General features: G+C 38.1%; 196 protein-coding genes, 22 pseudogenes, 1 riboswitch and 1 other annotated feature (2 of these 220 cut by a window edge). Of the genes and pseudogenes, 164 read left to right on the forward strand and 54 right to left on the reverse strand.

The window, feature by feature from the left end:
• The 4 genes and pseudogenes from RBL01_RS00590 to RBL01_RS00605 all read left to right on the forward strand — a co-directional run.
• A pseudogene (locus RBL01_RS00590) lies at window positions 1–298 on the forward strand (lectin-like domain-containing protein) (it extends 1729 nt beyond the left edge of the window).
• 107 nt (window positions 299–405) lie between these two features.
• Complete coding sequence (locus tag RBL01_RS00595; protein ID WP_307781031.1) at window positions 406–1503, forward strand: DUF916 and DUF3324 domain-containing protein; 1098 nt, start codon at window positions 406–408, stop codon at window positions 1501–1503.
• Window positions 1504–2105: 602 nt separating this feature from the next.
• Window positions 2106–2240: pseudogene (locus RBL01_RS00600) on the forward strand (helix-turn-helix domain-containing protein); the annotation flags it as partial.
• A gap of 81 nt (window positions 2241–2321) precedes the next feature.
• Window positions 2322–3278, forward strand: coding sequence for a hypothetical protein (locus RBL01_RS00605; protein WP_025477863.1), 957 nt, complete (start codon window positions 2322–2324; stop codon window positions 3276–3278).
• Window positions 3279–3370: 92 nt separating this feature from the next.
• Here the strand turns inward: RBL01_RS00605 and RBL01_RS00610 are convergent, their stop codons facing one another.
• The gene (locus RBL01_RS00610; RefSeq protein ID WP_002290500.1) at window positions 3371–4105 is read right to left on the reverse strand and encodes an MIP/aquaporin family protein; all 735 of its coding nucleotides are present in this window, start codon (window positions 4103–4105) and stop codon (window positions 3371–3373) included.
• A 326-nt stretch (window positions 4106–4431) separates the two neighbouring features.
• Between RBL01_RS00610 and RBL01_RS00615 the strand changes: the two genes are divergently transcribed.
• The 6 genes from RBL01_RS00615 (at window position 4432) to RBL01_RS00640 (ending at window position 9006) form a co-directional block, all read left to right on the forward strand.
• On the forward strand, window positions 4432–4842 hold the full coding sequence (locus RBL01_RS00615) for a CidA/LrgA family protein (protein ID WP_002294274.1): 411 nt from the start codon (window positions 4432–4434) through the stop codon (window positions 4840–4842).
• On the forward strand, window positions 4835–5536 hold the full coding sequence (locus RBL01_RS00620; protein ID WP_002294273.1) for an LrgB family protein: 702 nt from the start codon (window positions 4835–4837) through the stop codon (window positions 5534–5536). The genes RBL01_RS00615 and RBL01_RS00620 overlap by 8 nt, the downstream gene beginning before the upstream one ends.
• Window positions 5536–7119: a helix-turn-helix domain-containing protein gene (locus RBL01_RS00625; protein ID WP_307781033.1), complete on the forward strand. Its 1584-nt coding sequence runs from the start codon at window positions 5536–5538 to the stop codon at window positions 7117–7119. The genes RBL01_RS00620 and RBL01_RS00625 overlap by 1 nt, the downstream gene beginning before the upstream one ends.
• Before the next feature lie 18 nt (window positions 7120–7137).
• A complete protein-coding gene (locus tag RBL01_RS00630; RefSeq protein WP_002290506.1) occupies window positions 7138–7359 on the forward strand; it encodes a DUF2829 domain-containing protein in 222 nt (73 codons plus the stop codon).
• On the forward strand, window positions 7356–8117 hold the full coding sequence (locus tag RBL01_RS00635) for a 3-oxoacyl-ACP reductase (protein WP_002319450.1): 762 nt from the start codon (window positions 7356–7358) through the stop codon (window positions 8115–8117). The genes RBL01_RS00630 and RBL01_RS00635 overlap by 4 nt, the downstream gene beginning before the upstream one ends.
• A gap of 379 nt (window positions 8118–8496) precedes the next feature.
• A complete protein-coding gene (locus RBL01_RS00640) occupies window positions 8497–9006 on the forward strand; it encodes a QueT transporter family protein (protein WP_002319451.1) in 510 nt (169 codons plus the stop codon).
• Window positions 9007–9106: 100 nt separating this feature from the next.
• Here the strand turns inward: RBL01_RS00640 and RBL01_RS00645 are convergent, their stop codons facing one another.
• The 3 genes from RBL01_RS00645 to rpsD form a co-directional block, all read right to left on the reverse strand.
• Window positions 9107–10399: an ISL3-like element IS1251 family transposase gene (locus tag RBL01_RS00645; protein ID WP_000122610.1), complete on the reverse strand. Its 1293-nt coding sequence runs from the start codon at window positions 10397–10399 to the stop codon at window positions 9107–9109.
• 188 nt (window positions 10400–10587) lie between these two features.
• The gene (locus RBL01_RS00650; protein ID WP_002297145.1) at window positions 10588–11127 is read right to left on the reverse strand and encodes a biotin transporter BioY; all 540 of its coding nucleotides are present in this window, start codon (window positions 11125–11127) and stop codon (window positions 10588–10590) included.
• Between the two features lie 139 nt (window positions 11128–11266).
• The gene (gene rpsD, locus RBL01_RS00655) at window positions 11267–11878 is read right to left on the reverse strand and encodes a 30S ribosomal protein S4 (RefSeq protein ID WP_002294265.1); all 612 of its coding nucleotides are present in this window, start codon (window positions 11876–11878) and stop codon (window positions 11267–11269) included.
• Between the two features lie 261 nt (window positions 11879–12139).
• Here rpsD and RBL01_RS00660 point away from each other — a divergent pair, with 261 nt between their 5' ends.
• The 8 genes and pseudogenes from RBL01_RS00660 (at window position 12140) to RBL01_RS00695 (ending at window position 21380) form a co-directional block, all read left to right on the forward strand.
• Window positions 12140–12991, forward strand: a complete 852-nt coding sequence (locus RBL01_RS00660; protein ID WP_072538708.1) for a formate/nitrite transporter family protein — start codon at window positions 12140–12142, stop codon at window positions 12989–12991.
• Window positions 12992–13018: 27 nt separating this feature from the next.
• Entirely contained in the window at window positions 13019–13654 is a 636-nt protein-coding gene (locus tag RBL01_RS00665) for a DNA alkylation repair protein (protein ID WP_002297142.1), read from the forward strand.
• Window positions 13655–13673: 19 nt separating this feature from the next.
• Window positions 13674–14447, forward strand: coding sequence for a Cof-type HAD-IIB family hydrolase (locus RBL01_RS00670; protein ID WP_002319453.1), 774 nt, complete (start codon window positions 13674–13676; stop codon window positions 14445–14447).
• Between the two features lie 407 nt (window positions 14448–14854).
• A complete protein-coding gene (locus tag RBL01_RS00675; RefSeq protein ID WP_002297139.1) occupies window positions 14855–15652 on the forward strand; it encodes a TIGR00282 family metallophosphoesterase in 798 nt (265 codons plus the stop codon).
• A pseudogene (locus RBL01_RS00680) lies at window positions 15630–16043 on the forward strand (YlbF family regulator). Before RBL01_RS00675 ends, RBL01_RS00680 begins: the two are co-directional and overlap by 23 nt.
• Entirely contained in the window at window positions 16027–18672 is a 2646-nt protein-coding gene (gene mutS, locus RBL01_RS00685; protein WP_002319454.1) for a DNA mismatch repair protein MutS, read from the forward strand. Before RBL01_RS00680 ends, mutS begins: the two are co-directional and overlap by 17 nt.
• Before the next feature lie 17 nt (window positions 18673–18689).
• Window positions 18690–20798 carry a DNA mismatch repair endonuclease MutL gene (gene mutL / locus RBL01_RS00690; RefSeq protein WP_002319455.1) on the forward strand — a complete coding sequence of 703 codons (2109 nt, stop codon included), beginning with the start codon at window positions 18690–18692 and terminating at the stop codon, window positions 20796–20798.
• A gap of 21 nt (window positions 20799–20819) precedes the next feature.
• Window positions 20820–21380: a Maf family protein gene (locus tag RBL01_RS00695; RefSeq protein WP_002307359.1), complete on the forward strand. Its 561-nt coding sequence runs from the start codon at window positions 20820–20822 to the stop codon at window positions 21378–21380.
• 84 nt (window positions 21381–21464) lie between these two features.
• Here RBL01_RS00695 and treP read toward each other — a convergent pair whose 3' ends face one another.
• The gene (treP, locus tag RBL01_RS00700) at window positions 21465–23453 is read right to left on the reverse strand and encodes a PTS system trehalose-specific EIIBC component (protein ID WP_002319456.1); all 1989 of its coding nucleotides are present in this window, start codon (window positions 23451–23453) and stop codon (window positions 21465–21467) included.
• 222 nt (window positions 23454–23675) lie between these two features.
• On the opposite strand from treP, the gene treR reads away from it, so the two are divergent.
• From treR to RBL01_RS00735, 7 genes are all read left to right on the forward strand, one after another.
• Entirely contained in the window at window positions 23676–24389 is a 714-nt protein-coding gene (gene treR, locus RBL01_RS00705; RefSeq protein ID WP_002294254.1) for a trehalose operon repressor, read from the forward strand.
• A gap of 76 nt (window positions 24390–24465) precedes the next feature.
• On the forward strand, window positions 24466–24912 hold the full coding sequence (msrB, locus tag RBL01_RS00710) for a peptide-methionine (R)-S-oxide reductase MsrB (RefSeq protein ID WP_002294252.1): 447 nt from the start codon (window positions 24466–24468) through the stop codon (window positions 24910–24912).
• Window positions 24913–25081: 169 nt separating this feature from the next.
• On the forward strand, window positions 25082–25684 hold the full coding sequence (gene ruvA / locus RBL01_RS00715) for a Holliday junction branch migration protein RuvA (protein ID WP_002290528.1): 603 nt from the start codon (window positions 25082–25084) through the stop codon (window positions 25682–25684).
• A gap of 12 nt (window positions 25685–25696) precedes the next feature.
• Window positions 25697–26698 carry a Holliday junction branch migration DNA helicase RuvB gene (ruvB, locus tag RBL01_RS00720; protein WP_002289812.1) on the forward strand — a complete coding sequence of 334 codons (1002 nt, stop codon included), beginning with the start codon at window positions 25697–25699 and terminating at the stop codon, window positions 26696–26698.
• A 28-nt stretch (window positions 26699–26726) separates the two neighbouring features.
• A complete protein-coding gene (locus tag RBL01_RS00725; RefSeq protein WP_002289813.1) occupies window positions 26727–27305 on the forward strand; it encodes a TetR/AcrR family transcriptional regulator in 579 nt (192 codons plus the stop codon).
• Between the two features lie 51 nt (window positions 27306–27356).
• Complete coding sequence (locus RBL01_RS00730; RefSeq protein WP_002319457.1) at window positions 27357–27839, forward strand: low molecular weight protein-tyrosine-phosphatase; 483 nt, start codon at window positions 27357–27359, stop codon at window positions 27837–27839.
• A gap of 116 nt (window positions 27840–27955) precedes the next feature.
• Window positions 27956–28330 (forward strand): hypothetical protein, encoded by a 375-nt coding sequence (locus tag RBL01_RS00735; protein WP_002317064.1) that lies wholly within the window; start codon window positions 27956–27958, stop codon window positions 28328–28330.
• Window positions 28331–28704: 374 nt separating this feature from the next.
• Here the strand turns inward: RBL01_RS00735 and RBL01_RS00740 are convergent, their stop codons facing one another.
• Together RBL01_RS00740 and brnQ are read right to left on the reverse strand one after the other, a co-directional pair.
• The gene (locus RBL01_RS00740; RefSeq protein WP_000997695.1) at window positions 28705–29883 is read right to left on the reverse strand and encodes an IS256-like element ISEf1 family transposase; all 1179 of its coding nucleotides are present in this window, start codon (window positions 29881–29883) and stop codon (window positions 28705–28707) included.
• A 771-nt stretch (window positions 29884–30654) separates the two neighbouring features.
• Window positions 30655–32007, reverse strand: coding sequence for a branched-chain amino acid transport system II carrier protein (gene brnQ / locus RBL01_RS00745; protein WP_002307366.1), 1353 nt, complete (start codon window positions 32005–32007; stop codon window positions 30655–30657).
• A 146-nt stretch (window positions 32008–32153) separates the two neighbouring features.
• Here brnQ and RBL01_RS00750 point away from each other — a divergent pair, with 146 nt between their 5' ends.
• Window positions 32154–32744, forward strand: a complete 591-nt coding sequence (locus RBL01_RS00750) for a TMEM175 family protein (protein ID WP_002307369.1) — start codon at window positions 32154–32156, stop codon at window positions 32742–32744.
• A 127-nt stretch (window positions 32745–32871) separates the two neighbouring features.
• Here RBL01_RS00750 and RBL01_RS00755 read toward each other — a convergent pair whose 3' ends face one another.
• From RBL01_RS00755 to RBL01_RS00770, 4 genes are all read right to left on the reverse strand, one after another.
• Entirely contained in the window at window positions 32872–34221 is a 1350-nt protein-coding gene (locus tag RBL01_RS00755; RefSeq protein ID WP_002317065.1) for an amino acid permease, read from the reverse strand.
• 167 nt (window positions 34222–34388) lie between these two features.
• Window positions 34389–35129 (reverse strand): amino acid ABC transporter ATP-binding protein, encoded by a 741-nt coding sequence (locus tag RBL01_RS00760; protein ID WP_002317066.1) that lies wholly within the window; start codon window positions 35127–35129, stop codon window positions 34389–34391.
• Window positions 35130–35141: 12 nt separating this feature from the next.
• Complete coding sequence (locus tag RBL01_RS00765) at window positions 35142–36734, reverse strand: ABC transporter permease subunit (RefSeq protein WP_002297081.1); 1593 nt, start codon at window positions 36732–36734, stop codon at window positions 35142–35144.
• A 137-nt stretch (window positions 36735–36871) separates the two neighbouring features.
• A riboswitch (Lysine riboswitch) is annotated at window positions 36872–37046 on the reverse strand.
• A gap of 255 nt (window positions 37047–37301) precedes the next feature.
• The gene (locus RBL01_RS00770; protein WP_002293448.1) at window positions 37302–37598 is read right to left on the reverse strand and encodes a hypothetical protein; all 297 of its coding nucleotides are present in this window, start codon (window positions 37596–37598) and stop codon (window positions 37302–37304) included.
• A gap of 175 nt (window positions 37599–37773) precedes the next feature.
• Here RBL01_RS00770 and RBL01_RS00775 point away from each other — a divergent pair, with 175 nt between their 5' ends.
• From RBL01_RS00775 to RBL01_RS00785, 3 genes are read left to right on the forward strand one after another with little or no spacing between them, the layout of a single operon-like run.
• Window positions 37774–38499: an NAD-dependent protein deacylase gene (locus RBL01_RS00775; RefSeq protein ID WP_002297083.1), complete on the forward strand. Its 726-nt coding sequence runs from the start codon at window positions 37774–37776 to the stop codon at window positions 38497–38499.
• Window positions 38492–39334 carry a chorismate mutase gene (locus RBL01_RS00780; protein WP_002294234.1) on the forward strand — a complete coding sequence of 281 codons (843 nt, stop codon included), beginning with the start codon at window positions 38492–38494 and terminating at the stop codon, window positions 39332–39334. Before RBL01_RS00775 ends, RBL01_RS00780 begins: the two co-directional genes overlap by 8 nt.
• Before the next feature lie 2 nt (window positions 39335–39336).
• A complete protein-coding gene (locus tag RBL01_RS00785) occupies window positions 39337–39858 on the forward strand; it encodes a transcription repressor NadR (RefSeq protein WP_307780902.1) in 522 nt (173 codons plus the stop codon).
• A gap of 252 nt (window positions 39859–40110) precedes the next feature.
• On the opposite strand, the gene def is transcribed toward RBL01_RS00785, so the two are convergent.
• Complete coding sequence (gene def, locus RBL01_RS00790) at window positions 40111–40674, reverse strand: peptide deformylase (protein ID WP_307780901.1); 564 nt, start codon at window positions 40672–40674, stop codon at window positions 40111–40113.
• Window positions 40675–40924: 250 nt separating this feature from the next.
• On the opposite strand from def, the gene rpsO reads away from it, so the two are divergent.
• From rpsO to RBL01_RS00815, 5 genes are all read left to right on the forward strand, one after another.
• The gene (gene rpsO, locus RBL01_RS00795) at window positions 40925–41194 is read left to right on the forward strand and encodes a 30S ribosomal protein S15 (RefSeq protein ID WP_002289282.1); all 270 of its coding nucleotides are present in this window, start codon (window positions 40925–40927) and stop codon (window positions 41192–41194) included.
• Between the two features lie 187 nt (window positions 41195–41381).
• Complete coding sequence (pnp, locus tag RBL01_RS00800; RefSeq protein WP_002327534.1) at window positions 41382–43508, forward strand: polyribonucleotide nucleotidyltransferase; 2127 nt, start codon at window positions 41382–41384, stop codon at window positions 43506–43508.
• Between the two features lie 509 nt (window positions 43509–44017).
• On the forward strand, window positions 44018–44284 hold the full coding sequence (locus tag RBL01_RS00805) for a GlsB/YeaQ/YmgE family stress response membrane protein (protein ID WP_002289280.1): 267 nt from the start codon (window positions 44018–44020) through the stop codon (window positions 44282–44284).
• A gap of 143 nt (window positions 44285–44427) precedes the next feature.
• On the forward strand, window positions 44428–46419 hold the full coding sequence (locus RBL01_RS00810; RefSeq protein WP_072538506.1) for a KUP/HAK/KT family potassium transporter: 1992 nt from the start codon (window positions 44428–44430) through the stop codon (window positions 46417–46419).
• Window positions 46420–46648: 229 nt separating this feature from the next.
• Window positions 46649–47956, forward strand: a complete 1308-nt coding sequence (locus RBL01_RS00815) for a hemolysin family protein (RefSeq protein ID WP_002327533.1) — start codon at window positions 46649–46651, stop codon at window positions 47954–47956.
• A 129-nt stretch (window positions 47957–48085) separates the two neighbouring features.
• Here RBL01_RS00815 and RBL01_RS00820 read toward each other — a convergent pair whose 3' ends face one another.
• The 3 genes from RBL01_RS00820 to RBL01_RS00830 all read right to left on the reverse strand — a co-directional run bounded on the left by RBL01_RS00820 (window position 48086) and on the right by RBL01_RS00830 (window position 50896).
• Entirely contained in the window at window positions 48086–49456 is a 1371-nt protein-coding gene (locus RBL01_RS00820) for an MATE family efflux transporter (protein ID WP_002289277.1), read from the reverse strand.
• 181 nt (window positions 49457–49637) lie between these two features.
• Complete coding sequence (locus RBL01_RS00825) at window positions 49638–49961, reverse strand: DUF960 domain-containing protein (protein ID WP_002289744.1); 324 nt, start codon at window positions 49959–49961, stop codon at window positions 49638–49640.
• 326 nt (window positions 49962–50287) lie between these two features.
• Window positions 50288–50896, reverse strand: coding sequence for a 50S ribosomal protein L25/general stress protein Ctc (locus tag RBL01_RS00830; RefSeq protein WP_002299254.1), 609 nt, complete (start codon window positions 50894–50896; stop codon window positions 50288–50290).
• 329 nt (window positions 50897–51225) lie between these two features.
• Here RBL01_RS00830 and RBL01_RS00835 point away from each other — a divergent pair, with 329 nt between their 5' ends.
• The 7 genes from RBL01_RS00835 to RBL01_RS00865 all read left to right on the forward strand — a co-directional run bounded on the left by RBL01_RS00835 (window position 51226) and on the right by RBL01_RS00865 (window position 57125).
• Window positions 51226–51942 carry a 16S rRNA pseudouridine(516) synthase gene (locus RBL01_RS00835; protein ID WP_002289747.1) on the forward strand — a complete coding sequence of 239 codons (717 nt, stop codon included), beginning with the start codon at window positions 51226–51228 and terminating at the stop codon, window positions 51940–51942.
• Window positions 51943–51954: 12 nt separating this feature from the next.
• Window positions 51955–52650, forward strand: coding sequence for a YjjG family noncanonical pyrimidine nucleotidase (locus RBL01_RS00840; protein ID WP_002317068.1), 696 nt, complete (start codon window positions 51955–51957; stop codon window positions 52648–52650).
• Window positions 52651–52733: 83 nt separating this feature from the next.
• Entirely contained in the window at window positions 52734–53363 is a 630-nt protein-coding gene (gene udk / locus RBL01_RS00845; protein WP_002289751.1) for a uridine kinase, read from the forward strand.
• Window positions 53364–53865: 502 nt separating this feature from the next.
• On the forward strand, window positions 53866–54468 hold the full coding sequence (locus RBL01_RS00850; RefSeq protein ID WP_002319461.1) for a TVP38/TMEM64 family protein: 603 nt from the start codon (window positions 53866–53868) through the stop codon (window positions 54466–54468).
• A 21-nt stretch (window positions 54469–54489) separates the two neighbouring features.
• The gene (locus RBL01_RS00855; RefSeq protein ID WP_002319462.1) at window positions 54490–54978 is read left to right on the forward strand and encodes a GNAT family N-acetyltransferase; all 489 of its coding nucleotides are present in this window, start codon (window positions 54490–54492) and stop codon (window positions 54976–54978) included.
• Window positions 54979–55300: 322 nt separating this feature from the next.
• Window positions 55301–56674 carry a hypothetical protein gene (locus RBL01_RS00860; RefSeq protein WP_307780900.1) on the forward strand — a complete coding sequence of 458 codons (1374 nt, stop codon included), beginning with the start codon at window positions 55301–55303 and terminating at the stop codon, window positions 56672–56674.
• Window positions 56658–57125: a YaiI/YqxD family protein gene (locus tag RBL01_RS00865; protein WP_002319464.1), complete on the forward strand. Its 468-nt coding sequence runs from the start codon at window positions 56658–56660 to the stop codon at window positions 57123–57125. The genes RBL01_RS00860 and RBL01_RS00865 overlap by 17 nt, the downstream gene beginning before the upstream one ends.
• Before the next feature lie 248 nt (window positions 57126–57373).
• On the opposite strand, the gene RBL01_RS00870 is transcribed toward RBL01_RS00865, so the two are convergent.
• Window positions 57374–59119 (reverse strand): ABC1 kinase family protein, encoded by a 1746-nt coding sequence (locus RBL01_RS00870; protein ID WP_038811416.1) that lies wholly within the window; start codon window positions 59117–59119, stop codon window positions 57374–57376.
• A gap of 195 nt (window positions 59120–59314) precedes the next feature.
• On the opposite strand from RBL01_RS00870, the gene RBL01_RS00875 reads away from it, so the two are divergent.
• The 6 genes from RBL01_RS00875 (at window position 59315) to RBL01_RS00900 (ending at window position 65721) form a co-directional block, all read left to right on the forward strand.
• Window positions 59315–60391 (forward strand): D-alanine--D-alanine ligase, encoded by a 1077-nt coding sequence (locus RBL01_RS00875; RefSeq protein ID WP_002307390.1) that lies wholly within the window; start codon window positions 59315–59317, stop codon window positions 60389–60391.
• Between the two features lie 154 nt (window positions 60392–60545).
• The gene (locus RBL01_RS00880) at window positions 60546–61898 is read left to right on the forward strand and encodes a UDP-N-acetylmuramoyl-tripeptide--D-alanyl-D-alanine ligase (protein WP_002317074.1); all 1353 of its coding nucleotides are present in this window, start codon (window positions 60546–60548) and stop codon (window positions 61896–61898) included.
• A gap of 321 nt (window positions 61899–62219) precedes the next feature.
• Window positions 62220–63731, forward strand: a complete 1512-nt coding sequence (cshA, locus tag RBL01_RS00885) for a degradosome RNA helicase CshA (RefSeq protein WP_002294211.1) — start codon at window positions 62220–62222, stop codon at window positions 63729–63731.
• 129 nt (window positions 63732–63860) lie between these two features.
• Window positions 63861–64211 carry a holo-ACP synthase gene (gene acpS / locus RBL01_RS00890; protein WP_002296554.1) on the forward strand — a complete coding sequence of 117 codons (351 nt, stop codon included), beginning with the start codon at window positions 63861–63863 and terminating at the stop codon, window positions 64209–64211.
• Window positions 64212–64226: 15 nt separating this feature from the next.
• Window positions 64227–65348 carry an alanine racemase gene (gene alr, locus RBL01_RS00895; protein ID WP_002294207.1) on the forward strand — a complete coding sequence of 374 codons (1122 nt, stop codon included), beginning with the start codon at window positions 64227–64229 and terminating at the stop codon, window positions 65346–65348.
• A 10-nt stretch (window positions 65349–65358) separates the two neighbouring features.
• Window positions 65359–65721 (forward strand): type II toxin-antitoxin system PemK/MazF family toxin, encoded by a 363-nt coding sequence (locus tag RBL01_RS00900; RefSeq protein WP_002289874.1) that lies wholly within the window; start codon window positions 65359–65361, stop codon window positions 65719–65721.
• Between the two features lie 175 nt (window positions 65722–65896).
• On the opposite strand, the gene rpsN is transcribed toward RBL01_RS00900, so the two are convergent.
• Window positions 65897–66166 carry a 30S ribosomal protein S14 gene (gene rpsN / locus RBL01_RS00905; RefSeq protein WP_002293413.1) on the reverse strand — a complete coding sequence of 90 codons (270 nt, stop codon included), beginning with the start codon at window positions 66164–66166 and terminating at the stop codon, window positions 65897–65899.
• Window positions 66167–66355: 189 nt separating this feature from the next.
• Here rpsN and RBL01_RS00910 point away from each other — a divergent pair, with 189 nt between their 5' ends.
• The 3 genes from RBL01_RS00910 (at window position 66356) to RBL01_RS00920 (ending at window position 72575) form a co-directional block, all read left to right on the forward strand.
• Window positions 66356–67303, forward strand: coding sequence for an NADP-dependent oxidoreductase (locus RBL01_RS00910; RefSeq protein ID WP_002319466.1), 948 nt, complete (start codon window positions 66356–66358; stop codon window positions 67301–67303).
• Between the two features lie 305 nt (window positions 67304–67608).
• Window positions 67609–70278, forward strand: a complete 2670-nt coding sequence (locus RBL01_RS00915) for a YhgE/Pip domain-containing protein (protein WP_002319467.1) — start codon at window positions 67609–67611, stop codon at window positions 70276–70278.
• 473 nt (window positions 70279–70751) lie between these two features.
• Window positions 70752–72575: an APC family permease gene (locus RBL01_RS00920; protein ID WP_002294202.1), complete on the forward strand. Its 1824-nt coding sequence runs from the start codon at window positions 70752–70754 to the stop codon at window positions 72573–72575.
• Window positions 72576–72716: 141 nt separating this feature from the next.
• Here RBL01_RS00920 and RBL01_RS00925 read toward each other — a convergent pair.
• Window positions 72717–72857 (reverse strand): annotated as a pseudogene (locus tag RBL01_RS00925) (transcriptional regulator); the annotation flags it as partial.
• A 519-nt stretch (window positions 72858–73376) separates the two neighbouring features.
• Between RBL01_RS00925 and RBL01_RS00930 the strand changes: the two are divergent.
• The 3 genes from RBL01_RS00930 (at window position 73377) to RBL01_RS00940 (ending at window position 74595) form a co-directional block, all read left to right on the forward strand.
• Complete coding sequence (locus RBL01_RS00930; protein WP_002294199.1) at window positions 73377–73640, forward strand: type II toxin-antitoxin system Phd/YefM family antitoxin; 264 nt, start codon at window positions 73377–73379, stop codon at window positions 73638–73640.
• A complete protein-coding gene (locus RBL01_RS00935) occupies window positions 73640–73906 on the forward strand; it encodes a Txe/YoeB family addiction module toxin (protein ID WP_002319468.1) in 267 nt (88 codons plus the stop codon). Before RBL01_RS00930 ends, RBL01_RS00935 begins: the two co-directional genes overlap by 1 nt.
• A 200-nt stretch (window positions 73907–74106) precedes the next feature.
• A complete protein-coding gene (locus RBL01_RS00940) occupies window positions 74107–74595 on the forward strand; it encodes a mannosyl-glycoprotein endo-beta-N-acetylglucosamidase (RefSeq protein WP_002296561.1) in 489 nt (162 codons plus the stop codon).
• Between the two features lie 541 nt (window positions 74596–75136).
• Here RBL01_RS00940 and RBL01_RS00945 read toward each other — a convergent pair.
• Genes RBL01_RS00945 through RBL01_RS00960 form a run of 4 tightly spaced genes read right to left on the reverse strand, consistent with a single transcriptional unit; the run spans window position 75137 to window position 78539 of the window.
• On the reverse strand, window positions 75137–75808 hold the full coding sequence (locus RBL01_RS00945; protein WP_002319469.1) for an ABC transporter permease: 672 nt from the start codon (window positions 75806–75808) through the stop codon (window positions 75137–75139).
• Window positions 75805–76722 (reverse strand): osmoprotectant ABC transporter substrate-binding protein, encoded by a 918-nt coding sequence (locus RBL01_RS00950; protein ID WP_002319470.1) that lies wholly within the window; start codon window positions 76720–76722, stop codon window positions 75805–75807. Before RBL01_RS00950 ends, RBL01_RS00945 begins: the two co-directional genes overlap by 4 nt.
• A complete protein-coding gene (locus tag RBL01_RS00955) occupies window positions 76719–77360 on the reverse strand; it encodes an ABC transporter permease (protein WP_002319471.1) in 642 nt (213 codons plus the stop codon). The genes RBL01_RS00950 and RBL01_RS00955 overlap by 4 nt, the downstream gene beginning before the upstream one ends.
• 3 nt (window positions 77361–77363) lie before the next feature.
• On the reverse strand, window positions 77364–78539 hold the full coding sequence (locus tag RBL01_RS00960) for a betaine/proline/choline family ABC transporter ATP-binding protein (RefSeq protein WP_002294192.1): 1176 nt from the start codon (window positions 78537–78539) through the stop codon (window positions 77364–77366).
• Between the two features lie 192 nt (window positions 78540–78731).
• Here RBL01_RS00960 and queA point away from each other — a divergent pair, with 192 nt between their 5' ends.
• The gene (gene queA, locus RBL01_RS00965) at window positions 78732–79763 is read left to right on the forward strand and encodes a tRNA preQ1(34) S-adenosylmethionine ribosyltransferase-isomerase QueA (RefSeq protein ID WP_002296565.1); all 1032 of its coding nucleotides are present in this window, start codon (window positions 78732–78734) and stop codon (window positions 79761–79763) included.
• Between the two features lie 618 nt (window positions 79764–80381).
• A complete protein-coding gene (locus tag RBL01_RS00970; RefSeq protein WP_307780899.1) occupies window positions 80382–83021 on the forward strand; it encodes a cation-translocating P-type ATPase in 2640 nt (879 codons plus the stop codon).
• A 167-nt stretch (window positions 83022–83188) separates the two neighbouring features.
• On the opposite strand, the gene RBL01_RS00975 is transcribed toward RBL01_RS00970, so the two are convergent.
• Window positions 83189–83887 carry a DUF975 family protein gene (locus RBL01_RS00975; RefSeq protein WP_002294185.1) on the reverse strand — a complete coding sequence of 233 codons (699 nt, stop codon included), beginning with the start codon at window positions 83885–83887 and terminating at the stop codon, window positions 83189–83191.
• A 216-nt stretch (window positions 83888–84103) separates the two neighbouring features.
• Here RBL01_RS00975 and tgt point away from each other — a divergent pair, with 216 nt between their 5' ends.
• From tgt to RBL01_RS01020, 9 genes and pseudogenes are all read left to right on the forward strand, one after another.
• Window positions 84104–85249, forward strand: a complete 1146-nt coding sequence (gene tgt, locus RBL01_RS00980) for a tRNA guanosine(34) transglycosylase Tgt (RefSeq protein WP_002294183.1) — start codon at window positions 84104–84106, stop codon at window positions 85247–85249.
• 96 nt (window positions 85250–85345) lie between these two features.
• Window positions 85346–85726, forward strand: a complete 381-nt coding sequence (yajC, locus tag RBL01_RS00985; protein WP_002300794.1) for a preprotein translocase subunit YajC — start codon at window positions 85346–85348, stop codon at window positions 85724–85726.
• Window positions 85727–86030: 304 nt separating this feature from the next.
• The gene (gene adhE, locus RBL01_RS00990) at window positions 86031–88628 is read left to right on the forward strand and encodes a bifunctional acetaldehyde-CoA/alcohol dehydrogenase (protein ID WP_307780898.1); all 2598 of its coding nucleotides are present in this window, start codon (window positions 86031–86033) and stop codon (window positions 88626–88628) included.
• A gap of 228 nt (window positions 88629–88856) precedes the next feature.
• Window positions 88857–89963, forward strand: a complete 1107-nt coding sequence (locus RBL01_RS00995) for a glycoside hydrolase family 105 protein (protein ID WP_002319473.1) — start codon at window positions 88857–88859, stop codon at window positions 89961–89963.
• A gap of 16 nt (window positions 89964–89979) precedes the next feature.
• Window positions 89980–91008 carry a TRAP transporter substrate-binding protein gene (locus RBL01_RS01000; protein WP_002294179.1) on the forward strand — a complete coding sequence of 343 codons (1029 nt, stop codon included), beginning with the start codon at window positions 89980–89982 and terminating at the stop codon, window positions 91006–91008.
• A 5-nt stretch (window positions 91009–91013) separates the two neighbouring features.
• The gene (locus RBL01_RS01005; protein ID WP_002288258.1) at window positions 91014–91493 is read left to right on the forward strand and encodes a TRAP transporter small permease; all 480 of its coding nucleotides are present in this window, start codon (window positions 91014–91016) and stop codon (window positions 91491–91493) included.
• Window positions 91494–91508: 15 nt separating this feature from the next.
• Window positions 91509–92279: pseudogene (locus RBL01_RS01010) on the forward strand (TRAP transporter large permease subunit); the annotation flags it as partial.
• Window positions 92255–92575 (forward strand): annotated as a pseudogene (locus RBL01_RS01015) (5-deoxy-glucuronate isomerase); the annotation flags it as partial. The pseudogenes RBL01_RS01010 and RBL01_RS01015, both read left to right, overlap by 25 nt.
• 19 nt (window positions 92576–92594) lie before the next feature.
• The gene (locus RBL01_RS01020) at window positions 92595–93398 is read left to right on the forward strand and encodes a gluconate 5-dehydrogenase (protein ID WP_002294167.1); all 804 of its coding nucleotides are present in this window, start codon (window positions 92595–92597) and stop codon (window positions 93396–93398) included.
• Window positions 93399–93646: 248 nt separating this feature from the next.
• On the opposite strand, the gene fni is transcribed toward RBL01_RS01020, so the two are convergent.
• Genes fni through mvk form a run of 4 tightly spaced genes read right to left on the reverse strand, consistent with a single transcriptional unit; the run spans window position 93647 to window position 97720 of the window.
• Complete coding sequence (gene fni, locus RBL01_RS01025; RefSeq protein ID WP_002300048.1) at window positions 93647–94711, reverse strand: type 2 isopentenyl-diphosphate Delta-isomerase; 1065 nt, start codon at window positions 94709–94711, stop codon at window positions 93647–93649.
• Window positions 94708–95793, reverse strand: a complete 1086-nt coding sequence (locus RBL01_RS01030; protein ID WP_002288233.1) for a phosphomevalonate kinase — start codon at window positions 95791–95793, stop codon at window positions 94708–94710. Before RBL01_RS01030 ends, fni begins: the two co-directional genes overlap by 4 nt.
• A gap of 12 nt (window positions 95794–95805) precedes the next feature.
• Window positions 95806–96783, reverse strand: a complete 978-nt coding sequence (mvaD, locus tag RBL01_RS01035; protein ID WP_307780897.1) for a diphosphomevalonate decarboxylase — start codon at window positions 96781–96783, stop codon at window positions 95806–95808.
• The gene (gene mvk, locus RBL01_RS01040; RefSeq protein WP_002288231.1) at window positions 96776–97720 is read right to left on the reverse strand and encodes a mevalonate kinase; all 945 of its coding nucleotides are present in this window, start codon (window positions 97718–97720) and stop codon (window positions 96776–96778) included. The genes mvaD and mvk overlap by 8 nt, the downstream gene beginning before the upstream one ends.
• Before the next feature lie 315 nt (window positions 97721–98035).
• On the opposite strand from mvk, the gene RBL01_RS01045 reads away from it, so the two are divergent.
• A complete protein-coding gene (locus RBL01_RS01045; protein WP_002294164.1) occupies window positions 98036–98695 on the forward strand; it encodes a deoxynucleoside kinase in 660 nt (219 codons plus the stop codon).
• Between the two features lie 84 nt (window positions 98696–98779).
• A complete protein-coding gene (locus RBL01_RS01050; RefSeq protein ID WP_002319478.1) occupies window positions 98780–99685 on the forward strand; it encodes a magnesium transporter CorA family protein in 906 nt (301 codons plus the stop codon).
• A gap of 1 nt (window position 99686) precedes the next feature.
• Here RBL01_RS01050 and RBL01_RS01055 read toward each other — a convergent pair whose 3' ends face one another.
• Window positions 99687–100319 carry a pentapeptide repeat-containing protein gene (locus RBL01_RS01055; RefSeq protein ID WP_002294161.1) on the reverse strand — a complete coding sequence of 211 codons (633 nt, stop codon included), beginning with the start codon at window positions 100317–100319 and terminating at the stop codon, window positions 99687–99689.
• A gap of 150 nt (window positions 100320–100469) precedes the next feature.
• Window positions 100470–100595 (forward strand) — a sequence feature (ribosomal protein L20 leader region).
• A gap of 43 nt (window positions 100596–100638) precedes the next feature.
• Between RBL01_RS01055 and infC the strand changes: the two genes are divergently transcribed.
• The 7 genes and pseudogenes from infC (at window position 100639) to RBL01_RS01090 (ending at window position 108376) form a co-directional block, all read left to right on the forward strand.
• On the forward strand, window positions 100639–101163 hold the full coding sequence (gene infC, locus RBL01_RS01060; protein WP_002319479.1) for a translation initiation factor IF-3: 525 nt from the start codon (window positions 100639–100641) through the stop codon (window positions 101161–101163).
• Window positions 101164–101234: 71 nt separating this feature from the next.
• A complete protein-coding gene (rpmI, locus tag RBL01_RS01065; protein ID WP_002289309.1) occupies window positions 101235–101435 on the forward strand; it encodes a 50S ribosomal protein L35 in 201 nt (66 codons plus the stop codon).
• Between the two features lie 52 nt (window positions 101436–101487).
• Entirely contained in the window at window positions 101488–101847 is a 360-nt protein-coding gene (gene rplT, locus RBL01_RS01070) for a 50S ribosomal protein L20 (RefSeq protein WP_002293355.1), read from the forward strand.
• A 238-nt stretch (window positions 101848–102085) separates the two neighbouring features.
• A complete protein-coding gene (locus RBL01_RS01075) occupies window positions 102086–103906 on the forward strand; it encodes a DUF6056 family protein (RefSeq protein WP_002319480.1) in 1821 nt (606 codons plus the stop codon).
• Window positions 103907–104197: 291 nt separating this feature from the next.
• A complete protein-coding gene (locus tag RBL01_RS01080) occupies window positions 104198–105535 on the forward strand; it encodes a citrate transporter (RefSeq protein ID WP_307780896.1) in 1338 nt (445 codons plus the stop codon).
• Window positions 105536–105582: 47 nt separating this feature from the next.
• Window positions 105583–107712, forward strand: a pseudogene (locus RBL01_RS01085) (hydantoinase/oxoprolinase family protein).
• Window positions 107687–108376 carry a hypothetical protein gene (locus RBL01_RS01090; protein WP_002289315.1) on the forward strand — a complete coding sequence of 230 codons (690 nt, stop codon included), beginning with the start codon at window positions 107687–107689 and terminating at the stop codon, window positions 108374–108376. Before RBL01_RS01085 ends, RBL01_RS01090 begins: the two are co-directional and overlap by 26 nt.
• A 407-nt stretch (window positions 108377–108783) precedes the next feature.
• On the opposite strand, the gene RBL01_RS01095 is transcribed toward RBL01_RS01090, so the two are convergent.
• From RBL01_RS01095 to RBL01_RS01110, 4 genes are all read right to left on the reverse strand, one after another.
• Window positions 108784–109470 carry a GntR family transcriptional regulator gene (locus tag RBL01_RS01095; RefSeq protein WP_002289316.1) on the reverse strand — a complete coding sequence of 229 codons (687 nt, stop codon included), beginning with the start codon at window positions 109468–109470 and terminating at the stop codon, window positions 108784–108786.
• A gap of 135 nt (window positions 109471–109605) precedes the next feature.
• Window positions 109606–109800 carry a hypothetical protein gene (locus RBL01_RS01100; protein WP_002315615.1) on the reverse strand — a complete coding sequence of 65 codons (195 nt, stop codon included), beginning with the start codon at window positions 109798–109800 and terminating at the stop codon, window positions 109606–109608.
• Window positions 109801–109849: 49 nt separating this feature from the next.
• On the reverse strand, window positions 109850–110290 hold the full coding sequence (locus RBL01_RS01105; RefSeq protein ID WP_002289317.1) for an acyl-CoA thioesterase: 441 nt from the start codon (window positions 110288–110290) through the stop codon (window positions 109850–109852).
• A gap of 3 nt (window positions 110291–110293) precedes the next feature.
• On the reverse strand, window positions 110294–111139 hold the full coding sequence (locus tag RBL01_RS01110; RefSeq protein ID WP_002319484.1) for an NAD(P)H-hydrate dehydratase: 846 nt from the start codon (window positions 111137–111139) through the stop codon (window positions 110294–110296).
• Window positions 111140–111287: 148 nt separating this feature from the next.
• Between RBL01_RS01110 and pepV the strand changes: the two genes are divergently transcribed.
• Window positions 111288–112706, forward strand: coding sequence for a dipeptidase PepV (gene pepV / locus RBL01_RS01115; protein ID WP_002294157.1), 1419 nt, complete (start codon window positions 111288–111290; stop codon window positions 112704–112706).
• 56 nt (window positions 112707–112762) lie between these two features.
• Here pepV and RBL01_RS01120 read toward each other — a convergent pair whose 3' ends face one another.
• Window positions 112763–113710: a glycosyltransferase family 2 protein gene (locus RBL01_RS01120; protein ID WP_002289860.1), complete on the reverse strand. Its 948-nt coding sequence runs from the start codon at window positions 113708–113710 to the stop codon at window positions 112763–112765.
• 222 nt (window positions 113711–113932) lie between these two features.
• Entirely contained in the window at window positions 113933–114283 is a 351-nt protein-coding gene (locus RBL01_RS01125) for a PepSY domain-containing protein (protein WP_002289862.1), read from the reverse strand.
• A gap of 199 nt (window positions 114284–114482) precedes the next feature.
• Between RBL01_RS01125 and pepA the strand changes: the two genes are divergently transcribed.
• From pepA to ytpR, 4 genes are all read left to right on the forward strand, one after another.
• Window positions 114483–115562 carry a glutamyl aminopeptidase gene (gene pepA / locus RBL01_RS01130; RefSeq protein ID WP_002294156.1) on the forward strand — a complete coding sequence of 360 codons (1080 nt, stop codon included), beginning with the start codon at window positions 114483–114485 and terminating at the stop codon, window positions 115560–115562.
• A gap of 142 nt (window positions 115563–115704) precedes the next feature.
• Window positions 115705–116025, forward strand: coding sequence for a thioredoxin family protein (locus tag RBL01_RS01135; protein WP_002287837.1), 321 nt, complete (start codon window positions 115705–115707; stop codon window positions 116023–116025).
• 21 nt (window positions 116026–116046) lie between these two features.
• Window positions 116047–116511 (forward strand): universal stress protein, encoded by a 465-nt coding sequence (locus RBL01_RS01140; protein WP_038809452.1) that lies wholly within the window; start codon window positions 116047–116049, stop codon window positions 116509–116511.
• A gap of 206 nt (window positions 116512–116717) precedes the next feature.
• Window positions 116718–117323: a YtpR family tRNA-binding protein gene (ytpR, locus tag RBL01_RS01145; protein WP_002294153.1), complete on the forward strand. Its 606-nt coding sequence runs from the start codon at window positions 116718–116720 to the stop codon at window positions 117321–117323.
• Between the two features lie 38 nt (window positions 117324–117361).
• Here ytpR and RBL01_RS01150 read toward each other — a convergent pair whose 3' ends face one another.
• The gene (locus RBL01_RS01150; protein WP_307780895.1) at window positions 117362–118651 is read right to left on the reverse strand and encodes a S1C family serine protease; all 1290 of its coding nucleotides are present in this window, start codon (window positions 118649–118651) and stop codon (window positions 117362–117364) included.
• A gap of 428 nt (window positions 118652–119079) precedes the next feature.
• Here RBL01_RS01150 and rlmH point away from each other — a divergent pair, with 428 nt between their 5' ends.
• The gene (gene rlmH / locus RBL01_RS01155; protein WP_002287841.1) at window positions 119080–119559 is read left to right on the forward strand and encodes a 23S rRNA (pseudouridine(1915)-N(3))-methyltransferase RlmH; all 480 of its coding nucleotides are present in this window, start codon (window positions 119080–119082) and stop codon (window positions 119557–119559) included.
• Window positions 119560–119747: 188 nt separating this feature from the next.
• On the opposite strand, the gene RBL01_RS01160 is transcribed toward rlmH, so the two are convergent.
• From RBL01_RS01160 to RBL01_RS01170, 3 genes are read right to left on the reverse strand one after another with little or no spacing between them, the layout of a single operon-like run.
• The gene (locus tag RBL01_RS01160; protein ID WP_130624765.1) at window positions 119748–121544 is read right to left on the reverse strand and encodes a nuclease domain-containing protein; all 1797 of its coding nucleotides are present in this window, start codon (window positions 121542–121544) and stop codon (window positions 119748–119750) included.
• Window positions 121528–123522 (reverse strand): McrB family protein, encoded by a 1995-nt coding sequence (locus RBL01_RS01165; protein ID WP_024636244.1) that lies wholly within the window; start codon window positions 123520–123522, stop codon window positions 121528–121530. The genes RBL01_RS01160 and RBL01_RS01165 overlap by 17 nt, the downstream gene beginning before the upstream one ends.
• Window positions 123503–124645, reverse strand: coding sequence for a hypothetical protein (locus RBL01_RS01170; RefSeq protein WP_024636245.1), 1143 nt, complete (start codon window positions 124643–124645; stop codon window positions 123503–123505). The genes RBL01_RS01165 and RBL01_RS01170 overlap by 20 nt, the downstream gene beginning before the upstream one ends.
• A 329-nt stretch (window positions 124646–124974) precedes the next feature.
• On the opposite strand from RBL01_RS01170, the gene RBL01_RS01175 reads away from it, so the two are divergent.
• From RBL01_RS01175 to RBL01_RS01190, 4 genes and pseudogenes are all read left to right on the forward strand, one after another.
• Window positions 124975–125283 carry a DUF960 domain-containing protein gene (locus RBL01_RS01175; protein WP_307780894.1) on the forward strand — a complete coding sequence of 103 codons (309 nt, stop codon included), beginning with the start codon at window positions 124975–124977 and terminating at the stop codon, window positions 125281–125283.
• Between the two features lie 26 nt (window positions 125284–125309).
• Window positions 125310–125609: a hypothetical protein gene (locus RBL01_RS01180; RefSeq protein ID WP_025478468.1), complete on the forward strand. Its 300-nt coding sequence runs from the start codon at window positions 125310–125312 to the stop codon at window positions 125607–125609.
• Between the two features lie 173 nt (window positions 125610–125782).
• A complete protein-coding gene (locus RBL01_RS01185; RefSeq protein ID WP_002344691.1) occupies window positions 125783–126334 on the forward strand; it encodes a DUF1643 domain-containing protein in 552 nt (183 codons plus the stop codon).
• Window positions 126335–126631: 297 nt separating this feature from the next.
• A pseudogene (locus RBL01_RS01190) lies at window positions 126632–127757 on the forward strand (IS3 family transposase).
• On the opposite strand, the gene RBL01_RS01195 reads toward RBL01_RS01190, so the two are convergent.
• The gene (locus tag RBL01_RS01195; RefSeq protein ID WP_410779635.1) at window positions 127754–129061 is read right to left on the reverse strand and encodes a CfrBI family restriction endonuclease; all 1308 of its coding nucleotides are present in this window, start codon (window positions 129059–129061) and stop codon (window positions 127754–127756) included. The pseudogene RBL01_RS01190 and the gene RBL01_RS01195 sit on opposite strands and share 4 nt — an antisense overlap.
• Before the next feature lie 69 nt (window positions 129062–129130).
• On the opposite strand from RBL01_RS01195, the gene RBL01_RS01200 reads away from it, so the two are divergent.
• From RBL01_RS01200 to RBL01_RS01240, 9 genes are all read left to right on the forward strand, one after another.
• A complete protein-coding gene (locus tag RBL01_RS01200) occupies window positions 129131–130309 on the forward strand; it encodes an IS256-like element ISEf1 family transposase (RefSeq protein WP_410779636.1) in 1179 nt (392 codons plus the stop codon).
• 378 nt (window positions 130310–130687) lie between these two features.
• Window positions 130688–132730 (forward strand): BglG family transcription antiterminator, encoded by a 2043-nt coding sequence (locus tag RBL01_RS01205; protein ID WP_002331201.1) that lies wholly within the window; start codon window positions 130688–130690, stop codon window positions 132728–132730.
• 10 nt (window positions 132731–132740) lie between these two features.
• Window positions 132741–133361 carry a bifunctional 4-hydroxy-2-oxoglutarate aldolase/2-dehydro-3-deoxy-phosphogluconate aldolase gene (locus RBL01_RS01210; protein ID WP_002331202.1) on the forward strand — a complete coding sequence of 207 codons (621 nt, stop codon included), beginning with the start codon at window positions 132741–132743 and terminating at the stop codon, window positions 133359–133361.
• 11 nt (window positions 133362–133372) lie between these two features.
• Window positions 133373–133831, forward strand: a complete 459-nt coding sequence (locus RBL01_RS01215) for a PTS sugar transporter subunit IIA (RefSeq protein ID WP_002326530.1) — start codon at window positions 133373–133375, stop codon at window positions 133829–133831.
• Between the two features lie 18 nt (window positions 133832–133849).
• Window positions 133850–134128 (forward strand): PTS sugar transporter subunit IIB, encoded by a 279-nt coding sequence (locus RBL01_RS01220; protein ID WP_002331203.1) that lies wholly within the window; start codon window positions 133850–133852, stop codon window positions 134126–134128.
• 24 nt (window positions 134129–134152) lie between these two features.
• Window positions 134153–135520 carry a PTS galactitol transporter subunit IIC gene (locus tag RBL01_RS01225; protein ID WP_002386123.1) on the forward strand — a complete coding sequence of 456 codons (1368 nt, stop codon included), beginning with the start codon at window positions 134153–134155 and terminating at the stop codon, window positions 135518–135520.
• A gap of 14 nt (window positions 135521–135534) precedes the next feature.
• Window positions 135535–136680 carry a galactonate dehydratase gene (gene dgoD, locus RBL01_RS01230; protein ID WP_002331205.1) on the forward strand — a complete coding sequence of 382 codons (1146 nt, stop codon included), beginning with the start codon at window positions 135535–135537 and terminating at the stop codon, window positions 136678–136680.
• A 26-nt stretch (window positions 136681–136706) separates the two neighbouring features.
• Entirely contained in the window at window positions 136707–137198 is a 492-nt protein-coding gene (locus tag RBL01_RS01235) for a hypothetical protein (protein WP_002331206.1), read from the forward strand.
• 441 nt (window positions 137199–137639) lie between these two features.
• On the forward strand, window positions 137640–138839 hold the full coding sequence (locus RBL01_RS01240) for an MFS transporter (RefSeq protein WP_002331207.1): 1200 nt from the start codon (window positions 137640–137642) through the stop codon (window positions 138837–138839).
• A 494-nt stretch (window positions 138840–139333) separates the two neighbouring features.
• Here the strand turns inward: RBL01_RS01240 and RBL01_RS01245 are convergent, their stop codons facing one another.
• The gene (locus RBL01_RS01245) at window positions 139334–140092 is read right to left on the reverse strand and encodes a MurR/RpiR family transcriptional regulator (protein WP_002331208.1); all 759 of its coding nucleotides are present in this window, start codon (window positions 140090–140092) and stop codon (window positions 139334–139336) included.
• Between the two features lie 167 nt (window positions 140093–140259).
• Here RBL01_RS01245 and pfkB point away from each other — a divergent pair, with 167 nt between their 5' ends.
• From pfkB to lacD, 4 genes are read left to right on the forward strand one after another with little or no spacing between them, the layout of a single operon-like run.
• Window positions 140260–141195: a 1-phosphofructokinase gene (gene pfkB, locus RBL01_RS01250; protein WP_002331209.1), complete on the forward strand. Its 936-nt coding sequence runs from the start codon at window positions 140260–140262 to the stop codon at window positions 141193–141195.
• A complete protein-coding gene (locus tag RBL01_RS01255; RefSeq protein ID WP_307781010.1) occupies window positions 141192–142637 on the forward strand; it encodes a PTS fructose transporter subunit IIBC in 1446 nt (481 codons plus the stop codon). Before pfkB ends, RBL01_RS01255 begins: the two co-directional genes overlap by 4 nt.
• A gap of 27 nt (window positions 142638–142664) precedes the next feature.
• Window positions 142665–143120, forward strand: a complete 456-nt coding sequence (locus tag RBL01_RS01260; protein ID WP_002336650.1) for a fructose PTS transporter subunit IIA — start codon at window positions 142665–142667, stop codon at window positions 143118–143120.
• 18 nt (window positions 143121–143138) lie between these two features.
• Window positions 143139–144113 (forward strand): tagatose-bisphosphate aldolase, encoded by a 975-nt coding sequence (gene lacD, locus RBL01_RS01265; protein WP_307781009.1) that lies wholly within the window; start codon window positions 143139–143141, stop codon window positions 144111–144113.
• A 110-nt stretch (window positions 144114–144223) separates the two neighbouring features.
• On the opposite strand, the pseudogene RBL01_RS01270 reads toward lacD, so the two are convergent.
• A pseudogene (locus RBL01_RS01270) lies at window positions 144224–144785 on the reverse strand (TetR/AcrR family transcriptional regulator).
• Between the two features lie 143 nt (window positions 144786–144928).
• Between RBL01_RS01270 and RBL01_RS01275 the strand changes: the two are divergent.
• Together RBL01_RS01275 and RBL01_RS01280 are read left to right on the forward strand one after the other, a co-directional pair.
• Window positions 144929–145543, forward strand: a complete 615-nt coding sequence (locus RBL01_RS01275; RefSeq protein ID WP_016853131.1) for a GNAT family N-acetyltransferase — start codon at window positions 144929–144931, stop codon at window positions 145541–145543.
• 240 nt (window positions 145544–145783) lie between these two features.
• A complete protein-coding gene (locus tag RBL01_RS01280; RefSeq protein ID WP_061343379.1) occupies window positions 145784–146167 on the forward strand; it encodes a GntR family transcriptional regulator in 384 nt (127 codons plus the stop codon).
• A gap of 625 nt (window positions 146168–146792) precedes the next feature.
• Here RBL01_RS01280 and RBL01_RS01285 read toward each other — a convergent pair.
• Window positions 146793–147971 carry an IS256-like element ISEf1 family transposase gene (locus RBL01_RS01285; RefSeq protein ID WP_000997695.1) on the reverse strand — a complete coding sequence of 393 codons (1179 nt, stop codon included), beginning with the start codon at window positions 147969–147971 and terminating at the stop codon, window positions 146793–146795.
• A 468-nt stretch (window positions 147972–148439) separates the two neighbouring features.
• Between RBL01_RS01285 and gadC the strand changes: the two genes are divergently transcribed.
• Window positions 148440–149951 carry a glutamate:gamma-aminobutyrate antiporter gene (gene gadC, locus RBL01_RS01290; protein WP_002323137.1) on the forward strand — a complete coding sequence of 504 codons (1512 nt, stop codon included), beginning with the start codon at window positions 148440–148442 and terminating at the stop codon, window positions 149949–149951.
• A gap of 12 nt (window positions 149952–149963) precedes the next feature.
• Entirely contained in the window at window positions 149964–151364 is a 1401-nt protein-coding gene (locus RBL01_RS01295; protein ID WP_002287852.1) for a glutamate decarboxylase, read from the forward strand.
• A gap of 164 nt (window positions 151365–151528) precedes the next feature.
• Here RBL01_RS01295 and RBL01_RS01300 read toward each other — a convergent pair whose 3' ends face one another.
• The gene (locus RBL01_RS01300; RefSeq protein ID WP_080489827.1) at window positions 151529–152965 is read right to left on the reverse strand and encodes a DNA-binding protein; all 1437 of its coding nucleotides are present in this window, start codon (window positions 152963–152965) and stop codon (window positions 151529–151531) included.
• Window positions 152966–153195: 230 nt separating this feature from the next.
• Here RBL01_RS01300 and RBL01_RS01305 point away from each other — a divergent pair.
• The 4 genes and pseudogenes from RBL01_RS01305 to RBL01_RS01320 form a co-directional block, all read left to right on the forward strand.
• Window positions 153196–153375, forward strand: a pseudogene (locus RBL01_RS01305) (helix-turn-helix domain-containing protein); the annotation flags it as partial.
• 76 nt (window positions 153376–153451) lie between these two features.
• Window positions 153452–154613, forward strand: a pseudogene (locus RBL01_RS01310) (IS3 family transposase).
• A 130-nt stretch (window positions 154614–154743) separates the two neighbouring features.
• Window positions 154744–155931, forward strand: a pseudogene (locus RBL01_RS01315) (glucose PTS transporter subunit IIA); the annotation flags it as partial.
• Complete coding sequence (locus RBL01_RS01320) at window positions 155921–157516, forward strand: alpha-glucosidase (RefSeq protein ID WP_307780870.1); 1596 nt, start codon at window positions 155921–155923, stop codon at window positions 157514–157516. The pseudogene RBL01_RS01315 and the gene RBL01_RS01320, both read left to right, overlap by 11 nt.
• A gap of 195 nt (window positions 157517–157711) precedes the next feature.
• On the opposite strand, the gene RBL01_RS01325 is transcribed toward RBL01_RS01320, so the two are convergent.
• On the reverse strand, window positions 157712–158032 hold the full coding sequence (locus RBL01_RS01325; RefSeq protein WP_002330723.1) for a PRD domain-containing protein: 321 nt from the start codon (window positions 158030–158032) through the stop codon (window positions 157712–157714).
• Window positions 158033–158332: 300 nt separating this feature from the next.
• Between RBL01_RS01325 and RBL01_RS01330 the strand changes: the two genes are divergently transcribed.
• From RBL01_RS01330 to RBL01_RS01405, 16 genes and pseudogenes are all read left to right on the forward strand, one after another.
• Window positions 158333–160213: a heavy metal translocating P-type ATPase gene (locus RBL01_RS01330; protein WP_002300907.1), complete on the forward strand. Its 1881-nt coding sequence runs from the start codon at window positions 158333–158335 to the stop codon at window positions 160211–160213.
• Between the two features lie 78 nt (window positions 160214–160291).
• A complete protein-coding gene (locus RBL01_RS01335) occupies window positions 160292–160519 on the forward strand; it encodes a heavy-metal-associated domain-containing protein (protein WP_002300905.1) in 228 nt (75 codons plus the stop codon).
• A gap of 4 nt (window positions 160520–160523) precedes the next feature.
• Window positions 160524–161066 (forward strand): ferritin-like domain-containing protein, encoded by a 543-nt coding sequence (locus RBL01_RS01340; RefSeq protein ID WP_002312676.1) that lies wholly within the window; start codon window positions 160524–160526, stop codon window positions 161064–161066.
• A gap of 251 nt (window positions 161067–161317) precedes the next feature.
• Window positions 161318–161995 (forward strand): DUF4767 domain-containing protein, encoded by a 678-nt coding sequence (locus RBL01_RS01345; RefSeq protein WP_025477866.1) that lies wholly within the window; start codon window positions 161318–161320, stop codon window positions 161993–161995.
• A 335-nt stretch (window positions 161996–162330) separates the two neighbouring features.
• Window positions 162331–163551, forward strand: coding sequence for a serine/threonine transporter SstT (sstT, locus tag RBL01_RS01350; RefSeq protein ID WP_002304113.1), 1221 nt, complete (start codon window positions 162331–162333; stop codon window positions 163549–163551).
• Between the two features lie 146 nt (window positions 163552–163697).
• Window positions 163698–164333 (forward strand): DUF998 domain-containing protein, encoded by a 636-nt coding sequence (locus tag RBL01_RS01355; RefSeq protein ID WP_307780869.1) that lies wholly within the window; start codon window positions 163698–163700, stop codon window positions 164331–164333.
• A 190-nt stretch (window positions 164334–164523) separates the two neighbouring features.
• Window positions 164524–165267 (forward strand): tRNA pseudouridine(38-40) synthase TruA, encoded by a 744-nt coding sequence (truA, locus tag RBL01_RS01360; protein WP_002300898.1) that lies wholly within the window; start codon window positions 164524–164526, stop codon window positions 165265–165267.
• A 233-nt stretch (window positions 165268–165500) separates the two neighbouring features.
• Window positions 165501–166334 (forward strand): peptide-methionine (S)-S-oxide reductase MsrA, encoded by an 834-nt coding sequence (msrA, locus tag RBL01_RS01365; protein ID WP_307780868.1) that lies wholly within the window; start codon window positions 165501–165503, stop codon window positions 166332–166334.
• 113 nt (window positions 166335–166447) lie between these two features.
• Window positions 166448–167403, forward strand: a pseudogene (locus tag RBL01_RS01370) (aldo/keto reductase).
• 288 nt (window positions 167404–167691) lie between these two features.
• On the forward strand, window positions 167692–168390 hold the full coding sequence (locus RBL01_RS01375; protein ID WP_002300890.1) for a FadR/GntR family transcriptional regulator: 699 nt from the start codon (window positions 167692–167694) through the stop codon (window positions 168388–168390).
• 149 nt (window positions 168391–168539) lie between these two features.
• Window positions 168540–169856 (forward strand): PTS sugar transporter subunit IIC, encoded by a 1317-nt coding sequence (locus RBL01_RS01380; RefSeq protein ID WP_025477867.1) that lies wholly within the window; start codon window positions 168540–168542, stop codon window positions 169854–169856.
• A gap of 15 nt (window positions 169857–169871) precedes the next feature.
• Complete coding sequence (locus RBL01_RS01385) at window positions 169872–171287, forward strand: glycoside hydrolase family 1 protein (RefSeq protein WP_307780867.1); 1416 nt, start codon at window positions 169872–169874, stop codon at window positions 171285–171287.
• Window positions 171288–171751: 464 nt separating this feature from the next.
• Window positions 171752–172072: a PTS sugar transporter subunit IIB gene (locus tag RBL01_RS01390; RefSeq protein ID WP_002287582.1), complete on the forward strand. Its 321-nt coding sequence runs from the start codon at window positions 171752–171754 to the stop codon at window positions 172070–172072.
• Window positions 172073–172097: 25 nt separating this feature from the next.
• Window positions 172098–172415 carry a PTS lactose/cellobiose transporter subunit IIA gene (locus RBL01_RS01395; protein ID WP_002287579.1) on the forward strand — a complete coding sequence of 106 codons (318 nt, stop codon included), beginning with the start codon at window positions 172098–172100 and terminating at the stop codon, window positions 172413–172415.
• A 28-nt stretch (window positions 172416–172443) separates the two neighbouring features.
• Window positions 172444–173697, forward strand: coding sequence for a PTS sugar transporter subunit IIC (locus tag RBL01_RS01400; protein ID WP_002287577.1), 1254 nt, complete (start codon window positions 172444–172446; stop codon window positions 173695–173697).
• A 129-nt stretch (window positions 173698–173826) separates the two neighbouring features.
• A pseudogene (locus RBL01_RS01405) lies at window positions 173827–174290 on the forward strand (GNAT family N-acetyltransferase).
• Window positions 174291–174346: 56 nt separating this feature from the next.
• On the opposite strand, the gene RBL01_RS01410 reads toward RBL01_RS01405, so the two are convergent.
• The 5 genes from RBL01_RS01410 to RBL01_RS01430 all read right to left on the reverse strand — a co-directional run bounded on the left by RBL01_RS01410 (window position 174347) and on the right by RBL01_RS01430 (window position 178331).
• Window positions 174347–174637, reverse strand: coding sequence for a YrhK family protein (locus RBL01_RS01410; protein ID WP_002319496.1), 291 nt, complete (start codon window positions 174635–174637; stop codon window positions 174347–174349).
• Between the two features lie 30 nt (window positions 174638–174667).
• Window positions 174668–175801: an alcohol dehydrogenase catalytic domain-containing protein gene (locus RBL01_RS01415; RefSeq protein ID WP_002319497.1), complete on the reverse strand. Its 1134-nt coding sequence runs from the start codon at window positions 175799–175801 to the stop codon at window positions 174668–174670.
• 377 nt (window positions 175802–176178) lie between these two features.
• Window positions 176179–176352 (reverse strand): hypothetical protein, encoded by a 174-nt coding sequence (locus tag RBL01_RS01420; RefSeq protein WP_002319498.1) that lies wholly within the window; start codon window positions 176350–176352, stop codon window positions 176179–176181.
• 99 nt (window positions 176353–176451) lie between these two features.
• On the reverse strand, window positions 176452–178146 hold the full coding sequence (locus RBL01_RS01425; RefSeq protein WP_002319499.1) for an oleate hydratase: 1695 nt from the start codon (window positions 178144–178146) through the stop codon (window positions 176452–176454).
• A gap of 56 nt (window positions 178147–178202) precedes the next feature.
• Complete coding sequence (locus RBL01_RS01430; protein WP_002287569.1) at window positions 178203–178331, reverse strand: hypothetical protein; 129 nt, start codon at window positions 178329–178331, stop codon at window positions 178203–178205.
• Here RBL01_RS01430 and RBL01_RS01435 point away from each other — a divergent pair.
• From RBL01_RS01435 to RBL01_RS01445, 3 genes are all read left to right on the forward strand, one after another.
• Entirely contained in the window at window positions 178330–178578 is a 249-nt protein-coding gene (locus RBL01_RS01435) for a hypothetical protein (protein WP_025477869.1), read from the forward strand. The genes RBL01_RS01430 and RBL01_RS01435 overlap by 2 nt on opposite strands.
• A gap of 191 nt (window positions 178579–178769) precedes the next feature.
• Entirely contained in the window at window positions 178770–179135 is a 366-nt protein-coding gene (locus RBL01_RS01440) for a DUF1622 domain-containing protein (RefSeq protein ID WP_002287567.1), read from the forward strand.
• On the forward strand, window positions 179132–179497 hold the full coding sequence (locus RBL01_RS01445) for a DUF1622 domain-containing protein (protein WP_002307868.1): 366 nt from the start codon (window positions 179132–179134) through the stop codon (window positions 179495–179497). Before RBL01_RS01440 ends, RBL01_RS01445 begins: the two co-directional genes overlap by 4 nt.
• Before the next feature lie 91 nt (window positions 179498–179588).
• On the opposite strand, the gene RBL01_RS01450 is transcribed toward RBL01_RS01445, so the two are convergent.
• On the reverse strand, window positions 179589–181016 hold the full coding sequence (locus RBL01_RS01450; protein WP_038809123.1) for a helix-turn-helix domain-containing protein: 1428 nt from the start codon (window positions 181014–181016) through the stop codon (window positions 179589–179591).
• Between the two features lie 469 nt (window positions 181017–181485).
• Between RBL01_RS01450 and tdc the strand changes: the two genes are divergently transcribed.
• From tdc to RBL01_RS01470, 4 genes and pseudogenes are all read left to right on the forward strand, one after another.
• Window positions 181486–183321, forward strand: a complete 1836-nt coding sequence (gene tdc, locus RBL01_RS01455) for a tyrosine decarboxylase (RefSeq protein ID WP_307780866.1) — start codon at window positions 181486–181488, stop codon at window positions 183319–183321.
• A 304-nt stretch (window positions 183322–183625) separates the two neighbouring features.
• On the forward strand, window positions 183626–185104 hold the full coding sequence (locus RBL01_RS01460) for an amino acid permease (protein ID WP_002319503.1): 1479 nt from the start codon (window positions 183626–183628) through the stop codon (window positions 185102–185104).
• Window positions 185070–186401 (forward strand): annotated as a pseudogene (locus RBL01_RS01465) (amino acid permease). The gene RBL01_RS01460 and the pseudogene RBL01_RS01465 overlap by 35 nt, the downstream one beginning before the upstream one ends.
• A gap of 113 nt (window positions 186402–186514) precedes the next feature.
• A pseudogene (locus RBL01_RS01470) lies at window positions 186515–189067 on the forward strand (HAD-IC family P-type ATPase).
• Between the two features lie 6 nt (window positions 189068–189073).
• On the opposite strand, the gene RBL01_RS01475 reads toward RBL01_RS01470, so the two are convergent.
• Window positions 189074–190513 (reverse strand): helix-turn-helix domain-containing protein, encoded by a 1440-nt coding sequence (locus RBL01_RS01475; RefSeq protein WP_002319507.1) that lies wholly within the window; start codon window positions 190511–190513, stop codon window positions 189074–189076.
• Here RBL01_RS01475 and RBL01_RS01480 point away from each other — a divergent pair.
• The gene (locus RBL01_RS01480) at window positions 190488–190670 is read left to right on the forward strand and encodes a hypothetical protein (protein WP_002294711.1); all 183 of its coding nucleotides are present in this window, start codon (window positions 190488–190490) and stop codon (window positions 190668–190670) included. The genes RBL01_RS01475 and RBL01_RS01480 overlap by 26 nt on opposite strands.
• Window positions 190671–190858: 188 nt before the next feature.
• Window positions 190859–191221 carry an MmcQ/YjbR family DNA-binding protein gene (locus tag RBL01_RS01485; protein WP_002319508.1) on the forward strand — a complete coding sequence of 121 codons (363 nt, stop codon included), beginning with the start codon at window positions 190859–190861 and terminating at the stop codon, window positions 191219–191221.
• Between the two features lie 186 nt (window positions 191222–191407).
• Here the strand turns inward: RBL01_RS01485 and RBL01_RS01490 are convergent.
• Window positions 191408–192264 (reverse strand): annotated as a pseudogene (locus RBL01_RS01490) (LysR family transcriptional regulator).
• 119 nt (window positions 192265–192383) lie between these two features.
• Here RBL01_RS01490 and RBL01_RS01495 point away from each other — a divergent pair.
• From RBL01_RS01495 to RBL01_RS01650, 32 genes and pseudogenes are all read left to right on the forward strand, one after another.
• A complete protein-coding gene (locus tag RBL01_RS01495; RefSeq protein WP_002319511.1) occupies window positions 192384–193295 on the forward strand; it encodes an ACP S-malonyltransferase in 912 nt (303 codons plus the stop codon).
• A 6-nt stretch (window positions 193296–193301) separates the two neighbouring features.
• Entirely contained in the window at window positions 193302–194948 is a 1647-nt protein-coding gene (gene mdcA / locus RBL01_RS01500; RefSeq protein WP_002319512.1) for a malonate decarboxylase subunit alpha, read from the forward strand.
• Between the two features lie 101 nt (window positions 194949–195049).
• Entirely contained in the window at window positions 195050–195349 is a 300-nt protein-coding gene (locus RBL01_RS01505; RefSeq protein WP_002287548.1) for a malonate decarboxylase subunit delta, read from the forward strand.
• Window positions 195339–197015, forward strand: coding sequence for a biotin-independent malonate decarboxylase subunit beta (gene mdcD / locus RBL01_RS01510; RefSeq protein WP_307780865.1), 1677 nt, complete (start codon window positions 195339–195341; stop codon window positions 197013–197015). Before RBL01_RS01505 ends, mdcD begins: the two co-directional genes overlap by 11 nt.
• A 3-nt stretch (window positions 197016–197018) precedes the next feature.
• Window positions 197019–197612, forward strand: a complete 594-nt coding sequence (locus tag RBL01_RS01515) for a malonate decarboxylase holo-ACP synthase (protein WP_002319515.1) — start codon at window positions 197019–197021, stop codon at window positions 197610–197612.
• A gap of 23 nt (window positions 197613–197635) precedes the next feature.
• Window positions 197636–198720: pseudogene (locus RBL01_RS01520) on the forward strand (acyltransferase family protein).
• A 24-nt stretch (window positions 198721–198744) separates the two neighbouring features.
• Complete coding sequence (gene mdcB, locus RBL01_RS01525) at window positions 198745–199614, forward strand: triphosphoribosyl-dephospho-CoA synthase MdcB (RefSeq protein ID WP_002319518.1); 870 nt, start codon at window positions 198745–198747, stop codon at window positions 199612–199614.
• A 110-nt stretch (window positions 199615–199724) separates the two neighbouring features.
• Window positions 199725–200489 (forward strand): annotated as a pseudogene (locus RBL01_RS01530) (TIM44-like domain-containing protein).
• Window positions 200490–200977: 488 nt separating this feature from the next.
• Window positions 200978–203062: a BglG family transcription antiterminator gene (locus RBL01_RS01535; protein WP_307780864.1), complete on the forward strand. Its 2085-nt coding sequence runs from the start codon at window positions 200978–200980 to the stop codon at window positions 203060–203062.
• Between the two features lie 24 nt (window positions 203063–203086).
• A complete protein-coding gene (locus tag RBL01_RS01540; protein ID WP_002287534.1) occupies window positions 203087–203389 on the forward strand; it encodes a PTS sugar transporter subunit IIB in 303 nt (100 codons plus the stop codon).
• Window positions 203390–203415: 26 nt separating this feature from the next.
• The gene (locus RBL01_RS01545) at window positions 203416–204705 is read left to right on the forward strand and encodes a PTS sugar transporter subunit IIC (RefSeq protein ID WP_002319522.1); all 1290 of its coding nucleotides are present in this window, start codon (window positions 203416–203418) and stop codon (window positions 204703–204705) included.
• Between the two features lie 18 nt (window positions 204706–204723).
• Window positions 204724–205131, forward strand: a complete 408-nt coding sequence (locus RBL01_RS01550; RefSeq protein WP_002327509.1) for a hypothetical protein — start codon at window positions 204724–204726, stop codon at window positions 205129–205131.
• A 22-nt stretch (window positions 205132–205153) separates the two neighbouring features.
• Window positions 205154–206023 (forward strand): ketose-bisphosphate aldolase, encoded by an 870-nt coding sequence (locus RBL01_RS01555; RefSeq protein ID WP_002319524.1) that lies wholly within the window; start codon window positions 205154–205156, stop codon window positions 206021–206023.
• A gap of 1 nt (window position 206024) precedes the next feature.
• A pseudogene (locus RBL01_RS01560) lies at window positions 206025–206644 on the forward strand (AAA family ATPase).
• 570 nt (window positions 206645–207214) lie between these two features.
• Complete coding sequence (locus RBL01_RS01565) at window positions 207215–207820, forward strand: NUDIX hydrolase (protein WP_002294695.1); 606 nt, start codon at window positions 207215–207217, stop codon at window positions 207818–207820.
• Between the two features lie 134 nt (window positions 207821–207954).
• A complete protein-coding gene (locus RBL01_RS01570; RefSeq protein ID WP_002294693.1) occupies window positions 207955–208407 on the forward strand; it encodes a MarR family winged helix-turn-helix transcriptional regulator in 453 nt (150 codons plus the stop codon).
• A gap of 36 nt (window positions 208408–208443) precedes the next feature.
• Window positions 208444–208941: a GNAT family N-acetyltransferase gene (locus tag RBL01_RS01575; protein WP_029743967.1), complete on the forward strand. Its 498-nt coding sequence runs from the start codon at window positions 208444–208446 to the stop codon at window positions 208939–208941.
• Window positions 208942–208958: 17 nt separating this feature from the next.
• The gene (locus RBL01_RS01580) at window positions 208959–209669 is read left to right on the forward strand and encodes a B3/4 domain-containing protein (protein ID WP_002296773.1); all 711 of its coding nucleotides are present in this window, start codon (window positions 208959–208961) and stop codon (window positions 209667–209669) included.
• A gap of 140 nt (window positions 209670–209809) precedes the next feature.
• Entirely contained in the window at window positions 209810–210232 is a 423-nt protein-coding gene (locus tag RBL01_RS01585; RefSeq protein ID WP_002376108.1) for a VOC family protein, read from the forward strand.
• A gap of 19 nt (window positions 210233–210251) precedes the next feature.
• On the forward strand, window positions 210252–210476 hold the full coding sequence (locus tag RBL01_RS01590; RefSeq protein WP_002294687.1) for a hypothetical protein: 225 nt from the start codon (window positions 210252–210254) through the stop codon (window positions 210474–210476).
• A 243-nt stretch (window positions 210477–210719) separates the two neighbouring features.
• Window positions 210720–212033 carry an NCS2 family permease gene (locus RBL01_RS01595; protein ID WP_038809337.1) on the forward strand — a complete coding sequence of 438 codons (1314 nt, stop codon included), beginning with the start codon at window positions 210720–210722 and terminating at the stop codon, window positions 212031–212033.
• Between the two features lie 327 nt (window positions 212034–212360).
• On the forward strand, window positions 212361–213998 hold the full coding sequence (locus RBL01_RS01600; protein ID WP_307780863.1) for an alpha-glucosidase: 1638 nt from the start codon (window positions 212361–212363) through the stop codon (window positions 213996–213998).
• Between the two features lie 147 nt (window positions 213999–214145).
• Window positions 214146–214580 carry a MarR family winged helix-turn-helix transcriptional regulator gene (locus RBL01_RS01605; protein WP_002315975.1) on the forward strand — a complete coding sequence of 145 codons (435 nt, stop codon included), beginning with the start codon at window positions 214146–214148 and terminating at the stop codon, window positions 214578–214580.
• A gap of 101 nt (window positions 214581–214681) precedes the next feature.
• Window positions 214682–215773: an NADH-dependent flavin oxidoreductase gene (locus tag RBL01_RS01610; RefSeq protein ID WP_307780862.1), complete on the forward strand. Its 1092-nt coding sequence runs from the start codon at window positions 214682–214684 to the stop codon at window positions 215771–215773.
• Between the two features lie 29 nt (window positions 215774–215802).
• Entirely contained in the window at window positions 215803–216480 is a 678-nt protein-coding gene (locus RBL01_RS01615) for a type 1 glutamine amidotransferase domain-containing protein (RefSeq protein ID WP_002319529.1), read from the forward strand.
• Window positions 216481–216822: 342 nt separating this feature from the next.
• Complete coding sequence (locus RBL01_RS01620; RefSeq protein WP_002319530.1) at window positions 216823–218118, forward strand: FAD-dependent oxidoreductase; 1296 nt, start codon at window positions 216823–216825, stop codon at window positions 218116–218118.
• Window positions 218108–219568 carry a helix-turn-helix domain-containing protein gene (locus tag RBL01_RS01625; protein ID WP_307780861.1) on the forward strand — a complete coding sequence of 487 codons (1461 nt, stop codon included), beginning with the start codon at window positions 218108–218110 and terminating at the stop codon, window positions 219566–219568. The genes RBL01_RS01620 and RBL01_RS01625 overlap by 11 nt, the downstream gene beginning before the upstream one ends.
• Window positions 219569–219703: 135 nt before the next feature.
• Window positions 219704–221200 carry a glycerol kinase GlpK gene (gene glpK / locus RBL01_RS01630; RefSeq protein WP_002294668.1) on the forward strand — a complete coding sequence of 499 codons (1497 nt, stop codon included), beginning with the start codon at window positions 219704–219706 and terminating at the stop codon, window positions 221198–221200.
• Window positions 221201–221213: 13 nt separating this feature from the next.
• Window positions 221214–223037, forward strand: coding sequence for a type 1 glycerol-3-phosphate oxidase (gene glpO, locus RBL01_RS01635; RefSeq protein WP_307780860.1), 1824 nt, complete (start codon window positions 221214–221216; stop codon window positions 223035–223037).
• Entirely contained in the window at window positions 223038–223754 is a 717-nt protein-coding gene (locus tag RBL01_RS01640; protein WP_002292560.1) for an MIP/aquaporin family protein, read from the forward strand. It begins immediately after the preceding gene.
• Window positions 223755–224059: 305 nt separating this feature from the next.
• Window positions 224060–225989 (forward strand): annotated as a pseudogene (locus tag RBL01_RS01645) (endonuclease MutS2).
• A gap of 125 nt (window positions 225990–226114) precedes the next feature.
• Entirely contained in the window at window positions 226115–226669 is a 555-nt protein-coding gene (locus RBL01_RS01650) for a CDP-alcohol phosphatidyltransferase family protein (RefSeq protein ID WP_002294657.1), read from the forward strand.
• A gap of 485 nt (window positions 226670–227154) precedes the next feature.
• On the opposite strand, the gene RBL01_RS01655 is transcribed toward RBL01_RS01650, so the two are convergent.
• Together RBL01_RS01655 and RBL01_RS01660 are read right to left on the reverse strand one after the other, a co-directional pair.
• On the reverse strand, window positions 227155–227469 hold the full coding sequence (locus tag RBL01_RS01655) for a DsrE family protein (RefSeq protein WP_002319534.1): 315 nt from the start codon (window positions 227467–227469) through the stop codon (window positions 227155–227157).
• Window positions 227470–227482: 13 nt separating this feature from the next.
• Complete coding sequence (locus RBL01_RS01660; protein ID WP_002294653.1) at window positions 227483–227743, reverse strand: metal-sensitive transcriptional regulator; 261 nt, start codon at window positions 227741–227743, stop codon at window positions 227483–227485.
• A gap of 170 nt (window positions 227744–227913) precedes the next feature.
• Between RBL01_RS01660 and RBL01_RS01665 the strand changes: the two genes are divergently transcribed.
• From RBL01_RS01665 to RBL01_RS01675, 3 genes and pseudogenes are all read left to right on the forward strand, one after another.
• Window positions 227914–228228 (forward strand): rhodanese-like domain-containing protein, encoded by a 315-nt coding sequence (locus RBL01_RS01665; protein WP_002294651.1) that lies wholly within the window; start codon window positions 227914–227916, stop codon window positions 228226–228228.
• Window position 228229: 1 nt separating this feature from the next.
• Entirely contained in the window at window positions 228230–229885 is a 1656-nt protein-coding gene (locus RBL01_RS01670) for an FAD-dependent oxidoreductase (RefSeq protein ID WP_002319535.1), read from the forward strand.
• A gap of 82 nt (window positions 229886–229967) precedes the next feature.
• Window positions 229968–230686 (forward strand): annotated as a pseudogene (locus RBL01_RS01675) (HelD family protein) (it continues 1416 nt past the right edge of the window).

Raw genomic sequence — 230686 nt, forward strand, 5'->3', positions numbered from 1 at the left:
AGATGAACGGGCTTTTGGAAGTTGGAAATTACAATTGAAACAAGAGAAAGTTCTTACAAATGGAGATTTTGAGCTTCCAGAAGCTCTTTCCTTTGTTACCTCTGAAAATACAACGGTTATAGGGACATCCGCTGTTACGATTTTCGAAAGTGATCAAAAGGGTGAAAGCGATTTGTCCTCTCTTTTAGATTCTACAGCTCATCGTGGAATCAGAATAGATATTCCTGTAGAAAACCAAAGAATCGGAACCTTTGAGGGGAAACTATCTTGGATACTTGCAGATGTCCCAGGAAATTAACAGGAAGAGAAGAATATAACAAAATTATTGAGTTTCAAGAAGGGCACAGGTACCATAGGCTCTTGTGTCCCACAGAGACAAGATTTTGTTATAGTCTTCTCTTACATATGATTAAAGGAGCGATTTTCTTGAGACCAAAACAACAATTATTTATAACACTCCTAGTTATTTTAGGGGCACTTTTTAACAATATATCAGTGTCAGCTAGTGCATTTAATTTTTCAGTGACGCCGATAACTTCAGAGAATCAAATCGACAAGAGAAAAACTTACTTCGATCTTCAACTTGATCCGGATCAGGAAGTAGAAGTAAAAGCGGAATTGAGAAATGATACAGAAAAAGAAGTGAAAATCGATATTTCTGTGAATAGCGCAACCACCAATTCAAATGTGATGGTTGAATACGGAAAAAACGAGATTGAAAAAGACATGAGCCTGATCTTTGATCTGGTAGATTATGTGAGCTATCCACAGATAGTGACGCTAAAACCTAAAAGTGTCCAAACCGTTGCTTTTCATGTCAGGATGCCGAATGAGCGATTTGATGGTGTATTGGCTGGTGGGATCACATTCCAAGAAATCCAGACGGAAAAGGACCAAACAGAAACTAAGGATCAAAGCTTATCGATTGAGAATGAATACACCTATATTATTGCTTTGTTGATGCAACAGACACTGAACGAAGTTGCTCCGAACCTTACTCTTCATGAAGTTAAACCAGATCAAATCAATGCAAGAAATGTCATCTTAGCAAACGTTCAAAATGATCAAAAAACCTATATCAATCAAGTAGTTATTGAAACAAAAATTACAAAAAAAGGGCATTCTGAAGTTTTATATCAAGAGGAAAAAGAAGGATTGCAGATTGCGCCGAATACAAACTTTTCTTTTCCAACAGCTTTGAATGGTCAACCGCTAACCCCAGGTGAATATCACCGTACAATGACTGTTTTAGGAAATGAAAACGAAAATGGAAAATTTTCGAGAAAAAAAGGAAATACTACGATCAACTATACCAATCAATGGGTATTTGAAAAAGATTTTACAATAGACGGAAAAGTAGCCAAGGAATTGAACACGACGGATGTTACGATTAAAAAAGACAATAATTGGATTTATATCTTAGTAGCTTCACTTTTCTTATTGTTTATTTTATTATGCATACTTTTGTTTGTTTTGAGAAAAAAAGAAGAGAAAGAAAAGTAAGGTTAAGATAACAAATAGTAAATTTTTATTATTGTAGGATGGTTGGGCTCTTTTTATAATAATAAAAAATATACCATTTTATTAATAAAAATGCATACTAGTAAATGATATAATTCTTATAACAGGTTTGATCGCGAGAAAGGCCAAATAAAACGCTCTCCAAAAAGTTAAAAAAAAGACAGGACGATGTATATTATACAAACAAGAATCGCTGACAACAGTGACTCGGATCCAGGAAATCAGTTTTATCCCCAGCTAGTTGGTGAATGCATGGAAAGTAATATACGTAGAAAGAGCTGATGACTAATGAATTATGAGTTTTTTTAAGCAAAGAAGATCACAGAAGTTATTCATTACTTAAATATTTAGAAGCAAGCTCAAATTTATCAGAGTCAATATCGAATGTTCAAGAAGAGTTGTCGCTATCGACATTTCTCTTGAAAAAAACGATCGATAAGCTGAAACATGATTTACAAAAGTTCGATCTAGAGAAAAATTTGCGAGTAACCGTCAGTGAATTGGATATATGTCTGGAAATTAATGGAAAATGTTCTAGCAAAGCTCTGTTATCTCGTTATATAACGGATTCTTTATCTATGAAAATGGTATTGGCTTTCTTTCAGGAAAAATATATCTCAGTAGAAAATTTTGCTAAACAGCATCACGTGAGTTATTCTGTGGCTTATAAAGTATTACAAAGACTAAAAAGAAATCTTAAAAAATATCAAATTTTTTTTGAAAAGAGAAAGTTGACAGGGAATCCTAAAAACATTCGGCTTTTTTTATATAATCTTTTTAACTCAACAGAGATAAGTTTTGTGGAATTGTATACGCTACCTATAATTATAAAAACAGAAAAAATGTTAAAAGATTTAAAACAGTATTATCCTCTGTCTGCTTATGAAAAAAAGAAATTATTCCACTTTTTAGCAATCAACCTGTTGGCTGAACAAGCTGATTCTTTAGATATTGCTAGCAATCAGTCGCTATTTTTTTCGGATATAGGATTTTACCACTTAAAAGGAGTATTAGGAGAAAAATCCGTTATTTTTATCAATAAGACACTCTCTTGGCTTTATCTTCATGATAAATTGGATCAAAAATACTTGAGAAAAAATGAAGATGAAACAATCGAATGGTTGAATGAACGATTCATTGAAAGTTTTGAAAATCAGTTTAATCTGTTGCGAGGAGAGACGAGCCAATTGATCCGAAGAGAGTTAACCAAAATACATTTTAAACTTTTGCATTACACTATTAATAAAGCTGATGAATTTCCACTTGATGTTTCTTTTTTTAGAGAAAACTATCCAGCATTTTATTGCTATTTGATAGAGTATATAAATGATCTAACGTCAAAACGCAAAGAGTTGCTTCAAGATAAATTTTTTCTTTTTTTCAGTTATTTATTATTATTGATCAATCACATACCCATTCAACTGATTTCTGAACCAGTAAAGATCATCATCGATTTTTCTTATGGTGCTGCCTATAATCAATTTATCAAGAAAAATTTAAGCTTGTACATTAATCTGAACACGGAAGTGATAGAGGCAGGAAAGCCTGAGTTCCCGGATGTTATAATCACGAATAGGAATAATCTATATGAAGAAAGTGCATCTCAAGTAGTGGTTTGGCTCGATCCGCCAAGAGCAGTAGACTGGGGGAATCTTACAAAGATTTTGTTGACTATCCAAGAAGAGAAATACAAAGACAGCAAAATTGACAAGCAAATAGACGATTTTCCTGAAGAAATCATCGACAGGATCGAATAGTGAACTTCTTTTAGAAAGTCCGACTGCTTTTTCTAAAAATAAAAAAACTTGGCACGCAATCGCTGTACCAAGTTTTTTTATTTAGCTTTTGATTAAGCCATAAATAATAATTTATATAAGAATACTGCTACGACACCAGCACAGATAGGTGCTACAACTGGTACCCATGCATATCCCCATTGAGAAGAACCTTTATGTTTCAATGGAAGAAGTGCGTGTACAAGACGTGGAGCAAAGTCGCGGGCTGGGTTTAGTCCAGGACCTGTAGGACCACCAAGTGAAGCAACTAATGTCCATACAAGGAAACCGAGTGCTAAGTGAGCTGTACCAAGATTATCTTGGAAGAATGGTGCTTTTGTAATACCTAGGGCACCAAAGAATAAAACGAATGAACCAAAGAATTCATTGACGAAACCATTGAATTTAGAACCAACGCTGTTGATTGTTGAGAATGTACCTAACACATGGTTCACGTCTTCTGTTTGGTCGTAGTAAGGTTTGTAACAAGCTACTACGATCAATTGTCCAATCGCTGCACCAATCAATTGTGCAATGATATAAGGAACAACTTCAGCCCAAGGGAATAGACCATTAGATGCTAAAGCAATTGTAAATGCTGGGTTGATGTGGTTACCGCTGATTCCACCAAAAATCATTGCTGGCATCATAACCCCGAATCCATACCCGACAGCAATCAGCATCCAGTCACTGCCATATCCTTTTGTACCTTTTAAATCTACGTTTGCTACAGCACCGTTACCTAGAACGATTAGTAATGCTGTACCAATCATTTCCGCCGCAAGACGGGTCATTAGTGAGTAATCCATAAATACCTCCAAAAGTTATAAAAATGCAAAAAAAAAGAAACATCAACACGAAAAGCATCGGTGCAGTGTTTCGTGTCGGAAGGATTTCTGCAGTCTTAACAAATGTGAATAAAAAAATGAATTCCATTACTTATAAGAAACCAGACCAACAGTAAAACTCCAACTCTTTTTAAAAGTTCTCCACAAATCACCAAGCTTAACTATAAATATACCAAAAAAAAAACGTTTTTTTTTATCAAAAATTGTATCTTAGAAACAGCATGTTTTGAAACTTTCAGAAAAGGTTTGTTAGTAAAATGAAAGCTATACGTAAGGAGTGTTGTTTGATGAAATTTTTTCAAGAGTTTTTCATTATTATTTTCTTTTCTGTATTAGGAGAAGGCATACGGATTTTTGCTCATTTACCTATTCCTGGAAGTATCTTAGGTATTCTTTTTTTATTTTTAGCATTTGAAATGCATCTTGTTGATCCTGAAAAAATCGGAGCAACTGGTGATTTTTTATTGAATAATCTAGCTATTTTATTTGTTCCTGCTGGTGTAGGTTTATTGGAATATTTTGATGATATTGCTTCGATATGGCCTGTTTTACTGGGAGCAGTCGTCGTGTGTTCCATCGTCACGATGGTTGCAGCGGGAAAAACGGCAGAAGGTGTAGAAGCTTTGCTGGGCTATGTCCGTAAGAAAAAAGCAGGAAGGGTATCTGTAAACGAAATGGAGGAAAATCAAATTGACTGAGTTTTTTGTGAATCCACTATTTGGCTTAAGTTTGACTTTAGGAGTGTATGTATTATCTGATAAATTTTTGCGGAAATATAAACTGCCTGTTTTGAATCCTCTCGTATTATCGATTGTTGTTATTATCTTATTTTTGCATTTTTCTGGGATCAGCTATAAAGACTATAATATCGGGGGCAATTTTTTGACTATGCTGATTACTCCTGCGACAGTGGCACTTGCCATCCCTCTTTATAAAAACTTCCGTTTACTGAAAGAGAATTTTTATCCTGTAATGGCTGCGATTTTAGCAGGAATAGTCGCAAATTGCTTGGTTAGTGTAGGGTTCGGTTACTTCTTCTCTCTTCATAAAGAGATGGTGATCTCATTATTACCTAAATCTGTAACGACGGCTATTTCTGTCGATTTATCTCATACGATGGGCGGGGTGAATGCCGTGACACTTGCTATTGTTGTCTCTACAGGTATTTTTGGTTCGCTGATCGCCACTCATATTTTTCGCCTATTCAAGATCGAAAGTCCAGTTGCTCGCGGTGTGGCGTTAGGAAGTACTTCTCATGCTATTGGTACAGCAAAAGCAATCGAGATTGGCGAAATAGAAGGAATCATTTCCGGACTTGCGATATGCGTCAACGGAATATTGACCGTTTTATTGCTACCGTTATTCTTTCAGCCTTTTGCTGGCTTGTTTTGATGCGAAAACCACTATTTTATGCTACAATAACCAAAACGTTCGAGCATAAAAAAGGAGGGAAAGACGTGTATTTGTCTTCCGAGTATCTTAAACAATTTGATAAAGATCTATATTATAAGATTCTCCTCCTAGAAAGTTTTGAGGATCAAGCTTGGCATACCGCTGCACAATTAGCGCAAGTTGTTCAGCTGGATGCCCGCAGCGTGTCGAAATACCTGAACGAGCTGTCTAAAAACTATCAGCAGTTTAGCGGTAAGACACACCCTTTGTTTACAAAAAATCACCGTTCTGGTTATAACTTTTATGATACGCTCGATTCAATTGAACATGAGCGTTTTTTGATCTATCTCGTGCAAAGTACGCTGAAATTCCAGTTGCTGCACGACATTTTTTTTGAAGAATTCCATACAATGTACCAATTTGCGCAAAAGCATTACATTAGTGAATCTACTGCTCATCGAAAAATCAATGAATGGAAACAGCAACTGCAAACTTACGGAATTCGGCTGCAACGAGGTACATATATCGCTCAAGGCGAAGAAGAAATCATTCGACTTTACTTGCATATGACATTCTGGCAGTTGTTTCGAGGGAAAATCTGGCCATTTGAAACAATTTCTCAAATGGACGTAAAGAATATGGCAGAACATATCATGGCTTTTTTTAATGTTCGTCTGAACGAGATCAAAAAAAGACGATTGGAATATATGCTAGGTGCCTTTTTTTTAAGAAAATCACAGAAGCATTATGTTGTATTGAATGAGAAAAAAAGACGGCTGATTTCTGACAATCTGTTGTTCCAGCGATTTTGCCAAGTCATGGAGCCGGTATTTCCTAATTATTTTCAAGTAGAAGACGAGTTAGGCGCATTATTTCTTGTACTGATGACTCGTGAAGAATATTATAGTGATCCTAAGATACGGAAGAAAATTTTTGATTTTCATCAACAAGCAAAAACACCGCCCTTTACAGCCCTTTCAGAAGCAAAAGCCGCTCTTTCTCTTTATCAGGAAGAGCAGGGGCTGCCAGCAGAAAATCTAACCTTCGAGGCAGAAAACTATTTATTCAGCAGTCATTTTTTCGCCTATCTTTTTCCTAATGCGAAAAAAACGATTGATGGCAATAGTAGTGATTTTATTAATCATTTAGTTATTGAAAACAAGGAATTGAAACAATGGCTCGTACATTTTTTTGAAAGTAGACACAAACATCCCAATCATCTGGCATTTAAAAATCATGCTTTTTTGATGGGAAGGTATCTGACTGTGTTTAAAACATTAGGAGCATTTACTCCGCAACTTCCAAAGATCACGATCCTTTTAATGACAGATTTCCCATTATTTGAAGAGCAACTGTTAGAGGAGGGATTACGGACATTTTTCCGTAATGAGTATCAGCTGATTTTTCTGCCAACAGATTATCGGGGGAGAGAAGTTGATCTTCTGATTTCGACAAGTAAAGTCCACCGCAAACCATGGGCGGATCTTGACTATTTTATTGTGACCGAAGAACTAAAATTAATTGATTACATCCAACTATCTCAAAAATTTGAAATGATTAAAAAAAAACTATTAAAACAATAACAAAGAAGGAGAAAAAAGATGACATTTGAAGAAATTTTACCAGAATTGAAAAAAGGTGCAAAAATTATTCGTAAAGGATGGAGTGGATTTGAACTTTATGTTGTTCTCGTATCCGATGATGAATTTGATGGCTGTCCAGTGACACCGTATTTATTGATCAAAACAAGTGACGAAGGTTTTTCCAGCTTCGCTCCTACAGTTTGTGATATTTTAGCAGATGATTGGGCGATCGTAGAATGAAAAACCAGTATCCAGATCTAGCTAAACAGGTTGTATTTATAACAGGAGCTGCTTCTGGAATTGGTGCTGCGCAAGCCCGAGCGTTTCTTGAACAAGATGCTTTTGTATTTGGATTAGATCAAAAGTTCGGTAAAATGGAAGAACTCTCTTTGCGATTTCCTGAAACTTTTGCCTACGCACTAGGTGATGTTCGACAAATGAAAGAACTCCAACAAGCGATATCGAAATGCCAGGATCGTTTTGGTGAAGTTACGATTTTACTGAATACAGCGGGGATACTGGATGCTTACAAACCATTGATGGAAACTGACGAATCGCTGTGGGATCTTATTTATGAGACGAATGTGAAAAGCATGTATCAGCTGACAAAAATCATCCTTCCTGATATGATCCGCCAAAAAAGCGGAACAATCATCAACATGGCTTCGATTGCGGGTTTGGTTGCTGGCGGAGGTGGAATCGCTTATACAAGTGCGAAACATGCAATCGTCGGTTTTACCAAACAACTCGCTCTGGATTACGCAGGACAGGGTATCCGAGTAAAAGGAATTGCTCCAGGAGCCATCCAAACACCAATGAATGCGGCTGATTTTGAAGGGAAAGGTGAGATGGCAGAGTGGGTGGCAAATGAAACACCAGTCAAGCGATGGGCACAGCCGGAAGAAGTAGCTGAGCTGACGTTATTTCTTGCCTCTCCTCAAGCAAGCTACATACAAGGAACGATCATCCCAATCGACGGCGGATGGTTGTTAAAATAACCTTGTGTTTTTTTCAAGCTTCTGTATGATAAAACTAAAGAGAGAAACAACGGTTGATGATAAAAAAAGTCGATGACTGTTCCCGACATTCGATGCCGAACAGCCAGTTCAAAAAATTCTTTTTAATAATCGTTAATATTCGAAACTAAGCGGCTTTTCACGACCTCTTGATATAAACGTTATTCAAAAGCTTGCAACTGCGGTAACAAGTCCAGCCAAATGAAAAATATAAGGAGCTATTTTTATTTGACCATTCTTATTACTTGTTGCAGGGCAGCTTTTTCACTACCTTCTGCGACACTTCAGTTGGAATTTTCTTCCCATCCTTTGGTCGCGGTCATTACCAAGATAAAATTATCTTGCAAAGGAGAAATAGAACATGGAAAAAAATAATACCCGTTCAGCCAAACGCTGGACAACGACAGATGTGACTCGGATGGCGCTAGTCACTGGTTTATATGTGGCAGTGACGCTGGTTTTGTCTGTCTTTAGCTTTGGAGTGATTCAGATTCGTCTCTCGGAGATGTTCAACTATCTGTCCTTGTATAACAAAAGATACATCGTCGCGGTAACAGCGGGAGTAGCTTTGGCTAATATTGCTTCTCCTCTTGGACTGATAGATGTTGTAGTAGGAAGCGTCAGCACGCTGCTTGTATTGCTTATCAACTATAAAATCACTAGTCGCATCAAAAACATGAAAATCAAAATGGCCGTGACAGCATGCGTATTTGCTTTTTCCATGTTTACAGTAGCTGGTCAGCTAACGATTTTATATCAACTACCTTTTTTCTTGAATTGGTGGGTGATTGCTTTAGGAGAATTGGCATCAATGATTGTCGGTGGGATAATTATTTATTGGATCGGTAAAAAAGTGGATTTGTCAAAATAAAGATCTGTTTAATTTAAAATGGCTCTTTGTCAAATGATGTTGGTAAAGAGAAATCTTAGAATAATTGGAGATCAAGTGGATCAGTTCCTCTTGATCTTTTTTAGTTGAAAATCAATGCGTTGCCATGACGAATCATGATGCGCAATTTGAAATTATAAAAGCTACGAAAGCCATATGCATTTCGTTTTAACACTTTGATATGGTTGTTCAGACATTCAAGTGGGCCATTTGAATAACTTTGTTGTAAAGCATTTTTGATTTGTGGCAGAAATTTCTGGAACGTTCTCAAGGTCGTCTGATAGCCTTCGGGAAGCATGATATTATTGGTAAGTAGTTCTTCAAACGATACGTAGTCTCGTTCCTTTACAGCGTAAAGAAAGTCTTGATATAACTGATAGCCTACACGCAAAGCAGGGCTCCCTTTCAGTAAGCGATCCACAATATCGGTCTCTGTTAAATGAGCTTTGAAGCCAGGTCGCCAAAGGCGTCGAGTATAATCAAGCTTGCGTTCATCTTTTTGAAGAAGTTTCCAGTATCTTTTTAATTGCTTACCTAATTGATAGTGTTTTTGTTCTTTGCTTTTTAATAGTTGGTTCGTTTCTTTGATTCGATGATTGCGAAAGGTACGACCAATATGTTGGACGATGTGAAACCGGTCAATAATCAGCTGTGCTTTTGGAAACAGCTTTTTAACGAGCGATACATAAGGAGCGTACATATCAATCACGATCCATTCGACCGCTTCACGAATTTCTCGTGAAAAATGACTAAAATAACGTTTTAAAAAAGGCAGTTGTCGGTTCTCGACAATGTCCAATAAGCGCTGTGTTTGTCCATCCATCATGATGAAACTCATAGCACCTGAAACACCCCGAACTGATTTGAATTCATCAAAACAAAGTACCTTAGGTAACGGTGTCCGAAAAGGATTCAACGGACGATAAAATCGCTTCATAATACGGTAAACAGAAGAGACCGATAGATTTTTCTGAGCGGCGATCTCTGTCATTGAGGTATTTTTTTTCAGACGAGTCACGACAGACCAGCGGACTTTCTCACTGATGAAACAATGTTTTTTCGCAACAGAAGTATCTGCGACAAAGGTCCGCTGACAAGCTTTGCATTTGAAGCGTTGCTTTTTCAATTCGAGGTAGGTACGGTATTCAGAAACATCGTTCATTAACAACCGGACGGTTGTTGTACCCCAACGCACAATATCTGAAGCAATCTGGTGTTTACAGTGGATGCATTCTTGGGCTGTATAAATCAAGTTTCCACGATAAATATGACAGATTTGCCCTTTGTATTTTTCTTTTGTGAGACAATTTTCGTTAAAAGTAACTGATAAGTCTAGAATATCTAATGTTTCTTTGATAAGGTGAGTGTAAGACATCTTGATTCCTCCTTTTGGGTTGGTTCGCCAAATTAATTCTAAAGGATTTCAAGGTGTCTTTTCTATATGTTTTGGAAAATAAAAAAGATGCTGGTGTCATCCACCAACATCAAAAAGTATAGAGCCTTTAAAATAGGGCAGCATGGAAGAGACTGAATGTTGAGTCTTCTTCCATGCTGCTTTTTTGATTAATTTGTATGAAGAAATCGATTTAGCCGTTTTTTCATCAAGATACCGATATAAGCTGCTCCAGTTGCCTTGATTGCTTCCGGCAGTAAAAACGGCAGTAGTCCACTGGCAAATGCAGTTGTAAAAGTAAGATCACCACTTATTTTCAGCCAGATCGTTCCGCAGATCAATGCAGCAAGAGAGCCCATTAGATTGGCAAAGATTGCATATAAGTAATGAGCATCCGTTCTTTCGATCATCCAACCAGTTATCCACGTTTGTAAGAGAAATCCAATCAAATATCCGCCAGTTGGCCCAAATAAAACAGCTATACCTCCAGTCATCCCTGAAAATACAGGAAGACCAATCAAGCCAAGTAAAAGATAAACTCCAACAGATATCAATCCTAGTTTTCTTCCGAGAAAAGTTGCTGTTAATCCAATAGCAAATGTTTGCCCTGTCAAAGGAACCAAACCAAAAGGAATGGTCATCTGAGAAAGGACAGAAATAATCGCGGCAAATTCCGCAGCAAGTATCAATTCTTTCAATGTTCGGTTCATAACGCCCTCTTTTCGTTAACTTAATATTTTTATTTGGTTAACGAAATTGTAAAACAAAGTGATTACTTTGTAAATAGAAAATATAAAAAAAGACCAGCAATCCAATAGATAGCGGTCTTTTTCAAGAAAGCTTTTGAAATTATAAGCTTTGGTTGTAGTATTCAACGACAAGAGCTTCGTCGATTTCTGGATATAGTTCGTCACGTTCTGGTAAACGAGTCAATGAACCTTCCAATTTTTCAGCGTCAAAGCTTACGAATGCTGGGCGTCCAACAGTTGCTTCTACAGCTTCTTTTACTGTTACGATGTTTTGTGATTTTTCACGAACTGAGATCACTTGACCCACTTCTACGTGGTATGAAGGGATATCAACGCGTTTGCCATCAACTAAAATGTGACCATGGTTAACTAATTGACGTGCTTGACGACGAGTCGTTGCAAGTCCTAAACGGTAAACAACATTGTCTAAACGTTGTTCTAGTAAGATCATGAAGTTAACACCATGTTTACCTTCTTTGATTTTGCTAGCTTTTACGAACAAGTTACGGAATTGACGTTCGTTCATTCCGTACATGTGACGAAGTTTTTGTTTTTCAGTTAATTGCATGCCGTATTCTGATTGTTTGCCACGGCTGTTAGGTCCATGTTGACCTGGTGCGTAAGGGCGACGTGCTAATTCTTTTCCTGTGCCTGACAATGAGATGCCTAAGCGACGAGAAATTTTCCATGATGGTCCTGTATAACGAGACATTAAAATTTCCTCCAATGAATATAAGTTTTTGGAGTAAAATAATCCGTTGAAAAATTCATAATCATATAGTTTGTTCTTCAATCTTCACCTTTGCAGCCGCGGTTACACAATCGAACCCGAGACGGGGCAACAAACTAGGGATGAGTTATTATTTTTCTGCTGCATTATTTTACACAAACTACAGTATATGATAGATCATCCATGAATGTCAAGATAATTAGTACATAAAAACGCTTTACAAACCTAGGCTGTCTTTATAAAATGAGAGGGTATGTGCAAATGGAAAAAAGCGAAGGAAGTTTAAGGAGAAAATCAATGAATCCGGTATCACCATTATTTGAGAAAATCGATGCTTCAATTGAAAAGAAGGCGAATCTTTTTGAAAACAGCTTTTCACGTTACGCTGTTCGAGCGGTTCTCGCCTGTTTGTTTTTGACTTTAGGAACGGCTGTGGCATTTGCGATCGCGATGAAGGGGGAAGATATCGCGCATGGTCTAGGAAAGATTTTATACGCATTTATGTTCAGCTGGGGTCTGGTCATGATTCTATACATGAACGCCGAATTAGGAACATCGAATATGCTTTATATGACCGTGGGTGTTTTTCGGCAGAGACTTGCTTTAAGTAAGGCAGCCAAGATTCTATTTGCCTGTATTTTTTTCAATATGATTGGCGGTATATTATGTGGATTTCTAATTTCTATGACTACGCCATTTCAAGATTTAACGTTGGACAACTTTATGTTAGAATCAATAGCAGTAAAACTAGCAAAACCTGCAGCAACGATTTTGGTGGAAGGGATGTTTGCGAATATCGTTGTCAATACCGCTGTACTGATCAGCATGCGGATGAAAGAGGATGCCGGGAAAGTGATCACAGTCGTATTCATCATTTTCATTTTTGCTTTTTTAGGATATGAACACGTGATAGCGAATTTTCCTGCCTTTACGCTTGCTTACTTTGCTTCTCAAGGACAGATGGATGGAATGACAGTCAGCAATGTGTTACATAATTTGTTTTTTGCTTTGGCAGGAAATTATATTGGTGGCGGTTTAGTAATGGGACTGGGATATGCTTGGCTGAATCAGTCAAAATCATCCTATGTGGACTAAAAAGTCGTTCATTAAAGGGGAAGTGCCATGGAAGTTTTAGTTTTTCCAAAAAATGAGGAAAAAGCGTTACAAATGGAAAAGTACATGAAAAATCTTTTTTCCTTTGCTGGAGTACCTAAGCCGGAACGCGCTCTTTTACAACAACCGTTACTGGATGAGAGCAAAAATTTATCTATTTCTGAAGTTTTAGCTTTTGTTCATTATTATTATGAACAAATCGAAAGAGAGTATCAGTATGTAGCGATCGATTTAGTCCAGAAAAACATCAAACGGCTTACATTTGAAGACTTAGTCGTATTGTTGCCACTAGTTCAGAAAAAAGAATGGTGGGACAGCATCGACTCTTGGAGAAAAGTATACAGCACATGGTGTAAAGCCTACCCAGAGCAGCGTGAAGAAGTCTTTCAATTGTTTGAAAAAAAGGAAGATTTTTGGCTACGTCGAATAGCAATCACGTTGCAATTAGGTTATAAACAGCAAACAGACACAGGACTATTGATCCGAGCAATAGACGAAGATCGTCAAACAAAGGAATTCTTTATCCAAAAAGCAATTGGTTGGGCATTACGCGATTACAGTAAGACCGATGCCGATTGGGTAAAAAGACAGCTGACAACAGATTTGAGTAAGTTAGCTGTTCGAGAGGCAAGTAAGTATTTATAAGAAAGCGAGACGACAAGAGATGAGACGCAAATTATTTGCTTTTGATATTGATGGAACGTTGTTAGATTCAAACAAACAAGCTTTAGATAGCACGAGAGAAGCATTGGAAAAATTACGCAAAGCCGGTCATCTGGTCACGATTGCTACAGGGCGGAGCCGATTTCATGCGCAAGAGGTCATTCGCGATCTTGATTTTACGAACTACATTTTATGTAATGGAGCGGCCGGTTTTTTAGACCATGAACAAGTATATAAGAATTTACTAGATCGCGACCAGTTGGATGCGTTCGTTCAAGAAGCGCATCATGAGCAGATCGATACAGCTTTTGTCAGCTTAGACAATATCAAGCGTTCTTCTTCCAATGATGTAACGGTGATGGAAGAAGCGATGCATTCTTTCGGTGCTGTCTTGCCTGAATTAGATCAGTTTTTTGCAGAGGAACAAGAAATATACCAAGCGTTAGCATTTTTCGATCAAACATATGATGGGAAGTTCTCTTCATATGATAAAATTCGATTTGTCCGCTGGCATGAGAACAGTGTAGATGTCGTACCTAAAAATGGTTCTAAAGCAGCGACAATTCTGCACTTAGCAGAACAAGTAGGCATCCCTCATGAAGACATCATCAGCTTTGGCGATGGACAAAACGACCGTGAAATGTTGCGCATGTCAGGAATTGGGATAGCTATGGGGAATGCTGTGCCAGAAGTACAAGCAGAAGCTAAGATGGTCACTGATACAAACGATCAGGATGGAATTTGGAAGGCATTGAAAGAGTTAAGCGTGATTTAAAAGAGGTTGTGAAAAAGCTGTTCTGCATCAAGTAATAAGCCCAGCCAAACAAAAATAGCTCCTCCTATTTTTCGTTTTTCTGGGCTTATTACCGCAGATGCAAGCTTTTGAACACCGTTTAAGGAAGAGGTCGTGACAGAAGTGGTCAGTTTCAAGAAATAAGAAGGGATTTACGAAAATTGCTTCTCAAATTTTTGTAAAATTACGGCTTATTTCTGAAGAAGTAGATGAAACAACGTTTATTCGGGAAATGGGACTGTGACAAGATGTTTGTCATAGTCCCATTTTTTTATTTTATTTTTCAAAACTAAGAAATACCAGGAAAGAGTTCCTTTTGTTTGACCTTTTCTTTCTTATTGAAAACAACTATAATATAGAGTGATGTTAAAAGAGAAGAGGAATTTAGTGTGCGGGTATTGTTTATTGGTGATGTAGTAGGTTCAATGGGACGAGAGATGATTACTGAATATCTTCCTAGATTGAAGAAGAAGTACCGTCCGCAAGTAACGATTGTAAATGGTGAGAATGCCGCTTCTGGACGTGGAATCACAGAAAAAATCTATAAAAAATTTTTGCAAGACGGCGTAGATGTCGTGACGATGGGGAATCATACGTGGGACAACCGCGGAATCTTTGAGTTTGTAAATGAAGCTAAAAAGATGGTTCGTCCGGCAAATTTTCCGGAAGGGACGCCTGGACAAGGGATGGTCTTTGTCAAAGTGAACCAAGTCGAACTGGCAGTGATCAACATGCAGGCTCGTTCTTTTATGGTGGACTTGGATGATCCTTTTCGTAAAATGAATGAGCTGGTAGAAGAAGCCAGAAAACGTACGCCGATCATTTTTGTAGATTTTCATGGAGAAACAACAAGTGAAAAACAAGCAATGGGCTGGTTTTTAGATGGGAAAGTTTCAGCAGTGGTCGGTACACATACACACGTTCAGACAAATGATGCGCGAATTTTGCCAAGAGGAACAGCGTATCTGACAGACGTTGGGATGACAGGTCCCTATGATGGTATTTTGGGTATGCGCAGAGAACCTGTAATCGAAAAGTTTCTGACCGCATTACCAAAACGTTTTGAAGTTGTGGAACAAGGCCGATCGATTTTAAGCGGCTGTATCTTGGAATTGGATGATACGACAGGTCATGCAAAAGAAATCCAGCTGATTCAGATCAACGATGATCGACCGTTCATGGAGTAGAAAGAGAGGCAGTTTTTTGCAGCAGGAGCCGGAAATTCAAAAAGAAGTAAGGAAACTGACAAAACTTTTAAGAGAGAATGAAACGATCATTCGCTACAAAGAACTTTAAGAAAAGATCCAGCAAAACCAGTATTTAGCTGAGTTGAGAGAAAAAATCAAACAAGCGCAAAAAGATGCTGTTCATTTTGCCCACTATGACAAACCAGCAGCAGAACAAGAAGCAATCAAACAAGCGGATCAATTCATGCAAGAATTTGATCAGCATCCGCTTGTTGTAGCTTATAGAAAACAGCTGTTGGAAGCAGATGATCTGCTTCATCATTTAACAACTATGATACAAGAAGAAATCAATGGACAAATAGAGGAGGAAAAACATGCCTCAAAAAACTAAAAATACTCCTATGATGGAACAATATCTAAGCATCAAGGCCCAATACCAAGATGCTTTTTTGTTCTATCGTTTAGGAGACTTTTATGAACTATTTCACGAAGATGCGATCAAAGCGTCACAGCTTTTGGAATTAACGTTGACGAGCAGAAATCGAAATGCAGAAGAACCTATTCCTATGTGCGGTGTACCTCACCATGCAGCACAAGGATATATCGATGCCTTGATTGAAAAAGGCTATAAAGTAGCGATTTGCGAGCAGGTAGAAGATCCAAAGACGACTAAAGGGATGGTCAAGCGCGAAGTGATCCAGCTAGTCACTCCTGGTACAGTCATGGACAGCAAAGGATTGTCGGCAAAAGACAACAATTTTTTAACAGCTGTAGTTAGTCAAGGAAATGAATTTGGCTTTGCTTATGCCGATTTAAGTACGGGAGAATTGAAGACGGCTCGGTTGCATGATGAAGAAGCTGTTTTAAATGAATCCTCTGCATTGCAGACAAAAGAACTCGTATTAGGCAGTGAGATCACTGATACCCTTCGTGAACAGCTAAGCGGGCGTTTAGGGCTAGTCTTTTCTCAACAAAATGAGATGGAAGAAAACGCGGAATTTAGCTTTTTGACAAGCGAACTAGTCGATCCGCTGGAAAAAGAAGCAACCGGCAAACTATTGACTTATTTATCGGTGACACAAAAGCGGAGTTTAGCTCATATCCAAAAAGCAGTAGAATACCAACCAGATCATTTTTTGAAAATGGATTATTATTCAAAATTCAACCTAGAATTAAGCCAATCTATTCGGACTGGGAAAAAGCACGGCACTCTCCTATGGTTGTTAGATGAAACAAAAACAGCAATGGGTGGCCGTTTACTAAAACAATGGCTAGACCGTCCGCTTATCCAGGCAAAACAAATTAAAGCAAGACAAGAAATGGTCGCTTCTTTGCTAGACAGCTATTTTGAACGTATCGATTTGCAGTCAGCATTAACGAAAGTCTATGATCTGGAACGCCTAGCAGGTCGAGTAGCTTTCGGTAATGTCAATGGGCGAGACTTGATCCAGCTGAAAACTTCTTTAGAACAAGTGCCAATGATCAGAGGGTTGATTGAAGGAATCGATCAAGGTCAATGGCAAAGTCTGCTTTCAGAAATGCAGCCGATGGACCATCTCGTCCAATTGATCGACCAAGCTATCCAAGATGATCCGCCGTTACAAATAACGGAAGGAAACATCATCAAAGATGGATTCAATGAGCAGCTCGATATGTACCGTTCTGCTATGAGAAACGGAAAGAAATGGTTGGCAGAACTTGAAGCAAAAGAGCGTCAAGAAACAGGAATCAAGAACTTAAAAATCGGATTTAACCGCGTTTTCGGTTATTATATAGAAATTACAAAAGCAAATCTTGGAAATGCAGAACTGGAGAAGTATGAACGAAAACAAACTTTAGCAAATGCAGAGCGTTTCATCACACCAGAACTAAAAGAATTGGAGACACAAATCCTCGAAGCAGAAGAAAAATCTGTTGATTTAGAATATCAGTTGTTTTTAGCTGTGAGAGAAGAAGTCAAAAAGGCTATCCAGCCGCTACAAGTACTTGCAAAAGCAATCAGTGCAGTAGATGTGCTACAAAGTTTTGCAACGATCAGCGAACGCTATCAGTATGTTCGGCCAGAACTTGTCAGTGACAAGCATCAGCTTCTGATCAAAGACGGACGACATCCTGTAGTAGAAAAAGTATTAGGACATCAGGAATATATCCCTAACAGCGTAGAAATGGCAGAAGACGAAATGATCTTGCTGATTACAGGACCGAATATGTCTGGTAAAAGTACGTATATGCGACAGTTGGCATTAACTGTTCTGATGGCGCAAATGGGCTGTTTCGTTCCGGCAAAACAAGCAGTTTTACCTATTTTTGATCGGATTTTTACCCGAATCGGTGCAAGTGACGACTTAATTGCTGGACAAAGTACTTTTATGGTAGAGATGATGGAAGCCAATCAAGCCCTGCGTTATGCTACGCCAAACAGTTTGATTTTGTTTGACGAACTAGGGCGAGGAACAGCAACCTATGACGGAATGGCGTTGGCCCAAGCAATCATCGAGTATATCCATCGTCATGTACAAGCAAAAACACTCTTTTCTACTCATTATCATGAACTGACGGTACTTGAGAAAGAACTTCCGCAGCTTAAAAATGTCCATGTTGGAGCCGTTGAAAAAGACGGAGAAGTTGTCTTCTTGCATAAAATGATGGATGGACCTGCGGATAAAAGCTATGGCATACATGTGGCAAAGATCGCAGGATTGCCTTCCAATCTACTAGAACGAGCAGCAGATATCCTGCATACGCTAGAAAATGGTGATAACGGACACCATACTGTTCCAGCTGAAGTAGAAGAGAAAACTAAAACAGCCAAACAGGAGCAAATAAAACCACCTGCAGAAAAAGTAAATCAAGACCATATACAAGACCGTGTAAAAGAAGAAAACCAACAGCTTTCTTTATTCAGTGAATTATCCGAAAATGAAACAGAAGTCATTGAATCACTGAAGCAAATAAATTTACTAGAAATGACGCCAATGGATGCACTAAATACATTATATGAATTACAAAAACAACTGTAGGAAGAAGGCGGATATCGATGGCCAAAATCCAAGAATTATCTGAACGTTTAGCTAATCAGATCGCTGCGGGAGAAGTAGTGGAGCGACCAGCTTCCGTTGTGAAAGAATTAGTGGAAAATGCAATTGACGCCGGCAGTACTCAGATTGATATCTTAGTTGAAGAAGCGGGACTGCGGACGATCCAAGTGATTGATAACGGAGAAGGCATTTTGGCAGACGACGTAGAGAATGCCTTCAAGAGGCATGCGACAAGTAAGATCCATAATCGCGACGATCTTTTCCGCATACGAACGCTTGGATTTCGCGGTGAAGCTTTGCCAAGTATTGCCTCGGTTTCTGAAATGACTCTGGAAACGGCAAATCAGGAAGAAAAACAAGGCACCTATCTGTCGCTGAAAGGCGGAGAAGTTATTGAGCATCGACCAGCACCACTGCGTCAAGGAACGAAGATTACCGTCAGCAATCTGTTTTTCAATACGCCAGCCCGCTTGAAATACGTGAAAACACTGCACACAGAATTAGCGAACATCGGGGACATCGTCAATCGACTGGCATTGAGTCATCCATCGATTGCTTTTCGTTTAGTACATGATGGAAACAAAATGCTGGCAACTGCTGGAAATGGCGATCTGAAACAAACAATTGCGGGAATCTACGGATTATCTACCGCAAAAAAAATGCTGAAAATCGAAGGAAAAGATCTAGATTTTGAGTTATTTGGCTATGTTTCATTGCCTGAGGTGACTCGTGCCAGTAGGAATTACTTATCGACGATCATCAATGGACGTTTTATCAAGAACTTTTCCTTGAATAAAGCAATCGTTGCAGGTTATGGGTCAAAATTAATGGTCGGTCGTTTCCCTATTGCTGTATTGGAAATCAAAATGGACCCGCTTTTAGTAGATGTAAATGTTCATCCGACGAAGCAGGAAGTCCGGCTGTCGAAGGAAAAAGAACTAACAGAGCTAATTAGTAACGCCATTCAAAAAGCATTGTCTCAAGAAAATCTGATTCCAAGTGCAGCGGATAATCTACGGTTTAAGAAAAAAGTACCCGATCAGCCTAAAACAGAACAAATCGAAATCGATTTGTCCTACGCTTTTGAAGAAGAAAAACCTAAAAAGCCAAGTAGTTTGAATTTTGATCGAGAGACAGGAACCTTTTTCGTAGAAGAACCAAAGAACACATTTGTTGACAGAATTGTTGATAAGTCTGTGGAAAATGTTGAAAACTATTCTGGTTTTTCTGAAGAAAACACCACTTATCCAGAAAAAACAGCGAAAACGGTGGATAAGTTTGGTGAAAATGTTGATAACTTTGTAGAAAAAACAGTGGAAAAATCTGAAAAGAAAGAATTTCCCATTGTGGATAACATGGAGAAAACAAATGAAGAACAAGCAGATAAATCCGTAGAAGAGGAAGAACAGATTTACGAGGAAGAATTGACACTCCACCCTGAATTTGATTTCACTCAAGGAAACGACAAAACATTAGAACAAGCCATCAAGAAATTAGAAACGGAAAAACCAGTACAACGTTTTCCTCAGTTGGAATATTTTGGACAGATGCACGGAACGTATCTTTTTGCCCAAAGTAGCGATGGGTTGTACATCATTGATCAGCATGCTGCCCAAGAGCGCATTAAGTATGAATATTTCCGGGAAAAAATTGGGGAAGTATCTGATGATCTGCAAGAATTGCTTGTTCCATTTGTGTTAGACTATCCAAACAGTGATGCTTTGAAATTAAAAGAGCAAAAACACTTGCTAGAAGATGCAGGGATTTATTTAGAAGAATTTGGTCAAAACAGCTTTATTGTACGGGCCCATCCTACTTGGTATCCCAATGGAGAAGAAGAATCGATTATTCGGGAGATGATCGATATGCTGCTGACAACTGGAAATGTGAGTGTAAAAAAATTCCGTGAAGCAACAGCAATCATGATGAGTTGCAAACGATCGATTAAAGCCAACCATTATTTGAATGAAGCACAAGCACGTGTGCTGCTGAAGGATCTGGCACGATGCGAAAATCCTTTCAATTGTCCCCATGGCCGTCCAGTATTGATTCACTTTACCAATTCGGATATGGAAAGGATGTTCAAACGAATCCAAGACCCGCATTAAGTCAAAGAGAAGAGGGAAAACATGAAGATTGTATTAGCATCCCAATCACCAAGAAGAAAAGAGTTATTGGCTCATATCGTTTCAGAATTCGAGATTGAACCTGCTGATATCGATGAAACGCCATTTCCAGACGAACAGCCCGTCGATTATGTTCGTAGAATGGCTGAAGAAAAAGCACGAACTGTCTGGGAACAAGTTGAAAAAGAAGACCATTTAGTGATTGCCAGTGACACGACTGTTGTTCTCAATCAAGAGATCATGGGTAAACCAGAAGATCTGGCTGAGGCTGAATTCATGCTGAAAAAACTAAGCGGGGAAACACATACTGTATATACAGCTGTTGTTTTAAAAACAAAGGAACGAGAAGAACGGATACTAGCAGAAGCACATGTCACTTTTTATCCTTTGACAGACGAAGAGATCAAACGCTACTTGGAGACGGGGGATTATGCGGATAAGGCAGGGGCATACGGCATCCAAAATGCTGCGAGTGTATTCGTCAAAGAAATTTCTGGAGATTATTACAGTATCGTAGGATTTCCGATTGGTGCTGTCAATCAGGCACTGAAAACATTCATTTAAACAAAAAAGCGGACTATCTGATTTTCGATTGAAAATCCATGATAGCCCGTTTTTTTTATTGAAAAGATTACTTATCTACTCTGACTAAGATTTTACTTCAGCTTTACCGACTGCTTCGCCCGGGCGAACAAGTCCTGATTGGTCAAGAGAAAGTCCTGCAACTTTTTCATTATTGGTCAAAGCAACAATAATGTCAGTTTTCTTGCCAGCTTGTTCTATTTCTGGCAAATCCATTTCAGCAATCAGGGTCTCTGGTGTGACAAGGTCTCCTTCTTTCACGAATACATTGAAAGGAACACCCTTTAGTTCAACAGTATCTAATCCCATGTGAACAAGTACTTCCAGCCCCTCATTAGAAAGAATACCAATGGCATGTTTTGTTTCAAAGACACTCGTCACTTTACCGTTTACTGGTGCATAGACTTTGCCGTTTGACGGTTCGACAGCATAACCGTCACCCATCATTTTTTGTGAGAAAACTGGGTCATTTACTTCAGTTATTTCCTTGATGGTCCCTGCAGCGACTGCGAATAATGTTTCTTTTGTTGCAACTGCCGTACCAGTTGCTGAAACAGGTTCGAAAGACTGTGGCGTTGCTGTTGCGCCATTTGCTGTTTGAAGTTGTACATCAGCAGCATTTTCAGGAACAGCAGGATCAATCTTATTCAAAATTCCCTGACGTCTAAAGATGATCGTCAAGCCAAATGGAATGATGACAGCAATGATCATTGCGATGATGAAAGGTACCCATGTTTCTGCTTGGATAGCTAGTATTCCTGGCAAACCACCTACTCCGATCGCGTTGGCTCGAACACCCATCAAGTTAGCAAACATGCCAGCTAATCCAGAGCCGACCATTGCAGCGACGAAAGGATAGACGTATTTCAAATTGATTCCGAACATAGCAGGTTCAGTTACGCCTAAGTAACAAGAAATCATTGCTGGAATCGAGATTTGTTCTTCTTTTTTATTCCCACGATGTAAGAAGATGATGGCTAAGACTGCAGAGCCTTGGGCGATATTTGATAAAGCAATCATCGGCCATAAATTCGTTGATCCGAAATCTGCAATCAGCTGCATATCGATGGCATTGGTCATATGGTGGAGACCAGTAATCACTAAAGGAGCATACAGGAATCCGAATACGGCACTAAACAACCAGCTGATAGAAGACGTCAATCCAGTATTTACGATATTTGAGATCCAGCTTCCGACTGTCCAGCCGATAGGACCTAAAATAACGTGTGCAGCTAAAACAGTTGGTAACAATGAAAACAATGGAACAAAAATCATCGAGATCGACTGAGGGATATATTTGCGGAAGAAGATTTCTAGATACGCTAACATAAACCCTGCCAGCATGGCTGGAATAACTTGCGCTTGATAACCAATCATCTGGACTTGAGCAAAACCAAAATCCCAAAATGGAATATCTGCTGCGGCTGTGGAAGCTACACTATAAGCATTTAATAATTGCGGAGAAACTAACGTAATTCCTAAAACGATTCCTAATATTTGTGTAGTACCCATCTTTTTTGCAATACTCCAAGTGATACCTACTGGAAGAAAATGGAAAATTGCTTCACCCGGTAACCACAAAAAGGCATTGACACCATTCCAAAACTTCGAGTGTTCAACGATTGTTCCACCAAGACTTTCAAACTGGATACCTTCAAGTACATTTCTGAATCCAAGGATCAATCCACCGACAATGATTGCAGGAATCAGTGGTGTAAAGATTTCTGCTAAAACGGCAATAGCACGTTGAACGGGATGAAGGTTTTGTTTTGCAGCTGCTTTTCCTTGTTCTTTGGAAACCCCTTCAACTCCAGATACTTCAACGAAGTCGTTATAAAAAGTAGAAACATCGTTTCCTATGATGACTTGGAACTGTCCTGCATTCGTGAACATCCCTTTTACGCTAGGTATATCTTCGATCGCTTTTTCGTCCGCTTTTCCTGGATCATTCAGGACAAAACGCATACGAGTCGCACAATGACTAACTGCAGCAATATTTTCTTTTCCGCCGATATCATGTAACAGCTTCTCGGCATCTGCTTGATATTTTGCCATATCAATAAACCCCTTTCTCTTAACTTGTCTATGCAAGTTGTTTCTTCATTTACTATACTTTTTTTCGGAGAGAATTGCAAGCGTTTTATTAAAAAGTACGAGAGAAAATGATATCGTTTTAAAAAGCTTAAAATAAGCTTTTCTTAAAAATAGGAACATTGAAATACAAAAAGAGCTGTAGTATAGTGAAGAAATGATGGAAGAACGAGTGAGGGAAAAAACATGAATAAGTTCAATGAAATTTTTTTAGATTTGGAACAGAAAATTTTAGCGAAAGAATATCCTCCGCATTCGCTTTTACCCAGTGAGAACCAATTGATCAAAATTTATGGTGTTTCACGAGAAACAATTAGAAAAGCGCTGAATCTTTTGACTACGGAAGGTTATATTCAAAAAAAACAAGGAAAAGGTTCGATCGTACTGGATCGGAATCGCTTCGACTTTCCTATTTCTGGATTGACTAGCTATAAAGAGCTACAGGAGACCCAACGTATTCCAAGTGAAACGATCATCCATACGTTAGAAGAAACAGAAGTGACAAAAGCATTGAACGAGATCACTGGCTGGGAGATCGGTGCGCCTGTTTGGCATTTGATACGCGAAAGAAAAATCAATGGCGAAGTAGTTATATTAGACACCGATTATCTATTAAAGGAAATCGTTCCTATTTTAACTCCAGCACAAGCACAAGGATCGATCTATGAATATTTTGAAAATGAGCTTTCTTTGACGATTGCTTACGCGCAAAAGGAGATCACAGTAGAAGAAGTAACGGAAATCATGAAAACAGCGATGGATCTTCACGATGACACTTATGCAGTAGTAGTCAGAAGCCTCGTTCATCTGGAAGATACCCGCTGTTTCGAGTATTCTGAGTCGGTTCACCGATTAGATAAATTCCGTTTCGTTGAGTTTGCCCGACGCCGAAAAGTGTAAATAGTTCAAAAGAAAGCAAATTGTTGGCATCTGTCCACTTTGGCGCTATGATAGGATCACAAAGGGGGCATTTTTAATGGATAAACCAATAAGACCAGAAAAAGAAGAACTGAAAGAAAAGTTATCACCCATGGCTTATGCAGTCACACAAGAAAATGCAACAGAACGACCATTTAGCGGGAAATATGATGATTTTTACGAAAAGGGGATCTATGTAGATATCGTCAGCGGTGAACCGTTATTCAGCTCTGCAGAAAAATATGATGCAGGTTGTGGCTGGCCATCATTCAGCAAACCAATAACGAAAAGACAAGTGCGCGAAAAAGCCGATTTTTCTCATGGCATGCATCGAATAGAAGTTCGAAGCAAAGAAGCAGATTCTCATCTCGGACATGTGTTTACCGATGGACCAGTAGATCAAGGTGGTCTACGTTACTGCATCAATTCTGCCTCACTGAAATTCATTCCATATGAAAAGATGGATGAATTAGGTTATGGGGAATTCAAATCACTTGTAGAATAATGGAAATACACAAAGAGCGGTACAATACGGGGATTTACTCGATCGTCCGCTCTTTTTTTATTCAAGCGATTGCTATTTGAAAGAAACGCTCCCCAGACTCCTTTTTTCACAAGGTGAAATGTGCTACAATAAAGGGAACGTATGTGTGCAAAAGAAAGAGGACTAGAATATGTATGAATATCTGACAGGTGTGGTTACCTTTATCAACCCCTATTACATAGTAGTAGAAACCAATGGTATCGGCTACCAGATCGCACTAGGAAATCCTTACCGCTACAGTAGCAAACTAAATCAAAAAATAAAAATTTATGTCCATCAGGTAATACGTGAAGATGCGCATCTTCTGTATGGATTTGATTCGCTAGAAGAAAAGCAACTGTTTTTGCGATTAGTAAGTGTTTCAGGAATCGGTCCGAAAAGTGCCCTTGCAATCATGGCAAGCGAAGACCACTCCGGTTTGATTCAAGCAGTAGAATCCAGTGATGTCACTTATTTGACGAAATTTCCAGGAGTAGGGAAAAAGACAGCACAACAAATGATCTTGGATCTAAAAGGAAAATTCGGTGAGCTGAGTATCGATACACCTTTTAGTCTATTTGATGAAGCAAACACAAAAGACGCTACAGCTCTATCTGAAGCAATGGAAGCTCTCTCGGCTCTTGGTTACAGTGATCGAGAAATCAAACGTGTAGAAAAACAATTAAAAGAAGTCGATAATCAGACAACGGATGAGTATCTACGCCAAGCACTCAAGCTAATGATGAAAAAATAAGGAGGAGACCAAATGACAGATGAATACTTGTTATCACCAGAATCTGGCGAAAATGAACTGAGTTTGGAAAAATCTCTTCGACCACAGCTGCTTTCTCAATATATCGGACAGAGAAAAGTCAAACAAGAACTTCAGATTTACATTGAAGCTGCCAGAAATCGGGAAGAACCTTTAGATCATGTTCTGTTGTACGGGCCTCCTGGATTAGGAAAAACGACGATGGCCATGGTCATTGCTAATGAGATGACCGTAAATATTCGTACGACGAGTGGCCCTGCTATCGAACGTCCGGGTGACTTAGTAGCAATCTTGAATGAACTGGAAGCAGGGGATGTCCTGTTTATCGATGAGATCCATCGATTACCTAGAGTGGTAGAAGAGATGCTTTATTCAGCTATGGAAGATTTCTATGTAGATATCATGGTAGGACAAGGGCCAACCGCACATCCGGTTCATTTCCCTCTTCCTCCCTTTACTTTGATTGGTGCGACGACACGGGCAGGTATGCTTTCTGCACCTTTACGAGATCGATTTGGCATCATTTCTCATATGGAATATTATGACGAACAGGATCTGCAGGAGATCGTTTTACGTTCTTCGGATATTTTTCAAACAGAGATCATTGAAGAAGGGGCATTGGAAATTGCTCGCCGATCACGAGGAACGCCTAGAATTGCTAATCGCTTGCTCAAACGGGTTCGTGATTTTGCGCAAGTCCAAGGAGACGGGAAAATCGATCGTCCTATAGCGGATCAGGCACTTACTTTGCTACAGGTCGATCAGGCTGGATTGGATTATGTTGACCAGAAATTGTTGCGAACAATGATCGAGTTATATGGCGGCGGACCAGTAGGGTTAAGTACGCTTTCAGTAAACATAGGAGAAGAGCGTGAGACGGTAGAAGATATGTATGAACCGTATCTGATCCAAAAAGGATTTTTAAAGCGTACACCTAGAGGGCGAATTGCTACTGCTTATGCCTATGAACATTTTGGTTACGACTATCATATATGATTTTTGCTTTTAGATTGGAGGAAAATGAATGAGTGATACAACACGTACGAAACAATTGATCAAAAACGTATTGATTGATTTGTGCCAAACGCAATCTTTTCGAAAAATCAGCGTCCAAAAAATCGCAAATGAAGCAAAAATCAATCGACAAACATTTTATTATCATTTTACAGATAAATACGATTTGCTTCGTTGGGTCTATTGTGAGGATGCATTGCATTATTTAGATCCACAATGTCTTTCACTTGATAATTGGGAAGAGCAAGCATTGAAAATGCTGAAAGCAATTGCTGAGAAGAAAGAATTTTATGCAAATACTGTGCTTTCTGACCCAGAAATTTTACAAAAAGAGTTTTCTCAACTGATCCAAAAATCATTTATCAAGATTTTTGAACAAATGGATGAAGAAAGACAACTTTCTGCAAGAGACAAACTATTTTATGCTCGTTTTTTTTCTTACGGTTGCAGTGGTGTATTAGTCAATTGGATCACGAATGAATATGAAGAAACACCGATGGAAATCGCTATGCAGCTTTTCCGTTTAGCCAAGGATACGGAATTATATTCTTATCGTCTTTATGCAAAAGAAGAGTTGGAAGAACAGTAATAGAAAAATTTTTTGTTGGAAAAGCAATGATCGCTAAAAGGAGATGGGGAAATGACAAAAATTTTATTTGTTTGTTTGGGAAATATTTGCCGTTCACCGATGGCAGAAGGCTTGCTGAGAAAACGAATAGCATTAGAAGGAAGGGAAGCAGAATTTTTTGTGGATTCTGCTGCTACAAGCACGTATGAAGTTGGAAAGACACCGCACCCTGGAACGAAAAAAATATTAAACCAAGAAAAAGTAGATATGACGAATATGGTTGCTCGGCAAATCACACCCCGCGATTTTGAAACTTTTGATTGGATCATTGGCATGGATCAAGAAAATGTAGAAGAACTGAAACGAAGAGCACCACGCTCAGCGCAGGGGAAAATCCATTTGTTTTTAAGTAGCATTCCTGGAAAAGAAAAAGAAAATGTTCCCGACCCATACTATACCAATAACTTTGATGAGACATATCACTTGATCACAGAAGGCCTGAATCATTGGTGGAATATTTGGATTGACGAAAATAAAATAACGAACAATTTGTAAAGTTAACGCTTTCTTTTTAAGGCGATGTTAGAGCATTTCCTTGTTTTTTTGTAAAATGTTAGGTAAAATAAAATTAATTAAGTAACACTTTCTTAGCTAAAGGAGGAGTGCATTCGATGAACGAAGAGACAGTATCACCAATGAAGAAGCTTACGAAGTTAGTTACTCATACTTCGTATCAACTTTTTGATTCTTTTGTAAATGACACTGAAGAACATGCTAAGAATGTACGATTGCAAGGAAAGTTTATTCTTGAGCTGAAAAAAGCTGCGACTGAACATAGTTTAGTTATCTTACAAGTAAGAGCGAATCGTTTGAGTAGCAAGTATGAAACAATCTCAGGTTGGGTGGCGACAAAAACGGTCGAAAAAGACCGAGTAATGATCCGCCTACAAAACGAAGAGCAGCAGATCCGCATGGTTCCCGTAGAACAAATTGAAAAAATAACAATCCTTTCGCCAGCAGGAGAACAGGAACGGTTATCAAAATAATGTATACCAGATAGAAAAGCACGTATGAGCTTGTACCATCAATCATTACTAATCAAAAATAACCGAATGCTTTAAACGGATATCGGTAAAACGGAGCGTTTTACGATGAGTATCACAGCATGACAGCATTCGGTTGATTAGTTGAATCGATTGTATGGGACAAGTTTTTTTGATAAAAAAAGGTCCTGCTAGCCGGGGAGCTAGCAGGATAAGGAGTTAAAAATGAAAAAGTGTTGTTAGGGTTGTTTGTTGGTATGCTTATATAATAGTCATTAGTTGTGAATATTTTGTGACGAAAGTTTTCGAAAGTTGTTAAGTTTTTGGGAGCGTCAATAATTTTGTGTAAATAAATTGTCCTCCTGCAAAATAATTAGTTACTCAGTAAACATTGAAACTAATGTATCGGTTACCTGTTGAAAACCTTTATGGCTTCTGTTTAGAAATTTTTGATTGTATGTATCAAAAATGCTGACTAGAAAGCGTTCTAGTGATTCTTCATTTTGAAACTGCTCTTTTCTACGGCTGTATCTTTTAATTTGCTTATTGAAAGACTCGATTAGATTGGTTGAGTAAATGGTTCTACGAATGCTAGGTGGAAAATCATAAAAAGTTAATAAGTCTTGGTTTTCTATGAGTGACTGCGTCACTTTAGGATAGTTTTTCTTCCATTTCTCAATCATGCCGGATAAGAAGGTATTCGCTTCTTCTTTTGAGTTAGCTTGATAAACAGCCTTAAAGTCATCACAGATTTCTTTTCGGTCTTTGACACGTACTTTATGAGCGATATTACGAGATACATGGATACAACAATGCTGATATTTTGCTTTAGGATAAATTTGATGGATAGTATCTTTCATGCCTTTTAAGCCGTCCGTAATAAAAAGCAAGACTTCTTGAACTCCTCTGGAGTTAATATCCTGTAGTAGCTCATTCCAAACGTATGTTGATTCAGTTGGAGCAATCGCATAACTCAGTACTTCTTTAGTGCCGTCTTCTCGTATACCAATGGCAATATAAATCGCTTCTTTGGATACAGTTTGACGTTTTAGTGGAATGTAAGTAGCGTCCATAAAAATAGCGACATACTTATCATTTAAGGCTCTGGATTTAAAGGCATTTACTTCTTCAGTCAGAACTTTAGTCATGTTGGACATGGTTTGTGGAGTATAGTGATGACCGTACATTTTTTCGATCAAATCAGCAATTTCAGACATCGTAACACCTTTTTCGAATAAATGGATAATAGTGGTTTCCAATGTATCGTTTGTTCTTTTGTAGGCTGGTAAAGTTTGTTGTTTAAACTCACCATTACGATCTCTAGGTATTTCCAATGTTAATTCACCATATTCGGTTTTGATTGATCGAAAGTAAGAACCGTTTCTCGAATTACCTGAATTAAAACCAGTGCGATCATATTTTTCGTAATCTAAAAAAGCCGTTAATTCAGTCCGTAGGAGTGTGTTTATCGCTTTTTCTAAGTGCGAACGGAATAATTCATTTAAATCGCCTTTAGTGACTAGAGTTTGCACAATTTCTGTAGTAAAATCATTCATAGGGAAGTCCTCTTTTCTGTGAATTGGTTGTCGTTAACTTTATTCTACAGAAGGGACTTCCTTTTTTGTATGGATTTTTTCATTTACACAAAATATTTTATACTCTCAAGTTTTTTTGCGAAAACTATTTTTATATCATATATATGTCTAAAATCTATATTATAAAAGAAATGTTGTTTGATCAGCTTCTCTTCGGTATTAGTTCAAAACAAAACGGCAAAGTATATGGAGCTACTTTGCCGTTTTGTTTCTCTAATACTCAGGTCAGTTTATAGACGCTCAATAAACGGTGTTCAAAAGCCAGTTTCTCGGTATTAAGTCAAATTTATGCAAAAATGTGAGAAGCCATTTTCACAAAATATTTCTTAATACTTGAAACTAAGCGGCTTTTTCACGACCTCTCAATAAACGGTGTTCAAAAGTCAGTTTCTCGGTATTAAGTCAAATTTATGCAAAAATGTGAGAAGCCATTTTCACAAAATATTTCTTAATACTCGAAACTAAGCGGCTTTTTCACGACCTCTCAATAAACGGTGTTCAAAAGCCAGTTTCTCGGTATTAAGTCAAATTTATGCAAAAATGTGAGAAGCCATTTTCACAAAATATTTCTTAATACTCGAAACTAAGCGGCTTTTTCACGACCTCTCAATAAACGGTGTTCAAGAGACAGCCTATCGGCAATAAGGCACAATTTTGTAAAATATGAGAAGCTATTTTTCAAAATTACTTTTTATTGCTCAAGGCTGAACGTCTCTTTCACAACCTCTTTTATCAATCTGCTACTTCTTCTTTCTTAGCGAAACTCCAAATCAGTCCGATAACAAAACCGATAACTGCTGGTACGATCCACCCCATCCCCAATTTGAAAAACGGCAAGTAGCTTTCCGCAACATGTAAAAGATTTTGAACAATAGGTGTTTGTTTGATAGTTTCTGGGCAAGCGTTCAACCCATCAAAAATCGAAGCAATCAATGTAAAATAAGTAGTCATTCGATAAACAGCCGTACGCTGCTTAAACAAAGGACCAACTAACACTAGTAAAATCAGTGTCATTGCTAATGGATAGATGAACATCAAAACAGGCAACGAAAATTGAATGATATTCGTCAAGCCTACGTTTGCAGCTAAACAAGGAAGGATACTAGCAAGTGCAACAAAGAATGCGTAATTTCTTTGCGGAAACAAATCTGTGAATGTTTCTGCAAAAGCTGTAATCAAACCAATACCGGTCTTCAAACAAGCTAATATAACGATAAATGCTAATAAGATACTGCCATAAGTACCTAAATAATGATCAGCAATCTGAGCCAGCGTGATCCCGCCATTTTCACTTAGAGCAAAGCTACCTAAGCTCATAGCACCTAAATAAGCGAGCAAAGTATAAATGATTCCCATCAATATAATGCTGATCGCACCAGATTTGATCGTGTCTTTAGCGATTTCAGCAGGTTTTGTTACACCCATGTTTTGGATTGTTGTGACAATGATGATCCCAAATGCTAAAGCAGCAAGCGCATCTAATGTGTTATATCCTTGAGTAAACCCTGTGAAAAAAGCATGCTCTTGATAATTTGGCTGAATAGGCGCTTGATTTACAGAACCTAGTGGATTCAAAAAAGCAAGGAGAAGCAAAGCACCTAATAAAACCAAAAATGCAGGATTCAGGAACTTTCCAACATAATCTAATATCTTTGTCGGTTTTCTTGAAAACCACCAAGCCAGCACAAAAAATACAATACTGAAAATTGCTAGATATAGCGTCTGTCTGCTAGGATCGATAAATGGTGCTAAACCAATCTCGAAAGATGTGGTTGCAAGGCGAGGTAAAGCAAAAAACGGTCCGATAACTAAGTAAAGCAAGATGGTAAAAACCATCGCATATGTTTGATTTATCCGTTTTGCTAATTCATATACACCTGAGCTTTTCGATACACCAATGGCAATCACCCCTAAGAAGGGAAGACCGATACCGGTAACCAAGAAACCTAGATTCGCCCAAAAGGTAGCAGCGCCTGCTTCTTGACCCAAATGAACGGGAAAGATAAGATTTCCAGCACCAAAAAATAGACCGAAAAGCATGGAGCCTATAAAAAGATAGTCTTTAAATGATAATTTTTTTGTCATACATAACTCCTTTACGGTTTTTTTAAAAGTAACAAAATTTCGAAAAATATGCAACAATTTTCAGAAAATTTCCTATATAAAACGATGGTTATTTAATAACGTAAGTGATAAAATAAAAGCGCTGAATCATCTGAGGAGGAATCATCGTGACAAAGTCGAGATTAGAAGCATTTACTGATGGAGTGGTAGCCATTGTTTTGACAGTTCTTGTATTAGAGATCAAGATCCCTAATACATCTAGCTTTCATTCTTTATGGGTCATCCGAAATACATTATTAGCTTATACCATCAGCTTTATATTTGTTGCGGTGATCTGGGTGAACCATCATCGTATATTTCAGATGGCAGAACGAATTAATTACCGAGTGGTCTGGTCGAATATCTTTTGGCTCTTCTGGCTGACTTTATGTCCTTCTGTTACTAGTTGGGTCGGGCGTAACCCTGAAGCTTTTTGGCCTGAGATGGCTTATGTCTTAGTATACACGATGTGGAGTTTTTCTTTTGGTATCTTGATGAGGCAAATCATGAAAGCAAATAAACCAGATTCCCATGTCGTGAGAGTTTTGTCAAAGGACCGTCGAAGTCTTATCTCCATGATGATTAACTTATGCTTGATTGCCGGTGTCTTTTTTGTACCGTTGATCGGGTTATTCGGACGTTTTTTTGTATCTGGTATTTGGATTTTTTCCTATAAAAAAGCAGATGCCTATTATCAGCGGTTGTTTCCGGGGAAATAGAAAAGAGGCTGGGACAGAAGCGTTTAACTCCAAGAAATAAGCCGAAATTTCACAAAAATTTAAGAAGCAATTTTCGTAAATTCCTTCTTATTTCTCGAAGCTGACCACTTCTGTCACAACTACTTTCTTACTTCTTACGTTCATATTTCATATGATAGATCAGTAATAGAAGCAAGAACCACACAGGTGTTAGTAATAAAGCGATTCTCGTATCTTTTCCTAGGAACAAGACGACACACACAAAGGCCATGTAAAGAAATACCAGATAATTACTAAATGGGTACAACGGCATTTTAAATGAATGAGCTTTTTTGCCGAGGATACTTTTACGATATTTCATGTGCGTGTAGACAAGCATACTCCAGATAAACAAGAAACAAGTAGTGGCAATACTGCTTACTAGTGTGAATACTTCACTAGGCATCACGTAATTCAAGATAACAGAAATGAAAATGACGATAGTAGAAAATGTCAAAGCATTCCCTGGCACATGATGTGTTGTTAACTTTTTGAATTTTTTAGGGGCACTGCCTTCTTGCGCTAAAGAACGAAGCATACGTCCTGTACTATATATTGCACTGTTGCAGGCAGAAGCTGCTGCACTTAATACGACTAAATTGATCAAGGAAGCAGCAATCGTGATCCCAATTTCCGAAAATACTTCTACAAATGGACTGTTATCTGGATTCAAGCTGTTCCATGGATAGATTGCCATAATGACAAAAAGAGATCCTAAGTAAAATAAGATGATCCTGATAGGAATATTATTGATAGCTTCCGGCAACACTTTTTCAGGATTTTCTGTTTCTCCAGCGACTAATCCAACTAATTCTATCCCAGCAAAAGCAAAGGTTACCATTTGGAAAGCTAAGATAAATCCTTTTGCACCAGTTGGAAAGAATCCGCCATGAGACCATAGATTCGTGATACTGGCTGTGCCAATATCTGTCGTATAGTGGGTGAGGATCATATAAGCTCCTACGAGGATAAAGGCAATGATCGCTACAACTTTGATCAATGCAAACCAAAACTCTAACTCACCAAACAATGAGACAGCCACCATATTCAAGCAAAGAAGAAGACCTAATGCAATCAGTTCAGGAAGCCACTGAGGAACACCAGGCGCCCAGTAGCGTACATACATTCCGATGGCTGTTAAATCGGCCATTGCAATCGATACCCAGCAGAACCAATACGTCCAGCCAGTGATGAAAGCCGCTTTTTTGCCAAGATATTCTGCAACAAAATCCAGAAAAGAATGGTTATTGGTGTTTGATAACAGAAGTTCGCCTAACGCACGCATAATGAAAAAACAGATGCATCCAGTAATAAGATAGGCGAGCAATATCGAAGGGCCAGCTAGCTGGATAGACTTTCCGGAACCTAAAAACAACCCCGTTCCAATCGCTCCGCCAATAGAAATCAGTTGGACATGTCTATTTTTCAGTCCACGCTGCAGTTCTTGATCTTCATTCATTTTTAAATCATCCTAACTAAAAAAGTTTAATTACTTCCATATTAAGAGACTTTTCTGAAAAACACAACTAAGATTCCAAAATTTTCAGAAATTTACCTTTTATGAGTAATTCATAAAAAAGAACTGCGGTAAACACCGCAGCTCCCTGTCTCGATCAGCTATTGATCCTAAGCATTTAAAATACGTGAAAGGAATTCTTTTGTACGTTCTTCTTTCGGATGGACAAAGATATCTTCTGGTGTACCTTCTTCTGCAATCACACCTTTATCCATAAAAATGACACGGTCAGATACATCTTTTGCAAATTCCATTTCATGCGTTACAATAAGCATCGTCAAGCCAGTATGTGCTAAGTCTTTGATCGTATTAAGCACTTCACCAACCATTTCAGGGTCTAACGCCGAAGTAGGTTCGTCGAATAGCAATACATCTGGATTCATTGATAATGCCCGAGCAATTGCGACACGCTGTTTCTGTCCACCAGATAATTGTGCTGGTTTGGCTTCGATATAACGATCCATACCAACTTTTTCCAGATTTTCGATTGCTACTTTTTTGGCAGTTTCTTTATCACGTTTCAGGACAGTTGTTTGACCAGACATACAGTTTTCCAAGACATTCATATTGTTGAACAGGTTGAAGGATTGGAAAACCATACCTAGATTCGTTCGATATTTAGGTAAATTATATTTAGGAGCTAATACATTTTCTCCATTATAAATGATCTCGCCGCCTGTTGGTTTTTCCAGTAAATTGATACAGCGCAAGAAAGTAGATTTACCAGAACCGGAAGAACCGATGATCGTCACAACTTCACCTTTATTGACTGTTACGCTGATATCTTTCAATACTTCATTTTCACCGAAGCTTTTTCTTAGATGATTGATTTCAATAATTTTTTCATTCATGATTCTTCCTCCTTATTCCTGCAAATTTGAATTGTCGATTTCTTCAAGCTTGGTATAAGCTGAAGGACCATCGATTTTCTTTTCTACCGCCCGCAGGATTCTGGTGATCGTAAAGGTCATGACTAAGTAGATGATCCCGACGATCGTAAATGTTTGGAAGAATTGGAAATTCGCACCGGAAGCAGAGTTTCCTTGGAAGAACAAATCAGCTACGCCGATTACACTTAAAACTGCTGTATCTTTGATATTGATAACAAACTCATTTCCTGTTGCTGGCAAGATATTCCGTAAAACCTGTGGAATAACAACTTTTCTCATCGTTTGGCCATGGGTCATACCAATGGCTTGCGCAGCTTCGAACTGCCCTTCATCTACTGCAAAAATCCCCCCACGAACGATCTCTGTCATGTAAGCTCCAGTATTGAGAGAGACAATAAACAAAGCGGCAATCGTTCGGTTCAATGAAATGCCAAAAGCGAGTGCCAGACCGTAGAAGATGACCATTGCTTGTACCATCATCGGTGTTCCGCGGAATACTTCGACATAGATAGAAAGAAGTGCATTTCCGATTTTTTGGAAGAAGCGAGTCAGTGCATTTCCTGATTCAGGTACCGAACGGAAGACACCAATCAGTAATCCAAGTGTAGTACCGACAACTGTCCCGATCAATGCGATGAACAAGGTAAGTCCAGCACCTCGTAAGAACATATTGCCGTATTGTTTCCAAATCGTAGTGAAATCAGAAATGATGCCAGGTTTTTCTTCACTATCAGTTGCAGCAGGCTGATCTTTGACTGCTTGGTCCATAATTTTGGTTCGTTCATCGTTAGAGATGCCAGAAAGAATCTGGTTTACTTTTTGGATATCCGGGTCGCCTTTACGCATACCAACAGAAATCTGAACATCTTCCGGGTTTGTCTGGAAACCATCTGCACCGCTGAATTCAAGCATTTCCAAGTCTTTGTTCACACTAGTTGCCGTTACACCTTCCGGACGTTCGCTGACATAACCATCGATCATTCCAGAAGCTAAAGCTGTTCTCATTGCTGAGAAATTATCCATTGCTTGTTGTTTCTGCACATCTGGTATCTGATCGATCACAGTATAGTGGAATGTATTTAACTGAGCAGTGATCTTTGCTCCAGAAAGATCTGCTAAACTTTTTGCTTTTGCATATTTGCTATCTTTTTGAACTACTACTACTAATTGTGATTCGTAATAAGGATCGGTAAAATCAATTTCTTTTCGTCGTTCAGCAGTAGGGCTCATTCCGGCGATGATCGCGTCGATCTTGCCTGATTGAAGGGCAGGAGCCAGACCATCCCATTTCGTTTGGACGATGACTAATTTTTTCCCTAAACCATCTGCTACTTTTTTAGCGATTTGAACATCATAACCGCCGGCGTAACTATTTTGGCCTTGAATTGGCAAGGCATTATTCTCATCTGTTTGTTGAGACCAGTTGAAGGGTGCATACCCAGCCTCCATACCTACGCGAAACTCATCGCTCGGTGTTTTTTCATCTGCATTTGCCAGAGATCCCACGCTGAATAGTGAGAAGACAAAAGCAAATAGTACGGCAACTGAAACCATATTTTTTTTCATTTTTTTCTCCCTTTCTGATTATATGATACACGAGCGGTCTAGATGAAATGCGGTAAAGCTTTATCTGAAAAAATAAAAAGCGACCGATTTATAGATATAAAAAGGCCGCTAAAATTCCATAAGGTGATAAACCTCTCACAAAACATAGCGCAACTTAGCATCACTGCTAAGACAGTCCGCAAGCTCTTAACTTGCGTCCCAACATACACTCCAAGCAAAAAAGTGCACATTTCGGCGATCCTCCCTATTCCTGCTTCTCCATGTTTGCTTCACTCCACAGGGTTAATGATTCTCGCGACCTCTACCTCATTGATTGAGGCATCTCGTATTCAGTTATTTATACAAAAAAAGTTTACGATACTCGAGAGGCTTTGTCAATCTATAACTGCTGTTTTTTGAAAAAATACTGATAAATATAGAAATCTTTACTTTTACCGAAAAAACAATCAAAATGTGAATCATCTATCCATTGTAAACGATAGTATAATTATACACAAAAATGTATGTAATACAATAAAAAAAGAACTAGAACAGAAAATTTCCTGTGTCCAGTTCCATCTCGATCATTTAAGCTGCCGCTTTCTTTGGCTCACGTCCTAGGATCGCTTGCAAAAGAACAACGACGCCATAAATGGCTAATATTAGATAAATCAAACTTGAGTATTGGGTGATTCCCCAGCCCCATGTTCGATATACGGCTAATGTAATGGCTAAAACAATTGCGGCAATCACGTTGAATAAAGCAAAAGCCCAAAGATTTCCATTTTCTTTGCGTACAAGATAAAAAACAGAGAAATAAACGCTTAACGCTAACCAGGCGATACAAGCCAGAATAACGCCCCAATAAATAAAGAATGGTAACATATCGATTCACCTCACTTTTATACAGCAGTATTGTAACACGTTTTCATTCTTTTGTCAGTGGACATTGTGATAAATTGTTCAAATGCCCATAACACTTTTTTATTCCCATTTTTCTGACTTTTCAACAATAAATTTGTTCGAGTATGGGCTATAATGGAAAGTGAGGTGACAAAACATGAAACAATTAACAGTAGACGAAGCAGCAAAAGAGATATTAGCTTATCAGCAAATTACATTTTTGACCGGTGCAGGGGTATCCACACCTTCTGGAGTGCCAGACTATCGATCTTTGTCAGGAATCTACCACGGGATGGAGCAGCCGGAATACTTGCTGAGTCATCAAGCAATGGTGAATGAACCGGATAAATTCTATCAATTTGTCAAAAAGATTTATCATCCTGAAGCAAAACCCAATATCATTCATTTGGAAATAGCACATCTAGCGAAAGAAAAAAATGTTTGGGTTGTTTCCCAAAACATCGACGGTTTGCACGCAAAGGCTAAAAGCCCGCAACTCGTCAATTTTCATGGGAGTCTGTATCAATGTCATTGTCGAAAGTGTCAACAAACGGTAGACTGGAAAGAATATCTTCACAGCGACAAACATCAAGCATGCGGAGGACAAATACGCCCAGACATCGTGTTATATGGTGAAGGGTTTCAAGATGGAGTCATGGAGCAGGCGGCTTATGCCGTCAGCCAAGCAGAGCTGATCGTCATTGTTGGAACGAGTTTTCAAGTTCATCCGTTTTGTGATCTGGTACAGTTTCGCCAGCCGTCAGCCAAAATCTTAGTAATCAATCAAACGCCTGTTTATTTAGCGGAGCCTTATACGTTTATTCAAGAAGACGGAGCGGTTGTTTTCAAAAAAATACAAGAATTAGGAGCAGATTATGACTGAATTCAAAACCGAAAAAGAAAAAATGATTGCAGGCGAGCTTTATTTTGCCAATGATCCTGAGCTGGTTGCCGACCGTATGTTTGCAAGAAGTCAAAGCCAAATCATCAACCAAGCAGAATCAGCGGAACTGCGATCCCAATTGTTGAAAGAGACTTTTGGCCGTACAGGGAAAAAAATCTATATGGAGCCAGTTATCAATTTTGATTACGGATATAATATATTTGTTGGGGAGAATTTTTATGCAAATTTCAATTGTACATTTTTAGATGTCAGCACGATTGAAATCGGTGATAACTGCATGTTCGCTCCGAATGTCCAGCTTTACACGGCGACGCATCCACTACATCCAGTGAAACGTAACAGCGGTCTGGAGTACGCAAAACCCATTAAAATCGGTAATAATGTTTGGTTAGGCGGAGGAGTTATCGTCACGCCGGGTGTCACTCTAGGGGACAACGTAGTAGTCGGCGCAGGTTCGGTTGTGACCAAATCTTTTCCCGACAATGTAGTGATTGCAGGAAATCCTGCTCGTATCATCAAGACAGTAGAGGAAGAACTAACAGAAGAGTCTCTTGAAACATTACGTCATAAGATCGATATGATCGATCGAGAGTTGGTTGCTTTATTAGAAAAAAGAATGGATACGGTAACTAAAATAGGACAAGTGAAAAAAGAAGAAAACCAAGCAGTTTATGATGCAAAAAGAGAGCAGCAAGTATTGGATAAAGTTGTTAGTCTTCTGAAAAATAAGGGATATAAGGAAACAATAACAGACACGTATGTTGATTTGATGAAACACTCGCGCGAATACCAAAACAAAATGAAGGAGGAATAAGTGTGATCGAAGGAGAGACACGGCGAAAACAAATCATGCAAACCTTGGCAAATACAGAAAAACCAGTGAGTGCTAGCAAGTTTGCGAAAACTTTTGGAGTCAGCCGTCAGATCATTGTAGGCGATATTGCTTTACTACGAGCTGCAGGTAAAAGTATCGTGGCAACAGCAAGAGGTTATATCCTCGAAACAGAAGAAACCAATACTGGGCACATCAGTAAAATCGCTGTCCAGCATGGAAAAGATCAAACAGAAGAAGAACTGAGACTAATCGTTGAAAATGGTGGTGAAATCATTGATGTAATTGTGGAACATCCCCTTTACGGTGAGTTAGCAGGAACTTTGCACATCAAAACGCCACAAGATATCGATTCCTTTATGAGACGTTATCAAAAAAGTAATGCTACTTTGTTATCCGAATTAACAGGCGGCATCCATCTGCATACGATCTGCTACCCAGAAAAGCATATGCTGAAAAACATCAAACAAAAACTAGCTGAAGCAGGAATCCTCTACGAAGGATAACATCGTAGCTGCTACTTTTTATCCTAGAAACTATTCTATCATCTCTGAGATAAACACCCATATGGAAGAAATAAGAAAAAATAAGAAAAGATGCGTATCCAATACACAGAATTTTTTGGAATTGCGATTTCTAGATGTCTATCTAAATTTCGATTAGTGGAGAAACATAAAAAAGGGAAGTGCAGCTTTTGAGCACTCCCCTTTTTTATAAAGCTTTCTTGTAGCATAGTATCGAAGGAACCTGCCAATTCTCTACTCGATTACCAATACGCCTTCTTTTAGTGCAAATGGATTTTGATCGTTGATGTGGTCATAGAACATCACACCGTTGATATGGTCGATTTCATGTTGAACGACGATCGATTCATAATTCTTCAAACGAATCTTGTGTTTTTCACCATTCATATCATAATAAGACACAGTGATTTTGGCATGGCGAACAACATATCCTGGTACTTCTCGATCAACAGATAAACAGCCTTCACCTTCCCCTAAACAAGCATCTTGAACAGAATGGCTCAAAATTTTAGGATTATACATAACAGTACTTAGAGAAGGTCTATCTGCCTCTGGGTCAGGACTTGGTACGTGAACAGCAATGATTCTTTTAGAAATATCTAATTGAGGAGCAGCTAAGCCAACACCGCCTCGTAAGTGTAGTTCTTCAGCTTTGATTGGATCTTGGCTGTTTTTTAAGAACTCAAGCATCTCTTTTCCTAAAGAGATATCTTCTTCGCTTAATGGAAGAGAAACTTCTTTTGCAACTTCGCGTAAGGTCGGATTTCCTTCACGAATGATATCATCCATTGTAATCATGGAATATGTACCCCTTTCTTAAAAGACTGTGTTTCAAGTCTATTTTCGCATTATAGTTTACCACAAAAATGGAAAAGTAGTAGTAAGATTGTTTGAAAACTACCTTTTCTTAATGATTAACTACTTGATTTTCAACCCGGTTTCAGGTAAAGTATAGCTGTGTGCTCTAGGCACATGACCTGCCACTTGGTTAAGCGAATCACCAACGTTTTACTCAGTCGCAGGGGAATAATCGAAAGAGGTGAAAGAAATGGCAATTTCAAAAGAACGCAAGAATGAAATCATCAACGAATACGCTCGCCATGAAGGGGATACTGGTTCTCCAGAAGTACAAATCGCTGTATTAACTGAAGAAATCAACCACTTGAATGAACATGCACGCGTGCACAAAAAAGACCATCATTCATACCGCGGCCTAATGAAAAAAGTTGGTCACCGCCGTAACTTGTTAGCTTACTTACGTAAAACTGACGTTCAACGTTACCGCGAATTGATCAAACGTTTAGGCTTGCGTCGTTAATTTTAGTCAAAAAGAGTGGGATTCACATGAATCTCACTTTTTTTACTCGTATATCAATTAAGTAAAATTCCGTGATCAAGCTAGATGGACTCCTACTAACCAAATGAAAGCTGCTCAAAAGACGGCTTTCGGCAGTTTTCATTTGTTTAGTAGCGTCTTGCTTTCACGAGAAGGAAAAGGAGAAGTTATGTCAGAAAAACAAGTATTCAAAACGACATGGGGCGGCCGTCCCTTACAAATCGAAGTCGGTCAGCTAGCAAAACAAGCAAACGGAGCCGTTTTAGTCCGTTATGGAGATACAGTAGTCTTAAGTGCAGCTGTGGCCTCTAAAGAAGCAAAAGATACAGACTTTTTCCCATTAACGATCAATTATGAAGAAAAAATGTATGCAGCAGGGAAAATCCCTGGAGGTTTCATCAAACGAGAAGGCCGTCCAAGTACGGAAGCAACATTGACTGCCCGTTTGATCGACCGTCCAATTCGCCCGATGTTTGCAGAAGGCTTCCGTAATGAAGTCCAAGTAACGAACATCGTGATGAGTGTAGAAACAGACTGCTCGCCAGCTGTGGCAGCAATGCTAGGTTCTTCTTTAGCACTATCAATCTCAGATATCCCATTTGACGGCCCAATCGCAGGCGTAGAAGTTGGTCGTGTAAATGGCGAGTACGTCTTGAATCCAACAGTAGAACAAGCAGAACAAACAGATATCGAATTGACTGTTGCCGGAACGAAACAAGCCATCAATATGGTTGAAAGCGGCGCGAAAGAAGTTTCAGAAGAAGACATGCTTGGTGCATTGCTGTTTGGTTTTGACGCTATCAAAGAGTTAGTTGCTTTCCAAGAAGAAATCGTTCAAGCAGTAGGGAAAGAAAAAATGGAAGTGACTTTACTGCAAGTTGATGAAGTATTGAAAAAAGAAATCTTTGATGCTTCTTACGCTACAATGAAAGCAGCAGTAATGACTGAAGAAAAACTTGCTCGCGAAGATAATATCGAGCAAGTGAAGATCGATATCCGCGAAGCTTATGCTGAGAAATTTGCAGGTCATGAAGATGAAGATCACTTGTTGAAAGAAGTTAAACAAATCACAGAAGATCTTGAAAAAGATGTCGTACGTGAATTGATCACCATCGATAAGATCCGTCCTGACGGGCGTAAATTGGATGAAATCCGTCCATTGTCATCAGAGGTCAGCTTATTGCCACGTGTACATGGATCAGGTTTGTTCACACGAGGACAAACACAAGCTTTATCAGCTTGTACACTCGCACCTCTAGGAGAGCACCAAATCATTGATGGTTTAGGGGTGGAAGTCAGCAAACGATTCATCCACCACTACAATTTCCCTCAATTTTCTGTTGGTTCTACAGGACGTGCAGGCTCTCCAGGGCGTCGGGAAATCGGACATGGCGCATTAGGTGAACGTGCGTTAGCACAAGTAATCCCTTCAGAAGAAGAATTTCCTTATACGATCCGTTTAGTAGCAGAAGTATTGGAATCAAATGGTTCTTCTTCCCAAGCAAGTATCTGTGCTGGCACATTAGCATTGATGGATGCAGGTGTACCAATCAAAGCACCAGTCGCCGGTATTGCGATGGGACTTGTTTCTGATGGTGAAAACTATACGATCCTAACTGATATCCAAGGGCTGGAAGATCATCTTGGCGATATGGACTTTAAAGTTGCCGGTACAAAAGATGGTATCACTGCTTTACAGATGGATATCAAGATTCAAGGAATCACAGAACAAATCCTAACTGAAGCATTAACTCAAGCAAAACAAGCACGTATGGAAATCTTAGAAGAATTGACTTCAACGATTGCTGCTCCACGTGAAGAATTAAGCCAATATGCACCAAAAATCGAAATGATCCAGATCGAACCTGCTAAAATCAAAGATGTTATCGGTAAAGGCGGCGATACGATCAACGGAATCATCGATGAAACTGGTGTGAAAATCGATATCGATCAAGATGGAAAAGTAAGTATTGCTTCAGCTGATGCAGAAATGATCAAAAAAGCTATCAAGATCATCGAAGATTTGACCAAAGAAGTCAAAGTTGGTGAAGTTTATCTAGGGAAAGTTGTCCGTATCGAAAAATTCGGTGCATTCGTCAACTTGATCAAAGGAAAAGATGGACTTGTCCATATTTCCCAATTAGCAAACGATCGTGTCAATAAAGTCGAAGATGTTGTTAAACTAGGTGATGAGATCCTTGTGAAAGTAACTGAAATCGATAAACAAGGACGCGTAAATCTGTCAAGAAAAGCAATGTTGAACGAAGATGGTTCAACGAAAAATGAAGAAAAATAATTTAATTCATAGGAATAATGTACTTGTGATTGTGAAGGTGACAGGGGGACAATAATTATTCGAAAAAAGGGGACTGTGACAAAAGCCGTGTCACAGTCCTTTTTTTGCGAATAAACGGTGTTCAAAAGCTTGCATCTGCGGTAATAAGTCCAGCCAAGTTAAAAACATTAGGAGCTGTTTTTACTTGGCTGTTCTTATTACTTGATGCAGAACAGCTTTTTTACAACCTCTCCAATAAACGATGTTCAATCAGCTGTCCCTCGATATTAGCTCAAAAAACGGCAAAATATGAGGAACTATTTTTCCGTTTGTTTCTCTAATACTCAGGTCAAACCGCTGATTTCACAACCTCTGATTCACGGTGTTCCAGAAGCAGCTTCTACGGAAATAAGCTGAACACTTTTGTTACAACTTCTTTTTTTCTGGAGTTTCTTGGCGCATATTTTTGGAGTCCTTCTGAATAAAGCGTAAAATAAAAGTGAGAAATATGGATAAAGGAGGGAAAGGAGATGCTGAATTTTTTATGGTCGTTATTTATCGGCGGTATATTAGGTTTGATAGCTGGCGCAATTTTAGGAAAGGAAGTCCCGGGAGGCGTATCTGGAAATATCATTATCGGTTTTTTAGGTAGTTGGCTCGGCGAATTTTTACTAGGACCACTGGGACCGGAACTCGGCGGTTTTTATTTGATACCAGCATTATTGGGTGCAATTTTTTGCCTTGCACTTTATTCATTTGTGGCAAGACGTATCAGAGAACGTCCAAAGAAAGAATAATTTTATTCAAATAAGTTGACACTTCAGTGTGTTACTTGGATAATTAGAAGCAATTTAGGAAAGCGGGTGTCATGGATAAGAATATCATCTATCATTCAAGCTTACCTAAAGGATATCCATATAACAAGAAATGAGGGAAAAACGTGGCAACAACGCACAATACCAAAAAGATATCAATGGCTGGCCTGCTTGTAGCGATGGGAGTCGTCTACGGAGACATCGGGACAAGTCCGCTTTACGTTATGAAATCGATTGTTGAAGATAATGGCGGATTGTCAGGAATCAATCCTGATTTTGTTATCGGATCAGTCTCATTGATTTTTTGGACATTGACTCTACTGACAACAATCAAATATGTCGTGATTGCATTGAATGCAGATAACCATGGTGAAGGTGGAATTTTCTCACTCTACACACTTGTCCGAAAAGGTGGGAAATATTTGATCATTCCTGCAATGATCGGAGGAGCTGCCTTACTAGCAGATGGGGTATTGACCCCTGCTGTGACGGTAACGACTGCGATTGAAGGCTTGCGAGGAATTCCGCAGTTTTTTGACCGGTTCGGTAATAACCAGAACGTGATCGTCATTATCACTTTAGTGATTATTTTTGTTTTATTCATGGTCCAACGCTTTGGTACAGATATTGTCGGAAAAGCATTCGGACCAATCATGTTCGCTTGGTTTACTTTTTTAGGCGTAATGGGATTAATGAACTTCAGTCAAGACTGGACAGTTATCCGTGCACTGAATCCTTATTATGCTATCCAGCTACTTTTTAGTGCAGATAACAAATTAGGCTTGTTCATTCTTGGAAATATTTTCCTGGCTACGACAGGTGCAGAGGCGCTTTATTCCGATCTTGGACATGTCGGCAAACGAAATATTCGTCTGAGCTGGCCTTACGTCAAAATTTGTTTGGTTATCAATTATTTTGGGCAGGCTGCGTGGTTGTTGAATGTTTATCAAAACCCTGAAGCACAGCAAATCAAGAACCTGAATCCATTCTTCCAAATGATGCCTCAAAGTTGGATCGTGATCGGCGTTGCTTTTGCAACAGTCGCTGCAGTCATTGCTTCGCAAGCATTGATTACAGGTTCGTTTACGCTAGTTTCAGAAGCAATCAAGTTGAAACTGCTGCCTCGGCTAAAGATCATGTATCCTGGGAACAGTATCGGGCAAATGTATATCCCAGCAGTCAATCTGATTTTATGGATCGCCTGTTCTCTAGTGGTTGTCACATTCCGAACGTCTCATCATATGGAAGCTGCTTACGGTCTATCGATCACTGTGACGATGTTGATGACAACAGCACTGCTTTACTTTTATCTTATCCAAAATGGGCATTCTCGTTGGCTTGCATATTTAGTTACCTTTTTCTTCGGTGCGATAGAAGTCGTTTTCTTTATCTCAAGTGTTGTCAAATTCTTCCGAGGCGGTTTTGTAGCCGTTTTGATTGGTTTGATCATCTTAGTCGTGATGTTTATTTGGGAACAAGGGAACATTATTCGCGAATCGTCAACCGAGGATGTGTCTTTGAGAGATTATATCCCGCAGCTTAGAGAATTACGTGATGATACTTCTTTACCAATCTATCAGACAAATGTGGTCTTCTTGGTTCCTGATATGGCTGAAGATAAAGTTGGCCGACAGTTCATTTATTCGATTTTAGATAAACGGCCTAAAAGAGCACGAGTCTATTGGTTTGTTCATGTGGAAGTGACGGATGAGCCATATACGAAAGAATATCAAGTAGATATGATGGACACTGATTTTATTGTCCAAGTGAATCTGTTCTTAGGTTTCAGGGTCCAACAGGAAATCAACGTATATGTTCGCCAAGTCATCCATGATTTGATGAAACAAGGCCGTTTGCCAAAACAGCCACAAAGATACTCTCTGACACCAGGGCGAGAAGTTGGCGATTTCCAATTTGTCCTGATTTATGAAGTAGTTTCCAATGTGACAACTCTAGGAAAATGGCAACGTCAAATCATGCAGGCAAAACTGGCAATCAAAAAAATCGCTACCTCGCCAGAAACATGGTTTGGGCTAGAGTACAGCGAAGTAAAACATGAAACTGTTCCGCTTATCATTGGAAATACTCGGAAAACATGGTTGAAAGAGCGGTTGTGAAAGTAGCGCTTTGACCTGAACTAATGTCGAATGTCAGCTACTTGAACACCGTTTATCAGAGGTCATGAAAAAGCTGTTTAGCAACAAGTAACGCAATGATTTTGAAGTGATAAGGAGATGTGGCTGAAAAATGCCGCATCTCCTTTTTTATTCCTAAATATGAATACGCATTATTTTCAATCTTTTTGTAGAAAAAGGGTACAATAGAAAAAGAGAAAGGCGGGAGAATATGGTTATCAATTTCATTATTTTATTTTTGATGATTGCAATTACTTCATTTTTTGTAGCAAGTGAATTTGCTTTAGTGAAAATCAGACGATCAAGATTGGAACAACTAGAAAAGGAAAAGGAAAATGTAAAGAACGCCAAGCTAGCTCTTCATGTTACACACCATTTAGATAACTATTTATCAGCTAGTCAATTAGGAATTACGCTAACCGGTTTGATCATCGGGTGGGTCGGTGAAGGATCTGTCGCGGCTTTACTAGAACCAGTGATCGGTAAACTACCTTTTAGTTCGGCTATTAGCAGTACAATCTCTGTGGCGCTGGGATTTATTTTAGTTACGTATATCGATGTGGTTATTGGCGAACTGCTTCCTAAGAGCTATAGTATCGTCAATACGGAGAAGGTCGTCTTGTTCGTAGTTAAACCACTTCATTATTTTTATAAAGTAATGTTTCCTTTTATTTGGGTATTGAATCATTCAGCTGCAGGGCTAGGGAAGCTATTAGGTGTGCGTCTCGTATCTGAAGGAGAAGAGACATTGTCTCAAGAAGAGCTGACATTAGTCGCATTGAATTCTTATGAAAAAGGAGAGTTGACCAAAGAAGAATATCATTATTTGGAAAACGTGTTTGAATTTGATGATACCTTGGCAAAAGATATACAAGTAGACCGTACGTCCATGCAAGTATTCGAAGCTTCAGAAACCGTCAAAGAAGCGATAAAAGCTTCGATTGAACAAGGACATACTCGCTATCCGGTTATCTTAGAATCAAAAGACAATGTTTTAGGTTATGTCACCTTGCCAGATTTGATCAAGCAATCTTATAAAGATGACCAGCTGACAGTAGAACAGTTGATTGAAGAGCCGATCGTAACAACTGAAACGATCCCTATAAAAAAATTATTGACGATCATGCGAAAAAAGGGAAAGCATATTGCTATCTTAAAAGATGAATACGGAGGAACAAGCGGTTTAGTGACAATTGAAGATATTTTGGAAGAAATTGTCGGGGAAATCCGAGATGAGACAGATTTGGACGAAGCATTGATAGCGGAACAGTCAGATGGCTCTTATATCATCTCCGGCAAACTAACATTAGATGATTTCCAGCGTTATTTTCATGTAGAGATTCCAGAGTTTGAAGAAACGAATTTTACTACACTTGCAGGCTTTGCTTCTAGCCGATATAAAGAAATAAAAGCAGGAACAATCATTGAGATTGCATCATTCCGTTTCACGGTATTAGAATACCAGCATGCACATATCGATTATTTCAAAGTAGAGTCCACGGAAAGAAAAACAGAATAAAAGAAAAAAGGCTGTGACATTTTTTGTCACAGCCTTTTTGTTATCTAAAAAACCTGTTTTCGGTAAACGAAGAAGATATTTTCAATAAAAGTTTTCATTTTTAGCCGCAACGATTTCTTTTAATCAAGGCTATCTTGCTTCTGCATGTTCTAATGTGAAATGTTCCTCTTCACCCATGTGTTTCAATTGTTTCATCGAACGCATATAAGAGTAAAGCAACACGGCAACAGAACCGATCCAAGCTAAAGGAGAAGCTGCTGCTGCTCCTGGGTATCCCCACATTCCTGTAAGAACGATAGCTGCAAAAGAACGCATAAGCAATTCCATCATACCGGCGATCGTAGGGATCTTGCTTTGTCCAAGCCCTTGAAGTGTGTAGCGTAAAATGAACAGGACTGCTAAGATCCAGTAAAGAGACCCATTGATATTGAAGTAGGTTTGTGCTAATTCAAATACACGTGTTTCTGATGGGCTAACAAACAATTGAACAAAGAAATGACCGAAGAAAATGACGATAGCACCTGCTAAGAGACTAAATCCGACACTCATCAGTAAAGTTTGACGTACCCCTTGCAAGATTCGGCCATATTCTTTCGCACCATAGTTTTGTGCAGTGAAAGTTGCCATTGCAATACCAAATGACATCATCGGCTGATTTGCAAATTGGTCGATACGACCAGCAGCGGCTTGAGCAGCTACGACATCTGTCCCTAGACTATTTAGTGCTGCTTGTAACACGATAGCACCAACAGCGATGATCGAAGATTGAAACGCCATTGGCAAAGCAGCGTTTAGGTGTACAGCAAACTCTTCTTTTTCAAATTTGAAATCTTTTTTGCGTAACTGTAACAAAGGCATTTTTTTCTTGATATACACTAGACACAGTACGCTGGAAGAAACTTGTGCGATTACTGTAGCAATAGCTGCACCTTCCACACCCATGCCAAAATAGATAATAAAGATCAAATCAAGTACGACGTTGATGATGACCGCAATGATCAGAAAGAATAGTGGTGTGCGGCTGTCACCAAGTGCGCGAATGACATTAGAAAGCAAATTGAAACTGACTGATGCAAAGATCCCTAATAAAATAATTGAAATAAATGTTTGTGCTTGATCAAGTATTTCAGGAGGAGTTTGCATCAATTGAAGCATCGGACGAATAAACAGGAGACTTAGGACAGTTAAAATCACAGTGACGACAAGACTAATGACAACACTAGCAGCAAAACTTTTCTTCAGACCCCGATAATCTTTTGCACCGTAACGTTGTGCGGTAATAATGGCTAAACCAGCTGTTAAACCTTGGGCAAAGCCAATGATCAAAAATGTCAGGCTTCCAGTTGCACCAACCGCTGCCAGCGCATTTTTACCTAGCGTCTGACCCACGATGATCATATCGATCATATTGTAGAACTGCTGAAAAACATTTCCGATCAGTAAAGGAACAGTGAACATCAAAATCAGTTTAGCGGGGCTTCCTTTTGTTAAATCGCGCATCTTTTAAACTCCTTATATCTTTAAAATTTAGTTAGTAGTATATAGCGTTTATCCTGAGAATACCAATTAGAAATCAATGATAATTTATGAAACTCCATAAAAAGAAGCCAAGAATTGAGTCAAAGAATCAACAACTTGGCCTGGTCTGTAAAATAAGGGACATCCACGTTTATCTATCACCTTAATATTGTCTAATCTCACTTGGTAAAAGGATCGTTTCTCTCGTACCGTCATCATAGGCGTATACTTGAGCAGGGAATTGGTTCGAATAGGCAAACGGCAAATCAATATCCATTTCCACATTGCTTCCTGCTTGAGAAAAATGCATCGTCACTTTTCCACGATTTTCGATCAAATCAAAGGTTAATATATTTTCTAATGGAATGACTCCCTTAAGATCTAGGTCAATAATAAACCATATACTGTCAATCAATTCATCTGGCAAACTTGATACGACACCAACTGAAGCGTAACGGTTGCGGCTGCTATCAAAACTTTCAAACATCTGTTTAACCTCCTTCGAATCAACGAATGTTTTTATTTTTATAATCAATCATAGGATAAACTAGAAATACTTACTTTAACGAGGGTTCATTCTAATAAAGAATCAGGAAAAATGCAACAATAATTGAATACTTTTTTTCAAAGTATAAATTTTTATAAAGGTACGATAAAAGTATGCGAGGAAAAGCTTGGTAAATTAGGATTTTTCGTTTGCAAAGCTATTTGTAAAAGTGGAAGCCTCATATGAAAATAAACGATTAGAAAGAAAAAAAGGCGTGTTAAAAGCTGCTGACCCGCCGCTTCTAACACCACCTGATTGTTTCAGTATTATTCTTCTGTTGAACCGATCACTTCTGGTTCGCCACCTTCACCTGTGCTTTCTTCTTCTTCACTTTGAGCGACTACAGCAGCGATTTGCTCTTCACTGTCGGTCACGAATTTGTAATCATCGTTTTTTGGAAGATCGGCTACTGTAATAGAATCACCTAATTCCAAGTTTGTCACGTCAACTTCAATTCGTTCAGGCAATTTGTCTGGTGTAGCAGATACGACTACTGTATACAAGTTTTGAGCTAACACTCCACCAGATTTAGCACCCACTGATTCGCCAACAAGAACGACTTCTGTTTCGACTTCTGTTTCTTCCGACATGTTTACAGATAGAAATTCTGCATGTTCGAAATGATTGGTAAAAGTGTTCGTTTGGATCTTGTGAACCAATGTATTGACTTTTTGTCCATCGATGTCCATCGTGATAACTGTGTTCGCTCCATGTTCACGCAACAATTTGCTTAGTGTCAAACCATCGAATGAGATAGGGGTACTTTCTACTTTATACCCATAAACAACAGCTGGAACTTTCCCTTCATGACGAAGTTTGTTTCTTAATGAACGGGGACGTACTTCTCTTTTACTTACTTCTAATGATACTGACATAACCAAAATTCCTCCTTAAAATGTGACTGTCTGCTTTGGTAACGGACAGATTTTATTTAAGTGAATTCTAAAGGCTAATCTCGTGCACATCATCGAAGGCAGGGCGCTTAAAAAAGCGCAAAAGGAGAGATGCGCGCATCTCCCCTTAGAAAGTCAGGATTCAACTTTTCTCCACCAGGTCATTACGCTGTGTATGAGAAATCCAATTCACTTTACTATTTAACCGTAACGTGAACTGTTAATTAAGTCAAGGAATAACTATGATGATGTATTTGCAAGCAAGAATATTCAAGGTATAATTAATTAGTAGTAATAAGAAAGGAAACAGCATGCGTTTAGATAAATTAATAGAAGAAAAATTAGAAACAACACGCAAGGAAATGAAGCGGCTGTTTGCTTTGAAGCAAGTGATGATAGATGGCACAGTCGAATTTCGACAAAATCGAAATGTAGATAGTTTACTGCATCAAATCGAAGTAGCAGGTGAACACTTAGAAACAAATGAGTCCTATTATCTTCTCAATAAACCTGAAAAAGCTGTTACAGCTGTATCAGATCCAGAAAAGACGACAGTAATCGATCTGATTGCAAGTGCCGATCGTTTCCAACCATTATATCCAGTGGGAAGACTAGATAGAGATACAACAGGACTATTGCTGATCACTTCGAATGGACAATTGGGATATGAAATGCTACTTCCAGAAAAAAAGGTTTCAAAGACTTATCAAGTAGTTGTGAACGAAAGGGTGACACCGGCAGACGTAACAGCATTTGAAAATGGAATCGTATTCGCTGATGGGTATCAATGTAAGCCGGCTGATTTAAAAATACTCAAAGCAGACAAGCACCAAAGTACGGTTTTATTGACGATCCAAGAAGGAAAATTCCATCAAGTCAAAAAAATGTTCTTAGCCCAAGGAAAGAAAGTGACCGCATTGAAACGGCTAAGCATGGGACCATTGGAATTAGATGAACAGCTAGGAGTAGGCGAGTATCGATCGTTGACATTAGCAGAGATGAAAAAGTTAAGTATTTATTTTAAATAGGAGGTCAAAAAGATGAAATATAAAACTTTATTGTTCGATGTAGATGATACATTGTTAGATTTTCAATTAACTGAAGCCAATGCTTTAAGTGCTTTGTTTGCAGAACAAGGAATCACATTGACACCAGAAATCGAAACCAGCTATAAGGCTTTGAATCATCATTTATGGCAGGAGTTTGAAAAAGGCAGACTATCACGAGAAGAAATAATAGGCAGTCGTTTTGGGTTACTTTTCCAGCAATTTGGGAAAACAGTAGATAGTGATCAAATGGAAAAACGCTACCGCCACTACTTGAACCAAGGTCATGATCTTGTTCCAGGAAGTCTAGAAATCCTGAAAAAGGTCCATCCGCATGCTGAACTTTATATTGTGACGAACGGTGTGTCGCACACGCAACATCGGCGATTAACAGATGCAGGAATGCTTGATTACTTCAAGGATATCTTTGTCTCAGAAGCTGTCGGAGCGCAAAAGCCGATGAAAGAATTTTTTGATCATGTCTTTTCCCACATTCCTAATTTTGATAAAAAGCAAACTGTGATCATTGGTGATTCTTTGACTTCTGATATCAAAGGAGGAAATATGGCAGGGATCGATACGATTTGGTTCAATAGAAATAAATTACCAGAAATCGAAGAAATCCAGCCTACTTATCGAATCGATTCATTAGAGGAACTTTATTCATTATTGGAAATTGAAAAGGATTAATTTTCAGAAAAATATAGCATTTTCGTGTTTTTTCGCTATAATAGATTAGAATGAAAAAACGGATACGAAAGAGGTTTTAGTCAATGACAAAAAGCAAGCCAATTATCATTGGTGTGACGGGTGGATCCGGAAGCGGAAAGACAAGTGTCAGCCGTGCGATTTTCAACAACTTCCCGGACCATTCCATCATGATGCTTGAACAAGATTCTTATTACAAGGATCAGAGCCATTTGAGTTTTGAAGAACGATTGAACACAAATTACGATCACCCATTTGCCTTTGATAATGATCTGCTGATTCAGCATGTAGGCGACTTACTGAACTATAAAGCCATTGAAAAACCCGTGTATGACTATGTAGCGCATACAAGAAGTCAGGCAACGATCATTCAGGAACCAAAAGAAGTGATCATTCTAGAAGGAATCCTGATTTTAGAAGACGAACGTCTGCGTGACTTGATGGATATCAAAGTATACGTAGATACAGATGATGACATTCGTATCATTCGTCGTATCAAACGGGATATGGAAGAACGGGGACGCACATTGGACTCCGTGATCGAACAATATTTGACAGTTGTTAAACCGATGTATCATCAATTTATCGAACCAACGAAGCGCTATGCGGATATCATTGTTCCAGAAGGCGGAGAAAACCACGTTGCTATTGATTTGATTACAACAAAAGTAGCTAGTTTCTTAAACCATAAATAGTGCGCAGCGAAACAGTTGAACGGACTGCGACCGTTTGAAAAGCAAGGATTCTGCTTTTTGAACAGTCACCAGCCAACTGTTTTTTTATTTATAACAAGAGGTTGTGAAAACAGCATCTTGACCTGAGTATTAAAAGAAGAAACGGAAAATAGCTGTTTATATTTTACCGTTTTTTGAGCTAATACCGAAGGTCAGCTGATTGAGCACCGTGAAGTAGAGGTTGTAAAAAAGCTGTCTTTGCATCAAGCGATAAGAGCATCCAAATAAAACAGCTCCTCACGTTTTTCGTTGGGTTGGACTTATTATCGTAGATGCAAGCTTTTGAACACCGTTTAACGAGAGGTTGTAACAGAAGTGGTCAGATCCAATAAATAAGAAGAAACTTACGAAAATTATTTCTCGAATTTGTGTGAGATTTCGACTTATTTTTTTGAAGAAGCTCTTTTGTCGCACCCCCTAAGGAGGCAGTTTTAATAAATGAAAAAATATGTGGGGAATATAGATGTCTAAAAAAGGATCAGTTTTACAAAAATGTCTTCAGATCATGCCCATTATTGGTCTGTTGTTTTTCTTTGTGTTGATTCTTTATGCTTATCATCATGGGATTTTTCGATCGAGCACGTCTTTGCAAGCGTTTATCCAGCAATTTGGCAAGTATGCAGTGATGATATTTGTTCTGCTGCAAGTGATCCAAGTGATCATTCCTATTTTGCCGGGAGGGATCTCCTCAGTAGCGGGCATGCTGATGTTTGGCAATGGATTTGGGCTTTTATATAGTTGTATTGGCCTAGTGATTGGGGAAGCAATCGGATTTTTACTTGTCCGTTACTATGGCGTAGCCTTTGTCCAGCTTATTTTATCGCCAAAAAAGTATCAGAAATTTGATGAATTGCTGACAAGAAAAACGAAAGATATCAAAAAAGTACTAGTCGTTACCTTGCTGCTTCCCTTTGCGCCAGACGACTTGATCTGTCTAGTAGCTGGTTTGACGAAATTATCTTTTAGGGAATTTATGCAGATTGTGATTTTCTTGAAACCATGGTCGGTAGGTGTGTATAGCATGATCATGCTCTTTTTATTCCATCAAGCGCAAGGTCATTTATAATGTAAAAAAGGACGTGGGTGTATGGAAAAAATAAAAGTAACAGAAAATGAACTGGATGAGCTGATGGCAGTCATACAAGAAGTATGGCCGGAAGCTTTTGTGCCGATCATTGGTCAAAAACAAGTGGATTACATGCTGAAAACTTATCAGTCAAAAAAACAGATTCAAAAAGAACTGACAGAAGGTGTGTCCTACTTTTTATTAAAAAGCGAAGAAAAGACTGTCGGTTACACTGCTTATGAAGAGATAAATGGAAAAATTTATTTAAGTAAATTATATTTGCTAAATAAAATACGTGGTCAAGGATTGACTTCTTCAGTTTTTCGCTGGTATGAAGAACTTGCTGCGCAAACAAAGGAAAGAGAGATCTTTTTGCGAGTGAATCAGGGGAATCATCAAGCAATCGAGGTTTATAAGCATGAAGGATTTGAGATTACAGAAGAACTTATTTCAGATATCGGTCAAGGATTTCAAATGGTCGATTATAAAATGAAAAAAGCTCTCGCATAAACATAGGAACTGTGTTAAAGTAAATTTATGCGACGGGTCGAGAAGGACTCTGGTTTACAGAGCTCCTAATTGATTTTGGAGGCACAGGATAATTGATTTCTATCTTTATCACCTGCCGGATGCAGGGGTGTCGGGCAAGACTTTTGTGGAGAAGGGCTTGTCTGCTTGAGTAATCAAGTACCGTAAAAATGCAGAAAGAAGCTTATGCTTCTTTCTGCATTTTTTTTTACAAGAATATATTCTGTAAAATTGGTTTATTTCCCCTTTAATGCTAAAATCGAAGAGCAGATTAGTTATAAGACTGTTTAAGGGAGCCATTGTCATGTTCGAAAAACTCAAACGATTTGGGCGTAATTTTACACAAACAACGCCCTTTATCTTAAGTAACACGGTTATTTTTATTCCTTATCTTTTATTTTTGGGACTAACAGACTCGCATAATTGGCTGACGATTTTGCCATTTACGCTGTTTTATGCCTTTCGGATGACTGGACTATTTTTAGTCAACAGTCTACGATTTGGTCTAGATAGTTACACGTTGCTGATGATCGCTCTGCTGATTGGTGGTGCTGGTTCATTGCTTGGAATATTAGGCGTATTTTATTTTCCTTTATTTTATTTTTCAAGTGTTTTGCTAGGGCTGAGTGCAGCATGGCTTGTACCTGCTAATACCACGGTCAATTTTCACGAAAAGACGCAAGGTTTTATCAATATGGATGGGAAAAAGTACTTATTTGCAGCTATCTGGCTATTTCTCCTGTATCAAGCGATTGAGTTGCCTGCACCGACTCAGATTGCAGCAAGCTTTACTATTTATACACTTTTTTACGTTATGGCCTACCATACGGTTAGTCATTATCCGCGTTACGAACTGGATTTCAAAGACCTCAAAAGAAATCTGGTAGCTACGCGAGAGCTTGTTTTATTTTTGATATTCTTTGGCTTATTGTTTCTTTTGAGAAATGCCCGATTGTTATTCGATGAAAGGCTTTTTGATCTTGCTATTTATGGTTTCTTGCTGCTGTTCATCTTGTTCGTGTTTGTTTTAGGACACCAGAAGAAGGAATGGAAGTTGCCAAGCTGGCTAAATCTGTTTACTTTTCTAAATGGAATGCTAGGGAATTTCCTTTTTTTATTTAGCAGTTTTTATGTTGGCATACTGTACGGATTAGAAAAACTTTCGATTTTTATGTATTTGCCTTATGCAGCAGGCTTGATTGCAGCAAAAATAGTCGGACCATGGATTTTGAAACGTTTAACATGGTCTCCATTGGCTATACAATTGCTTGGACTGAGTTCTTCTTTATTGGTCCTCTTGATTCCAAATGGTTTTGCGATAGGTGTCTTTCTGCTTAGTTTCTGGCACGTAGTAACAGGCAGCTGGCTAAATAAGGAATATTATCAAACTGATGCAGCTATTCCAATGGATCGCCGGATCGTTGTCAAGTATACTACTCAAAATAAAGGGAGTGTGATCCACCAGTTTTTATTGATGACGCTTTTGTTTATTTTAGCAAAAGAAATGGGAGAGCCAATCCATCTATTATTGATCACGCTGAACCATGAATCAGTGCCGATAGAAAGTGTACAACTGCTTATCTTGGCAAAATGGATCAATGTTGGTCTTTTACTGAGCGGATTAGTAACTGTTTATCATTTATGGAAGAAGGCGAAAAAGAATGAGGATATTCATTGATGGAGATGGTTCTCCAGTAAAAGAAGATGTCATAAAATTAGGAGAATCCTATGGTCTCGACGTGATTATCGTAACCAGTGTGGACCATTATACGACCAAAGAATACGCTAATCATGTCCAAATCGTCTACGTAGACCGCGGAGCTGATAGTGCGGATTATAAAATCGTCGGTATGGTTAAGAAGAATGACTTTTTGATCACGCAAGATTATGGTTTAGCTTCACTTGTATTGCCGAAGGGTGTGCGAGTGTTCCATCACTCTGGAAAAGAATTTGACGAAGCGAATATCGGCACGCTTCTAGAACAACGTTATCATAGTGGAAAGTTAAGAAAAGCTGGCATAAGGACAAAGGGTCCAAAACCCTTTACGGAGAAAGATCATATGTCTTTTCGTCAAGCGTTAAAAAAGGCAATTGACCAAGGTTTACCAAGTACAGAAGATAGTAGGTAACGAAGGTATTTTATTTATGCTCGAATACATCAAAAAGGGAACAGGGAAACAGGATAAATGTGTTCCATGTTCCTTTTTGATTGTTCTTATTACTGGGTGCAGAACAGCTTTTTCACATTTTTTATTCTCGGTGCTTCAGAAGTAGCCTCTTCGAAAAATAAGCCGAATTTTCACAAAAATTTGAGAAACAATTTATGCAAAATCCCTTCTTATTTCTTGAAGCTGATTCTTTCTGTCACAACCTTTTTCTACTTTTTCCTCTTCTTATACATTTGGATCAATGCATCGATTGCCAAAAAAATAATGACGAATGCGGCAATAGCATACGTAAATATCCCTAATAAGGAAACGACCTCTGCGTTTTCTACAGGTGCTGCTTGGACAAGCAGGGAGGACCCTACGATCAATGCAGCTAAAATCATACCGAAAACAAGCCGATTGATCATACTTTCGATCCTGCTCAATAATTTGTCTTGCTTTTTCAATTCCAAATTGACTTTTCCTTGTCCCGAAGTCCACATTTCTAATAGATGGTGGAGCTGTTGAGGGATCTTAGGCGCAGCCTTCATCCCTTCCAATAAGTCTAATCCGCTTTGTTTCAATGTATCTTCTACATCCAGATGAGTGAGAAAATAATGTTGGGCAAAAGGCGAAGCGACTTCCATGAGGGAAACTTCAGGGTCAAGGACGCGGATCACCCCTTCTAATGTCCCAAATGCTTTCAGCAAAAGCGTGATATCACGATCGAACTGCAGATTATTTTGATGACAAATCGTCACGACGTGTGTGAATACTTCTTGCAAGTTGATTTCATCAATAGGAGAATCATAATACTGTTCAAGAAAACTTGTCAGTTCTTGGTGGAACCGACTTTCATCAAACGAGCCTTCTTGCTGACAAAGTCGAAGGACCGCTTTTTCGATTCGATAAGCATCTTTCGTATACAGCGCTAAAACGGCTTGTGTGAGTTTTTGCCTAAGTCCTGCAGAAAGATGCCCCATCATACCAAAATCGATGTAGTTGATGGTATATGGCGCAACAGGGTCTTCTGTAGAAGTGGAGGCTCGAAAAGCAAAGGAACCGAACTCTTTTTCATGGACTGTTTCAGTTTTTCGGCTAGCTTGTGTCTGTTCTTCTTTTGTTAGTACATGGAATAGCAGATTCCCTGGATGAGGATCAGCATGGAAAAAACCATCATCAAACACCTGTTTCATAAAGTTCTCAACTAAAAGCTTTGCAACTTCTTGTTTCAGCTGCTTGTTTTGAATTCCAGTGATAAAAGTTTCAGTTTTGTTTTCGGCGTTCATTAAATGATTCAAGTTTTTACCAGACATTTCTTCCATCACGATCACTTTTTTCGAACAAAAAGCGTCATAAATCTTGGGGCTGCGGATCTCTTTCCAGCCATTGTTCTTTTGATAGAATTGTTCGCCATTTTGACTTTCTTTTAAGAAGTCCATTTCATTGATCAAGGAACGTTTTACTTCTTGGAGTACCCCTTTTAGATCAACTACGCTAGTTTCAGGAATGTATTTGATCAAAGGGATCGCTCGTTCAAATAGTTGAAGATCAAGTCGGATCTCTTCGGCGATGTTAGGGTGTTGGATCTTAACGACGACCGAGTCACCGTTCTTCAGCTTGGCACGATGAGCCTGCCCCATAGAAGCAGAGGCAAAAGGCGATTTTGAAAAATCATCGAATATATCTGATAATGAAAGAGAAAGTTCTGTTTCGATCGTCTTTTTGACCGTTGAAAATGTGTCGCTAGGTACACTATCTTGTAATGTTTTGAATGTTTGAGTGAAGGCAGAAGAAAGCAAATCTTCTCGAACAGAAAGCATTTGTCCTATCTTGATGAAGGTGGGGCCTAGTTCTTCAAAGGCTTTTTTTACCTGTTCGGGATTTTTTTGCTGTACAAAGTTTGGCACTACATTGTAATTGATGAACACTCGAATGATTTCTGCCAAGCGGCTACGTGGATTTGTTTGCGCCATCATCATCCCTCCTTTTCTTTATCATAACTTTTTATAAAAAACGGGACAAATAATCTAGCTGACAAAAAATAAATGACGTTTGTTCTTTTAGAAACCAACTCGTTTTTTTATAAATAAGTTATTCGTTTATTTTTGTTTTGTGCTAAAATATGAGAGTAAATCACTGAACGATTTAGAATACAGGAGGACAATCTTTTGAAGATTACTTTACTATATGGCGGACGCAGCGCAGAGCATGAAGTGTCCATTCTTTCCGCATTTTCAGTTTTAAATGCCATTTATTATAATTATTACCAAGTTCAACTCATATTTATTACAAAAGAAGGACAATGGGTCAAAGGTCCATTACTAACAGAAAAACCTGCAAGCAAAGATGTCTTGCATCTTTCATGGGACCCAAGTGGACAGACAGAGGAAGGCTTTACAGGAAAAGTGATCAATCCGGGCGAAATCAAAGAAGAAGGAGCCATCGTTTTTCCAGTTTTACATGGGCCAAACGGGGAAGATGGAACGATCCAAGGCTTCTTAGAGACATTGAATATGCCTTATGTCGGCGCAGGCGTATTGACCAGTGCATGTGCCATGGATAAAATCATGACCAAATATATTTTACAAGCTGCTGGTGTGCCGCAAGTTCCTTATGTACCAGTACTTAAGAATCAATGGAAAGAAAATCCTAAAAAAGTATTTGATCAATGTGAAGGTTCTTTGCTTTATCCGATGTTTGTCAAACCGGCGAATATGGGTTCTAGTGTCGGCATTACAAAGGCAGAAAACCGAGAAGAGCTGCAAAATGCTTTAGCAACAGCCTATCAGTATGATTCTCGAGCAATCGTTGAACAAGGAATTGAAGCGCGCGAAATCGAAGTTGCTGTATTAGGAAATGAAGATGTTCGGACGACTTTGCCTGGCGAAGTCGTAAAAGACGTAGCATTCTATGATTATGAAGCAAAATATATCAATAATAAAATCGAAATGCAGATTCCAGCCGAAGTGCCAGAAGAAGTTTATCAAAAAGCACAAGAGTACGCGAAGTTAGCTTACACGATGTTAGGCGGAAGCGGATTGAGCCGGTGCGATTTCTTTTTGACAAATAAAAATGAATTATTCCTGAATGAATTAAACTCTATGCCAGGATTTACGGAGTTCAGTATGTACCCACTTTTATGGGAAAATATGGGCTTGAAATACGGCGATCTGATTGAAGAACTGATCCAGTTAGGAATGAATCGATACCATCAGCGTCAATCTTTTTTTGAAAAAAATGAATAAAGAAAAAATAAAGGAAGAAGCTGGAGTGAACGCGTAACCGCGTTCATTCTAGCTTCTAAATACGAATAGAGAAATTTACTTGGAAGTGAGAGTCATGCGAACCCGCCGTTTAGGCCAAACGCTTTTTTCACAACCTTTTTTAGGAGAGATCTCAATGAATCTAACAATACAAGAAATTGCACAAGCCGTGGGCAGCGAATGCTCTGCACTGACAAAGATTACCAATGTCGAATTTGACAGCCGGAAGATAACCGAAGGAAGTTTATTCGTTCCTCTTGCTGGTACGCGAGATGGACATGAATTTATCCAGCAAGCGATCACAAACGGAGCATCTGCTTCATTTTGGAGCTTGCCTGTTGAACAAGCTCCAAAAGATTTTCCAGTTATTCCTGTAGCAGATCCTTTGAAAGCCATGCAGCAATTGGCAACCTATTACTTGGAAAAAGTAGGCGCAGAAGTCGTTGCAATTACAGGAAGCAATGGTAAAACCACCACGAAAGATCTAACCGCGTCTGTCTTGTCTGAAAAATACAAAACATATAAGACGCAAGGAAATTACAACAATAATATTGGTCTTCCTTACACGATTTTGCACATGCCCCAAGATACAGAAAAGATCGTCTTGGAAATGGGCATGGATCACGCCAATGAAATCACGGAACTTTCACTTATGGCTCAACCAAAAGCTGCAGCAATCACAATGATCGGTGAAGCACACATAGAAAATCTTGGGTCGAGAGAAGGAATCGCTAAAGCCAAAATGGAAATCACTGACGGACTTGTACCAGACGGATTACTCGTTGTGCCCGCAGATGAACCGTTGCTGACACCTTTAACGGCAACATTAGTACAAACAGTCACAACATTCGGTATTGGAAATGGCGATGTTCATGCGGAAGTGACAGCAAAAGGAAAAGCACAAACCGATTTTGTAGTAGAAGGAGAAACATTTACGATCCCGCTGCCTGGAAGTTATAATGTAACGAATGCTTTGATTGCGTATACGATCGGGCGCTTCTTTGGACTGTCCATACCTGAGATACGCCAAGGGCTCGCCCATGTTTCTATCACTCAAAACAGAACCGAATGGCTAACGGCAGGAAATGGTGCAGCTATTTTGAGCGATGTCTATAATGCAAATCCAACAGCCATGGGACTGGTATTAGATACTTTTAAAAATCTGCCAACAAAAGGACGCAGAATCGCTGTGTTAGCAGATATGCTGGAATTAGGGAAAGAGTCTTTAAATATGCATGCGCAAATGAGTGAACATATCGATCCTGAGAAATTCGCCATGATTTTCCTTTATGGGGAACAAATGCATGCACTAAAAGAAGAATTGAACCAAAAATACCCCCAACTACCTGTGTTCTATTTTGAAAAAGAAAAGAATAAATTGATTGATGCTGTAAAACAAAATCTTGAAGCAACAGATAGTATTATGCTAAAAGGCAGCAACAGCATGGGCTTATTTGAAGTGGTAGAACAGCTTCAGCAAATGAAATAAAAATCTGTAAACTTGCAGAAAACGAAAAACTATGTTAGAATAACCTATTGCCGAAAGATGAAGAGAAATTGGACTGGTTTTGCCATAGAAACAACTTGTTGAAGCCAGATGTCATAATAATGATAAAGCTGAACGCGACCCGTTTGGCTTTTCTAATGCCTAAACTTCGCAAAGTGATTTTTCGGTGGTGCCACAGGGGCTAAGAATGGATAAAAACGTGCGTGGCCACTGTCAAAAAGAAACAATACACTTTGACCGAACAAATCGACGGGGTAGCAAAAAAGCTACATCCTCAGTTAACAACCATATAGGAGGATTCATTTGAAATTTAAAGAACTAGAATTATCACCAGAATTGTTGAAATCAGTCGAACGCGCTGGTTTTGAAGAAGCAACACCTATCCAATCAGAAACGATTCCACTAGCATTAGCTGGAAAAGACGTTATTGGACAAGCACAGACAGGTACAGGGAAAACAGCTGCATTTGGATTACCAATGTTAGAAAAAATCGATCCAGATCGTCACGAATTACAAGGTTTAGTTATCGCACCAACACGTGAATTAGCTATCCAAACACAAGAAGAATTATATCGTTTAGGGCGCGACAAAAAAGTACGTGTACAAGCCGTTTACGGCGGAGCAGATATTGGCCGTCAGATCCGTGGCTTGAAAGATCGTCCACATATCGTTGTGGGTACACCAGGACGTATGCTTGACCACATCAACCGCCACACATTGAAACTTGGAACCGTTCAAACATTAGTTTTGGATGAAGCAGATGAAATGTTGAATATGGGCTTCTTGGAAGATATCGAAAAAATCATTTCACAAGTTCCTGATCAAAGACAAACATTACTTTTCTCAGCAACGATGCCGCCAGCTATCAAGAATATTGGCGTTAAATTCATGAAAAATCCACATCATGTGAAGATCAAAGCGAAAGAAATGACAGCTGACTTGATCGATCAATACTATGTCCGCGCAAAAGAATACGAAAAATTCGATATCATGACTCGCTTGTTTGATGTTCAAACACCTGAACTAACAATCGTCTTCGGACGTACAAAACGCCGTGTAGACGAATTGGCACGCGGATTAGAAGCACGCGGTTACCGTGCAGAAGGAATCCATGGCGATTTGTCTCAACAAAAACGAATGAGCGTATTGCGTTCATTTAAGAGCGGTCATTTAGATATCCTTGTAGCGACAGACGTTGCTGCACGTGGATTAGATATTTCAGGTGTCACTCATGTGTACAACTATGATATCCCTCAAGATCCAGAAAGCTACGTTCACCGTATCGGACGTACAGGCCGTGCCGGAAAAGGCGGTATGTCTGTGACTTTCGTTACACCAAATGAAATGGACTACTTGCATGTGATTGAAAACTTGACGAAAAAACGGATGACGACTTTACGTCCACCAACCGAAAAAGAAGCATTCAAAGGTCAATTAGGTGCTGCAGTTGAACAAATCGAAACAAAACTTGCAGAAAATGGTCTAGATAAATACCTGCAAACAGCAGATAAATTATTAGAAGAATATTCTGCACAAGATTTAGTTGCACTTTTGCTAAAAACGACAGCAAAAGATCCAGCTGATGCAGTGCCAGTGAAGATCACACCAGAACGCCCATTGCCAATGCAGAAAAAAGGATACAATAAAAATGGCAAACGTGGTGGCGGAAACAACCGTAATCGTCGTGACGGCGGTAATTATCGTGGAAACAAATCAAAAGGCGGTTATAGCAAAAACAATAACAGCCAAAAAGATGGCGGTAAACGTCACAATGATAAAAAACGCGGATTTGTAATCCGTTCAAATAACGATTAAACATAAAATGAAAGTTTCTCTTTTTTAAGAGAAACTTTCATTTTTGTTATTTGTGGACTTATTTGTGGCAAAATGGTTATAATTTGGTAGAATGAGAGTGTTCTAAATTTATTGAAAAGAGAAAAGCATATGATAAAAGGAATTGGGATCGATGCAGTCGAACTTCCTAGGATCACTCGGCTGATCGAAGAAAAACCAAAATTCATTGCACGAATCTTGACCTCTGATGAAATGAAACTATTCCAGTCCTTGCCTTTTCATCGCCAAGTAGAATTTTTAGGCGGGCGTTACGCTTGCAAAGAGGCTTTCTCTAAAGCTTGGGGAACTGGGATCGGAAAAGTTACCTTTCAAGATGTCGAGATTTTAAAAAATGAAAATGGTCAGCCTGTTGTGACGCGTTCACCTCATGAAGGCAATGTATGGGTCAGTATTACTCATACAAATGAAACAGCTTTTGCACAAATTATTTTGGAAGACTAGAAAGAAGGAAAAACGATGGTTGTCGCTTGGCACCGCCCAACGAAAGCAGTGATACATAAAAAAGCTATAACTGAAAATGTAGCAAATGAAGTTGCAAGACTTCCGCAAGGAAAAGAATTGTTTGCAGTAGTAAAAGCGAACGGATACGGTCATGGAGCTATTGAAACAGCTGAGGCAGCAGTTGCAGGTGGAGCTTCGGGCTTTTGTGTTTCAAATTTAGATGAAGGAGTCGAGTTGAGAGAAGCTGGATTTACTCAGCCCATCCTTATCTTGAATATGGTTCCTTACGACGCACTGACTGTAGCTGTTGCTCATGATTTATCAGTAACTGCAGGTACACGGGAATGGTTGCAGGCAGCAGCTGCTGTTTTAGAGAAAAGTAAGCTAGAGACGCCTCTTTCGATTCATCTAAAAGCAGACACTGGGATGGGTCGTATCGGATTTTGTACACCTGAAGAAGTAAAAGAGGCAGCTGCATTCATCAAAGAAAGTCGTGTATTAGAATGGGAAGGTTTATTTACCCATTTTTCTACAGCAGATCAGGCAGATGATACATATTGGAATCTGCAAAAAGAACGCTTTATAGAAGTGCTGAAAAAACTTCCCGAACTTCCTCGATATATACATGTCAGCAATAGTGCAACGGCTTTATGGCATGATGAAACAATCGGCAATATGATTCGTTATGGAGTAGCAATGTACGGACTTAATCCCTCTGGGCACGCACTACCGGAAGTTTATCCATTGCAGCCAGCACTTGAGCTGGTTTCTGAATTGATTCAAGTCAAAAAACTCCCAGCAGGTGAAGGAATCGGCTATGGAGAAACATATATCACTCCTGAAGCAGAGTGGATCGGAACGATACCGATCGGTTATGCAGATGGCTGGCCACGAAAGATGCAGGGTTTTTCTCTATTGGTAGAAGGGAACTACTGTGAAACGATTGGGCGTGTATGTATGGATCAACTGATGATCCGATTGCCTCAAGAATTTCCTGTCGGAACAAAAGTGACGCTTATCGGCAAAAATGCAGACAAAGAAATCACTATGCAGGATATAGCAGATCAATTAGGTACGATCCACTATGAAGTGGCTTGCGGATTAGGACAGCGGATACCAAGAGAATATCAAGAATAAGGAGGATCCTATGGTAAAAAGAGGAGATATTTATTTTGCTGATCTTTCTCCAGTCGTGGGATCGGAGCAAGGCGGAACACGCCCAGTTTTGGTTATTCAAAATAATCTAGGTAACCATTTTAGCCCGACGATCATTGTTGCGGCCATAACGGCAAAAATGGCTAAACCTAAGCTTCCGACTCATATTGGGATCAAAGCTACTGGAACAGGAATAGAAAGAGACTCCGTTATCCTGTTGGAGCAGATCAGAACGATCGATAAATCAAGATTGAAAGAAAAGGTCTGCCATTTGGATCGACCCATTATGGCAGAAGTTGACCGAGCATTGAAAATTAGTGTGGGTATCGAAGCACTGACTCCTGTTACTAAATAAATATAGCGAAGTAACCATGCAGCCTTTACATATAAAAAAGGACCAGCTGTGCGTAAAAAAAGATACGTCTGCTTCTAGTACCAGCATTTCTGCTAGAAGAAGCGAACGTATCTTTTTTGATGATCCAAGGAGTGGTCCATGCGCCCTCCTCCTTTACATTACAGCCAGACTTGGATTACCAGCTGGCTTTTTTTACTCCTGGAATCAAACCTTTATGTGCTAATTCACGGAATTTTATACGGGACATCCCGAATTTACGCATGTATCCGCGAGGGCGTCCATCGATCAAATCACGATTTTTCAATCGTTCTGGACGAGCATCTAAAGGAAGTTTGCGTAAGCCTTCGTAATCTTTTTGCGCTTTTAATTCCTGGCGTAAAGCAGCATAGCGTTCAATCGTTTCTTGCTGTTTTTTTGCTTTGGCAATCTTTGATTTTTTAGCCATCAACAAATTCCTCCAATTATTTTTTATTAGCGTAAATCGTAATCTTTACGCTTTTAGATAAATAATTTAACACGTTTCGCGAAAAAAGACAATTATTTTGTTTTGAATCATGCGCCAAAACGAAAAGACATTTTTTTTGTCAAAATAAAGGCATAAACGTAAACTTAAAGAAAAAGGGAGATGGTGACCATGCGAAGATTTGCAATTAACGGTTACGGAGAAGCACAAGATGTTTTTGAAGAAATCGATGCTCATCCCAGAGAAGTCGGTTCTGGACATGTTCGTGTAGAAATAAAAGCATTCAGTGTGAATCCTTATGATGTTGCCTTGCGTTTAGGAGAAATGAAAGAGATACGAACATTGAAATTCCCTTATGTACCAGGTAATGATGGCGCTGGTATTGTGACAGAGATTGGTTCAGATGTCACAACTGTTCATGTAGGTGATCGAGTAGCTGTCCATGCAGTCGGCGGGACTTACGGAGAAGAAGTCGTGTTGCCATCAGCAAAAGTAGCAAAAATTCCAGATAAAATGAGTTGGGAAGAAGCAGCCGGAATGGTCACGCCAGGAATTACGGCTTATAATCTAATCAACCATTTGACGGAGATCCAGCCGACAGATACTGTAATGATACTAGGAGCATCAGGTGCGGTCGGGTCAAGTCTGATCCAGCTTCTCCATGAAAAGGGAATCCGAATCTTAACCAGTGCATCCAGTAAAAATGAGGAAAAGATAAAAAAATTAGGAGCTTCAGCATTTGCTGCTTATGATAAAACAAATCCAGGTCTGCAATTTGCTGATCAGGCAGACCTTGTAATCGATGCAACGAAAGGAAGTATCAAAGGAGAAACCGGCATCCAGATCATGAAACCAGGCGGCAGGTATGTTGCATTAAATGACCTCCCAGATCTAGATTTGCGGCAAAAAAAGGAAGGCTTTTATGAATCGTTTGTTCCAAGAAAGGAATATCTAGATGCAGAAGCCTTTGCTGGCATAATCAAAGCCTACCAAAAAGGAGCCTTTCATGTTTTTATTTCAATGAATCTGTCTGCTTCACTTAAGCATGTCATCCAAGCACATCAGCTAGTTGAAGGACATCCTCCTGCTGGGAAAATCATCCTGTCATTCGAAAAATAAGAAATACAGGAATAAAAAACGAAAAAAGCTGAAACATTTTTGTAGGGGCAAAGACAAAAAATGTTTTAGCTTTTTTGCGTATACGTATAATAGATAAAAACTTTGGCATAAAATTATCTTTCCCTTTTATTTCATGATAAAGTAAAGGCTGTAATCCTTAATTATTTCTCAATATGTAAGAGATTACAATGAGACAATTGCCGTGATATGTCCAAAAATTCGACTTTTTTGAAAAAAGCCGATTGAAAAAAGTATGAAATACATGGTAAAGTAATTCAGCTGAAAAAAGAAGAAGGGGGAGAACTATGCAGTCAATCAAAAATACGCTTCGATTATATTTGCTTGACTGGAAACGGATTTTCAAAAACCCGATTGCAACACTTCTGATCATCGCGATCATGATCATCCCTTCGCTATATGCGTGGTTTAACATCAAAGCATTATGGGATCCATATGGAAATACTGGAGAGCTGCCAATTGCTGTTTACAGTGCAGACAAGCCAGCAGAGTTTCAAGGTAAAGAAGTGGCCATTGGGGAGCAAGTCATCGAATCGCTTCATAAAAATAAACAATTAGGATGGCAATTCGTTGATTCAAAAGAACAATTAGAAGACGGAGTCCGTTCCGGAAAGTATTACGCAGGTATTTACTTGCCAAAGGATTTCTCAGAAGATCTGCTGAGTTTTACTAGTGGTGATATCAAGAAACCAAAAATCGAATATACGGTAAATGAAAAAATCAATGCGATTGCACCGAAAATCACCGATAAAGGAGCAAGTTCGATCCAATCGCAAATCACAAATGAATTTATCAAAACAGCCAGTTCGACTTTATTGAAAGTATTCAATGAGATAGGTTACGACATCGATACGAACCTAGTAAGTATCAATAAAGTCAAAGATATGATTTTATCAACAGATGAAAATTTGGACACGATCGACGGCTACACAAAACAAGTCCTCGAATTACAAAGTCAACTACCTGAAATCAAGGAAAAACTGAATAAAGCAAATGAATTCGTGGATTACATCCCTAAAGTAGATGAGATGGGTGAAAAAGTCGTTGCATTGAATGACAAAATGCCTGAGTTGAAAGACCAAGCAAAAATCATCCTTGATTTGCAAGAAAAAATCCCAGAGATCCAAAATGCCGGTAAACAACTAGCAGAGATCGACGGCGATTTTGCTTCGATCCAAGAGACAATGAACCAAGGAATCGATGAAGCAAAACAAGGCTTGACGATCATCCAACAAGTACAGGATATCTTGCCAGATGTGAAAAATTTAGAAAATCAGGCAAGTGATCTAGCAAACCAAACAAAATCAGGTGCCTCTCAGCTGAAAGATGCGATACCAAGCATCACAAACAGCGTAGATGTCACATTGAAGTCAATTGGACAAGTGGCAACAACGACAGGTTCGCTAATTGACTCTATCCAGGTTGGAACTGAATTAACGGATGAGCAAAAACAAGCAATACAAACTATCATTGATGGTATTCCACAGCAACAAGCTACGATTGACAAATTGATTCAGTTTTTGACTGAGTTACAGAATAACGCCGGTAATGATAAATTACAGGGAATTATTGACAAATTGACTCAAGGCAAAACGTTATTGGATGTATTAAAAAACGCCTTGAATACTGCTGTTCAGGCAGGAAGTATCAGTCAAGATCTCTTTAATGAGATAAAACAAGCAGTTTCTAATGTTAATAGTTTAATCAATGGTATTGATGTAAACAATGTCAGCTCTACCGTCACTTCTCTACTAGACCAAGTCATCGATACGATTGGGACTGCACAAGGGGCGCTAAGCAAAGCGGACCAGATCGATTTTGAATCTCTGCTAAGCTCAACGAAAGCAACTGTAACGAATGCAGTGGCAATTTTAGAAAAATATCAAAAAGAAATGCCTGCAATTGGACAAGAAATCCATGATGCCAATACAATGCTGAATGGAAATATGGATACCATCGTCAATGGCATCAATGAAGGGGCAGACCTATACAACAATGAATTACCGATTCTTCAGCAAAAATTAGGATTGGCCGCTGATTTTATCCAAAATGATTGGCCAGCACTAAAAAATGAAATCACCGGTACATTGACAACAGTAAATGAAAAAATGCCAGAGGTCGAAACAGCTGTGAACGCTGCTGCGGACTTGATCAACAATGACTGGCCAAATATCAAAGCTGGCATCCAAAAAGCAGCAGACGCGATCCGAAAAGGCGAACAAGAAGTCGATCTAGGCGAAGTCATCAAATTATTGAAACTAGATGCAACAAAAGAAAGTGACTTCTTTACACAACCTGTTGAGCTACAAACCAATGCGCTTTATCCAATCGCAAATAACGGTTCAGCTAGCACCCCGTTTTATACTGCACTATGTCTGTGGGTCGGCGCTGTTCTTCTTTCAAGTGTTGCTACGACAGAATACTATTTAGGAAAGAAAGACCGAAACAATTTTACGAAACGAGAACAATTCGTTGCTCGTATGCTGACATTTTTGACAATGGCGATTGCGCAAAGCTTGATCGTTACATTAGGGAATATTTTCTTACTAGGAGTATATGTCCAAAATCCGGTCTACAGCGTGTCATTTGCTGTCTTGATCGCCTTAGCGTTCATGATGATCGTCTATGTCTTGGCTGCATTATTCGATAATGTCGGTAAAGGGATCGCTATTATCATCTTAGTACTGTCGATCTCTGGCGGAGGCGGGAACTATCCGATCCAAGTCTCAGGGAAATTCTTCCAAATGATCAATCCGTTCTTGCCATTTACGCATGCGGTAAACTTGTTGCGGGAATCTGCAGGAGGCATTTACTGGCCAAATGCTACGAAAGCAATCTGGATCATGATCGGTTTGTTTGTTGTCTTTGGAATCGTAGGAACGGCAATCTATCCGTTCATCGAAGAAAAAATGACGAAATTCAAAGAAGCGGCGCATGAGAGCCATATTTTTCATTAAAAAAAGAGGTTGTGAAATCAGCGTTTTGACCTGAGTATTAGAGAAAAAAATGGAAAAATAGTTCCTCATATTTTGCCGTTTTTTGAGCTAATGCCGAGGGTCAGCTGATTGAACACCGTTTATCAAGAGGTTGTGACAACTGCGCTATGCTTAGAGTAGTAAGAATGATGGGTAGAAAGCAACCTTACATCTCTCTTTCAAAAGTTAAGATATCAAAAAGGATAGAACTTGATTTTCTAAGTCAAGTTCTATCCTTTTATTATAGAATTCAAAGAAAAAGCCCATAAAAAAATGTTAGATTTTTGCTGTATTAAAGTGTTTGAAAAAGCGCTTGATATTTTTCTGTTTTTTTCCAATTATTTTCTTAAAGTTTATTGACTTTTAAGGTCAGTGAGCGTACTATAACATCTTGTTTACTATAAATTTTCGACTATAAAACTTGAAGTAAAATTGTGTGTAAAGGAGTTTAGAAATTGGATTACTTAAAAAGGTTGTTAGTAGGTAAGCCTTTAAAATCTGCTGAAAATGATGAGCACAAATTAACCCGATTTGCTGCTTTGGCATTATTGTCGTCTGATGCGTTATCATCTATTGCATATGGTACGGAACAAATCGTTGTCGTTTTAGTCGCTTTGTCTGCTGCAGCCATCTGGTATTCGCTACCCATTGCCGCTTTTGTTATTATTTTATTGATTTCATTAACGCTATCATATCGTCAAATCATCCATGCTTATCCTCATGGCGGGGGAGCATATGTCGTCAGCAGTGAGAATCTTGGAAAGAATGCTGGCTTGATTTCCGGTGGCTCTTTATTGATCGACTACATGTTGACAGTAGCAGTATCTGTCTCAGCAGGTGCTGAAGCGATCACATCAGCGGTGCCAGCACTCTACGGTCATCAAGTCGCTATTTCTGTGACAATCGTTTTGCTACTGATGATGCTGAATCTTCGTGGGCTGAGGGAATCTGCATCGTTCCTATTATTTCCGGTGTACACATTTATCCTTGTGATCTCGTTACTGATCGTTGTTGGTTTATATAATATCGTGACAGGTGCTGTGCCATTGCAAGCTACTGCACTTCCAGGAGCGGCTGTGCCGGGTGTTTCTATCGCTTTGATTTTACGAGCATTTTCTTCTGGTTCTTCCTCTTTAACTGGGGTGGAGGCGATTAGTAATGCTGTACCATTCTTTAAGAAGCCAAGAGCAAAAAATGCCGCTGCTACGTTGACGATGATGGCATTGATCTTAGGTTTCTTCTTCGTGGGGATCACATTTATCAACTATTGGTATGGGATCGTTCCTGAAAAAGAAGTCACTGTTTTGTCTCAAATCGGTAAAGCTGTCTTTGGTCATGGTATTTTGTATTACGTCCTTCAATTTGCTACAGCGCTGATTTTAGCAGTTGCTGCCAATACCGGTTTTTCTGCTTTTCCAGTTCTTGCATACAATCTGGCAAAAGATAAATTCATGCCTCACATGTATCAAGATCGTGGGGATCGACTAGGCTATTCCAATGGGATTATCACACTAGCGCTAGGTTCGATCGTATTGCTGTTTATTTTCCATGGCTCAACAGAACGCTTGATTCCGTTATACTCTATCGGCGTGTTCATTCCATTTGCTTTATCTCAAACAGGGATGGTCGTCAAATGGAAAAAAGAAGGAAAAAGATGGTTAAGCAAATCGATTGCCAATATTACAGGTGCGTTCATCTCATATGCAATCATTGCGATTTTGTTTGTCTATCGGTTAGGGGACATTTGGCCTTTCTTCATCATTATGCCAATCGTTATGTTCATTTTTTATAAGATCCATGATCATTATAAAAAAGTAGCAGAACAGCTTCGTTTAGAAAATGATGCAAAACTACATGATTATGACGGGAATACCGTTCTTGTATTAGTCGGGAATGTGACACGGGTAAATATCGGTGCGTTGAATTACGCACGTTCGATCGGTGATTATGTCGTTGCGATGCATGTTTCACTAGATGAAGATGTCGAAAAAGAAAAAGAAATCGAAGCAGAATTTAAAAAGCATTTCCCAGATGTCCGTTTTTCAATCGTCCACTCTTCTTATCGCTCGATTGAAAATCCAATTATCCGTTATGTAGATATCGTAAGTAAAAATGCAGCGAAACAAAACTATACAACTACTGTGTTGATTCCTCAATTTGTACCAAACAGACGCTGGCAGAATATTCTCCATAACCAAACAAGTTTGCGGTTAAGATTGCGATTGTCTTGGCGTGAAAATATCGTTGTCAGCACCTATAGCTACCATTTGAAGAAATAAACCAAGTTTTAAAATCAAAAACAGACCCTCTAGCTCTTAATTGAAGCTAGAGGGTCTGTTTTGTCTTATTCTCAGCTAAAGGTGCCCTCTATAAGCCATTAAAGATGGGAACAGCGTATGAAATGTTATTATTCTTCCTATTTAGCTGTAAAACATTTTGATTTTGATGTCTTGATCATAATTTCCGAATCCTTTGCCAAATAATGTACAGCCTCCTATATTTTCAGCTTCTTCCTTTACCTCGACTCTTAAGTGCCATGTGTCTTCATAAGTAGAAATCTCAGCCTCGTCAAGTGACCATTTTTTGTTACCATAACTCAGTGCCATTTTTAATTGGTGATTCACAAACCCAACGGTCTAAGCAAGTATCAAATCGATAGTGAACATGAATGACAGGAGACGAAAGAGGCAATCATTTTTGAGGCAGTAGAAGACTTGACGGCCAAAATCAGTTTTGAATAACCGTTACAAATCTTTCGTGCGTATCCTCAGGTTATTCAAGATATCAATCAAGTCACACTGCAACGAGGAACCTTCATGTATTGGTGTTGTTGCATAGACTCACAGGCTTTGGATTCGACCTTTGCTAAAGATGATACGTTGTTACCAATTACTTTACGTTTGGCTACCGCTAGTCGTAAAGGAGTAAGAAGTGAGCGTGGACAAAGATCCTCCCTAAAAAGGGGTCTTTTTCTCTATGTAAAAAAGAGGAAAAGTTTGCTGAATTTAAGTGCTTTATTGTATTTTTTGACGTACTTAATCAAGTACGCTATAATTATATCAGAAAAAGGAGGAGAGACAATGGCTAATACAACGATGAATCCTAGCACTGCTCGTAAAAATTTTTATCAGTTATTGAAAGAGGTAAATGAAAATCATACTGAAATCGAGATTATTAGTGATCGTAGTGGAAACAATGCTGTATTGATTGGGCTAGAAGACTGGAGAGCGATTCAAGAAACCCTTTTTCTTGAGCAAACAGGTACTTTAGATAAAGTACGAGACCGCGAAAAAGACGACAGTGGCTTTACGAATATCGATGATATTGATTGGGAAGCTCTTTGATGAGTAACTATACAGTCGCAATCAAAAACTCTGCGAAAGTGGATTTAAGAAAAATCAAGCAAACGAATTTAAAGAAACAATTTGAAGAAGTGATTCAGACATTGAAGGAAGATCCATATATGCCCACGCAGTCTTTTGAAAAGCTGAGACCTACACATGAAGGCAGATATTCACGCAGGCTGAATAGACAGCATCGAGTGGTTTACAAAGTTGATGAGGAAAATAAAGTTGCGGAAATTTATTCTGCCTGGACACATTATGAGTGAAGTGAGAAGAGCCAACCTTTTTAGATAGTTCACAAAGAGTCTCCCCAAAAAGGAGACTCTTTTTTTGTTCTAAAACCAACCTTCTTGGATTTATTGCATGATTTCTTTAATTTGTTCCTATATCTCCACCTTTGAAGGGTCATTGTTTGAGTTTAGGAATGGAATGTTGACGGGTTTATGTAAAACAAGGAGGAAGAAGTGTGACAAGGAAAATCAGTAAAATTGGAGCATCGTTGTTAGTGTTGGCAGTGGCAACGACCATCGATTATCGCCAAAGTGAGGCGAAGACAATTGGAAATGTCGTTTATCGAGAAACAGCCAAAAGTATGTTGAAAAAAGCAATGGACAATCAACCGGAGTCGTCTTATTGGTTCCCAGAGGATTCGTTGGCATGGTCTTTTGGAAAAGATACAGATACGAAATACAATACCAGTGTCGTTCCTTTAGCAGAGCGGGTATCCAAAGCGACATTGCCGAACATGAATGTTACTCAAACGGAAGAAGTCAAAGTCGTGGCGCTTTCGGCCATGAATAGCAGTATCAACGGCAATGCATCACGAGGGATCGATATCTTTTACGCCAATGTCTTTTCTTATTGGCAATATATCGATCAATTGGTTTACGGGGGTGCTCTTCTGGTGAAGGATCATCGTATCGCCAAGTCTAGTTGCGACGGATGCAGTCCATAAGAATCGTGTACCGGTTTTAGGAACCGCAAACCTCCCATGGCGAGAAGCTGGAATGGCTAGATATGTTTTTAGCCAAGGATGAGGATGGCAAGTTCCCGATTGTGTAAAAGATGATCGAAGTTACCGATACGGCAGTCACCAGTTTTGATGATGCAGCTGAAGGCATCGAACAATCGAGGACTGATGGAAAAGGCTTAAATGAAAGCCACGCCAAAGGATGTAAGAATTGATGCCCAATTCAAAGAACAAGCAGACGAGTATTTAGAGATCATGTGGTATGAATTCCATGACGAGTGATGGGAAAATGGATTGGCAAAATGCCTTAGCGGATAAGAAAAAAACTTAGTCGGTGGATGCAGAGATGAACCCGTTGGCAGTATGAAGCTGGAGTATACGGAATGGATAAATAGCTAAGAAAAGCAACTCTTTGCCCATAAGGAGGGAAGAATCAGAGTGGATTATTGCCTTAAAAAATGACAGAACTAAAAAAGCCTTTGCGACCAACAAATGGTCGCAGAAGCTTTTGTTTTTTACAATAACATCAGCGTGATGTACGGCTGGCTGGATCTAGCCGTCTTTCCAAAATACCTAAAAGCCAGTCCGTGATAATCGCCATTAATGCAGTTGGCAATGCACCTGCTAAAATAATCGATGTGCCATCTGTTGCATTGGTTCCTCGGATAATGATATCTCCAAGACCACCAGCACCGACGAATGCACCGATCGCGGTTATCCCGATGGCAACAACTAACGCGTTTCTTATGCCTGCCATGATAACAGAAACAGAGAGTGGTAACTCTACCATGAATAGTCGTTGTCTAGCAGTCATCCCCATGCCTTTGCCGACATCAAGGATGTTTTTGTCTACTTGGATCATCCCGGTATACGTATTCTTGATGATCGGTAAAAGGGAATACAAAAATACAGTAACAATCACGACATTGACTCCCAGGCCTAATCCAATGATTAAAATGGAGATCATGGCTAGAGAAGGGATCGTCTGGATGATATTCGCCAAACGAATCACCCAGTTTGCTAATTTACGTCTCCTAGAAATCATGATCCCAACCGGAATCCCGACAACTGCTGCAAAGAGGACACCATAGATAGAAATCAGGAAGTGACGGATAAATTGTGCAAAGATATAGGAGCCATTTTCCTGGAAATAATAGAAAAATTGTTGAAAGACATTCATTTTATCCAATTGCTTCACTTCCCTTCAAAATAGTGGTTTTCTTGTAAGAAACGTTGTGCTACTACTGATGGTTCCACTAGATTATTATCTGCTTCGTAGTTCAATTCCTGCATTTTTTCCGTACTGATGGTATGACCTAACTTATTTAAGGCTTCTTTTAAATGAGGCGTATCAGCTAATATCTTGTTGTCTACAACTGGAGCAGCATCATATGGTGGGAAGAATTGACGATCATCTTCCAACATGACTAGATCATAACTGGCGATCCGTCCATCCGTAGAGTAGCCAAGAACAATATCCATTTTTCCTGCTTCGACTGCGTCATAAACAAGTCCAATCTGCATAGGTAATATCGAATTGAAGGAGAAGCCATAAGTTTCTTGGAAGCCGTCATAACCGTCTCCTTTACGATTGATCCAAGAAGTATCTACACCAGCTACTAATTCATCCGCTACATTTTTCAGATCGCTGACTTTAGATAGATGGTATTTTTGTGCGGTGTCTTTTCGAACAAGAAAGACATACGTATTTTCAAAACCATAGGACGGGAACCACGTTTGATCGTATCTTTTCTCAAATTCATCTTTCACGGTAGCAAACGCTTTTTTCGGATCTTTTTCAGGAGGAAGGTTCAATGTAGTCGTTAAATCTGTTCCTGTGTAGCGAGCCGCTGAAATTGAAGCATCTCCGTTCACCATCGCTTGATGGTTGATAGTTGTGGTAGCCAGATTGTTGATGATTGCGGTATTTTTATCTGTATAATGTTCAACCATTCCGGCAACTAGGCTTGCTAAGATCTGTGCTTCTGAAGTGATTCCACCTGTGATCGAAATGGTGTCTTCATCTGTATTGCTGGCAAGACCAGGGAAGGAACAACTCGCAAGTATAAGAAGAGAGAAAAGAACCATGGTCATTTTTAGTATACGTTTCATTCTTCATTCTCCTCTCTAAGTGCGATCGGTGTCAGCCGGTTTTCCAAGAGACCTAGAAGCCAATCAGCCAATAGTGCTAAAATTGTTACAGGGATCGTACCTGCCAAAATGAGATCTGGTTGGTAATTATTCAGTCCACTAAAAATCAAATCGCCTAAACCACCAGCGCCGATATAAGAGGCAAGTGTAGCCCATGCAATCACGTAAACGGCAGCTAAACGAATACCAGCCATGATCGTTGGCATAGCAATGGGCAATTCAACGGAAAAAATGGATTGGAACTCAGTCATTCCCATGCCTTTTGCCACATCCCGATAATTCCAATCGACATTTTTCATCCCAATGTACGTATTACGTAAAATCGGCAATAATGAATAAATAAAGAGTGCGATAATCGCAGGTAATTTACCTACGCCAAATAGCGGGATCATCAATGCCAATAAAGCAAGAGAAGGGATTGTCTGCAAGGCACTGGTTAAGCCAATCACAATCGTGGCAGCTTTTGGAAAACGTGTCAGTAAGACACCAAGCGGTACAGCAATGATGATACCAATGATCAAAGCAAGTCCCGAAATATAAAGATGTTCAAAACCTTTTGAGAGAATTTCTGAACCGTGCTGATGAAAAAACTGCTGCATAGGTCAGACCTCCTTAGATTCTTCAGGAGTAGCTGACTCTGCAACATCAGTAGTTGCGGGATCTTCTCCCCAAATCACATCGTAGACGATATCCACTAATGATGCACGAGTCAGGATACCTACGACTTTGTTCTGTTCATCAACGACCGGCACGTATTTCAGTCCGCGTTTTAAAATGCGTTGCAAGGTATCACGAAGATAGGCGGATTCTTTTACGTAAAAAACATGTTTATTCAAAATGTCGCCGACACTGGATACTTTTCCTCGCTTTTTATTCAACGTTTCTACATCGATAAATCCTTTTAATACATTCGAATTATCGGTAACTAACAACGTATCTACACGTTTTTCCCTCATCAGTTTGATTGCTTCTTGTAATGATTTTTCCGGTGTAATCGTGATTGCTGTATTTAGCATAACTTCTCCGACTCTTGTCGCATTTGGCTTGGCTTGTAGTAGGCGATCTTCTCCAATCAACTCTTCTACGAAATCGTTTGCAGGATGACGTAAAATATTTTCTGGTGTATCAAATTGGATCACACGGCCTTCACTCATGATGGCGATACGGCTTGCTAGCTTAATCGCTTCATCCATGTCATGGGTTACAAATACGATCGTTTTTCCCAAACGCTCTTGTAAATCTTTGACAAGGTCTTGCAAAGAATCACGAGTGATGGGATCAAGCGCACCGAATGGCTCGTCCATCAAGATGATATCTTGATTCGCTGCAAGGGCACGAACGACTCCAATACGCTGCTGCTGCCCACCAGATAATTCATGTGGGTAGCGATCTAACATCTCACGGGGCAATTCCACAAGATCAATCATTTTTTCAGCTGTTTTATTCCGTTCTTCTTGACTGACTTTCAACAATTTTTGGACAAGAGTGATATTTTCACGGATCGTCATGTGAGGCATCAATCCAATACTTTGGATAACATAGCCGATCTGACGTCGCAATTCCACTGGATCAATTTCTTGGATGGATTTTCCATCAATCAAAATTTTCCCTTGTGTTGGATCAGTCATTCGGTTGATCATCCGCATCGTCGTCGTTTTTCCGCTTCCGCTCGTACCGATAAAACAAATGAACTCACCCTTTTCAAATGAAAGATTGACGTCCTCTACAGCGACTTTTCCACCTTTATAAATTTTTGACACATTTTGAAATTCAATCATGGTGCCACCTCTTTTTCTATTTTCAATGAAGAACTATCTATTACTAGTATGCCTAAAACAATGAAAAAATACAAATAGGGTAGTTTTTTTATTTAGGAAAACAAAAAATAGAAGTGAAAAAGTGCTGATTTTGCCAACAGAACGAAAAACATGATAGAATGATGAAGCACATGATAGAAAGTGAGTGACGATATGTTAACAACAGAAGATTTTGATTTTGACTTGCCGGAAGAATTAATCGCACAAACACCATTAAAAGACCGCGATCATTCTCGTTTACTTGTTTTGGATCGGAAAACTGGAGAGATGGAAGATAAACATTTCCATGAAATCATTGAAGAGTTACAGCCTGGTGATGCGCTAGTTATGAATAATACACGAGTTCTGCCTGCTCGTTTATATGGAGAAAAACCAGATACTGGTGCGCATTTAGAAGTCCTTCTTCTAACGAATACACAAGGAGATACGTGGGAGACATTGATCAAACCTGCGAAACGTGCCAAAGTTGGGACAAGAATCTCTTTTGGTGATGGCAGATTGCAAGCAGTAGTGAAAGAAGAATTGGAACACGGCGGACGGATCATTGACTTTGAGTATGAAGGAATTTTTCTAGAGATTCTTGAATCATTGGGAGAAATGCCATTGCCTCCATATATCAAAGAACGTCTGGAAGACCCAGATCGCTATCAAACTGTCTATGCGAAAGAAAATGGTTCTGCTGCAGCGCCAACAGCTGGATTGCATTTTACGAAAGAATTACTTGATGAGATCGAAGCAAAGGGTGTTGAATTAGTCTATCTGACACTACATGTAGGGTTAGGTACATTCCGACCTGTCAGCGTAGATAAAATTGAAGAACACCATATGCATAGTGAATTCTACCGTTTGACGGAAGAAGCAGCTGAGCGATTGAACCAAGTACGTAAAAATGGCGGGAAAATCGTGGCTGTCGGAACAACTTCAATTCGAACATTAGAAACGATTGGAACGAAATTTAATGGAGAAATCAAAGCAGACAGCGGATGGACTGATATTTTCATTACGCCTGGCTATGAATTCAAAGTGGTAGAAGCTTTCTCAACTAATTTCCATTTGCCAAAATCGACTTTAGTCATGTTAGTTAGTGCCTTTGCAGGAAGAGAATTGACTTTATCTGCTTACCAGCATGCGATTGAAGAGCGCTATCGTTTCTTTAGTTTTGGAGATGCGATGTTCGTGAAATAAGGTTATGAAAAACCGCTAGTTTTGAATAACAAAAAAGCTTTACAAAGATTTTATGACAAAGAAAAAGCCGAGCTCTCGATAAGCTCGGCTTTCTTGTACCTCGGAAGGATTCAAATAAACAGAAATGATTGTAACTTTCCATCATACATGCAAAGCACGGTGTTGAATTTCTTCATGTTAAACAAAAATTTTGTTTTCGTTACATCTTCAACATTTGAAACATCTCTTGTTCCTATTCAATTTTCAGACGTTTACGTTATTCAATTGTTACGTATCGCATTACTTCTTGTTTCGGATACTTCGTGATCCAAACATCCATACGCATTCACTATTTATAGGTTTGTACTCTACACGCATGTCTGGGTGAAACCTGTACTTCTAACAACTTTGTTTGCTTACACTGTTCTATCGAGAAATTCTTCTGTCTATTTGACGGTATCCTCCTTCCTTACATCTATATAATAGCATCCTTTGGTAGCGTTTGCAAATATAAGCACTTTAAATTTTACGCTTTCTTAACAAATAATCGATAAGCCCTTTATTTGAAGTAAATAAAAAAAGGATGTTATAGTAAAATAAGTACCTTTTTTTGTACGAAGATTTTAAAGGAGGAATAGGATGGAAGAATACAAGCAGACAATAGAAGAAGTAAAGAAGGTAACAGAAGCAGATCCAGATACTGGGTTGTCTTCACAAGAAGTGGATGAACGGCGAAAAAAGCAGGGATTGAATAAATTCGATGAGGCGCCGAAAGAATCGATGATCAAAAAATTCTTTCGAAGCTTGTCCGATTTTACAACGATAATCCTTCTTGTAGCAGCGGTGATTTCCTTTTATACCGCATTTGCTACAGAACATGGGGATTTATTTGAAGGACTGCTGATCATCGCTATCGTTGTGATCAACTCGGTATTGGCGATTGTCCAAGAAGGAAACGCAGAAAAAGCACTGGAATCCTTGCAAGATATGAATAAACAAACGGCAACTGTCATACGAGACGGCAAAGTGACCACTGTTGAGTCAGAGCAACTGGTAGTGGGTGATATTCTTGTTTTAGAGTCCGGTGATGCTATTTCTGCCGATGCCCGTTTGATCGAAGCATCACAATTACGTGTAGAAGAATCGGCGTTGACTGGAGAAAGTGAAGCAGTTGAAAAAGATGCAGCATTTATTGCTGAAGAAGATGAGTCATTAGGTGACCAACTTAATATGGTATTTAAAGGATGTACGGTTGCTGCAGGTCGTGGGAAAGCGATCGTCACTGCCATTGGTATGGCTACAGAAATGGGTAAGATCGCGGATCTTTTGAACGAAAATACTATGCAAAAAACACCTTTACAGGTCCGATTGAATCAGCTAGGCAAACGAATCAGTATGATCGCTTTAGCGGCTGCGGCTTTAGTATTTGTGATTGGTGAACTGCAAGGAGAACCACTCCTTGAGATGTTCATGACTTCGATTTCCTTGGCTGTTGCAGCTGTACCGGAAACCTTGACTGTTATTGTTACGTTGACACTTGCATACGGTGTGCAGAAGATGGCGAGGAAACATGCGATCATCCGACAGTTGCCAGCAGTTGAAACGCTAGGAACCGCTAATGTTATCTGCTCAGACAAAACAGGAACGCTGACACAAAATGAAATGTGCGTCCGCCGGGTATGGAGCAAAGAAGATGAAGTAACGAATATCGAAGACTCAATGACGAACAGCGCGATGGAAATATTGAAAATGGCTGCACTATGTACAGATGTGACGGTCGAGCAAGAAGATGACGACCTTGTTATCAAAGGTAATCCAACAGAAGTAGCCATCGTTAGGGCTGTTGAAGAGAATTATCATACAAAAGCAGAATTAGAAGAAAAATATCCACGAGTAAACGAGCTTCCTTTTGATTCTGAACGAAAAATGATGACAACAGTTCACCAAATGGGCGAAAAATACATCTCAATCACCAAAGGAGCATTCGATGTTCTGGCTCCGCGCTTTAGTTCAGGCGATGTAGAACAAGCAGCTATCGTCAATGATCGCTTTGGTAAACGGGCACTGAGAGTGATTGCTGTTGGTTATGTTACTTATGACGAAGAACCGCAAGATATTTCTTCTGAAGCACTGGAAAAAGACTTACGTTTGATTGGTCTGATCGGAATGATCGATCCACCACGTCCAGAAAGTAAAGGAGCAATCAAGCGAGCGAAAAAGGCTGGCATCAAAACAGTCATGATCACTGGAGATCATGTGGTAACTGCCAGTGCCATAGCGAAAGAATTAGGTATCTTGAATGATCCGTCAGAAGCACTCTCAGGATCAGAACTGCATCAATTATCAGATGAAGAATTAGATGCGCGTGTCAAAGCTCTCTCTGTCTATGCTCGGGTAACGCCAGAAGACAAGATCCGGATCGTCAAATCTTGGCAACGTACGGGTGCAGTCGTAGCGATGACTGGGGATGGTGTGAATGATGCACCAGCGTTGAAAGCAAGTAACGTTGGGTGTGCCATGGGGATCACAGGGACAGATGTGGCGCAAAGTGCCGCAGATATGATTTTGACGGATGACAACTTTGCGACGATCGTAGACGCTGTCAGTCAAGGACGTTCGGTTTATCAGAATATTCGTAAAGCTATCAACTTTTTGCTAAGCTGTAATATTTCGGAGATCTTTATTGTTTTGATTGCGATGCTGTTAGGCTGGGGAGCGCCATTCACAGCTGTGCAACTACTGTTTGTCAATGTAGTTGCCGATGGTCTTCCAGGATTTGCTTTGGGAAGAGAACCAGCAGAACACGGCATCATGGATCAGCCTCCTATTCCGAAAAACGAAGGGATCTTTGCTCGAGGCTTGTTGCAAAAAATCGCCATAAACGCAGGAGTCTTCACCATCGTAACGCTGTTTGGTTACTATTTAGGTAGTTATGTCGATACTATTAGCCCATGGGTAGATGCAAGTCAGCATGTCGGTCAAACTGTTGCATTCTTGATCTTAGCTTATTCATCGATTTTGCATGTGTTCAATGTACGCAGCAGCCAATCGATCTTCAAAGTCAATTTAGCAACCAATAAAGCTTTGGTAGAAATGGCGTTACTGGCATTAGCTATTACAACGGCTGTTGCTTTGCTGCCGTTTACGCAAGAACTATTCGGCCTAGTACACATCAGTTTGAATCACTGGTTCTTGGTAGGGATTTTGTCTATCGTACCAATCGCGGTGAATGAACTGATCAAGTTCCATCGATTACCGGAAGCAGAAGAAGAGGAATGATTAACTGTTTCTAAGTTGATTTTCTTTTTACTGGAACTATACAAAAAGGAGGTGTGACATGAATGTTGTCACACCTCCTTTTTGCTAATGGGCTGAATGTTTCTTTTACTGCCTCTCGATAAACGGTGTTCTCCTGCCAACCCCTCGGTCACAAGTCACACTCTCTTTTAAATATCTTTTGGCAATTGTTCATAAAATGCTGCTTTTGTTGCAGAAATGTATGGGCTGAGCCATAGATAACCAATACCAGCAGTTGCTAATGCTAAGATATGCCAGCCGATAAATGAAAGATCTAACCAGAAAAGTTGTCCTTTATAACCATCCATCAATTTTCGACTTGCAGTGATCGTATCCAGTACTTTAGGTGTTTGTCCTGTTTCTTGGACGATATCGTAGTAGATAAAATAGCTTTGAGAATAAGAATAGCTTTTAATGATTCCAGGAATAACTAATAGCAAACCCCATAATGTTGTAAAGATCGAGATCAGCACAGCTAAGCCGATCACTCCGCCGATAAACAAACCTTTGAATCCACGAAATGCATCTTTGAATGGTTCGATCTGATCTTTTTGTCCACGTAAAATATCAAGATAAGTCCAAGAAATACCGCTCATGAACAAAGCGCTAATGATGCTGGAAATAATTCCGCCACCGCCTCCTGAACTACCGCCTCCTGAAGTTGTCGCATCTGAGACGCTCGCTGATCCATCATATATGGTGGTGGCAAATAAGATAATAGGAATCATAATAAGAAGAATAGCAGCAATACCAATCAATGTAGGGATTAGATTTAGTAAAACAGCTTGTCCCCAACGTCCTTTTAGACTCTCTTTTGCTTGGCGTTTTAATTCTGCAGAAGATTGCATGATTTTTCCCTCCTTTTCTTTAATAACACCAATATACCATGTATCAAAAAATATTTCTGTCATAATGTTTTTCTTTTTTTGTTATTCATAAAAAAAGGATAAAAAAAAGAATATTAAATAAAATAGAAGGAAGCCGAGGGAACTTGCAAAAAGCACTTGAAACGATTATGATGGTGGGAGTTGTCAAGATATTTTATATAGAAAGTAGGGAAATGAATGACGCAACCTGCCATTCGCTATCGTTTAATCAAGAAAGAAAAACATACTGGCGCGCGTTTAGGGGAATTGATCACGCCACACGGAACTTTCCCCACACCAATGTTCATGCCAGTAGGAACATTAGCTACAGTAAAAACAATGTCCCCAGAAGAGTTGAAAGAAATGGGTGCTGGCGTTATTTTAAGTAATACATATCATTTATGGCTACGCCCTGGTGAAGACTTAGTAGAAGAAGCTGGCGGACTGCATAAATTTATGAACTGGGATCAACCGATTTTAACAGATTCAGGCGGCTTTCAAGTTTTTTCATTAAGTGATATGCGGAATATCGAAGAAGAAGGCGTGCATTTCAAAAATCACTTGAACGGTTCGCGTATGTTTTTATCACCAGAAAAAGCAATCAACATCCAAAATAAATTGGGCTCTGATATCATGATGAGTTTTGACGAATGTCCACCATTCGATGAAAGTTACGACTACGTGAAAAAATCAGTAGAACGTACGTCTCGATGGGCAGAACGAGGATTGAAAGCTCATGCTAACCCAGACCGTCAAGGATTATTTGGAATCATCCAAGGAGCAGGATTTGAAGATCTTCGTCGTCAAAGCGCGAAAGATCTAGTCGGGATGGATTTCCCTGGTTACTCAATCGGCGGGTTATCTGTCGGGGAACCTAAATCAGAAATGAATCGTGTATTAGAATTCACTACACCGTTGATCCCCGAAAACAAACCACGTTACTTGATGGGTGTCGGTGCTGCTGATTCATTGATCGATGGTGTTATCCGTGGAGTAGACATGTTTGACTGTGTCTTGCCTACTCGAATCGCTCGAAATGGCACATGTATGACTTCTCAAGGCCGTCTAGTAGTGAAAAATGCGAAATATGCCCATGATTTCCGTCCAATTGATGAGAAATGTGATTGTTATACATGTAAAAACTATACACGTGCCTATATCCGCCATTTGATCAAATGTGATGAAACATTTGGGATTCGTTTGACTTCTTACCACAATTTATACTTCTTGTTGAATCTAATGAAACAAGTACGTCAAGCAATCATGGATGATAATTTGCTTGAATTTAGAGAAGCCTTTTTTGAAGAATACGGGTTTAATAAAGAAAACGCAAAAAGCTTCTAAAGGAAAATCTTTTAAAAATTAAGTAAAAAACTAGTGTTAGCAGCATTTTTCTGCTAAAGTGTTTTTTGTAGATACAGAATTAGTGAGGTGAAAAAAATGGGAACATTACCAATGCTTGTGATGTTTATCGCGCTATTAGCAATGTGGTTTTTTATGTCACGTTCGCAAAAAAAACAACAGCAAGAACGTCAAAACTTGTTGGATAGCATGAAACCAGGTGATTCAGTCGTAACTATCGGCGGATTACATGGAGTTGTTTCAGAAATCGACAATGACAAACGGACAGTTGTTTTAGACTGCGAAGGGATCTTCCTTGAGTACGATCGTGCAGCAATCAAAACGGTCAAACCAGGGACTGTCGTAACAAATGATGCAACGACTACTGTTGAAACAACAGAAGAACCAGCTGAGACAGTTGAAGTAAAAACTGAAACAACAGAAACGCTGGAAGAGACAGAAGAGAAGAAAGAAAAATAAGTATCAAAGCTTATTTAAAGACGAGGTAGGGCAGAAAGATGTCCTACCTCATTTTTTATTCAAAAAAGAAAGAGATAAGAGTATAGGATATATTGCTCAATATTGAATAATCGGGTGTGTCATATAAATAATAATAAATAACTTTATATATTTTTCTATACAAACACCTGTAAATAAAGCAATTTTATGTTTAAAAATAACTGTTAAAAAAATCACAAAAAAGTGTTTACATAGAAAAACAAATATTGTATGATATACATGTGAATGATTTAACAAATAACCATGACCCATTAGGAGGATAATGATGGCTAAAGTAATGGAAAAAGAAAAAACGAAGACAATTGACGTACAAGCAATGATTGATGATTTGGCAGAAAAAGCAAATGCAGCATTGAAAGAAATGGAAAGCTTTGATCAAGAAAAAGTGGACCATATCGTGCATGAAATGGCAATGGCAGCTTTAGATCAACATATGCCATTAGCGAAGATGGCTGTAGAGGAAACAGGCCGCGGTGTTTACGAAGATAAAGCAATCAAAAATATGTATGCGTCCGAATATATTTGGCATAATATCAAACATGATAAAACAGTTGGTGTGATCAATGAAGATGTCCAAAAAGGATTGATTGAAATTGCTGAACCAGTCGGTGTGGTTTGCGGAGTAACTCCAACAACGAATCCGACTTCCACAACGATTTTCAAATCAATGATCGCGTTGAAAACAAGAAATCCGATCGTTTTTGCTTTCCATCCAAGTGCCCAAAAATCTTCTGCAGAAGCAGCACGAGTAGTACGTGATGCTGCTATCGCTGCCGGAGCTCCTGAAAATTGTATCCAATGGATCGAACATCCTTCGATCGAAGCGACTTCTATGCTAATGAACCATCCAGGTATCGCGATCGTCTTAGCGACAGGTGGAGCTGGAATGGTCAAGTCTGCTTACTCTACAGGAAAACCAGCTTTAGGTGTAGGTCCAGGTAACGTACCAGCTTATATTGAAAAAACAGCAAAAATTAAACGTGCAGTGAACGATTTGATCGTTTCGAAAACATTTGATAATGGAATGATTTGTGCTTCTGAACAAGCTGTGATCGTGGATAAAGAAATCTATGCAGCAGTAAAAGCAGAATTCCAAGCACACCAAGTTTATATCGTAAAACCAGATGAATTGCAAAAATTAGAAGATGCAGCGATGAACGAAGGAAAATATGCGGTCAATCCATCAATCGTTGGACATTCTGCGATGGAAATCGCAAAATTGGCAGGAATCAGTGTACCAAAAGGAACGAAAATGCTGATTGCTGAATTGGAAGGCGTAGGCCCAGATTATCCGCTATCAAGAGAAAAACTTTCTCCAGTTCTTGCCATGATCAAAGCTAACAACACGGACCATGCGTTTGATTTGTGTGAAGGTATGTTGAATCTTGGAGGATTAGGACATACAGCAGTTATCCATTCAGAAAACGAAGAGTTGCATGTCAAATTCGGTCTTCGAATGAAAGCTTGTCGTATTTTAGTGAATACACCATCTGCAGAAGGCGGCATCGGTGATATCTATAACGAAATGATTCCGTCATTGACTTTGGGATGCGGTTCTTATGGTAAGAACTCTGTTTCTCGTAACGTCTCTGCTGTAAACTTAATCAATGTCAAAACTGTAGCGAAACGGAGAAATAACATGCAATGGTTCAAATTACCGCCAAAAATCTTCTTTGAAAAGAACTCTCTATTGTACTTAGAGAAAATGGAAAACGTTGAACGTGTCATGATCGTTTGTGACCCTGGTATGGTCCAATTCGGTTACTGCGATACAGTTCGTGAAGTATTGGCACGACGTAAAAATGATGTGAAGATCGAAGTCTTCTCAGATGTTGAACCGAACCCATCGACAAATACCGTATACGCAGGAACGAAACTGATGGCAGACTTCAAGCCAGATACAGTAATCGCTCTTGGAGGTGGTTCTGCAATGGACGCAGCTAAGGGAATGTGGATGTTCTATGAACACCCAGACACATCTTTCTTTGGTGCAAAACAAAAATTCTTGGATATCCGTAAACGGACATATAAGATCGACAAACCAGAAAAAACACAATTCGTATGTATCCCGACAACATCAGGGACTGGTTCTGAAGTAACGCCATTTGCGGTCATCACTGACAGTGAAACACATGTGAAATATCCGTTAGCAGATTATGCATTGACGCCAGATGTCGCAATCGTCGATCCTCAATTCGTCATGTCAGTTCCAGCATCTGTCACAGCAGATACCGGGATGGATGTGTTAACACATGCAATCGAATCCTATGTTTCAGTCATGGCTTCAGATTATACACGTGGATTGAGCCTACAAGCAATCAAGTTAGTCTTTGACTATTTAGAAAAATCAGTAAAAACACCTGATATGGAATCACGTGAAAAAATGCACAACGCTTCTACAATGGCTGGTATGGCGTTTGCTAACGCATTCCTAGGTATTTGTCACTCAGTCGCACATAAAATCGGCGGGGAATACGGGATCCCTCATGGACGGACAAATGCGATTCTTTTACCGCATATTATCCGCTATAATGCAAAAGATCCACAAAAACATGCGATGTTCCCTAAATATGACTATTTCCGTGCAGATACAGATTACGCAGATATTGCAAAATTCTTAGGTCTGAAAGGCGAAACAACAGAGGAATTAGTCGAAGCTTTAGCAACGGCTGTTTATGAATTAGGAAAATCTGTCGGCATCAACATGAGTCTAAAAGCTCAAGGAGTCACACAAGAAACACTAGATACAACCGTAGACCGTATGGCTGAATTAGCTTACGAAGACCAATGTACGACAGCTAATCCGAAAGAACCATTGATCTCTGAATTGAAACAGATCATCATTGATGCTTACAACGGATAAGCAAAAGAAAGCGTAGAAAAAAGATAAGAAAATAGATGAAAAAGAACTTGGAAAACGTTGTTTCTCCAAGTTCTTTTTTTAATTTCCAAGTAACTGAAAGTTACTTTTGTTATTTAACATTTAGGTCAATTTTAGACAGTTTTTGTTCAAAAAGCGATATTTATAGTGGACGGTATTACTGATATATTAAGGATATAAAATGAAAGCGTTTAAAAAGGTGGCGTAAAGATGATTATTAAAGAAGAGATTTTTGTACCTAAAGAATTAGTGAAAGAAAAAATTGACCTGCTCGTTGAAAACCTGACAACGATCAAAGACGATAATGGTGAATTTTTGTTGGGCTTTGATGGACTGAAAGTAGATGACAAGAGCTGGACAGTGTGGAATTGGCCACAAGGTGTCGGTCTATATGGTATTTATAAAAATTACCAGATGACAAAAAATCCTCGCGCTTATCAAGTGGTCAATGAATGGTTTGAGGATCGTATGGAAGAAGGCGCTCCGCCCAAAAACGTCAATACAATGGCACCGCTATTGACTATGGCTTACTTGTATGAAGACACGAAAGATTCACGCTATTTGCCTTATTTAGAACAATGGGCAGAATGGGTCATGAATGACATGCCTCGGACAAATGAAGACGGGTTACAGCATGCCACATATGGACCGGAAAATAAGAATCAGTTGTGGGACGATACATTGATGATGACAGTGCTTCCTTTGGCAAAAATCGGGAAACTGTTGAATCGCCCAGAATATTTAGAAGAAGCTCGTTACCAGTTTATGATCCATATCAAATACTTGATGGATAAACGAACAGGATTGTGGTATCACGGCTGGACGTTTGAAGGAAATCATAACTATGCCGAAGCATTTTGGGCTCGTGGAAACTGCTGGTTGACGATTGCTATTCCAGAGATCATTGAAATCTTAGAATTATCGAAAGAAGATGCATTGCGCAAATTATTGATCGAAACACTTGAAGCACAAGTGCGTGCATTAAAAACTTATCAGTCTGAAAGCGGTTTATGGCATACGTTGTTGGATGATCCTTCTTCTTACGTAGAATCTTCTGCAACTGCAGGATTTGCTTACGGTATTTTGAAAGCGGTCCATAAACGTTATTTACCACAAGAATATAAAGAAGTCGCTTATCGTGCTATCCAAGGATTGCTTGAACAAATCGATGAAAAAGGAGAAGTTCAAAACGTTTCAATCGGGACAGGAATGGGGGACAGTTTAGATTTTTATCGGAATATCGGAATCACAGCAATGCCTTATGGACAGTCGTTAACGGTGCTTTGTTTGACAGAATTGCTCGTCTCTTATTGTTAAAAGAAAGGAAACCCATATGAAAAAAACATCACTGCTGTTTGCAGCAAGTTCGCTTAGCCTAGGTCTGCTAGGTCTAAGCGGCTGCGGAAATAATTCTAGTGTGGCAACTGTCGCAGATGCAGACGTAAATGAGATAGTTACCTTGCGCTTTGCTTATGCAAGCAACAGCCAGCCAGTAATTGATGCAATGAATGAATTTGGGCGTTTAGTAAAAGAAAAAACAGATGGTTCCGTACAGATCCAGTATTTCCCAGATGGACAACTGGGTGGAGAACGTGAACTGATCGAATTGACACAGTCAGGAGCAGTAGATTTCACAAAAGTAAGTGCCTCAGCGTTGGAAAGTTTCTCTAAAGATTATTCGATTTTTTCCGTTCCTTATCTATTCAATGATGAAGAACATTTCTTTAAGGTGATGGATAATGAAGAAATAATGGAGCCAATCTACCAATCGACCAAAAATTTAGGATTTACCGGATTGACCTATTATGATTCTGGTCAGCGCAGCTTTTATATGGTAGACGGTCCGATCCATACGCCGGAAGATTTGAAGGGAAAGAAGATCCGTGTGATGCAAAGCGAAACCGCTATCAAAATGGTAGAGCTTTTAGGCGGTTCGCCCGTACCTATGGGAAGTGATGAAGTGTACACGTCTCTTCAATCCAATTTGATCAACGGATCAGAAAACAATGAATTTGTCTTGTATACAGCTGGACATGGCGGGGTAGCTAAATACTATTCCTATGATGAGCATACACGTGTGCCAGATATCATCATCATGAATGATGCCATCAAAGAACAGCTAACTGATGAACAGGAAAAAGCCATTGAAGAAGCAGCGAAAGAATCAACGGTTTTTGAAATTGAAGCTTTTGCAAAAGCAATTGAAGAAGAAAAAGCTTTAGCACAAGAAGAACATGGAGTCCAATTCAATGATGTAGATAATACACCGTTTCGAGAGGCAGTTGCCCCACTTCATGATATATTCAAAAACGATCCTACCTACAAAGACCTTTATCAAAAGATCCAAGAGCAAGGAGCGTAGCTGTGATGAAAATGATTTTAAACAAGGTATTAGAGATCCTGGGAGCTGTTTTGCTTGTTGGGATGGTCGCTGTTGTTTTATGGCAAGTATTTTCCAGAACGGTTTTAGGAAATCCAAATACGGTCACGGAAGAGCTTGTTCGATTCGGTCTTGTCTGGTTTGCCATGTTGTCTTCCGCGTATGTTGTGGGACAAAAAGCACATTTAGCCGTAACGGTTTTAAGTGAAAAATTAACTGGCAAAAAAAGTAAAATTTTAGAAGTTGTTGTTCAAAGTTTATTTCTGGTATTTGCTGCGATGATCATGGTGTATGGCGGATGGAATGCTGTCACATTGACAATGGGGCAGATCTCGCCTTCTTTAAGTATTCCTATGGGATATGTTTATCTGTCAGTACCTGTATCGGGGGTACTCATCATTATCTATAGCCTGATCAATCTAATCGATACATTAAGCAACAAGCCAGCAATTCAAGAAAAAATATAAAAATGGAGGAATAAAATGGCAATAGAAGCCGGATTAGTGTTATTTTTTGTATTTGTTGTGTTGCTTGTATTAGGGATGCCGATTGCTATAAGTATTGCATTCTCATCGATGATGACTTTATTGTTAGTTATACCGTTTGATGTTTCTGCTTTTAGTTCAGCTCAAAAAATGGTGGGAAGTATCAATAGTTTTTCGCTGATCGCTATTCCGTTTTTCGTTCTCTCGGGCATTATCATGAATAATGGAGGGATAGCTAAGAAACTAGTGGATTTTGCGATGTTGTTCGTCGGGCGCGTGCCGGGGGCTTTGGCTCATACGAATGTGTTAGGGAATGCTTTATTTGGTTCCATCTCTAGCTCGGCCATTGCCGCTTCTACCGCGATTGGTGGAGTGTTGATCCCTCAGCAAGTGGAAGAAGGATATGACCGGAAGTTTGCGACAGCGGTCAATATCGCGTCAGCTCCGACAGGTATGGTCATTCCTCCAAGTACTGCTTTTATCATGTATTCACTTGTTGCTGGTGGTGCTTCGATCTCTGCTTTGTTTATGGGAGGTTATCTCGTAGGCGCTTTGTGGGCGCTAGGAATCATGCTAGTAGCATTCATCGTTGCTAAAAAGAATAAATACCCTGTTGTCGAAAAAGGACAGATGGCTCATGCTGGAAAAATAATAAAAGAGGCGATTCCTAGCCTTCTATTGATTGTCATCATTATCGGTGGTATCTTGACGGGGATATTTACAGCAGTAGAAGCTTCAGCGATAGCTGTCATTTACAAATGGGTTATACGATTTTAGAACCAGGAAGTGCTTGGAATACGATGCTTTGTCATACACATGAACGTCGTATGGAAGCTTATGTCTATTTTGATTATGCCAATGAAGATACACGTGTGTTCCATATGATGGGCAAACCAGATGAAACAAAACATTTAGTCGTAGACAATGAACAAGCCATTATTTCGCCAAGCTGGTCGATCCATTCAGGTGTAGGTACAAGCAATTACTCATTCATCTGGGCAATGTGCGGAGAAAATATCACCTATACAGACATGGATATGGTGCAAATGGATCAATTAAAATAAGCATAAGGGAGAGAAAATGATGGAATTTAGTATGGATATGTTTCGTTTAGATGGAAAAGTAGCATTAGTCACCGGTGCTGTCTATGGTATTGGATTTGAGATTGCACGCTCTTTAGCTACAGCAGGAGCAAAAATCGTATTTAATAACTTGAATCAAGAATCAGTTGATGAAGGTATAGCGCATTATAAAGAAGCAGGCATCGATGCAAAAGGTTATGTCTGCGATGTGACCGATGAAGAAGCGGTTCAAGCGATGGTTCAACAGATCAAAGAAGATGTAGGTTCAGTTGATATTCTAGTCAACAATGCAGGGATCATCAAACGGACACCGATGATCGAAATGGATGCGGCAGACTTCCGCCAAGTAATCGACGTGGATTTAAATGCCCCATTCATCGTTTCAAAAGCAGTTATTCCGGATATGATCGAAAAAGGCGGCGGTAAAATCATCAATATCTGCTCCATGATGAGTGAATTAGGACGCGAAACGGTCAGTGCTTATGCTGCGGCAAAAGGCGGATTAAAAATGCTGACGAAAAACATCGCTTCTGAATACGGTCAATACAATATCCAATGTAATGGAATTGGACCAGGTTATATTGCTACACCGCAAACTGCTCCATTACGCGAAACACAAGAAAATGGTGAACGTCATCCATTCGATCAATTTATCGTTGGACGTACGCCAGCAGCACGCTGGGGCGAGCCAATCGATTTGGCTGGACCATCTGTCTTCTTGGCTTCTAGCGCATCTGATTTCGTTAACGGCCATGTCTTGTATGTGGACGGAGGCATACTTGCCTATATCGGAAAACAACCTTAAAAGAGCTTTAGTACACCGTTTAGTGGAGAGGTTGTGAAATCAGCGGCTTGAACGAATACCGAAGGACAGCTGATTAAACATCATTTATTCGAAAAAAGAGGCTGGGACAGAAGCGTTTAACTCCAAGAAATAAGAAGGAATTCACGAAAATTGCTTTTCAAATTTTTGTGAATTTCAGCTTATTTCCGAAGGAGTTGCTTTTGCTTCCGCCGTTTATACGTGTTTAGAGCGTGGGACAAAAGTGTTCTTTACTTTTGTCCCACGCTCTTTTCTGTGCGTCTTCCATACTTCACTAAGTCGATCCCTCTTGCTTCGCACCAATCCTTCACTGGTCCGGAAAAGATCAGTGATTGTTGGTGTAGGGCCGCGGTATTCGTTGCGCCGACCATAGTATAAAGCAGACGAAGCTCTTCTTGCCATTGCTTCATCAGTATAATAGTTTCTTCTACGCCGTGATTCATCAGATGCGTCAGTACGGTTCCTGAAGTACCCACTGCATTTGCGCCGAGACAAAGGGCTTTAAATATGTCATAGGCATTGCGGATACCTCCGGAGGCTAGGATTTCCATAGAAGTGTCTGCTTCATTTGCTTCAAGCAATGAAGAGACTGTCGATTGCCCCCAGTCAGCTAAATAACTCAGTTCCCGCTTGGAGCGACGGGCGTTTTCGATCTGGGTGAAGCTTGTTCCGCTTCGACCGCTGATATCAACTGTATGAACTCCTAAAGCAGCTAGATCATTGAGCGTTTCTCTTGTCATGCCAAAACCGACTTCTTTTACGATGAGGGGGACGTCAATGGCTGTTTGAGTCTCTTGAATAAGTACTTTCCAATTGGTAAAATCACGGTCTCCCTCAGGCATAACCAACTCTTGAGGTGCATTCAAATGAATCTGTAAGGCATCTGCGTGAAACAATCGGATAGCTTCTTGGGCTCTTTCGACAGAAGTCCCTGCACCGATGTTGGCAATGATTTTCCCGTGAGGATATTCTTGTCGCATAATCGTATAAGTATCGGCTAAAGAAGGGTCTTTCAAGGCAGCGCTGACTGAACCAGTGGCAATCATCAAATCTGCTTCTCTTGCGACGATTGCAAGATCTTGGTTGATTTTTTTTGTTTTTTCGCTTCCGCCAGTCATCGCATTGATATAAAATGGGCTGCTTAGTGTAAACCCAACTGCCTGTGTACTTAGATCGACATCAGAAACTGCTATTTGCGGCAAAGGGTTATGGATGATCCGTACGAAGTCAAATTCGTTTTTTTGTTTATCATGAAAGGCTTTAGCTAGTGAAACATGTTCGTCTTTTCGATTCATCGGTTTTCCTTTCTTTGATCGCTATAGACATGTAACGGCAGTGGAGTGATTTCTGCTTTTTCCCATGCACTCATTAAAGGAAGGATGCCAGATTTCTGGTCAACAATTACGATTCCGCAATCGCCACCACCTGCACCAGAAGATTTTGCGGCTCCTTCATACTGTTCAGCTAAATTACACAATTTGTTCAAAGCAGGCGTTTCGATGACGACCCCAGTGATTGCAGATAAATCATGCAGTAATTGTCGGTTTTTTCGAATCATCTGTTGGATCAACGTTACATTATTTTCTTTAAACCCTTTGATCATTTCGTTGACACATTCTGTACTGTTTTTTAAGAAAAGCTGATAAGCCACCATTTTGTCTTCTCTCGAACGGTGAACTTGATCGACCAAATCAGAAGTAGAGGCAGGGCTACCCGTCCAACCAATCAATAAACGTAAATCTTCAGGAGCAATCAATGGCTCAATGGATAGACCTGGCCAATCCAGGGCAAGTAACTCACTGATAGAATGCTGAGTTTCTTGTTCTTGGAGCCAAGGATGGTCGAAGGTTGAGAAAGCGATCCAGCCACCATAACAGCTAGCAGCGATGTCGCCGCAGGAACCATTATCTTGAACTGCTAAATTGGCTAGTGCTGCAATCTTGAAAATCTCCAACTGAGATAAATTCAACGCGTAAAAAACATTCAAGGCTTTGACCGTTGCAACGGTCACGGCACCGCTAGAACCCAATCCATATTTCCGGCCATTTGAACTGTCTAACTCACTTGTTACTTTCAGATCATAAAAGGATAAAAGAATGTTTTTTTCTTGTGCATACTTTTCAGTCAAACGAATAGCAGCAAGGATATAATGAAAAGGATTTTCCCGAATATCTAAAACTAATTCTCCGTTGCGTCTTGTCCAACGTACAGGCATCCCACTGTATTGTGCAGATTGGATACTTCCGACTTTTCGTGCGGATTCTACAGTGACTGTTACGAATTGATCGACTGCAGCGATAACTGCTGGATGGCCTGTTTCAACAACTGCATATTCTCCGGCAATATAGAGTTTGCCTGGTGCAGATACTTCAATCATAAAAATCTCCCTTTATTCAATAATCGCAATTCCTGGACCAGCATGGGCAGTAATTACTTGTTCTTTGCTAAATAATTTGGTAAATGTTTCTTGTACCTCAGATAAATGGATGTTTTCCACTAAAACTTTGACATTAGGGCCAGCATCCATCGTAAAGTAGCATGGAATGCCTTTTTTTCTCAATTGCCGCACCGCATCCATCGCTTTTAAGCTGTCAGGAGACCAGTAAGTGAATGGAGGCTGGGCAGCTAAAGTCGTTCCATGCATTTTTAGTCCGTTTCTTTCCATCGTTTCTCCGAGAAGTTGGAAATCTTTTGTTTTGATTGCTTGTTTCAATTGATATAGATCCCCTTCAACGGAATCTAACCAGCCTTGATAAAAACTGGATGTTTCGACTGTCCGACGCATCCCATTTCTGCTGGACACTTCTTTTTTCTGGTCGTTGATCAAAACGAAAACCATTGCTAAATCGTCTTCGAAAGAATCGGAAGGGACTGGCTTAGCGTAAGAACTTAAGTCGTCATGGCCTTTTTCCCATTCGACGAAACCACCGAAAATACTTCGGCAAGCTGAACCAGACCCGCGTCGAGCAAATCTTGAAAGAGAGAGATCATCTAATCCAAGCTTAAGAGCAGTATTGCAAGCTCCTGCTAAAGCAGCTAGCCCGCTGGCAGAGGAGGCTAATCCAGCTGCGGTAGGAACGAAATTCTGACTGATTACTGAAGCTTTTAGTGAGAGGCCGGCTTCTTTACGAAAAAGGTCAAGAAACTGACTGACTTTTTTTGTTGCTTTTTCGTCTTGCAAGGTGCCATCTAGATAAAATTCATCTACCATATAGCTATCAGAAAAGATGACTTCTGTCTCTGTATAAAATGCATCCAATGTTAACGAAAGGCTGTTGTTCATTGGAAGGATGAGTTCTTCATTTTTCTTACCCCAATATTTGATTAGAGCAATGTTGGTATATGCGCGTGCTTTGCCTTTAAACATAGGTATGTACTCCTAATCCTTGTATCCAAGTTTCAGCAGCACCCGCATCTTCAAGTGCTTGACTGATTTCTTGGGCTTTTGTTTTTGTTTGTGCTAATGCAATCATACAGCCACCGCGTCCACCGCCAGTTAATTTGGCACCCAATGCCCCGGTATCTTTTGCTGTTTGGATCAATAGATTAAGAAAATCATTGCTGATTGTCAGCTTTTCCAGAAGTGATTGTGATTCATCCATTGTCTGTGCCAACGTTTCTGGTGAATTTTCAATGATTGCTTGTTTTGCTTGCTTCGTCAAGTATCCTAATTTTTGGATCATTTGTCCAGTTTCATGAGGCTGGGTTTCAAAGAGGTGAGCGACATCTTTGACGGCTTCTCTTGTTTGTCCTTTGATTCCTGTATCAGCGACAATCAAAAAAGCATCGATGTTCAAAGAAAAGTAGTCAAAAGGATGCCCTTTTGTAAAATAAATCGGCTGCAAGCTGCTAGTAGCGGCTGCATCGATTCCACTAGGATTACCGTGGGCGATTTTTTCCGAAAGCTGGACATTTTCTAATAGTATTTCACGAGACAAAGGAAATGCTAAGTAATCATAAAAAGCACGAGTGACTGCTGTGGCGACTGCAGCGCTTGATCCCATTCCACGTTCAGCAGGAATCGTGCTTTCAATGGTCAGTTGCAAGTTTTTTTGGATGTCATGCTGTTTTTTTAAGTGAATGAATAATTTTTTGATATTTTTTAATGCATGAGGAGCTTCGGCTAAATTTCCTGAATAGTAGGAAGAAACCAGTTGATCGTCCATTGCATCCAGCTCTTCAAGGAATGCGGTGACTTTTGTTGCATAGAAAGGAAAGGCAATCGCTGGTTCTCCATAAACAACCGCGTGCTCGCCCATCAATATGATCTTTCCGCTTGATTCTCCTTGGCCATAGTTTGCCATAATCTAACTCCTTCTCACGTAAAAGTGATTTTTAAGCAAAAAATAAAGCGCCCAAAACGAGTTGCGCTGCTTCACGAATTTTTTTGTCCACTAAGGGTCTCAAAAAACATTCCTCCTTTATTTTACTAAAACCATCTCAGAAGTAAAACTAAGAATACGTTTTCTAAAGAAAAAACACTTTTTTCTTAAGAATTTTTTGACTTTTCTTCTTCTTTGACTAGAAAAAAATACAATTGACACTACTAGATATTGGGGGTATATTTAAAAAGGTTGGAGTTAAACACAATATTTAGTGATGAAGTGAGCTGGAGGTAAATGAGCGTGATCGTTTTAGCAGGTACAATTGGTGCCGGAAAATCAAGTTTAACAGAAATGATGGCTGAACACTTTGATAGTCAGGCATTTTATGAATCGATTGATGATAATGAAGTCTTGCCCTTATTTTATGCAAACCCTGAACAGTATGCTTTTTTGCTGCAAATTTATTTTTTGAATAAACGTTTTGCAAGCATCAAACAAGCAATGAAAGATGACAATAATGTATTGGACCGTTCGATTTATGAAGATTCACTGCTTTTCCATCTAAATGCAGATCTAGGAAGAGCAACAGAAACAGAAGTTCGTGTGTATGATGAACTGCTGGAAAACATGATGGAAGAACTGCCCTATGCTGCCCATAAAAAACACCCGGATTTATTAGTTCATATTCGTGTATCTTTTGATACGATGTTGGAGCGTATCGAAAAACGTGGACGTTCGTATGAACAATTGTCCTTTGATCCAAGTCTATACGATTATTACAAAGAATTGAACAGACGTTACGATCAATGGTATGAAGAATACAAAGAAAGTCCAAAAATCCAAATCGATGGAGACCGCTATAATTTTGTGGAAGATCCTCAAGCAAAAGAAGAAGTCTTGAAAATGATCGAAGAAAAATTAGCAGAGATTCGCCAAACCAAAGTAGCCATTTGATTTACAGTTGCTCAAATAAAGGGTAAACCTTTATTTGAGCGACTTTTTTCTTTATACTGGAAACAAATGTCAGGAGGATAGAGTATGCGGGAAAAACACTATTTTAATCAAGACCGTAATTTTTGGATCAATGTACAGCAAAACGATGTGCTAGCTGTTAAAAACTTAAAAGAAGAATATGGCATTAGTGACGAGATGCTGACTTATTCTCTAGATAAAAATGAACGGGCGCGCGTAGAGTACGATTCTTTTGATGAAGCGTTACTGCTTGTATCAAATGTTCCGCACCAGCAAAAAGTCGATAATCATTATGAAACTAGTCCTATCGCTTTTATTTTAAAAGAAGACGGTTTGTTTACATTTACCACGCCGAATACCGAGTACGTGATTCGACTAATTCGATCGCTTTTGGAACGAATGCCAGACATGAGTGTATACAGTTTATTGTTTCGTACATTGTTTTTGATTTCTGATTCCTTTTTTCCTTTAATCGAGGAAGTGAATAGTGAACGTCAGCGGCTTAATCTGAAATTAAGAGAAAAAACAACGAACAAGAATCTGCTGCAACTTTCAGATTTAGAGATCGGTTTGGTTTACTTAGTTACAGGAACAAAACAAAATGTAGTACTTTTAGAACAAATCAAGGCATTGGCTATTTATCGCAAGTTGTCAGAAAAGCAAAAAGAAGAGTTGGACGATGCACTGATCGAAGCACGACAAGCAGTTGAAATGACGAACTTAGCTTCGCAGATTTTAGACCAGCTCTCTGGCACTTATAATAATTTGCTGAATAACAACTTGAATGACACGATGAAATTTTTGACGGTCTGGTCGCTGATCTTGACCGTTCCAACTATTGTGACAGGATTCTTCGGAATGAATCTCCAGTTACCCTTTACCCATTCCGTTTTCGGATGGGGAATCGCCTTGATCATCAGTTTGGTCTTATCTATTTGGATGCTTATTGCACTGTGGCGGCGGATTCGTTGATCTAGTCTTTGATCTGCAAACCAAGGGCTTGGGCGATCACAAGTGCTTGCTCTTGGTTGACGATTAGTCCCGCCAAAGAATCTTGAGATAAAGCGATTGCTGTGAAGAAATTAGTCGTAAAGTCTAATCCCTTCAGAGAAGTTCGAAACCAGTTCGAACCGGTTAACTGATTGTCAGACAAAAAAAGGTTTTTCCAAGTGACCTCATAAAATTCGCTGTCTTCTAATTGACAATGATCGAAGGAGACAGCTTTCAAGTTTGTACTACTAAAGGAAGCCATCGAAGCAATACAATCAGTGAAAGTACAGTCTCGAAGATAACTTTCGGCAAAATTCGTACCTGTTAATTTACATTGATGAAACACGACTTGGTGGAAACTGCCACCAATCCACTCCAGATTGGAAAAATCACATTTTTCAAAAATGACATTACTGCATTCAAAATGACGTAAAACTGTTTTTTGCATCGTAAGTTTTTGGATATGACTCTCTCTTAATACCATATTTTTGGCATCGAGATAGCTTTGGTCACCCCCGTTGATCAGAAGACCAGAGAAGATCTCCTCATCTTCTAAATAAAACTCTCCCTTTGTAAGAAGAGGAAGAGAAGGTGGAATAGGTTCGATTTTTTTCATGTGGGTTCACCTCGTTTTTCTTTAGTATAGCAAAGAAACGGGAATCACTGCTAGAAAGTCTGCTAATCTAATCATTTTCAGAAAAGGAAGACAAACTGTATGAAAAACATTGACAAAAAGATTAGTTTTTGCTATACTATGATGGTTGAGAAATAAAAGCAGAAGCACCCGCTTCTCGCCTTAGTTGATAATGTCACTGGGCTAGATAGTTTTCACTGGTTCTATTAGGTGAAGTACGCGCGGGTTCTGTAAGAGAACTCGTTTTTTTATTGCCGTTTATTCGGTAAGCTTTTCTTTCTCTCATAATATTTGGAGGTGAATGACCATAGCAAAGGATATGATGGTTAACGACGGCATTCGTGCACGAGAGTTACGATTGATCGGTTCAGATGGTGAGCAATTAGGAGTTAAGTCAAAAGCAGAAGCATTGAATATTGCAGAACAAGCAAACTTGGATCTTGTGTTAGTTGCCCCTGGTGCGAAACCACCAGTTGCGCGAATCATGGACTACGGTAAATACCGTTTCGAACAACAAAAGAAAGACCGCGAAGCGCGTAAAAAACAAAAAGTGATCAATGTAAAAGAAGTTCGCTTAAGTCCTACGATCGACTTGAATGACTTCAATACAAAACTTCGTAATGCACGTAAGTTCTTGGAAAAGGGCGATAAAGTGAAAGCTTCTATCCGTTTCAAAGGCCGTGCCATTACCCATAAAGAAATTGGTCAAAAAGTCTTGAATCGCTTAGCTGAAGAAACTGCGGATATTGCAACAGTGGAACAAAAAGCGAAAATGGACGGACGCAGCATGTTCTTGACGCTGGCACCGAAAAACGACAGTAAGTAATTTGAATGACTAACTGGCTGTTGGACAGCCGATAGTCGGATAACGAAAGATTTTGAGGAGGAAATATAGTCATGCCAAAACAAAAAACACACCGCGGATCAGCAAAACGTTTCAAACGTACTGGTAAAGGCGGATTGAAACGCTTCCGCGCGTTTACAAGTCACCGTTTCCACGGCAAAACAAAAAAACAACGCCGTCAATTGCGTAAAGCAAGCATGGTTTCTAGTGGCGACTTCAAACGTATTCGCCAACAACTAGCAAAAATGAAATAAGAAGTACAAATAACAGAATTTGAAGATTTATTTTTATTAGGAGGAATTATACATGGCACGTGTTAAAGGTGGAACAGTAACTCGTAAACGTCGTAAAAGAGTGCTAAAATTAGCAAAAGGTTACTACGGTTCAAAACACACTTTATTTAAAACAGCAAAAGAACAAGTAATGAATTCATACAACTACGCATATCGCGATCGTCGTCAAAAGAAACGCGACTTCCGTAAATTGTGGATTGCTCGTATCAACGCAGCAGCTCGTATGAATGGCTTGAGCTACTCAAAATTAATGCACGGTTTGAAAGTTGCTGAAATCGACATCAACCGCAAAATGTTAGCTGACTTGGCTGTAAACGATGCAGCAGCATTTACTGCATTGGCTGACCAAGCAAAAGACGCTTTGGCTAAATAAGCTAAACAATTATAAAGAGGAAAGAAGATAACGAAAAGTTATGTTCTTTCCTCTTTTTTAGTGTTGTAATATACATAATTAAACAAAACAGTAAGAGAAATTTAGTAATCATTATTTCATCCTGCAGATTATTGGATTCATCGCGCATTAAAATAGAATAGATGCTATAATTTTTAAGAGAAAAGGATATTATTTAGCTAACTTTTCTTAAACAAAATATAACGAAAGAGGGAAAAAAGTGAATTGGTTAAAAGAAAATATAGACAAGAATAAAAGAATAGCCATGTTGTTATGTACTTATTTAATAATGGTTGTATTAAATTTTTTAACACCTTTAATTGCTGATGATATTGAATACATGTATAAAACTACGGATTTTTCAACTATACTACAAGACGAATATCATCAGTATATGACGTGGACTGGAAGATCCGTGGTGCATATCATCGCTCGTGTGTTTTTATTGATGCCTAAAATGGTTTTCAATTTAGTCAATCCATTAATTTATGTGTTGTTAACCATTTTGATTTACAAGATAACGACAAAAGATAAAACAGAGTTTCATGCTTTTAAATATTTGATGATAAATGTCGTTATATGGCTATTCATTCCCACATTTGGACAGACGATTTTGTGGGAAACAGGCGCTGCAAATTATTTATGGGGGGGAATAATTATAACTAGCGTTCTGTTTATTTACCATCGTTATTGTTATGCCGATAGATTACTCCCTTTTAAATCAGTAGGAAACCTTATAATTATGGCAATTTTAGGTGTCGCCGCAGGTTGGTGTAATGAGAACACATCTGGAGGTGCTGTTTTAATTATTTTAGGTTATATCTATATAACTTACCGTAAGAAAAAGCCATTACAATTATGGATGTTCTCAGGCTTGGTTGGTACTATTTTTGGGTTGTTTATGATGGCATCAGCTCCAGGAAATGCGATTAGAGCAACTTACTTTGAACGTAGTACATGGTCTTTACCTCATAAATTGTTTTCAGGAATTGTAGATATTACCCAAACTCTACAAGAAAATGGATTACAGTTATTTATTTTATGTGCAATATTACTGTCATTGGGAATAATTTTTGATCACAGAAAAGAGTGGTTACGTCTATCTTATATTTATATAATAGCAGGATTGGCAACTATTTATGTATTAGCAATATCACCTGCAGGTCTTGGATGGGGGCGTTCTTTTTTTGGCGGAGTATTATATATTCTTATTGCAATGATGATAGAATGGCCCGATAAAATTGAAAAAATTGCGCCAAAGATTGTTTACAGTGTAATCAGCTCTATTTTGCTAGTCCAATTTCTATTTTCGTTTGCCTTAGGATCCATTGATATTGCACGTTCATATCGTAATATTGAAGAACAATACGATTACTTGAAAGCTCAAAAGCAACAAGGTAATTTGAATCCTGTTGTAAGTGAATTCCATTCGTATAATAATACGAGTTATCCTGCCTATTCCAGCGCACTTTCGCATATAAAAGGGGATGTTGATGCGCAAGTAAACAGAGCTAACGCAAAGTATTTTGATTTACAAAGTGTCCGTTCTATAACTGAAGAGGACTGGAAAAATATCTATAAAAACGGCGATTCTAAACTGATGAATATATGGAATGCTCAGGATTATCTAAAAAAACTAGCGGACTCTGAAAATCCACTCATTGTTGCTGGATTTGGTGATGTCACACAGATAAATGAAACGTTGATAAATGACATGATAAAATTTTTCCCTAGCTTAGATCCAGAGATTTTTAAACAACACTGGAACTTTTCAGGAATGATTCTAGATAAAAAAGAAGCAATTTTATCACAAAAACAAAATTACAATATTTTCAGTAAAGATGTGGCTAGAAAAGAAATTACTGTTCGAACTAGCTATACGGCTTACGAAGATCAGCAGTTTGGATATATTAACATTGACGGGATAGCAATTTCACGGAATAAACCTGGAATCAATATAGTTGTTCTATCTAATGATGGAAAGATCTTGGATTCTGTAAACATTGGCATAGTTAATGAAGAAGTGACTTTATTAAGATAAGGTTACTGAGACATCTTTTCATAAGTTTGTTTCCTTTTGAACACCGTTTATTCGGAAAAAGGGGACTGTGACACGACTGTTGTCACAGATCCCTTTTTTTGTTTACAATTCTTCACCATATAAAACGGGATAACAACGTATAAGTCTAAAATAACATAATTAAGGTTTTTTAATTGAAATCCGAACATTTATGGTCATCCTTTAATGAAAGCGCTAACTACATAAGTTAGAATGAGTTCGACTGATATATTAGTTTGCTTATCAGAAAAACAAAATGGACGGAGGAATAACATGAGTGATATTATTATTGGTATTTTGTTAGTTATCTCATTCTTTTTCATGGTCTGGTACTGTGTAAAAGGCTATAACTTGATGGTCGGCTTTGCCATCATGGCTACTGTATGGATGGGATTAGCGCTAGTCGGAAACACGTTTTCACCAAACCCGGCGATGGAAGGGCAAGGAGTAATTGATGTGTTGACGCATATCTATACGACGGGGCCAGCTGAGTACGCCAAATCGATCTTGGTAAATGTCTTCTTTGGTGCCTTTTTCGGGCGTGTTCTAGTAGATAGCGGAATCGCAGCTACCCTGATTCGAAAGGTAGTTGAACTTGGAGGGGACAAGCCAAGAATCACGATGAGCTTACTATGTATTGTAACCGCTGTTATATTCATGTCGATGACAGGAATCGGACCAGTGATTTCTATTGCAGTTATTGTATTGCCGATCTTGATGTCATTAGGTATTTCAGTACCGGTTGCACTGTTCTCATTTGTGGGCTCGATTATGGCTGGAATATTTGCTAATATCGTCAATTTCAAACAATATCAAACGATTTATGCTGGTTTCAATCCAGCGGCTGAAAGCTATACTTATAATGACTATTTCCAAATTGGTATGATTGGGATGATTGTAAGCTTAGTTGTGGTACTAACGGTCGCTAATATATCAATGAACAAAAAGAAACGCTATGCAATGGCAGCAAACGTACCAGCTGAAGGTGGCGACGCACCAATGATCTCATGGTTAGCCGTATTATTACCAGTTTTAGGGGTCGTTCTTTTAGATCTTCCAATCATCTTAGGTTTTATTCTAGCAGGTATCTGGGCATTGCTGTTTACTGGAAAATTGCGCGGAGGTTATAAAGAAATCTGTCGTCAGTTTGCGAAATTATTTACAGATGGCGCAGTAGATGTTGCACCAATGGTTGGTTTCTTGATGACCTTAGTGATGTTCAATAATTCAGCTGCGTATGCTTCTCCTTATTTTTCAGCTATTTTTGGAGATTGGATACCGCAATCACCATTAGTCTTGGCAATCGTATTTGCTATATTGACACCACTAGGATTTTTCCGCGGTCCAATGAATCTAGTCGGTTCAGGCTCAGCTATTTTAGCTGTCGTGTTAGCTGTTAATCCAACGATGTCGCCAGCCTTTTTGTTCCCGTTATTTGCAATCACAACGATTGCTCCTCAGCATTTAGATATTACACAATCTTGGGTTGCTTGGGGATTAGGTTATACAAAAGTAACTTCTCGAGAAGATATGAAGAAATCCATCCCAACTGGTTGGATCATCGGTGCGATCTTATGCCTGATCACGTTCTTATTGTACGGGAACGCCTAGTAAACAAAACGTCGATAAAAACGATTAGATGAATGGAGGAAAAGAAAATGAAACGTTTTGTGCGAATGGGAATTGATGTTGGCGGTACACATACGAAAGCAGTCGCAATCGATAATGCGACGCACGAAATCATCGGAAAATCTTCAGTGAAAACAACCCACGATGATGTCCGTGGAGTAGCCGCAGGTGTCGTTCAGTCTTTTCAAAATTGTTTGCGGGAAAATAATATCAGTCCAGAAGATGTTGTGTTTGTTGCACATTCTACCACACAAGCGACTAATGCACTGATTGAAGGAGACGTAGCAAAAGTCGGCGTAATCGGGATGGCAAAAGGTGGATTAGAAGGTTTTTTAGCAAAACGACAAACTAGATTGAACGATATCGATTTAGGGAATAAGAAAAAAATAGAGATTGTCAATGCATTCTTACCTGTCAAACACTTAAATGTAGACCGTGTTTCAGAAACGATTTCTTCTTTAGAAAGAGAAAGAGCGGAGGTCTTGGTTTCTTCTATGGCATTTGGAGTAGATAATGGGGAACCAGAACGAGTTGTTTATGAAGCAGCATCTGTGAAAGCGATCCCTACAACGATGGCTTCTGACATTACGAAATTATATGGATTGACAAGAAGAACTCGGACAGCAGCAATCAATGCATCTATTTTACCAAAAATGCTAGATACGGCAACCTCTACAGAAGATTCCGTACGAGAAGCAGGGGTCAATGTTTCTTTGATGATTATGCGCGGAGACGGCGGAGTAATGGAAATCAATGAAATGAAAAAACGACCTGTTTTAACCATGCTTTCCGGTACTGCTGCATCAGTCATGGGCTCTTTGATGTACTTGAGAGCGTCTAATGGTGTTTATTTTGAAGTAGGCGGAACAACAACCAATATCGGGGTCATTAAAAATGGACGTCCAGCAATCGATTATTCAATTGTAGGTGGCCACCCAACATATATCTCTTCATTAGATGTTCGGGTTCTAGGTGTGGCAGGCGGTTCGATGGTACGGGCTAATCAGTCAGGAATCATCGATGTCGGTCCACGTTCTGCACATATTGCCGGTCTAGATTATGCAGTATTTGCGGAGACAGAAAAAATCAAAGGTCCTAAGGTTGAATTTTTCTCTCCTAAAGAAGGAGACCCTGCTGATTACGTCAAGGTAGTGATGGAAGACGGAGAAGAAGTGACTATTACAAATACATGTGCAGCCAATGTCCTTGGATTAGTGCAAGAAGAACATTTTTCTTATGGAAATGTCCCATCTGCACGAAAAGCCATACAGGCATTAGCAGACTATTGTCATACGACGGTTGAAGACATCGCAGAGCAGATCATGGAAAAATCCTATGCTAAGATTGAACCGGTGATTTTAGAATTGGCAGACAAGTATCACTTGGAGAAAGATCAGATTTCTCTTGTAGGTGTAGGGGGCGGCGCTGCCTCATTGATTACTTACTTTAGTAATAAAATGGGTGTGAAATATTCGATTCCTGAAAACGCCGAAGTGATTTCTTCTATTGGTGTAGCACTTGCAATGGTCTGAGATGTTGTAGAACGTATCATCCCTTCGCCAAGTAAAGAAGATATACGATCGTTGAAAAATGAAGCGATGAATAAAGCGATTGAATCAGGCGCTACACCAGAATCGATCGAAGTCCACGTAGAAATCGATCCACAGACTTCAAAAGTAACGGCTATCGCTACTGGTTCTACGGAAGTGAAAGCAACCGATCTAACCAAGGAGATCACAACAGAAGAAGCACTAGAGCTTGCTGCAGAGGATATGCGATTAAATAAAAATGAAGTTTGCTTATTGGAAAATACACCTTTCTTTTATGTATGTGGCGAACAGAATCGTTCAAAAAATGCTGGAAGTCTTCGGATCATCGATCAAAAAGGATTTATCAAGGTCCAACGTGGACATGCTTCATGTATGAAAACAACTGCAGCCAATTATATGACAGCTGTCGAACAACTTTGGGAAGATATGGTAGTTTATCAAACTGAATTGATTGCCCGACCAGAATTTTATCTCTGCTTAGGAGCAAGAGTCTCTGATTCTACAGCGACGGATCTGGAACAACTACAGCTTTTGATGGATCTGGAAGTATCTACTATGGAACCGGAGGAAGAAGTGATCGTCGTTGCCGGAAATATCAAACAAACATAAGTTAGAAGAGTTACTAAACGAATTACAACAGATCCCCGAAGAAATTTGGGGATTCTACCAGTTTCGGCGAGATTTATTTTGGAAAAAGATTCCTTTGTCCAAGCAGAAAATCCTTATACAACAATCAATCGATTGTGGTATCGAAACGGCATGTAGCATCAAAAAAAAGTACCCTTTTGCCGATGTAGGAGAAATTTGTGAACAAATGGCTGTTCCAATCGTTTCCTGTGAATCAGAGCAAATAAACGAACGAATCACTTTTGCAACTTATGCAGAAGATGAAGGGATCCGATTGATGACGGAGCCGTTAGAAAAATTAAAATGTTCAGGACTAGCTTCGATCTCTAAAGAAACAGCGCAAGCTTTGATTATTGGACATGAACTATTTCACCACATCGAAGCTTCTGTTAAGGGAATTTATACGCAAAGCGAAAAAATTGTGCTGTGGCGGTTGCCTTTTTATACACATCAATCAAACATTCGTGCATTGAGCGAGATAGCAGCGATGAGTTTTTCAAAAGAGATGAATCAAAGCGATTTTTCGCCTTATGTATTAGAGGCAGTCTTACTTTGGCCATATAATGAAATTCGTAGCCAAGGGATCTTAGAAGAAATAAAAAAAATAGAAAAAAGATGTACGGAGTATGATTTAGATTACAAATAAAGAGACTGTGACAAAAGTCGTGTCACAGTCCTTTTTTTCCGAATAAACGGTGTTCTCCTGTCAACTCCTCGGTCACAAGTCAAAATATTCAACAAACATGAGAAGCTGTTTTTTGAAATTGTTCCTTGTGACTCGGAGATGAACGGCAGGCTCACGACCTCTTGGAAAACGGTGTTCAAAAGCTTGCATCTGCGGTAGTAAGTCCAGCCAAGTTAAAAACATAAGAAGCTATTTTTACTTGGCTGTTCTTATTACTTGATGCAGGGCAGCTTTTTCACAACCTCTCAATAAACGGTGTGCAATCAGCTGACCCTCGGTATTAGCTCAAAAAAAACGGCAAAATATGAGGAACTATTTTGCCGTTTCTTTCTCTAATACTCAGGTCAAAACGCTGATTCCAAAACCTCTTATTTGATGGGTCTGTCCTGAATATCTTCAAAATAATCGGGGTAATTATGAATCACGTATTCTTGCTCCTCGATAATCATATGTAAATGCATCGTGCAAAGAAATCCGACTTCATCAAAGTTATGATCAATCATTGATTGAAGCATTGTCTGATGTTCATCTAATACTCGACCCCAGTCTAATTCTGAAATCGTCAAACGTAACCATCTGAAACGGTTCAAGTGCGTACTATAACTTTCTAGCCAATCCCAAATTTCTCGTTTTCCAGCAATTTCATAACAAGTTCGGTGAAAATCAGTATCCAAATCAAAAAAAGCTTTTTTATTTTGAGCGATCACTGCCTGATCGGTTTGTTCTAGTATTTTTTCTAGTTTAGCTTGATCTTGCTTGGTCATTTTCGCACTGCATTCTTGCAGGATCGGTTTTTCCAACTTTTCCCGCGTATAACGGGCTAATGAGGCAGATCGGATATCGATTTTTGAAACATAAGTGCCGGACTGTGGAATGGTTTTTACAAGCTCTTGATTGCGCAGTTGGATCAGTGCTTCTCGAATCGGTGTACGCCCGATAGCTAGTTGTTCTTCTAACACTTTATCGGAGATTTTACTTCCAGGTGCTAACTCGGAATAAATGATTTGTTTACGTATAGATTCATAAGCTTGCTGTTGCAAATTATTGATAACCATTTAACCTTCCTTTCTATGCAGATATAATCTATTATAACATAAATCGCTTACAAATCGTGTGGGCATAAAAACACAGTCTGCAAAAAAAGCCCTGATAGGCATGCCTATTAGAGCCTCGAAAAGAAAAATATTGAATCAATCTGGTCGTACCTCTTGGATCGGTTTGACACGACCGCCGATTCTTTTAGCAAAAGCTTCGGATTCTTTTTTGTCTTTGAAAATGAGCAGATTGTCTAAGTTTTTTTCCCGAGTGCGACAGCCAGTTTTATCGATGTAACCGTGCATTACTTTAACGACATACATGGGGATCACCTGCTTTTTTCTTTTCATTATACGAACTACTCGACACAATACAAGAAAAATGCTTAGACGGTCTTTATTAAGAATTTACATCATCCAAAGAAGCGTACGCTTGGAATAACTGATCTAACTCCGGATTGACTTTGCTCAGCTTCACTAATCGCTGCGAATCAGAAAGTAAAAAACAGTGTTTACTACTGCCAGTAGTTTTTAATTTTTTGTCTTCAGTTCCCACAATTTCGTAGCTAAAATCCAACCGTGTCCCCGTATACTTTTGGATAGTTGGATGGATGCTCACTTTTTCTCCGTAATGGATCATTTCTTTATAGCTACAATTTACTTCCAGAACGGGGATGATGATCCCAGATTCTTCGATTTTTTTATAGGGAAACCCTAGATGTACCAATAAGGCTACCCGAGCCTCTTCAAACCAGCGGATATAATTGCTGTGATGAATAATCCCCATTTGATCTGTTTCATAATAAAAAGGTTCTCGCACATAACCTGTAAATTTCTCCATGACTCATGCCTCGTTTTCCATTGATTTTTTACAAAAATAATTCATCCATTTCGGAAGTGCTTCGCTGATTTGTGTCGGCAAAACAATATATTGTTCTTTTGCCAGCTGGTCTCCAATGAAACTATGAAGATAAACAGCTGCTGCAATCGTTTGGTCATTTTGAGGAAACTGGGCTAAAAATCCTGTGATCATCCCAGCTAAAGTGTCACCCATGCCGCCTGTTGCCATAGCAGCAGAACCTAAAGGATTGGTGTAGAAGTGCTGGTGACCATAAATTTTTGTCTCATGACTTTTCAAAACGAGCACAGCACCGATTTCCTGTTGCTTCTTTTTGTTTTCTTTATCCCGTTGTTCTTGTATCGGTAGAGAACTCAACCGTTGCCACTCCATTTGATGAGGTGTAAGTACAGTTTGTTCGGGATAGGGTAGCAAAAGATGATTAGCAGCAAGTAAACTTAAAGCAGAGCCATCAATCACCAGCCATTGTTCTTTTGATTGGTTTTCTAGTACTTGTTTGAAACGTTCCAAACTCTTAGAAGAAGTACCCAATCCGGGACCAATCAAGAGTACATCTGCTTGCTTTATTACGGAAAGAAACTGGTCAGTATCCGTCCAATCTACAATCATTGCTTCTGGCAGATGACTGTGAAGAGCACTCCGATTTTTTTCATCAGTTACTACAGTCGTGAGACCCGCTCCGCTGTGTACGGCAGCTAAAGCACTCATAATGATTGCTCCGCCATATTGTTCATTGCCGCCAATCAAAACGATACGTCCAAATGTTCCTTTATGTGAAATTTTTGGACGAGGTGTGATGACTCTTTTCACTAGTTGTTCGTTTATCAGCATCGAAAAACCTCCTTTTACTCATTATAGCGTATATTTTTTTTAGAGAAAAACAGATAAGAAAAGGAATTGTCAGATTTTTTGAACTATTTTTTTCTGTAATTTGTGGTATCATGAACACGAAGACTTAAATAAGTGGAGGATTAACTTTATGACAATTGATTGGCAAAAAGAAGTAGAAGCACGTAAAGAAGACTTGCTTGAAGACTTGAAAAATCTTTTACGTGTCAACAGCGAGCGCGATGACTCAAAAGTAACACCAGATGCACCATTTGGACCTGGACCTCGCGACGCATTGAAACATATGTTAGCTTATGGCGAACGTGATGGATTTAAAGTAAAAAATGTCGATAACTATGCAGGGCATATTGATCTTGGCGAAGGAGACGAAACGCTAGGGATATTTGGACACATGGATGTCGTTCCTGCAGGAGATGGCTGGGACACAGATCCTTATGAACCAGTAATCAAGGATGGAAAGATCTTTGCACGCGGATCAAGCGATGACAAAGGTCCAAGTATGGCAGCTTACTATGCGATGAAGATCATTAAAGAACTTGACTTGAAACTATCAAAAAAAGTTCGCTTCGTAGTCGGCAGCGATGAAGAAAGCGGCTGGGGCGATATGGCTTATTATTTCGAACATGAAGAAGAACCAGATTTTGGTTTCTCACCAGATGCTGAATTCCCAATCATCAATGGTGAAAAAGGAAATGTTTCTTTAGCTTTACGCTTCAAAGGCGACAATGCAGGAGATTATGTCTTGAAATCTTTTGTTTCCGGACTTCGCGAAAATATGGTGCCAGGAACAGCAACTGCAGCACTTCAAGTACCAAGTGCAGATGCAGCTATCGCGATGGAAGAAGCATTTTACCAATTCATCGAAGCAAATCCAGTAAGCGGAACGATTGAAGCAGACAATACGTATGTAAAAATCGAATTAGTTGGTAAAGGCGCACATGGTGCAAGCCCACAATCTGGTATCAATGCAGGTTCTTTCTTGGCATTGTTCTTAGATAACTATGAATTCCTAGGATCTGCTAAACAATTTATCCACGTAGCAGCTGCTTATGTCCATGAAGATTTTTATGGAGAAAAACTAGGAGTCGCTTATGAAGATGAAAAAATGGGCAAATTGACAATGAATGCTGGACTATTTGCTTTTGAAGAAAATGGTACAGAGGAAGCGAACTTCATCAATATGAATTTCCGTTTTCCAAAAGGTGTAACAGTAGACGGATTGCAAAGTGACATCGAACAAACAGTGGGGCAAGAAGGCGCAACAGTTACTCGAGGTGCTCGCGTAATGGAACCACATTACGTACCAATGGATGATCCATTGGTGGCTACATTATTGCAAGTCTATGAAGACCACACTGGAGAAAAAGGCTACGAACAAATCATCGGTGGCGGAACTTACGGACGTTTGTTGAAACGTGGCGTTGCTTATGGAGCGATGTTCCCAGGATATACTGATACAATGCACCAAGCAAACGAATTTATGAGTCTTGATGACTTGTTCAGAGCAACAGCAATCTATGCAGATGCCATCTATCGTTTGGCAAAATAATTAATTAAAAAGAGGATCAAGAATTGCAAATTATTTTTGCAGTCTTGATCCTTTTTTTACTTTCTACTGTGGTATTCATGATAAACATGATATAGATTCAATTCATATTCTTTCTTAGCGTTCGTGACGACTGTATCCAAAATCAACCCTGTTACTAATGAAAGAAGTGCTAAAGTCATCAATCCAGTACTTAAAATCGCAGAAGGGATGCGTGTAATAAAGCTTGTCAGCATATATTCGCGAATCACAGGAATCCCCGTGACCAATCCAAATAAAAAGAAGAAGATGGTCCAAATCCCAAAGAAAAGCAAAGGTTTATAATCTTTAAACATTTTAATAATCATCATGATCACTTTGAATCCGTCAGAGAATGTATTCAATTTTGATTCGCTGCCTTCAGGACGATCACGATAATCGATTGGGATCTCAACGAACTTGAATTTTTTATCTAGAGCATGGATCGTCAATTCCGTTTCGATTTGAAAACCAGAACTCATAATAGGAAAACTTTTGACAAAGATACGATTGAATCCTCGATAGCCGGTCATGACATCAAGAATTTTTGTTTTATACATTCTAGTAATTGTATTTCTAACAAGGTTATTTCCAAAATCGTGGAAAGGTCTCTTATTCTCATCAAAGTAGGTTCCATTTGATAGGCGATCACCAATGACCATATCTGCTTCACCAGAACGTAATTTCTCGAGCAAACCATGTACAGCTTCTGCAGGATAAGTATCATCGCCATCTACCATTAAATAATAGTCGGCATCGATATCAAAGAACATTTGGCGGATCACATTTCCTTTTCCTTGACGAGGTTCTTTTTTTACGATTGCTCCACCTTGAACGGCCAATTCGTATGTTCGATCGGTCGAATTATTATCATAGACATAAATATCTGCTTCTGGTAATTCTCGTTTAAAGTCTGCAATGACTGTTGAAATTGTTGCTTCCTCATTGTAACAAGGAATCAGAACAGCAATTTTTTCTTGTTGTTCCATTTTTCACTCTCCTTAACTATAGAAAACAAAAGCTAAATTAAAAATACCTCATAATCAAAGGAAATGCTAGTTTTTCCCGCTAAATATCATTTATTTAAAAAGAAAATACTGGAATATATGTTTGGAAAGCTCTATCTAAAAAACCACCCACTACAAAAGAAGGACATGATACCTCTCTTTTGAATAGTGGGTGCGTATTCGTTCTCTCACTTTTTTGACGTATTAATCTGTTGCACCTTTTTTTCTTGAAATTTCTAATACGGTTCCTGTATGAGCATCTGCTAAAAATTCATAATAAACAGTTTCGCCATCTTCTATTCGAGAAAGACCTCCCCGATAAGCACTCGACCGAACGGCGAATTTCCTAATAGGTTCCTTTTCAAAAGAGATCCAAGAACCTTCGATTGCACCTTCTTTTAGAAAAGATGACTTGATATTTTCAAGTACTTGGTCTGCTGACAATACTTTTTTGCGATGATACCAAATCGTTGAAGCTACCCCGCTCAATAATCCTAGACCGATTCCAACTGCTAACCCGCCTTTAAAATAGCTTAGTTCGCTTTCTTCATACATGTGGACATACCTCCTTCTTCTCACTTGTTACTCCTTGTGCTTATTTTACCACACTCTCATATTTTCTTTGAAATAAATAACCGCTACCAGAAAAAATAAGCTATAATAAATACGATCGGTCTGCAGAAAAAATCATATTTTATCCGCAGATCAATATAAGTCTGAGAGGAGTTTAGTCTGAAATTTAGACGAATAGCATATGGAAGAAAAAACATTTCAACGAATCAAAGAGTTAACAGAATTACAAGGAACAAGCGGTTTTGAACAAGATGTTCGCGCTTATATGGAAAGTCATATGGAACCGCTGGTAGATGAGTTACAGTTAGATGGTTTGGGCGGCATTTTTGGTCTGCGCCATCATGAAGAAGCGGATGCACCCCGTGTAATGGTCGCAGCACATATGGATGAAGTCGGATTCATGCTGACACAAATCCAAGAAAACGGGCTTTTTAAAGTCGTACCTCTAGGCGGCTGGAATCCTTACGTTGTTTCTGCACAGCGTTTTACACTTAAAACCTCTACTGGTAAGAATTATCCATGTATTTCTTCTTCCGTTCCCCCGCATTTATTGCGAGGAACAAGCGGACAAAAATCAGTAGAAGTAACCGATATTTTGTTCGATGCTGGGTTTGAATCAAGAGAAGAGGCAATGAGTTACGGTGTCCTTCCAGGAGACACAATCGTTCCTTACGCTGAAACGATCAAAACAGCCAACGGAAAGAATATCATCAGCAAATCATGGGACAACCGCTATGGCTGTACAATGGTATTAGAAGCTTTAGAAGCGTTGCAAAATGAAACATTAGGTCATACATTGATTGCAGGCGCGAATGTCCAGGAAGAAGTAGGCTTGCGTGGTTCTAAAGCTTCTGTCAATAAATTCAAGCCAGATCTGTTCTTTGCAGTAGACTGCTCTGCAGCAGATGATACAGTGACGAAAAATGGCACATTCGGACATTTAGGAGAAGGTACATTGATGCGTATCCAAGATCCAGGTTTGATCATGCTTCCTCGTTTGCGCGAGTACTTGCTGGATATCGCTGAAACAAACAATATCCCTTATCAATACTTTGTTTCAAAAGGCGGTACAGATGCAGGTGCTGCTCATACACAAAACGAAGGAATCCCAAGTACAGTGATTGGCGTAGTGGGACGTTATATCCATACGCATCAAACGATGTTCAGTATTCGCGATTTTGAAGCTGCACGAGAAATGTTGATTCAAACACTGAAAGGTTTGGATAAATCAACAGTGAATACGATCGTATACGGAAAATAATGCGATAGTGAAACTATAAAATCTGGCAAAAGATTGCTTTTGCCAGATTTTTTTTATAAAAAGAGGATCAATGTTTGTTAGTTCGAAAGAAAGGTGTATAATTTAATTGAAAAATACATAAACAGAAAGTAGAGGACAAAGAATGATTATCCCAAATAGTTTAGAAGAATTAGCAGGCTACGTAGAAACTGGAAAGAGTGTATTTTTCTTTACTGCCGGCTGGTGCGGAGACTGCCGTTTTATCAAACCGCAAATGCCTGAAATTGAAAATGACTTTTCTGATTGGCAATTTATTGAAGTAGACCGTGACAAGTACATAGATGTAGCCGCTGAATGGAACATTTTTGGTATCCCAAGTTTTGTCGTGATCCAAGACGGAAAAGAATTAGGTCGTCTAGTGAATAAAGATCGTAAAACAAAACAGGAAATCGAATCGTTCCTAGAAAGTGTAACAAAAGGCTGACATCTGTTAGGAGGGGTCAAGATGAATCAAGAATATAAGAACATTTTAGTAGGTATCGACGGTAGTGAACAAGCACTTGCTGCTTTCAAAAAAGCGGTAGAAGTGGCTCGCCGTAATAATGGGAAAGTATATGTAGCAAACGTAATCGATCAGCAATTTTATAACTTTATGGGCTATGCACCTATTGATCAAAATATAGTCGATCAGCAAACTGAAACAGCCAAGCAAATGATCGAAGAATGTAAAGAATATGGGAAATCTGTTGATTACACAAATATAGAAGGAATTATTGCATATGGTTCTGTTCGTGAATCCATGGCAGTCAAATTGCCAAAAAAATATGCAATCGATCTAATCATGGTTGGGCAGTCAGGTCTAAATGCAGTCGAACGCTTTATGACAGGAAGTGTAGCCAGCTACGTGATACGTCATTCACCTTGTGATGTCTTGATCGTTTCTGACGAAGAAGAACAGCCAAGTAATTAAGCAAGTGGAACTTGTACGACCTTTTTAATCAATTAACTAAAAAACAGTAAAGGGACTGTGACAAAAGTCTTGTCACAGTCCCTTGTTACGAATAAATGGTGTTCCAGAAGAGGCTTCTTCGGAAATAAAGCATGAAAAAAATCTCATGCAGTGAATGCAATTTTTTGTTAAGATAAATCTCAGCAAAGGATAATGGAGGAAAGAACATGATTTTTGCTTATAACAAAGCACACGTCGGGGACACCTTGATGGTTATTATAGCCGACGATAAAGGAACAGAAAACACCGTTGAACGCAAATGGAATGTTGCTCGGATCAAAGATGAACAAGGACAAGTTGTTGCTTGGAACTTTTTCCATATCTCCGATCATCTAACAATCGAAGGGAACGGCCAAGTAAGCTTAACAGATGAGGAATTAGCGAAATTGAATCGATTGATCAAAGAAGCAGGATTCGAAGAACAGCTTGAAGCTGATCATGAACCGAAGATCGTTGTCGGGTACGTAAAAACATGCGTCCCACATCCTGATTCTGACCATTTATCGATTACTGAGACAGAAGTAGACAATGGTACAGTATTGCAAATCGTTTGCGGTGCACCCAATATCGAAGCTGGACAAAAAGTTGTCGTTGCAAAACCAGGAGCTATGATGCCAGATGGAATGATGATCTGGCCAGGAACTTTGCGAGGGGTAGATAGCTATGGAATGATCTGTTCCGCTCGTGAATTGCATTTGCCAAATGCTCCAGCAAAAAAAGGAATCTTAGTATTGCCTGAGGATGCCGTAGTCGGAGAAGCATTTCCAAAATAAAGAGGTTGTGACAAGTCTTTGTCACAACCTCTTTTTTATTAATTTTCACTATTTTGATTTTGTTTTAATGCCGATTGATCGATCGTCAATTCAACAGTAGTTGTTTTTTCTTTCGAGCCTTCATAGTAAGTGATTTTGACAGAATCTCCCACTTTTTTCTTATACAAAGCAGATTGAAGTTCTACACCAGAAGAAACTTCTTTGTCATCGATCTTAGTAATGACGTCGTATTGTTTCAATCCAGCTTTTTCAGCCGGTGTAGCTGTTTGGACATTTGTCACGATGACACCGTTAGTTACAGATGAAGGAATCTTCAAGATTTGTTCTTGTTGCTGAGTAGAAACGGCAGATAAGTCGACCATTGTGATACCTAGAGCTGGACGTGTCACTTTTCCGTCTTTTTCCAGTTGATTGATGATATTCACTACATCGTTACTTGGAATAGCAAATCCCATTCCTTCTACGCTTACATTAGAAGTAGATTCAGAAGTACTTGCGATCTTACTTGAGTTGATACCGATAACTTGTCCTTCGATATTAACTAAAGGACCACCAGAATTTCCAGGGTTGATTGCTGCATCTGTTTGGATCGCATTGATATTGACTGTTTCGTTCGATTCATTCGTACTTGTCACTTGTCGGTTCAAGGAAGAAACGATTCCTGAAGTGACAGAATTTGCATATTCAGATCCTAGTGGGGAACCAATCGCAATCGCAGGCTCACCAACCTTCAGAGCACTTGAGTCACCAAAAGAGGCAACTGTTTCGACTTTGTCTGAATTGATCTTCAACACCGCTAAATCTGAATAAGCATCTGTTCCAACTAATTCAGCTTTTACCTTCGTACCGTCTTTCATCAAGACTTCAAGACCTTGCTGGCCATCTACTACGTGATTATTCGTGACTACATAAGCAGTATTCCCGTCTTTTTTGTAGATCACGCCGCTTCCTTCACTATAAGCTTCCAAATTACTATCATCTGAGCTGCTACTTTCTTCTTGCTGCCCGAATAGTCCGCCAAAACCGCTTGATTGGTTATGACTTTGTAAGTTGATAACAGAAACGACAGCGTCTTGAACTTTATCTACCGCTTTGGTGATATCAGAATCTACATTGACTTTGACATTTTCCACAACTGTTTCACCGGCAGAATTCTGATTGCCGCTTGTAGCAGTAGAACTATTGTTGCCAGTGCCCATCGCTGCATAAAAAATGCCAGCTGTCAGTAGTCCTCCAACGATCCCTCCAACAAGCCCCAGACCTAACTTACGCCAGAGGCTATTATTTTTATTTTTTTTCATCTTTGGTGTCACATTTTTTCTATCCATGTGTTCCTCCTCCAATTACATTCATTTATCTACTGTTAGTATACTCTTATTTGTTGACTTTAGTCTACTTTGAGACTGTGAACTTTTTATGAAAAACTTTAGGAAAAACCATTGTTTTCAGATGAAAATATTTGATTTGCTTTTTTCCAAAGAAACTGTGTAAAACTACGCGGATAGGATTGGAAAAATAAGGGATAAAACATATCCACAGCCTGTGTATAAAGTGGATAAATTCTTATAAAACGTATGTTTGCCTAATGAATGTGATGAAATAAGGTAAAATAACACTGTTTTCTGTGGATAAACCTGTGGATGTTGTGCATAACTGTTGGGGAAATCTTTTTAACAAAAATAGCCAAAATAAACATATAGACGAAAAAATTGATTATAATAAACAAAGTGAGCATGAAGACCAAAGGAGAGAAAACATGAATATCAAAATTATTTCAGTAGGAAAATTAAAAGAAAAATACTTGATCCAAGGTATCAATGAGTATGTCAAACGGCTGAATGCCTATGCAAAAATCGAATTGATCGAAGTTCCTGACGAAAAAGCCCCGGAGAATTTAAGTGAAGCGCAAATGAGACAAGTAAAAGAAAAAGAAGGAGAACGGATCTTAGCGAAAATCAAAGAACAAGAATATGTCTATGCCTTAGCAATTGAAGGGAAAAATCCCACAAGCGAATCTTTTGCTAAACAAATCGACCAATTAGGTATCCAAGGAAAAAGCCACCTTGTTTTTGTTATCGGCGGCTCTTTAGGACTCAGCGAAGCCGTCATGAAAAGAAGCAATGCTCAGATCTCTTTTGGCAAAATGACGTATCCACATCAATTGATGCGTCTGATCCTCGTCGAGCAAATCTACCGTGCCTTTCGGATCAATGCGGGGGCTCCGTATCATAAATAATGATATTTAAGATTGAATACTCCTGAACACTAAGTTAGCTTTTCATTGAAATTTATATATAAAAAAGTTAACTTGAAAATCGTTGAGAATTTCAAAAAAATAATAATAACTTTATTATGTATTTAAATTTGTTACAAAAAGTTTAAGATGAAGAGCGTCTCTTTATACAAGAGACGCTCTTCATCTTTTTAATTTCTACTTTGTTGATTAAATAATGAAATTCTTTCTTCAATACTTGTTTGAATTTTTACTGAAAGCTCTTTTTCATCTGATGAAGGATTTAATAAGTGAAAAAAAATACCTTCTTTTTCATAATATTTAGGTGCAGGTTTTTTTCTTCCTCCATTGGAAGGATATAAAGCAAAGACAGCAGAGACAGCTTGCAAAGAACGTGTAAGAATTTCAGGAAATGCTAGAATACTTGACATAGTATTTTGTTTATAAGCCATTAATTGTTGACGTTGCCTACCTTCATCATTACAAAGTATATTGTATAGTTTTTTATATTTTACTTCAAATATTAAGCTTCCGATATAGTATTTATCTTGAAGGATAATGTCTAATCTAATATCAGGTTTATTTCGTTTTGAAGAGGTTTTTACTGGGATATCTAGTGTATTGGAGAAATATTCTTTTTTCATGGAATTATTATATACAAGATTAATACGTATATCATTTTTACTCAATACTACGGTAGTGTCTTCATGTAAAAACGGCAATTCTTGTGAAAGAATATCATTCTCAAAAATCCATCCAGAAATTGGAGTGTAGCCTTGCAGGGATAGAGATCTAATAATTTTTATAAAGCACCAAATTTCATAGAGTACATCTGTACTTTTCCAATAATACTGATATCTATTTGAAAAATTTAAAGTATTACGATTGTTTCTACTTTTTAAATACATTTTATATATAGTGTTATATTTAGGGTTCATAACAAGTGATTTTGGAACATTTATAGGTCTTCTTGATGAAATGTTTTTCATTACTGGTGTGTCTAAAAATTCAAGGATATAAGCATAAAAATGTTTTATCTTTTGCTGATTGTTTTTCAAAGTTTCAATCTTTCTATTATAGCTATTTGTATTGTAGTTTTGTACACTTTGTGAATACGCGCTAGTAAACTTATCTTCTCTTTTTTTCTCTTCATCGTCAATAATACCTTGTAGGATTTTCTCTAAATATCTATCAGCTAGAAGTGAAAAATTTTTAAAATAAGATAAGATAAATTTGATCCATTGATTTTCAATAATATCATATTTTATTATGCGGCTAGGTGTATATAGTAGCCCACGTTTTTCTGGATGGATTTGCAACTGTGAAATAGTTTTTTGATCCACTAGATTTTTGCTTCCAATTGGTTTCCAGTTATATCGTTTGTCAATTCTATATTTTGCTTCTTTTTTTAAACTTTCAAGAGAAACTATTGCTTGAGGTATATTGTTCTCAAACTCTAATATTCGTTGAAAAAGTTGATCGTTCATTAGATAATTTGAAGTAGTAATTTCACGACGAGAAGTTTTTTTAGGAATAAAAGTTCTAGCAAGACCGCCAACCATTTTTTCAATTTCGATTTTCATTTTTTCCCATTCTGGTGTACCTAAATCTTTAAGTATTATTTCAAATCGAGAATAAAAGATAGTTTCACCGATTTTAACGTAAAGAGTATAATAACCTGGAATAAGAGGTACTGTTTTACCTTGATCCCTATTATAAATGATTATATTATCATCACTTGGAATATAGCAAATATCTCCATTTTCCTCTTTTACTTGATTTTCAATCAAATAATCATCTAATTCTGGTATATATAGTTTTGCTTGTTTGTCTATACTGTTAAATGTAAAGCTTAGATTAGAAAATTCTTTTACCTTAACCGGTGTATACTCTAATAACGATGCCTCATCTTGAAAAAATAAAAGTTCATATTCTTGTTCTCCACTTTTATAACCAAAGTTTAATTTCAGACTAAAGGGTAAATCCATGTAAATTCAACTCCCTAGCTTTTTGCAAAAGAATTTTTTTAGTATATTTAAAATCTGAAGACTCAGGATATTCATTAATTATTTGTTCAAATTCACCCACTTGTTTTAAATCATTCTCATTCCATTTACCAACTAATTCTGATAATTGTTCATCAGAACCTCTGATTTTACTTAATACTCTCTGTACAAGCTGAATATCAATAGCTTCTTTTCTTGATAAGTCATTTTGCACTGGAAGATTTTTTAAATATTCATCAATTTGTTTTAATATCCTCCAACCGATACCGATATTTTTGTCTTTAGAATTAATTGCTAAATGGAGTTTCCAAAACATTTCTTTTTCTTTCTGGGTCAAACCATTAGTAGGGTTAGAGTTTTTAAAATTTTTGAAATCATCATATTTAAGTTGATTACGTTTCTTTTGATCTGATTGAATATAGTCATTTACTTCACTAATTTCATGGAATGGTACTAACTCAAGTGAAATAATGTTTGATCTATCCAAAACTTTATCTGAGAATTGATGAGTAGATTCATCTGTATTTATTGTTCCTACAAATAATATGTTTTGTCCTACTTCAATTGTAGAAGGATAGGTTGAAGAGTTATATAATTTATTTTCTAGATCTTCGTTATACAGTTTGATTTTCCTAGTATTTGGCTCCATTTCTAAAACTGAAAGAAATTGGGAGAAATAATGTTCAACACGAGCTAAATTCATCTCATCAAAACAAACCATGTAAATATTTTCTTTGTGTCTTGATGCTTCTAATAGTGCATCAATTAGACCGCTATCTCCTGGACGATAGACAGAATTTACAGTATCAGCATAGCCCAATAAATCAGAATCATCCTCCCAAAAGGGTCTCACAGAAATAAACTTTATTTGTGTATCTGATAATTGAAGTGCTTTTGCATAGGATGTTACTAATTGTGATTTACCGGTACCACTTAGTCCAGCTAATACCACCAAACTATCACCCAACATAGCAGTATGAAAATTCCATAAGTCTCGTTTTGAGTAATGTAATTTACTACGAATTGTGAGCTGATTAAATCTTTCTATAAATTCATTCTGTTCAGAGAAGTGATCATTTTGTTGAATAGCGTGTTTATCTTCTAACTCAGATATATCTATTTGCGTTTGTTCAGTAATAATTGAACTTACTGGAGATATTTTGGAATCAGAGATATTTTCTATGCCTTCGTTAATATCTTTTTTAGTTTCTATAATTTTTTGAAGTAATAGATAGGGCACAAAAATTATATCTTTTGTTTGATTTATAAAATCATCGTAACCTACATAGTTTTTACTACCTTCATCAATAAACTTTTTGTAAAAATTATCTTTTTCTATCCTATACGCTACACCGTACATTGAATTGTTTTGTCCGATTATTTCACCAAATAAAACTCTTGATCCATCAGTGTTCTCCCAAAAAACATTTAAAGGGTAATCTTCATTGTCTTTTGAGAAATTTATAATTTTTCCGAGTAGTTTGCCGTTTAGTAATTGGTTTTCAAAACTTGTCTCGTCTTTGATTACAGAATCGCTGTTATTTATAGAAAAGACCGGTATAGGTACTAATGATTCATTCTCTTTTATTAAATTTTTAAAAACTTCAGACTTTGGTTTGGGGATTAATTCTAAATCATCACCTTGATAGTAATTTCTTGCTTGTTCATGATTTCTTTTAATTTTTGGTGTACAAACGATAATATAAGGATCTAAAAATTCTTTAAGTGATTGGGCACGAGTACTATGAGATTCGTTTATATCATCAATAAACCCAAATTTAGTAAGTGTATTACTATATATTTGTATACCCTCTACATTATCAATCACACTACTGGGGAAATCTGAAAGAGGAGTCATAAAAAAGTACATTACATCATCCGAGTTTATTTTAATTTTATTTAAATCATCCTCCAAATAACCAATAATTTGGTAATCTTGTTTACCTTGTTTTAAAACCATTTATATTTTCCTCCTTCATAAGCATAGTAAAATCATTTAATTCTTGAATTTTTATTTTATTTTTTAAACTTTGTATAATTTTTTTTTTCATTCTGGGAATTAATTGAAAGGTTGTAATCCATAATTCATTAATATCATTTTCTTCAATTATTTTAATGATATCTTCGAGAGGTGTATCAGGATTAGTGATTATAAAATTATAGTCTTCTCTAATAACAATTTTTCCTGGAACACCAATTAATAAAATCTTTTTTATACTTTCTTTTGTTTGGTGTGAAATAGTTTTTACTGTTTTGCTTGTATTTATAAGACTATTACATCTTTTTTTCAGTTCAACGATTTCATTTTCTTTATTTTTAAGCGTGCTATTTAAAATAGAGAATTTTTTTTCTAAATTAAGATACTTACTTTCTGAATTTTTTAATTTTAATAAGCTATTAGTTATTTCTTCTTTATATCGATTTATTTCACATTCCTTTTCAGCGAGGAATTTTTTTTCTAGTTTGCTGAGTTCTCTTATTTTATCGTTATTATTTTTTTCTATTTTTTTCTTGAGTCTTTCATTTTCTTTTAGCAATACTTTTTCCCTATTTTCAGCATCAATTTTGTCTTTTTTATAAAGGGTTAATAAATCTTCCATCTTTTTATATTCAAGTGAGATATCAGTGCAACCCTTATTCTTTTTTTTATTTTGTATATATATCAAAGAATTATTCTTAAATGTTCTTAACCCATCAATATTTTGAAAAAAATCTACAATGTTGTCTTCATCTGTTTGTTCAATCAAATAGATATAAAATGAAAAGGGGGATTCCAACTCTTTATTTTTAATTTCCTCAAAAAATACTTCCATGCTCTGAATAGAAGTACTTTTATAAATATTTTCATCGTTTGCGACGATATCGTGGAAGTACCCACTACTAATATATTTAAATATATATCTTAAATTTTTTTCTTTAAGAAATTGGTTAAATAACCTGTTTTTAAAAGAATCAGATGGGTTTTTAGGAATAATAGATGAGCCACTTAACTTCTGTGGAAGTACTTTCGCTAATTTATTAAGATGTTCCAAATCAAGAGAATGAAAAACATCTTCCATAAAACTTATAGTTAAAGCTTTCAATTTTGACTTCCTTTCTTGTATTATTTATAATAACAATAGTAGTATAACATTAATAGGATAGTTCATTAAGCAAAATTAAGTATCTTAGTTACTAATAACTATATAAATTTCAAACTTGTAGTCGCAATTTAGTATAGAGGTACTAAATATGAAAACACCATACTTTTAGAAAAGCATTTCTTATGTTTAGTTGTGATGTCTATTCAGTTAATTGAAACAAATAATATAGCAATGAAATAGAGATAAATTCAAATATATATTATATCCATGAAGCCCAATCTTCTTTAATAGAAGATTGGGCTATTTTTATGGCAAAGGAGGGAAAAGAAATGTTTCAAAATAAAGGACAACGTTATGACACAAAGGGAGTAATGGACAGTTTGCCGGTGGAATTACAAGCTTTATGTTGGAATCTAATCGATCAAAACGTTCAAAAGCAATTTCCTTTAGACTATCTTCAAATCTTTGAATTTTCTACGGAAAAAGGAAATCAAAAGTTGGTTCATCGTCAAGAAGAACCGGAAGAAAGAAAAGAGTATCTGATTTCACCTAAGCTTCGTTTGAAATCAGTGTCTCAAAAAATATGGGTCATTGATTCGGGTGAGTATCAAACGATGTTATTACCAGAAGAATACTAGTGTCTAAAAGAAAGGAGAAAAATGACTTGTTAGAAACGGCTATCGAAGTACTGGAAAAGTGTGCACAGCTGGTCACTGCTTCTGAAGAGTGGGGCTATGAGTCCGTTACGATGGAAAAAGAGGAAATTGAAATAGGTACGCTTCCTAAAGATGTTCATCTACCACGTTTAGTGATGACACATCTTTATATTTATTGCGCACCACAAAGTGGGAAAGACTATGTGGTTTATTTCATTACAGATATTACCAGTCAGCGGGAATTTGTTCGTGGGTTACTGGTAGAAGGACGATTGGTTTGGAGTCAGATTGGAGGAACGAATGAATAAGATCGATTATTTGAGAATGATTGCGAAATGTTTAGAAGATATCCTTACCGCGATTCATCAAATTCTGAAGAAAAAAGGAGAAAGAATATGAAATATTTTCAACTAGTATTGACACTTATAACGGCAATGGTAATTGAAGTGCTTGAACAAAAATTAGCATAGGAGAAAAAGAAATGATTGAAAAAGAATTAGTGACCACACAAACAGAAGTTTGGCGAGATCCTCATCAAACCCATCGCTATGTTTTCAAACGACAATGGGCGATCAAAGGAAAAGAAGCGGAAGAGAAATTAGCGGTAGTCATTACTATTCGTCCAACAGATACAGAACCATTTACGAATGATTTGAGTATGTTATTAATCGAAAAGAATATCCGACAATTAGGATTTACTGGTTTTATTGCCGTGAATCTTTTTTCGTATACAAAAGCGAAAAGTCCTCGGGTATTTCCTCGAGGAAATGATGAACAATCTTTGGAAATATTAACGACTGTTTTTACAGAAAAGAAAATCAATACCATTATTTTTGCTTGTGGTTCGATTACAGCGACGAGTCAAGTGGCTTATGAACAAGCAAAGACCATTTACGATCAATTGAGTGCGAAACAAAAGAAGATGACCAAAGTATTGATAAATGCAGAAGGTAAGTTATCCCACCCACTAAGTATTCATGTTCGTAATGAATGGCAATTGGCAGATAGTCAATTATTATTTCAAGAAAAATAACGTTTTATTTTCTCATGTTACTTATAAGTAGTTTTACATGCTTTTTGACTTTAAAAATACATGTGATGATACATGTTATATGAATTATCAATGTACCCAGTAATATGCTATTTTCATTATGTAAAAAATAACAGGGGGTGTGTAGATGGAGATTGATAAAACTTGTTTGAGTAACTCTTATAAAAGTATGAATGACTTTTTTGAGGAAATGGAACTGGTGGTGTTAGTATCAAATCTTAGACAGCTTTTCGTAGAGACAAGAATAAATTAAACTTATCTACGAGAGGATGAATTTTTATGACCCGATATGAAGAAAATTTTAAACAAATGATTGTTGAACTGAATCAAACTGGACGTTCTGTTCGAGGGTTAGCGAAAGAATATGGCTTATCTGAAGCAACGATTTACAAATGGAAGAATTTATATTTACCTGATCAGTCCACAGGACTGACTGGAAAAGAAGTAGCTGAACTGAGAAAAGAAAATGCTCGTTTAAATGAGGAACTTGAAATCTTAAAAAAAGCCGCAGCCATATTCTCTCGGAAAACCTAAATTCGCTTGTTCAATTTATTGAAAAATGGTGTAAGGATTACACTGTTTCTTTGTTATGTCGGTTATTAGAAATCCCTAGAAGTGTCTATTATTTTTATAAGAATAAACCGTTGACAGCTACAGAAATCAGAAATAATAAGTTGAAAAAGAAGATTTCAACAATTTTTTTACGAATAAACAACGCTATGGTGCCACAAAGATCCATCAAGTTTTATTAAAAGAAGGGATTTCAGTATCTCTTAAACATGTCCAAAAGCTAATGAAACAATTAAATTTAAGGTCGATTGTAGTTAAAAAATATAGACCTCAAAGGTCTAATAAACCGATCATTTCAAAAGAGAATCTCTTAAATCAGGACTTTTCTACTGAAACGATCTGTGAGAAATGGGCAGCTGACATTACGTACATTCCTACTAAGAAAAATGGTTGGTGTTACTTATCTTCAATCATGGATTTACACACGAAAAAAATTATTAGTTATACATTTTCAAAACGAATGACTGTGGATTGTGTCATTCAAACATTGAATAAAGCAAAAATACATTATCACATTCCAGAAGGAATGATTCTACACACTGACTTGGGCAGCCAATACACAGCAAGAGAAGTGGAACAATGGCTTAAAACCAACAAAATAAGGCATTCTTATAGTAGAAAAGGAACACCTTATGATAATGCTGGAATCGAATCTTTCCATGCCTCATTGAAAAAAGAAGAAGTCTACACGACTAGCTACTCAGATTTTGAAGAAGCAAATCGAGCGCTATTTAGCTACATTGAAGGATTTTATAACCGAAATCGAATCCATAGCTCGATTCACTATCTAACCCCACAGGAATTTGAAGAATTAGCAAAAGAAAAAATGGCTTAACCGTCTCTACTAAAATGTGTCCAAGATATTGACTCAAATCCACTAGTAAACATTTGTAAATCTAATTCTTTTAACTTAACTGAAATTTCTGAATGAAGTGTTTCCAAATCTTCTAATTCCTCAAAATAACAGTTAATATCAAAGTAATCGCTAATGAATTTAGCCATATTCCTTATCCAATATTTGTCGCGCATTTCTATAGCTGTCCCACCTAAAGATGAGGCGATTGACTTAATTACAGTTTTGTTATTGATAGTATCTACAATAATTAAAGGAACCATTTGATGGTCTATTTTTCCTATTATTTTGTCAGATCTGAATCTAGTAACCTTATCGGCAGATATTTCAGGATTTCCGCCACCAATAAATCCAATATCAATACTGATAGCTTTATTGTTGTAAATAACAGTAGCATCGGTTTCTCTCTCATTAGATTCAGTAGATGAAAGAATAAATAACTTGTCTGAAGGACTGACCTCTTCTGGCATTTCTTCCATATATTGAAATCCCATCATTGATAAAGAGCTGCCAAGTATAAGTCGTTCGAAAAATTTTCCATTAGTAGATTTATCTGAACCCCTAATAGTAAGTGTTTGAGCTCCAATTGCGGTAAATAATAACGAAATAAAATCCCAATTTACTTCTATTATTTTTCCATTTAAATTTATTTCTCCAGAGATATTACCAAATAAATCTTCAATGTTACTAACAGCTTCATCGAGAGTTCTATTTAAGTTATTTATATATTCCTCCAAATTGGCGCGTCCTCGGACAATGTTATCTAAAGATTTTTTTGTTAATCCTAATGTCCAAAGAGTCAAGAGCATATTTTCAGAGTTATCAGCAGATAGTTGAATATTTTTTTTTAAGTATTCAAAGAATTCTTTTATATTAATAATATCTGATTCATTGTTTAAAGAGAGTAATAAATCTAGAAGAGCTGCATTTGATAAAAGTAATTTAGTTCGTGTGATCAATTCAGTTACATCGCGTACATTCCCACCTTGTAAAACGCTAATGACGATGTTATCAATACTCTGATCACCTAATTGAGAAAGTAAGGTTTTGGCACCACCTTTAATTACTTTAGTAGCTTCATTTTTGTAATTGTTTACTATTCTAAAATGAGAATTATATTTCTTAAACATTAAAAATTGTTTATCGTCATAAAGCTCTTTTTTAGTAGTATTGAATTCTAGAATGAATTGTTCTACTATCTCCTCTATATATTTTTTACCTTTATAAGATGTTGCTGACAAAAAATTTGAGAGTATAAAATATTTTGTGTAAATGAAAAAATCCATACAAAAAAGGAAGTCCCTTCTGTAGAATAAAGTTAACGACAACCAATTCACAGAAAAGAGGACTTCCCTATGAATGATTTTACTACAGAAATTGTGCAAACTCTAGTCACTAAAGGCGATTTAAATGAATTATTCCGTTCGCACTTAGAAAAAGCGATAAACACACTCCTACGGACTGAATTAACGGCTTTTTTAGATTACGAAAAATATGATCGCACTGGTTTTAATTCAGGTAATTCGAGAAACGGTTCTTACTTTCGATCAATCAAAACCGAATATGGTGAATTAACATTGGAAATACCTAGAGATCGTAATGGTGAGTTTAAACAACAAACTTTACCAGCCTACAAAAGAACAAACGATACATTGGAAACCACTATTATCCATTTATTCGAAAAAGGTGTTACGATGTCTGAAATTGCTGATTTGATCGAAAAAATGTACGGTCATCACTATACTCCACAAACCATGTCCAACATGACTAAAGTTCTGACTGAAGAAGTAAATGCCTTTAAATCCAGAGCCTTAAATGATAAGTATGTCGCTATTTTTATGGACGCTACTTACATTCCACTAAAACGTCAAACTGTATCCAAAGAAGCGATTTATATTGCCATTGGTATAAGAGAAGACGGCACTAAAGAAGTACTGAGTTATGCGATTGCTCCAACTGAATCAACATACGTTTGGAATGAGCTGCTACAGGATATTAACTCCAGAGGAGTTCAAGAAGTCTTGCTTTTTATTACGGACGGCTTAAAAGGCATGAAAGATACTATCCATCAAATTTATCCTAAAGCAAAATATCAGCATTGTTGTATCCATGTATCTCGTAATATCGCTCATAAAGTACGTGTCAAAGACCGAAAAGAAATCTGTGATGACTTTAAGGCTGTTTATCAAGCTAACTCAAAAGAAGAAGCGAATACCTTCTTATCCGGCATGATTGAGAAATGGAAGAAAAACTATCCTAAAGTGACGCAGTCACTCATAGAAAACCAAGACTTATTAACTTTTTATGATTTTCCACCTAGCATTCGTAGAACCATTTACTCAACCAATCTAATCGAGTCTTTCAATAAGCAAATTAAAAGATACAGCCGTAGAAAAGAGCAGTTTCAAAATGAAGAATCACTAAAACGCTTTCTAGTCAGCATTTTTGATACATACAATCAAAAATTCTTAAATAGAAGCCATAAAGGCTTCCAACAAGTGACGGATACATTAGCTTCAATGTTTACTGAGTAACCCATTATTTTGCAGAAGGACGAGTTATTTACACAAAATTATTGACGCTCCCAAAAGCCCTGTTTTTAGCAGTTTAATATTATTCTTTTTCAATTAGACTGACTTGATTTAGTTACGGAATAGATACTTTAATGTGTTGAAGAAGCAACGTCCCGTATTTATTTACTAAAGCATCCAATATTCTACCGAATATTTAATATTCACATTAGCCCTAAAATAATTGTCATACCATGTTACATTTGATATAACAGCGTTCATTTTAAAAATAGCTGTTAGTGTGACAAAACATTAAACCAAGTGTGACAAAAAACGTGATGAAAGCTTTCCGGAAACGTATGTGAACAAGTATATAATGATTTTGTCAGGAGGATAGTCAAAATGAATAAACGAATTCGTGAAATACTCAAACTGATTATTAAAAACCCTGAAATGAAACTTTCCACTTTAACAAGTGAACTTGATTTGACACGTCGTCAAATCAATTACGCGATCAATCAATTTAATGAAGAATTGAAAACAAAGAACATTCCGTTAATTCAGAGAAGTCATTCTGGAAATATTACGGTACCAATCGAGGTTATCCAAATGATATCACAGCCTGATTACGACATAGGTGATGATCAGGAACTTGTCGTTCTCACTGATAGTGAAAGACAAGCATTGATAGTGATGACTCTGATCGCTAATATCGATTACATCAGTCTGGATCATTTGGTAGATGCGGTTGATGTTAGTAAGACGACTGTTATGGAAGATATCAAACGAACGGAACCGTTCATCAGAAATTATAGTCTGACAATTCGATATAATCGGATGAATGGTTACCAATTGGTTGGTTCGGAACACCGTATCTTACAGCTGTTATCGGATCTAGTAAAACGGTATCCGATTTTTCGCCGAGAAATGATTCGCAGAAAATTGGCACAAGATGTTTCTGAAGAAGAAATCGTCCATTTGATCCATAACATGGAACAAATGTTGCATCTTAGTTATTCTGATGAGTCGGTAGACTATTTGCAGACATCAGCGAGATTTTTAGTAAGCCGTGGGATCAAGATGTCAGATAAGCACGCGTTTTTTCCCGATGATGTGACGGATACTCCTGAATTCCGAATGCTGATGATCTTGGTACATGAAACAGGTTGGAGTCTATCCAAAAGTTATATGGAGTGGTTCACGTTATTATTTTTAACTTCCAATATTTTTGAGAGCAAAACTACTCAAAATTATGATTCGGATCAAGAATTGCGAAAATTGATCAGCCAAATGGTTGAAAATTTCCAAAATCAAACGTTGATTTTGATCGATGACCGAGAAGACTTTGAACGTAGGATACTGAGTCATCTGCGTCCAGCCTGTTTTCGAATACGCTATAACTTGAGTTTAGGAGTTTATTCAATAGATAGTCTGATCAAGGATAGTAATCATGCGATTTTGATTGATTTGATGAAAGAATTGATTATTCCTATTGAGAATTGGCTAAATAAGGCCTTTCCAAATGATGAATTAGATCTTTTATCCTATTACTTTGGCTATCAATTAAGTAATCATAATAAATTGAATAAGCAACGACAAAGGGCTGTAGTTGTTTGTACTAATGGTGTCATGGTCTCAAAGTTAGTACGAGCCAATATGGAAAAACTTTTTCCAGAGATCCATTTTTTAGCTTCCCTATCTGTGCGTGATTTCTACAAATTTGAAGCTGATTATGATCTGGTCTTTACTACGACGCCACTAAAAAGTTCTATGCTGCAGTTTATGATCGAGCCAATCATGACATATCAGCAACAAATCAGTTTACGATATCGAGTTTTGAGTGATTTAGGAATTACTAAGGTTGATCGAGCAATGGATGAATTGTTAACAATCATTAGGAAATATGCAAATATCACCAATCCAGTTTCGTTGCGAGAAGAACTGCAGTACTTTTTGATCAAGGAAGATGGAAGCACGCCGCTGGACAACTTCAAGGTATTGCCTTCATTGACTTATTACTTGCGGCCGAGTTATGTACAAATCGTTGAAGAAGAGATGTCTTGGGAACGAGCAGTGGAGGTGGCTTGCCGACCGTTATTGGAACATCAAATCATTGACTCGCGTTTTATCGCTGATTGCTTGGATCAAATCAGACAACCGGGATATGCAGGTTACTTGGGAATGAAGACTTGCATTCCCCATACAACGGTCGATAAAGGTGTAATCAGTGACGGTGTCAGCATTTTAGTTTGTAAAAAGCCGATACGATTTCCTAATGGTGAAGATGTCAGCTTGATTTTGCCGCTTTCATTTTTTGATTTAACGAAGCATCTGCGAGCCATCAATCAAATCGCTGATATCGCCAAAGATGATTCATTGATTGAGCAGTTATTGATTGCTGATGACGAAAAGACAGTTTATCAACTATTAAGACAAAGATCTTAAGGAGGAAAACATGAGACTAGCAGATTATCCTAAATTGACAGTGATCATGCGTGGTTATACTTTTGATCAGGCAGATGCTATTTTACAAGCAATGCAGGAATTTGACCATCAATTTGCCGTAGAGATGACAATGAACACAAAAGGAGCTCTTGAAAATATACATGAACTAAATCAACGTTATGGTGACACGACTTATATCGGCGCTGGGACGGTAAGGACATTAGAACAAGCCCAAGCCTGCTATGAGGCTGGTGCAAAATTTTTATTAGGACCACATATGTTCACAAAAGAAATGTTGTCTTACGCCAATAAGAAAGGATTATTGGCGGTACCTGCCGCAATGACTCCTTCAGAAGTAGACCGTATGTTTAAAGAAGGAGCTGATATTGTAAAAGTATTTCCTGCAGCGGTTGTTACTCCGCGTTTTTTCAAGGATATTCAAGCACCTTTAGGTAAGTTACCACTAATGGGGGTTGGTGGAATCAGTAAGGAGAATGCGAAAGAGTTTTTTGAACAAGGTGCTAGCTATTTAGGTCTTGGTTCCGGTATGTTCAACAAGCAAGACATCGAAGAGCTAAATGTTAAAAACTTAGCACGTTCGATGAAAGAATTAATTGAGGTTATTAAATAGGAGTGAGGACTTTGGAACTTTATTTGAATGAGGAACTCGTTTTTCGAAATGTTCAAGCAAAAACAGATAGTGAAGTCTTAGCGTTTTTGGCAAGCGAGATGTACAAAAAAAACTACGTGAAGGAGGAATATATTCAAGCAATCCAAGAACGGGAAAAAGAATACCCTACTGGATTACCATCAACACCACCAGGAATCGCAATTCCCCATGCAAACTATGAAATGGTCAATAAAACAACTTTAGCAATTGCGACTCTTAAAGATCCGGTCCTATTTCATAATATGGAAAATAACAATGAGCAGTTACCAATCCAAATTGTGATCATGATGGCGATTGGGGAACCACATGGGCAAGTTGAAATGTTACAAAAAATTGTTGGAATCATACAAGATGAGCCACTGCGGCAAGAAATGATCAGAGCAGGCAATGATACTGAATTATTAGAACTATTAAAGAAAGCGGTTTTTTAATATAAGGAGGAAATCATAATGAAACGAATTTTAGTAGCATGCGGAAATGGTATCGCCACTTCAACAGTAGTAGCAACAAAAGTTAGAGAGTATTTGCAACAACATGGCATTGATGTTTCAACGACTCAAACAAAATTGATGGAAGTTCCAGGAAAAGTTCAAGACTATGATCTATTGGTGACGACTGGTCAATTTGATGGTCAAACAGGTGGTGTACCAGTAATCAAAGGGATGCCGATTTTAACAGGTATCGGTGCCGATCAAACAATGGAAGAGATTTTGAACTTACTGAAATAATAGCTGATCAAAGGAGCTGAAAAAATGAAAATCATTATGAACGTCTTTAACTTCTTTATTGATGCTGGACCAACAGTTATGTTGCCAGTCATCATCACGATTATTGGTTTGATTTTTGGGTTAAAGATTTCTCGTGCTTTTAAATCAGGTTTGACATTAGGTATCGGTTTTGCCGGGATCAAGTTGATATTGGACTTTATGACGACCAATGTTGGACCAGCTGCCAAGGCGATGGTTGATCGAACTGGTGTTAAACTAGATGCTTTGGATGTTGGCTGGGGTTCGATTGCGGCTGTTACTTGGGCATCGCCAATCATTCCAATCTTGATTTTTGCCATTCTATTGGTCAATATCGTTTTGCTGATTTTGAAACGTACACATACGCTGGATGTTGATATCTGGAACTATCACCATATGGCAATCGTTGGTGTTATGGTGTATTTTGTGACTAAGAATGTCTTCTTAGGTGTAGGTGCATCAGTAGTGATGGCAATTGCGACTTTTAAGATTTCAGACTGGTCGCAACCGATGGTAGAAAGTTTCTTCGGAATCCCTGGTGTTTCTTTACCAACTGTTTCTGCGCTTTCATCACTGGTTATTGCTTGGCCGTTAAATTGGCTGCTGGATCGTATCCCGTTATTCAGAAAATCAAAATTCACCATCAAAGATGCACAAAAATATTTGGGATTTTTTGGTGATTCTATGATCATGGGGTTAGTTATCGGGATGGTGATTGGTGTTTTAGCCGGCTATGATATCAAAGCGGTTTTACAATTAGGTGTCAGCATGTCAGCTGTTTTGGTTTTGATTCCTAAGATGACTTCATTATTTATGGAAGGATTGATGCCAATTTCAGATGCTGCACAAAAATGGTCACAAAAAAAATTCAAAGGTACACGTTTATTTATCGGATTGGATGCTGCAGTTGTTGTAGGTAATCCAGATGTTATCACAACAGCATTGATCATTATTCCACTAACGATTGCATTAGCTTTAGTATTGCCAGGAAACCGTGTGTTACCATTCGCAGATTTAGCGGTTGTTCCTTTCCGCGTGGCAATGGTCGTTGCCTTGACTCGTGGTAATTTATTAAAAAATATCATTATTGGCTTAGTTGTGACAGCTTCATTGCTATGGTGTGGGTCAGCTACTGCGCCAATGCTGACAGCAATTGCCAAATCGGTTGGTATTAACTTAGGAACTTCTTCAATGTTAATCTCATCATTTGCTGCGACTTCCATGATCCAAAGTTATTTGGTATTTATCGCATTTGCTTACAAACCAATCATCGGTATTCCAGTGTTGTTATTAGCCTTTGCGGGCGCATGGTATTACTTCGATGGTATCAAAAAAGTTAATCATGAAATGGATGAACCATTGAAGGCACAATAGTAGGAGGGTTTAAATTGAAAATTTCAGATGTCACAGTGTATAAAGTAAAACCAAGATGGATTTTTGTTAAGATCTCGACTGACGAAGGAATCGAAGGCTGGGGAGAAATGATCTCAGGAACTAAAACAGAAACGGTTGTTGCTGGAGCTTATGAGATAGGAAACCGGCTGATTGGACGTAATCCGTTTGAAATCGAGCGCCTCTTCCAAGAAATGCATCGATCTTTCTTCCGAGGCGGTCCTATTAATGGAACCATCGTTTCGGGTTTAGAAATGGCTCTGTGGGATATCAAAGGAAAAGCGTTTAATGTTCCGGTTTATGAATTATTGGGCGGTGCAGCACGTGATAAAATCAAGGTTTATTCTTGGATTGGTGGAGATCGACCAAGTGAAGTTGCAGAACAAGCACAAGATCGGTTTGATCGGGGCTTTACGGCCGTCAAGATGAACGCGACAGAAGAGCTGCATTATATCGATTCCTACCAAAAAGTTGATGAAGTGGTGGAACGAGTTGCGTCTATTCGCGAACGTTTTGGTGATGCAATGGATATTGGTGTTGATTTTCATGGACGGGTCCATAAACCGATGGCAAAAGTGCTAGCAAAAGCTTTGGAGCCATTCCATCCAATGTTTTTGGAAGAAGTCGTTTTACCTGAAAATGAAGAACACTTTAAAGAAGTAGCTGATTCTGTGGCTGTACCATTAGCTACTGGTGAACGCTTGTACACTCGTTGGCAATTCAAGAACCTCTTTAAACAAGGTACTGTTGATATTATCCAACCAGATGTGGCTCTTTGTGGGGGAATCTTGGAAACCCGTAAAATCGCAGCGATGGCGGAAGCTTACGACATGGCTGTTGCGCCTCATGCGCCATATGGTCCTGTTGCACTAGCAGCAACTCTGCAAGTAGACTCATGTACGCCAAACGTCTTTATCCAAGAACAAAGCTTAGGGATCCACTATAACAAAGGTTTTGATCTGTTAGATTTTGTGAAGAACAAAGAAGTTTTCCAATATAAAGACGGCTACGTAGATCTACCTTCAAAACCAGGTCTGGGCTTGGAAATGGATGAAGACAAAATCAAAGAAATTGCACAAGAAGGTTTGATTTGGACCAATCCGCAATGGAAAAATTATGACGGTACGATCGCTGAGTGGTGATAAATGAAAATAAAGGATGATGAAAGATGGCAGAAGCACTTATGATCACAGTTTTTTTAGGACTGCTGATTATTTTGCAAATAATCGATCAAAAGAAAATTATCGTGTTTGCTCAGAGTAGTCCTGTAAGGAAGAGTTTGAGTATTTTACTGACAGTCGCCATCCTGTTGATTTTCTGGCCGGAACATCTGACTGATCAGATTAAACTGGTTGCTTTTGCTTCTGTCATTTTGATCAATGGTTTTTTGAAGGAGGGTCTAGCAAAAGATTCTGTTGTTAGATTTGGAGTATTGAACGGTAACTTTAATCGATATCCTCAAGTCCAAGTAGAAAAACTAGGTGACGATAAATCATTTATTTCATTTTACAAAAGCAAGAATAATTCTTTTTCAATGATTTTTGATAAAGATCAAACTGAAATGATGGATGTCTTTCAAGAACTTGATATCCATTCCAAAATTACTTTAGATCAAAGTTCGGAAGAAAAAAGAGCAGTTGTAAAAAAAGATAATGAATGATTCTACTACCGAAATTATGATTTCTTTATCACGAATAATGAAACTTGTTTTAATGAATCATATTGATTGAAGTATACAATGTATATTAAGTTTTGGAAAGAAATATATTGGTACAAGATATAGCAGGAATCGATTACTCGATCCCTGCTTTTTTTAACTTCCTTTGCAGCAAAAAAAGCTCGTAATCTAAGAGATGATGGATAGTTTTTAGAATATATATATTTTCTTCAATTCCAGAAAAAAATGACCAAGCTAGTATGCTAAAAAGTACGATGCTTCTATGATCTTTTTTCCGTCTTTATTAACAGATGTTTTAATTGATCAACGCATATTGTAATCTACCCTAATTTCCATAGTTCTTCACCACTTTTAAAAATAGTAAACCCCCTACAAGTATGCTATAGTAAATTGCTAAAGAAAAACCAATAAGGTGGGAGATGTATTCGCGATCAAACAAGCGGAAAAATGATTCGTTTTTATTATACAAGTTTGCAATTTCTCTATTGGATGATGTTTTGTTCTGTCTATGGGTTTGCGACATTGTTTTTGATTTATTTCAAGATTGATCCAGCTAAAATCGGAGGGATCTTAGCATTGGTCAATATTGTTTCAACGGTGCTTCAGCCTTTTATCAGTCAAGTGATCATCAAGAAAAGAAAGATCCCACTGATCACCGTGCTGAAGACGATGATAGCAGGATTAGGAGTGATTCTCTTAGCTGGGGTATTGATTCCGAATTTGCCGATCATTACTTATATCTTGGGTGGGATTTTAGTAGTTTCTATGCAATCATTTCTCAATGCGCTGGCATTTGAGTATTCAAATACCGGCTACAGGATCAACTTTGGCTTTTCAAGAGCTGGTGGTTCATTTTCTTATGCTGTAACTTCTTTTTTACTGGGACAGTTGTTAGCGATTTATTCTGCCGCGATTTTGCCGATCTTGGTTATAGTTGAAGCAGTAGTGTTTTTCGTTATTTTGCATCTGCTGCCGGATGTAAAAAATCAAGAAGTTTTTCCTATGACAAAAGAACAGGATCGCCCAGTTTCTTTGAGAAAAAAATATCCTTTTCTGATTTTGTTGTTTTTAGGTTTCAGTTTTCTTTTTACTTTCCACACCATGATCAACAGCTTTTTGGCACAGATCTTTGAAAATATCCACGGTGGCAGTAAAGAAGTTGGCATCGCATTGATGATCGCCGCTTTATGCGAATTACCGGGAATGATCTTTTTTGAACAGCTTGTCAAAAAGAAATCCAGCAAATTTTGGCTGTCTGTTGCCAGTATTTCATTTGCTGTCAGAGGATTCATGATGCTGCTGGCCAGTTCGATCCTGATGATGGAAATGACGCATCTCCTACAAGCCTTCAGTTTCGCTTTGTTTATTCCAGCTTCGGCTTATTTGTTCAATCAATTTCTGGCGGATGATGATCGTGTATTTGGACAAACGATGATCATCATCGCCACAACTCTTGGTGGGGTGATAGGAAATGTCTTGGGCGGCAGTCTGCTGCAGCATTTCGGTGTATGGGAGATGCTGATTTTCGGTACTGGTTTTGCGGTGCTAGGTGCTTTATTAACTATTTTGGGCATTCGAAAAATACCGAAGACAGGAAACGATAGTGATTCTCTTGTTGAGTAGCATAAAAATACTTAGATACTAGTTTTATATAAATAACATATAGTGATTATTGGTGTAATTACAAAAAACGAGAATAACTTAAGTAAGCATTTCTAAATAATTGAGAAACCTCATCTAAAAAGATAAGAAAATATCCCTAATAAAACTTCTGTAACATTTTAGATAACTGATTGTAAGCTGAATAATAAACTATAAGGAGACGGTTAGACGGTCTCCTTTTTTTGCGTATTATAATTCTAGAATTGTTGGAAATTGATAATAATTAACAAGAAATATTAGACAGGAACTTCGAACTGCTTATCACATTCTTATTATTATATATTTGCGTAAGTAGTCCTGGTAGTCTCAATGCACTATTCTATCTTGAAACTAAGAAGTTATAGAAGGAGCAATGATAGAAAGCACGAGAATACAAATAGCGATTAAATATTTTTCTAGACAACCTTAGTTAATTCACACAGATATATTTTAGGTACAGTCTTACAGATATAGAGTTAGTGCTGTGTGAATCCTGATGTTCGCAGTGCATAGGAGTCAAGTAAGATTCTAGCCAGTATAGAAAGTGGAAGTCTGGAGCGTACCTCATAATCTGGGAAGAAGGAGCCTTCTGATTTAAAGCCAACAAAAGGAATCTCGATATGTTCCATCAAACTTGAATGACGATTAGCAGTAAGCAAAATTGTCCCGATCTCAGCTTTATAACAGTTTTCAGCTGCGGTAGTCAATTCCTTTGTTTCACCGTTTAGTGAAACAAAGATCACGATGTCATCTTTGGATAATTTTCTACTAATGTTTTTTATGATATTGGGATCAGTATGCATCTCACAATATTTACCGGTAAGTTGAAATTTGACCATCATTTCCTGAGCAATCAATTCTGAAAAACCTCGGGCAAAAATCATGATTCTTCTAGCAGCCTTGATTCGTTGAATAGCATCTTCAATATTCCCGCTTTCTACCATATTGATGGTGCGGATTACCTCTTGCTCATTTTTAAGAATAGCAGTCTTTATTCCTTCATCAACTTTATCAAGAGCGGCAAAATTGATATTTGTATTTTCTTTTTCTTTTAACGAATGTTTAAAAGACGTAAACCCCTCATATCCTTTTTTCTTCATAGTACGAACGACGGTTGCTGTTGAAACGTTGGCATATTCACTTAGTTTTACAATGGAATAGGAGGGGATTTCGAGTATGTGACTTTGAATAAAATCCCAGAGATATTTCTCCGATTCACTTAATTTTGTATCCATATTTTGCCTCCGATTAGTTAGGATAATTCTATTGTAAAGCGGGAGTTTCCTTTACTTCAAGTTTATTTAATATATTTTGTAAAAGTTTTCAATGAATTTAGTCATTTATGAAAACATTTACATTCGATCTTGATACATAATGAATATGTAAGAAAGGAGGAGCGTAAATGTCAGTTTATACATGTACTTTAAACTTGGCAATCGACCTTTTTATCGAAACAGATGAAATGAAACCATCCCAAGTCAATCGAACAAACGATGATGATATACAAGCTAATGGAAAAGGGGTGAATGTTTCATTGATCATGAAGCAATTAGGTATCGATAGTACAGCTTTAGGATTTAAAGCAGGTTTTACCGGGAATTATATTGAGGATTATTTGCATCAAAAAGATATTAGCACTGATTTTATTAGCGTACCGGGAATGACTAGAATCAACGTTTTTACACAAGTTAATAAAACCAATGAAGAATTCAAATTGGTTAATAAAGGACCTGAGATTCCTCAGGAACAAATCAAAACTTTTCTAAATCAAATACAAAAGCTGCAAGCTGACGATTATTTGTGTGTTTCTGGCAGTTTGCCGCGAGGGGTCTCACCCGAAATTCTTATTGATATCAGTCGTATTTGTTTTGAAAATAAGGTCCATCTGATTATTGATTCAAGCTATCCGGAAATAATTGATTGTCTGCCGTATCAGCCGTTCTTATTAAAACCAAACGAGGAGGAATTGCAATCTTGGTATAATGTCGAGCTTAGTGATCGTGAAGGATATATTCATTATGCTGAACGCTTGATTGCCGATGGAGCGAAAAATGTTCTCCTTTCTCTAGGAGGAGAGGGAGGAATATTTTTAAATAAGGATATCGTTTATTCTGGGAATTCTCCTAAAGGTAAAGTAGTCAATACAGCGTGTGCTGGTGACACTTTGTTGGGAACATTTCTTGCAGGATATTTAAAAGGTGAACAGGTAGATATTAATTTGAAGAAAAGTTTAGCAGCTGGAAGTTCAACCGCTTTTCGTAAAGGATTAACAGATTTTTCGGATGTTGCAGAGTTGGAAAAACAAATCGAAATCAAAGAGGGAGCGAGTAAAAAATGACAACTTACAAAATTGTTGCCGCAACAGGATGTCCAACAGGAATTGCCCACACTTATATGGCTCAAGAAGCATTGGAGCAGGCAGCTAAGCGCAAAGGGGTATCTATCAAAGTTGAAACCCATGGTCAAGTAGGGATAGAGAATGAATTAACACCAGAAGAAATAAAAAACGCTGACGCTGTAATCATTGCAGCTGACAAAGATGTTCAAGCAGAACGTTTCGCAGGTAAGCGTGTAATCGATGTGCCTGTCAGCAAGGGGATTAAAGATGCTGACCAATTGATCGAAGATGCGTTGGCTGGTAAAGGTTCAATCACTGCAGAAAACAAAACAGTTGACGCTGCTGGTGAGAAAGCGGAGATGGGGGTTGCAGCAGGCATTGGTCACAGTATTTATAAAAATCTCATGAACGGTGTTTCTCATATGCTGCCGTTTGTAGTGGCAGGTGGGGTAATTATTGCAATTTCGTTTGCCATCTGGGGTGTGTACTCTTTTGATCCCAATGATCCTACTTACAATCCGACTGCCGCTATGTTAAAGGGTGTTGGTGATGCGGCAATGGGAATGATGGTTCCTATTTTAGCAGCTTATATCGCTGAAGGAATCGCTAAACGTCCTGGTTTGGTTGTTGGGTTTGTTGGCGGACTGTTAGCCAATTCTGGCGGAGCCGGTTTCTTAGGCGGAATTTTTGCAGGTTTCTTAGCAGGCTACTTTATCTTACTATTGCAAAAGGTCATGAAAGGCTTGCCTAAACAATTGGATGGTCTGAAGGCGATCTTCTTATATCCGGTGATCGGTGTCTTGTTTGTTGGTGTAGTCATGTCTTTATTAGCAAATCCAATGGAAGCAGTCAACCAAGGAATGATGAATTTCTTGGCAGGATTCCAAAATTATAATCCATTAATTTTAGGGATTATCGTTGGCTGTATGTCAGCATTTGATATGGGAGGTCCAGTCAATAAAGCGGCTTATGTTACAGGGACTGCGTTGTTGGCACAAGGTAACCATACATTTATGGCAGGGGTTTCGGCAGCTTGTATCGCGCCCCCATTGATTACTGGATTTGCCGCACTGTTTTTTGGAAAATATTTCGATACGAATGATCGCAACGCTGGTTTAGTCAACTTTATCTTGGGCTCAACGCACATTACCGAAGGAGCAATTCCATTTGCGGCTAAAGATCCGCTGCGTGTTCTGCCAACTATGATGCTAGGTTCATCAATTGCTGCTGTACTGACATATATGTTTGGTGTCCAAGTTCCCGCACCTCATGGAGGTTTTCTAGTATTACCTGTTGTTACTGGTAAGGTTGCATGGGTAGGGTCGATTTTACTTGGTTCAATCGTTGGCGGAGTAATTTTAGGGTTGATCCAAAAACGTAGTGTAGAAAAACGTGAAGCAGAAGCAGCTACTGTTGAAATGAAAGAAGCAACCAACAACTAAAGGTTATTCTAGAAAGAAGGATTTCAAATGACTTTGATCAAAACAAATAAAGTTTTTATGAATAAAAATTTTACGACGCAAGATGAGGTAATGAACTTCCTTGCAGATCAGTCAATTGTCTTGAGCATTAGTGAAGACCGAGATGCAGTTTACGAAAAATTGATGGAAAGAGAAGAAGAAAGCACGACTGGTATGATGGATGGTTTTGCCATCCCTCATGCCAAAGATGCTAGTATCAAGGATGCCGATATTGTGATTGTTCGGTTAAACGGTAAGGTCGATTGGAAAAGTTTAGATGGAGAAGGAACGGATTTTGTAATCGCTCTGTTTATTCCAGATTCAGAGGCTGGAACAACCCATCTAAAATTTTTATCTCAGGTAGCCAGACTTTTGATGCACAAAGATGTGACAGAAGGTCTGAAACAAGCCCAGTCTGCTGAAGAAATAGCTGAACTTTTAAACCAAAAATTAGAAGAAAACTAAAAAGGAAGTAGTGAAATCATGCCTTTAACAGAAAAAAAGAAAACTTATATTCGTCAACTAAGTAATGAAAGTGGCATCATCAGTGCGTTAGCAATCGATCAACGTGGTGCCTTGAAAAAAATGATCGGTAAATTTCAAAATCAATCAGCAACCGATGAACAAATCATCAATTTCAAAAAAATCATTTCTTCTGAATTGACTCCATATGCTTCAGCAATCTTATTAGATCCAGAATATGGGTTGCCGGCAGCCGAAGTTCGCGATAAAAATGCTGGTCTGTTGTTGGCCTATGAAAAAACTGGTTACGATGCTTCAACTCCAGGACGTTTACCGGATATTTTATCTATTTGGTCTGTAAAACGTCTAAAGGAGCAAGGGGCCGATGCTTGTAAGTTCTTGTTATACTACGATGTAGATGAATCTGATGACATCAATGACCAAAAGAAGGCTTTTATGGAGCGGATTGGTTCTGAATGTGTTGCTGAAGATTTGCCATTTTTCTTAGAATTGGTTTCTTATGATGCCAACGATCCTGATACTTCTTCGAAGGAATATGCCTTGAAAAAACCGCATAAAGTAAATGAAATGATGAAGGAATTTTCTAAGCCTCGCTATGGAGTTGACGTTTTGAAAGTGGAAGTTCCTGTTAATATGAACTATGTGGATGGTTACACTAAAAATGAAGTTGCTTATACCAAAGAAGAAGCTGCTGCTTATTTCAAAGAACAATCCGAGACTACCAACCTGCCATTTATTTTCTTGAGCGCAGGAGTAACTGCTGAATTGTTCCAAGAAACCTTGAAATTTGCAAAAGAGGCTGGCTCTACATTCAATGGGGTACTCTGTGGGCGCGCAACTTGGGCGAATGGTGTAGAACCATTCGTTACTAAAGGTGAATATGTTGCCAAAGAATGGATGCAGACACAAGGACGCAAGAACATCGAAGAGCTGAATAATGTTTTGAAAGAAACAGCAACAGCTATTAAATTGTAAGAAAGCTTTAACTATAACCTTAAGTTTGTAACCTAATGATTTTTAATAATCAATTTGAGCTTTTAAATAAAGAATTGGAAGCGTCCCGACGCTTCCTTTTTCGTTTGTTTTTAAGGCATGATAGGTTCTATGTTGTCGTTCAATAAGCGCAAGAAGGTCAGCATTTTTTTCTTAGAGTATGCAAAATTGCTTTTCTACCCAATGATTTAAAACGGAGAGGCACCCTTGGATATGGTAGATGGTGAAGTAACGCATTTCTTCTGTGATCACGGTTTTTTTGTCTTCTTGTAGCCAGATTTTTAAATAATTTTCTTCGATCAGATTATTTAATCTCTTTTGAAATTGGATATCTCCGTGGTTGATGACGAATAACTTGTATACGAACGTATTCGTATAGACATAGTCGATCAAATGAGCGTATAGATCCTCGTAGCTATGTGTCGTATCGTAGGAAATGATTTCATCCAAGTCTTGGAAAAAGCTATTTTCCAGTTTTTCATAAAGATCATAGATATCCGTATAATGTGTATAAAATGTCGAACGGTGAAGATCAGCAGTTTCGGTCAGTTCACGGATGGTGATGTTTTGAATTTTTTTATCTACTAATAATTTTGATAATGCTTCTGCTAACGCTTTTTCTGTTTTTTTGACGCGGCGATCCTCTTTTTTCATTTTGCAGCCTCCTAATCAACATAATCAAGGAATTGTGTCGGTTATCCGACAATTTCACCGCTATCTGAACATAGATAACCGACACCTTGTCTATTATAATATAAGTATAGCATATCAATATTTAAAGAATAGGAGAATAAGTGATGGAATTAGCCTTTAAGCAACTGGAAAAGAAAGACTACAAAAAAGCCATTCAATTCGCGATTAAAGGTATGCACTTTGATTGGTATACCAAGAACAAACTCCTTTTGAATCTTTATGGAAGATACTTTTGGTATCTAGAATTGAATCGCGCGACACAAATCATTGCTTTATATGCGGATGATGAGCTGGCAGGTGTTTTATTAGCAGACATCAAAGGAAAATCAAAAAAGCATCATTCATTTAGTCAAAAGTTATATGTTAAACTATTTGATTTCTTACAAAATGCATTTGTGAAAGACAGCAAAGGCGGGTATGACGACACCAATGACGAATTGCTTTCAGACTATTTAAAAAAACATTCCCCAGATGGAGAAATTGTCTTTTTAGCTGCCAACCCTGATTTAAAGATCAAGGGGATCGGTAGTAAATTATTAAAAGAATTTGAACGCCGAGAGCAAGGAAAAGAAGTATTTCTGTTCACGGATAGCGGCTGTACGTATCAATTTTATGAACGACGCGGTTTCGAACGGAAAAAAGAAAAAGATATCGTCATGAAGATCCTTAATAAAGAAGTAGATCTCCGCTGTATGTTATATAGTAAGATCATTCAGTAATGTTTTTTACTATCAGAAAGCAGAAGTACCACGAAGGTCAATGGAAAAAGCGAGTAATTGATCCATTTAGATGAAGATAGGTGTAGTCTCAAAGATATTAGCTGGCAAAGATATCCCCAGTTAAAAATAGATTTCTGTATCCAACAATAAAAATATTTTTGTATTTATTAGTATATATACTTTACAAAAATTTGTATATATACTAATTTTTTTGTAGGATCAATGAAATGAGGGGAAAATATGCCAAAATATAAAGAAATAGCCTTGGCTCTAAAAGAGAGGATCGTTGAGGGAAAATATCAGGAAGGTTCTAAATTACCTGAGCAAGAAAGTCTGGCTAGAGAGTTTAAAACAAGCCGTGTTACTATCCGCAAAGCTATACAACTCCTTATTGATGAAGGTTTGTTATATATGAGACGTGGATCTGGTACTTTTATACGAAGCAATATCAGACAGGACAATGAGAATGTCACTCAAGTAAATAATGTATTTGGCACTTCATCACAAGAAAATACAAATGTGACAAGTAAAATAATCCGTTTTGATGTCCGGTTTCCGACAGATTATGAAAGGCGGCTTTCTGCAACCTACTTCCGATCCCCTTCCTGCAAATCATGGGTATAAAAAAATAGGCATATTAAGCGGGCTAGGAGGAGAAATATTCACATATCATTTTTTCATTCCGCAAGCTGCGTCAAGTTATTTGGAATTTGTAGAACAGATGAGAGAGGTAGAAGCAGCACTACAAACTACTTTTCAATAAGTAGGAATTATAGAAATTTTACTCAAAAAATCTTCATTAAAAAATCTGACTAAATAAGTTGAGAAAACAGAATATACTTCAATATCCAGTGATTTATAAATATCATTCACTCATGATACCCAGCTCCATACCACAAATAATGATATTTTTTAAGAGAAAAAATTATCCCTATTTTAAATAATAGCAATAGGTAGTGGTAGGGAGAAATTTATAAATAACTTTTTTATTTGCTTTGGTAGCCAAGTAAGTTGCAAAAGAAAAATAGATACTGTTAAAAAGATAATGTAGACATAGAAACAAATACGTAAAATTTTAGTTAGAATAATGGCAAGGAGAAAAAACATGATAGATGAAAAAAAGTGTTTAAAAAATCTATTGGAGGATATGGATGATATTGAAGAAAAACTATCTAAATGGACTGGGAAAACAAATATGGGAGCGTCAATAATTTTGTGTAAATAAATTGTCCTCCTGCAAAATAATTAGTTACTCAGTAAACATTGAAACTAATGTATCGGTTACCTGTTGAAAACCTTTATGGCTTCTGTTTAGAAATTTTTGATTGTATGTATCAAAAATGCTGACTAGAAAGCGTTCTAGTGATTCTTCATTTTGAAACTGCTCTTTTCTACGGCTGTATCTTTTAATTTGCTTATTGAAAGACTCGATTAGATTGGTTGAGTAAATGGTTCTACGAATGCTAGGTGGAAAATCATAAAAAGTTAATAAGTCTTGGTTTTCTATGAGTGACTGCGTCACTTTAGGATAGTTTTTCTTCCATTTCTCAATCATGCCGGATAAGAAGGTATTCGCTTCTTCTTTTGAGTTAGCTTGATAAACAGCCTTAAAGTCATCACAGATTTCTTTTCGGTCTTTGACACGTACTTTATGAGCGATATTACGAGATACATGGATACAACAATGCTGATATTTTGCTTTAGGATAAATTTGATGGATAGTATCTTTCATGCCTTTTAAGCCGTCCGTAATAAAAAGCAAGACTTCTTGAACTCCTCTGGAGTTAATATCCTGTAGCAGCTCATTCCAAACGTATGTTGATTCAGTTGGAGCAATCGCATAACTCAGTACTTCTTTAGTGCCGTCTTCTCGTATACCAATGGCAATATAAATCGCTTCTTTGGATACAGTTTGACGTTTTAGTGGAATGTAAGTAGCGTCCATAAAAATAGCGACATACTTATCATTTAAGGCTCTGGATTTAAAGGCATTTACTTCTTCAGTCAGAACTTTAGTCATGTTGGACATGGTTTGTGGAGTATAGTGATGACCGTACATTTTTTCGATCAAATCAGCAATTTCAGACATCGTAACACCTTTTTCGAATAAATGGATAATAGTGGTTTCCAATGTATCGTTTGTTCTTTTGTAGGCTGGTAAAGTTTGTTGTTTAAACTCACCATTACGATCTCTAGGTATTTCCAATGTTAATTCACCATATTCGGTTTTGATTGATCGAAAGTAAGAACCGTTTCTCGAATTACCTGAATTAAAACCAGTGCGATCATATTTTTCGTAATCTAAAAAAGCCGTTAATTCAGTCCGTAGGAGTGTGTTTATCGCTTTTTCTAAGTGCGAACGGAATAATTCATTTAAATCGCCTTTAGTGACTAGAGTTTGCACAATTTCTGTAGTAAAATCATTCATAGGGAAGTCCTCTTTTCTGTGAATTGGTTGTCGTTAACTTTATTCTACAGAAGGGACTTCCTTTTTTGTATGGATTTTTTCATTTACACAAAATATTTTATACTCTCAACAAAGTATCTTCGATTAATACTTGCTCAAGTTATGTGCAGCTACGAAAAAGTAGGTACCGAGGTACTTTCTTTTTCGCAGCTTTTTTTGGACTTATGAGAAGTACATTCGCTGGAAGAATACGATATAAAACGAGCTTTTTCACTAAAGATATTAATAGAGTGAAAGAAACAAGCTTTTGTTGTCAGTTTTTTCACTTTTCTAAAAATGAAAATAAAAAATTCTGGAAGTGGAGAAGAATTTTGCTTGCTATACTTTGTCTTGTAGAAAAGAGGTGGACAAAATAATGCAAGCTCAAATAAGCGATTTTCCATAACCTTGGTAGGAATGACAAATTAAATAGGAAAGGGAAGTAATAATATGGATAAAAAAAAGTTATCTCTATTCGGTTTTTTTGCCCTGACAGCTTCCATGGTTTTGACTGTTTATGAGTATCCGACCTTTGCAACATCACAATTACATTTGGTTTTCTTTCTTCTTTTGGGAGGTATTTTATGGTTTCTACCAGTTGCTTTATGTGCTGCAGAAATGGCAACAGTTGAAGGATGGAAAGATGGTGGGATTTTCAGTTGGGTTAGTCAAACTTTAGGAGAACGTTTTGGTTTTGCAGCTATTTTTTTCCAATGGTTTCAAATTACAGTAGGTTTTATTACAATGATCTACTTCATACTAGGAGCGCTGTCGTATGTAATTAATTTTCCAGAGCTTAATACAGATCCATTTATCAAGTTTATTGGTGTATTAGTCATTTTCTGGGTACTGACTTTTTCACAGTTGGGCGGGACCAATCGTACCGCTAAAATTGCTAAAGCAGGATTTGTCATTGGAATTGTTATTCCTTCGATCATTCTCTTTGGTTTAGCAGCAGCCTACTTTATCGGCGGTAATCCGATTCAAATGGCTATTAATGCGAAAGCTTTTATTCCTGACTTTTCTCAGCTTTCAACTTTAGTAGTATTTGTATCTTTTATATTGGCTTATATGGGCGTAGAAGCTTCAGCATCACATATTAATGAGCTGGAAAATCCCCAAAGAAACTACCCATTGGCAATGTTTTTACTAGTGATTTTGGCCATCGCCTTAGATGCAATCGGCGGTTTCTCAGTAGCAGCGGTTATTCCACAACATGACTTGTCTCTCAGTGCTGGTGTAATCCAAACATTTGAAACGCTTATTTTACATTTTAACAGTCATTTGCATTGGTTGGTAAAAGTGATTGCTCTCATGATTGCCTTTGGCGTTATGGGTGAAGTTAGTTCTTGGGTAGTTGGTCCATCACGAGGGATGTTTGCAGCTGCTCAGCGAGGTCTGTTACCAGTTTTCTTCCGGAAAACTAATAAACAAGGCGTTCCAGTTCCGTTGATTATGATACAAGGAATTATCGTTACTATTTGGGCAGCAGTCTTAACTTTTGGTGGAGGAGGCAACAATTTATCATTCTTAGTAGCAATCTCCTTAACTGTTGTCATTTATCTCGTAGGATATTTACTATTTTTCCTAGGTTACTTTGTATTAGTTTTTAAGAAAAAAGACTTAAAACGAACTTACAATGTACCAGGAAAAACTGTTGGCAAAACGATTATCGGTGGAATTGGTTTTATTTTATCAGTGTTCGCATTGCTTATCTCTTTTGTACCACCAGCTTCAATTGCAGCTAGTGAGCACCGAACATACCAAATCATACTACTTATTAGCTTTGTAGTGACTGTTCTTTTACCTTTTATCATTTATGAAGTACATGATAAAAGTGCTCACACAACTATTGAGGAACCTACTCACGTGAAAGCTGAAGACGCTAATCCCGCTGTTTATCCAGCTGCTAGAGGAGAGCACCACGTTACAAAAAATGATGAACATATTTTAAAACATTAGGAGGAGTTCATTATGTTATACGGAAAAGATAATCAAGAAGAAAAAAACTATTTGGAACCAATTTTTGGCTCTGCAAGTGAGGATGTTGACTTGCCTAAATATAAGTTAAACAAAGAATCCATTGAACCACGAATTGCTTATCAATTAGTACAAGACGAGATGTTGGATGAAGGAAATGCGCGATTAAACTTAGCTACTTTTTGTCAAACGTATATGGAACCTGAAGCAGTGAAATTGATGACCCAAACGTTAGAAAAAAATGCAATTGATAAATCAGAATACCCACGAACAACGGAAATTGAAAACCGCTGTGTAAATATGATTGCTGATTTATGGCATGCTCCAAATAATGAAAAATTCATGGGAACTTCAACGATCGGCTCTTCAGAAGCCTGCATGCTGGGTGGTATGGCCATGAAATTTGCTTGGCGTAAACGTGCTGAAAAATTAGGTCTTGATATTCAAGCAAAAAAACCTAACCTGGTGATCTCTTCTGGTTACCAAGTTTGTTGGGAAAAATTCTGTGTATATTGGGATGTGGAACTGAGAGAAGTCCCAATGGATGAAAAACATATGTCAATTAATCTAGATACTGTCATGGATTATGTGGATGAGTACACAATTGGTATTGTAGGTATTATGGGTATTACTTACACTGGTCGTTATGATGATATCAAGGGTCTGAATGATTTAGTTGAAGCTCACAATAAACAAACTGACTATAAAGTATACATTCATGTTGACGCTGCATCGGGTGGCTTTTATGCACCATTTACTGAACCTGATCTAGTTTGGGATTTTCAATTGAAAAATGTTATCTCAATTAATTCTTCAGGTCACAAATATGGTTTGGTATATCCAGGTGTGGGTTGGGTCTTATGGCGTGACCAACAATACTTACCAGAAGAATTAGTATTTAAAGTTAGTTACTTAGGTGGAGAAATGCCAACTATGGCTATCAACTTCTCTCATAGTGCAGCACAACTAATTGGTCAATACTACAACTTTGTACGCTATGGCTTTGATGGTTATCGTGATATTCACCAAAGAACTCATGATGTTGCTGTTTATTTAGCCAAAGAGATCGAAAAAACTGGTATTTTTGAAATCATTAATGATGGATCAGAATTGCCAGTTGTGTGCTATAAGCTGAAAGAAGATCCCAATCGCGAATGGACACTATATGATTTATCTGATCGTCTGTTAATGAAGGGATGGCAAGTCCCAGCCTACCCATTACCTAAAGACTTGGATCAATTAATTATTCAACGCTTAGTTGTTCGAGCAGACTTTGGAATGAACATGGCTGGTGATTATGTACAAGATATGAACCAAGCAATTGAAGAGTTGAATAAAGCTCATATTGTTTATCATAAAAAACAGGATGTGAAAACGTACGGCTTTACTCACTAAAATTCTTCAGAGAAATATAAAAGAAGTTAATTAACTAATAAAAGGAGTTGTGATTACCACACAGCTCCTTAAATCTATTTGAATAAATATATGAAATTCATTTGTTACACTCTCAATCTTAGCTGTTGTTCTATTCATCATTACTCTTATTGTAAGTAGTTCAGTCAAATTTGTTTGTTCAATTGATCGATAACAGTATGAATTGTTTGAAAAGTAATCGGATATATAATTGTTTTCTCACTACCTAAGCCTTCTTGGTATAAAGAACTATCGCAAAGTATAATCCGCTGAGTACAAAAGAAAGTGTCGTCTACTATTTCTCTAAGTTGTTTACAAATGATATTACTAATAGAAAAGTGTTCTCCCAAAATGTCTTCTAACTGTTGTCGATAGTATAAATACCTAAAGTCTGACGGAGCTACTATGAACACTTCAATTGGAGATTTCCGTTTATGCTCATTTAAAAGACTTAAACTAATGGTTAGTTTACGAATAGAATTCTCATTCCAACGCAGAAATAAATTGTTTTGTTTTCGCCATTGTTCAAGAATTTCATGAACTTCTAAGTACAAAGCGCGTTGCTCTTCATTTAACAAGTAAGTCTTATCAGGTTGAAATATCTGAATATCAGCCCAAAGTGAGCGGATAAACGGGAGAAATGCTTTATCAAAAAGTATCTGATTTTCTTCAGATATATTCAGAGATAAGATAAGTTTTTGACTGAGCTCAATCACCAAAGGGTTATCTGCTACATGGTTTTGATAAACAACGTTCAAGTCTTTTTGTAACAATTCAAAGTTATCGCATAGATAATTTCTAGAGTTGAATAGAAAGTAGATATAAAAGCATTCATCTTCGTCATGACATAAAGAGAAAGAAAGTTGCTCTAATCCTTTCTGTATTAGCTGAAACAAGGGAGTATGTCGGGCAACTCTTTTTTCTTCCTGACTAAAATATATTGGGTTAGTCTTAGATCTCTGCAAACCGATAGCGATACCTAACAAAATAAATTGTTTTTCAACTGTAGGGTAACTTCTTGAAAAAAAATGTTTTTCTACATAATCAATCAATTGTTGACCGCTTTGAATAATTGATTTATTTAGCTGGATCAACTCCGTCCGATTTGTCTCATAGATTATCGTTAGTAACAAACTTCGATAATCCTTTTCAGGAATTTCAAAATGGCCATCAGCATTTAAGTACTGCATTTGTTTAAAAAAATCAATCAACTCATTTCGTAAGTTGTAAACTTTGCTTAACGAAATGAAGGTAGTATTAGCTATATTACTCCAATTGTGTTCCCCTGATAAATAATGTCCTAATACATTGAAAAAGTCAGAGCGCTGATAGATGAGTTGAGTGAGTGACAACCTCGAAAACGAAGAGTCGAATGCGACTGTAAAGCTACTTCTAGCTTTCTCCACTGAAATAATTTGCTGATGGAGTATGTCGGTAATGCATTCCAAGTCGTTAGTGACAGTGAGTGGGCAAACGTTCAATTGATCTGCTATTTCGCGAATCTGAATGGTCCCTTTTTCGTGTAATTGCTCACAAATGTAAACTTGACGAAAAATACTTTTCTCCAGATAGGTTTCCAACATAGCACTCCTCCTAGTCATTTTATACATAACTATTATAACTCTACCAATCGGAATAGTCCTGTAATATATTGAATCAAAAATATAAATTAGAAAATAATTAGATGGGGTATTTGGTTTAAGTATCCCTTATATAGCGCGAATTGTAAAATTAAGTTAGAAAAATAAAAAGGCATTTATGGTACACTCAAATTGTATTTCCGACGAAAGAAAACAAAGGAGTGTAACCATAAATGACCTACAAACATCTTACCATAGACGAACTGACAATGATAGAATCATATTATCTTCAACATAATAAGCCGGTTGAAATCGCTAACCGAATGGGACGTGCTATACAAACTATTTATAATGTAGTCAATAAGTTCAAGCAAGGCAAGACTGCTCTTGATTATTGGCACCAGTATAAAGAAATGGATAGGCTACAATTAACTAGACAGAAAAATTAAGGTGTGTAGACTAGAAGAAAACATACCAGGAGGAATTTTTATGTCTAAGAGAACACGAAGAACTTTTTCACAAGAATTCAAGCAACAAATCGTCAATCTTTACTTAGCTGGAAAGCCACGTGTAGAAATCATTCGAGAATATGAACTAACGGCTTCAGCATTTGACAAATGGGTAAAGCAATCTAAAACGAGTGGTTCATTCAAAGAAAAAGATAATCTTACGCCTGAACAAAAAGAATTGTTAGAACTACGTAAAAGAAACCAGCAATTAGAAATGGAAAATGATATTTTAAAGCAAGCAGCGCTGATATTCGGACGAAGAGACAAGTAATCGATGCGAATAAGCATCTTTACCCTATATCAGCGATGTGCAGAATATTAGGTCTATCACGTCAGTCCTATTATTATCAATCAAAACCAAAGAAAGACGAATCAGAACTTGAAGAAGTAGTCGCTGAAGAATTTATCCGCAGCCGAAAGGCCTACGGCTCAAGAAAAATAAAAAAGCCTTATCAAAACGAGGCATTCAGATCAGCCGACGAAAAATTAGTAGAATCATGAAAAATAGAGGATTAAAATCGAGCTATACTGTTGCTTATTTTAAAGTACATCATTCTACTTGCAATGAAGCCAAAACGACAAACGTATTGAATCGTAAATTCTTAAGAGACAACCCATTAGAAGCGATCGTAACAGACTTGACTTATGTACGAGTCGGGAAAAAATGGAATTGTGTCTGTTTCATTTTGGATCTGTTCAATCGAGAAATTCTCGGCTATTCTTGTGGAGAACATAAAGATGCCGTTCTAGTAAAAAAAGCATTTAGCCGTATCAAACAACCTCTGACAGAGGTTGAGATTTTTCATACTGATCGTGGAAAAGAGTTTGATAACCAAGCTATTGATGAATTATTAACAACTTTTGACATCAATCGATCATTGAGTCATAAAGGCTGTCCTTTTGATAATGCCGTAGCTGAATCAACTTATAAGTCGTTGAAAGTAGAATTTGTCTATCAATACACATTTGAAACCTTACAACAATTGGATTTGGAGTTATTTGACTATGTCAATTGGTGGAACCACCTTCGGTTGCACGGTACACTTGGCTACGAGACACCGGTTGGTTACCGTAACCAGAGATTGGCGCAGCGAATCCTTGATAATGAGCTCGGATGTGCTAACGCTAGCGAGGCAGTCTAACTTTAACTGTTAGCTCCTGCCGAAGATCGTCACATCCGAGGAGGCTCATTGTCAAGGACAATCGGAATAGCATACGGAAAGAAGTTCTGCACCTTATAAAATTTGTCAAAAAAACTGTTGCCATTCCACTAATGCTTTCGACTACACATTTACTCCAATGCTAGCTATTATTATTACTGGTTTTTTAACTTTTACAGTAGTAGGGCCGGTGATGCGTACTGTCGGAGACGGCTTAGCTGATGGATTAAGCTGGTTATACAGTACTACTGGAGCTTTCGGCTTAGGTGTCTTTGGTCTCTTCTATTCGCCGATAGTCATTACCGGATTACATCAAAGCTTTCCAGCAATCGAGACTACTTTACTAGCAGATGTTGCCAGAACGGGTGGCTCTTTTATCTTTCCAGTTGCCTCAATGGCAAATGTAGCGCAAGGAGCGGCTGCTTTGGCGATTATGCTGCTGACAAAAAATAAAAAGCAAAAGAGTCTAGCTACCACTGCAGGTGTTTCCGCTATGTTGGGGATTACTGAGCCAGCGATATTCGGTGTGAATTTGAAACTGAAATTTCCGTTTATTTGTGGAATGATTGCTGCAGGAATTGCTTCATTCTTTATCGGCTTGTTCCACGTATTAGCAGTTGCGATGGGACCGGCAAGCGTCATTGGCTTTATTTCCATTGCACCTCGTTCGATTCCTTCATTCATGATCGGAATTGTTATCAGTATAGTGATCGGTTTTTTAAGCACTTACTTCTATGGAAAAAAACATATGGAACTGCTAGCAGATGGTGAATCAAAAGGAACAGAAGCAGCTGAGTCAATCAGTTCATCTCCTAAAACGACTAGGAAACCGCAAGATGAAGTTTTAGCTGCATCAGTCAGCGGGAAGATTCTCCCTTTAACGAAGGTAAAAGATCCAGTTTTTTCCACTGAAATGATGGGAAGAGGTATAGCAGTCAAACCAGATGACGGGGTAGTCCATGCTCCAGCAGATGGTATATTGACAGTTGTCCACGAATCTAAACATGCATATGGCTTGAAAACAGAGAAAGGAGCGGAAGTACTGATCCATATCGGTATCGATACAGTGAATCTAAAAGGGGCCGGATTCACGACACAGCGACAATATGGTGAATTAGTGAAAAAAGGGGATATTCTCGGTACATTTGATCGTAAATTGCTTAAAGAAGAAGGGTACGACGATACAATTATGGAAATTGTCACTAATTCCTCTGCATATGCTAATGTAAAAATTCTTGAAAAAAACACGGTCAAAAGTGGTGAAGATATTCTGATAGTGAGTGAAACAGATGAAAAATAAATGGTGGAAAAGTGCAGTAATCTATCAAATCTATCCTCGAAGTTTTCAAGATACAAATGGAGATGATATTGGAGATATTCCTGGTATTCTTTTAAGGTTAGATTATCTAGAAAAACTGGGAATCAATGCGATATGGTTAAGCCCGGTTTATGAATCACCTAATGAGGATAATGGCTATGATATCAGTGACTACAGAAAAATAGGCGCAGAATATGGAACGATGGCAGATATGGATTTACTGATAAAAGAAGCACGACAAAGGGGAATAAGAGTCATCATGGATCTTGTTATCAATCATACGTCAGACAGACATCCATGGTTTCAATCGGCAAAAAAAAGTGTTACCAGTCCCTATCACGACTATTATGTTTGGCGTAAAGAACCGAATGGATTAGAGTCGAACTTTGGCGGTTCAGCATGGACCTATGTGCCCGAAGTGAATCAATATTATCTGCACTTGCATTCGAAAAAGCAGCCGGATTTGAATTGGCAAAATCCAAAGATGAGACAAGCAATCTATGACATGATGAATTTTTGGCTTGAGAAAGGGATTGGCGGATTTCGATTAGATGTCATTGATCTGATTGGAAAACAGCCGGAACAATCTATTACTAAAAATGGTCCTCTTTTACATGATTTATTGCAAGAAATGTACCAAAAAACATTTGGTCATTATGATGTAGTGACAGTGGGAGAGACTTGGGGGGCAACGCCCAAGATTGCGCAGCTGTATTCAAAAGAAGAACGCAAAGAATTATCAATGGTCTTTCAATTCGAGCATATTAATCTAGACAAACAGAATGGCAAGCGAAAATGGGATCTAAAGGATTTAGATCCACAGGAATTACATCGGACTTTTTCTAAATGGCAGATTGAATTAGGTGGTTGTGGTTGGAATTCTTTATTTTGGAATAATCATGATCTCCCACGAATCATTTCTCGCTGGGGGGACGATCAAGAATATCGAACAATCAGTGGAAAAATGCTAGCGATATACCTCCATTTTATGCAAGGTACTCCTTATATCTATCAAGGAGAAGAGATCGGCATGATCAATTATCCAGTAAAGAGTATTGATGAGGTAGATGATATTGAAAGCCAAAGAATGTATGCAGAACGTATAAAAAAAGGCTATTCGAAGGAAGAGTTGATCCAATCAATCAACTCGAAGGGGCGAGATAATGCTCGCCATCCGATGCAATGGAACAATCACAAAAATGGTGGCTTTACGGAAGGCACTCCTTGGTTGCCAGTGGGGAATACAGAAGAGATCAATGTAGAAGCAGCATTAGCTGCTCAAAATTCCTTGTTTTATACGTATCAAAAACTGATCGAATTGCGCAAAGAATTACCTGTGATTGTCTGTGGAAAATATCAAGTCATTGAGACAGAGGAACCGAATGTTTTAGCATATCTACGCAGTTTAAAAAGCCAAAAAATACTAGTTGTAGTTAATTTTTCTGATCAAAAGACTACTTTTCCAATCGGTAAGTATCGTGTCAAACAAGTCTTGATCCAAAATTACAAAAAGAAAATTACTAACAATTTACTCCCATATGAAGCTTTTAGCGCGCTGATCTATTAAGTGTTTTTTTCTATAGATGAATCTTTGTTATGAGGTAGATAGTTCAATGAAACAGTTATTCGATTTGTTTATAGAAAACAATTTAGTCAGCAAAAAGGGGGACAAACTTTTAATTGTCTCCCTTTAATTGTTAGGATGGAATATTATCACTCTTAAACAATAAGTTAAAAAAATACTCGTTTACATAAAAAAAGATTATTTAGATGCGATAATATCATAGATAAAGAAACATTCATCATAAGAAACAGTGATCCCAAATTCTGTTTCAATATTTTTGAAGGCCTTTTTTACATGAAAAATTGTTTCATGAGAAGGTCTTGTGTCATCTTCTGATATAATTTTAAGTTCATGACCGTTTATCAATGTACGCTCAATTAGACACGCTGTATGAATCAAAAGTTTTAAAAGAATGGAATGAGTGAATTTTTTGTGGAAAGTACATTCCAATTCTTGGATAAAATCCATTAAGCTTTTTTGGATCTTATTCCCAGCTAATAAGTAGAGATATTTGTCCACTGCTTCAATTCCCATATCAAAAAACGATATTTCTTGTGAATGAGTGGCTGCTGCCCTTTTTTGATTGTTGTTCTTCAGTCGTAAGATGACAAAGCATCTTATCTTTGAATAAAAAAATAGAACTACCTAAGGAAGCGTTTCGGCGCTTCCTTTTTCTATATGATCGTTTAATGACTGTAGGAATTCAGTATACCAAAAGAAAACCGCCTTTTTGAATAAACTTGATAGTGGTCAATTTTTTATGATGGATAAGTATCTATACTTAGTCTCGTAAGAATGAAAAGGAAAAGAGGGAGAAAGATGAAATTACAAAAGTGGATCCAAGAGCATCGAAATCATATCACCGCCTTATCAGCTGTGTTGATTATTTTTGGTTTTATCGGGAAATTTACTGGATTTGTCTTGTTCTATAACATTGCTCTAGCCATAGCTTCTATTATTGCGGTCATACCTATTATAATCCATGCGTATCAGGCAGTAAAAGTCAAAGTTATCTCAATTGATTTACTCGTTACTATTGCTGTGCTTGGTGCCTTTATGATCGGAGAATACAAGGAGTCAGCTATCGTTACATTCTTGTTTTTGTTTGGTAGTTATCTGGAACAAAAAACATTGACCAAAACGCGGGAATCAATCAAGGCTTTGACCGAGATGGCCCCATCGACTGCCAGCGTTGTCCAAGAAGATGGAACGACCGAAGAAGTGGAAATCGATGACGTGGAAGAAGGCGATATCGTCTTAGTAAAAACTGGTGGAGCTATTCCTGTGGACGGACGAGTCATTGACGGGAAAGGGTATGCGGATGAAGCCGCAGTGACGGGTGAATCACGACAAGTCGTCAAAATCAGTGGAGATAACGTATTTTCTGGAACGATTTTAGCAGATGGCTACGTGACGATCGAAGCAACTAAGGTCGGAGATGATACGACCTTTGCCAAAATTATAGAATTAGTCGAAGAAGCACAAGATACCAAATCACATGCGGAAAAATTCATTGATCAATTTTCTCAGTATTATACTCCAACCGTTTTACTTATTGCGTTGCTTGTTGGTCTGATCAGTCGTGATTTTCGTTTAGCCATCACTGTTTTGGTTCTTGGTTGTCCTGGCGCTTTAGTCATTGGTGCGCCTGTTTCGAATGTAGCAGGAATCGGTAATGGAGCGAAACGGGGCATCTTAGTCAAAGGCGGTGAAGCAATGGATACTTTTTCCAAAATCGATACTTTTGTCTTTGATAAAACCGGTACATTGACCAAAGGAACTACTGCTGTATCCACTATCAAGAACTATACAGAGGATGAAGGGGACAGCTTAGCTTTAGTGGCTCGATTAGAAACGTTATCCGATCATCCTCTGGGGCGCGCCGTGATCCATTATGCTCAGGAGAAAGACATTGATTTTCAACAATTAGCAGTCAAAGATAATCAGACGATCAAGGGACAAGGAATCACAGCTGAGATTGATGGTCATACAGTTTGTGCGGGCAACACCAAATTGATTGCCGCTCACAAACTTTCTCTCACACCAAAGCAAGTACAAGATTTACATCAATTACAACAAAGAGGCAGCTCAGTCATTATTGTAGCAATCGACAAAAAAATCACTCAAATCATTGGTGTGTCAGATGTGATTCGACCAGAAGTCGCTGAACAATTAGCTATGTTGAAACAAGCAGGAGCAAAACATTTAGTGATGCTGACAGGTGATAATCAGATGACTGCTGATTATGTAGCTGATATGTTAGGCATTGATGAAGTCCATGCTGAATTATTGCCAGATGAAAAGGTTCAATTTGTGAAAAAATACCAAGAACAAGGATTGCACGTTGCTTTCATTGGAGATGGAATCAATGATTCTCCCTCTTTGGCTGCGGCTGATATCGGGATTGCTATGGGATCAGGAACGGATGTCGCTATCGAAACGAGTGACGTTGTCTTGATGCAATCTAGTTTTGGATCGTTGGTTCATGCTTACCGTTTGGCTAAGAAAACTGTTTTGAATACCCGTGAAAATGTAGTGATTGCCATTGGTGTCGTCTTATTTTTACTCATCGGCTTATTTGCCGGGTTTATTTACATGGCTAGTGGGATGTTCGTTCACGAAGCTAGTATCTTGATCGTTATCTTTAACGCGATGCGTTTATTGTATTTTGGACACGAAAGCAAAGAAGAAAAATCGTAAAACTTGATAAGAATCAATTTTTTTATGGAAGCTGTAATCTAGAATAAGACTATCAAGAAAAAGGAAGGAAGAACTACGATGAAAAAAATGATTATGCAATTAGATACACTAGCTTGTCCAAGCTGTATGCAAAAAATAGAACATGCGGTTTCTCAACAGCCTGGGGTAAGCAATACGAAAGTTTTGTTTAATGCGAGCAAAATCAAAGCAAACTTTGATCCAGATGAAGTCCACCCTGAACAATTAGCTGCAGTTGTGGAAAAATTAGGTTATGAAGTCCAATCAACAAAAGTAAAAGAGGCGTAAATCAGTGAATATAGTGGAAGAAAAATTTGCTCAAGAAACAAAACAAGCAGATATCGATCATCATAAACCAACTGCTGGCGCCATGGTGGGGCATGTATTGGCAAATTTTAAATTAGAAGAAATGAAATTGATCCAAGCACAATTGTATGTTTTGGGTACATCTTCGCAAGAATTAAGTACCCTTTTTTCAGAATATGCTGATCAAGAAGCGAGATGGTTCAATAAAATCTCTCATGAGTTAGTGATTGAAAATGAAATCGTTCCGTCTACTTTAGAAGAAGTCATGCGTTATGGAAAAATTTACGAACATGGTCAAAACAAATATTTACCAGCCTCAACAATGTTGGAAAACTTTGCAAAAGATTTTGATTTCCAAAATGTCTTTATCACACGGGCAATCAAATTAGCTGAAAAAGAAGAAAAATATGGCTTGCAACAATTGCTTGTTGAACTTTTAAGTTTCAATAAAGAAATCATCTACCAAGTACAAAGACTCCAAGGAAAAACTGTCCGACAAGATTTGGATGAGGAAGACGATGATGACTAAAAGTCTATGTTTCTTCAAATACAAATATAAAGCGTGAGGTAAATTGGAAAATCACGAAGATTAAAATAAAAGAAGCACCCGCTGATGTATTACAGACAACATCAGCGGGTGCTTCTTAGTTTTTAAAAGGTTTAAAAGATGGATGAGAAAATACAAAAAATCAATAAAATCACATTGCTTATTTGATAGAATAAAGAAGTGGGAGTAATCGAAAGGAGTTTTTTAATTTAAAAAAAAGGATTTTAGTAACAATTGGTCTAGCTTTTTTGTTAGCTGGTTGTACCAACGGGAATGAATCGAAAAAAGAATCAACAAAAGAAACAGCGAAAGCAACAATTGCAACTACTACAACAACTAGCACAGAGAGCAAGCCAACTGCAGCAAGTACGGAAACAGCAGATACCTCTACTTCGTCAGAGTCTTCCAAAACGACTGAAACAACTCAAACATCTACTTCAAGTTCTTCTGTAGAGGCTTCATCTTCAGAAAGCAGCGAACAAGTCGAACAAACACTGTGGAATGCAGACAAATCCGCACAATTAGAGGCATTTATGGCTACATGGGGCCAAACAATGGGACAACAATACAAAAGCTATACGAATCAAATGAGTGTGGACTTATATGGTCTTAAAGTCCCTCAAGTTATTTTGAACGGGGAGTGGAAGATGGCTATTGGTGGAGTGCCTGTTTCTGCAGAATGGTCAGAAAGTGGGACAGGTCAAGCAGACTATCAAATCACAGCCGTCTATTCCGATGCAGAGACAGAACCATATCTGAAAAAGCACGTCTATCTATTCGGGTTTCAGCAAAATCAGCCAAAAGTATTGGTGACACAACAAAATCAGGGGAATCCCGATAATTATCTTTACTTTAACGAGACAGCGAATAATGAATTGAAAAATGGCTTTAATCAAATCGTTTATGGGTAAGTAAACCAGTGAGAGAAAGAAGAGACTCAGTGGAAAATATTAATTGATTGCTATGTCTAAGAATTAAGATGAAGGATGAAATTTCTAGTTTCGTCCTTCATCTTAGTTACGTTTTACTTGGATAACTATAATAATAACGATAAATAGTTTTCTCTCGACTTCTTTAGAGATTGAATAAACCCTCCAATACTAAAATTGAATGTTGCAAGAGCATGAATTGCCAATTGTATTATTAGAATTTTTATAAAATTGCACCTTTAGTTTCTTTAGATAAAATGATACAATGATTGTTAAAATTGTGAAAGGGTGGTCATTTGTTAGAGAAGTTTTTGGATATGTCGTTAGTTCAACGTATTGTTGTTGGTATTTTAGTCGGAATATTGTTTGGTATCTTTTTCCCCACGTGGACATTTATTTCAATATTGGGGACGTTGTTTGTCAGTTGCTTGAAGGCAATCGCACCTATTCTGGTTTTTTTCTTGACGATGGCGTCAATTGCCAAGCATAAAATTGGGAATAAGACATTCGTGAAGCCTATTTTGATCTTATATTTAGTGGGAACATTGCTTTCTGCACTTGTAGCAGTCATTGTAAGTTCAATTTTTACTGTTCCTATTACTTTACAAGAAACAGTATCTGAAAAAGCACCGCAAAGTTTGGAAAGTGTTTTATCTACTATGTTGACGAATGTCACACAAAATCCTGTTCAATCTCTTATTGATGCGAATTACCTTGGCGTTTTATTCTGGGCTGTATTGTTGGGACTAGCTTTTCGAGCACGTTCAGAATCGACAAAAGAGTTGGTGGATCAGATATCTATAGCGTTGTCACAAGTCGTACAAGTGATTATTGCATTTGCTCCGATAGGGATTTTAGGATTGGTTTATCAATCAATTGCTACGACTGGAATCGCTGGATTGGCAGAGTATCTGCAGCTTTTACTTGTTTTGATCGGTACGATGCTGTTTGTCGCATTAGTTGTGTACCCATTCCTCACGTTTTTGTTTATTAAAGAAAATCCCTATCCATTGATTTTCTTTTGTTTGAAAGAAAGCGCACTTCCCGCTTTCTTTACCCGAAGTTCTGCCGCAAATATCCCGATAAACATGATGTTGGCTGAAAGATTGAAATTGACAAAAGAGTCTTATTCCATATCGATCCCGTTAGGTGCTACGATCAATATGGGCGGTGCCGCGATTACCATTTCCTTGATGACGTTGACTGCTGTACATTCTTTAGGGATTGAAGCACCATTTGTTTTGAAAGTCCTTTTATGTATTTTGTCTGCTTTAGCTGCTTGTGGAGCTTCAGGTGTTGCGGGCGGTTCACTGTTATTGATTCCATTAGCATGTAGTTTGTTTGGTATCTCTAATGATGTCGCGATGCAAATCGTTGGTATTGGATTTATTATCGGTGTTATTCAGGATTCAATGGAAACTGCCTTAAATTCGTCAAGTGATCTGTTGTTTACTGCAATAGGAGAGCTAGGCGCGCGTAAAAGAAGTGGGGAAAAAATCAAATTGAAAGATTGTTTAGATGGATTAAGTGAACGTTGAACGTTAGATATTTAGTATTTTTAAAATGATTCGAGTTTTTAATGAGTTATATAGATGTTCGTGTAAATAGAGGTTTCTGTTAAATCAAGATAAAGTCGTTTATAATAACAATTAAAAGCATAGGTAATTGTTATTGGAGGCGTATCATGGATTTTTTACGTAAATTTGGTTTTTTCTTTTTATTATTAGGCGTGCTGAGTGATTTTTTGTCTCCGTACGTATTAGGATTGTATTATCCTGAATTAGATCAAATGAAGAGCGTGATCAGTGTATTTGGAGAGGTTTCCAGTCCTGTAAGAAAAGCGTTTCTTATTTGGTCTGTGGTTTCAGGGATCTTTTTCATCCTGTCATTGCCTGCATTGTATGCTGCATTTGTAAGTACATCTCGTGTGTTAGCTACCCTAGTTACAGCAGCCATCGCGTTCTATGGTATAGGTGATTGTATCTTTACAGGTTTGTTCAGTATCAATACCCATGAATCTTCGTGGAATGTCTCGACATGGGTCCATAATATCGGATCAGGTTTAGGTTACAGTGGTTTTTTATTGTTTCCAGTTCTTCTTTTCTTGATCTATCGAAAAAATGGGCAAATGGACGTAAGCCACTTATACCTTGGACTGTCTGTGATCAGTTTGCTTTTTGCGGCGATTTATGGACTGGCAAGAATTCCTTCTATAAATTCTTGGCCATTACTGAATAAAATAGGTTTTTGCCAAAGAATCAGTTTTTTCTTTAATTATGTGCCCATTGCCTGGTTGAGTATCTTGCATCTCAAACAGTAAAACTTGAGCCGTCAAATTGAACAGTCAGCGGATACTTCATCCGGTGGCTGTTTTTTGTTTTTCTGAAATATATATTTCCACAGTTTTCTTGTATAGCTTCTGTCTTAGAGAAGCAAGGAGCTATATTTTGTGCTACAATCTTAAAAAGGTAGAGAGAAGACCAAATGGAAGACAGAGGAGCCACTAAAATATGAGAAACATCAAGTTGACAATCGAATATGACGGAAAAAGATATTCAGGATGGCAAAGACTTGGAGATGACGATAAAACCATTCAAGGAAAAATCGAAAAAGTATTGCATCAGATGACAAATGAAGAGATAGAAATTATTGGATCAGGAAGAACAGATGCTGGCACCCATGCGCGAGGACAAGTAGCAAATTTTAAAACAAACACAGAAATTGGACTGGCAGAAATGATCGACTTTATGAATCGTTACCTTCCGCGGGATATTGTCATCAAAAGAATCGAAGAAATGCCTGAGCGCTTCCATTCAAGATATAATGCGGTGGGCAAAAAATACAGCTATTATGTTTGGAATAACGTGATTCCTTCAGCATTTGAGCGAAACCACAGCTTTTATTTCCCTCAAGAGTTGGATATGGACAAGCTGAATGCAGCTTGCGAAAAATTAGTGGGTACACATGATTTCATTGGTTTTTCTGCATTGAAAAAATCAAAAAAATCCACAGTGCGTACGATTGATGAATTATCTATCGAACGAAAGGGAGAAATGCTTCATTTTACTTTTGTCGGAGACGGATTCTTATATAAAATGGTGCGGATTATCATGGGGACATTACTAGAAATCGGCACAGGTGCCATGCCGATAGAAACAATCGATGAAATATTTGAAAGCAAAGTGCGGCAACATGCAGGAGAAACCGTCCCTGCACAAGGTCTGTTTTTGGATGAAGTTTATTATCGCTCATAAAAAAGAATCATCTTTACTCGACTTCTGAGAATTGGAGAACATCCCTTTTTTCAGAGGTCGTTTTTTAGTTAAACCAAACCATAGAGTATGCTTTTTAAGATAAAGATCATCTTATATCATCTGAAGCTGCTTATCTTCTTTGAATAAATACGATTCAATCGATTATTTCCTCACTTTATGATAAATTACAGCTAAAGTCACTAGCTTGTCTTCTTCGGAAAGGAGGAGAATCTATGGATGAGGAACAAATATTCATTCAAACACTTTATAATCTGATTTTGAATCCGAATACACGAGATTGGGAACGAAAAGTATTGATTCAGACAAAGAATGACACAAGAGAAAATATATCCGTTAAAGAACAGTTATCAAAACTAGAAGTAACACTACGTCCATTAGCTATCCGAATGAATCTGACGCCTGATGTAATGGACTTTTATTTATTGATTACGGAAGGATTTGATAAGGAGCAAAAATATGACTTTTCCAAGCATGCCATACAAGATGCTGACTATCAAGAACGTGCAGTATTTGCAGGGGGATGTTTCTGGTGTATGGTCGAGCCGTTTGAATCGAAAAAAGGGATCCTATCTGTTTTGTCAGGATACACGGGCGGACATGTTGAAAAACCGAATTATGATCAAGTAAGTGGTGGTTACACAGGTCATGTGGAAGCTGTGGAGATCATTTATGACACAAGAGAAATAAGTTATAGCGAGTTGCTGACAATCTATTGGCAAATTACTGATCCCACAGATACATTTGGACAATTTCAAGATAGAGGGAAGCAATATCGTCCAGTGATTTTTTATCAAGACGAACGACAAAAAGAATTAGCGGAACAATCAAAACAGAAACTAGACAGTTCAGGAACTTTCCACCAACCAATCGTCACAAAAATCGAACCAGCCGGTACGTTTTGGCCAGCAGAAAACTATCATCAGCAATTTTACAAAAAACAACCGAAACGCTATAAAAAAATCCAGCAAGCACGTAATCAATTTCTGATCTATCAACGAGTAAAAAACAAATGGCAAAAAAATATACGAAAAAATCATTTTGATTAACTCCTTTTCTTTAAAATGTAGTAAACTAAAAATAGAAAACAAGAAAGCGTTTTAAAAAGATTTGATGAGGAGGAGAAAAATTGTATATTGCAGATAGTGCACGTTATGAAAAAATGGAATATCGTAAATCCGGTCATTCAGGTTTGAAATTACCGATTTTATCTCTCGGATTATGGCAAAATTTTGGTGATTATGATCCTATCCATAATCAAAGAGAGATTTTAAGAGGCGCATTCGACATGGGAATTACCCATTTCGACCTTGCGAATAATTATGGAGGCCCTGCTGGAGCTGCAGAGAAAAACTTTGGGCGTATTTTTAGAGAAGATTTTCAAGCCTACCATGATGAACTGATTATTTCTAGCAAAGCAGGTTATCATATGTGGGAAGGGCCATATGGGGAATGGGGCTCTCGTAAATCCATCATATCAAGTTGTGACCAAAGTTTCCAAAGAATGGGGCTAGATTATGTTGACATCTTCTATCATCATCGCCCAGACCCTGATACACCTTTGGAAGAAACAGCAGAAGCGTTGATGCAACTTGTAAGACAAGGAAAAGCATTATATATTGGTATATCCAACTATAATGGAGAAGATACAAAAAAATGACTGAAATTTTAAAAAGAAAGGAAGCACCGTTCATTATTCATCAGATGCGCTACAATATGTTTTCTCGTGCACTACTAGAAGACGATCTATCTCCAGTATTAGAAGAAGAAGGGCTAGGGGCAATCACGTTCAGTCCGCTTGCTCAAGGGTTGCTGACAAATCGTTATCTACATGGTATTCCTGAAGATTCTAGAGCACATCGTAAGGAAATACCATTCCTTTCAGAAGAACAAGTTGGATCAACTCTGGAAAAAATCAAAGCACTGCAAACAATCGCCGTATCACGAGGACAATCATTAGCGCAAATGGCCCTTGCATGGAATTTACGACAAAAATCTGTTACAAGTGTACTGGTCGGAGCAAGTCGGTTAAGTCAGTTACAAGAAAGTGTTCGAATGATGGATAATTTAGATTTCTCACCAGAAGAAGAATTGAGAATCGACCAAATTCTAGAATAGAAACGATGTAATCAAACTTTTTATCCATATATTAAAAAAAACAAAAGATGACATCAAGAATCGAATGAAGATCGTCTGTTATTGAACATCATATTTTTTGTCGATCAAAATAAAAATGATCGAAGGCTAGGAGTGAATTTTATCCTAGTCTTTTTTATGGTAAATATCTTCTTCGTTTGTATGTCTATGAACGGATTAATCGATTTTTTATACAAAAAATCATCAGATGATTCAAACGTGTTATAATAATTACGAAAAAATACATCAGATGAAAAGGAGGTATGTGGTTTGGAAGAAAATAAAACCCTAGTAGAAGTAACTACTGACAAGATCCTTAGATATTTAAAGGAAATGCAGTTGCAAGTAGGAGATAAACTGCCGAATGAATATGAATTGTCCGATTATTTAGAGGTGGGGCGAAGCACGGTGCGAGAAGCTGTGCGGGCTCTAGCTTCCAGGAATATCCTTGAAGTTCGGCAAGGAGCGGGGACATTTGTCAGTGATAAGCGAGGGATTGCCAATGACCCACTCGGTTTTTCTTTGATTGAAGATCAGGATCGGATGATACGAGACTTATTTGAACTGAGATATTTATTGGAGCCTAAGATGGCAGGTTTGGCAGCGGAATATGCAACGAAGAATCAAATCGTCCAAATGAAAAAATTAACGCAAAAGATTGAAACTTCTTTTCGAGAAGGCACACAAGAACATGTTCAATTAGACATCGATTTTCATACGATGATTGCAGAAGCTAGCGGAAACATAGCCTTGCTGCATATTATCCCAATCATTAATGAATCGATTGCTTTGTTTAATAAAAATTATGATATCCAGCATCTGAAAATCGAGACGATCGATATTCATACAGAGATCGTTCAGGCCATCGAAAGGCGGAACGTACTTGCTGCGTTTGACGCAATGACTGTCCATATGGCAATAAATCGGAGAGAATTACAGAAAATAATAGGAGAAAAAGAAACTAATTGACAGTTCATCTGATGTATTTTATGATAAATACATCAGATGATTTTTTGTTTTATATTTGGTAAAAAAGAGGAGTAAATAGTTTCTGTTCACCAAAATGTAAGCGCTGACTAATAGACAAAAAGAGATGACGTCAAGGAGAAGAAGCAGGAATGAGGGGATCTGGAATGAGTTTTATGGATAAATTAGCCAAAGTTTTAGGGAACGTGGCAACGAGAATCAATAATTTAAGGTATATCATGGTGATAAAAAACGCATTTGCTGCATTGATTCCGGTAATTATTACGGGTGCTTTTGGCACATTGTTTTCAGCAATGGTCTTTGACTCGGAAAATGGCTTAGCACAGATAAGTTACTTGCGTTTTTTAGAAGAATTAAAGCCTATCGCATCTGCCATCAGCTATGTCACACTAAGTTTCTTGACCATCTATGCTGTTTTTCTAATAGGGATCGAATTAGCCAAGCTGAATAAAGTGGATGGTGTATTCCCTGGTATCATCGCAGTGATGTCTTATTTATCTGTTAATCCAACTGTTTATGAATTAGTGAATGAAAATCAGACTGTTATAGTAGAAAACGTATTGGCTAAACAATATACAGACACGAAAGGGTTATTTTTGGGAATGTTGGTCTCCATCCTTTCTATTGAACTTTATTGCTGGTTGAGGAAACAGAAGAAACTACAGCTGAGAATGCCTGATACCGTGCCAACGAATGTTTCTGCTAGTTTTTCTGCTTTATTCCCGACGATTCTGACTGTATCGGGTATCGCGGCTGCGGGATTTATCATCAAAGAACTTACAGGAATGTACCTTTATGATATCATTTACAATGTCGTACAACGCCCATTAGAAGGTGTCGTTCAAGGGTTACCGGGTATTTTGCTATTGATGTTTATTGCGCAAGTCTTTTGGGTGATTGGTATCCATGGAAATCAAATGGTGAAGCCGATACGGGAACCGTTGCTTTTAGCGGCAATTGCTGTAAATACGGAAGCTTTTGAAGCTGGAAAAGAAGTACCGAACATTATTACTATGCCATTTTGGGATATGTATATGAGTATGGGTGGGTCTGGAGTCACGATCGGTTTACTGATTGCAGTATTGTTAGTTGGAAAACGGGAGGATATGAAACAAATCACCAAGTTATCCCTTGCTCCTGGGATCTTCAACATTAATGAACCAGTTATTTTTGGTATGCCGATCATGCTGAATCCAATTTTAGCTATTCCGTTTATCTTAACGCCTCTTATCACAGGAACGATTGGTTATTTTGCAACCGCTTTAGGGTTTGCGGCGAAAGCAGTTGTAATGGTCCCTTGGCCAATGCCGCCGATCGTCAATGCTTATCTGGCAACAGCAGGAAATATCGGTGCAGTTATTACGCAACTTGTTTGTATTATTGTTTCTATTTTGATCTATCTGCCATTTGTAAAAGTAGCAAATCGTGTGGAAAATGATGGGATCTAAAAACAGGAGGAAATCATGAAAATTACTATTCCAAAAAATTTTATTCTTGGTGCTGCATCTTCTGCTTGGCAAACGGAAGGTTGGAAAGGAAAAAAAGAAGGACAGGATTCGTTTATAGATAGCTGGTATAAAAATGAACATTTTGTTTGGCATAATGGGTATGGCCCAGCCGTAGCAACTAATTTTATGGAACAATACCAGCAGGATGTGGATCTGATGAAATCCATCCATCTGACACATTATCGGACTTCTATCAATTGGGCTCGTTTTTTTACTGATTATGAGAACTGTATAGTAGATGAAGAATATGCTCAGCATATAAGTGAAATGATCGACTCTTTGATCGAAGCAGACGTAGAACCGATGATTTGTTTGGAACATTATGAAGTCCCAGCTTTTCTTTTGGAAAAATATGATGGCTGGTCTTCAAGAAAAGTAGTTGATTTTTATGCTAAGTATGCTCAAATTGCCTTTGATCGTTACGGTGATAGGGTAAAAAACTGGTTTACATTCAACGAACCAATCGTTCCCCAAACGCGTTGCTATTTGGATGCTGTTCGCTGGCCGCATGAACAAAACACAAAAAAGTGGATGATGTGGAATTATCATAAAGTTTTAGCAACGGCTAAAGCAGTAGAGATTTACCGCAGCGGAAATTATGGTGGAAGGATTGGCTGTATTTTAAATCCTGAAATGGTCTATGCTCGATCTAATTCTCCAGAAGACCAAAAAGCTGCTTATATGTATGATTTGTTTTATAATCGAGTATTTTTTGATCCGATGGTAAAAGGGTACTACATAGAAGAGTTCCTGGAGTTGTGTCAAAAACAATCGATTTATTTCGATCCTGCAACAGAGGATTTAGAAACGATTCAGCATCATACAGTAGATTTCCTTGGAATCAATCAATATTATCCTAAACGCGTTCGCGCTCCTCGTTATCAATGGAATGAAGAGACACCTTTCCATCCAGAACGATATTATGAAGTCTTTGATTTACCTGGGAAGAAAATGAATAATTCCAGGGGATGGGAAATCTATCCGAAAATCATGTATGATATAGCCATGTATCTAAAAGAAAATTATCATAATATCCCTTGGCTGATAACAGAAAACGGTATGGGAAGAGAACATGAAGAACGGTATATGGATGAGAAAGGAATCGTGCAAGATGATTACCGTATCGAATTTATCGGACAGCATTTGCGTTATTTGATCAAAGCAACAGAAGAAGGCGCAAATTGCGAAGGCTATATGTTATGGGCATTCACTGACTGTGTGTCACCAATGAATGCATTTAAGAATCGATATGGATTAGTTCGAATCGAATTGAACGATGAACGAAGCAGAACATTGAAAAAATCTGCTTCGTGGTATCAGACTTTGATTGATAAGAGAGAATTGGATTTGCCTGACGAAATCTATAAATAAATAGAAGTTTTTTGTAGATGTTCATTGTATTTACTGGTTATTTGAAATAAAAGAGGTTGTGAATCCAGCGTTTTGAGCTAAAACCCAGGGTCAGCTGATTGAACACCGTTTATTGAGAGGTTGTGAAAAAGCTGTCCTGCATCAAGTAATAAGAATAGCAAAGTAAAAACAACATCTTATGTTTTTAACTTGGTTGGACTTATTACCGCAGATGCAAGCTTTTGAATACCGTTTATTCGAAAAAAAGTTGTGACAAGTTTTGTGTCACAACTTTTTTTGTGCACGTTAAAAGAAAAAAGGTAATAAAAATTAATTTGTGTGTTTAGTGTGCGCTTTCTTTTTTAGTGTGTATGCAACTTGGTATAGACCTTAAATGTGATGATATCAACTTTTTAAAGCGCTTTTAAAGTTGGCACGCTACTTGCTTATATACAAGTGTAAGTATAGAAAGGAACGTGTTTAAAATGGAAAAGAAAACAATCATGCTTGTATGTTCAGCTGGAATGAGTACAAGTCTCCTAGTCACAAAAATGCAAAAGGCAGCAGAAGCAAAAGGAATGGAAGCAGACATCTTTGCTGTATCTGCTTCAGATGCGGATAATCAACTAGAATCTAAAAATGTAGACGTTTTACTTTTAGGACCGCAAGTACGCTTTATGCAAAATCAATTTGCTGAAAAGCTAGCACCTAAAGGCATTCCTTTAGATGTAATCAATATGGCTGACTATGGCATGATGAATGGTGAAAAAGTACTCGACCAAGCAGAAAAACTAATAAACAAATAATAAAAATTATCGGAGGATACAATAAATGGAAGATCAAAAAAATCTAGAAGCCATCATGGGTCTGATCATGTTTGGCGGAAATGCAAAAAGCGATGCAATGGAAGCGATTGCTGCTGCGAAAAAAGGTGATTTCACTTTAGCAGATGAAAAAATCAAAGATGCAGAGGAATCTTTAGTCCAAGCACATCACTCTCAAACAGAGATGCTGACACAAGAAGCACAAGGAAATCACGTTGAAGTCACGCTTTTGACAGTCCACAGTCAAGATCATCTGATGACATCCATAGCTTTTACAGATTTAGCAAAAGAGATCATTGATCTGTATCGTCGATTGAACGCGTAATCTACAGTAAAGAAAAGAGGGAAGATTTATGGATAAATTTGTTGCATTTATGGAGAAACATTTTATACCTGTAGCATCAAAAATTGGTGCACAACGGCATTTAGTTGCGATTCGGGACTCATTTATGGTGAGTATGCCGTTAATGATCTTAGGAGCATTAGCAGTAATGATCAATAACTTACCGATTCCCGGGTTCCAAGAATTGATGAACTCAATTTTTGGTGGTGAATCATGGAAAGGATTCGGGGCTGCTGCTTGGAACGGTACATTTGCCATTCTTTCTGTCTTGATTGCTTTCTTGCTTGCTTATCATTTAGCTAACGGCTACCGAAAAGACGGTGTTTCCGCAGGTGTGATTTCTTTAGGCTCTTTCTTCGCTTTAGGCGGAGCATTAGGTATGAGCTCAAACGGTTTGTTTATTGCTATTATTGTTGGGATTATTTCAACAGAAATCTTTGTACGTTTAAGCGGAAATGAAAAATTGATCATCAAAATGCCTGATGGTGTGCCACCGGCAGTTGCAAAAGCATTTGCTTCATTACTACCAGCAATGATCACTATCTCTGCGTTTGCTTTAGTTGCTGCAATTTTTGCTGCATTCGGTGTTGATGATATCGTAGGTTCTTTCTATACAGTGGTCCAAGAACCATTTATGGGACTTGCAAACTCTTATCCATCTGCCTTACTGCTTGCATTTATCACACCATTCTTATGGTTCTTTGGTTTACACGGAGCGAATATGGTCGATCCTTTGATGCAAACAATCAATGCGCCAGCCATTGAAGCAAACGTTAATGCAATCGCAGCTGGACATAGCGCACCGTTTATCGTGAACAAACCTTTCTTTGACAGCTTTGTCAACTTAGGAGGAACAGGTGCAACTTTAGGTTTACTGTTAGCTATTTATTTAGTAGGACGTAAAAACAAACCATATATGGTTGTAACAAACTTGTCGATTGCGCCAGGTGTCTTCAATATTAATGAACCAACGATGTTTGGGTTACCTATCGTGTTGAACCCGATCATGTTCATTCCATTTATTTTGACACCAATGGTCTTAGTTAGTGTTGCTTACTTTGCGACTTCTACAGGTTTAGTGCCAGCAGCTACCGTTATGCCTCCATGGGTAACTCCACCAATTATTGGCGGTGTATTGGCAACAAAAAGTATTGCAGGTGGTGTACTAGCCGCTGTCAATTTGGTTCTTTCTATTTTGATCTATCTACCGTTCGTCAAGGTAGCTACGATCCAAGAAAGAAGAAAAGAAGCTTTAGATGCTTGATTAATCAAAAAACGGAGAACAAGTGATTGTTTTCCGTTTTTTTTTACATCACTATTGTTGTCATTGCTAATTTTCATAAAGACTTGTATAATTTTTGTAAACGTTTTATTTTAGTCAGAGGTTTAAACATTGGTTACATATAACTGGATCAAATTAAGAGAACACCCAGAATTAGTAAAACAAAGTGCGAAGTGGTTTTCATCAAAATGGGGAGTTCCTGCTGTTGTGTATGAGGAAAGTATTCGTACTGGAATCGCTAATAAGGAAAGTATTCCTCAATGGTATGTGGTCTTAGATGAAAAAGAAACCATCGTCGGAGGAGCGGGCGTCATTGAAAACGACTTCCATAACCGTCCCGATCTGACACCAAATCTTTGTGCCCTGTTTGTTGAACCGGAAAAGCGTAAGCAGGGGATAGCCAAGCGGATATTAGCGGAAATTAGAAAAAAATGCATCAACTTGGGTATGAAAAACTTTATTTAATTACAGATCATACCACGTTTTATGAACGATACGAGTGGACATTTTTGACAATGGTCAAGGAAGAAAGTGGGACGACCGCTCGTCTGTATCAAAGTGATACGATAGGGTGAAAAAAGAGGCATGAGATTTTTTCAAATCTCATGCCTCTTTTTTTTGCTTGTTCTCTTCATTGTTTTTTTTCGTCGTAAATAAAAATGTTCCTTACGATTCTGAGAATAGGACGAATTGTCAAGAAAATAGCACCAGCCAAATAAAAATAGGTGCCATATCGATCGGGGATTTTAGTTAAGGAAGCAAGGCTTCCAAAAATATAGAAAATCCCGGTTAATAAATCGACAGCCAGTGAGATCAATGTGTAACGATTTTGGAAATAGAAGCGGAAGCGACGTCCTCGTATTTCGATATCTTCTTCTTTTCCTATTTCGATCTCATGGGTATTTCGTTTGATTTTGGGCATAAAGAAAATCACCTGTATTTTTTACTGAATTCAAGGTTTCAAAACAACTTTTATATTTTTATCTTCTTTTTTGTCAAAGATTTCATATGCTTGTGCTGCTTCTGATAGTGGCAGCGAATGAGTAATGATTTGTGTGGGATCGAATAGTCCTTCTGCGATCATTTCGTAAATTTTTGGCATTAGATGGATAATTGGTGCCTGTCCATGCTTGACAGCGATATCCCGCATAAAAAATTCTTGCAGCGGGTAAGAAGAAGCTGGAGTCATATAAACACCAGTTACTTGGACTGTTCCAAATTTTTTGACAGCTTGCGATGCCATCTGTAATGGAGAGATTGTGCCGCTTTGTAAGCTTACTAAATTTTTCGCTTTTTCTTTGACAGGCTCTAATCCGTCCATTCCTACACAATCGATAATGACATCTGCGCCACCTTTAGCCAGTTCATACAATTCTGTTCCAGCTTGTGCCGTGTCTTCTAAGAAATAAGTTTCAACCCCATTGTAATTAGCCGCTTTATCTAGACGGTGCTGTACTGGATCTACTGCGATCACGCGCTCTGCTCCAGCCATAACAGCGAATTTTTGAGCGAATAGACCGACTGGACCAGAACCTAGAATCACAACTGTATCGCCTTTTTTTACTCCTGCGTTTTCAACGCTCCAATAAGCTGTGGGCAAAATATCTGATAGAAATAAAACTTTTTCATCAGGAAGAACATTATCTGGTACAACAAATGAAGTAGAGTCTGCATAAGGAACTCTTAGATATTCCGCTTGACCACCCCAATGATTACCGTTCAACTTGCCAAATCCGAAAAGCCCGCCATATAACTGATCTGGATTTGATTCATCGCATTGGCTTTCCATGTGATTCAGGCAGAAATGACAATGACCACAACTAATATTAAAAGGGATAACCACACGTTGCCCTTTTTTCAATGTTTGAACTTGAGATCCCACTTCTTCAACGATTCCCATTGGTTCGTGTCCTACAACATACCCTTTTTCCAAAACTGCTTCACCATGATGGTAAAGATGCAGATCGGAGCCGCAAATGGCTGTTGCTGTGATACGGATGATTGCATCTGTTGGTTCTAATATTTTTGGATCATCTACGTTTCTGATTTCCATTTTCTGTTTTCCTTGCCAAGTGACTGCTTTCATTGGAGATGCTCCTTTCAAATTCATAAAATTGTCTGCATTATTAGTACTACAGATAATTTCATTTTAAAGGAGATCTTACCTTTTTGATAATGAAACGCTTTTTTTCTTAAATGAAACATTCTATAGTCTTATGTATTTGTGTTCGGAGAGGTGTGTTTCCGATTTTTTAGTGTAATGGTAATCATTGAAATAGTTGTATCCGTTAGATGATGTTGGATTGGCAAGAGAGTAAACGTTGAAAAAATGGTTGTTTTCAAAAAGAAACAGACATAAATAAAAAGAGGTTATGACAGAAGGGATCAGTTTCTCGGTATTAAGTCAAATTTAAGCAAAAACGTGAGGAACCATTTTCACAAAATTTTTCTTCATACTCGAAACTAAACGCCTTTTTCATAACTTCTTGGTAAACGGTGTTCAAAAGCTTGCATCTGCGGTAATAAGTCTAACCAAGTCAAAAACATAAGAAGCTGTTTTAGCTTGGCTACTCTTATTACTTGATGCAGGGCAGCTTTTTCATAACCTCTTGGTAAACGGTGTTCAAAAGCTTGCATCTGCGGTAATAAGTCCAACCAAGTCAAAAACATAAGAAGCTGTTTTAGCTTGGGTGTTCTTATTACTTGATGCAGGGCAGCTTTTTCACAACCTCTTGGTTATTCAAACATTTTTTTTGCGGCACGAGCTAGAGTAGGAATATCTTTGTCGTAACGCGGTGTTTTGACAAGACGGGACATAGGGATACCCGCAAAATGGAAAGCAGCGATTTCTCCAGAACGTACAGCACTTTGTTCAGTAAATATCATCTGATAAGGCTGCTCGACAAATTCTCCTGTAAAGGCCAGATTGGTCGAATGTTTAGGAATGACTTTTGGCCGATCGCTTTTGGCACGATTATTGAACAACGCGGAAGCATAAGGCATATAGACAGGGATATTATTTATCACGCTGTCGAAAATTTCTGTTTCTTTTTCACGAATATTCACTGGTCCAGGATCTACTTTTGAAAGTTGTCCGATCAGTTCTTCTAGCATTTCTTTTCCATTCATTTTAATATACTGTTTATCCACAAATTCGCCACGTCGTCTTGGATAAAGGAAATAACCCCAAATAACTGTTTCATTTGATTTCTGAGACGTAAAATGCGGTTGATGATGCACGACGATAGACATATTGACATCTTTTTGGCCTAACGGCGTGATCGGTGTGGTTGAAATAAATGAATTCAAGGCATTTCCTGGTTCTTGAGTCGTGATACGGGTGATTTCATTCAACAACAAATGGTTTTTCGTCGTCAGGGTAAAGCTGACCCATTCGCTTGCATCTCGATCAGCAAAGAATTTGTCAGGATTTCCCAAGTTGTAGAAACGTTCACTGGCTTTTTTCCAGAGACTAGAAGCTGCACCATAATCCATATTTTCTACAGCTGGTGTTTCGTAATCTCCTAAAGTAGCTGAATCTGTAATGGACCCATTAGTGAAAATAACTGCTGTATCTTCATCGACCACAACGTGTTCTTCTTCTTGAGTCAGTGTATTGGTCATTTTCAAACCAGTCACAGTGATTTCATCTTGCATCGGTGTTTCTTTGAATTCCCAGTCAGTGACACGGCGGTTCAAAATGATTTTGCATCCTTGTTCTTTCAAGTACTCGATCAAAGGAAGCATAATACTTTCGTATTGATTGTAACGTGTTCGATTGACGCCCACTAGATGTTCGATTTGAGTGAATTCATAAATCATTTGATGCATATAGCGACGCAATTCTTGAGCAGAACTACGTGTTCTGAAAGCAAATGTTGTTTCCCACATAAACCAGAAGTTTGTTTCAAAAAAGTGTGGATCATCTTTGAAATATTCTTCGATAGTGATATTGTCTAGTTTTTCTTCTTCTGAATCAGGCATAGCAATCAGTTTAGTCAGAAGAATACGGTCTTTATTATTGAATCCCAGTTTTCCGCCATCAATGATTCCTTTGCCACCTTCCATCAAACGTGCTTTGTCAAAGGTTCGGTGTTTTGCATCAAAATCTCTCGTATCTTCTTCAGCAGTCATCCCTGGCTCAGTAACAGAAGGTATTCGACTTAACAGATCCATCAAATCTACATAGGTACGGTAATTAAGCATGCGACCGCCTCGAGCAATATAGCCTTTTTGGTTTTCTAATGGATGGTTTTTATTCCAATATTCATCCACTACAGTGTCGGTCGGTGCACCATCATTTGAACCGTGATCATCCAATGAATAAAAGGTGATCTGATCCCCTTTCCATTTGCCTTCTTGAATCAAATAAACAGCCGCTGCCATATTGGCAATACCGGCACCAATCATTATTGATTTACTTTTTCTCATTGTGATTCCTCCAATGTCTTCCAAGTATGTCCGTAGTGATTCAACGAAATAGGATGCTAGATTGATTCGAATTCATCATATAAATGACTGTCATCTTCGAATAGTCCTGTCTTTTTTCCTAGATATGCAGCGCCAAGGGCAAGCAAACCTAAACCGATGCCGACTTTGATTAATTTTTTACTCATGAAAAACGCCTCCTTGTTTTCTCTTTCTATATCCAAGGATAGTTCGTTTTTATTAGAATGCCAAATGATAGGACGAGAAGAAAAAGGAAATTTTGACAAAAAAGAAGAAGTGTCTGATTTTCCTGTAAATAAAAATAGGGTAGGTAAGAAGAAAAGATTTGAGGAGGTGTATGGTTCTATTTTTAGAAGTTTGGGTACAAAAAAAGCACCGAGACAGTGCTTCTTTGAAAAGCTGATGACGGACTAAGCCTTATTTTAACTTGCTACGTTGTTTTGGATACTTCCACGATTTATGGATGGGGGGAGAAAAATGGGAGAGTGAAAAAGAAAAATTTAAGCGAACCGTTATCATTAGAACAACTTTTAAATAGACGAACAAGGTAACTTTCTTTTACAATAAAAGAATAGGAACAAATTAAAAGAAAGTAGGTAGCGTATATGTTTCGCTCAAATTTAATTGAATTTCTAGAATGGATCATTGCTATTTTAAATATTTGTTCTATCGGTATCTTAATTGTCGGGATCGTTCTTGTTCTATTCAAACTTTTTGATTGGTCTCATGTCAAGAAAAACTATGCAGAACGTAATACTCGTAATGCAGATACAAGAAAACTGCTAGCAAGTTATATTTTGTTAAGCTTGGAAGTACTAGTCGTTGCTGATATCATCGAGTCAGTTATCAAGCCGACTTGGACAGATATTTTGAAGCTTGCACTTATTATTATCATTCGAACAGTCATTTCTTATTTCTTGAATCAGGAAATAGAAGACAAAGAAAAACAAAGAAGAGGAGAGGTAGGATGACGACAGAGTTGATGCAGTTTCTTCTTCCATATTTTGAAAAACTTGTACTGGGACTTGATATCTTTGCTATCTGTTTATTGGTTTGGGGTGTTTGTCTATCAATCAAGGATTTTTTGAAATATTTATTTGTCCATACAAAAGTGCAAAACGACCGAGTCAGCGAGAACAATGCTATTAAAAAGATGTTGGGAGGCTATATACTTCTAAGTTTGGAAATTCTTGTTTCAGCTGGGATCATCGAATCGATTATCAAACCTACCTTGCAGGATATTTTCCAACTAGCGGCGTTGGTAGTTATCCGAACCATCATTTCTTATTTTTTAAATAAAGAGATCGGACCCGTAGATGTCCAAAATAAGTGAGGTTGTGAGCCTGACGTGTATCAAGAGATTGTTACAGAAATGGGCATCTTCAACAAATAAGAGGCTGTGACATGATTTTTGTCACAGCCCCTTATTTGTTTTGCACAGCTGAAATGATAGCTCGATCGATCGTATTGATCGAAATAGGAATAATATTTTCATATTGGACCGCATCTGGTGTATATAATGTACGTTCACATAATACCCGGTTTGAGGACTGCTGCGCATACTTCTTTATATCAGATATACTTGAATAAATTGTTGGTGCAACTTGAAAATCGAAAGTAGTTACAGCTTTCAAGGCTTCCCGATAAATCAGATAATGAACATCCCAATTTGTGACGATATAGATAGTCAGATGTTCTTTTGTCAGACGGAGAATTCCGCTCAATTCGATCACAAAAGCTCGCATGCAATTAGGATTCAACCGTAGATCATAAGGTAACTGGCTGGACCAGCTGGAAAAAATTGTCTGGACTTCTTTATATAAATTTGTCTGTTCCTCATTTAAAAGATAAAATTTTTCTGGCATGAATAATTGATAGTTATCCCAAGCCGAACGCATCAGATGAATCAGCGCACGTTCGAACGGTTGGTTTCCGAATAATTCTTGATTGAAGTGAGATTCAAAGGTAGCAACTAGTTCTTTTATTTCGGGAGTATTGTCAATAAACACTTGGTGTAGCTGTTGAAAGTCTTCCGCAATCAACTGATAAGAATGGAAACCATAATTACAAAGATTGAATAGTGTCAAAATAAAGGCGAATTCTTCTTTTTTATAATAGGTTTGGAAATCAGTGTTTTCCCATGCTGATTCGACATAATTGTAAATAGGACGTTTTTTGATTTCTTCGATAAATTTTGAATCTATTGTCACAGCACACACTTGCTGGCGTAGGAAACTGATAGCAAAACCAATCGATAAGATTTCTTTATTTTCTTTATCATAAAATCTGCCACTATTTTCCGTTACGGATTCAATGAAACGATCGGTACGTTCAAAAAACGATTCAGGTAGCTCCCAAGAATTAAAACCGCCTAAACGATACGACACATTAAGAAGCAGCAGACGTCTTTCCATTTCAGTGAGTCGAGGGGAGTAGCGGTCGATTTCGATCCCGCAGTCATTAAAATAAGCTAATACTTGTTTTTTTAATGAATAAGCTTTGCTGACAGAGATGAATTCACATTCAGTTAATTGAAGATAATCAGGTTCATCTTCTTCCAAATAAAGCAGACAAGTTTTTAAAAACAACGAATTTTGAGACACTTGCTGCATGATCTTGCATCGAGGTATATGTTCTGAAAAATATAAAGTGTAACGGTCCTTTTCCCGATGTGTATAAGCGATCTGTTCTTCAAATTCTTTTTTTATGTTATTGATATCATTGAGCAAAGTGGTTTTGCAAACATGCAGGAGATTGGAGAGCTTTTCTAGATTGACTTCTTTATTTACATAGAATTGCCCACATAAAAACAGCTGTCTTAAAATATTTTTCTCAATATATTCTTCAATCATAGTAGAGCCTCCGCCTTGTATTTTTTTGCACAATACGGGAAATATTATGACATGTTTTCTTTTTGAAATCATCAGTTAATTTCTGAAAAAGCATATAAATGCCGTTAAAAAAAGGTTTTTTATGTTATAAAATTTGGAAAACAGATAATTCTATTAAAAAATAAATTGTGAATTTTTAACAATATAAAAAAATAAAAATATGTTTAGTGAATGAAGGACAGTCATTTTATTTGTTTGTTCGCTTTTTTTAGGTTATCTATTTTAGAACACTGATTTATTGAAAAATTGTTCGTTTTTTTGCGTTTAATTATCAGGAAAATCCGACTTTATTTATTTTTGTTTGTAAAAATCTACGTGGATTTGATGTTATAAAAAAAATTTCTCATTTTTGGCGCTATGGTGAAGAGGTGTTACAGATAAACACATGTATCTGCGAGACATTGACCAACAAAATATGGAGGGAAGAAAAATGAAAGATATGGATATCAAGGCCATCTTTATAGGCGACAAAGCTGAAAATGGACCAGTTTATAAAATGTTGTTGAACAAGATGGTAGATGAACATCTTGGATGGAGAGAAAATTATATTCCTTCAGATATGCCTGCAATTAGCGAAGGAGATAAGCTCACTCCAGATTATCTAGCCACCCGCGACCATATGATAGAGGTCTTGGATGAAGTCAGTCAGCGATTACGCGCAGGATCGATCCCATGGCATTCAGCAGGCCGTTACTGGGGACAAATGAATGCTGAAACATTGATGCCTGCTTTATTAGCTTACAACTATGCGATGCTGTGGAACCCAAATAATGTTGCATTGGAATCTTCTATGGCAACTTCGCAAATGGAAGCAGAAGTAGGACAGGATTTTGCTTCATTATTCAATATGACAGACGGATGGGGACACATTGCAGCAGATGGTTCTATTGCTAATCTTGAAGGATTATGGTACGCCCGCTGCATCAAATCGATTCCTTTAGCTGTCAAGGAAGTGCTGCCTGAAAAAGTGAAAAAAATGTCTGAGTGGGAACTTTTGAATTTATCTGTTGAAGAAATTTTGGAAATGACCGAAAGCTTTACGGACGAAGAAATGGATGAGGTCAAAGCAGCTTCTTCCCGTAGCGGAAAAAATATCCAAAGATTAGGGAAATGGCTGGTCCCTCAAACAAAACACTATTCTTGGATGAAGGCGTTAGATATTTGCGGAGTCGGCTTAGATCAGATGGTTGCTATCCCAGTTCAAGAGGATTATCGAATGGATATTAATGCTCTGGAAAAAACAATTCGTGAATTAGCTGAACAAAAAATCCCAATTCTAGGTGTGGTTGCTGTCGTAGGAACGACAGAAGAAGGTCAAGTAGACAGTGTAGATAAAATCGTCCAATTAAGAGAAAGGTTAAAAGATGAAGGTATCTATTTCTATTTACATGTTGATGCCGCATATGGCGGCTATGCGCGTTCACTGTTTCTAAACGAAGCAGGAGAATTTGTGCCGTATGCTTCCTTAGCTGAATTCTTTGAAGAACATCATGTTTTCCACCACTGCGTAACGATTGACAAAGAGGTATATGAAGGGTTCAGAGCTATTTCAGAAGCGGATTCTGTCACGATAGATCCTCATAAGATGGGCTATGTCCCTTATGCTGCTGGAGGAATCGTAATCAAACATAAAAATATGAGAAATATCATTTCTTATTTCGCGCCATATGTGTTTGAAAAATCAGTAAAGGCTCCAGATATGTTAGGAGCTTATATTTTGGAAGGATCAAAAGCTGGAGCAACCGCCGCCGCAGTCTGGACAGCACATCGTGTATTGCCATTGAATGTGACCGGATACGGTCAATTGATTGGGGCTTCAATCGAGGCAGCTCAAAGATTCAGAGAATTTCTCGATCATCTGACTTTTACTGTTAAAGGAAAAACAATCGAAGTCTATCCATTGAATCATCCTGATTTTAATATGGTCAATTGGGTATTCAAAGAACAAGGCTGTACAGATTTGAACGCTATCAATGAATTAAATGAAAAAATGTTCGATCGGTCTTCTTGTATGGATGGCGATGTTTATGGTGAACGGTTTATTACTTCTCATACTACATTTACACAAGAAGATTACGGTGATTCTCCGATTCGTTTTGTTGAAAGAATGGGTCTAACGAAAGAAGAATGGAAAAAAGAACAGAAAATCACTCTGCTACGTGCGGCTATCATGACTCCTTATTTGAATGATGATCGAATTTTCAATTTTTATACAAAAGAAATCGCCAAAGCAATGGAAAAGAAACTAAACGAAATCATCCAATAGAACTGATTTTTGTGTGAAAGAATAGCAAGAGACATATGGAGAACAGACAATTATTTGCTTCATCAAAACAATTGTATTTCCCCCTGTTTTTCATATATTCCTCGCCAAGATATTCTTTTTTATAAAACGTTCTATAAGTTGGATCGTTCGTTTCATGTATCAAACCCAGTTCACTAAGATCGTTCAATGGATGTTTCGGTGATACTGGGTTTTGTACTGAATCGATGAAACCTTGTCATTTCTGTTCTTGAACAAAAATAAAAGAAAACAAAAACATATGTCGCTATTGAAAGAAGGAATAAAGATGAAAGATACTGGTTCATCAAAGCAAATCACGACCATGACCTTTATCGGAATGACCTGCGCCCTTGTAGCAAGTGTACGAAATATTCCAGATGTAGCAGCAACGAGCTGGACGATGATTTTTTACATGCTGGTTGCAGTATTATTGTACGCTTTTCCAATCTCATTGATCTCTGGTGAATTTGCCGGAATGTTTCCCAAAAAAGGTGGTCCAGAACTTTGGGTATCGAATGCTCTAGGAAAAAAATGGGGGTTCGTTGTCTCATGGCTGTTATGGGTCCAAATGTTTCCTGGGATGGTGATGGTCGCTTCAGCACTTGCTCCGTTGTTTGGTAATATTATCGATAATGTGCCGCTTGGTTTGAACAGCAAATTTACATTAGTTGTTATTTTAGTCGTTTATTGGATCATCACTTTTTTGAATTTGAAATTTGATATGGCAAAAATCGGCGGAAAAGTCGGTGTTTGGTTAGGATTGTACGTGCCTTTGACGATGATGCTCTTATTAGGGTTTGCTGCGTGGATCAAAGTTGGGATCGTACCAACCGGAACATTAGGCAGTTTTTCATGGGACAAATTAATACCAGATACTACGACTGCATCCTCATTTGTTTATTTTGCGCCGATCATGTTTATTTTTACTGGTATCGAAATGTCCTCTGTGTATATCACTCGATTGAAAAATCCAGTTAAAACGTATATTCGCGGAGTATTTGCCGCGTTAATTTTTATATTTTTCGTCAATATTTTGAATGCTTTAGTTGTAGCAAATGTCGTACCAAAAGGACAAATGGAATTGAATAATATCGCGCAATCTATTTCGATTTATTGCCAAATTCTTGGTTTGCCACATCTTATTGTGAATCTGTTTAGTTTACTTGTCTTCATTGGTGTAGCAGTCCAATTATCTGCTTGGGCCTCAGGACCAGCAAAGACAGTGACAGAAAGTGCTAGAAAAGGTGCGTATCCACCAAAATTCAATTTTTGGAAGACGAATCAATTTGACGTATCCAAATCCGTTATTTTGACTCAGTCTGTCATTATCTCAATCTTTGCACTTTTTTATTTGCTGATTCCTGGCGTCAATCAAGCATTTTTGATGCTCGTAAATTCAACTACTGTTATCTACTGTATCGTCTATGTCATCATGGGGATCGCAGTTTTGAGATTGCGTTATACACATGCAAAGTTGAATCGACCATTTAGAATTGGAAAAAAAGAGAAAAAGAGCAATCTTGGAGTTTGGACTGTCGTTATTGTTTTATTTGCGGCAATCGGATTTTCTGTCGGACTGACGATGAAAGCTGGAACATGGATCAATCTAATTGCAGTCACAGCCATCAGTGTCATTTTGTTTGTAGTACCACTCTGTATTGAAAAAATAAAGAAACCTTCTTGGGAACAGGAAGTCGCCATGCTGCTTGAAAAAGAAAAAGGTGAACTTGATGGAAAAACCGGCAATGAAACGGACTCTAACTAATCGAAATATCCAGTTAATCGCATTAGGTGGCGCAATTGGAACAGGATTATTTTTAGGTTCAGCAAAGGCAATTGCATCAGCAGGGCCAGCTGTTATTCTCGTTTATTTGATATGCGGTTTGGCTATTTATAGTTTGATGCGGGCCATGGGTGATTTATTTTTAGCAAATAGTACATTTAACTCTATCAGTGATTTCGTTGACTATTATTTAGGCAAAAAGTGGGCATTTTTTGTCAATTGGACTTATTGGCTTTGCTGGCTTGGAGCTGGACTTGCGGAATTAGCAGCAATAGGATTGTATATCCATTTCTGGTTTGTACATGTACCAGCTTTGATAAGCGGAGGTAGCGCACTAATGATCTTAATGGCAGTCAACCTTGTTGCAGTCAAGTGGTTTGGTGAATTGGAATCTTTTTTCTCAATCATCAAGATCTTGGGGATTTTCCTTTTTATCTTATTGGGTATAGGATTGAGTGTCTCAGATTTTCATACCCAGTCTATCGGAATCAAAGAAAATTTTGGACAGATCGATGAATTACTACCGTTTGGCTTTGCTGGAATGGTAGTCTCATTTCCTATGGTTTTATTCAGTTTTGCTGGAATTGAAATGATCGGCTTAACCGTTGGCGAGACAAGTGATCCGCAAAAGAATTTGAAAAAAGCAATCAACTGTCTGCCTTGGCGTATTCTCTTTTTCTATATAGGAACGATTTTGTCGATTTTATTTGTTGTTCCATAGCATTGTTTAGATTTAAAAGAAAGTCCTTTAGTGACTATGCTGCAAATGATCCATTGCCAAGGCGGAGCAGCAATTGTCAATCTAATGATTTTGGTTGCTTCTTTGTCCTCAGCAAATAGTGCAGTCTACAGTACTAGCAGGATTTTATATCAAACAGCAAAAGAGAAAAGTTTGCCCCATTGGTTTTGTGCGCTTTCTAAGAAAGGCGTACCTTTACACGGTATTTTAATTACAGGAATGTTATTTTTTGCCGGTCTTTGTCTACATTTTTTTGTAGCTGATAGTCGATTGTTTTTTCAGCTTTTGGCAGGCATGACAACGAGTTGTTTTCTATTTGTGTGGTCTTCGATCTTGTGTGCACATGTTCAATTTATTAAAGAAAAGAAACGGAACACTACACAAAGATATAAAGATCTTGCTTTGTTGGTGTTTTTTACTTCAATTGCTTTCAGCTTGTTATTCGAAAGCACGACACGCTTTATTCCTTTTTTATTGGTTATCTGGTTTGTATTCTTAAATTTTGTATATAAAAGAATAAGCAATAGAAATATCAGTTAGGCCCAGATACATTCTGCAAAACGAATTATTTCAGCCCCCCCTGAAATAATCGATACGCCTGAAAAAACTTCCCTGCGTATAATAACAGTATCAATTAAACAGGAGGGGATAGGATGAACTGGTACAGATTGACGGTAGAAGATGTATTGAAAAACTATCAAACATCAACAGAAGGCTTGTCGCAAGAAGAACGACAGAAACGCCTAACTGATCAAGGATATAATGAAATAAAAGCAAGGCAGCAGACAAAACGATGGAAAAAAATAGCAAAGCACTTTACTGATCTGCTAATGATCGTGTTGATCATTGCCTCTTTTTTGAAATTTGCTTCTAGTGAATATATTGAAGGAAGTATTATTTTATTCGTAGTGATCGTCAATGGACTCGTTAGTTACTGGCAAGAAAGAAAAGCGGAAGAATCATTGAATGGTTTGAAGCAGCTGATGGGACAAGAAGCGATAGTACTATCAAACGGGATGCAAGAAAAAATCCCTGCGAAAGAACTGGTAAAAGGAGATGTCATTGTCTTACGTGCCGGAGATGTCGTTCCAGCAGATATCCGATTAATCGAAGCACATGATTTATTAGTGGAAGAATCGATTTTGACGGGAGAATCAGAAGCATCTGAAAAAAGTCATGCCGTTTTGACAGAAGAAGAATCGATCGGCGACCAGAAAAATATGGCTTTTTCAGGAACGCTTGTACAATCTGGTTCTGCAGTCGGTGTCGTTGTAGAAACAGGAAACACGACAGAAATCGGTAAAATCAATCAAGCATTGCAATCGGTCGAACAACAAACGACGCCTCTGATTAAGAAAATCAACCGATTAAACAAACAAATTTTTCAAGGCATTCTTTGTTTGAGCCTATTCTTAGTTATTTTTACGACATTTCGATATGGTATGGATTGGCATATCCTTCTTTCGGCTATGATTGCTTTGGTGGTGTCAATGGTACCCGAAGGATTGCCAGCTGTTTTGACCATGATCCTATCCGTTGGAGTACATGAAATGGCAAAAGAAAAGGCGATCATCAAAGGACTTCCTTCGGTAGAAACATTAGGTTCTATGACAGTGATCTGTTCAGATAAGACAGGAACATTGACAAAAAATGAAATGACAGTTGTGGATGTAGCTGCAAAAGAAGAAGCCTGCGTGTTGTCCATTATGAAAAACTGTCAGGAATTAAAAACAAAAGAAGAACAGAAAACAGAAAATTTAAGTGGTAATCCGACAGAAGTTGCGCTGATTCGACACACAGAAACAGCCAAACTGCCTTTGAAAAAAATAGAAGCAAAGATTCCGTTCAGTTCTGAATACAAATATATGGCAACGATGCATGCGGAGGAAAAAGGAGCGGTGATTTACGTCAAAGGTGCATCAGAAGTATTATTTGCTAAATCAACTCTTTCTTCTGCAGAACAAGAAGCATGGAGTCAGACAGCTGCAGAATTTGCGAGAAAAGGTCAGCGTGTTTTAGGATTTGCTTATAAAAAAGTAGATTCGAAACAGGAACTCACGCATGAGACTTTAACCCAATTAACTTTTGCAGGGATCGCCGGATTGATCGATCCGCCAAAAGAAAGTGCAGTCAAAGCTGTAAAGGAATGTCAACAAGCAGGGATCTCAGTGAAAATGATTACAGGGGATCACAAAGACACAGCAAAAGCGATTGGGGAACAAATTGGCTTAAAACATACTGCCAAAGTTTTAGAAGGGATCGATTTGGATCTTATGTCTGATGAAGAGTTGATTCAGCAAGTGCCAATAGTCGATGTCTTTGCTCGAACGACGCCAGAACATAAACTGCGAATTGTTAAAGCTTTGCAGAAAAATGGATAAATCGTTGGAATGACCGGAGACGGCGTAAATGATGCACCTGCTTTGAAAAGATCCGATGTAGGAATTGCTATGGGAATCAAAGGTAGTGAAGTAAGCAAACAGGCAGCTGATATGGTTTTAGGAGATGATAATTTCCATACGATTGCAAAAGCCGTAAAAGAGGGCCGGCGGATTTTGGATAATTTGCAAAAAACCATCAATTTCTTCTTGCCAACTGCATTAGCTCAAGGATTGATCTTGATTTGGGCGCTTATGCTGAATCGCCCGCTACCTTTGTTCCCAGTACAGATTTTATGGGTCAATATGGTAACGACAATCACTTTATCTTATGCACTAGGGTTCGAGTCGCCAGATCCAGAAATCATGAAGCGCCCACCAAGAGATCCAAAGCAAGGAATCCTATCTGGTTATCATTTGTTTCGGATCATCTATGTCTCCCTACTGATCATGGTTCCTGCCTATTTATTGGCTATGCAGTTTGAAGGGCAAAGCTTACAGCAAACCATTCTTCTACAAAATATCGTCTTAGCTCAAGCTGTTTACATGATCAATTGCAGAGAGTTGTCCAAGCCGTCATTGAACCAGGGTCTTTTGCAAAACAAAGCGCTTTTTCTTTCATTAGGTATCCTTGCTTTATTGCAAGGGATGGTTATTTTTCTACCAGTCGGCCAGCAGCTGATCGGTACAGTAAGTTTAACGATGACACAACAGTTATTGATTGGAGCAAATGTGATTCTTCTATTCTTAGTTGTAGAAATAGAAAAAGGGATCATGAATAAACTGTTTCGCAAAAAAGAAAAAACAGCTAGAGAATACAGTCGCTAGCCGTTACTATAAAAAAGTTTTGAAAGTGAGTTCAGTCAAACGATTGAGCTCATTTTTCGTAGGAATAGAAGAAATGTATACGATAGGGATATCTAGAGAATCCAGCGGGAAATTGGAAATCAAGATATCTGTTTTTTCGAAAGAAATAGTGGAAAGATCGGTTAGTTCGATAGGTAAGAAGCAGACACGTTTTCCCAGGTAATCTTTTAATTCCTGCTGCAAGAATGCCTTCCATGAAGGTTCTCCTTGGAAAATAAAATAGACATTGAACAAATTCGGTTTGATAGAAAAAATCGTTTGTTGGATCAGTAAAGATAAGAGTTGAAGGAAGAAATTCGGTTCATTGATTTCCATTTCTTTTTTTAGATCGTTCAGTAAATTCTCTTTCTGTTGAGACAAATGTGCATATTGCTGATCATATGTTTCTAAAAAACAATGGTATTGACGGTCCAATGCTTCAATCAATATCGGCGATTCATGATATTTTAATACGAGAAGAGCCAAGTTATCAGTTAGAGATGTTTTTTTTAGTTGATCAAGAGACAGCTCTGAAGCTAGTTCCTCTACAAACGTTTCGAGGCGTTCGAAAAATGGAGAATGATGCAGGCAGCAAGCGGTTTCTTGTCCATAGTTATTGTTGTAATTCCAACTTTCCAGAAAGCAGAAAGAAGCAAAAGAAAGCTCAGTGTCTTTGAGATAAATACCTTCCGTTAAATACAATTTTTTCAATGCAGAGTCATACAGGGAGGAGAGTGTACTGTTGATATGGATAGAAGAATCTAATCGGCAATTCGCTTTTATACGGATCGTATTGATAAAGAACCAACATGTTCCAAAAATCTCTTCTGTTTCAACCGCTAGCTCCGTTCGATTTATTGTTTTTAAAAATTGAAAATAATGGGATTCATGAATCGAATAATCTTCGAAAAAATAGTTGTTATGAGTAAAAGGAATCAGCAGTCGATGATAGAAAGTGCGAATCGCACGCTCTTTCCCAAGAATAGAAGCGGTATATTTCGTCAAATCGATCTGCAAGTCGTAACTTGCTAAACGCTGATTGATTTTAGTCACATGTCTTTTCAATGTCCCATAAGAAAGCCCATGGTCGGCTAGAAAATCAGGGACAGCAACTTTTTTTGTAAAAAGCAGACTTTTCAATAGTTCGACACTGACTGATTGTTTGAAAAAAATCTCCCAAAGGTCATTTGCTAATAAATTTTGCTGGTTTTGCAAACTAATCCCTGCTTGATCGCTAATGATGTCCCAGCCTTCAGGCAGTTGAGAGCGAATAGATTGAAGGTCAGAATAAATCGTTCGTTCGGTTGTCCCTATGATTTCAGCTAATTCATTTACGGTTATCTTTGTATGATTCAGCAATTGTTCTACTAAAGAAACATGACGTCGAATATCTTTTTCGGTAATGATTTTTTTCATTAGTGAATACATCAATCAGACTCCCTTCTATTCTAAGAATACGGAGAAAATAAACGGTGGTCAAGTTTCAACTGATTTTTCAATCATTGTTTATTTTTCTGGAGCATTTACTGATGATAAGAATTTCATCATGAACTTGAAAAATGATACCACTAAAATCAAAAAATAGGTGGGCAAACAATAATCAACATTTTAATAGTAGATGATAGCAAGACCAACACAGGCGGATTGAACATTTAAGAGTTGATAAAAAAGAAAAATATCGAAGTATTTGATTAGCAGCTACTTGTATTCATTTTTCTATTCTTACGTGGTATCTTTGAATAAAGCGAATCAATAAGAAAGAGATGGAAGCAGATGCTAACGAAAAAAGAACTAATCGATCACATCAATGAAACATACAATTTGTCTCCAGAATATATTTTTAAAAAATTTCCTGATTATTGCGTATTCAGACATCAAAAAAGCAAAAAATGGTTTGGGGTCCTGATGTCTGTTCCAGGAGAAAAAATCTATGATGATGCAAGTGACCATAGGATCATCAATATTCTTGATTTGAAGGTCGATCCTGAACTTGGCGGAATTTTGCGAGGAAAAGAGGGGTATTTTCCAGCCTATCACATGAATAAAGAACATTGGATCTCTATTGATCTACGTAAAATAGAAAAGCTAGATGAACTAGCAGATTTGATTGATGGAAGTTTTAAATCAACGCAATGAATGTCTAGGACAATAGAGAAGAGATTGTGACAGAAATGTTTAGCTTCAAGAAATAAGAAGGAATTTACGAAAATTGCTTCTCAAATTTTTGGGAAATTTCGGCTTATTTTCTAAGAAATTACTTCTGGAACACCGTTTGTTCGAAAAAAGAGCTGCGACAAGAATTTTGTCCCAGCTCTTTTTTTTTTATTTTCCTAAATAAAATTCCCGCATCGTTTTTGCAATCATTTTGATCAAAGGATGATCTTCTGTGAAGCTAGAAGATAAATAAATTGTTCGTGTCAAGGGCAAATCTTTGATTTCCCGCAAGACGAAAGGATCATTTTTATCGTAAGACCAAGAAACTTTTGGGAAAAAGCTAACAGCTAATCCTTGCTTGACAATAGAACGTAATGTCGCAGGATCATCTGTCGTCGAACTGATCGTCAATTCGATACTTTTCGCTTCAAGTGCTGCATCCAGTGTATGACGGAAGGCGTTGCTCTTTGACAGCATCAAGATGGGGGTGCGCTGGATATCTTCTAATTGCAGATGTTCTTTTTTCGCAAGAGGATGTTTCTTAGGAATGGCGACATAAACAGGTTCTTTCATGATAGGAATATTGGTCATGCCAGGCTTCATCTCCGAAGTGATGTACAGTACAGGATCGGTAATATCATCTGGTAAATGATGTTGCATGATCGTTAATTGGATATCAGGATGCTTTTCCATAAAAATTCGGACTAAGTTCGGAATAGAAACAGAAGCTACCTCTAAATACAATATGACGGAAGTAACGATCTTCTCATTGACCGAAGACAATAATTGATTCCTTCTTCTAATGTGTCTAATGTCTTGACTGCATATGGATAAAATTCTTCTGCATAAACGGTCGTCTCAATGTTTCTGCCGCTATGGTAAAACAAAGGGACACCTAATTCGTTTTCCAAATGTTTGATCGCACGGCTCAAGGCAGGTTGAGAAATAAATAATTCTTTGGCTGCTTGGGTAACATTTTTTGTTTCGAATACTTTTTTAAAATACTGCAGATGAAGCAATTTCATAATTATCCATCCCATCCATACCTTTTTGTTATGGTTTTTTCTTTTTTTGGCATTTTTTATTATAGCAGAAATTGACTAAGATAGCAGTGGAAAAAGTAAGTGCTGAGGAGGCGAGGCTCATGAGTACAGGTTTCTTATTTCCTGGACAAGGCAGTCAGAAGTTAGGGATGTTAGCGGATATCCCTGAAATGTACATGGAACGTTTAGAAAATGTGACGGGGTATCGGTTAGTCGATAAAGAAGAAAACTATCAAGATACGGTTTTTATCCAGCTAGCATTACTGACAAAAGCAGTATTTTATTTAGATGAAATGGAAAAAAACGGTATTCAGCCTGATATTGCAGCAGGACATTCGATCGGTGCTTTTTGTGCAGCTGTTGCTTGTCGATCTTTGACATTTGAGAATGCAGCGGAACTAGTCTATCACCGCGCAGTCTTGATGAAAGAAGCATATCCAAGCGGTTATGCAATGGGCGTAGTAGTAGGTGTGACGAGAAGCGAAGCAGAGGAAATGGTAGCCAAAACATTTGATCCTGACCATCCAGTTTATCTGTCAAATGAAAATTGTCCGATGCAACATACGTTATCTGGGAGTATCGAAGGTTTATCCGTTACGTTGGCAGAAGCCAAACGGCACCAAGCGCAAACAGCGAAGCTGCTGAAAGTCCCTGTGCCATCTCACTGTCTCTTGATGAATGATACGGTCAAGAAATTCAAGCCGTATATGCAGTCTGTCCATCTATCTGATGCCAGATGTTTGTATATAAAAAATACGGATGGAAGAGCCACTCAGGACGCAGAAGAGATTCGTAAAGATTTGTTGGAAAATCTAGCTTTCCCTGTGCAGTGGAACCAAATGATGGACTTGGCAAAAGAATTAGGAATGGATCTGACGATTGAATTTCCCCCCGGCAATACTTTGACAAAGCTGATTCATACAAAATTTGGTGTAGATAAAGGGATCCGTACGATCAATCTAGACCAACATGGTATTGATGACGCCACGTTTCTATATCAAAAATGGAGATGACTAATTATGGAAAAACCAAACCGCAACTGGGCTTCTAAACGCGAAAAAAAAGCGCAGCGATTGGAAAAAATCAGCAACTTGCTCAATGGCAAGTATGTAGAAACTGAAAAAATCGTAGAAGTAATGGAAAAACTGATTGCTCCCGGCGACAAAGTTGTATTAGAAGGCGACAATCAAAAACAAGCAAGTTTTCTTTCAGAAAGTCTTGAAAAAGTAGATGCAGAAAAAGTGAATGATCTGCATTTGATCATGTCTAGTATCTCACGACCAGAACATTTGAATATTTTTGAAAAAGGAATCGCAAGCAAGATCGATTTCTCTTATGCAGGTGCACAAAGCTTGCGTGTCGCCCAAATGATTGAAGACGGCACAATGAAATTAGGTGATATCCATACTTATTTGGAACTTTATGGACGCTTATTCATCGATTTGATACCAAACGTTGTCTTAGTAGTTGCAGATAAAGCAGATAAAGACGGCAACTTGTATACAGGTTTCAATACGGAAGAAACACCAACAATCGTCGAAGCTGCAGCTTTCAAAGATGGCATCGTGATCGTTCAAGTCAATGAAGTTGTCGATTCTTTACCACGTGTAGATATCCCTGGTGACTGGGTAGACGTTGTCGTGAAAGCAGATGAACCTTATCAATTAGAAGCTTTATTCACACGAGATCCTCAAAACATCACAGAATTGCAAATCCTAATGGCAATGATGGCAATCAAAGGAATCTACGCAGAGCACGGCGTACAATCTTTGAATCACGGTATTGGATTTAATACAGCAGCTATCGAATTATTACTGCCAACTTATGGTGAATCACTAGGGTTAAAAAGGAAAATCGCGAAGAACTGGGTATTGAACCCACATCCAACGATGATTCCAGCAATCGAATCAGGTTGGGTTGAAAGTATCCATAGTTTCGGTGGTGAAGTCGGTATGGAAAAATATATTGCTGCTCGCCCAGATGTCTTTTTCGTCGGTAAAGACGGCACGATGCGCAGTAACCGAACATTATCACAAGCAGCTGGACAATATGCAATCGATATGTTTATCGGTTCAACCTTGCAATTAGATTACGAAGGAAATTCTTCTACCGTAACAAAAGGACGTTTATCTGGTTTTGGTGGAGCGCCTAACATGGGACATAATCCTGGCGGTCGTCGTCATTCTACACCAGCATGGCAATCACTTCGCGACAATGATGATCCATTAGGTAAAGGACAAAAATTAGTTGTTCAAATGGTTGAAACATATGGTTCAAATAAAAAACCAGTCTTTGTCGAAGAATTAGATGCATTAGCTGTTCAAAAACAGGCAGGCTTAGCCAATGCACCAGTGATGATCTATAGCGAAGATACTACCCATATCGTGACAGAAGAAGGAATTGCTTATTTGTACAAAGCAAAAACAAAAGAAGAACGTCAAGCAGCAATTGCAGCAATTGGCGGTGTTACACCTCTTGGAATGACTAGCACGAAAGAATCACTAGATAGCTTGCGTGAAGCCGGCATCGTGAAATTACCAGAAGATCTAGGTATCAAACGCAGTGAAGCGAAACGTTCATTATTAGCTGCACAAACAATCGATGATTTGATCGAATGGTCAGATGGCCTGTATGAACCACCAATGAAATTCAGAACTTGGTCATAAAATTGGCGAGAAAAACCTTTTGTCGCCATTTACCCAGATGGAAGAAGAAAGACGAATAAGCAGAACGTGTATGCTCTGTTTTACAAAAAGGGGAGAGATCCATGGAACAATTAGCTTATAAATATCCAACGAAACAGCCGATCAATAAGAAAATCCATGTAGGAGTGGTCGGTTCAGGAGATTTGGAAATCTTGATGTTTCCAACAGAAAAAACAGAATCTACTGTAAAAATTTGTACAGGAAGCGATGGCTTCGGCGAAGTATGGAACAATGTATTAACGAGATTTTTTGATCGTTATCCAATTTCAGCAGATATCGTGATCAATGACTTCGGTGCTACACCAGGAGTTGTGTACCTACGATTGACGCAAGCAATGGAGGAACTTTCAGATGAAAAATAGTTTTGTAGAATTAAACGCCAGAGAACGAGTGAACGCTCTACTTGACAATGGACGTGAATTGATTGATCCATTCGATCAAATCATCGCGCCAAGTTTGCCAGCACAAGGAATCGTCCCTGAAAGTGATGACGGGATCGTTGTCAGCCGTGGCACGATCAATGGCAAACAAGCAGTAGCAATCGCTATGGAAGGAAAATTCCAAGGTGGCGGTATCGGTGAAGTTTCCGGTGCAAAAATCGTTGCTGCACTTGAACATGTGTTAGAAGAAAATAAAAAAGGAAATGAGATCTTTCCAGTCATTGTACTAGATACAGGTGGTGTTCGTTTGCAAGAAGCAAACTACGGACTGTTATCTATTTCAGAAATCGGAAATGTAATCATTGCTCTAAAACAATATGTACCAGTCATCGGTTTGATTCCAGGACGTGTAGGATCATTTGGCGGTATGTCGATTACTTCAGCATTAATGAGTTATTTAATCGCAACAAAAAAAGCGAGAGTCGGTTTGAATGGACCAGAAGTTATTGAACAAGAAGCAGGCGTTCGAGAACTTGATTCTAGTGACAAAGACTTGATTTGGAATACATTAGGATCTCGTCAACAGGTAGAGTCAAAAATCATTGATGAATTAGTGACTGATAGTGTAGAAGCAATCAAAGCTGCTGTCATCGCAGCAATGGACGAACGAAAAGACACGCATCGCAGTGAAAGCTCAGCATTTTATTTATCATTACTTGATTCTTTAGATCTTTCAAAACCAATGGCCATTGACGATTACAATGAAGCAATTGCTAACCATCAAGCAAAATCAATTGACTTACCAGAAGTAGCAGAAGGAAATGAACCAGCTGCAGCAAGTGTTGGTTACGATTGGTTTGCGGCACTAACTGGCATGAAAAATCCAACTTCTTCTATTAGTACTGTGTATTATGGTAAATCAAGTAAATTCATAGAAGAAACCATCGTGACATCAATCGTACCTGATCCTAAAAACCCGATGTACCGTGTACGAAACGGTGAAGTTGGTTTAGTTGAAGGTTTCCGCATGGGACAAATTTTGGATCACGTTTACGAAGAAGATAAAGATAAAAAAGTGAAACGGCCAATCATCGTTGTGATCGATGTACCAAGCCAAGCATACGGCTATAACGAAGAATTAATCGGTATCCATGTGGCTTTGGCTAATAGTGCTGCTGCTTATGCAAAACTCCGTCAAGCTGGACATCCAGTTATTGGATTGATTGCAGGAAATGCTATTTCAGGTGCATTTTTAGCACATGGATTACAATCAAGCCGCTTGATTGCTTTAAACAATAAAGAAATTACCGTCCAAGCGATGTCTAAAGAAAGTGCTGCACGTGTGACAAAACGTTCGGTTGCTGAAATCGAAGCAGCTGCTGAAAAAGTTCCAGCTATCGCTTACGATATCAATAATTATACAAAACTAGGAGCGATCTATCATTTCCTAGAAGATATCACCGACCAAGCTGCTTCAGAACAAAATGTCAGCAAAGTCATCGAAGCAATCAATGAAGCCATTCAAGATGTCCGCAATACAAATGACACGATGCTGACAAATCGATACACAAACGAAACAGCCAAAACATTCGGACGTGTCGAAACAAATAAAGTCCGTGCCAAAATGGACGAAGAATGGGATGCATAAAAAATGATTCAAGCACATGATATTGTCCTTTTTGATAAACATGAAATAGAAGGGTTCACCTTGCCTGAATGGGTCGTTCTAACTGAAAAGATGTTCGGAACAGTTCGTCGTGCGTCGACGGATCACGCAGAAATACTACCGATTGGTTTACGTGGACCTGCCCGCAATCAGAGATGGGCAACAGAAATCTCAAAACATGCCGTCAAACAAGTCATTCATCCGTGGGACATCATCGAACAAGAATCGTATAGACAAGAGAAAATCATGGATTATCCTGTTTATCAGCAATTTCATGCTGCTAGAAACATATTATCAGGATGTAAATGGGGAATCGGCGGCCGCTTAGGATTTGAATTATCGACTGGGATTCCGGCAGTAAAAGAAACCAGTGATTTTGATTTGCTACTGTACGCAAATTCACCGATTGAATTGCCAATTCAGGTAATTCAATCGCATCCTGCTTTTTTTGAGCAATTCGATACCCAAGTAGTGACTCGGCAAGGCGGTTTTTCACTAAAAGAGTATTTGAGAGAGCCAGAGAAAAAAATTCTATTGAAAACAGTCGAAGGACCTAAATTAACTAAAGAACTTTGGTAATAAAGAAAAAGAGAGAGAAAGAGATGTTTGAAAACAAAAAAATCAAAATCAACGTAAGTGACTTCCAGAAAGTATCAGCTGTAAAGGCTGTTATGATGCAAACGATATTGAGCTTTGCTTTGGCAAACAGCCACAGCGCAACAAATACAGCTTTTCTTGGTACCTTTTACGTCATCGTTAAATACACAGCACCAATGTTTATTTTTGCAATTGTTTATAATATGGTAAAAACAAGCCAGCATTTGTCTTATTGGGAATTTTTGAAAGAAAAGTTTTTTGAACTAGTCGTTCCGTATCTTCTATGGACGACGGCTTATCTTTGGCTATTTCCAGCAGTCCAACAACAAACTCCGTATACGATACTGCAAGCTTTTTACTGAAATATGTCACAGGTGATGGAGCGCCTCATTTATGGTATACCGTTATGATGCTGCAGATCCAATTGTTCATGCCGTTTTTTGTTTGGCTCGGTTACAAAGTATTTGCTAATAAAAAATATGTATGGCCAGTATTGATTGGTTCAACGATTTTATATGTCGCATGGTATCTGTTCTATCAAACACAAGTATTGACTGGGCCTTATCATGACAGCTGGTACTTGTTAGATCGGTTTGTTGCTAGTTTCATGATTTACGGGATTTATGGGGTAGCCGCATTTGTTTATCATGAAAAAGTTTATCAATATTTGGACAGAGTACGTTATCTTTTCTTACCTGTTGCCTTAGTTATCGCGTTCTTTTCTGTCCGTTCATTGCTCGCACATCCAGGAGACTTGAGCTTTGCGAATGCGCCTTACTTGAATACGATCCAAAGTTTATACAGTTTAGTCATCATCTTTGCTGTCTTCATAGGCGCTTCCAAAATGATTGTAAACGATTCGCCAAAATTGCCATTGTTCAAATGGTTGTCTGTTTATGCTTATCGTACGTATTTAGCCAATGTATTTGTTTTCCAAGTACTGTTATTATTGTTTAAAGATAGTTGGCTGCAGTTACCTTCAGGAGTCATGATTCTTGTAGCTTATCTAATGACGGCAAGTTGTGCATTTGCTTTAAGCTGGTTACTTCATATCATTTGGGTAGCTATCAAAAAAGGTTTCAGCAAGTAATAGTAGGAAGAAGGAGTGAGTGTCATGATAAATGACGAACGAAAAAAAGCAGTGACTCAGCAACTCGCTGCGTTGGTAGAGGAAGCATTGATCGCAGAAGTAACATTAAGTCCAAAACCTGGATTAGTGGATGCACTGGATGCGGGTGCACATTCCGATATGGACTATGCTTTATTTCTTAAGTCTGCTAAGACGCTAACTCCTTTTTTTGAAGAAATGGCTCAAATAGCATGGCATCATGCTATTGATCAGGAGTTAAGAGAAAGAATTGCTGAGATTGGGCGAAAAGCGGAAAAGGCAATGCTGATTGCTACAAATGGCATCAATACCCATAAAGGAGCGATTTGGGCAATGGGGCTATTGATCAGTGTCATTGCACAAAAAATCAGTATGGAACAGCCTTTTTCTTTATCGAAAATACTTGATGATGTCAGCAAGCTTGCTGCTTTTCCTGATACAAAATATCGTCATAAAAAAAACACTCATGGTCATAGGGTGAAGCAAAAATATGGCGTAAATGGTGCATATGAAGAAGCGATATTAGGGTATCCGCATATCAGGCTTGCAATCCAAGCAGCTAAGGAGCTAGATAATGATTCATATGTACAGAAACAAATGCATATGTTGTTAGTTTTGATGAGTTCGCTAGATGACACATGCGTATTGCATCGCAGTGATCAGAAAACGTTAGTGGAAATGCAAAAACTTGCTCATGCTGCTAGTCAAAGTGCTTTACCAAATCGTCCATTTACAGCACTGTTGCACTTTTGTCAGGAAAACCAAATCTCTCCTGGAGGAAGCGCAGATCTCTTGTCTGCAAGCTTGTTCATGCTGAAGATAGAGGAATTATGGACTGCCGACACATACATCTGTTCGATGTTACTCAATGACTAAATAAGACAAAATTGCTAAAAAAACAGTTTATGCATCTGGTTATTGACTCTTCCTTTTAGCAAGGCTATGATAAAAATAGTTTTTTGTAATAAAAGATAACGAGGAAGACAATGAAAAAAATCAATTATTTAGCAATCATTTTGTTAGTGGGCCTATGTTTGTTTGCTCTGCCGACCCAAGGATTCGCTGTCGCGGGTGGTCATGGTGGAGGTACATCTAGCGGTCGAAGTTCGGGCAGAGGTTCATTTGGCGGTCGTTCATATGGGGGCAGTTATTTTGGCAGTCGTTCTTACGGCAGAGATTCTTATGGGTATTATGGTCCAAGTACAGGTCCTTCTAGTTATTAGCAAACGGGATTTCTTGCATTAGCTGTTTTGTCAGTAGGAGGGGTTTCTGCTTTTTCTATCGTCAAGAATAAAAGACAAAAGAAAAGGCTGAAAGCGGAGATATTGTCCCGCATGTCAGGAACGGCTAAAGAAAAGAAAGCACAGTTTCTGGAAATCCAAAAGATATTCATGAAGATCCAATCCGCTTGGGAAGAAGAAACTCCTGAAAAAGCCAGAAGCTGTTATACAGACAAGCTGTTTGCCGAAAATCAGAAAGTTCTGCAAAAAAACAAAGCAGACGGTGTAAGAAATCATACTAAAAAAATAACTATTCAGGAAGTAGGAAATTATCGACAGATCCACGAAAATAGTTTTGCCATCCGAATTGATTTCAGATGCTGTGATTATTCAGTCGATCGAAAAGATGGGCGATTGATCTCAGGAAGTAAGATACAACGACAGTATTTTTCTCAGATATGGTATTTTGATTTTTCTGAGAAAGAAAAAAGATGGCAAGCCGATTTTATTCAGCCGATTATGCTGGATTGACAGGAAATATTTATGAACGGAGTTGTGACAAAAGCCTTGTCGCAACTCCTTTTTCTGAATAAACGGTGTGCCAGAGATAGCCTATCGGCAATAAGGCACGATTTTGTAAAATATGGGAAGCTATTTTTCAAAATCGCTTCTTATCGCTCAAGGCTGAACATCTCTGTCACAACTTCTCCACTAAATGGTGTTCAAAAGCTTGCATCTGCGATAATAAGAACAACCAAACAAAAAATAGGAAGCACTATTTTAGTTTAGTTGTTCTTATTACTTGATGCAGGACAGCTTTTTCACAACCTCTTTTTTGTATGGATGGGCAAAATTTTTGTAATAATAGGCGTATGTCTTTTTCGTTGAGGAGATGGAAAAGCATATGGCTTATTTTTTGTTTGCTTTGCTTACTTTCTTTCCACTTCAAGTGGCAGAAATATCTACTTTTTATTATGTAAGCGGAACCATATACTTGAAATCAGAAGGAGATCATTTCTATGAAAACAAGAACAATTGAAATACTTCACAGAATCATGACAGCCCAATATCCAGTAAAAGCAAAACATCTAGCAAGTGAGTTCAATGTCAGTCAGCGGACGATCCGTCAGGAAGTTCTTGAAGCGAATATCTGGTTGAGCAGTAAAAAGCTTCCGGAGATCCGTACAATTCGCAACAAAGGTTTTTTGTTGAAGCTGGAAAAGGAAAAGCAAGCTCGATTAGAAACTGAAATAAAAGATGTGAAAGACGGCTTTTTGAATCGGCGCGAACGTATTTTTGATCTAGTTTTAGCCGTTGCTTACAGCCGAATCCCGATCCATCTAAACAAAAAAGAAGAAGAATTTCAAATCTCTAAAAGTACATTAGATGAAGATATGAGACGGTTACGAGCAACACTGGTCAGTTATGGGATAGAGATCGTCAGTTATGGAAAGCAAGGACTGGTTTATAAAGGTTCAGAACGATCTATCCGTACGATGATCTATGATTTTATCAATCAGAATCTGGGAATGACCGACTTCTTTATGAATCAAGATGCACAATTAACACCGGCTCAAAAAATCTTTCTCCATTATTTTCCTTTGGTGGAAATCAAAAAAATACAGGAGATCTATTCCAATAAGTTGTTGAAACAAGAAGATGATATTTATAAAAAACAAATCCTGCTTTTTACATTGATCTGGATCCAGCGAATCAGGAAACATGAATTTATCTCTGCCATTAATTGGAAAAATACAGAAATAAAAGACAGTAGCTTTTCTGCATTTATTGACCACATGATCGAGGAATTTCAATTGGACAATGTCCCGCAAGTAGAAAGAAATTATCTTCGTTTCACTATTGAGACGTTCAATGCTAGAGATATCTCCAATTCAATCGAGTGGGTACAAGCTCAATTACTAACGATCCAATTGATCCAATTCGAGACACACGTACCTTTCCATCTAAAGGAAGAAGCTTTATTCGAAAATCTCTATAAGCACATGGCTGCACTGATTGTAAGAATCAAGAATCATATCCAAGTCATGAATCCATTGAAAAAAAACATCCGAACAAATTATTTCCCAATCTACCGCGCAGTCACTCATTTTGTTCCTACGATCGAAGAAGTAATTGGTGGCAAGATACTGGAGGACGAGATAGCTTTTCTTGTCATCCACTTTTCGACGATCGCCAGTGTAATCAAGCGAGACTTGAATTATGTTTATAAATCAGTCGTTGTCTGTAACCATGGGATGGCTACTGGAAATCTGTTAGCAGAGAATCTGAAAGAAAAGTTTCCTCAGATCGAGATTACTGCAGTTTTAAGTTCAAAAGAAATCGAATTAGTAGATAAATTGGATGTCAATCTGGTTTTCAGCACCTTTCAATTGAATTATCGAAATAAGCCGCTTTTAGTTGTCGATCCGATTTTAACTGAGACGAATATCTTGGTTATAGAAGACTTTTTGAAAAGAAATGAAGAACTACAGCGGTTAGAGCCTAACAGTCATGAATCGACGGAGTTATTCACTCAAATAATAGATGTCATGAAAGAAAGTGGTGGCCGAGTAGATCGAATCATCTATGGCAAGTTAGAAAAATTATTCGAAACAAACAATTTAGAAATCAACAAAAGGGAGATCCAGCCTATGTTAAAAGATATTTTGACGGACAGCAATATCATGATCAAAGAAAAAGCCACTACTTGGGAGGAATCGATTGAACTAGCTGCTAGACCATTGGTTAAAGAAAACATTGTCGAAGAGCGCTATGTCGAAGCGATGATTCGTGCAGTGAATGATTACGGACCGTATATCGTGATTGGCAAACACATGGCACTAGCCCATGCCCGACCAGAAGATGGGGTCAATAAATTAGGAGTCAGCGTAGCTACGATTGAGCAACCAATCGATTTCGGTAATCCTGAAATGGATCCAGTAAAGATTATTTTTTGTTTGGCAGCAGTAGACTCCTACTCGCATCTGAACATCATGAAAGAACTAATTGAATTGATCAACAACGAAGAGAAGTTGGATCGATTGATTGAATGCACAAATATCGAAGATTTCAAACAACTGCTTTTTTCAGTAGTTGAGAAATAATAAATGATACGGGGGAGAACAAAGATGAACAAATTGAACATTTTATTCGTATGCGGCGCAGGTTTAGGAAGTAGTTTTGCAGCACAGATGTCTGCTGAGGATGTTTTGAACAAATTAGGAGTAGAAGCCAAACTGGACCATTGTGATATTTCTTCCGCAGTTTCCATGAAACCAGATGTGATCATCACAGCAGAAAATTTTCGTTCGCAGTTCGAAAAGTTCGCAGTTGATCCTAAAACGGCGATGATCTATTTGAAAAATATTGTTTCAAAAAATGAAATTGAAGAAAAAATCACCCCAGTTCTGCAAGATAAGGGAGTTATCTAAATACAAAAAGAAAAGAGGGTAAAAACATGAGCGTTATCAATTTTATCATCGAAAATATTTTGACTCAGGCATCGATCACCATTGCATTGATTGCTATGTTGGGTCTACTACTGCAGAAGAAATCAGCAGGACAAGTCATCTCTGGCACGTTAAAGACACTCCTAGGATTTCAAGTGTTGAGTGCCGGTTCGAGCATCATCGTTGGAAGTTTAACTTATTTCGGGAAAATCTTTACTGAAGGATTTCATATGCAAGGGATCATCCCTTCTATTGAATCTATCAATGGTCAAGCAATGAATGATTTGGGTTTAGGTAGAGATATTGCACTGACGTTCTTAGCCATTTTTGTATTCAATATTATTTTGGCTCGTTTCACAAAATGGAAGTACATTTTTTTAACTGGTCAAGCAATTTTATGGATGGCAACGATGACGACAGTCTTTGGCTATTTTGCCGGTCTGCGAGGGATCGTATTGATCTTGGTCGGTGGTTTTATCGGAGCTTGTTTCGCCATTGCTATGCCGGCAGTAGCGCAACCGATCATTCGTAAAATCACTGGATCAAATGATATTGCTTTAGGTCATTTTTGTACGATCGGGTACTTATTTGAATCCGGTGTTGCTAAGCTTTTTGGTGAGAAAGGCGAAAATAAAAAGTCGATCGAAGATATCAAGTTGCCGACACATTTCGAATTTCTGCAAGATACTTATTTGTCTGTCATGGTCGTGATGGTCCCGCTATATATCATCACTGTTTTATTTGCAGGCGAACCATTCGCTTCTGAATTATCAGGAGATCAAAACTATATCATGTTTGCCTTTTTACAAGCCATCCAATTCGTAGTGGGTGTGTATGTATTGCTAGCTGGTGTACGTCTACTGTTAGGTGAAATCGTGCCGGCATTTCGAGGGATAGCTATGAAATTAGTTCCTGATGCGATCCCTGCCTTAGATTGTCCAGTTTTCTTTCCTTATAGCCCAAATGCTGTCATTTTAGGTTTCATTACGACAACGATTGGTACGATTATTGCCATGTTTACTTTGCCCATGTTCGGCTTAGCGATGATTTTACCTGGTATGCTAACCAATTTCTTTGCCGGAGGGACAGCAGGGATATTTGGCAACGCAGTTGGCGGACGCCGAGGAGCGATCATTGGCGGTATTGCTCATGGTTTCTTTATTACATTATTGCCCGCTTTGCTAGTAACGATCTTTAATTCGATGGGATTCATCAATGCTACAGCAACCGATGTAGATACAGTAGCCGCAGCACTCTTATATGCCTGGATCTTAAGCCCAGTTTTGAAAGCATTTTAATTGAAAGTAGGGAAAATGATGTTTGGATTTTTTAAGAAAAAAGAAAAAGAACCGAAAAAAGTTCTGGCAAAAGAAGAAAAAGCCCTATCGCCAGAAGCGACCGAAAAGATTCAATCAGAGATTACACAATTGAAACAAGAGATTTCCACTACCCAAGATAGGCATAAATTAGCGGAACTTTATGAACAAGTTGGACTTAAATTTTCTGAATTGTATGAGAACGATCAAGCCATCCAATATTTAGAAAAGAGCTTGGAAAATAAACAGACGATCGGAGATGGGTATAAAAAACTGATGAGCCTCTATAACCAGAAGCGTTCAGATGCTGCTCGTGCTGGTGATGATCAAGGGATCGATTACTACATGGGCAAAATGGATGAGATGCGACAAATTGCAAAACAAGTAACGATCAAAGGAAACAAATAAAAAGATAAGGTGGCAATAAAAGATGTATACAACATTGAAAGAAGTAACAAAAACAGCAGAAGAGTTGAATTTTACAGTTGGAGCTTTTAATACGCATAACCTAGAAATGCTTCCTGCCATGCTAGGCGCAGCAAAAGAAATGGGTTCGCCAATCATTATTCAAACAAGTGTCGATACCGCTAAATATATCGGCATGCATGTGTTAGTCAATGTAATGACAGCTATTGCAGAAGAAGAAATGGTTGATGCAGTCTTGCACTTAGACCACGCCCGAGACTTTGATGATATCAAAGAAGCAATCGACAGCGGATATACTTCTGTCATGTATGATGGGTCCCATCTGCCTTTCAAAGAAAATATCCTGAAGACAAAAGCAGTAGTAGAATATGCCCATGCGCACGGTGTTTCCGTAGAAGGAGAACTTGGAACAATCGGCGGTACAGAAGAAGGAATCCATGTCGCTGAAAATGACAAGGTATATACAAGACCGGAAGACGCAGTGAAATTTGTAGAAGCTACAGGCGTGGATGCATTAGCTATTGCTATCGGTACGAATCATGGACAATTCAAATCAAAAACAGAAGTAAACATTCCCTTGCTGAAAGAAATCGATGCAGTAGTTGATGTCCCCCTAGTTATCCATGGAGGAACAGGTGTGAAAGAAGAAGATTATCCTGAATTGATCAATAACGGGATCCGCAAATTCAATGTTGGAACGGAGCTTTTAGTCAACTGGACGAAAGTAGCTAAAGAAACCTTTAGTGAAACAGAAATCAACAAGTCTCTTCGCCATAATGTGATTCCAGCAAATGAAGCAGTAAAAGAAATTGTCAATCATAAGATTGGACTGTTTATGAACTTGGAAAGTCCAATTAACTTAGGAAATAAATGAGATGAAAAAGTATTTCATTCTTCTGGCTGGTAGTCCTGGTACAGGAAAAACATATCTTATGAATAAACTACGGGAACGATTTCCAGATATGTATGCCATCACGCTCGATGAAATCAAGGAATACTATGCAGAATCCATCGGGTTTAACAATTTGGAAGAACGGGCGGAACAAGAAAGGACGAAAGTTTATCCTTTCTATTACAAAGCACTTGATTTGTATATGGAAGCAGGAAAGAAAGTGATTGTGTCCGAGTATCCTTTTAGTGATAAGCAAAAAGCACGACTCCAAGAATTAGCAGATAGATACGGATATCAGGTGATCACGATTCGCCTAACAGCAGACTTTGAAGTGTTATGGCAACGTCGGTACAAACGTGATCGTGAATCAGATCGTCATTTGAGCTATATCATGGATCATTATCACTATGGTGACGTATTGGAAGATCGAACGAAAGGGACCAATCATATTACGAAAGAAGCATTCAAAAAGATCATCGCCGACCGAAAATATGACAAATTCCAGTTAGGAACACTATATGAATTTGATGTAACAGACTATACTCAAGTAGATTACACTCCACTATTGGATAAATTAGAAAAAAAATCAATGACAATAAGTAACAAAGAAATGGCTTAATATCGAAAAATTGGCTTTTGAACGCCGTTTACCGAGAGGTCGTGAGCCTACCGTTCAGCACCGAGTCACAAGGAGCAATTTCAAGAAACAGCTTCTCATGTTTGATGAATATTGTGACTTGTGACTGAGGAGTTGGTAGGAGGACACCGTTTAAGGAAGAGGTTGTGAAGTCAGTGTTTTAATATGAGTATTATAGAAAAAAACGGCAAAATAGCTCCTCATATTTTGCCGTTTTTTTAGTGAATACCGAGCATCAGCTGATTGAACACCGTTTAGTGGGGAGGTTGTGAAAAAGCTGTCCTGCCTCAATTAATAAGAACAGCCAGACAAGAATAGCTCGTCATATTTTTCGTTTGGTGGGGCTTATTACCGCAGATGCAAGCTTTTGAACGCCATTTATTCACAGCCCCAGAGAAGTCGAATGTCTTTTGTTCTCGAGTTTTTTAACATTCTTTTATTTATTGCAGATTTCATTATATTTATTTGCCGTAATTAAACTAGTCTTCTATACTTGATTACATAGTCATACATTTGCTAAAAAAGAAGGGAAGAGAATGAACAAGAAGTTGGCTCAATACAAAAGACTACTCGCACTTTCTCAAGCTGGTCTATATTATGGAAAAGATGTATTTGATAAAGAGCGTTTTGAGGAGATCCGGACGATTTCATTGGAACTGATCAGTGAAATAGGAAAAGAAACTTTCGAAGAAATAAAAGCGCTCACAACGATTGGAGAAGGACATCCAACACCAAAAGTAGATGTTCGTGCCTATATCAAAAAAGATGGCAAGGTCCTACTAATCGAAGATAAACGGACGAAAGAATGGTCACTTCCTGGTGGATTTGCTGAAATAGGATTGTCTCCTGAAGAAAATGTGCGTAAAGAAGTCTATGAAGAAACAGGATTAACAGTAGAAACTACTCAGTTGCGAGCAGTTTTTGATACGAATAAACAAAAAGATATTCCACAGCTTTTTCAGTATTATAAACTTGTTTTTGCTTGTGCGATCCACGGTGAAGAGGCCAAGTTTATTGAGAATAATGAAACTTCCAACATGGGATTTTTTAGTATAGAAGAGTTGCCAAAGCTATCAGAAAAGCGAACAACGAAGAAACAGTTACTTATTTTAGAAAACAAAAACCAGATCTATTGTGATTGAGCTTTTTCGTAAAAGAAGAAAAGAATATACTTTACTAGTTATTAAAAAAGAACTTGATTTTTTTATTGAAAATAGTTGCATTTGCAACAAAAAGAGGTAAACTAGTCTTACAAACAAAATAAAGGTGGGATGAAATGGCTGAAATCCTTCGAGACATCGGAATGATTGCCCGAGCGCTAGATTCTATTAGCAATATCGAATTCAAAGAAGTCGATTTAACAAGAGGACAGTATCTTTATTTAGTACGTATTTGCGAAAATCCTGGAATCATCCAAGAAAAACTAGCAGAAATGATCAAAGTAGATCGTACAACGACTGCCCGAGCAATCAAGAAATTAGAATCCAATGGGATGATCGAACGTTTGGAAGATAAAGAAAATAAAAAAATCAAGAAACTCTATCCGACTAAAAAAGGAGCAGAAATCTATCCTTTCATCATTCGAGAAAACAACTACTCCAATGCAGTCGCATTAAATGGTCTTTCTGACGAAGAAGCAAAACAATTGGAATATCTTTTAAATAAAGTATGCAAGAATGTTAGCGAAGATTGGAATTTTGTCAAAAAAGGCAATAAAAGGATCTATTGAAAGGAAGAAGCCGTGAATAAATACGAAATTCGAAAAATGACGCCTTCAGATGTAGACTTACTACAACAAATTAGTATCGAAACATTTACAGATACATTTGGAAAAGATAATTCACCGGAGCATTTAGCTGATTACTTGACACAAGCTTATGCACTAGAAAAACTTACAGAAGAGCTAAAAGATAAAGAAACCGATTTTTTCCTAGTGAGTATCGATCAAGAGCCTGCGGGTTACCTGAAACTAAATACAGGAACGAGTCAATCTGAGGAAATGGCTGATCATTTTTTAGAAATCGAGCGAATCTATGTACGAAAAAAATTTAAACATCAAGGTATCGGTACATTTTTACTAGATACAGCTATTGAAAAAGCAAGAGAAAAGCAAAAAACAGCCATTTGGCTCGGTGTTTGGGAACACAACGATGTTGCGCTCGCTTTTTATCGTAAAAAAGGATTTATCAAATACAGCGAACATGTTTTTTATATGGGAGATGATCCCCAAACAGACTATCTATTCATCAAGCAATTATTCTAATCAAGAGGTGTGAACAGATGAAAAAAGTAATAGTGGATACCAATTTCTGGGAAGTATTTCCTGAAGCAACCATCGAAATCTTATCCGTAAATGGTATCGATAACCACGTAACAAAAGAAAGTGAAGAAACGTATCATCAATTATTGAATGAGGCAGCAAAAGAAGCAAGAAATTACCTTACAGAAGAAACATTCAGCCAAAACGAAGTCATTGCTCAGTGGCGTCAGGCATTTACCACATTCAAGACTAAAAAAGGTGCACGTTCTTCTATTGAAGCTTTACTGAAACGTGCAAATCAAGAACGGGAATTTTTCCCAATCAATCCGCTTGTAGATATCTATAATAGTATTTCCTTGTCTTTTGGCGTACCTTGCGGCGGAGAAGATATCGAAAAGATCGCAGGAAATCTGCATTTAGGAAAAGCCCAAGGTGGCGAATCATTCCTGCCTTTAGGTGCAGATTCCGATGCTCCGGCACTTCCGGAAGAAATCATCTACTATGATGAACAAGGAGCGATCTGTCGCTGTCTCAACTGGCGTGAAGCCCAAAGAACGATGCTGACGGAAGAAACACAAGCAGCGGTGCTGGTCATTGAATCCATCAATGCTGAACAAGCGGCACGTGGCGCACAGGCAATCGAAGCGTTGAAGGAAAAAATCGATCAAACATTTGGCGTAACTAGTGTTAGACACACACTAACCAAAGATGAATCAGAAGCAGAATTATAAAAGAATCGAAAAAAGAAGAGCGGCATTCATTGCCGTTTTTTTTTGTAAAAAAAGTTTGTGGAGGAAAGCAATCCTAGAAACTATTGCTTTATTTTTCTTGAATAGTATCAAACACAAGGTGTTTGCGCTTTCGTGATATAATGAAATCAGTTTATAGACAGGAAAGAAAATCAAATAGAAAGAAGGGTCAAACGATGATACAAAAAACACGTGTGATGCTTTATGTCAATGACGTAGAGATGATTTGCCGATTCTTTGTAGAAAAAATTGGTGCAGAAATTTCTGAAACAATCGAATTGCCAGAAGAATTTAAGAGTATTGTACTCAGCATCTCAAAAGAATTAGAATTAGGCGTATTCCCAAAAGTATTTGTGCAGAAATTTTCACCAGAAGTATTAGGACCACCGCCTTCTTTAGTGTTTTTTACGGACGAATTTGAGACTATCTACGAGAACATGGAAGAACCAGGAGAAATCACAGATAACAATGGCATCTTGACTTTCAATTTTTCTGACCCTGAAGGCAATTATTTTGTTATAGGAAAAGCTGAGTCGTCTGATTGAATAAAAAGGAGGAAAAACAGTGGATCTAATGGGAAGATTAGAAGGTTATTTGAAGTATCGGCGAGCAAAACATAGTGAGAAGCTTCGAGCAAAGAATCTCAAATCAGGAAAAAAGAAGACAAAAGGCTGGGGAAAAATGGTCGATACAGGTTTTGGCGGACTAAATAATCTGAATCCTGTCGATACAAAAGAATTCATCAAAGAAGAACAGAAACGAAATGGTAAAATCAAATCACACTATTGATTTTTGAGACTAGAATGAAGAAACTTTATTAACACAATAAAGAAATTCTTGTAATCCAAGTGAATGTTCATGAACTTTGAGATAAAGAGATTTAATCAGATGGAACGTTCGGATTTTGCTTAAAATCCGAATTTTTTGTTTACTTATGTTTTGTTTTAGTATATGATAAAACACGTTGTTTTATTAATAAATCGAAATTTTAACGGACTTTATTTATAATGTTCGGATTTAGGGGGATGGAAGATGAAGGAAAAAATACTTTCCTACTTCGAAATAGAAAAATTGAACACCACGGTAAAACGTGAGGTACTGGCAGGATTTACAACATTTATCTCAATGGCTTATATCTTATTTGTAAATCCAACTGTATTAGGTGCTTCTGGAATGGATGAAGGAGCAGTGTTTACTGCGACTGCATTAGCCAGTGCGATCGGCTGTATTTTAATGGGGGTATTAGCCTGTTATCCAATTGGAACGGCACCTGCTCTTGGGATCAATGCTTTTTTTGCTTATTCTGTTTGTTTAGGAATGGGGATTCCATGGGAAACAGCATTAGCCGGCGTATTCGTTGCTTCTTTGATTTTTATTTTGATCACAATCTTCAAGCTGCGGGAAATGATCATTGATGCGATCCCAGCAGATTTGAAATATGCGATTTCTGGCGGTATCGGTCTATTTATCGCTTTTCTTGGTCTGAGCGAAGGTGGGATCATCGTTTCGAATGAATCTACATTAGTAGGATTAGGATCACTCAACGTTGGTTCTACTTGGTTGACGATTTTTGGATTAGTCGTAACTGCTATCTTGCTTGTTCGGCGTGTACCAGGTGGCATCTTCATCGGGATGGCAGCTACAACGATTTTAGGTCTGGTCACAGGTTTGATTCCAATGCCTTCTGAAATTGTTGCCGCAGCACCAAGTTTGAAACCAACATTTTTAGTTGCATTAAAACATGTAGGGGACATCAATTCTCTTCAAATGTGGGTCGTAGTGCTGACATTCTTGCTTGTGACTTTCTTTGATACAGCAGGAACTTTAGTTGGATTAGCAAACCAAGCAGGTTTCATGAAAGACAACAAGATGCCTCGCGTAGGGAAAGCTTTAGCTTCTGATTCAACAGCTATGCTTGCGGGTTCCTTATTAGGTACTTCTCCTGTTGGTGCATTTGTAGAATCATCAGCTGGTATCGCCGTTGGAGGACGTTCAGGTATCACAGCTATTACTACAGGGATTTTCTTCTTGTTAGGCTTGTTCTTTTCTCCATTACTATCAGTTGTTACTTCACAAGTAACTGCACCAGCATTGATTATGGTAGGAGTATTGATGGCACAATCTTTGCGACAAATCGAATGGGGAAAATTAGAGATTGCGATCCCTTCATTCTTGATCTTGATCGGCATGCCTTTGACTTATAGTATTTCAGATGGGATTGCATTAGGTTTTATCTTCTATCCAATTACCATGTTAGCAGCTAAAAGAGGAAAAGAAGTATCTCCCATCATGTATGGTCTGTTCTTTGTATTCGTGGGATTCATGTGGATATTGAATGTGAAATAAAGAGGTTGTGAAATCAGTGTTCTGGCCTGAGTATTAGAGAAAAAAACGAAAAAATAGTTCCTCATATTTTGCCGTTTTTTGAGCTAATACCAAGGGACAGCTGAGTGAACACCGTTTATAAAGAAGTTGTGAAATCAGCATTCTTCCCTGCATAAATCAATCCTTTCAAAAAACAGTTGAGGAAATTTCCTCAGCTGTTTTTTTGTTTTATTCTGTTACCGATAACAAGGTGCAATAGCTATTTGAGAGCGTTACAATTTTTAGTGAGAGAGACTAAAATAAATGATTAAGCAAAAAATAGAAACATCCATTTATAGGAGGAAAATCATGGAACAAAAATGGTGGCACCATTCAGTTGTTTATCAAACCTATCCAAGAAGTTTTCAAGATTCAAATCAAGATGGTATTGGAGATTTGCGGGGGATTATTTCCAGGTTGGATTATCTGGCGTATTTAGGTATTGATGCAATTTGGCTTTCTCCAGTATACGAGTCTCCGAATGATGACAATGGGTATGATATCAGTAATTATCAAGCAATCATGGCAGAATTCGGTACGATGGAAGAAATGGAAGAACTGATTGAAGAAGCAAAGAAAAGAAATATCCGTATCATCATGGATCTGGTGGTGAATCATACTTCTGATGAACATCCGTGGTTCATTGAGGCCCGTAAAAATAAAGAAAATCCTTATCGGGACTATTATATTTGGCGTGATCCGGTCAATGGAAAAGAGCCTAATAGATTGCGCTCAATATTCAGTGGTTCTGCTTGGCAGTTGGATGAAAAAACGGGGCAATATTTTCTGCACTTGTATGGCAAGCGTCAACCTGATTTGAATTGGAAAAATAAACAGGTTCGCCAAGAGATTTATCAAATGATGAATTTCTGGATCGATAAAGGTATTGGTGGCTTTCGTATGGACGTGATCGATATGATTGGCAAAGAACCGGATAAAGAAATCACAAGTAATGGACCTAAACTGCATGAGTATCTTCAGGAAATGAATCAAGCAACTTTTGGTGACAAAAATCTGATGACTGTTGGCGAAACATGGGGAGCAACTACCGAAATCGCGAAACTTTATTCCAATCCTAAAAGAAATGAATTATCCATGGTCTTCCAATTCGAACACATAGGATTAGATCAGCAAGAAGGCAAAGACAAATGGGATTTGAAACCCTTGAGTATCTCTGAACTGAAAAAAGTATTATCGAAATGGCAAACTTCTTTGGGTGATGAAGGATGGAATAGTTTATTTTGGAATAATCATGATCTTCCGCGAATTGTTTCTCGTTGGGGAAATGACGATGTGTATCGAAAAGAAAGTGCCAAGATGTTTGCTATCTTGCTTCATATGATGAAAGGTACTCCTTATATCTATCAAGGAGAAGAATTAGGCATGACGAATTGCCCAATTGATGATATCGCGGAAGCAAAAGATATTGAGACAATCAATATGTATAACGAAAGGATTTCTTCTGGATTTACAAAAGAGGAAATCTTGGAATCAATCAATGTGAAAGGAAGAGACAATGCTAGGACGCCTATGCAATGGAACGCCCGTGAACATGCTGGGTTTACTACTGGAATTCCATGGCTTCGAGTCAACCCAAATTATAAAGAAATCAATGCAGAAGAAGCGTTAGCAGATCAAGATTCTGTTTTTTATATGTACAAGAAATTGATCGATTTGCGTAGAAAACATGACATCATCGTCTGGGGAGACTATGAATTAGTAGAAGAGACGCCAGAGCATGTCTTTGCCTATTCTCGCATATATGAAGATCAGCGATGGCTCGTTGTTTGCAATATGTCTAGTGAAAAACAGGTGTTCACTGTTCCACGTGAAGCTTTAAGGATTATTGTGTCAAATTATCCTCTGAAACAGTTACCAGACGGCAAAGTCGAGTTACGACCATATGAAGCATTTGTGGTGGAAGTAAATAAAGAAAAGCTTATTTGATTGAAACGTATTACCGAGAGGTTGTGACACATTTTTTGTCACAACTTCTTTTTCTCAAAACTAAACAGAGGAGGCGGTCATTACTCCGTGTTTTTTGACAAAAAATAAAAATCATACTATGATATGTACGCCAATGGAGGGGATGAAATGGAAAAGCCAATTGAAAAAGCGTTGGATGAATGTCTTTTCTTTAGCGTGAAAAAGCTAGATCGCCTATTGAATAAATTAGCTGATGAAGCGTTTAGAAAAACAGGTCTGGCACCAACTTATGGATTTATTTTATTGATATTAAAAGAAAAAGATGGTATACCGCAAAAAGATATTGCACAAATGCTCTATTCTGCGCCTTCAACAATCGCTCGTTTTGTTGAAAAATTAGAATATAAAGGATACGTCAAAACAGTTAGCGAAGGGCGCTTGTCATTAGTTTATCTTACAGAACAAGGACGCCAATTTACTAAGGAAGTCGATGGTAGTTGGGAAGAACTCCATCAGTCGTACAAAGCAGTCTTGGGAAATGAAGCAAGTAAAGAATTAGCCGAGATAATGAATGAAGCAACAGATAAGTTACAAAAAAAATAAAAATTTTTTAAGCAAATTAATTGCATGTGCAACTAACAGAGTGGTTTAATGATAGATGATTCTCGATAGGTTAATCAGAGCGAATTATGGGAGGAATGACAATGTCACACTTTGATCAATCAATTACTTTACCTTCAGGAGTTCAATTGAAGAACCGATTGATGCTGTCGCCTATGACGACACAACTCAGCTTCTTCAATGGAGTGATCACCGAAGATGAGATCACTTATTATAAACAACGTTCTAAAGGACTTGGTGCTGTTATTACTGGTGCTGCAAATGTCCAAGATGTCGGAAAAGGCTGGCCAGGTGAACTGAGCATCGCTCACGATGAAATGATTCCTCGGTTAAGTGAACTAGCTAAAGCAATCCAAGGAGAAGGTGCAAAAGCGATTGTTCAGATTTTCCACGGTGGACGAATGACTAGTCGAGCTACTCTATCAGGAGAACAGCCTGTATCTGCAAGTGCAGTTGCAGCGGAACGACCTGATGCAGAAACACCGCGAGCATTAAGTGAAAATGAAATCAAAGAAACAATCCAAGCATTTGGCGAAGCCACACGCAGAGCGATTGAATCAGGATTTGATGGAATCGAGTTGCATGGAGCAAATACGTATTTGATTCAACAATTTTTCTCTCCGCATTCGAATAGACGAGAGGATCAATGGGGCGGTAGCTTGGAAAGTCGTTATCGTTTTATTGAAGAATTATTAACAACGGTTTTCTCAGCGGTTGAACAATATGCTAAAAAACCATTCATCGTAGGGTATCGTTTCTCACCAGAAGAATATGAAACACCAGGTATCCGTTTTGAAGACACGATCTGGCTTCTTGAACGATTACGTGAGTCAAAACTAGATTATCTGCATGTTTCATTAAATATGTATGATCGAATAGCTCGTTCTGATAAATACAACGATAAATCGATTCTTGAAGTGGTCCATAACACGATTCAAGGAAAGATCCCTTTAGTTGGTGTCGGTGGGATCCGCAATCGCGAAGATGTAGAGCAGGTATTGAAATATGCAGAACTTGCAGCAATTGGACAGCAAATGGTCGTCGATCCTGACTGGGCAGAGAAATTATTGGAAAACCGTGAGGATGAATTTGTAACGAAACCCTTCGAAGAAGCATATAAAGAGCTATATTTGCCAAGTCCATTATATAATTTCTTGAAAGCACGTTATCAATAACGCAATTTTTATAGAAAGAGGATGGGAAAATGAAAGTATTGATCGTATTAACAAATGTAGAAAAGTACGAAAAGATCGAGCGTCCTACAGGTTTGTGGTTAAGTGAACTGACTCATTTTTATGATGTATTAGTAAAAAATGGGATCGATGCAGATTTTGTCAGTCCTAAAGGCGGATATGTACCTTTAGAACCGCAAAGTGTTTTGAATATGGATGAAATCGATTGGGCCTATTATAAAGATGAAGATTTCAGAAATCGGGCCTTGGGAAATACCTTACGTCCTGATGATGTGGATGCAAATGATTATGCAGCGGTTTATTATGCTGGTGGCCACGGAACAATGTGGGATTTTCCAGAAGCAATAGATCTTGGGAAAGTCGCTTCACAAATCTATCGAAATGAAGGGCTGGTCTCAGCTGTTTGTCACGGTGTTGTAGGATTGTTGCCAGTTACAGATGAGTCTGGAAAATCTATTTTAGCTGGACGTACAGTGACTGGGTTCAGTAATGAAGAAGAGGAAGCAAATGGTACAACGAATGAAGTACCATTCTTAGCAGAAGATGCTTTGAAAGAAAAAGGAGCAAACTATCAGTCTGGTGGAGCTTTTTCAGAAGTGGTTCACATTGATGGGCGGCTTCTTACAGGGCAAAATCCTCAATCTGCTCATCAATTAGGCGAAGCAGTTGTTGAAGCATTAAAGAATTAAAAATTGTTAGCATAAAAATGATGTGTCTATTCTAACTATTACATTACACACACTAAAACTCGTCTTTTCGTTCTTTTCTGTTTCCTATTTGGACAGAGGTACGTAAAAGGCGAGTTTTTTTCTTTTATAAGAGTACATTTTTTGAAACATCTCTTCAGAAATGATACTCTTCAATTAGGTCCACTAGTATATTATTGAGAAACAGACCTAGAACACGGTATGATGGAAAGGGTTGATTCTGCTGCATCGCTATGTATCATAAGGTTGAAAGCGAGTTATGAATACTGTGTTTTCTGATTGAGAAGTTAGCAGTAGAACACCTTATAAGAAAGAGGAATGCAGATGAACATTGTAATTGTCGGCGGGTCGTTTGCAGGGATTCATGCGGCTATTTATCTTCGCCAATTGATGCCAACAAGTGAAATATATTTGATTGAAAAGCAATCGAAGTTAGGATGGATTCCCAGCGGGTTCAATTTGATATTAAAAGGAAAGGTTACCAGTGAAAAACAACTTTCTTGGATCACGAAAGAAGAACTGACTGACCGCTATCGAATCCATGTTTACACAGAAAAGACAGTAATAGGATTGAAAGAAAAAAAAGTCGTTTTAGCAGGAGGAAAAAAATTGGATTTTGATCGTTTGATTCTAGCGACTGGTTCAAATCAAAAGTTTCGAAATATTTCTGCAGAATCAACGCTTATTCACCCAGTTAAAAAGATACAAAACGTAACGGCTCTTCAGCAAAAGATCATGAATGCAAAGAAAATTGCAATTATTGGTGCAGGACAAGCAGGAATCGAAATAGCTGAAGGTTTGGCATCAAGAAAAAAACAAATCCATCTTTACGAAAGCCGAAAGTCAATTCTTTTTCGTTATCTAGATCCTGAAATGACAGAACCGTTAGTAAAGGAAATGAAAAATCAAGGGCTTTCACTTTTTTTAGAAGAACAAGTTGTGTCTTTGACTGAAAATGAAACCGCTATTGTAGAGACGGAAAAAAGAAAGGAGAACTATGATCTTGTTTTGCTGGCTAATCATTCTCGCCCCGACAATCAGATGTGGGAAGAACAATTAACATTGAATGATGATGGAACGATCTGGGTAGATGACTACTTGCAAACGTCTCAAAAAGACGTCTATGCGATTGGCGATGCGATCCAAGTAACTTTTCGTCCAACAAATGAAAAAATGTATGTTTCTCTAGTAAATAACGCTGTCCGTACAGCACGAAATGTCAGCAAGACAATTAGTGGCTCACAGACAAAGGATCAGGGAACCTATCGTCCAGTCGGCAATCAGTGGTTTGGCTATTTCTTAGGAAGCGTAGGTTTGACAGAAGAAGAGAGCATTTTTTATCCCCAAAAAATTGAAACAGGATACGTAGAATACAAGCTTACAGCAATAAATCAAAGCAAAGTTAAACTCAAATTTCTATTTGATTCTGAAAAAAAGATTCTTGGAGCACAGCTCCAAAGCAAAAAAGAGATGTTCCACCTTCTTGACCAACTGACAATTGCAGTAGAAGAAGGATGGACGTTTGAACAGTTAGAAGAACATGAGCTATTTTTCCAGCCAGAATACCGTGTGCCAGATATGGTGTGGTCAAAGGTGGCGAATACTGCCTATGAAGATTGAAGCATTATTAGAAAGAAAAGAGCAGTTACAGATCCTGATTTTGCGAAACCTTGTTCTGCAAGGGGGAACAGCCTCTATCAATGGTTTGAGAGAGCATGTCCAACTGTCAAAAGCCTCGTTTGATCAATATTTGGAAGATATTGAATTGATTGGCCGAATGATGGAAAAAAAAGTAGAAGTACAGCGAAATGAGTATCAGGCGCTGCTGGTGTTGGACGAAGATGTAAGTTTGGAAAAAATTCTATTGTTTTTATTGCAGGAAAGCTTGAAGTTTAAGATGCTCGCCTATTTATTAGAACATCAGCAAGTATCCATCGTTCGATTAGCGACAGCGTTTAATATCAGTGAGTCTTCTGTTTTTCGAAAGATCAAAGAATTGAACCAGCTCTTAGAGGAATTTGGATTACAAATCAAAAACGGTCAATTATACGGAGAAGAGCTACAGATACGATATTTTTATTATGAACTATTCCAATATATCCCGGAAGATCAGCGACCGCTTTTTTTGCAAAATACACCAGAAAAAAGACCGTTCATTCTAGGATTGGACCGTGTATTAGAAACAACGTTTACGGCATCAGCAGAAGCACAGATTGCTTGCTGGCTCGGGATTACGAAAAAAAGACTATTGAATGAAAAAAGTACGTACGCAACTTTGAAAGAAAAGAAATTACTCTATCAGTCGGACCGGCTTTATCAAGCAATCGATCCAATCATCGTGATGCATCTTAGTCGAACAGCAGCAGAACTGAATGTATACGAAACAATGATATTTTACAGCTTTTTTGTTTCTTTTTCGATAGTAGACGAAGAAATATTTTATCAGTATGATTTGACACGGAGCAAAAAGTTACCAACCGCTGTTTTAGATACTTACATTCGGGAAACGATGTTATGGCATTATCGTCCTCGTCGTTTGAAAATCAAAGAAGAAAAGGCAGTAGGCTACCAAATTTCCCAGATCAACAATGAATGGTTTTTCTTTGTTGGAAAGATCGAAGTCTACGAGCGTGATCGGCTTTTGGAACAGCAGCAGAAAATGCTCGGGCATTCCTTAACACAGTTACTGGCGAAACTACAGGAAACAGCGGTGCAGCAATTGCCGAGGAAAAGAGCTGAAGCCAGTGAGCTTAGTTACCTGATGATCCAGTATGCCAATGTTCTTTTGATGATCGATTTTTATATTGCAAAACCAGTAGTGATTGGAATCGATTTAGAAAGTCTGCCGATTTATCGTATTGCTTTTCAACAATATCTGATCAGAGAACTGAGGGGAATCGGCGGTATTGAGATTGGAAGTTATGAAGAAGGTAAAGAATATGATTTGGTGATCACATTTTGCCAGAGAAACAAAAAACAGTGTGAATATTATCTGTCAGAATTTGCGTCACCTTACGACATTATTCGATTGAAAAGAAGAATAGAGACGCTGAAAAAAGAAAAGAATTGATTAAAAAATAGCTTCATAATAAAAAACTGTCAAAAAAAGAAAAAAAGAATAAAATTTTGACAGTTTCTTTTTTTAAAACAGTAGTATGATAAGAGTAGTTAAAGAAAGCGTTTGCATACAATGGAGGGAATCACAATGACAGAATCAACGTATATCATGGCGATTGACCAAGGTACAACTAGCTCACGAGCAATTATCTTTGACAAGAAAGGAAGACACATCGGCAGTTCTCAAAAAGAGTTCACGCAATATTTCCCGCAAGAAAGTTGGGTGGAACATGATGCAAATGAAATCTGGAATTCTGTACAGTCAGTTATTGCCGGAGCGTTCATCGAATCAGGGATCAAACCAAATCAGATTGCTGGGATTGGCATAACGAACCAGCGTGAAACAACAGTAATATGGGAAAAAGATACAGGACGTCCAATCTATCATGCAGTTGTTTGGCAATCCAGACAGTCAGCTGGAATTGCAGATAACTTAAAAAATGAAGGCTATCAAGAATTTTTCCACGAAAAAACAGGGTTAGTGATCGATGCCTATTTCTCAGCAACGAAGATACGCTGGATTCTTGATCATGTAGAAGGCGCGCAAGAACGAGCTGAAAAAGGCGAATTGATGTTTGGAACGATCGATTCTTGGTTAGTATGGAAACTAACTGATGGGCAAGCGCACGTTACTGATTACTCGAATGCCAGCCGGACGATGTTGTTCAATATCCATCAGCTAGATTGGGATCAGGAGATTTTAGATTTACTAAATATTCCTCGAGTGATGTTACCAAAAGTCACTTCTAACTCAGAAGTTTATGGTTATACGCAAGGTTATCATTTTTATGGAAGCGAAGCACCAATTTCAGGGATGGCAGGAGACCAGCAAGCCGCATTATTCGGACAAATGGCATTCGAACCAGGCATGGTCAAGAATACTTATGGTACAGGTTCATTTATTGTCATGAATACCGGTGAAAAACCGCAATTATCCAAAAATAATTTATTGACGACAATTGGTTACGGCATAAATGGAAAGGTTTACTATGCTTTAGAAGGAAGTATTTTTGTGGCTGGTTCTTCGATTCAATGGCTGAGAGATGGACTTCAAATGTTGCAAAAAGCTAGCGATTCAGAAGACGCAGCGAAACGCTCTACAAGCGAAGATGAGGTCTATGTTGTTCCTGCATTTGTTGGACTGGGTGCTCCTTACTGGGATCAGGCAGCACGAGGGGCTATGTTTGGTTTGACACGTGGAACGACAAAAGAAGATATCATTAAAGCTACTTTGCAGTCGATTGCCTATCAAGTGAGAGATATCATCGATACGATGCAAGATGACACTGGAATCAAGATTCCTGTATTGAAAGTAGATGGCGGTGCAGCAAACAATGAATATCTGATGCAATTCCAAACAGATATCTTGAATGTACCGATCCAACGAGCAGAAAACTTGGAAACAACGGCGCTAGGGGCAGCATTTTTAGCAGGATTAGCTGTCGGTTATTGGAAAGATACAGACGAGATCCGCGAATTTTATGAAGCTGGCAAGCTATTTGAAGTTCAAATGGAGGAAGAGCGCCGAGAAAAACTTTACAACGGTTGGAAAAAAGCAGTAAAAGCTACCCAAGCATTTGAATAAGGAGGAAATCCATATGTTTTCAAACAAGACAAGACAAGATAGCATTCAAAAAATGCAGCAAGAAGAATTGGATCTGTTGATCATCGGTGGCGGAATCACTGGTGCCGGTGTGGCAGTCCAGTCAGCAGCATCAGGAATCAAAACAGGATTGATCGAAATGCAGGATTTTGCAGAAGGGACTTCCTCTCGCTCGACCAAACTTGTTCATGGCGGTATTCGTTATCTGAAGACATTTGATGTGGAAGTAGTAGCTGACACAGTTGGTGAACGTGCAGTCGTACAAAGTATTGCCCCACACATCCCAAAACCAGATCCAATGCTTTTGCCAATCTATGAGGGAGAAGGAGCAACAACCTTCAATATGTTCTCGGTCAAAGTAGCAATGGACCTTTATGACAAATTGGCAAATGTGACAGGAACCAAATATGAGAATTATACGCTGACACCAGAAGAAGTATTGGAAAGAGAACCGTTTTTGAAAAAAGAAGGGCTAAAAGGCGCGGGTGTCTATCTAGATTTCCGCAACAATGATGCCCGTTTAGTGATTGATAATATCAAAAAGGCTGCCGAAGATGGGGCTTATCTAGTAAGTAAAATGAAAGCGGTTGGCTTTTTATATGATGGCGATCAAATCGTTGGCGTCAAAGCTCGTGACCTGCTGACAGATGAAGTGATCGAAATCAAAGCAAAATTAGTGATCAATACGAGTGGTCCTTGGGTAGATAAAGTACGAAACTTGAATTTTACGCGTCCAGTCTCTCCTAAAATGCGTCCAACTAAAGGGATCCATTTAGTTGTAGATGCGAAAAAACTGCCTGTACCGCAACCCACATACTTCGATACAGGAAAGCAAGATGGGCGGATGGTTTTTGCTATTCCAAGAGAAAACAAGACTTATTTTGGTACGACAGATACGGATTACCAAGGAGATTTTACGGATCCGAAAGTCACACAAGAAGATGTAGATTATCTATTGGATGTGATCAATCATCGCTATCCAGAAGCAAATATCACATTGAAAGATATCGAAGCAAGCTGGGCAGGACTTCGTCCACTGTTGATTGGTAATTCTGGTTCTGATTACAATGGTGGAGATAATGGATCGATTTCAGACAAGAGCTTCAATAAAGTTGTCGATACAGTAAGTGAATATAAGGAAAACAAAGTTTCTCGTGCTGAAGTAGAAGACGTGCTGAACCATTTGGAAAACAGCCGTGATGAAAAAGCACCTTCTACGATTTCCAGAGGTAGTTCTTTAGAAAGAGAACCAGATGGTTTGCTGACTTTATTTGGCGGGAAAATCACCGATTACCGTAAGATGGCAGAAGGAGCTTTGCGATTGATCCGTCAGCTGTTAAAAGAAGAATACGGAATAGAGACGAAAGAAATCGACTCTAAAAAATATCAGATTTCAGGTGGAAACTTCGATCCAACTAAATTAGAAGAAACAGTGACAGAATTGGCAAAAGAAGGAGTAGCAGCCGGCTTAGAGGAAGAAGACTCTACTTATATCGCTGATTTTTACGGGACTAATGCCCGACGTATCTTTGAATTAGCAAAAGAAATGGCACCTTATCCTGGTTTGAGTCGTGCTGAGTCAGCTCGGTTACTTTATGGATTAGAAGAAGAAATGGTTTTGGCCCCAGGCGATTATCTCATTCGTCGTACAAATCATCTGTTGTTTGAACGAGATCAGCTTGATGAGATCAAGCAACCTGTGATCGATGCAATTGCTGGGTATTTTGGGTGGACAGAAGAGGAGAAGGCGCAACAGACTAAACGTTTAGAAGCATTGATTGCAGAATCAGATCTGCGGGAACTAAAGGGGGAGAAATAAATGAACAGTGATATGACTCAAATCATGGGGGAGTTTATTGGGACACTGATCCTAGTTTTGCTTGGAGATGGTGTGTGTGCGGCTGTGAATTTAAACAAAAGTAAAGCACAGGCTTCTGGCTGGATTGTCATCGCATTTGGTTGGGGACTCGCTGTAACAATGGCTGTCTATATTTCTGGATTCATGGGCCCAGCTCATTTGAATCCTGCAGTCTCTCTAGCTATGGCGATGACAGGGGCAATTAGTTGGAATCTTGTCGTTCCTTTCATCATTGCGCAAGTTTTAGGAGCTTTTGCAGGGGCCATTCTTGTTTGGCTTTCTTATTTGCCACATTGGAATGCAACGAAAGATGAAAGTGCGATTTTAGGCACGTTTGCAACAGGTCCTGCTATACGGAATTATCCAGCAAATGTGATCACAGAATTAATTGGTACATTTGTATTAGTTCTTGGGTTGCTAGCTTTTGGACAAAACGAATTTGCACCTGGAACGAACGTATTCGCTGTAGGTGGATTAATCTTGGCAATCGGTCTTTCATTAGGAGGGCCAACAGGATATGCAATCAACCCTGCTCGGGACTTTGGTCCTCGATTAGCTCATGCGGTATTGCCAATAGCTAATAAAGGTACTTCAGATTGGGCATATTCATGGGTACCAATTGCAGGGCCAATGATTGGAGCAATTATCGCTGTAGGTGTCTATTCATTAATGGTGTAAATCTATAAAACATACTAAAGTTTGACAACCAAAATGTGTCTTGCTATAGTTAAGTGGAAAATAAATAAGACCTAGAAGAATGGGGTATGTTTTGTGAGTGTAGCTGGTATCTAATCAGTAAGTCGAATAGCCAATAAACAAAGTTTATTTGGTGTGCTTATGAAACGGTACCTGTCAGGAAAACAATATCTTTGTATTCTAATAAGGATAGGACATGACTTTTTTAAGCTGTGTTCTATCCTTTTATTTATCTCTAGGCCCTTATTTATTTTGTGATAGGTATCTCTTCAAGAAAAGGAGAGAGTATGAACAACGAAATGATTAGTCAATTACAATTTGATCGGATCAAAAAGGAAATTCAAGCAAGAGCAATTGGAAACTATAGCAAAAAACGAATCAGCGATATGACGGTCTCGACAAACCTACAAACTGTCTTGGATCGTCAAGAAGAAACAAGAGAAGCACGCTTGATCTTAGAAAGCAGTCAGCATGTTCCATTTATGGGGTTGCCGAGGATCGATGCACTGACAGAACAAGTCAAAAAAGGGTTGATTCTGCAGCCAACCGATTTGATCGAATATGCGGATTTTCTTAGAAGCAGTCGGATGATCACAAAGTTTTTTGATAATAATCAATACCAGACACCCTTGTTGTTTGCTTATAGCAAACATCTTCCTGATTTGATAAATGTAGAAGAGTTGATTGACCAGAAAATAAAAAATAATAAAGTCAGTGACGACGCGTCACGTAATTTGCGTAAAGTACGCAAACAATTGCAACTAATCGAAAAAGAAATCCAGTCAAAATTGCTGAAATTCTTGCGCCATCCGAAAAACAAAGAAATGATCCAAGAAGCAATGATTGTTCAAAAAGGTGAATACTATACGATTCCTATCAAAGCCAGCTATAAAAATAAAATAGATGGAACGATTATCGATGAATCAAATAAAAGAACGACGGTTTTTATTGAACCAACTGTGATTTCTAAATTGAATGAACGCTATCAGTTGTTAAAAGCTGAAGAAATCAGTGAAGAATATCAAGTCCTGGCGGCATTAACTGGTGCTATCGCAGAAAACGAAGAAGTGATCGATTTATTGATCGAAACGATCACGGTGTTAGATATCATCTTTGCTCGGGCAAAAGTTAGCCGAGAAATCAATGGAATCACACCTAGAATCAATAAATCAGAACATATCATTATCAAGCAAGGCAGACATCCATTTTTACCTGAGCATGCGGTACCATTGGATGTTGAAAATCGGTAAAGACTATCGAGGCTTGATTATCACCGGAGCAAATGCCGGAGGCAAAACAGTCGTGTTGAAGACGGTCGGTTTATTGACTTTGATGGCGATGTTCGGTATGCAAGTTCCGGCAAAAGAAGGGACAGAGCTTGCTGTCTTTGATGAGATTTTCGTCGATGTCGGTGACCACCAAAATTTAGAAAATGCGTTGAGTACATTTTCTGGTTATATGCAAAACATCGCTGCTATTTTGAAAAAGATAAAAAGGAATACGTTGGTACTTTTAGATGAGATTGGCAGTGGAACAGAGCCAAATGAAGGGGCTGCACTAGCGATCGCAATCATGGAATCTATATATGAGCAAGGGGCATTGATCATTGCCACGACCCATTATGGAGAAATCAAGAAATTCGCCGGAGATCATGAAGATTTTGTGCCGGCTGCTATGGCTTTCGATCGGGAAGCACTTCGTCCTAAATATCAGTTGCGGGTTGGAGAAACAGGAGAAAGCCAAGCTTTGTGGATTGCTCATAAAATGGATATGTCGATGAAATTGATCCATCAAGCAGAGCGTTACTTGGCGGAAAAAGCCTATCGGACACAGAAAAAAGAATTTCTTCCTAAGACAGCTGTTACAAATAGGAAGGACAATAAAAAAGAACGCCAGCTCTTTGCAAAAGGTGATCGGATATTTGTCAATGAATACCAAAAAGAAGCGTTAGTTTATGAAGATATAGGTGAAGATACGATTGATGTATACTTAGGCAAAAAAATAATCCACGTGCCTCGTCAGCGTGTTCGTCTGGTGCGTTCAGCAGAAGATCTGTACCCGACAGGTTACGATTTAGACAGTCTGTTTATCGATTATAAAACACGTAAACGGCAGCGTGACCTAGATCGAGGATCAAAAAAAGCTCATAAAGTACTAGTAAAAGAAATGCGCAAACGACAGGAAGAAAGAAGAGTAAACGATGAAAACAGCAAGTGATTATCTCAAATTAGCTCATAATATCAGTGGCTGTAAAGAAAAATAAAAACAGTGAAATCATTGGTTTTATTCCCCGTGTAAGCTAAAATAAAAAGAAAAGAGTGCTGAGGAGGTGGGGCGATAAAATGAAATTAAGCACAGACTGGCGTAAAGAAATACAAACGATTCCGAATCTTTTATCGATATTCCGTATTTTTTTGCTGCCAATTTATCTTTATTTTGTGCTGAGACAGTCATTTTATATAGCAGGAGCGGTCATTGTTGTCTCAGGTTTGTCTGATTATCTAGACGGGGTCATTGCTCGGAGATATAATCAGGTAACAGACTTAGGGAAGGTGCTTGATCCGTTTGCAGATAAATTGACACAACTTTTTCTGATTTTGTCTATGGCATGGTATCGACCGTGGCTTTGGCTGTTGTTTGGTCTATTCTTGATAAAAGAAGGCTTTATGTTTGTAGCTGGATTAATCGGGCTATCTAAAAATATCAAATTAAGTGGAGCGAAGTGGTATGGCAAAGTAGCGACTGCTGTCATCTATGTTGGCATGATCCTTTTGCTGCTTTTCCCAGAATTACCAACGCTGTGGGTGAGAGTCATTTTTGCCGTCATCACTTACGGTCTTTTACAATCTTTTGTCTTGTATGCTGTCGAGTACCGAAAGATGTTTCAAAGAAAATAAAAAAGGGGTGTGACCTATGTCGCATTCCTTTTTTTGATAAATAGACTCCCAGTAGCTACTTCTCGATAATAAGCCAACCAAACCAAAAACAGGAGAAGTTGTTTTTGAAATTATTTCTTGTGATTCGGAGTTAAATGGTAGGCTCACAACCTCTGGATAAACGGTATTCAAAAGCCAGTTTCTCGGTATTAAGCCAAATTTATGCAAAAATGTAGAAAGCCATTTTTACAAAATTTTTCTTAATACTCGAAACTAAGCGACTTTTTCACAATCTCTTCCTTAAACGGTGTTCAAAAGCTTGCATCTGCGGTAATAAGCCCAACCAAACGAAAAATATGAGAAGCTATTTTTGTTTGGCTGTTCTTATTACTTGATGCAGGACAGCGTTTTCACAACCTTTGATTCACGGTTTTCCAGAAGTAGCTTCTTCGAAAAATAAGCCGAAATTTCTTGAAGCTGATCACTTCTGTCGCAACCTCTACTGACTAAGGCTTGATATAAGCATAACCTTGGGATTGCAGTTCAACTAAATCAAGGACACCTGCTGGTACAACGATTACTTGTTCAGGTAAAGAACTTTCTGAAATATGATTAGCACGCATAGCATTGGCGCAAGCGTGAAAAACGACTCCTTGCAAATCTAAGAATTCTGCATTGGCAGAGTCTAGATAACCGGTAATCGCGATGCCATTTACAGATACGACAATCGTCGTTTCTGGAGAAGCTTTTATCAGGTTTTTTACGTCTTTCCCTGTTTCTGACCATTTTTCTAATTCATCAATATGGAAAACGACTTTCATTGAAATCATTCCTTTACTTTTTAATAATCATCTTGATCGCTTGTTCTAGTTTAGCCGCTTGTTCTTCTGGATTACTATCAGGTTTCTCAAAGCAATTTTTCAGATTATCTGCAACGATCATGCCCATTACGCGATCAATACTAGAACGAACAGCGCTTAATTGAGTGATGACATCCATACATTCTTTTTCGTCTTCGATCATTTTTTGGATACCACGAATTTGTCCCTCTGTACGTTTCAAACGGTTCAGGATATTTTTATTATCAATCTCCATAACACATTCTCCTCTATTTTTATAATTAGATAATACCCCTTATCGGTATTTTATGCAAATATAAAAAGTAGTGAAAAAAATGAAGAGTCATTCTGGTTGACATATTAATAAAGTTCCTGTTTAATATACCCCCATGAGGTATTTATAAAAATGTAAATGAGGTGCAGAAAATGAATTTGCTATTTCAATCAATAAAATCGATAACAGTCCCAGAATTAAAGGAAAAGCTTTTGGAAAATCCAGCGTTACTTGATGTTAGAACACCTGCAGAATACCGGGGTGGGCATATAAAAGGAGCTAAAAATGTTCCGTTACAAAGTATAAACAGATATGATGGAGACAAAGAAAAGACCGTCTATGTGATTTGTCAATCAGGGATGAGGAGTAAACAAGCAGCTAAAGAATTAAAGAAATCTGGTTATGATGTAGTGAATGTACGTGGTGGCATGAATCAATGGTTTGATCGAACAGTAGGAGGGAAATAAGATGAAAATCGTTATTGTCGGAGGTGTAGCAGGTGGAATGTCTGCTGCTACACGGCTTCGCCGATTAATGGAAGATGCAGAAATCGTTGTTTTTGAAAAAGGACCGTATGTTTCTTTTGCAAATTGCGGCTTGCCTTATTATCTTTCGGGAGAAATCAGTGAACGGGAAAATCTTCTTGTCCAAACGCCAGAATCATTATCCGCTCGTTTTTGTTTAGATGTGCGTCCAAATCATGAAGTGACAGCCATCTTTCCCGAAAACAAAACGGTAGAAGTCGTACATGAGGGTCAAAAACACATTGAACAGTACGATGCATTGGTTTTATCTCCTGGTGCAAAACCAGTTGTTCCATCGATTCCAGGGATAACAGAAGCCGACAATGTTTTTTCTATTAGAAATGTACCAGATATCGATAAAGTGATGCATGCATTAGAAAAACAGCCAAAGCGTGCCGTGATCGTTGGTGCAGGATTCATCGGATTGGAAATGGCAGAAAACCTAAAAAGAAGAGGTTTAGAAGTCATGGTGATCGAACAAGCACCACATATTCTTCCGACACTGGATGAAGAAATGGCAGCTTTTATAGAAAAAGAATTGTCTCATCAAGGAGTAGAAGTGATTACTTCTCATGCTGTCGCTGGATTTGAAGACCACGGGAAACGACTGCGACTGGATGATGGGCGTACCATCCCTGCTGATTTAGTTATTTTATCCATTGGTGTTCGTCCTGATAACCAGCTAGCAGTGACTGCTGGAATCGAATTAGGTATACGCGGGGGTATCCTAGTAGACGAACGATATCAAACGAATATTCCTGATATTTATGCGGTGGGGGATGCTATCGTTGTAAAACAGCAAATCACTGGAAAAGATGCACTTATTTCTCTTGCTTCACCAGCCAATCGTCAAGGTAGACAAGTTGCGGACACGATTTCCGGAATTTCTCGAAGAAATCAAGGCGGTATTGGAACAGCAATTATACGAACGTTTGGAATGACTGCCGCATCCACCGGATTAAGTGAAAGAACAGCCAAAGAAAACGAGCTGTCTTTTGAAGTCGTTCATGTGTCAGGAAAAGATCATGCAAGCTATTATCCAGAAGCAACAGATATTTTACTGAAGTTGATCTTCCATCCAGAGACTGGCGAGATTTATGGTGCACAAGGTGTTGGGGCAAAAGGTGTGGATAAACGGATCGATATTTTAGCAACAGCAATCAAAGGGCATTTGACGATCTTCGATTTACCGGAATTAGAATTGACGTATGCACCGCCATTTGGCTCAGCCAAAGATCCAGTAAACATGCTAGGATATGCAGCAATGAATATTGCAGAAGGGCTTAGTGAAACCGTACAATGGCATGAATTGCCGACAGAATTAGCAAAAGGAAAAATTTTATTAGATGTGCGAACAGCAGAAGAATTGGAAAAAGGCAAATTCAAGGAAGCCAAACATATCCCTTTGAATGAACTTCGGGACCGATTAGATGAATTAGACAGCCAGCAAGAATATATCGTCATCTGTCATAGTGGACTACGTAGCTATCTAGCGGAAAGAATCTTGAAGCAGTCTGGCTACCACGTAAAAAACCTTGATGGTGCATTTTCTTTATATCAAACTGTCCGACCAGAAGAACTGATATATCCTAACAAATAATACTCGTTAAAAAGCTTGCATTCGACTCTTAAAAGAGGTAGACTGATCGGTTCCACCACTTTAAAAAAAGAGGAGAATGTGTATGGTCAACACACAAAAGCAGTTAGAAGAAGCATATCTGAAGAACGTGTATCAAAAGCTAATCGATAAAAGAAACGAACTACGGGAATCGATGGATACGGCAAAAATAGAAGGAAACCAGTCGCTGAAAGAAATGGCTGGCGATCTTCGATTGAATTTTGACAGTTATTTAGATAATTTGGATACTTTTTCGATGATTGAAATGAAAAATAGAGAAATCGATCAGATGAATATCAAACAGAAAAACGCAGAAAATCAGCTGGCAAAGATCGAACGTTTGTTGAAAAGTCCCTACTTTGGAAAAGTCATTGTAGATTTTCTAGATAATGAGCCACAAGAATCCTTTTATATTGGTACAGCAAATTTCACAGATGATGCAGATGAGAATCTTGTTTATGATTGGCGATCGCCAATTGCCGAACTTTTTTACAATAACATGATTGGTCCATCTTCTTATACGGTTCGTCAAAATAAAATCGATACGGTTATTAAAGAAAGACGACAATTTCTTTTGGAAAGAGATCGTTTGGTCAAGTTTTTTGATACGTCTGTAGCTATTCAAGATGACGTATTATTAGAAGTCTTAGGCCAAGATGAGACCAATGAAATGAAGGCTATCACAGCTACGATCCAATCGGAACAAAACACAATCATTCGGGATGTGAAAAGTCAAAATATCTTGGTAAATGGCGTAGCAGGAAGTGGTAAAACCTCTGCTAT

Source organism: Enterococcus sp. SB12 (assembly GCF_030910025.2).
Taxonomy (GTDB): domain Bacteria; phylum Bacillota; class Bacilli; order Lactobacillales; family Enterococcaceae; genus Enterococcus_B; species Enterococcus_B faecium.

What these genes read in the sequence shown, in the direction of transcription:
- RBL01_RS01660 (WP_002294653.1), bottom strand. Translation starts at nt 227,743, where the DNA reads ATGGAGATTGATAATAAAAATATCCTGAACCGTTTGAAACGTACAGAG.
- RBL01_RS00735 (WP_002317064.1), top strand. Translation starts at nt 27,956, where the DNA reads ATGAACGAAGAGACAGTATCACCAATGAAGAAGCTTACGAAGTTAGTT.
- tgt (WP_002294183.1), top strand. Translation starts at nt 84,104, where the DNA reads ATGACGCAACCTGCCATTCGCTATCGTTTAATCAAGAAAGAAAAACAT.
- RBL01_RS01120 (WP_002289860.1), bottom strand. Translation starts at nt 113,710, where the DNA reads ATGGAACAACAAGAAAAAATTGCTGTTCTGATTCCTTGTTACAATGAG.
- RBL01_RS00960 (WP_002294192.1), bottom strand. Translation starts at nt 78,539, where the DNA reads ATGATTGAATTTCAAAATGTGTCAAAAATTTATAAAGGTGGAAAAGTC.
- RBL01_RS00880 (WP_002317074.1), top strand. Translation starts at nt 60,546, where the DNA reads ATGAATCTAACAATACAAGAAATTGCACAAGCCGTGGGCAGCGAATGC.
- RBL01_RS01080 (WP_307780896.1), top strand. Translation starts at nt 104,198, where the DNA reads ATGAGTGATATTATTATTGGTATTTTGTTAGTTATCTCATTCTTTTTC.
- RBL01_RS00670 (WP_002319453.1), top strand. Translation starts at nt 13,674, where the DNA reads ATGAGACGCAAATTATTTGCTTTTGATATTGATGGAACGTTGTTAGAT.
- rpmI (WP_002289309.1), top strand. Translation starts at nt 101,235, where the DNA reads ATGCCAAAACAAAAAACACACCGCGGATCAGCAAAACGTTTCAAACGT.
- RBL01_RS00640 (WP_002319451.1), top strand. Translation starts at nt 8,497, where the DNA reads ATGGAAAAAAATAATACCCGTTCAGCCAAACGCTGGACAACGACAGAT.
- yajC (WP_002300794.1), top strand. Translation starts at nt 85,346, where the DNA reads ATGGGAACATTACCAATGCTTGTGATGTTTATCGCGCTATTAGCAATG.
- treR (WP_002294254.1), top strand. Translation starts at nt 23,676, where the DNA reads ATGAATAAGTTCAATGAAATTTTTTTAGATTTGGAACAGAAAATTTTA.
- RBL01_RS01425 (WP_002319499.1), bottom strand. Translation starts at nt 178,146, where the DNA reads ATGAGAAAAAGTAAATCAATAATGATTGGTGCCGGTATTGCCAATATG.
- tdc (WP_307780866.1), top strand. Translation starts at nt 181,486, where the DNA reads ATGAAAGATATGGATATCAAGGCCATCTTTATAGGCGACAAAGCTGAA.
- RBL01_RS01605 (WP_002315975.1), top strand. Translation starts at nt 214,146, where the DNA reads ATGGAAAAGCCAATTGAAAAAGCGTTGGATGAATGTCTTTTCTTTAGC.
- RBL01_RS01320 (WP_307780870.1), top strand. Translation starts at nt 155,921, where the DNA reads ATGAAAAATAAATGGTGGAAAAGTGCAGTAATCTATCAAATCTATCCT.
- RBL01_RS00780 (WP_002294234.1), top strand. Translation starts at nt 38,492, where the DNA reads ATGACTGAATTCAAAACCGAAAAAGAAAAAATGATTGCAGGCGAGCTT.
- ruvA (WP_002290528.1), top strand. Translation starts at nt 25,082, where the DNA reads ATGTATGAATATCTGACAGGTGTGGTTACCTTTATCAACCCCTATTAC.
- RBL01_RS01235 (WP_002331206.1), top strand. Translation starts at nt 136,707, where the DNA reads ATGGCAGAAGCACTTATGATCACAGTTTTTTTAGGACTGCTGATTATT.
- RBL01_RS01575 (WP_029743967.1), top strand. Translation starts at nt 208,444, where the DNA reads ATGACGCCTTCAGATGTAGACTTACTACAACAAATTAGTATCGAAACA.
- RBL01_RS01095 (WP_002289316.1), bottom strand. Translation starts at nt 109,470, where the DNA reads ATGGTTATCAATAATTTGCAACAGCAAGCTTATGAATCTATACGTAAA.
- RBL01_RS01185 (WP_002344691.1), top strand. Translation starts at nt 125,783, where the DNA reads ATGATTGAAAAAGAATTAGTGACCACACAAACAGAAGTTTGGCGAGAT.
- mdcB (WP_002319518.1), top strand. Translation starts at nt 198,745, where the DNA reads ATGATAAATGACGAACGAAAAAAAGCAGTGACTCAGCAACTCGCTGCG.
- RBL01_RS00865 (WP_002319464.1), top strand. Translation starts at nt 56,658, where the DNA reads ATGAGGATATTCATTGATGGAGATGGTTCTCCAGTAAAAGAAGATGTC.
- RBL01_RS00850 (WP_002319461.1), top strand. Translation starts at nt 53,866, where the DNA reads ATGTCTAAAAAAGGATCAGTTTTACAAAAATGTCTTCAGATCATGCCC.
- RBL01_RS00660 (WP_072538708.1), top strand. Translation starts at nt 12,140, where the DNA reads ATGAGAGGGTATGTGCAAATGGAAAAAAGCGAAGGAAGTTTAAGGAGA.
- RBL01_RS01245 (WP_002331208.1), bottom strand. Translation starts at nt 140,092, where the DNA reads ATGGATACAAAATTAAGTGAATCGGAGAAATATCTCTGGGATTTTATT.
- RBL01_RS01220 (WP_002331203.1), top strand. Translation starts at nt 133,850, where the DNA reads ATGAAACGAATTTTAGTAGCATGCGGAAATGGTATCGCCACTTCAACA.
- RBL01_RS01020 (WP_002294167.1), top strand. Translation starts at nt 92,595, where the DNA reads ATGGAATTTAGTATGGATATGTTTCGTTTAGATGGAAAAGTAGCATTA.
- RBL01_RS00855 (WP_002319462.1), top strand. Translation starts at nt 54,490, where the DNA reads ATGGAAAAAATAAAAGTAACAGAAAATGAACTGGATGAGCTGATGGCA.
- RBL01_RS01620 (WP_002319530.1), top strand. Translation starts at nt 216,823, where the DNA reads ATGAACATTGTAATTGTCGGCGGGTCGTTTGCAGGGATTCATGCGGCT.
- RBL01_RS01050 (WP_002319478.1), top strand. Translation starts at nt 98,780, where the DNA reads ATGCGGGAAAAACACTATTTTAATCAAGACCGTAATTTTTGGATCAAT.
- mutS (WP_002319454.1), top strand. Translation starts at nt 16,027, where the DNA reads ATGCCTCAAAAAACTAAAAATACTCCTATGATGGAACAATATCTAAGC.
- RBL01_RS00595 (WP_307781031.1), top strand. Translation starts at nt 406, where the DNA reads ATGATTAAAGGAGCGATTTTCTTGAGACCAAAACAACAATTATTTATA.
- RBL01_RS00970 (WP_307780899.1), top strand. Translation starts at nt 80,382, where the DNA reads ATGGAAGAATACAAGCAGACAATAGAAGAAGTAAAGAAGGTAACAGAA.
- treP (WP_002319456.1), bottom strand. Translation starts at nt 23,453, where the DNA reads ATGGCAAAATATCAAGCAGATGCCGAGAAGCTGTTACATGATATCGGC.
- RBL01_RS00860 (WP_307780900.1), top strand. Translation starts at nt 55,301, where the DNA reads ATGTTCGAAAAACTCAAACGATTTGGGCGTAATTTTACACAAACAACG.
- RBL01_RS01665 (WP_002294651.1), top strand. Translation starts at nt 227,914, where the DNA reads ATGAATTTGCTATTTCAATCAATAAAATCGATAACAGTCCCAGAATTA.
- ruvB (WP_002289812.1), top strand. Translation starts at nt 25,697, where the DNA reads ATGACAGATGAATACTTGTTATCACCAGAATCTGGCGAAAATGAACTG.
- RBL01_RS01550 (WP_002327509.1), top strand. Translation starts at nt 204,724, where the DNA reads ATGTTTGGATTTTTTAAGAAAAAAGAAAAAGAACCGAAAAAAGTTCTG.
- RBL01_RS01140 (WP_038809452.1), top strand. Translation starts at nt 116,047, where the DNA reads ATGAATCAAGAATATAAGAACATTTTAGTAGGTATCGACGGTAGTGAA.
- RBL01_RS01300 (WP_080489827.1), bottom strand. Translation starts at nt 152,965, where the DNA reads ATGTTGGAAACCTATCTGGAGAAAAGTATTTTTCGTCAAGTTTACATT.
- RBL01_RS01460 (WP_002319503.1), top strand. Translation starts at nt 183,626, where the DNA reads ATGAAAGATACTGGTTCATCAAAGCAAATCACGACCATGACCTTTATC.
- rplT (WP_002293355.1), top strand. Translation starts at nt 101,488, where the DNA reads ATGGCACGTGTTAAAGGTGGAACAGTAACTCGTAAACGTCGTAAAAGA.
- RBL01_RS00725 (WP_002289813.1), top strand. Translation starts at nt 26,727, where the DNA reads ATGAGTGATACAACACGTACGAAACAATTGATCAAAAACGTATTGATT.
- queA (WP_002296565.1), top strand. Translation starts at nt 78,732, where the DNA reads ATGTTAACAACAGAAGATTTTGATTTTGACTTGCCGGAAGAATTAATC.
- lacD (WP_307781009.1), top strand. Translation starts at nt 143,139, where the DNA reads ATGCCTTTAACAGAAAAAAAGAAAACTTATATTCGTCAACTAAGTAAT.
- acpS (WP_002296554.1), top strand. Translation starts at nt 63,861, where the DNA reads ATGATAAAAGGAATTGGGATCGATGCAGTCGAACTTCCTAGGATCACT.
- RBL01_RS01650 (WP_002294657.1), top strand. Translation starts at nt 226,115, where the DNA reads ATGAAATTAAGCACAGACTGGCGTAAAGAAATACAAACGATTCCGAAT.
- RBL01_RS01440 (WP_002287567.1), top strand. Translation starts at nt 178,770, where the DNA reads ATGTTTCGCTCAAATTTAATTGAATTTCTAGAATGGATCATTGCTATT.
- pepV (WP_002294157.1), top strand. Translation starts at nt 111,288, where the DNA reads ATGACAATTGATTGGCAAAAAGAAGTAGAAGCACGTAAAGAAGACTTG.
- RBL01_RS00975 (WP_002294185.1), bottom strand. Translation starts at nt 83,887, where the DNA reads ATGCAATCTTCTGCAGAATTAAAACGCCAAGCAAAAGAGAGTCTAAAA.
- RBL01_RS00760 (WP_002317066.1), bottom strand. Translation starts at nt 35,129, where the DNA reads ATGAATGAAAAAATTATTGAAATCAATCATCTAAGAAAAAGCTTCGGT.
- RBL01_RS00635 (WP_002319450.1), top strand. Translation starts at nt 7,356, where the DNA reads ATGAAAAACCAGTATCCAGATCTAGCTAAACAGGTTGTATTTATAACA.
- RBL01_RS01485 (WP_002319508.1), top strand. Translation starts at nt 190,859, where the DNA reads ATGCTAACGAAAAAAGAACTAATCGATCACATCAATGAAACATACAAT.
- RBL01_RS01595 (WP_038809337.1), top strand. Translation starts at nt 210,720, where the DNA reads ATGAAGGAAAAAATACTTTCCTACTTCGAAATAGAAAAATTGAACACC.
- RBL01_RS00840 (WP_002317068.1), top strand. Translation starts at nt 51,955, where the DNA reads ATGAAATATAAAACTTTATTGTTCGATGTAGATGATACATTGTTAGAT.
- RBL01_RS01445 (WP_002307868.1), top strand. Translation starts at nt 179,132, where the DNA reads ATGACGACAGAGTTGATGCAGTTTCTTCTTCCATATTTTGAAAAACTT.
- RBL01_RS01585 (WP_002376108.1), top strand. Translation starts at nt 209,810, where the DNA reads ATGAAATCAGTTTATAGACAGGAAAGAAAATCAAATAGAAAGAAGGGT.
- msrA (WP_307780868.1), top strand. Translation starts at nt 165,501, where the DNA reads ATGGATGAGGAACAAATATTCATTCAAACACTTTATAATCTGATTTTG.
- RBL01_RS00835 (WP_002289747.1), top strand. Translation starts at nt 51,226, where the DNA reads ATGCGTTTAGATAAATTAATAGAAGAAAAATTAGAAACAACACGCAAG.
- RBL01_RS01535 (WP_307780864.1), top strand. Translation starts at nt 200,978, where the DNA reads ATGAAAACAAGAACAATTGAAATACTTCACAGAATCATGACAGCCCAA.
- RBL01_RS01655 (WP_002319534.1), bottom strand. Translation starts at nt 227,469, where the DNA reads ATGAAAGTCGTTTTCCATATTGATGAATTAGAAAAATGGTCAGAAACA.
- RBL01_RS01625 (WP_307780861.1), top strand. Translation starts at nt 218,108, where the DNA reads ATGAAGATTGAAGCATTATTAGAAAGAAAAGAGCAGTTACAGATCCTG.
- RBL01_RS01670 (WP_002319535.1), top strand. Translation starts at nt 228,230, where the DNA reads ATGAAAATCGTTATTGTCGGAGGTGTAGCAGGTGGAATGTCTGCTGCT.
- mvk (WP_002288231.1), bottom strand. Translation starts at nt 97,720, where the DNA reads ATGGCAAACTATGGCCAAGGAGAATCAAGCGGAAAGATCATATTGATG.
- RBL01_RS01615 (WP_002319529.1), top strand. Translation starts at nt 215,803, where the DNA reads ATGAAAGTATTGATCGTATTAACAAATGTAGAAAAGTACGAAAAGATC.
- rpsO (WP_002289282.1), top strand. Translation starts at nt 40,925, where the DNA reads ATGGCAATTTCAAAAGAACGCAAGAATGAAATCATCAACGAATACGCT.
- RBL01_RS01400 (WP_002287577.1), top strand. Translation starts at nt 172,444, where the DNA reads ATGGATAAATTTGTTGCATTTATGGAGAAACATTTTATACCTGTAGCA.
- RBL01_RS01200 (WP_410779636.1), top strand. Translation starts at nt 129,131, where the DNA reads ATGAATGATTTTACTACAGAAATTGTGCAAACTCTAGTCACTAAAGGC.
- pnp (WP_002327534.1), top strand. Translation starts at nt 41,382, where the DNA reads ATGTCAGAAAAACAAGTATTCAAAACGACATGGGGCGGCCGTCCCTTA.
- fni (WP_002300048.1), bottom strand. Translation starts at nt 94,711, where the DNA reads ATGAATCGAAAAGACGAACATGTTTCACTAGCTAAAGCCTTTCATGAT.
- pfkB (WP_002331209.1), top strand. Translation starts at nt 140,260, where the DNA reads ATGTCAGTTTATACATGTACTTTAAACTTGGCAATCGACCTTTTTATC.
- RBL01_RS01540 (WP_002287534.1), top strand. Translation starts at nt 203,087, where the DNA reads ATGAACAAATTGAACATTTTATTCGTATGCGGCGCAGGTTTAGGAAGT.
- RBL01_RS01415 (WP_002319497.1), bottom strand. Translation starts at nt 175,801, where the DNA reads ATGAAAGCAGTCACTTGGCAAGGAAAACAGAAAATGGAAATCAGAAAC.
- mutL (WP_002319455.1), top strand. Translation starts at nt 18,690, where the DNA reads ATGGCCAAAATCCAAGAATTATCTGAACGTTTAGCTAATCAGATCGCT.
- RBL01_RS00645 (WP_000122610.1), bottom strand. Translation starts at nt 10,399, where the DNA reads ATGTCTTACACTCACCTTATCAAAGAAACATTAGATATTCTAGACTTA.
- RBL01_RS00955 (WP_002319471.1), bottom strand. Translation starts at nt 77,360, where the DNA reads ATGCAGCAGTTTTTTCATCAGCACGGTTCAGAAATTCTCTCAAAAGGT.
- udk (WP_002289751.1), top strand. Translation starts at nt 52,734, where the DNA reads ATGACAAAAAGCAAGCCAATTATCATTGGTGTGACGGGTGGATCCGGA.
- RBL01_RS00820 (WP_002289277.1), bottom strand. Translation starts at nt 49,456, where the DNA reads ATGCGCGATTTAACAAAAGGAAGCCCCGCTAAACTGATTTTGATGTTC.
- RBL01_RS00755 (WP_002317065.1), bottom strand. Translation starts at nt 34,221, where the DNA reads ATGAATGAAGATCAAGAACTGCAGCGTGGACTGAAAAATAGACATGTC.
- RBL01_RS01160 (WP_130624765.1), bottom strand. Translation starts at nt 121,544, where the DNA reads ATGGATTTACCCTTTAGTCTGAAATTAAACTTTGGTTATAAAAGTGGA.
- RBL01_RS00900 (WP_002289874.1), top strand. Translation starts at nt 65,359, where the DNA reads ATGGTAAAAAGAGGAGATATTTATTTTGCTGATCTTTCTCCAGTCGTG.
- RBL01_RS00995 (WP_002319473.1), top strand. Translation starts at nt 88,857, where the DNA reads ATGATTATTAAAGAAGAGATTTTTGTACCTAAAGAATTAGTGAAAGAA.
- RBL01_RS01210 (WP_002331202.1), top strand. Translation starts at nt 132,741, where the DNA reads ATGAGACTAGCAGATTATCCTAAATTGACAGTGATCATGCGTGGTTAT.
- msrB (WP_002294252.1), top strand. Translation starts at nt 24,466, where the DNA reads ATGGATAAACCAATAAGACCAGAAAAAGAAGAACTGAAAGAAAAGTTA.
- RBL01_RS01450 (WP_038809123.1), bottom strand. Translation starts at nt 181,016, where the DNA reads ATGATTGAAGAATATATTGAGAAAAATATTTTAAGACAGCTGTTTTTA.
- RBL01_RS00910 (WP_002319466.1), top strand. Translation starts at nt 66,356, where the DNA reads ATGCGAAGATTTGCAATTAACGGTTACGGAGAAGCACAAGATGTTTTT.
- RBL01_RS01225 (WP_002386123.1), top strand. Translation starts at nt 134,153, where the DNA reads ATGAAAATCATTATGAACGTCTTTAACTTCTTTATTGATGCTGGACCA.
- RBL01_RS00830 (WP_002299254.1), bottom strand. Translation starts at nt 50,896, where the DNA reads ATGTCAGTATCATTAGAAGTAAGTAAAAGAGAAGTACGTCCCCGTTCA.
- brnQ (WP_002307366.1), bottom strand. Translation starts at nt 32,007, where the DNA reads ATGACAAAAAAATTATCATTTAAAGACTATCTTTTTATAGGCTCCATG.
- RBL01_RS00625 (WP_307781033.1), top strand. Translation starts at nt 5,536, where the DNA reads ATGCGAAAACCACTATTTTATGCTACAATAACCAAAACGTTCGAGCAT.
- RBL01_RS01100 (WP_002315615.1), bottom strand. Translation starts at nt 109,800, where the DNA reads ATGAAAAGAAAAAAGCAGGTGATCCCCATGTATGTCGTTAAAGTAATG.
- RBL01_RS00815 (WP_002327533.1), top strand. Translation starts at nt 46,649, where the DNA reads ATGGTTATCAATTTCATTATTTTATTTTTGATGATTGCAATTACTTCA.
- RBL01_RS00935 (WP_002319468.1), top strand. Translation starts at nt 73,640, where the DNA reads ATGAGTAACTATACAGTCGCAATCAAAAACTCTGCGAAAGTGGATTTA.
- RBL01_RS01435 (WP_025477869.1), top strand. Translation starts at nt 178,330, where the DNA reads ATGAAAAACGCCTCCTTGTTTTCTCTTTCTATATCCAAGGATAGTTCG.
- glpK (WP_002294668.1), top strand. Translation starts at nt 219,704, where the DNA reads ATGACAGAATCAACGTATATCATGGCGATTGACCAAGGTACAACTAGC.
- RBL01_RS01000 (WP_002294179.1), top strand. Translation starts at nt 89,980, where the DNA reads ATGAAAAAAACATCACTGCTGTTTGCAGCAAGTTCGCTTAGCCTAGGT.
- RBL01_RS01355 (WP_307780869.1), top strand. Translation starts at nt 163,698, where the DNA reads ATGGATTTTTTACGTAAATTTGGTTTTTTCTTTTTATTATTAGGCGTG.
- RBL01_RS00930 (WP_002294199.1), top strand. Translation starts at nt 73,377, where the DNA reads ATGGCTAATACAACGATGAATCCTAGCACTGCTCGTAAAAATTTTTAT.
- RBL01_RS01330 (WP_002300907.1), top strand. Translation starts at nt 158,333, where the DNA reads ATGAAATTACAAAAGTGGATCCAAGAGCATCGAAATCATATCACCGCC.
- RBL01_RS01135 (WP_002287837.1), top strand. Translation starts at nt 115,705, where the DNA reads ATGATTATCCCAAATAGTTTAGAAGAATTAGCAGGCTACGTAGAAACT.
- alr (WP_002294207.1), top strand. Translation starts at nt 64,227, where the DNA reads ATGGTTGTCGCTTGGCACCGCCCAACGAAAGCAGTGATACATAAAAAA.
- RBL01_RS01395 (WP_002287579.1), top strand. Translation starts at nt 172,098, where the DNA reads ATGGAAGATCAAAAAAATCTAGAAGCCATCATGGGTCTGATCATGTTT.
- sstT (WP_002304113.1), top strand. Translation starts at nt 162,331, where the DNA reads ATGTCGTTAGTTCAACGTATTGTTGTTGGTATTTTAGTCGGAATATTG.
- RBL01_RS01495 (WP_002319511.1), top strand. Translation starts at nt 192,384, where the DNA reads ATGAGTACAGGTTTCTTATTTCCTGGACAAGGCAGTCAGAAGTTAGGG.
- RBL01_RS01475 (WP_002319507.1), bottom strand. Translation starts at nt 190,513, where the DNA reads ATGTATTCACTAATGAAAAAAATCATTACCGAAAAAGATATTCGACGT.
- rlmH (WP_002287841.1), top strand. Translation starts at nt 119,080, where the DNA reads ATGAATATCAAAATTATTTCAGTAGGAAAATTAAAAGAAAAATACTTG.
- RBL01_RS01105 (WP_002289317.1), bottom strand. Translation starts at nt 110,290, where the DNA reads ATGGAGAAATTTACAGGTTATGTGCGAGAACCTTTTTATTATGAAACA.
- def (WP_307780901.1), bottom strand. Translation starts at nt 40,674, where the DNA reads ATGATTACAATGGATGATATCATTCGTGAAGGAAATCCGACCTTACGC.
- RBL01_RS01005 (WP_002288258.1), top strand. Translation starts at nt 91,014, where the DNA reads ATGAAAATGATTTTAAACAAGGTATTAGAGATCCTGGGAGCTGTTTTG.
- RBL01_RS01175 (WP_307780894.1), top strand. Translation starts at nt 124,975, where the DNA reads ATGTTTCAAAATAAAGGACAACGTTATGACACAAAGGGAGTAATGGAC.
- RBL01_RS01195 (WP_410779635.1), bottom strand. Translation starts at nt 129,061, where the DNA reads ATGGATTTTTTCATTTACACAAAATATTTTATACTCTCAAATTTTTTG.
- mdcA (WP_002319512.1), top strand. Translation starts at nt 193,302, where the DNA reads ATGGAAAAACCAAACCGCAACTGGGCTTCTAAACGCGAAAAAAAAGCG.
- RBL01_RS01285 (WP_000997695.1), bottom strand. Translation starts at nt 147,971, where the DNA reads ATGAATGATTTTACTACAGAAATTGTGCAAACTCTAGTCACTAAAGGC.
- RBL01_RS01515 (WP_002319515.1), top strand. Translation starts at nt 197,019, where the DNA reads ATGATTCAAGCACATGATATTGTCCTTTTTGATAAACATGAAATAGAA.
- RBL01_RS00630 (WP_002290506.1), top strand. Translation starts at nt 7,138, where the DNA reads ATGACATTTGAAGAAATTTTACCAGAATTGAAAAAAGGTGCAAAAATT.
- RBL01_RS01570 (WP_002294693.1), top strand. Translation starts at nt 207,955, where the DNA reads ATGGCTGAAATCCTTCGAGACATCGGAATGATTGCCCGAGCGCTAGAT.
- RBL01_RS00740 (WP_000997695.1), bottom strand. Translation starts at nt 29,883, where the DNA reads ATGAATGATTTTACTACAGAAATTGTGCAAACTCTAGTCACTAAAGGC.
- adhE (WP_307780898.1), top strand. Translation starts at nt 86,031, where the DNA reads ATGGCTAAAGTAATGGAAAAAGAAAAAACGAAGACAATTGACGTACAA.
- ytpR (WP_002294153.1), top strand. Translation starts at nt 116,718, where the DNA reads ATGATTTTTGCTTATAACAAAGCACACGTCGGGGACACCTTGATGGTT.
- RBL01_RS00610 (WP_002290500.1), bottom strand. Translation starts at nt 4,105, where the DNA reads ATGGATTACTCACTAATGACCCGTCTTGCGGCGGAAATGATTGGTACA.
- RBL01_RS01045 (WP_002294164.1), top strand. Translation starts at nt 98,036, where the DNA reads ATGAGCGTGATCGTTTTAGCAGGTACAATTGGTGCCGGAAAATCAAGT.
- RBL01_RS01410 (WP_002319496.1), bottom strand. Translation starts at nt 174,637, where the DNA reads ATGCCCAAAATCAAACGAAATACCCATGAGATCGAAATAGGAAAAGAA.
- mdcD (WP_307780865.1), top strand. Translation starts at nt 195,339, where the DNA reads ATGAAAAATAGTTTTGTAGAATTAAACGCCAGAGAACGAGTGAACGCT.
- RBL01_RS01125 (WP_002289862.1), bottom strand. Translation starts at nt 114,283, where the DNA reads ATGTATGAAGAAAGCGAACTAAGCTATTTTAAAGGCGGGTTAGCAGTT.
- RBL01_RS01260 (WP_002336650.1), top strand. Translation starts at nt 142,665, where the DNA reads ATGACTTTGATCAAAACAAATAAAGTTTTTATGAATAAAAATTTTACG.
- RBL01_RS01430 (WP_002287569.1), bottom strand. Translation starts at nt 178,331, where the DNA reads ATGAGTAAAAAATTAATCAAAGTCGGCATCGGTTTAGGTTTGCTTGCC.
- RBL01_RS01055 (WP_002294161.1), bottom strand. Translation starts at nt 100,319, where the DNA reads ATGAAAAAAATCGAACCTATTCCACCTTCTCTTCCTCTTCTTACAAAG.
- RBL01_RS01280 (WP_061343379.1), top strand. Translation starts at nt 145,784, where the DNA reads ATGCCAAAATATAAAGAAATAGCCTTGGCTCTAAAAGAGAGGATCGTT.
- RBL01_RS01420 (WP_002319498.1), bottom strand. Translation starts at nt 176,352, where the DNA reads ATGCAAGCTTTTGAACACCGTTTACCAAGAGGTTATGAAAAAGCTGCC.
- RBL01_RS01480 (WP_002294711.1), top strand. Translation starts at nt 190,488, where the DNA reads ATGATTTTTTTCATTAGTGAATACATCAATCAGACTCCCTTCTATTCT.
- RBL01_RS01335 (WP_002300905.1), top strand. Translation starts at nt 160,292, where the DNA reads ATGAAAAAAATGATTATGCAATTAGATACACTAGCTTGTCCAAGCTGT.
- RBL01_RS01275 (WP_016853131.1), top strand. Translation starts at nt 144,929, where the DNA reads ATGGAATTAGCCTTTAAGCAACTGGAAAAGAAAGACTACAAAAAAGCC.
- rpsD (WP_002294265.1), bottom strand. Translation starts at nt 11,878, where the DNA reads ATGTCTCGTTATACAGGACCATCATGGAAAATTTCTCGTCGCTTAGGC.
- RBL01_RS00870 (WP_038811416.1), bottom strand. Translation starts at nt 59,119, where the DNA reads ATGGCGCAAACAAATCCACGTAGCCGCTTGGCAGAAATCATTCGAGTG.
- RBL01_RS00770 (WP_002293448.1), bottom strand. Translation starts at nt 37,598, where the DNA reads ATGTTACCATTCTTTATTTATTGGGGCGTTATTCTGGCTTGTATCGCC.
- RBL01_RS01165 (WP_024636244.1), bottom strand. Translation starts at nt 123,522, where the DNA reads ATGGTTTTAAAACAAGGTAAACAAGATTACCAAATTATTGGTTATTTG.
- RBL01_RS01385 (WP_307780867.1), top strand. Translation starts at nt 169,872, where the DNA reads ATGAAAATTACTATTCCAAAAAATTTTATTCTTGGTGCTGCATCTTCT.
- RBL01_RS01640 (WP_002292560.1), top strand. Translation starts at nt 223,038, where the DNA reads ATGAACAGTGATATGACTCAAATCATGGGGGAGTTTATTGGGACACTG.
- RBL01_RS01150 (WP_307780895.1), bottom strand. Translation starts at nt 118,651, where the DNA reads ATGGATAGAAAAAATGTGACACCAAAGATGAAAAAAAATAAAAATAAT.
- RBL01_RS00775 (WP_002297083.1), top strand. Translation starts at nt 37,774, where the DNA reads ATGAAACAATTAACAGTAGACGAAGCAGCAAAAGAGATATTAGCTTAT.
- RBL01_RS01555 (WP_002319524.1), top strand. Translation starts at nt 205,154, where the DNA reads ATGTATACAACATTGAAAGAAGTAACAAAAACAGCAGAAGAGTTGAAT.
- RBL01_RS00950 (WP_002319470.1), bottom strand. Translation starts at nt 76,722, where the DNA reads ATGAAACGTATACTAAAAATGACCATGGTTCTTTTCTCTCTTCTTATA.
- RBL01_RS00615 (WP_002294274.1), top strand. Translation starts at nt 4,432, where the DNA reads ATGAAATTTTTTCAAGAGTTTTTCATTATTATTTTCTTTTCTGTATTA.
- RBL01_RS01295 (WP_002287852.1), top strand. Translation starts at nt 149,964, where the DNA reads ATGTTATACGGAAAAGATAATCAAGAAGAAAAAAACTATTTGGAACCA.
- RBL01_RS01205 (WP_002331201.1), top strand. Translation starts at nt 130,688, where the DNA reads ATGAATAAACGAATTCGTGAAATACTCAAACTGATTATTAAAAACCCT.
- RBL01_RS01600 (WP_307780863.1), top strand. Translation starts at nt 212,361, where the DNA reads ATGGAACAAAAATGGTGGCACCATTCAGTTGTTTATCAAACCTATCCA.
- RBL01_RS00730 (WP_002319457.1), top strand. Translation starts at nt 27,357, where the DNA reads ATGACAAAAATTTTATTTGTTTGTTTGGGAAATATTTGCCGTTCACCG.
- glpO (WP_307780860.1), top strand. Translation starts at nt 221,214, where the DNA reads ATGTTTTCAAACAAGACAAGACAAGATAGCATTCAAAAAATGCAGCAA.
- RBL01_RS00650 (WP_002297145.1), bottom strand. Translation starts at nt 11,127, where the DNA reads ATGAACCGAACATTGAAAGAATTGATACTTGCTGCGGAATTTGCCGCG.
- RBL01_RS01565 (WP_002294695.1), top strand. Translation starts at nt 207,215, where the DNA reads ATGAACAAGAAGTTGGCTCAATACAAAAGACTACTCGCACTTTCTCAA.
- RBL01_RS01390 (WP_002287582.1), top strand. Translation starts at nt 171,752, where the DNA reads ATGGAAAAGAAAACAATCATGCTTGTATGTTCAGCTGGAATGAGTACA.
- RBL01_RS01030 (WP_002288233.1), bottom strand. Translation starts at nt 95,793, where the DNA reads ATGATTGAAGTATCTGCACCAGGCAAACTCTATATTGCCGGAGAATAT.
- RBL01_RS00825 (WP_002289744.1), bottom strand. Translation starts at nt 49,961, where the DNA reads ATGTTTGAAAGTTTTGATAGCAGCCGCAACCGTTACGCTTCAGTTGGT.
- RBL01_RS01505 (WP_002287548.1), top strand. Translation starts at nt 195,050, where the DNA reads ATGGAACAATTAGCTTATAAATATCCAACGAAACAGCCGATCAATAAG.
- truA (WP_002300898.1), top strand. Translation starts at nt 164,524, where the DNA reads ATGAGAAACATCAAGTTGACAATCGAATATGACGGAAAAAGATATTCA.
- RBL01_RS00695 (WP_002307359.1), top strand. Translation starts at nt 20,820, where the DNA reads ATGAAGATTGTATTAGCATCCCAATCACCAAGAAGAAAAGAGTTATTG.
- RBL01_RS00915 (WP_002319467.1), top strand. Translation starts at nt 67,609, where the DNA reads ATGCAGTCAATCAAAAATACGCTTCGATTATATTTGCTTGACTGGAAA.
- RBL01_RS01545 (WP_002319522.1), top strand. Translation starts at nt 203,416, where the DNA reads ATGAGCGTTATCAATTTTATCATCGAAAATATTTTGACTCAGGCATCG.
- RBL01_RS01110 (WP_002319484.1), bottom strand. Translation starts at nt 111,139, where the DNA reads ATGCTGATAAACGAACAACTAGTGAAAAGAGTCATCACACCTCGTCCA.
- RBL01_RS00765 (WP_002297081.1), bottom strand. Translation starts at nt 36,734, where the DNA reads ATGAAAAAAAATATGGTTTCAGTTGCCGTACTATTTGCTTTTGTCTTC.
- pepA (WP_002294156.1), top strand. Translation starts at nt 114,483, where the DNA reads ATGGAAGAAAAAACATTTCAACGAATCAAAGAGTTAACAGAATTACAA.
- infC (WP_002319479.1), top strand. Translation starts at nt 100,639, where the DNA reads ATGACCATAGCAAAGGATATGATGGTTAACGACGGCATTCGTGCACGA.
- RBL01_RS00665 (WP_002297142.1), top strand. Translation starts at nt 13,019, where the DNA reads ATGGAAGTTTTAGTTTTTCCAAAAAATGAGGAAAAAGCGTTACAAATG.
- rpsN (WP_002293413.1), bottom strand. Translation starts at nt 66,166, where the DNA reads ATGGCTAAAAAATCAAAGATTGCCAAAGCAAAAAAACAGCAAGAAACG.
- RBL01_RS01255 (WP_307781010.1), top strand. Translation starts at nt 141,192, where the DNA reads ATGACAACTTACAAAATTGTTGCCGCAACAGGATGTCCAACAGGAATT.
- RBL01_RS00805 (WP_002289280.1), top strand. Translation starts at nt 44,018, where the DNA reads ATGCTGAATTTTTTATGGTCGTTATTTATCGGCGGTATATTAGGTTTG.
- mvaD (WP_307780897.1), bottom strand. Translation starts at nt 96,783, where the DNA reads ATGTTTAAAGGCAAAGCACGCGCATATACCAACATTGCTCTAATCAAA.
- gadC (WP_002323137.1), top strand. Translation starts at nt 148,440, where the DNA reads ATGGATAAAAAAAAGTTATCTCTATTCGGTTTTTTTGCCCTGACAGCT.
- RBL01_RS01580 (WP_002296773.1), top strand. Translation starts at nt 208,959, where the DNA reads ATGAAAAAAGTAATAGTGGATACCAATTTCTGGGAAGTATTTCCTGAA.
- RBL01_RS01380 (WP_025477867.1), top strand. Translation starts at nt 168,540, where the DNA reads ATGAGGGGATCTGGAATGAGTTTTATGGATAAATTAGCCAAAGTTTTA.
- RBL01_RS01610 (WP_307780862.1), top strand. Translation starts at nt 214,682, where the DNA reads ATGTCACACTTTGATCAATCAATTACTTTACCTTCAGGAGTTCAATTG.